The organism is Pseudomonas sp. AC239, from assembly GCF_979258545.1.
On record NZ_OZ409864.1, the window covers coordinates 970746 to 1201431 of the forward strand.

209 protein-coding genes, 4 tRNA genes and 1 pseudogene (1 of these 214 running past the window's edge) are annotated in these 230686 nt (G+C 60.7%); 106 read left to right on the top strand and 108 right to left on the bottom strand.

The features are described 5' to 3' along the window. Positions 1-24: 24 nt before the first annotated feature. Complete coding sequence (locus tag ACZ0AZ_RS04455) at positions 25-441, top strand: DUF4124 domain-containing protein (protein ID WP_039761594.1); 417 nt, start codon at positions 25-27, stop codon at positions 439-441. Positions 442-582: 141 nt separating this feature from the next. Here the strand turns inward: ACZ0AZ_RS04455 and ACZ0AZ_RS04460 are convergent, their stop codons facing one another. The 3 genes from ACZ0AZ_RS04460 to mrcB are packed head-to-tail and all read right to left on the bottom strand — an operon-like array spanning position 583 to position 4008. After that, the gene (locus ACZ0AZ_RS04460) at positions 583-918 is read right to left on the bottom strand and encodes a YqcC family protein (RefSeq protein WP_039761596.1); all 336 of its coding nucleotides are present in this window, start codon (positions 916-918) and stop codon (positions 583-585) included. After that, entirely contained in the window at positions 918-1667 is a 750-nt protein-coding gene (locus tag ACZ0AZ_RS04465; protein ID WP_129999822.1) for a tetratricopeptide repeat protein, read from the bottom strand. The genes ACZ0AZ_RS04460 and ACZ0AZ_RS04465 overlap by 1 nt, the downstream gene beginning before the upstream one ends. Positions 1668-1683: 16 nt before the next feature. Then, positions 1684-4008, bottom strand: coding sequence for a penicillin-binding protein 1B (mrcB, locus tag ACZ0AZ_RS04470; protein ID WP_129999821.1), 2325 nt, complete (start codon positions 4006-4008; stop codon positions 1684-1686). A 116-nt stretch (positions 4009-4124) separates the two neighbouring features. On the opposite strand from mrcB, the gene ACZ0AZ_RS04475 reads away from it, so the two are divergent. From ACZ0AZ_RS04475 to ACZ0AZ_RS04490, 4 genes are all read left to right on the top strand, one after another. Further along, positions 4125-5681 carry a bifunctional aminoglycoside phosphotransferase/ATP-binding protein gene (locus ACZ0AZ_RS04475; protein ID WP_039761602.1) on the top strand — a complete coding sequence of 519 codons (1557 nt, stop codon included), beginning with the start codon at positions 4125-4127 and terminating at the stop codon, positions 5679-5681. A 91-nt stretch (positions 5682-5772) separates the two neighbouring features. After that, positions 5773-6117, top strand: a complete 345-nt coding sequence (locus ACZ0AZ_RS04480) for a pentapeptide repeat-containing protein (protein WP_039761605.1) — start codon at positions 5773-5775, stop codon at positions 6115-6117. A gap of 287 nt (positions 6118-6404) precedes the next feature. Further along, complete coding sequence (locus ACZ0AZ_RS04485) at positions 6405-6677, top strand: TfoX/Sxy family protein (protein ID WP_016773175.1); 273 nt, start codon at positions 6405-6407, stop codon at positions 6675-6677. Positions 6678-6692: 15 nt separating this feature from the next. Further along, positions 6693-7487, top strand: a complete 795-nt coding sequence (locus ACZ0AZ_RS04490) for a Crp/Fnr family transcriptional regulator (protein WP_463537005.1) — start codon at positions 6693-6695, stop codon at positions 7485-7487. 233 nt (positions 7488-7720) lie between these two features. Here the strand turns inward: ACZ0AZ_RS04490 and ACZ0AZ_RS04495 are convergent, their stop codons facing one another. The 4 genes from ACZ0AZ_RS04495 to ACZ0AZ_RS04510 are packed head-to-tail and all read right to left on the bottom strand — an operon-like array spanning position 7721 to position 11262. Beyond that, positions 7721-8569 (bottom strand): ChaN family lipoprotein, encoded by an 849-nt coding sequence (locus tag ACZ0AZ_RS04495; RefSeq protein ID WP_463570950.1) that lies wholly within the window; start codon positions 8567-8569, stop codon positions 7721-7723. A 19-nt stretch (positions 8570-8588) separates the two neighbouring features. Beyond that, the gene (locus ACZ0AZ_RS04500) at positions 8589-9353 is read right to left on the bottom strand and encodes a heme ABC transporter ATP-binding protein (RefSeq protein ID WP_405045577.1); all 765 of its coding nucleotides are present in this window, start codon (positions 9351-9353) and stop codon (positions 8589-8591) included. A 2-nt stretch (positions 9354-9355) separates the two neighbouring features. Continuing rightward, a complete protein-coding gene (locus ACZ0AZ_RS04505; RefSeq protein WP_164558310.1) occupies positions 9356-10339 on the bottom strand; it encodes a FecCD family ABC transporter permease in 984 nt (327 codons plus the stop codon). 50 nt (positions 10340-10389) lie between these two features. Beyond that, positions 10390-11262: a heme/hemin ABC transporter substrate-binding protein gene (locus ACZ0AZ_RS04510; protein ID WP_039761615.1), complete on the bottom strand. Its 873-nt coding sequence runs from the start codon at positions 11260-11262 to the stop codon at positions 10390-10392. A gap of 165 nt (positions 11263-11427) precedes the next feature. Here ACZ0AZ_RS04510 and ACZ0AZ_RS04515 point away from each other — a divergent pair, with 165 nt between their 5' ends. Beyond that, positions 11428-11745, top strand: a complete 318-nt coding sequence (locus ACZ0AZ_RS04515) for a Rieske (2Fe-2S) protein (RefSeq protein ID WP_039761616.1) — start codon at positions 11428-11430, stop codon at positions 11743-11745. Here the strand turns inward: ACZ0AZ_RS04515 and sfsA are convergent. Both sfsA and ACZ0AZ_RS04525 read right to left on the bottom strand, forming a co-directional pair. Next, positions 11742-12455 (bottom strand): DNA/RNA nuclease SfsA, encoded by a 714-nt coding sequence (sfsA, locus tag ACZ0AZ_RS04520; protein ID WP_039761617.1) that lies wholly within the window; start codon positions 12453-12455, stop codon positions 11742-11744. The two genes, ACZ0AZ_RS04515 and sfsA, sit on opposite strands and share 4 nt — an antisense overlap. Further along, positions 12455-13624 carry a pyridoxal phosphate-dependent aminotransferase gene (locus ACZ0AZ_RS04525; RefSeq protein WP_463537006.1) on the bottom strand — a complete coding sequence of 390 codons (1170 nt, stop codon included), beginning with the start codon at positions 13622-13624 and terminating at the stop codon, positions 12455-12457. Before ACZ0AZ_RS04525 ends, sfsA begins: the two co-directional genes overlap by 1 nt. A 332-nt stretch (positions 13625-13956) precedes the next feature. Here ACZ0AZ_RS04525 and dksA point away from each other — a divergent pair, with 332 nt between their 5' ends. The 14 genes from dksA to ACZ0AZ_RS04595 all read left to right on the top strand — a co-directional run bounded on the left by dksA (position 13957) and on the right by ACZ0AZ_RS04595 (position 33658). After that, positions 13957-14400, top strand: coding sequence for an RNA polymerase-binding protein DksA (gene dksA / locus ACZ0AZ_RS04530; RefSeq protein ID WP_016773167.1), 444 nt, complete (start codon positions 13957-13959; stop codon positions 14398-14400). Between the two features lie 211 nt (positions 14401-14611). After that, positions 14612-15505: a tRNA glutamyl-Q(34) synthetase GluQRS gene (gene gluQRS / locus ACZ0AZ_RS04535; protein ID WP_039761620.1), complete on the top strand. Its 894-nt coding sequence runs from the start codon at positions 14612-14614 to the stop codon at positions 15503-15505. A gap of 77 nt (positions 15506-15582) precedes the next feature. Continuing rightward, on the top strand, positions 15583-15759 hold the full coding sequence (locus ACZ0AZ_RS04540; protein WP_003176118.1) for a hypothetical protein: 177 nt from the start codon (positions 15583-15585) through the stop codon (positions 15757-15759). Further along, positions 15743-18697 carry a sensor histidine kinase gene (locus tag ACZ0AZ_RS04545; protein WP_161806084.1) on the top strand — a complete coding sequence of 985 codons (2955 nt, stop codon included), beginning with the start codon at positions 15743-15745 and terminating at the stop codon, positions 18695-18697. The genes ACZ0AZ_RS04540 and ACZ0AZ_RS04545 overlap by 17 nt, the downstream gene beginning before the upstream one ends. A 22-nt stretch (positions 18698-18719) precedes the next feature. Then, on the top strand, positions 18720-20156 hold the full coding sequence (locus ACZ0AZ_RS04550; RefSeq protein WP_039761623.1) for a sigma-54-dependent transcriptional regulator: 1437 nt from the start codon (positions 18720-18722) through the stop codon (positions 20154-20156). A 734-nt stretch (positions 20157-20890) separates the two neighbouring features. After that, the gene (locus ACZ0AZ_RS04555; RefSeq protein ID WP_463537007.1) at positions 20891-22291 is read left to right on the top strand and encodes a polynucleotide adenylyltransferase PcnB; all 1401 of its coding nucleotides are present in this window, start codon (positions 20891-20893) and stop codon (positions 22289-22291) included. 3 nt (positions 22292-22294) lie between these two features. Continuing rightward, positions 22295-22780, top strand: a complete 486-nt coding sequence (gene folK, locus ACZ0AZ_RS04560; protein WP_463537008.1) for a 2-amino-4-hydroxy-6-hydroxymethyldihydropteridine diphosphokinase — start codon at positions 22295-22297, stop codon at positions 22778-22780. A gap of 435 nt (positions 22781-23215) precedes the next feature. Then, the gene (gene panB / locus ACZ0AZ_RS04565; RefSeq protein ID WP_016773162.1) at positions 23216-24016 is read left to right on the top strand and encodes a 3-methyl-2-oxobutanoate hydroxymethyltransferase; all 801 of its coding nucleotides are present in this window, start codon (positions 23216-23218) and stop codon (positions 24014-24016) included. Next, on the top strand, positions 24013-24873 hold the full coding sequence (gene panC / locus ACZ0AZ_RS04570; protein ID WP_039761627.1) for a pantoate--beta-alanine ligase: 861 nt from the start codon (positions 24013-24015) through the stop codon (positions 24871-24873). Before panB ends, panC begins: the two co-directional genes overlap by 4 nt. Positions 24874-25232: 359 nt before the next feature. After that, positions 25233-26897: a glucose-6-phosphate isomerase gene (gene pgi, locus ACZ0AZ_RS04575; RefSeq protein ID WP_016773160.1), complete on the top strand. Its 1665-nt coding sequence runs from the start codon at positions 25233-25235 to the stop codon at positions 26895-26897. Between the two features lie 201 nt (positions 26898-27098). Further along, complete coding sequence (gene acs / locus ACZ0AZ_RS04580) at positions 27099-29036, top strand: acetate--CoA ligase (RefSeq protein ID WP_039761628.1); 1938 nt, start codon at positions 27099-27101, stop codon at positions 29034-29036. Between the two features lie 135 nt (positions 29037-29171). Next, a complete protein-coding gene (locus ACZ0AZ_RS04585; RefSeq protein WP_415761409.1) occupies positions 29172-30188 on the top strand; it encodes a class I SAM-dependent rRNA methyltransferase in 1017 nt (338 codons plus the stop codon). Positions 30189-30410: 222 nt separating this feature from the next. Further along, the gene (locus ACZ0AZ_RS04590) at positions 30411-33362 is read left to right on the top strand and encodes a DUF748 domain-containing protein (RefSeq protein WP_463537009.1); all 2952 of its coding nucleotides are present in this window, start codon (positions 30411-30413) and stop codon (positions 33360-33362) included. After that, a complete protein-coding gene (locus tag ACZ0AZ_RS04595) occupies positions 33359-33658 on the top strand; it encodes a DUF2845 domain-containing protein (RefSeq protein WP_039761633.1) in 300 nt (99 codons plus the stop codon). The genes ACZ0AZ_RS04590 and ACZ0AZ_RS04595 overlap by 4 nt, the downstream gene beginning before the upstream one ends. Positions 33659-33927: 269 nt before the next feature. On the opposite strand, the gene ACZ0AZ_RS04600 is transcribed toward ACZ0AZ_RS04595, so the two are convergent. Both ACZ0AZ_RS04600 and ACZ0AZ_RS04605 read right to left on the bottom strand, forming a co-directional pair. Then, on the bottom strand, positions 33928-34281 hold the full coding sequence (locus tag ACZ0AZ_RS04600; RefSeq protein WP_039761635.1) for a BON domain-containing protein: 354 nt from the start codon (positions 34279-34281) through the stop codon (positions 33928-33930). Positions 34282-34579: 298 nt separating this feature from the next. Further along, a complete protein-coding gene (locus ACZ0AZ_RS04605) occupies positions 34580-35017 on the bottom strand; it encodes a pilin (RefSeq protein WP_039761637.1) in 438 nt (145 codons plus the stop codon). A gap of 226 nt (positions 35018-35243) precedes the next feature. On the opposite strand from ACZ0AZ_RS04605, the gene pilB reads away from it, so the two are divergent. From pilB to yacG, 5 genes are read left to right on the top strand one after another with little or no spacing between them, the layout of a single operon-like run. Next, on the top strand, positions 35244-36944 hold the full coding sequence (gene pilB / locus ACZ0AZ_RS04610; RefSeq protein WP_039761639.1) for a type IV-A pilus assembly ATPase PilB: 1701 nt from the start codon (positions 35244-35246) through the stop codon (positions 36942-36944). A 2-nt stretch (positions 36945-36946) separates the two neighbouring features. Continuing rightward, the gene (locus ACZ0AZ_RS04615; protein ID WP_129999811.1) at positions 36947-38164 is read left to right on the top strand and encodes a type II secretion system F family protein; all 1218 of its coding nucleotides are present in this window, start codon (positions 36947-36949) and stop codon (positions 38162-38164) included. A gap of 1 nt (position 38165) precedes the next feature. Further along, positions 38166-39038, top strand: a complete 873-nt coding sequence (locus tag ACZ0AZ_RS04620) for a prepilin peptidase (protein WP_463537010.1) — start codon at positions 38166-38168, stop codon at positions 39036-39038. Continuing rightward, positions 39035-39658 (top strand): dephospho-CoA kinase, encoded by a 624-nt coding sequence (coaE, locus tag ACZ0AZ_RS04625; protein ID WP_039761644.1) that lies wholly within the window; start codon positions 39035-39037, stop codon positions 39656-39658. Before ACZ0AZ_RS04620 ends, coaE begins: the two co-directional genes overlap by 4 nt. Next, positions 39655-39855, top strand: coding sequence for a DNA gyrase inhibitor YacG (gene yacG, locus ACZ0AZ_RS04630; protein ID WP_016773149.1), 201 nt, complete (start codon positions 39655-39657; stop codon positions 39853-39855). The genes coaE and yacG overlap by 4 nt, the downstream gene beginning before the upstream one ends. A gap of 49 nt (positions 39856-39904) precedes the next feature. Here yacG and ACZ0AZ_RS04635 read toward each other — a convergent pair whose 3' ends face one another. Beyond that, positions 39905-40594, bottom strand: a complete 690-nt coding sequence (locus tag ACZ0AZ_RS04635) for an energy-coupling factor ABC transporter permease (RefSeq protein ID WP_039761646.1) — start codon at positions 40592-40594, stop codon at positions 39905-39907. A gap of 117 nt (positions 40595-40711) precedes the next feature. Here ACZ0AZ_RS04635 and ACZ0AZ_RS04640 point away from each other — a divergent pair, with 117 nt between their 5' ends. The 4 genes from ACZ0AZ_RS04640 to ACZ0AZ_RS04655 all read left to right on the top strand — a co-directional run bounded on the left by ACZ0AZ_RS04640 (position 40712) and on the right by ACZ0AZ_RS04655 (position 43448). Next, positions 40712-41338 carry a DUF1780 domain-containing protein gene (locus tag ACZ0AZ_RS04640; RefSeq protein WP_007909887.1) on the top strand — a complete coding sequence of 209 codons (627 nt, stop codon included), beginning with the start codon at positions 40712-40714 and terminating at the stop codon, positions 41336-41338. Next, the gene (locus ACZ0AZ_RS04645; protein ID WP_039761652.1) at positions 41335-41862 is read left to right on the top strand and encodes an MOSC domain-containing protein; all 528 of its coding nucleotides are present in this window, start codon (positions 41335-41337) and stop codon (positions 41860-41862) included. The genes ACZ0AZ_RS04640 and ACZ0AZ_RS04645 overlap by 4 nt, the downstream gene beginning before the upstream one ends. 50 nt (positions 41863-41912) lie before the next feature. Next, positions 41913-42086: a DUF3094 domain-containing protein gene (locus ACZ0AZ_RS04650; protein WP_007909875.1), complete on the top strand. Its 174-nt coding sequence runs from the start codon at positions 41913-41915 to the stop codon at positions 42084-42086. 63 nt (positions 42087-42149) lie between these two features. Next, complete coding sequence (locus tag ACZ0AZ_RS04655; RefSeq protein ID WP_016773144.1) at positions 42150-43448, top strand: NAD(P)/FAD-dependent oxidoreductase; 1299 nt, start codon at positions 42150-42152, stop codon at positions 43446-43448. Positions 43449-43656: 208 nt separating this feature from the next. Here ACZ0AZ_RS04655 and ACZ0AZ_RS04660 read toward each other — a convergent pair whose 3' ends face one another. From ACZ0AZ_RS04660 to rluD, 8 genes are all read right to left on the bottom strand, one after another. Next, positions 43657-45282: a methyl-accepting chemotaxis protein gene (locus tag ACZ0AZ_RS04660; RefSeq protein WP_039761656.1), complete on the bottom strand. Its 1626-nt coding sequence runs from the start codon at positions 45280-45282 to the stop codon at positions 43657-43659. Between the two features lie 162 nt (positions 45283-45444). Beyond that, positions 45445-45521: transfer RNA gene (locus ACZ0AZ_RS04665), tRNA-Pro, on the bottom strand. 97 nt (positions 45522-45618) lie between these two features. Then, positions 45619-45694 (bottom strand) — tRNA-Lys (locus ACZ0AZ_RS04670). 5 nt (positions 45695-45699) lie between these two features. After that, positions 45700-45776, bottom strand: a tRNA-Pro gene (locus ACZ0AZ_RS04675). A 9-nt stretch (positions 45777-45785) separates the two neighbouring features. Continuing rightward, a tRNA-Asn gene (locus tag ACZ0AZ_RS04680) sits at positions 45786-45861 on the bottom strand. Between the two features lie 297 nt (positions 45862-46158). Beyond that, positions 46159-48723 (bottom strand): ATP-dependent chaperone ClpB, encoded by a 2565-nt coding sequence (clpB, locus tag ACZ0AZ_RS04685; RefSeq protein WP_016773142.1) that lies wholly within the window; start codon positions 48721-48723, stop codon positions 46159-46161. Positions 48724-48853: 130 nt separating this feature from the next. After that, on the bottom strand, positions 48854-49576 hold the full coding sequence (gene pgeF, locus ACZ0AZ_RS04690; RefSeq protein ID WP_039761658.1) for a peptidoglycan editing factor PgeF: 723 nt from the start codon (positions 49574-49576) through the stop codon (positions 48854-48856). Continuing rightward, positions 49573-50535, bottom strand: a complete 963-nt coding sequence (gene rluD / locus ACZ0AZ_RS04695) for a 23S rRNA pseudouridine(1911/1915/1917) synthase RluD (RefSeq protein WP_016773140.1) — start codon at positions 50533-50535, stop codon at positions 49573-49575. Before rluD ends, pgeF begins: the two co-directional genes overlap by 4 nt. A 151-nt stretch (positions 50536-50686) precedes the next feature. On the opposite strand from rluD, the gene ACZ0AZ_RS04700 reads away from it, so the two are divergent. The 4 genes from ACZ0AZ_RS04700 to ACZ0AZ_RS04715 all read left to right on the top strand — a co-directional run bounded on the left by ACZ0AZ_RS04700 (position 50687) and on the right by ACZ0AZ_RS04715 (position 54976). Then, positions 50687-51703 (top strand): outer membrane protein assembly factor BamD, encoded by a 1017-nt coding sequence (locus ACZ0AZ_RS04700; RefSeq protein ID WP_016773139.1) that lies wholly within the window; start codon positions 50687-50689, stop codon positions 51701-51703. A gap of 126 nt (positions 51704-51829) precedes the next feature. Beyond that, positions 51830-52063 (top strand): PP0621 family protein, encoded by a 234-nt coding sequence (locus ACZ0AZ_RS04705; RefSeq protein WP_039761661.1) that lies wholly within the window; start codon positions 51830-51832, stop codon positions 52061-52063. After that, positions 52032-53633 (top strand): sensor histidine kinase, encoded by a 1602-nt coding sequence (locus ACZ0AZ_RS04710; RefSeq protein ID WP_372339878.1) that lies wholly within the window; start codon positions 52032-52034, stop codon positions 53631-53633. Before ACZ0AZ_RS04705 ends, ACZ0AZ_RS04710 begins: the two co-directional genes overlap by 32 nt. Then, positions 53630-54976 carry a sigma-54-dependent transcriptional regulator gene (locus ACZ0AZ_RS04715; protein ID WP_039761667.1) on the top strand — a complete coding sequence of 449 codons (1347 nt, stop codon included), beginning with the start codon at positions 53630-53632 and terminating at the stop codon, positions 54974-54976. The genes ACZ0AZ_RS04710 and ACZ0AZ_RS04715 overlap by 4 nt, the downstream gene beginning before the upstream one ends. A gap of 92 nt (positions 54977-55068) precedes the next feature. Here ACZ0AZ_RS04715 and thiO read toward each other — a convergent pair whose 3' ends face one another. Genes thiO through ACZ0AZ_RS04750 form a run of 7 tightly spaced genes read right to left on the bottom strand, consistent with a single transcriptional unit; the run spans position 55069 to position 61839 of the window. Further along, positions 55069-56169 (bottom strand): glycine oxidase ThiO, encoded by a 1101-nt coding sequence (gene thiO, locus ACZ0AZ_RS04720; RefSeq protein WP_463537012.1) that lies wholly within the window; start codon positions 56167-56169, stop codon positions 55069-55071. 57 nt (positions 56170-56226) lie between these two features. Further along, the gene (locus ACZ0AZ_RS04725; protein ID WP_129999805.1) at positions 56227-56628 is read right to left on the bottom strand and encodes a type IV pilin protein; all 402 of its coding nucleotides are present in this window, start codon (positions 56626-56628) and stop codon (positions 56227-56229) included. A gap of 15 nt (positions 56629-56643) precedes the next feature. Continuing rightward, positions 56644-59733 (bottom strand): pilus assembly protein, encoded by a 3090-nt coding sequence (locus ACZ0AZ_RS04730; protein WP_129999804.1) that lies wholly within the window; start codon positions 59731-59733, stop codon positions 56644-56646. Next, positions 59720-60199 (bottom strand): pilus assembly PilX family protein, encoded by a 480-nt coding sequence (locus ACZ0AZ_RS04735; protein ID WP_129999803.1) that lies wholly within the window; start codon positions 60197-60199, stop codon positions 59720-59722. Before ACZ0AZ_RS04735 ends, ACZ0AZ_RS04730 begins: the two co-directional genes overlap by 14 nt. 10 nt (positions 60200-60209) lie before the next feature. Continuing rightward, positions 60210-60923, bottom strand: coding sequence for a PilW family protein (locus ACZ0AZ_RS04740; protein WP_129999802.1), 714 nt, complete (start codon positions 60921-60923; stop codon positions 60210-60212). Further along, entirely contained in the window at positions 60920-61369 is a 450-nt protein-coding gene (pilV, locus tag ACZ0AZ_RS04745; protein ID WP_039761682.1) for a type IV pilus modification protein PilV, read from the bottom strand. The genes ACZ0AZ_RS04740 and pilV overlap by 4 nt, the downstream gene beginning before the upstream one ends. Beyond that, the gene (locus tag ACZ0AZ_RS04750) at positions 61366-61839 is read right to left on the bottom strand and encodes a GspH/FimT family pseudopilin (protein ID WP_039761684.1); all 474 of its coding nucleotides are present in this window, start codon (positions 61837-61839) and stop codon (positions 61366-61368) included. Before ACZ0AZ_RS04750 ends, pilV begins: the two co-directional genes overlap by 4 nt. A gap of 130 nt (positions 61840-61969) precedes the next feature. On the opposite strand from ACZ0AZ_RS04750, the gene ACZ0AZ_RS04755 reads away from it, so the two are divergent. Continuing rightward, entirely contained in the window at positions 61970-62539 is a 570-nt protein-coding gene (locus ACZ0AZ_RS04755; protein ID WP_129999800.1) for a GspH/FimT family pseudopilin, read from the top strand. On the opposite strand, the gene ispH is transcribed toward ACZ0AZ_RS04755, so the two are convergent. The 6 genes from ispH to murJ form a co-directional block, all read right to left on the bottom strand. Next, positions 62496-63440: a 4-hydroxy-3-methylbut-2-enyl diphosphate reductase gene (ispH, locus tag ACZ0AZ_RS04760; RefSeq protein ID WP_016773129.1), complete on the bottom strand. Its 945-nt coding sequence runs from the start codon at positions 63438-63440 to the stop codon at positions 62496-62498. The genes ACZ0AZ_RS04755 and ispH overlap by 44 nt on opposite strands. Positions 63441-63646: 206 nt before the next feature. After that, positions 63647-64099, bottom strand: a complete 453-nt coding sequence (gene fkpB / locus ACZ0AZ_RS04765) for an FKBP-type peptidyl-prolyl cis-trans isomerase (protein ID WP_016773128.1) — start codon at positions 64097-64099, stop codon at positions 63647-63649. Beyond that, a complete protein-coding gene (gene lspA, locus ACZ0AZ_RS04770) occupies positions 64092-64604 on the bottom strand; it encodes a signal peptidase II (protein WP_039761690.1) in 513 nt (170 codons plus the stop codon). Before lspA ends, fkpB begins: the two co-directional genes overlap by 8 nt. Further along, complete coding sequence (ileS, locus tag ACZ0AZ_RS04775; RefSeq protein ID WP_039761691.1) at positions 64597-67428, bottom strand: isoleucine--tRNA ligase; 2832 nt, start codon at positions 67426-67428, stop codon at positions 64597-64599. The genes lspA and ileS overlap by 8 nt, the downstream gene beginning before the upstream one ends. A 13-nt stretch (positions 67429-67441) precedes the next feature. Beyond that, positions 67442-68380: a bifunctional riboflavin kinase/FAD synthetase gene (gene ribF / locus ACZ0AZ_RS04780; protein WP_039761693.1), complete on the bottom strand. Its 939-nt coding sequence runs from the start codon at positions 68378-68380 to the stop codon at positions 67442-67444. 129 nt (positions 68381-68509) lie between these two features. Next, entirely contained in the window at positions 68510-70048 is a 1539-nt protein-coding gene (gene murJ, locus ACZ0AZ_RS04785) for a murein biosynthesis integral membrane protein MurJ (RefSeq protein ID WP_463537013.1), read from the bottom strand. A 252-nt stretch (positions 70049-70300) separates the two neighbouring features. Here murJ and rpsT point away from each other — a divergent pair, with 252 nt between their 5' ends. Further along, a complete protein-coding gene (gene rpsT, locus ACZ0AZ_RS04790) occupies positions 70301-70573 on the top strand; it encodes a 30S ribosomal protein S20 (RefSeq protein ID WP_003228351.1) in 273 nt (90 codons plus the stop codon). A gap of 184 nt (positions 70574-70757) precedes the next feature. Here rpsT and ACZ0AZ_RS04795 read toward each other — a convergent pair whose 3' ends face one another. The 5 genes from ACZ0AZ_RS04795 to rplU all read right to left on the bottom strand — a co-directional run bounded on the left by ACZ0AZ_RS04795 (position 70758) and on the right by rplU (position 74513). Then, complete coding sequence (locus tag ACZ0AZ_RS04795; protein WP_329516557.1) at positions 70758-71225, bottom strand: CreA family protein; 468 nt, start codon at positions 71223-71225, stop codon at positions 70758-70760. 10 nt (positions 71226-71235) lie between these two features. Beyond that, positions 71236-72354 (bottom strand): glutamate 5-kinase, encoded by a 1119-nt coding sequence (gene proB / locus ACZ0AZ_RS04800; protein WP_463537014.1) that lies wholly within the window; start codon positions 72352-72354, stop codon positions 71236-71238. A gap of 137 nt (positions 72355-72491) precedes the next feature. Continuing rightward, entirely contained in the window at positions 72492-73715 is a 1224-nt protein-coding gene (cgtA, locus tag ACZ0AZ_RS04805) for an Obg family GTPase CgtA (protein ID WP_016773122.1), read from the bottom strand. Between the two features lie 193 nt (positions 73716-73908). Further along, the gene (rpmA, locus tag ACZ0AZ_RS04810; RefSeq protein WP_016773121.1) at positions 73909-74166 is read right to left on the bottom strand and encodes a 50S ribosomal protein L27; all 258 of its coding nucleotides are present in this window, start codon (positions 74164-74166) and stop codon (positions 73909-73911) included. A gap of 35 nt (positions 74167-74201) precedes the next feature. Beyond that, on the bottom strand, positions 74202-74513 hold the full coding sequence (gene rplU, locus ACZ0AZ_RS04815; RefSeq protein WP_007924746.1) for a 50S ribosomal protein L21: 312 nt from the start codon (positions 74511-74513) through the stop codon (positions 74202-74204). A gap of 241 nt (positions 74514-74754) precedes the next feature. Here rplU and ACZ0AZ_RS04820 point away from each other — a divergent pair, with 241 nt between their 5' ends. The 3 genes from ACZ0AZ_RS04820 to ACZ0AZ_RS04830 all read left to right on the top strand — a co-directional run bounded on the left by ACZ0AZ_RS04820 (position 74755) and on the right by ACZ0AZ_RS04830 (position 76674). Beyond that, on the top strand, positions 74755-75723 hold the full coding sequence (locus ACZ0AZ_RS04820) for a polyprenyl synthetase family protein (RefSeq protein WP_463537015.1): 969 nt from the start codon (positions 74755-74757) through the stop codon (positions 75721-75723). A 147-nt stretch (positions 75724-75870) separates the two neighbouring features. Beyond that, positions 75871-76212, top strand: coding sequence for a zinc ribbon domain-containing protein YjdM (locus ACZ0AZ_RS04825; protein ID WP_016773119.1), 342 nt, complete (start codon positions 75871-75873; stop codon positions 76210-76212). 204 nt (positions 76213-76416) lie between these two features. After that, entirely contained in the window at positions 76417-76674 is a 258-nt protein-coding gene (locus ACZ0AZ_RS04830; RefSeq protein WP_039761704.1) for a PA4570 family protein, read from the top strand. Between the two features lie 130 nt (positions 76675-76804). Here ACZ0AZ_RS04830 and ACZ0AZ_RS04835 read toward each other — a convergent pair whose 3' ends face one another. The 3 genes from ACZ0AZ_RS04835 to ACZ0AZ_RS04845 form a co-directional block, all read right to left on the bottom strand. Continuing rightward, positions 76805-77422 (bottom strand): FKBP-type peptidyl-prolyl cis-trans isomerase, encoded by a 618-nt coding sequence (locus ACZ0AZ_RS04835; protein WP_016773117.1) that lies wholly within the window; start codon positions 77420-77422, stop codon positions 76805-76807. Positions 77423-77542: 120 nt separating this feature from the next. Further along, a complete protein-coding gene (locus ACZ0AZ_RS04840; RefSeq protein WP_463537016.1) occupies positions 77543-77848 on the bottom strand; it encodes a DUF6482 family protein in 306 nt (101 codons plus the stop codon). A gap of 131 nt (positions 77849-77979) precedes the next feature. Beyond that, positions 77980-78468 (bottom strand): TIGR00645 family protein, encoded by a 489-nt coding sequence (locus ACZ0AZ_RS04845; protein ID WP_016773116.1) that lies wholly within the window; start codon positions 78466-78468, stop codon positions 77980-77982. A gap of 160 nt (positions 78469-78628) precedes the next feature. Between ACZ0AZ_RS04845 and ACZ0AZ_RS04850 the strand changes: the two genes are divergently transcribed. Then, positions 78629-80458 (top strand): hypothetical protein, encoded by a 1830-nt coding sequence (locus ACZ0AZ_RS04850; protein ID WP_310406977.1) that lies wholly within the window; start codon positions 78629-78631, stop codon positions 80456-80458. Here the strand turns inward: ACZ0AZ_RS04850 and ACZ0AZ_RS04855 are convergent. Both ACZ0AZ_RS04855 and ACZ0AZ_RS04860 read right to left on the bottom strand, forming a co-directional pair. Continuing rightward, positions 80455-80775, bottom strand: a complete 321-nt coding sequence (locus ACZ0AZ_RS04855; protein ID WP_310406976.1) for a PA4575 family protein — start codon at positions 80773-80775, stop codon at positions 80455-80457. The two genes, ACZ0AZ_RS04850 and ACZ0AZ_RS04855, sit on opposite strands and share 4 nt — an antisense overlap. Before the next feature lie 323 nt (positions 80776-81098). Beyond that, positions 81099-83537, bottom strand: coding sequence for a Lon protease family protein (locus tag ACZ0AZ_RS04860; RefSeq protein ID WP_129999792.1), 2439 nt, complete (start codon positions 83535-83537; stop codon positions 81099-81101). A gap of 302 nt (positions 83538-83839) precedes the next feature. Between ACZ0AZ_RS04860 and ACZ0AZ_RS04865 the strand changes: the two genes are divergently transcribed. From ACZ0AZ_RS04865 to ACZ0AZ_RS04880, 4 genes are all read left to right on the top strand, one after another. Next, on the top strand, positions 83840-84328 hold the full coding sequence (locus ACZ0AZ_RS04865) for a DUF3015 domain-containing protein (RefSeq protein WP_016773112.1): 489 nt from the start codon (positions 83840-83842) through the stop codon (positions 84326-84328). A 242-nt stretch (positions 84329-84570) separates the two neighbouring features. Next, positions 84571-86424: an Lnb N-terminal periplasmic domain-containing protein gene (locus tag ACZ0AZ_RS04870; RefSeq protein ID WP_039761714.1), complete on the top strand. Its 1854-nt coding sequence runs from the start codon at positions 84571-84573 to the stop codon at positions 86422-86424. 219 nt (positions 86425-86643) lie between these two features. After that, a complete protein-coding gene (locus ACZ0AZ_RS04875) occupies positions 86644-87000 on the top strand; it encodes a hypothetical protein (protein ID WP_129999789.1) in 357 nt (118 codons plus the stop codon). Positions 87001-87070: 70 nt separating this feature from the next. After that, positions 87071-87565, top strand: coding sequence for a GreA/GreB family elongation factor (locus tag ACZ0AZ_RS04880; RefSeq protein ID WP_463537017.1), 495 nt, complete (start codon positions 87071-87073; stop codon positions 87563-87565). Here the strand turns inward: ACZ0AZ_RS04880 and gdhA are convergent. Both gdhA and ettA read right to left on the bottom strand, forming a co-directional pair. After that, on the bottom strand, positions 87562-88899 hold the full coding sequence (gene gdhA, locus ACZ0AZ_RS04885) for an NADP-specific glutamate dehydrogenase (protein ID WP_039761721.1): 1338 nt from the start codon (positions 88897-88899) through the stop codon (positions 87562-87564). The genes ACZ0AZ_RS04880 and gdhA overlap by 4 nt on opposite strands. 347 nt (positions 88900-89246) lie before the next feature. Next, complete coding sequence (ettA, locus tag ACZ0AZ_RS04890) at positions 89247-90911, bottom strand: energy-dependent translational throttle protein EttA (RefSeq protein ID WP_016773108.1); 1665 nt, start codon at positions 90909-90911, stop codon at positions 89247-89249. Between the two features lie 286 nt (positions 90912-91197). On the opposite strand from ettA, the gene morA reads away from it, so the two are divergent. From morA to ACZ0AZ_RS04920, 6 genes are all read left to right on the top strand, one after another. Further along, on the top strand, positions 91198-95046 hold the full coding sequence (gene morA / locus ACZ0AZ_RS04895; protein WP_039761723.1) for a cyclic di-GMP receptor MorA: 3849 nt from the start codon (positions 91198-91200) through the stop codon (positions 95044-95046). 213 nt (positions 95047-95259) lie between these two features. Beyond that, positions 95260-96513: a serine hydroxymethyltransferase gene (gene glyA, locus ACZ0AZ_RS04900; RefSeq protein ID WP_039761726.1), complete on the top strand. Its 1254-nt coding sequence runs from the start codon at positions 95260-95262 to the stop codon at positions 96511-96513. 224 nt (positions 96514-96737) lie between these two features. Further along, on the top strand, positions 96738-97301 hold the full coding sequence (locus ACZ0AZ_RS04905; protein WP_039761728.1) for a hypothetical protein: 564 nt from the start codon (positions 96738-96740) through the stop codon (positions 97299-97301). Between the two features lie 238 nt (positions 97302-97539). Further along, positions 97540-98853, top strand: a complete 1314-nt coding sequence (locus tag ACZ0AZ_RS04910; RefSeq protein ID WP_310406968.1) for a C4-dicarboxylate transporter DctA — start codon at positions 97540-97542, stop codon at positions 98851-98853. A gap of 49 nt (positions 98854-98902) precedes the next feature. Continuing rightward, positions 98903-99607, top strand: coding sequence for a FadR/GntR family transcriptional regulator (locus ACZ0AZ_RS04915; protein WP_039761732.1), 705 nt, complete (start codon positions 98903-98905; stop codon positions 99605-99607). A gap of 18 nt (positions 99608-99625) precedes the next feature. Further along, a complete protein-coding gene (locus tag ACZ0AZ_RS04920) occupies positions 99626-100330 on the top strand; it encodes a GntR family transcriptional regulator (protein ID WP_463537018.1) in 705 nt (234 codons plus the stop codon). Positions 100331-100383: 53 nt separating this feature from the next. Here ACZ0AZ_RS04920 and yjiA read toward each other — a convergent pair whose 3' ends face one another. From yjiA to ACZ0AZ_RS04935, 3 genes are all read right to left on the bottom strand, one after another. Next, complete coding sequence (gene yjiA, locus ACZ0AZ_RS04925; protein WP_039761736.1) at positions 100384-101355, bottom strand: GTPase; 972 nt, start codon at positions 101353-101355, stop codon at positions 100384-100386. Between the two features lie 151 nt (positions 101356-101506). Next, positions 101507-101704 (bottom strand): YbdD/YjiX family protein, encoded by a 198-nt coding sequence (locus ACZ0AZ_RS04930; RefSeq protein ID WP_003228401.1) that lies wholly within the window; start codon positions 101702-101704, stop codon positions 101507-101509. A 15-nt stretch (positions 101705-101719) separates the two neighbouring features. Next, positions 101720-103786 (bottom strand): carbon starvation CstA family protein, encoded by a 2067-nt coding sequence (locus ACZ0AZ_RS04935; RefSeq protein WP_016773099.1) that lies wholly within the window; start codon positions 103784-103786, stop codon positions 101720-101722. A gap of 159 nt (positions 103787-103945) precedes the next feature. Here ACZ0AZ_RS04935 and ACZ0AZ_RS04940 point away from each other — a divergent pair, with 159 nt between their 5' ends. Continuing rightward, entirely contained in the window at positions 103946-104314 is a 369-nt protein-coding gene (locus tag ACZ0AZ_RS04940) for a PilZ domain-containing protein (protein WP_039761738.1), read from the top strand. Between the two features lie 151 nt (positions 104315-104465). Here the strand turns inward: ACZ0AZ_RS04940 and radA are convergent, their stop codons facing one another. From radA to katB, 3 genes are read right to left on the bottom strand one after another with little or no spacing between them, the layout of a single operon-like run. Continuing rightward, positions 104466-105833, bottom strand: coding sequence for a DNA repair protein RadA (radA, locus tag ACZ0AZ_RS04945; protein WP_003228407.1), 1368 nt, complete (start codon positions 105831-105833; stop codon positions 104466-104468). A 47-nt stretch (positions 105834-105880) separates the two neighbouring features. Further along, a complete protein-coding gene (locus ACZ0AZ_RS04950; RefSeq protein WP_039761740.1) occupies positions 105881-106426 on the bottom strand; it encodes an ankyrin repeat domain-containing protein in 546 nt (181 codons plus the stop codon). A 60-nt stretch (positions 106427-106486) separates the two neighbouring features. Continuing rightward, entirely contained in the window at positions 106487-108028 is a 1542-nt protein-coding gene (gene katB / locus ACZ0AZ_RS04955; protein ID WP_039761741.1) for a catalase KatB, read from the bottom strand. A gap of 285 nt (positions 108029-108313) precedes the next feature. Between katB and mscL the strand changes: the two genes are divergently transcribed. Next, a complete protein-coding gene (mscL, locus tag ACZ0AZ_RS04960) occupies positions 108314-108727 on the top strand; it encodes a large-conductance mechanosensitive channel protein MscL (protein WP_024014404.1) in 414 nt (137 codons plus the stop codon). 45 nt (positions 108728-108772) lie between these two features. On the opposite strand, the gene ACZ0AZ_RS04965 is transcribed toward mscL, so the two are convergent. After that, positions 108773-109549 carry a ferredoxin--NADP reductase gene (locus tag ACZ0AZ_RS04965; RefSeq protein ID WP_463537019.1) on the bottom strand — a complete coding sequence of 259 codons (777 nt, stop codon included), beginning with the start codon at positions 109547-109549 and terminating at the stop codon, positions 108773-108775. Positions 109550-109863: 314 nt separating this feature from the next. On the opposite strand from ACZ0AZ_RS04965, the gene ACZ0AZ_RS04970 reads away from it, so the two are divergent. Both ACZ0AZ_RS04970 and ACZ0AZ_RS04975 read left to right on the top strand, forming a co-directional pair. Beyond that, positions 109864-110574 (top strand): autoinducer binding domain-containing protein, encoded by a 711-nt coding sequence (locus ACZ0AZ_RS04970; RefSeq protein WP_165368433.1) that lies wholly within the window; start codon positions 109864-109866, stop codon positions 110572-110574. A gap of 174 nt (positions 110575-110748) precedes the next feature. Next, a complete protein-coding gene (locus ACZ0AZ_RS04975; protein ID WP_463537020.1) occupies positions 110749-111873 on the top strand; it encodes a methyltransferase in 1125 nt (374 codons plus the stop codon). Between the two features lie 72 nt (positions 111874-111945). Here ACZ0AZ_RS04975 and ACZ0AZ_RS04980 read toward each other — a convergent pair whose 3' ends face one another. From ACZ0AZ_RS04980 to ACZ0AZ_RS04990, 3 genes are all read right to left on the bottom strand, one after another. Continuing rightward, positions 111946-112113: a DUF2474 domain-containing protein gene (locus tag ACZ0AZ_RS04980; RefSeq protein WP_016773090.1), complete on the bottom strand. Its 168-nt coding sequence runs from the start codon at positions 112111-112113 to the stop codon at positions 111946-111948. Positions 112114-112197: 84 nt separating this feature from the next. Continuing rightward, positions 112198-113205, bottom strand: coding sequence for a cytochrome d ubiquinol oxidase subunit II (gene cydB, locus ACZ0AZ_RS04985; protein WP_463537021.1), 1008 nt, complete (start codon positions 113203-113205; stop codon positions 112198-112200). A 3-nt stretch (positions 113206-113208) separates the two neighbouring features. Continuing rightward, positions 113209-114654, bottom strand: a complete 1446-nt coding sequence (locus ACZ0AZ_RS04990) for a cytochrome ubiquinol oxidase subunit I (protein ID WP_039761747.1) — start codon at positions 114652-114654, stop codon at positions 113209-113211. 470 nt (positions 114655-115124) lie between these two features. On the opposite strand from ACZ0AZ_RS04990, the gene ACZ0AZ_RS04995 reads away from it, so the two are divergent. Continuing rightward, a complete protein-coding gene (locus tag ACZ0AZ_RS04995) occupies positions 115125-116360 on the top strand; it encodes an MFS transporter (protein WP_129999782.1) in 1236 nt (411 codons plus the stop codon). Between the two features lie 177 nt (positions 116361-116537). After that, complete coding sequence (locus ACZ0AZ_RS05000) at positions 116538-116825, top strand: HigA family addiction module antitoxin (RefSeq protein ID WP_129999781.1); 288 nt, start codon at positions 116538-116540, stop codon at positions 116823-116825. Positions 116826-116829: 4 nt separating this feature from the next. On the opposite strand, the gene ACZ0AZ_RS05005 is transcribed toward ACZ0AZ_RS05000, so the two are convergent. Both ACZ0AZ_RS05005 and ACZ0AZ_RS05010 read right to left on the bottom strand, forming a co-directional pair. Beyond that, entirely contained in the window at positions 116830-117381 is a 552-nt protein-coding gene (locus tag ACZ0AZ_RS05005) for a DJ-1 family glyoxalase III (RefSeq protein WP_463537022.1), read from the bottom strand. Between the two features lie 67 nt (positions 117382-117448). After that, positions 117449-117895, bottom strand: a complete 447-nt coding sequence (locus ACZ0AZ_RS05010) for a DUF4879 domain-containing protein (protein WP_039761751.1) — start codon at positions 117893-117895, stop codon at positions 117449-117451. 220 nt (positions 117896-118115) lie between these two features. On the opposite strand from ACZ0AZ_RS05010, the gene ACZ0AZ_RS05015 reads away from it, so the two are divergent. Next, a complete protein-coding gene (locus ACZ0AZ_RS05015; RefSeq protein WP_039761753.1) occupies positions 118116-119411 on the top strand; it encodes an NCS2 family permease in 1296 nt (431 codons plus the stop codon). Continuing rightward, complete coding sequence (trmA, locus tag ACZ0AZ_RS05020) at positions 119408-120487, top strand: tRNA (uridine(54)-C5)-methyltransferase TrmA (RefSeq protein ID WP_463537023.1); 1080 nt, start codon at positions 119408-119410, stop codon at positions 120485-120487. The genes ACZ0AZ_RS05015 and trmA overlap by 4 nt, the downstream gene beginning before the upstream one ends. 54 nt (positions 120488-120541) lie before the next feature. Here trmA and ACZ0AZ_RS05025 read toward each other — a convergent pair. Next, positions 120542-120987 (bottom strand): annotated as a pseudogene (locus ACZ0AZ_RS05025) (DUF2442 domain-containing protein). A gap of 293 nt (positions 120988-121280) precedes the next feature. On the opposite strand from ACZ0AZ_RS05025, the gene aroQ reads away from it, so the two are divergent. Both aroQ and ACZ0AZ_RS05035 read left to right on the top strand, forming a co-directional pair. Then, positions 121281-121721 (top strand): type II 3-dehydroquinate dehydratase, encoded by a 441-nt coding sequence (aroQ, locus tag ACZ0AZ_RS05030; protein WP_463537024.1) that lies wholly within the window; start codon positions 121281-121283, stop codon positions 121719-121721. Between the two features lie 5 nt (positions 121722-121726). Further along, positions 121727-122581: a shikimate dehydrogenase gene (locus ACZ0AZ_RS05035; protein WP_463537025.1), complete on the top strand. Its 855-nt coding sequence runs from the start codon at positions 121727-121729 to the stop codon at positions 122579-122581. A gap of 118 nt (positions 122582-122699) precedes the next feature. Here ACZ0AZ_RS05035 and ACZ0AZ_RS05040 read toward each other — a convergent pair whose 3' ends face one another. Both ACZ0AZ_RS05040 and quiC read right to left on the bottom strand, forming a co-directional pair. Further along, on the bottom strand, positions 122700-123377 hold the full coding sequence (locus tag ACZ0AZ_RS05040; protein WP_463537026.1) for a TetR/AcrR family transcriptional regulator: 678 nt from the start codon (positions 123375-123377) through the stop codon (positions 122700-122702). 102 nt (positions 123378-123479) lie between these two features. Beyond that, positions 123480-125381: a 3-dehydroshikimate dehydratase QuiC gene (gene quiC / locus ACZ0AZ_RS05045; RefSeq protein ID WP_463537027.1), complete on the bottom strand. Its 1902-nt coding sequence runs from the start codon at positions 125379-125381 to the stop codon at positions 123480-123482. A gap of 274 nt (positions 125382-125655) precedes the next feature. On the opposite strand from quiC, the gene ACZ0AZ_RS05050 reads away from it, so the two are divergent. Further along, positions 125656-126993 carry an MFS transporter gene (locus tag ACZ0AZ_RS05050; RefSeq protein WP_129999776.1) on the top strand — a complete coding sequence of 446 codons (1338 nt, stop codon included), beginning with the start codon at positions 125656-125658 and terminating at the stop codon, positions 126991-126993. Between the two features lie 142 nt (positions 126994-127135). On the opposite strand, the gene ACZ0AZ_RS05055 is transcribed toward ACZ0AZ_RS05050, so the two are convergent. Continuing rightward, on the bottom strand, positions 127136-128014 hold the full coding sequence (locus ACZ0AZ_RS05055) for a DMT family transporter (protein ID WP_016773077.1): 879 nt from the start codon (positions 128012-128014) through the stop codon (positions 127136-127138). Positions 128015-128404: 390 nt separating this feature from the next. Between ACZ0AZ_RS05055 and ypfJ the strand changes: the two genes are divergently transcribed. Beyond that, the gene (gene ypfJ / locus ACZ0AZ_RS05060) at positions 128405-129286 is read left to right on the top strand and encodes a KPN_02809 family neutral zinc metallopeptidase (protein WP_039761760.1); all 882 of its coding nucleotides are present in this window, start codon (positions 128405-128407) and stop codon (positions 129284-129286) included. Continuing rightward, on the top strand, positions 129287-130240 hold the full coding sequence (locus ACZ0AZ_RS05065) for an alpha/beta fold hydrolase (RefSeq protein ID WP_463537028.1): 954 nt from the start codon (positions 129287-129289) through the stop codon (positions 130238-130240). It begins immediately after the preceding gene. Between the two features lie 139 nt (positions 130241-130379). Here the strand turns inward: ACZ0AZ_RS05065 and ACZ0AZ_RS05070 are convergent, their stop codons facing one another. The 3 genes from ACZ0AZ_RS05070 to ACZ0AZ_RS05080 all read right to left on the bottom strand — a co-directional run bounded on the left by ACZ0AZ_RS05070 (position 130380) and on the right by ACZ0AZ_RS05080 (position 132514). Continuing rightward, positions 130380-130967 carry an HAD family hydrolase gene (locus ACZ0AZ_RS05070; RefSeq protein ID WP_463537029.1) on the bottom strand — a complete coding sequence of 196 codons (588 nt, stop codon included), beginning with the start codon at positions 130965-130967 and terminating at the stop codon, positions 130380-130382. Further along, positions 130964-131833 carry an acyl-CoA thioesterase II gene (tesB, locus tag ACZ0AZ_RS05075; protein ID WP_042610543.1) on the bottom strand — a complete coding sequence of 290 codons (870 nt, stop codon included), beginning with the start codon at positions 131831-131833 and terminating at the stop codon, positions 130964-130966. The genes ACZ0AZ_RS05070 and tesB overlap by 4 nt, the downstream gene beginning before the upstream one ends. 111 nt (positions 131834-131944) lie before the next feature. After that, positions 131945-132514, bottom strand: coding sequence for a GNAT family N-acetyltransferase (locus ACZ0AZ_RS05080; protein ID WP_463537030.1), 570 nt, complete (start codon positions 132512-132514; stop codon positions 131945-131947). An 82-nt stretch (positions 132515-132596) separates the two neighbouring features. On the opposite strand from ACZ0AZ_RS05080, the gene ACZ0AZ_RS05085 reads away from it, so the two are divergent. Both ACZ0AZ_RS05085 and ACZ0AZ_RS05090 read left to right on the top strand, forming a co-directional pair. Further along, positions 132597-133517 carry a histone deacetylase family protein gene (locus tag ACZ0AZ_RS05085; RefSeq protein ID WP_039761766.1) on the top strand — a complete coding sequence of 307 codons (921 nt, stop codon included), beginning with the start codon at positions 132597-132599 and terminating at the stop codon, positions 133515-133517. Positions 133518-133810: 293 nt separating this feature from the next. After that, entirely contained in the window at positions 133811-135058 is a 1248-nt protein-coding gene (locus ACZ0AZ_RS05090) for a TIGR03862 family flavoprotein (protein ID WP_463537031.1), read from the top strand. A 69-nt stretch (positions 135059-135127) separates the two neighbouring features. Here ACZ0AZ_RS05090 and ACZ0AZ_RS05095 read toward each other — a convergent pair whose 3' ends face one another. Continuing rightward, positions 135128-136468 (bottom strand): DEAD/DEAH box helicase, encoded by a 1341-nt coding sequence (locus ACZ0AZ_RS05095; protein WP_039761769.1) that lies wholly within the window; start codon positions 136466-136468, stop codon positions 135128-135130. Between the two features lie 52 nt (positions 136469-136520). Next, positions 136521-137456 carry a drug/metabolite exporter YedA gene (gene yedA, locus ACZ0AZ_RS05100; RefSeq protein WP_039761770.1) on the bottom strand — a complete coding sequence of 312 codons (936 nt, stop codon included), beginning with the start codon at positions 137454-137456 and terminating at the stop codon, positions 136521-136523. 163 nt (positions 137457-137619) lie between these two features. On the opposite strand from yedA, the gene ACZ0AZ_RS05105 reads away from it, so the two are divergent. Next, entirely contained in the window at positions 137620-138072 is a 453-nt protein-coding gene (locus ACZ0AZ_RS05105; RefSeq protein ID WP_129999771.1) for an Lrp/AsnC family transcriptional regulator, read from the top strand. 134 nt (positions 138073-138206) lie between these two features. Here the strand turns inward: ACZ0AZ_RS05105 and ACZ0AZ_RS05110 are convergent, their stop codons facing one another. The 3 genes from ACZ0AZ_RS05110 to ACZ0AZ_RS05120 form a co-directional block, all read right to left on the bottom strand. Further along, entirely contained in the window at positions 138207-138812 is a 606-nt protein-coding gene (locus tag ACZ0AZ_RS05110; protein ID WP_129999770.1) for a 3'-5' exonuclease, read from the bottom strand. Positions 138813-138847: 35 nt separating this feature from the next. Next, entirely contained in the window at positions 138848-139327 is a 480-nt protein-coding gene (locus tag ACZ0AZ_RS05115; RefSeq protein WP_056790604.1) for a LabA-like NYN domain-containing protein, read from the bottom strand. 271 nt (positions 139328-139598) lie between these two features. Beyond that, positions 139599-140360, bottom strand: coding sequence for a DUF2076 domain-containing protein (locus ACZ0AZ_RS05120; protein ID WP_463537032.1), 762 nt, complete (start codon positions 140358-140360; stop codon positions 139599-139601). Between the two features lie 177 nt (positions 140361-140537). Between ACZ0AZ_RS05120 and ACZ0AZ_RS05125 the strand changes: the two genes are divergently transcribed. Both ACZ0AZ_RS05125 and ACZ0AZ_RS05130 read left to right on the top strand, forming a co-directional pair. Next, positions 140538-141212, top strand: coding sequence for a YciC family protein (locus ACZ0AZ_RS05125; RefSeq protein WP_039761773.1), 675 nt, complete (start codon positions 140538-140540; stop codon positions 141210-141212). Between the two features lie 75 nt (positions 141213-141287). Beyond that, on the top strand, positions 141288-142367 hold the full coding sequence (locus ACZ0AZ_RS05130) for an endonuclease/exonuclease/phosphatase family protein (protein ID WP_463537033.1): 1080 nt from the start codon (positions 141288-141290) through the stop codon (positions 142365-142367). A gap of 12 nt (positions 142368-142379) precedes the next feature. Here the strand turns inward: ACZ0AZ_RS05130 and ACZ0AZ_RS05135 are convergent, their stop codons facing one another. The 3 genes from ACZ0AZ_RS05135 to hrpB all read right to left on the bottom strand — a co-directional run bounded on the left by ACZ0AZ_RS05135 (position 142380) and on the right by hrpB (position 146040). Further along, on the bottom strand, positions 142380-142805 hold the full coding sequence (locus ACZ0AZ_RS05135) for a hypothetical protein (RefSeq protein WP_129999766.1): 426 nt from the start codon (positions 142803-142805) through the stop codon (positions 142380-142382). A gap of 13 nt (positions 142806-142818) precedes the next feature. Then, positions 142819-143391 (bottom strand): hypothetical protein, encoded by a 573-nt coding sequence (locus tag ACZ0AZ_RS05140; protein ID WP_125918188.1) that lies wholly within the window; start codon positions 143389-143391, stop codon positions 142819-142821. A 129-nt stretch (positions 143392-143520) separates the two neighbouring features. After that, positions 143521-146040, bottom strand: a complete 2520-nt coding sequence (gene hrpB, locus ACZ0AZ_RS05145; RefSeq protein ID WP_463537034.1) for an ATP-dependent helicase HrpB — start codon at positions 146038-146040, stop codon at positions 143521-143523. A 110-nt stretch (positions 146041-146150) separates the two neighbouring features. On the opposite strand from hrpB, the gene ACZ0AZ_RS05150 reads away from it, so the two are divergent. Both ACZ0AZ_RS05150 and ACZ0AZ_RS05155 read left to right on the top strand, forming a co-directional pair. Beyond that, on the top strand, positions 146151-146570 hold the full coding sequence (locus ACZ0AZ_RS05150; protein WP_016773056.1) for a hypothetical protein: 420 nt from the start codon (positions 146151-146153) through the stop codon (positions 146568-146570). Positions 146571-146583: 13 nt separating this feature from the next. Further along, positions 146584-147492 carry a cation diffusion facilitator family transporter gene (locus ACZ0AZ_RS05155; protein ID WP_463537035.1) on the top strand — a complete coding sequence of 303 codons (909 nt, stop codon included), beginning with the start codon at positions 146584-146586 and terminating at the stop codon, positions 147490-147492. A gap of 20 nt (positions 147493-147512) precedes the next feature. On the opposite strand, the gene ACZ0AZ_RS05160 is transcribed toward ACZ0AZ_RS05155, so the two are convergent. Further along, positions 147513-148475: a DUF6515 family protein gene (locus ACZ0AZ_RS05160; RefSeq protein WP_463537036.1), complete on the bottom strand. Its 963-nt coding sequence runs from the start codon at positions 148473-148475 to the stop codon at positions 147513-147515. Between the two features lie 451 nt (positions 148476-148926). Between ACZ0AZ_RS05160 and ACZ0AZ_RS05165 the strand changes: the two genes are divergently transcribed. Continuing rightward, entirely contained in the window at positions 148927-149406 is a 480-nt protein-coding gene (locus ACZ0AZ_RS05165; protein ID WP_007909658.1) for an Lrp/AsnC family transcriptional regulator, read from the top strand. 169 nt (positions 149407-149575) lie between these two features. After that, positions 149576-149785: a DUF2788 domain-containing protein gene (locus ACZ0AZ_RS05170; RefSeq protein WP_016773053.1), complete on the top strand. Its 210-nt coding sequence runs from the start codon at positions 149576-149578 to the stop codon at positions 149783-149785. Here ACZ0AZ_RS05170 and ACZ0AZ_RS05175 read toward each other — a convergent pair. From ACZ0AZ_RS05175 to ACZ0AZ_RS05190, 4 genes are all read right to left on the bottom strand, one after another. Continuing rightward, positions 149780-150415 (bottom strand): pseudouridine synthase, encoded by a 636-nt coding sequence (locus ACZ0AZ_RS05175; protein ID WP_039761782.1) that lies wholly within the window; start codon positions 150413-150415, stop codon positions 149780-149782. The two genes, ACZ0AZ_RS05170 and ACZ0AZ_RS05175, sit on opposite strands and share 6 nt — an antisense overlap. 72 nt (positions 150416-150487) lie before the next feature. Next, positions 150488-151987: an AMP nucleosidase gene (gene amn, locus ACZ0AZ_RS05180; protein WP_200890480.1), complete on the bottom strand. Its 1500-nt coding sequence runs from the start codon at positions 151985-151987 to the stop codon at positions 150488-150490. Between the two features lie 183 nt (positions 151988-152170). After that, complete coding sequence (locus ACZ0AZ_RS05185; protein WP_463537037.1) at positions 152171-153820, bottom strand: acyl-CoA dehydrogenase family protein; 1650 nt, start codon at positions 153818-153820, stop codon at positions 152171-152173. A 95-nt stretch (positions 153821-153915) separates the two neighbouring features. Further along, positions 153916-156267: a 7TM diverse intracellular signaling domain-containing protein gene (locus ACZ0AZ_RS05190; protein WP_463537038.1), complete on the bottom strand. Its 2352-nt coding sequence runs from the start codon at positions 156265-156267 to the stop codon at positions 153916-153918. Positions 156268-156757: 490 nt separating this feature from the next. On the opposite strand from ACZ0AZ_RS05190, the gene ACZ0AZ_RS05195 reads away from it, so the two are divergent. The 4 genes from ACZ0AZ_RS05195 to ACZ0AZ_RS05210 all read left to right on the top strand — a co-directional run bounded on the left by ACZ0AZ_RS05195 (position 156758) and on the right by ACZ0AZ_RS05210 (position 160275). After that, positions 156758-157555 carry a hydroxymethylpyrimidine/phosphomethylpyrimidine kinase gene (locus ACZ0AZ_RS05195; RefSeq protein WP_129999758.1) on the top strand — a complete coding sequence of 266 codons (798 nt, stop codon included), beginning with the start codon at positions 156758-156760 and terminating at the stop codon, positions 157553-157555. Positions 157556-157573: 18 nt separating this feature from the next. Next, entirely contained in the window at positions 157574-158197 is a 624-nt protein-coding gene (gene thiE / locus ACZ0AZ_RS05200) for a thiamine phosphate synthase (protein WP_039761790.1), read from the top strand. 15 nt (positions 158198-158212) lie between these two features. After that, positions 158213-159496 (top strand): glutamate-1-semialdehyde 2,1-aminomutase, encoded by a 1284-nt coding sequence (hemL, locus tag ACZ0AZ_RS05205; protein ID WP_463537039.1) that lies wholly within the window; start codon positions 158213-158215, stop codon positions 159494-159496. A gap of 224 nt (positions 159497-159720) precedes the next feature. After that, positions 159721-160275, top strand: a complete 555-nt coding sequence (locus ACZ0AZ_RS05210) for a tetratricopeptide repeat protein (protein ID WP_064364065.1) — start codon at positions 159721-159723, stop codon at positions 160273-160275. 191 nt (positions 160276-160466) lie between these two features. Here ACZ0AZ_RS05210 and ACZ0AZ_RS05215 read toward each other — a convergent pair whose 3' ends face one another. Further along, the gene (locus tag ACZ0AZ_RS05215; RefSeq protein ID WP_016773045.1) at positions 160467-160796 is read right to left on the bottom strand and encodes a DUF1820 family protein; all 330 of its coding nucleotides are present in this window, start codon (positions 160794-160796) and stop codon (positions 160467-160469) included. 132 nt (positions 160797-160928) lie between these two features. On the opposite strand from ACZ0AZ_RS05215, the gene miaB reads away from it, so the two are divergent. From miaB to lnt, 5 genes are all read left to right on the top strand, one after another. Next, positions 160929-162257, top strand: a complete 1329-nt coding sequence (miaB, locus tag ACZ0AZ_RS05220; RefSeq protein ID WP_129999755.1) for a tRNA (N6-isopentenyl adenosine(37)-C2)-methylthiotransferase MiaB — start codon at positions 160929-160931, stop codon at positions 162255-162257. Between the two features lie 214 nt (positions 162258-162471). Continuing rightward, positions 162472-163470: a PhoH family protein gene (locus ACZ0AZ_RS05225; protein ID WP_039761794.1), complete on the top strand. Its 999-nt coding sequence runs from the start codon at positions 162472-162474 to the stop codon at positions 163468-163470. Beyond that, positions 163463-163957 carry an rRNA maturation RNase YbeY gene (gene ybeY / locus ACZ0AZ_RS05230; RefSeq protein WP_463537040.1) on the top strand — a complete coding sequence of 165 codons (495 nt, stop codon included), beginning with the start codon at positions 163463-163465 and terminating at the stop codon, positions 163955-163957. The genes ACZ0AZ_RS05225 and ybeY overlap by 8 nt, the downstream gene beginning before the upstream one ends. A gap of 5 nt (positions 163958-163962) precedes the next feature. After that, a complete protein-coding gene (locus ACZ0AZ_RS05235) occupies positions 163963-164802 on the top strand; it encodes an HlyC/CorC family transporter (protein ID WP_007909641.1) in 840 nt (279 codons plus the stop codon). A gap of 15 nt (positions 164803-164817) precedes the next feature. Continuing rightward, the gene (gene lnt / locus ACZ0AZ_RS05240; RefSeq protein ID WP_463537041.1) at positions 164818-166341 is read left to right on the top strand and encodes an apolipoprotein N-acyltransferase; all 1524 of its coding nucleotides are present in this window, start codon (positions 164818-164820) and stop codon (positions 166339-166341) included. A 116-nt stretch (positions 166342-166457) separates the two neighbouring features. Here the strand turns inward: lnt and ACZ0AZ_RS05245 are convergent, their stop codons facing one another. Together ACZ0AZ_RS05245 and ACZ0AZ_RS05250 are read right to left on the bottom strand one after the other, a co-directional pair. Beyond that, positions 166458-167219, bottom strand: coding sequence for a YdcF family protein (locus ACZ0AZ_RS05245; protein WP_129999752.1), 762 nt, complete (start codon positions 167217-167219; stop codon positions 166458-166460). Positions 167220-167323: 104 nt separating this feature from the next. After that, positions 167324-167647 carry a hypothetical protein gene (locus ACZ0AZ_RS05250; protein WP_024014441.1) on the bottom strand — a complete coding sequence of 108 codons (324 nt, stop codon included), beginning with the start codon at positions 167645-167647 and terminating at the stop codon, positions 167324-167326. Positions 167648-167902: 255 nt separating this feature from the next. Here ACZ0AZ_RS05250 and leuS point away from each other — a divergent pair, with 255 nt between their 5' ends. From leuS to ACZ0AZ_RS05275, 5 genes are all read left to right on the top strand, one after another. Next, a complete protein-coding gene (gene leuS, locus ACZ0AZ_RS05255) occupies positions 167903-170509 on the top strand; it encodes a leucine--tRNA ligase (protein WP_039761804.1) in 2607 nt (868 codons plus the stop codon). Between the two features lie 88 nt (positions 170510-170597). Further along, positions 170598-171203, top strand: coding sequence for an LPS-assembly lipoprotein LptE (locus tag ACZ0AZ_RS05260; RefSeq protein ID WP_039761806.1), 606 nt, complete (start codon positions 170598-170600; stop codon positions 171201-171203). A gap of 39 nt (positions 171204-171242) precedes the next feature. Further along, a complete protein-coding gene (gene holA / locus ACZ0AZ_RS05265) occupies positions 171243-172280 on the top strand; it encodes a DNA polymerase III subunit delta (protein ID WP_129999751.1) in 1038 nt (345 codons plus the stop codon). 181 nt (positions 172281-172461) lie between these two features. Next, positions 172462-172626 (top strand): alternative ribosome rescue factor ArfA, encoded by a 165-nt coding sequence (arfA, locus tag ACZ0AZ_RS05270; RefSeq protein ID WP_016773035.1) that lies wholly within the window; start codon positions 172462-172464, stop codon positions 172624-172626. A 61-nt stretch (positions 172627-172687) separates the two neighbouring features. Further along, positions 172688-174010, top strand: a complete 1323-nt coding sequence (locus ACZ0AZ_RS05275) for a lytic murein transglycosylase (protein WP_129999750.1) — start codon at positions 172688-172690, stop codon at positions 174008-174010. A 103-nt stretch (positions 174011-174113) separates the two neighbouring features. On the opposite strand, the gene ACZ0AZ_RS05280 is transcribed toward ACZ0AZ_RS05275, so the two are convergent. The 13 genes from ACZ0AZ_RS05280 to ACZ0AZ_RS05340 form a co-directional block, all read right to left on the bottom strand. Then, positions 174114-175079, bottom strand: a complete 966-nt coding sequence (locus ACZ0AZ_RS05280) for a S66 peptidase family protein (RefSeq protein WP_463537042.1) — start codon at positions 175077-175079, stop codon at positions 174114-174116. Positions 175080-175211: 132 nt separating this feature from the next. Further along, positions 175212-176210 (bottom strand): lipoyl synthase, encoded by a 999-nt coding sequence (gene lipA / locus ACZ0AZ_RS05285; RefSeq protein ID WP_200890482.1) that lies wholly within the window; start codon positions 176208-176210, stop codon positions 175212-175214. Positions 176211-176235: 25 nt separating this feature from the next. After that, positions 176236-176883, bottom strand: a complete 648-nt coding sequence (lipB, locus tag ACZ0AZ_RS05290) for a lipoyl(octanoyl) transferase LipB (RefSeq protein WP_039761815.1) — start codon at positions 176881-176883, stop codon at positions 176236-176238. After that, complete coding sequence (locus tag ACZ0AZ_RS05295) at positions 176883-177158, bottom strand: DUF493 domain-containing protein (RefSeq protein WP_039761816.1); 276 nt, start codon at positions 177156-177158, stop codon at positions 176883-176885. Before ACZ0AZ_RS05295 ends, lipB begins: the two co-directional genes overlap by 1 nt. An 86-nt stretch (positions 177159-177244) precedes the next feature. After that, positions 177245-178402 (bottom strand): D-alanyl-D-alanine carboxypeptidase family protein, encoded by a 1158-nt coding sequence (locus ACZ0AZ_RS05300; RefSeq protein WP_016773028.1) that lies wholly within the window; start codon positions 178400-178402, stop codon positions 177245-177247. Positions 178403-178588: 186 nt separating this feature from the next. Beyond that, positions 178589-179599 carry a septal ring lytic transglycosylase RlpA family protein gene (locus tag ACZ0AZ_RS05305; RefSeq protein WP_129999747.1) on the bottom strand — a complete coding sequence of 337 codons (1011 nt, stop codon included), beginning with the start codon at positions 179597-179599 and terminating at the stop codon, positions 178589-178591. Then, positions 179599-180609: a lytic murein transglycosylase B gene (gene mltB, locus ACZ0AZ_RS05310; protein WP_463537043.1), complete on the bottom strand. Its 1011-nt coding sequence runs from the start codon at positions 180607-180609 to the stop codon at positions 179599-179601. Before mltB ends, ACZ0AZ_RS05305 begins: the two co-directional genes overlap by 1 nt. A gap of 17 nt (positions 180610-180626) precedes the next feature. Continuing rightward, positions 180627-181730 (bottom strand): rod shape-determining protein RodA, encoded by a 1104-nt coding sequence (gene rodA / locus ACZ0AZ_RS05315; protein WP_051600793.1) that lies wholly within the window; start codon positions 181728-181730, stop codon positions 180627-180629. A gap of 31 nt (positions 181731-181761) precedes the next feature. Next, a complete protein-coding gene (gene mrdA / locus ACZ0AZ_RS05320) occupies positions 181762-183657 on the bottom strand; it encodes a penicillin-binding protein 2 (RefSeq protein ID WP_463537044.1) in 1896 nt (631 codons plus the stop codon). A 10-nt stretch (positions 183658-183667) separates the two neighbouring features. Further along, the gene (rlmH, locus tag ACZ0AZ_RS05325; protein WP_024014450.1) at positions 183668-184135 is read right to left on the bottom strand and encodes a 23S rRNA (pseudouridine(1915)-N(3))-methyltransferase RlmH; all 468 of its coding nucleotides are present in this window, start codon (positions 184133-184135) and stop codon (positions 183668-183670) included. Between the two features lie 9 nt (positions 184136-184144). Beyond that, positions 184145-184639, bottom strand: coding sequence for a ribosome silencing factor (rsfS, locus tag ACZ0AZ_RS05330; RefSeq protein WP_016773024.1), 495 nt, complete (start codon positions 184637-184639; stop codon positions 184145-184147). Between the two features lie 72 nt (positions 184640-184711). Beyond that, a complete protein-coding gene (nadD, locus tag ACZ0AZ_RS05335) occupies positions 184712-185434 on the bottom strand; it encodes a nicotinate-nucleotide adenylyltransferase (protein WP_024014451.1) in 723 nt (240 codons plus the stop codon). Further along, the gene (locus ACZ0AZ_RS05340; RefSeq protein WP_463537045.1) at positions 185403-186674 is read right to left on the bottom strand and encodes a glutamate-5-semialdehyde dehydrogenase; all 1272 of its coding nucleotides are present in this window, start codon (positions 186672-186674) and stop codon (positions 185403-185405) included. The genes nadD and ACZ0AZ_RS05340 overlap by 32 nt, the downstream gene beginning before the upstream one ends. A 177-nt stretch (positions 186675-186851) precedes the next feature. Here ACZ0AZ_RS05340 and ACZ0AZ_RS05345 point away from each other — a divergent pair, with 177 nt between their 5' ends. From ACZ0AZ_RS05345 to ACZ0AZ_RS05365, 5 genes are all read left to right on the top strand, one after another. Further along, positions 186852-187547 carry a DNA-3-methyladenine glycosylase gene (locus ACZ0AZ_RS05345; protein ID WP_129999744.1) on the top strand — a complete coding sequence of 232 codons (696 nt, stop codon included), beginning with the start codon at positions 186852-186854 and terminating at the stop codon, positions 187545-187547. Positions 187548-187673: 126 nt separating this feature from the next. Next, on the top strand, positions 187674-188990 hold the full coding sequence (locus tag ACZ0AZ_RS05350) for a bifunctional DedA family/phosphatase PAP2 family protein (RefSeq protein ID WP_129999743.1): 1317 nt from the start codon (positions 187674-187676) through the stop codon (positions 188988-188990). Between the two features lie 452 nt (positions 188991-189442). Beyond that, positions 189443-191308, top strand: a complete 1866-nt coding sequence (locus tag ACZ0AZ_RS05355; protein ID WP_463537046.1) for a hypothetical protein — start codon at positions 189443-189445, stop codon at positions 191306-191308. Between the two features lie 68 nt (positions 191309-191376). Further along, positions 191377-194856: a calcium-binding protein gene (locus ACZ0AZ_RS05360; RefSeq protein ID WP_463537047.1), complete on the top strand. Its 3480-nt coding sequence runs from the start codon at positions 191377-191379 to the stop codon at positions 194854-194856. A 107-nt stretch (positions 194857-194963) separates the two neighbouring features. Beyond that, positions 194964-196925, top strand: coding sequence for a hypothetical protein (locus ACZ0AZ_RS05365; protein ID WP_129999741.1), 1962 nt, complete (start codon positions 194964-194966; stop codon positions 196923-196925). 55 nt (positions 196926-196980) lie between these two features. On the opposite strand, the gene ACZ0AZ_RS05370 is transcribed toward ACZ0AZ_RS05365, so the two are convergent. The 5 genes from ACZ0AZ_RS05370 to ACZ0AZ_RS05390 all read right to left on the bottom strand — a co-directional run bounded on the left by ACZ0AZ_RS05370 (position 196981) and on the right by ACZ0AZ_RS05390 (position 199640). Then, positions 196981-197541, bottom strand: a complete 561-nt coding sequence (locus tag ACZ0AZ_RS05370; protein WP_039761839.1) for a hypothetical protein — start codon at positions 197539-197541, stop codon at positions 196981-196983. 72 nt (positions 197542-197613) lie between these two features. Next, positions 197614-197844 (bottom strand): hypothetical protein, encoded by a 231-nt coding sequence (locus ACZ0AZ_RS05375; RefSeq protein WP_039761841.1) that lies wholly within the window; start codon positions 197842-197844, stop codon positions 197614-197616. Between the two features lie 115 nt (positions 197845-197959). Then, on the bottom strand, positions 197960-198550 hold the full coding sequence (locus ACZ0AZ_RS05380; protein WP_310406907.1) for an LON peptidase substrate-binding domain-containing protein: 591 nt from the start codon (positions 198548-198550) through the stop codon (positions 197960-197962). A gap of 11 nt (positions 198551-198561) precedes the next feature. Continuing rightward, complete coding sequence (locus ACZ0AZ_RS05385) at positions 198562-199278, bottom strand: LrgB family protein (RefSeq protein WP_016773013.1); 717 nt, start codon at positions 199276-199278, stop codon at positions 198562-198564. Beyond that, the gene (locus ACZ0AZ_RS05390; protein WP_129999737.1) at positions 199278-199640 is read right to left on the bottom strand and encodes a CidA/LrgA family protein; all 363 of its coding nucleotides are present in this window, start codon (positions 199638-199640) and stop codon (positions 199278-199280) included. Before ACZ0AZ_RS05390 ends, ACZ0AZ_RS05385 begins: the two co-directional genes overlap by 1 nt. A 191-nt stretch (positions 199641-199831) precedes the next feature. Between ACZ0AZ_RS05390 and ACZ0AZ_RS05395 the strand changes: the two genes are divergently transcribed. From ACZ0AZ_RS05395 to ACZ0AZ_RS05405, 3 genes are all read left to right on the top strand, one after another. Continuing rightward, complete coding sequence (locus ACZ0AZ_RS05395) at positions 199832-200287, top strand: MaoC family dehydratase (RefSeq protein WP_016773011.1); 456 nt, start codon at positions 199832-199834, stop codon at positions 200285-200287. 102 nt (positions 200288-200389) lie between these two features. After that, the gene (locus ACZ0AZ_RS05400; protein ID WP_463537048.1) at positions 200390-202117 is read left to right on the top strand and encodes a C13 family peptidase; all 1728 of its coding nucleotides are present in this window, start codon (positions 200390-200392) and stop codon (positions 202115-202117) included. Positions 202118-202144: 27 nt separating this feature from the next. Further along, positions 202145-202786 (top strand): oxidoreductase, encoded by a 642-nt coding sequence (locus ACZ0AZ_RS05405; RefSeq protein WP_016773010.1) that lies wholly within the window; start codon positions 202145-202147, stop codon positions 202784-202786. A 131-nt stretch (positions 202787-202917) separates the two neighbouring features. Here ACZ0AZ_RS05405 and ACZ0AZ_RS05410 read toward each other — a convergent pair whose 3' ends face one another. The 4 genes from ACZ0AZ_RS05410 to ACZ0AZ_RS05425 form a co-directional block, all read right to left on the bottom strand. Beyond that, positions 202918-203202: a YceK/YidQ family lipoprotein gene (locus ACZ0AZ_RS05410; RefSeq protein ID WP_024014461.1), complete on the bottom strand. Its 285-nt coding sequence runs from the start codon at positions 203200-203202 to the stop codon at positions 202918-202920. Further along, complete coding sequence (ubiX, locus tag ACZ0AZ_RS05415; RefSeq protein WP_024014462.1) at positions 203195-203842, bottom strand: flavin prenyltransferase UbiX; 648 nt, start codon at positions 203840-203842, stop codon at positions 203195-203197. Before ubiX ends, ACZ0AZ_RS05410 begins: the two co-directional genes overlap by 8 nt. Continuing rightward, complete coding sequence (gene mpl, locus ACZ0AZ_RS05420; protein ID WP_016773007.1) at positions 203839-205188, bottom strand: UDP-N-acetylmuramate:L-alanyl-gamma-D-glutamyl-meso-diaminopimelate ligase; 1350 nt, start codon at positions 205186-205188, stop codon at positions 203839-203841. Before mpl ends, ubiX begins: the two co-directional genes overlap by 4 nt. Before the next feature lie 123 nt (positions 205189-205311). Then, a complete protein-coding gene (locus tag ACZ0AZ_RS05425; protein WP_463537049.1) occupies positions 205312-207222 on the bottom strand; it encodes a sigma-54-dependent Fis family transcriptional regulator in 1911 nt (636 codons plus the stop codon). A gap of 302 nt (positions 207223-207524) precedes the next feature. Between ACZ0AZ_RS05425 and exaC the strand changes: the two genes are divergently transcribed. The 10 genes from exaC to ACZ0AZ_RS05475 all read left to right on the top strand — a co-directional run bounded on the left by exaC (position 207525) and on the right by ACZ0AZ_RS05475 (position 217769). After that, positions 207525-209045 carry an acetaldehyde dehydrogenase ExaC gene (exaC, locus tag ACZ0AZ_RS05430; protein ID WP_024014465.1) on the top strand — a complete coding sequence of 507 codons (1521 nt, stop codon included), beginning with the start codon at positions 207525-207527 and terminating at the stop codon, positions 209043-209045. A gap of 172 nt (positions 209046-209217) precedes the next feature. Next, a complete protein-coding gene (eat, locus tag ACZ0AZ_RS05435) occupies positions 209218-210669 on the top strand; it encodes an ethanolamine permease (RefSeq protein WP_039761854.1) in 1452 nt (483 codons plus the stop codon). Positions 210670-210721: 52 nt separating this feature from the next. Beyond that, positions 210722-212116: an ethanolamine ammonia-lyase subunit EutB gene (locus ACZ0AZ_RS05440; protein WP_039761855.1), complete on the top strand. Its 1395-nt coding sequence runs from the start codon at positions 210722-210724 to the stop codon at positions 212114-212116. After that, positions 212113-212946, top strand: a complete 834-nt coding sequence (gene eutC / locus ACZ0AZ_RS05445) for an ethanolamine ammonia-lyase subunit EutC (protein ID WP_463570941.1) — start codon at positions 212113-212115, stop codon at positions 212944-212946. The genes ACZ0AZ_RS05440 and eutC overlap by 4 nt, the downstream gene beginning before the upstream one ends. 115 nt (positions 212947-213061) lie before the next feature. After that, the gene (locus ACZ0AZ_RS05450) at positions 213062-213523 is read left to right on the top strand and encodes a GNAT family N-acetyltransferase (protein WP_463537051.1); all 462 of its coding nucleotides are present in this window, start codon (positions 213062-213064) and stop codon (positions 213521-213523) included. A 228-nt stretch (positions 213524-213751) separates the two neighbouring features. Beyond that, positions 213752-214402 carry a DedA family protein gene (locus tag ACZ0AZ_RS05455; RefSeq protein WP_016773001.1) on the top strand — a complete coding sequence of 217 codons (651 nt, stop codon included), beginning with the start codon at positions 213752-213754 and terminating at the stop codon, positions 214400-214402. Positions 214403-214406: 4 nt separating this feature from the next. Next, the gene (locus ACZ0AZ_RS05460) at positions 214407-215219 is read left to right on the top strand and encodes a M90 family metallopeptidase (protein WP_039761857.1); all 813 of its coding nucleotides are present in this window, start codon (positions 214407-214409) and stop codon (positions 215217-215219) included. 112 nt (positions 215220-215331) lie between these two features. Then, positions 215332-215859, top strand: coding sequence for an inorganic diphosphatase (gene ppa / locus ACZ0AZ_RS05465; protein WP_003205933.1), 528 nt, complete (start codon positions 215332-215334; stop codon positions 215857-215859). A gap of 320 nt (positions 215860-216179) precedes the next feature. Then, a complete protein-coding gene (locus ACZ0AZ_RS05470; protein ID WP_039761860.1) occupies positions 216180-216926 on the top strand; it encodes a S24 family peptidase in 747 nt (248 codons plus the stop codon). 408 nt (positions 216927-217334) lie between these two features. Then, positions 217335-217769, top strand: a complete 435-nt coding sequence (locus ACZ0AZ_RS05475) for a hypothetical protein (RefSeq protein WP_240783228.1) — start codon at positions 217335-217337, stop codon at positions 217767-217769. A gap of 8 nt (positions 217770-217777) precedes the next feature. On the opposite strand, the gene ACZ0AZ_RS05480 is transcribed toward ACZ0AZ_RS05475, so the two are convergent. From ACZ0AZ_RS05480 to ACZ0AZ_RS05505, 6 genes are read right to left on the bottom strand one after another with little or no spacing between them, the layout of a single operon-like run. After that, a complete protein-coding gene (locus ACZ0AZ_RS05480) occupies positions 217778-218590 on the bottom strand; it encodes a YfaP family protein (protein ID WP_463537052.1) in 813 nt (270 codons plus the stop codon). Between the two features lie 3 nt (positions 218591-218593). Then, positions 218594-220213, bottom strand: coding sequence for a DUF2300 domain-containing protein (locus ACZ0AZ_RS05485; protein WP_463537053.1), 1620 nt, complete (start codon positions 220211-220213; stop codon positions 218594-218596). A gap of 1 nt (position 220214) precedes the next feature. Next, positions 220215-224789 carry an alpha-2-macroglobulin family protein gene (locus tag ACZ0AZ_RS05490; RefSeq protein WP_463537054.1) on the bottom strand — a complete coding sequence of 1525 codons (4575 nt, stop codon included), beginning with the start codon at positions 224787-224789 and terminating at the stop codon, positions 220215-220217. Next, entirely contained in the window at positions 224786-225436 is a 651-nt protein-coding gene (locus ACZ0AZ_RS05495; RefSeq protein WP_039761868.1) for a DUF1175 domain-containing protein, read from the bottom strand. Before ACZ0AZ_RS05495 ends, ACZ0AZ_RS05490 begins: the two co-directional genes overlap by 4 nt. Continuing rightward, entirely contained in the window at positions 225421-227133 is a 1713-nt protein-coding gene (locus tag ACZ0AZ_RS05500) for a DUF2138 domain-containing protein (RefSeq protein ID WP_463537055.1), read from the bottom strand. Before ACZ0AZ_RS05500 ends, ACZ0AZ_RS05495 begins: the two co-directional genes overlap by 16 nt. Before the next feature lie 35 nt (positions 227134-227168). Beyond that, positions 227169-227960 (bottom strand): YfaP family protein, encoded by a 792-nt coding sequence (locus tag ACZ0AZ_RS05505; RefSeq protein ID WP_463537056.1) that lies wholly within the window; start codon positions 227958-227960, stop codon positions 227169-227171. A 498-nt stretch (positions 227961-228458) separates the two neighbouring features. On the opposite strand from ACZ0AZ_RS05505, the gene ACZ0AZ_RS05510 reads away from it, so the two are divergent. From ACZ0AZ_RS05510 to dxs, 3 genes are all read left to right on the top strand, one after another. Beyond that, the gene (locus tag ACZ0AZ_RS05510) at positions 228459-228701 is read left to right on the top strand and encodes an exodeoxyribonuclease VII small subunit (RefSeq protein WP_016772991.1); all 243 of its coding nucleotides are present in this window, start codon (positions 228459-228461) and stop codon (positions 228699-228701) included. Continuing rightward, positions 228698-229585 (top strand): (2E,6E)-farnesyl diphosphate synthase, encoded by an 888-nt coding sequence (gene ispA / locus ACZ0AZ_RS05515; RefSeq protein ID WP_039761874.1) that lies wholly within the window; start codon positions 228698-228700, stop codon positions 229583-229585. Before ACZ0AZ_RS05510 ends, ispA begins: the two co-directional genes overlap by 4 nt. 91 nt (positions 229586-229676) lie before the next feature. Further along, positions 229677-230686: the 5' portion of a 1-deoxy-D-xylulose-5-phosphate synthase gene (dxs, locus tag ACZ0AZ_RS05520; protein WP_463537057.1), read on the top strand. It continues 889 nt past the right edge of the window; 1010 of the gene's 1899 nt are visible here — the first part of the coding sequence; its start codon is at positions 229677-229679; its stop codon lies beyond the right edge, outside the window.

Sequence of the window (230686 nt, forward strand, 5' to 3'; positions counted from 1 at the left end):
GCGCATTTTTGCCAAGGAATCAGCATGCGAACGCTCCTCCTCACTCTGCTGATCGGCCTCAGCCCATGGTGCTCGGCCGCTCAAATCTACAAATGGGTCGATGCCCAAGGCGTCACGCATTTCGATGCGCAGCCTCCGCAGGGCCAACCGTCGACGACCGTACAGACGCCCTCCTCACCCGCGCCGAAAGCTGCGCCGATGCCGGGCGGCGGCGTACTCGGGGATCAGAAAGCCATTGATGCCAAGGTGAAGAAACAGGTCGCCGAGCAGCAGGCGCAGCTCAAGGCGTTTTGCGAGCAGGCACGCACGAACCTGGCGCAACTGCAGAACAATCCGCGTTTGCGTGAGGAGGTCGAGGGGGATTTGCGCAGGCTCGACGATACACAGCGTCAGGAACGCATCGTCGAAGCGAAGAAGCAGATTGCCGAGAACTGTTCGTAGGCTCGCTGCCGTATCTGTGTAGGAGCTGTGTAGGAGCTGACGAGTGCAACGAGGCTGCGATCTTTTGATCTTGCTCTTCAACAGCAAGATCAAAAGATCGCAGCCTTCGGCAGCTCCTACAAAGCTCCTACACAACCGGGTTCAGCGCGAAGCGGTGATCAGCAGGTCAAACTCTTTGAGCAGCACCTGCAACTGCCGATCCTTGCCGCCCAGATTACGCTGAGCGAAAACCATCTCCGCCATTTCCTGAATGCCCGAGGCGTTCGGCAAGGGCAGATCCTGTTCGAGGATCATCTTCATGCGCGGCAGGAAGATCCATTGCAGCCATTGTTCGAAGTCCAGCGTGTCGACCGAAAACGGCTCGACACTGCTCAGCGCTTCGGCCGACGGCTCAACCTCGTCCCACCAGCCCTGGGTGCGCAGCTCTCGCTCGATCAGCAGCAGCTGATCGGCGATTTTCGGGAAGCGCGCATCCATCACAGGGAAACCTTGGCCTTCTGACGGGCCTGAGCGGCGCCGGCGGAGTCGCCTTGTTTCTCGCGGGCCTGAGCGATGATTTCCCACAAACTGGCTTGCAGATCCGGACGACCGTTGGCCATGGTCAGCGCGCGACGGGCGAACTGCTCGGCTTGCGGCGCATCGCCTTGGGCCATGCGCACCTGCGCCAGACGGTAAAGCACTTGTGGCTCACGGGGGGCGACACGTTGCGCCCGCTCCAGGCTGGAAGAAGCGCCGTTGAGGTCGCCACCGGCCTGTTGCTGTTGCGCAGTGGTCAGCAAGGCGAGTACCGGGCCGTCCAGTTGCTCATCCGCCGACAGACCGCCGCCACTGCTGGCCGAAGGAATGCCACTCGGCGTCGACGGCATGCTGTAGCTGCCGGAGTTGATCGGCGCCGACTCAACCGCCGATGGGTTGTAAGGCCCCGACGTGATGCCTCCGGATGCCGGACCCGGAACGATTGGAGAAGAGCTGATCGGCGTTGACAGCGCCGCACCGCCGCCCGGCACCATCACCACTACGCCGGTATCGCCTTGCGGAATCGCCTGAGTCTGGCCCTGCGCCGGGCGCTTGACCGTGGTCTGGCGGAAACCGCCATTGGCGCCGATGCGTTCGCTGTTGGACACGGCCGTACCCGAATCCACTACCGGAATCGAACCACGCTGTACGGTGGAGCAGCCGCTGAGCAAAGCCACGGCGGTCACCGCTGGAATCAACCACTTGTTCACTTGAAACCCTCTTTGCTTAATTCATCCAGCCCTTGACCCAGTCCATCACCGACTCCGGCGAGGCAGGTGTTTCGCTTGCACACGCGGCGCCGGGTGGCGGTTCGCTGCCGCGAATATACGGCATCTGCACAGCGCCGGGGCAGTTGGCATCGGAACCCTGGCCGGTGCGTGAATCGACCCAGGCCTGCACGACGTTGTCCGGCTGCGGCATGTCCAGCGGCAGCGGATCGGCCTTGCGCATGAAACTGGTCCAGACCTGCAGCGCACCGGTGGCCCCGGTGAACGGCGTCTTGCCATTGTCGTCGCGGCCGAGCCAGACCACTGCCAGCAGATCCTGGCTGAAGCCGGCAAACCAACTGTCGCGCGAATCGTTACTGGTACCGGTCTTGCCCGCCAGCGTCAGGGTCTTGGGCAGCACGTTATAAACCGAACTGCCGGTACCTTCACGCATCACCCGCTGCATGGCGTTCTGGATCAGGTAAATCGAGGCCGGATCGAAGCGCTGCTCGATCTGGAACGGATAACGCTTGAGCGGCTCGCCCTCGGCGGTCAACACGCTGCGAATACCGCGCATTGGCGTATTGAAACCACCGTTGGCCAGCGTCTGGTACATGGTCGCCACTTCGATCGGCGTCATGCCGCCGGCGCCCAGCAGCATTGACGGGAACGCCGGGAATTCACGGGTAACGCCCAGGCGACCGAGAGTCTTGAGCACGTTCGGCACGCCGACTTCCAGGCCCAGACGCGAGGTCGACAGGTTGTAGGAATGCGCCAGGCCCTGATAGAGGAACACCGTACCGTGGGAGCGCCGATCGTAATTCTGCGGCTTCCACACCTGACCGTTGGCGCCTTTGACCGACAGCGGATCGTCCGACAGCCAACTGGTCAGCGTGTACTGGCTCGGCTTCTCCAGCGCGGTCAGATACACCGCCGGTTTGATCAACGAACCAATCGGGCGCACCGCATCCAGTGCACGGTTGAACCCGGCGTAACTGGCCTGACGGCTGCCGATCATTGCCTGGACTTCACCGGTTTCCGGGTTGGTCACGACCATCGCCGCTTCGACGTCATCCGAGCCCTTGCGCCCGGCCAGACGTTTGAACGTGTCGTTGACCGAGGCTTCGGCTTTCATCTGCAGAATCGGATCGAAACTGGTGAAGATGCGCAGACCTTCTTCGGTCAAGTCTTCGTCGCGGTAGTCTTCGCGCAACTGACGTTTGACCAGGTCGATAAAGCCTGGGAACGAGCTGTCGGCGAGCTTGCCGCGAGTCGTCACACCGAGTGGCATTTTCTTCGCCGCTTCGATCTGTTCGGCGGTGGCCACGCCTTGCTGCGCCAGCACGTCGAGGACCAGATTACGCCGCTCCAGCGCGCGCTCCGGGTTGCGACGCGGGTTGTAGTAGGACGGCCCCTTGACCATGCCGACCAGCAACGCGACCTGATGCAGTTTCAGCTCGGACAATGGTTGGCCGAAGAAGAACTGGCTGGCCAGACCGAAACCGTGCACCGCACGCTGACCGTCCTGACCGACGAAGACTTCGTTGAGGTAGGCCTCAAGGATTTCCTTCTTGTCGTAATGCAGTTCGAGCAGCAACGCCATCATCGCTTCGGTGAGCTTGCGGGTCAGGCTGCGTTCGCTGGTCAGGTAGAAGTTCTTCACCAACTGCTGGGTCAGCGTACTGCCGCCCTGGGTCATCTTGCCGCCGGAGGTGTTGATCCACACCGCGCGGGCGATCGATTTCGGCGACACGCCCCAGTGGCTGTAGAAGTCGCGGTCTTCCACAGCGATCAGGGTTTCGAGCAGGTATGGCGGCACCTGATCGAGTTTGATCAGGATGCGGTCTTCGAGATTTTTCGGGTAAATGCCGCCGATCATCAGCGGCTCGAGGCGCACAACCGACAGTTTCGAACCGTTGGTCGAGGACAGCTCAGCAACATAATCACCGGAGAAACGCACACGCACTGGCTGCGGTTTTTCCAGGCCTTCATAGAACTGGAAGCCGCGAGTGTTCAGGTCGACCGTGTTGCCGCTAACCGCTGCGGCGCCCGGGCCGTTGCTCACGGCTTCGCGGCGATAGCCGAGGGCATCGAGTTCGGTGAGGAAATCGTCCTTGCTGAGCTTCTGTCCGACGAACAGCTCAAGCGGGCGCGCGTACACCTTGGCCGGGATTGTCCAGCGCTTGCCGGAGAATTTCTCCTGCACCACGGCATCGAGGTAAACGGCGAAGCCGGCCAGCACTACAAGGCCGACCAGGCTGAGTTTAATGGCCCAGCTCAACCACGGACTAAGGCCCTTGGCTGGTGGTTTTTTCTTGGTACGGGGGGATCGGGATCGAGTCATGGCGGCGGATTATACGCACTTTATCGATCCTCAACAGGCGCGCGCAGAGGTTTGCGTCAGGCGGGCAAGCAGCCATAATGGCCGCCTCGAATTCCCCCGTCTCTGAAGGATCGCCCGTGAGCCAGTCCCTGATCGCTGCCCTGCAAAACCCGGCCCTCTACCCGCATCCCGTCGAAGGATTTCAGGTCATCGAAACCCACATCTCGTGGGTGATTCTCACCGGTCCCTTTGCCTATAAAGTGAAGAAGCCGGTGAATTTCGGCTTCCTCGACTTCACCAGTCTCGACGCACGTGCACATTTCTGCGCCGAAGAGCTGCGCCTCAACCAGCGCCTGACCGCTGATTTGTATCTGGACGTGTTGCCGGTCACCGGCAGCGTCGAAGCACCGCAACTGGGCGGCGACGGCCCGGCTATCGAATACGTGCTGAAAATGCGCCAGTTCCCGCAGAGCGGCTTGCTCAGCACCCTGCAAGCCAATGGCGAACTGACCACGCAGCACATCGATGCGCTGGCCGAGCAGATCGCACACTTCCATCTCAACGCCCCGAAAGTCCCGGCCGAACACGACGCCGGCACGCCGGACAGCGTGATGGCGCCGGTCGCGCAGAATTTCGAGCAGATCCTGCCGTTCCTCAGCGACAAGAACGATTTGCTCCAACTCGAGGCCCTGAAAGCCTGGGCCGAAAGCAGCTTCGAACGTCTCAAGCCGCTGTTCGCCCAGCGCAAGGCGCAAGGTTTCACCCGTGAATGCCACGGCGACATCCACTTGGGCAACGCCACTGTGATCGATGGCAACGTGGTGATCTTCGACTGCATCGAGTTCAACGAGCCATTCCGTTTCACTGACGTCTGGGCCGACACCGGTTTCCTCGCCATGGACCTGGAAGATCGTGGCCTGAAATCGCTGGCGCGTCGCCTCATCAGCCAATACCTGGAACTGACCGGCGACTATCAGGGCCTGGAAGTGCTGAACTTCTATAAAGCCTACCGCGCGCTGGTACGGGCCAAAGTGGCGCTGTTCAGCATGCCGGCTGACGCCACTGCCGTGCAGCGCGCCACCACCCTGCGCCAGTACCGCAACTACGCCAACCTGGCGGAAAGCTACAGCACCATTCCTTCGCGCTTCATGGCCATTACCCACGGTGTTTCCGCAGTCGGCAAGAGCCATGTGGCCATGCGACTGGTCGAAGCGCTGGGCGCGATTCGCTTGCGTTCCGACGTCGAGCGCAAGCGCCTGTTCGGTGAGCAGACCGTTGCCAACGACGTGCAGGCCGGCATTTACAGCGCCGACGCCAATACCGCGACTTACGCACGCCTGCATGAAATCGCCGAGGTGATTTTGCACGCCGGATTCCCGGTAGTGATCGACGCGACTTACCTCAAGCGCGAGCAGCGCGACAACGCGGCGAAGATTGCCGAAGCCACCGGCACGCCGTTCCTGATCCTCGACTGCAACGCCCCGCAAGCAGTGATCGAGAGCTGGCTGGCGATCCGTCAGGCCGATCAGAAGGATCCGTCCGACGCCACCCTTGCGGTGATCGAAGCGCAACAGGCCAATCGCGAAGCGCTGACGCCGGAAGAAATCCTGCGCAGCAAACGCGTGCAGACCAATGAATCCGGCACGCTGGACACCGTGGTCGCGCAGATCCGTCAGCGCCTGCCGGGTCTGTAAAAAACTATTTCGGCCGTGAAGCCCTCGCTCGCTTCACGGCCGTCAAATAGTGGCACTATACTGGCGTCATAAAACCAACAGGTGATCTGACATGAGCCAGCCAAAACTGCTCGACACTCCGCTTTACGCCCTGCTGCACAAAGACGACGTTGCAGGCTTCAACAAGGAACGCCCACAGGATGGCCCGATCGACATGGTCGGCGGCGATTTCCGTGGCCTCGACCTGCGCGAACTGAACGCCGACGGCGTGGATTTCCGCGATGCGTACTTCCGCTCCGCCGATCTGCGTGGCATCGACTTCCGCAAGGCCTCGCTCGAAGGCGCCAGCCTGGCCCATGCGCAGATCTCCGGGGCGTACTTTCCGCCGGAGCTGAGTGCCGACGAGATCCTGATGTCGATGAATTTCGGCACTCGGTTGCGCTATCGCACCCGTTGAGAATCATCGTCAGCCCCTGACACCACCCTCCCCTTCTAGGAGTGAGCCTGCTCGCGATAGCTGACTGACATTCAAAATGGATGTCGGCTGTTATACCGCTATCGCGAGCAGGCTCACTCCTACAGTTGTATGCGCTACGCCCCTCCTCTCTGCGTTCGCAGGTCTTTCACTCCCCTTTCTTAGAAGCTTTTGCGTCGAATCCGACCAAACGACCACGCTTTTCCTACTGATGGCTACACTGCTGAGAAGCTCGCCCACGCACCATTCGGCCGTCGCAAGGAGGCTTGATGAATGATGAACTGCAACACCTGAAAAATCTTGGCAAGACGTCGGCGCAGTGGCTGCATGCCGTGGGCATCCACAGCGCCTCGGACTTGCGTCGCCTCGGTGCGGTGGATGCCTACCGGGCCGTGCGTACTCGGGGGTTTCGCGCATCGAAGGTGTTGTTGTATGCGATCGAGGGCGCGTTGATGGACGTGCACTGGAACGACATCCCCGCCGAGCGCAAGGACGCCTTGAACAAACAGCTCGAAGCCATTTCCGCGCGCCACAAGAACTGAACAGGCGCTGACGCCATGTATTTACTGGGGGAGCAATCGGCGCACGCCGACGCGTTGATCAATCGCTTGCAGAATCTTCCTGGGCAGTGGCTGGAGGATTTGTCGCCATGCGCGCCAGTCATCGAGCTGGAGGCGACCGATGATCTGTTTGCGCAAGTGCCGAGCGACCAGTTGTTTCTACTGACCGAGGGCGTGGTGCATGGCTGCATCGCTGGCCGTGCGCTGTTCTACTGGCAGGAGGGTGATCTGCTCGGCCTGCAACGTGGCGAGCAATGGAATGACTGTCGCTTGCGCAGCGAGGGCACTGTGCGGCTGGTGCCCTACGGACGCGCGGAGGTTGTGCAGCACGTGTACGCCGATCCTGATCGAGCGGAACAGTTGCTGAGCTATCTGCTTGGGCAAATGGCGCTGCTCGCCCACGCCGTGGCCGAGTTGAAACCCCGGGAGTTTCGCAGCACTAACGGCTTCAAACGCGTTGAAGCCGGCGCCGTGCTGATTCAACAGGGCGATGCGGCGGATCATGTGTTCGTGATTATCGACGGGCACGCCGAGGCATTCGTCGACGGGCACAAGGTCGGCGACGTGCCGAGGGACGAGATTTTCGGCGCCATGGCGTTGTTTACCGGCGAGCCGCGCAACGCCACGGTAGTGACGTCAGAGCCGAGCACGGTGATGTTGATTCCCGGTGATCAATTTTTGAGCATGACCCGCAGCAATCCGAAGATCGCCCACAGCCTGATTGAGGGCATGGCTCGCCGCATTGGCCAGTTGAATCGACAGATCACGCAATTGACGGCGCATCGCAGCTAGCGCAAAGCCCTTTACTCACGGGGCCTCACGACCGTTCGCAAAACTAAATTACAGAATTGCAAAATCAGCGGTTGACGCGGTAATGAGAATCGCTATGATTATCACAACTGATCGCGAGATCAGTCGATATTCTGAAAAGCCCTTGGTTCGGACTCTCAGATTATCTCCTCATCAGGCTAATCACGGTTATTTGACCCGGTTTTTACCGGGTCTTTTTTTTGCCTGTGGAAAAGTCATTTGGCGAATTGCTGGCGCATCTGTTCGCAGTAATCCGGCTTCGGCGTGGCCGGCGTGTACCAGACGTAATCGGCCATCGCCGCCGTGACCGCATCGCCCTGCTCGGCCAGCATCAAAACGGTCGGTGCCTCCGCTGCACCGAGATCCAGCAGATGCAGCGGCACGCCAACATCCTTGCGCGCATGCCAGGCACCGGCCAGCAGGATCGCAGGTGTCGGCGCCGCCAGCATGCGTTCGGCCATGCGTCGATCACGCTGCTGCTGAATCGTCAGCATCGCCGGCATCTGTGATTCGGGCAGCAGGCCGCAGTGGGATTCACTGATTTGCCCAAGCAAAGTTTTTTTAACCGACAGCGAATTGCTGCGCGGACCGTTCAGAGCAGGTGGATTGCGGTAGAACGCGCGGATTTCGCTGTCATCAAGATTGGCCGCCAGCAGCGGATAGGGCTGCGTCAGGGCGAAGCGCACGATCGGCCCGTAAAGATTCCAGTCCCAGCCCTCTTGCCAGGCCAATGCCGCAGGCAGATCTGCCGGAGCGTATTTCGCCTGGCGCGCCGCATCGACTTTCGCTTGTTGATTCGCCGTGAGCATTTCCAGCAGCAGACTGCCTTGCGTTCGCTGCTCGCCGAGCGCCTGCAACAGCCACAATTGCGCCGCGTGATGGTCGGCATTGTCGTGCTGCTCACCGATGATCAAACGCTCCGGTTCAGCGAGACGCACCAGAAGTTGCTGCGCGGTGAGCGTCTCGCCGCTGCGCAGATCGCGGATTTCACCGCCCACTGGCGGAACCGCCACGTGCTGACACCCCGCGAGCAACACCAGCGCCAACAACCACAATCCACGCATGCGACACCTCGATGATTGATCAGCGGGCGATGATCAGCGGATGCCCACGCTCCGGGTGCGGTTGCACCAAAACCTCCAGGCCGAACACCGCTTTGAGCGTATCCGGACGCAGCACTTGCTGCGGAGTATCCAGCGCGACAGGGCGCCCCTGCTCCAGCAACAGCACGCGATCACAATAGCGCGCCGCCAGATTCAGATCATGCAGGATCACCAGCACCGCCGCGCCACGATTGGCGAACTCGCGCACCGCCTGCAAGGTGGTGTGCTGATGCAGCGGATCGAGCATCGATGTCGGTTCGTCGAGCAACAAGGTTAGCCCGGCCTGGCCCGGCCAGAGTTGCGCCAGCACCCGCGCCAGATGCACGCGCTGACGCTCGCCACCGGACAACGCCAGATAGCTGCGCCCACTCAGGTGCCCGGCGTCGGCGGCGGCCAGCGCCGCCGCGACAATCTCGTCGTCGCGCACGCGCCCGGTCTGGTACGGCAAACGGCCCATGCCGACGACCTCTTCCACGGCGAAGGCAAAATCCAGCGTCGACACCTGCGGTAGCACCGCCAGTCGTTGTGCCCGCTGCGTTCCGCTCCAATGACTTAACGCCTGACCATCGAGCGAGACATTGCCGTCACTGGCGAGTAACTCTCCACACAAGGCGCCGAGCAAGGTGCTTTTGCCGGCGCCGTTCGGTCCCAGCACGCCAAGCACTTCACCGGGTTCGAGCCCGAGCGTGACCCCGCTGAGCACAGTCTTGCGGCCACGGCGGACATGCAGATCGCGTGCAGACAACATCAGGCACGCCCTCGCAGCAGCAGATAAAGGAAGAACGGCGCACCGATGAACGCGGTGACAATGCCGATCGGCAACTCCGCCGGCGCCAGCGCCAGGCGCGCCACCAGATCGGCGAGTAATAACAGGCTTGCACCGGCCAGCACCGAGGCTGGCAGCAGAACTTTGTGATCCGGGCCGGCCAGCAGGCGCACCAGATGCGGCACCACCAGCCCGACAAAACCGATCATGCCCGCCGCCGCCACCGCCGCGCCGACACCCAGCGCGGTGCAGAACACCAGTTCGCGCTTGAGTCGTTCGACATCGATGCCCAGATGACCGGCCTCGGATTCACCGAGCAACAAGGCATTCAATGCCTTGGCACGACGCGGCAGCCACAGCGCCACGCCGATGGTGATGATCAGCAAGGGCCACAGTCGCGCGTAACTGGCGCCGTTGAGGCTGCCCAGGTTCCAGAATGTCAGGGTGCGCAGCGTGGCGTCATCGGCCAGATATGTGAACAGACCGACCGCCGAACTGGCCAGCGCCGTCAGCGCGATACCGGCCAACAACATGGTCGCCACATGGGTCTGACCGTTGCGCCGGCCCAGCCGATAGACCAGCGCCGTCACCCCGAGCCCGCCAAGAAACGCACACACCGACAACAGATACGGCCCAAACCACTCCGGCAGGCCGCCAAAGAACGAACCGCCGACAATCGCAATCGCCGCGCCAAGTGCCGCGCCACTGGACACGCCGACCAGCCCCGGATCTGCCAGCGGATTACGAAACAGTCCTTGCATCGCCACCCCGGACAGCGCCAGTACGCCGCCGACCGCCAAGCCGAGCAAGGTTCGCGGCAGGCGGATCTGGCCGAGAATCAGCTCAGCCTGCTCCAATCCTTGCGGCGCCAACGGCACGCCGATCAGACGCAGCGCCGCGCGCAAGGTATCGAACAGCGGCAGACTCACCGGCCCCAGCGCCAGCGACAGCCAGATCGCCAGCAGACACAGCAATGTCAGGCCGATAAACAAGCCACGGGGTTTGACCAGTGTGGTCATTGGCCGCCCTTGGCCGGGTAGAAGCCGTCAGTCAGGGTTTGCAAAGCAGCCGGCAGACGCGGCCCGAGACCGCCAACCAGCAGCGTTGGATCCAGCTCCATCACCCGACCGCTCTTGGCCGCGCGGCTGGAATTGAGGATGGGGTTTTCCTTGAACAATGCCGCTTTTGCTGCTTCGCCGGTTAGCGCACGGTCAGCGAACACCAGCACCTCGGGATCGAGGCTGGCGAGAGATTCCATGGAAAACGGTTTGTAGCCGGTATGCGTTGCGAGGTTATGGCCGCCGGCCTGTTGCAGCAGCCAATCGGCGGCAGTGTCCTTGCCGGCGATCAACGGCTTGCCGCCCGCATGCCCGAGCAACAGCAACACTCCGGGGGCTTTGCGCGTGGTCTGCACTTGGGCAACGCGCGCTTTCTGCGCCTGGAGTTGCTGTTGATAAGTCTGCAGCAACTGCGCCGCCTGGCTTTGCGCGCCGAGCAACTGGCCCAGTTGAGTGACATTTTTTTCCAGTGTCGGCAGATCAGGCTGGGCTGAAAACAACTCGACCTTGACCTTGGCCGCTTTGACTTGCGCCAGAACCGGCGGCGGGCCCATTTCTTCGGTGCCGATCAGAATGTCCGGACACAGGCTCAAGATGCCTTCCGCCGACAGGCTGCGCTGATAGCCAATACTCGGCAGCGCCTGCAACGATTCGGGATGCTGGCTGGTGGTATCGACCCCCACCAGCTTCGACTCGCCGCCCAGTGCGCTGACCCATTCCGACAGCGCGCCGCCGGCGCTGACCCAGCGTTGCGGTAAATCCGCTGCGGCCGCCTGATGGCAGAGCAAAAGGCCGGCGCACAGCACGACAACGCGGGTTTTCAGGCGCATACACAGCTTCCTTGAACAAGGTTTCCCGGGCATCGGCGCAGCGAGCCAAGTATCCTCGGCAAACGGCCAGACTCCCTGTGGGAGAAGGTCGCCATTTGATAATTGTTTGCATTTGAACGTCAAGCTCGGACATATCCCGACACGAGCGGACATTAGAGGATAGCCATGAAGTTTCTCTGCGCCGGCGGCGATCTGGCCGAAGCCGGCAGTCGCGGTTTCGAAATCGAAGGCAAAAAGCTGTTTGCCGTACGTCGGGGTGGCCAAGTCTTTGTCTATTTCAATCGCTGCCCGCACCGGGGTGTCGGGCTGGAATGGCAGCCTGACCAGTTTCTCGACCCGAGCAACAGCCTGATCCAGTGCGCCACCCATGGCGCACTGTTTCTGATCGAGAACGGCGAATGCGTTGCCGGCCCCTGCGCCGGGCAGTCGCTGACGGCGATTGAATGCCGGGAAGACACACAAGGCGTATGGGTCGACGTTTAACCGTTGAGCAAGACATCGAGTCGGCGGTCGATGACCATTTCTTCATGGTCCAGGCGCACGCCATATGCCAACACCTCGACACCGCAGGCGACCGCCTCACGCAGCGCCTCGGCGTAAGCCCAGTCGATCTCCTCCGCCGGGCGCACCGCATCGATGCCGGTGAGGTTCACACAGTACAACTGCACTGCCCGGATACCGTCGCGCGCCAGATGCGCAAGCTCACGCAGGTGCTTGGCGCCGCGCTGGGTCACCGCATCGGGAAACGCCGCCACCGCCGTACCGTCGAAGCCCAACGTGACGCTTTTCACTTCGACATACGCCGGGCCACTGGGGTATTCGAGGCGGAAGTCGATGCGGCTTTTTTCCTGTCCGTAGGCAACCTCACGCTTCAACGCGGTAAATCCGTTCAACTCGGTGATCACGCCAGCCTGCAAGGCTTCTTCGACCAAACCGTTGGCGCGCCCGGTGTTGACGCAAAACAGCCGGCCCTGCGGGGTTTCGCCAATTTCCCAAGTGCCGGGCAATTTGCGTTTCGGGTCATTTGAGCGACTGAACCAGACCTGCCCGCCCTCGACCTGGCAATTGAGCATCGAGCCGGTGTTGGGGCAGTGAATGGTCAGCAATTCGCCGCTAACGGTTTCGATATCGGCGAGAAACCGCTTGTATCGGCGAATCAGCCGCGCTTCTTCCAGAGCAGGATAAAAGCGCATCAGCCTTGCCAGCTCTTCAAACCACGGGCGATACGCTCCACCGCTTCCTGCAAACGTGCGAGGTTTTGTGTGTAAGCGAAGCGCACGTGATGGCTGGCCTGATAACGACCGAAATCCAGTCCTGGCGTAAAGGCAACGTGCTCGGTTTCGAGGAAATGTCGGCAGAATGCGAAGGCATCACCGCCGAAACGGCTGATATCGGCGTACAGATAAAACGCGCCTTCCGGCTCAACGGCGATGTTGAAACCGAGTTCACGCAGCGCCGGCAGGAGGAAGTCGCGACGGCGCGCAAACTCGGCGCGGCGTTCTTCGAGAATCGCAATGGTGGCCGGCTCGAAACAGGCCAGCGCCGCGTACTGCGCCATGCTCGGCGCGCTGATGTAGAGGTTCTGCGCAAGCTTTTCCAATTCGCTGACCGCCGCGTCTGGCGCCACGAGCCAGCCCAGGCGCCAACCGGTCATACCGAAATACTTGGAGAAACTGTTGAGGACAAAAGCGCCGTCATCGACTTCCAGCACACTGGCAGCATCAGTGCCGTAGGTCAGGCCGTGGTAGATCTCATCCACCACCAAATGCCCGTGCCTGGCCTTGATCGCTGTGGATAATCCGCCCAGTTCATCGCGGGTCAGCAAAGTGCCCGTCGGGTTGGCCGGCGAAGCGACAAGAGCGCCGACACTGTCGTGATCCCAATGCCGCTCGACCAGATCCGGGGTCAGTTGATAACGCACCTCCGGCCCGACCGGCACCAATTGCGCCGCGCCTTCGACCAGCCGCAAGAAATGCCGGTTGCACGGGTAGCCCGGGTCGGCGAGCAGCCAGTGTTTACCCGGATCGACCAACAGGGCACTGGCCAGCAACAGCGCGCCGGAGCCGCCCGGCGTGATCAGAATCCGCCGTGGATCGATATTCAGGCCGTAACGCGAATGGTAGAAACCGGCGATCGCCTCGCGCAGTTCGGGAATGCCACGGGCGGCGGTGTAACGGGTCTTGCCGGCAGTCAACGCAGCTTGTCCGGCGCGAATGATCGGCTCGGCGGTGGTGAAGTCCGGCTCGCCGATTTCCAGATGGATCACGTCGTGGCCTTCGGCCTGCAATTCATTGGCCCGCGCCAGCAGCGCCATCACATGGAACGGTTCGATCGCACGACTGCGCGCACTGTAGGGGCCCATTGGAATGCCTTCGACGGAAAAAAGAGACGATTCTACCTGTCTGCCGGAACGAGCGAGAACCCGTGAAGGTCACAGCCTCAAGAACGCTGGACTGTAACGATCTGAACGTACGCTCCAGGATTGACTAAAATCAGTGATTGAACAGGTCTCCATTCCCACAGACACGGCTTGTCAGACATCTGCAAGCGCCACCCGCCGGGGGCTCGACATCCGGGAGTAGCGCAGGCTGATTTGATCTGGTAAGTTCGCCCGCTTGCAGCCGCAGGGCCGGCAGGTGTCGGTGATGGAGCAATCCTGCGCAATGGATTACAAGAGTAGAGGCGGTCTATTTCATGTCCACCCAAGCAAAGCAACAACAGAAAGACACGATCAGCGGCTTCGAACCTTACGTTTCGAAGGCGGGTGAAGAGTACATGGGCGCTCCTATGCGCGCGCACTTCACCAAGATCCTGAACAAGTGGAAACTGGACTTGATGCAGGAAGTCGACCGCACGGTTGATCACATGAAAGACGAAGCGGCCAATTTCCCTGACCCGGCCGACCGTGCCAGCCAGGAAGAAGAGTTCGCCCTCGAACTGCGTGCCCGCGATCGCGAGCGCAAGCTGATCAAGAAAATCGACAAGACCCTGCAACTGATCGAAGACGAAGAGTACGGCTGGTGCGAGTCCTGCGGCATCGAGATCGGCGTCAAGCGCCTCGAAGCCCGCCCGACAGCGGATCTGTGCATCGACTGCAAGACCCTGGCGGAAATCAAGGAAAAGCAGGTCGGCAAGTAATCTCGACCTGAACGAAAAACGGAGCGTGCGAACGCTCCGTTTTTGTTTGTGCCTTTTGCCCGCGGAACCTGCTTCTGCCTCTGTGGGAGCGAGCCTGCTCGCGAAAGCGCCCCTTCAGACAGCTCATTATTGACTGACACAGCGCTTTCGCGAGCAGGCTCGCTCCCACAGAGGTAACCTGCTCAAATTCTGAATAGCCTTTATCGCCTCCATGACTGCCAAATCCCCCGCCTACATCGGCCGCTTCGCCCCCACCCCCAGTGGTCACCTGCACTTCGGTTCGCTGGTCGCTGCGTTGGCCTCCTACCTTGATGCCCGCTCCGTCGGTGGACGCTGGCTGGTGCGCATGGAAGATCTCGACCCGCCGCGCGAGGAGCCCGGTGCGCAAGCGGCGATTCTCAAGGCGCTGGAAAGCTACGGCTTCGAATGGGACGGCGAAATGGTCCGCCAGAGCGATCGACATGCGGCTTATGCCGAAGTGCTCGATAGCCTGTTCAACCATGGTCTGGCCTACGCCTGCACCTGCTCGCGCAAACGACTGGAGCCCTATCACGGGATTTATCCGGGGTTTTGCCGCAATGCCGGGCATGATCAGCACGACGCCGCGATCCGCCTGCGCGTGCCGGAGCTGGAATACCACTTTATTGATCGCGTGCAGGGCGAATACCGCCAGCACCTGGGCCGCGATGTCGGCGACTTCGTCATCCGTCGGCGCGATGGTCTCTACGCCTATCAACTCGCGGTGGTGCTCGATGACGCCTGGCAAGGCATCACCGACATTGTGCGTGGCGCCGATCTGCTCGATTCGACGCCGCGTCAGCTGTACCTGCAAGAACTGCTCGGCCTGAAACAGCCGCGCTATCTGCACCTGCCGCTGATCACCCAGCCGGACGGCAACAAACTCGGCAAGTCCTACCGCTCGCCGCCGCTTGAAGCCGATCAGGCCACGCCATTGCTGCTGCGGGCCTTGCGCGCACTGGGGCAGAACCCCGGCACCGAACTGGCTCACGCTTCGCCGCGTGAACTGCTGGCCTGGGGCTGTGCGCACTGGGATGCCGACAGGATCCCGCGCACACTGACCTTGCCTGAAGCGCAACTGCAATGACGACACTTGCAGTCGCGCCCCCATCCGTTACCATCGCCGCACGTTTTCGGGCACGCGCATAAAAAAGAGAGGCCGGGATGTACATCTATCGCTTGGTCCTGCTTCTGGTCGTCGGGATCTACCTGTTCTCCCCCGCCATCATGGATTGGTGGATCGACGCGACGGGCGCCTGGTATCGCCCTTATCTGCTCTGGCTGATCCTGATTGTCGTGACCTTCATCCTGCAGAGCCAAAAAGATGCCGATGAGCTTTAGCCTGACCCAGATGATCCTGATCAGCGCCGCGTACCTGGCGGCGCTGTTCGGCGTTGCCTGGGTCAGCGAACGGGGCATGATCCCGCGCGCGATCATTCGCCACCCGTTGACCTACACCCTGTCGCTGGGGGTTTACGCCAGTGCCTGGGCGTTCTACGGCACGGTGGGCCTGGCCTATCAGTACGGTTACGGCTTTCTGTCGAGTTATCTGGGCGTATCCGGCGCGTTTCTGCTGGCGCCGGTGCTGCTTTATCCGATCCTGAAGATCACCCGCACCTATCAACTGTCGTCGCTGGCCGACCTGTTTGCCTTCCGCTTTCGCAGCACCTGGGCCGGTGCGCTGACCACGATTTTCATGCTGATCGGCGTGCTGCCATTGCTGGCCCTGCAGATCCAGGCCGTGGCCGACTCGATCGGTATCCTCACCGGCGAACGTGTCCAGAGTCGCGTGGCGCTGGCGTTCTGCGCGCTGATCATCCTGTTCACGATTTTCTTCGGTTCCCGGCACATCGCCACGCGCGAGAAACATGAAGGGCTGGTGTTCGCGATTGCCTTTGAATCGATCATCAAACTGATCGCCCTCGGCGGCGTTGGCCTGTACGCGCTGTATGGCGTGTTCGACGGCCCGCAACAGCTCGAACTGTGGCTGCTGCAAAACCAGACCGCCCTCGCCGCCCTGCACACGCCGTTGCAGGAAGGCCCGTGGCGCACGCTGCTGCTGGTGTTCTTCGCCTCGGCGATCGTGATGCCGCACATGTACCACATGACGTTTACGGAAAACCTCAACCCGCGCTCGCTGGTCAGCGCCAGTTGGGGCCTGCCGCTGTTTCTGCTGCTGATGAGTCTCGCCGTACCGCTGATTCTCTGGGCCGGTCTGAAACTCGGCGCCACCACCGACCCGGAATATTTCACCCTTGGCATCGGCATTGCCGCCAACAGCAAACCGCTGGCCTTGCTTGCCTACGTTGGCGGTCTGTCCGCCGCCAGTGGCCTGATCATCGTCACCACCTTGGCCTTGTCGGGCATGGCGCTGAACCATCTGGTGCTGCCGCTCTATCAGCCGCCGGCCGAGGGCAATATCTACCGCTGGCTGAAATGGACCCGTCGAGCGCTGATCGTAGCGATCATCATGGCCGGCTTCGGCTTCTACCTGATGCTCGGCGTCGAGCAGGATCTGGCCAACCTCGGCATCGTCGCGTTCGTTGCGACCCTGCAATTTCTGCCCGGGGTGTTGTCGGTGCTGTACTGGCCGACCGCCAACCGGCGCGGTTTTATTGCCGGTCTGCTGGCGGGGATCACGGTCTGGGTGGTGACCATGCTGCTGCCGCTGGTCGGCAATCTGCAGGGTTTCTATATCCCGCTGTTGAACATGATCTACGTGCTCGACGACACCAGTTGGCACATGGCAGCCATCGCCTCGCTGGCGGCCAACGTGCTGATGTTCACTTTGATCTCGCTGTTTACCAACGCCAGCCCGGAAGAAGCCAGCGCCGCCGAAGCCTGTGCGGTGGATAACGTGCGCCGCCCGCAACGCCGCGAACTGCACGCCGCCTCGCCGCAGGAGTTCGCCACGCAGTTGGCCAAGCCGCTGGGTGCCAAGGCTGCGCAGAAAGAAGTCGAGCAAGCGCTGCGCGACTTGTATCTGCCCTTCGATGAACGTCGGCCGTATGCCTTGCGCCGGTTGCGCGACCGCATTGAGGCCAACCTGTCCGGCCTGATGGGCCCGAGCGTTGCGCAGGATATGGTGGAAACCTTCCTGCCCTATAAGGCTGGCGGCGAAAACTACGTCACCGAAGACATCCACTTCATTGAAAGCCGGCTCGAGGATTACCATTCGCGCCTCACCGGCCTGGCCGCTGAGCTCGACGCCCTGCGCCGCTACCACCGCCAGACCTTGCAGGAACTGCCGATGGGCGTCTGCTCGCTGGCCAAGGATCAGGAGATCCTGATGTGGAACAAGGCCATGGAAGAGCTGACCGGCATCGCCGCGCAACGGGTGGTCGGTTCGCGCCTGAGCACCATCGCCAATCCGTGGAAAGAATTGCTGCAAGGTTTTATCAATCTGCCCGACGAGCATTTGCACAAACAGCACCTGGCGCTGGATGGTCAGACTCGCTGGCTGAACCTGCATAAAGCGGCAATCGACGAGCCGTTGGCCCCGGGTAACAGTGGCCTGGTGTTACTGGTCGAGGATCTGACCGAAACGCAGATGCTCGAAGATAAACTGGTGCATTCCGAACGGCTGGCCAGCATCGGCCGACTCGCAGCAGGTGTGGCCCACGAAATCGGCAACCCGATCACCGGCATCGCCTGTCTGGCGCAGAACCTGCGCGAGGAGCGCGAAGATGACGGCGAATTGACGGAAATCAGCGGGCAGATTCTCGAGCAGACCAAACGCGTTTCGCGCATCGTCCAGTCGCTGATGAGCTTCGCCCATGCCGGCAGCCATCAGCACAGCGACGAACCAGTGTGTCTGGCCGAAGTCGCGCAGGACGCCATCGGCCTGCTGGCGCTGAACCGGCGCAATTTCGAAGTGCAGTTCTACAACCTGTGCGATCCCGACCATTGGGTCGAAGGCGACCCGCAACGGCTTGCCCAGGTGCTGATCAATCTGCTCTCCAACGCCCGCGACGCCTCGCCGCCGCACAGTGCGGTACGGGTCAAGAGCGAAGCCGGCGAACACACGGTCGATCTGATCGTCGAAGACGAAGGCAGTGGCATTCCGTCGAGCATCATGGACCGATTGTTCGAACCTTTCTTCACCACCAAGGACCCGGGTGAAGGCACCGGTCTGGGCCTTGCACTGGTCTATTCCATCGTTGAAGAGCATTATGGACAAATCACCATCGACAGCCCGGCTGATGTACAAAGCCAACGCGGCACCCGTATCCGGGTGACCTTACCGCGTCATGTCGAAGCGACGTCCGCTGTGAACTGAGACCGTCGAGAGTATCGAATCAATGCCGCACATTTTGATCGTCGAAGACGAAACCATTATCCGCTCCGCCTTGCGCCGCCTGCTGGAACGCAACCAGTACCAGGTCAGCGAAGCCGGATCAGTGCAGGAAGCACAAGAACGCTTCACCATTCCTACGTTCGATCTGATCGTCAGCGACCTGCGCCTGCCGGGCGCTCCGGGCACCGAACTGATCAAGCTCGGCCAGGGCACACCGGTGCTGATCATGACCAGTTACGCCAGCCTGCGTTCGGCGGTCGACTCGATGAAAATGGGCGCGGTCGATTACATCGCCAAGCCGTTCGACCACGATGAAATGCTTCAGGCGGTTGCGCGGATCCTGCGCGATCGCCAGTCGGCGCCGGCTGCCGGCGAAGCCACGGCGAGCAAGCCTGCCGCTGGCAATGGCAAAGCCGCTGTGGATAACAGCAATGGTGAAATTGGCATCATCGGTTCGTGCCCACCGATGCAGGACCTGTACAGCAAGATCCGCAAGGTCGCGCCAACCGACTCCAACGTGTTGATTCAGGGTGAGTCCGGTACCGGTAAAGAACTGGTGGCCCGCGCCCTGCACAATCTATCGAAACGCGCCAAGGCGCCGATGATCTCGGTGAACTGCGCGGCGATTCCGGAAAGCCTCATTGAGTCGGAACTGTTCGGCCACGAGAAAGGCGCGTTCACCGGCGCCAGCGCCGGGCGTGCCGGTCTGGTCGAAGCGGCGGACGGCGGCACCTTGTTCCTCGATGAAATCGGCGAACTGCCCCTCGAAGCCCAGGCTCGCTTGCTGCGGGTCTTGCAGGAGGGCGAGATTCGCCGGGTCGGTTCGGTGCAGTCGCAGAAAGTCGACGTGCGCCTGATCGCTGCAACTCACCGCGATCTGAAGAGCCTGGCGAAAATTGGCCAGTTCCGTGAAGACCTTTATTACCGTCTGCACGTGATTGCCCTGAAGCTGCCACCGCTGCGCGAGCGTGGTGCCGACGTCAACGAAATCGCCAATGCCTTCCTCGCTCGCCAGAGCGCACGGATCAATCGCACCGACCTGAAATTCGCCGCCGATGCCGAACAGGCGATCCGGCACTATTCCTGGCCTGGTAACGTCCGTGAACTGGAGAACGCGGTTGAGCGCGCGGTGATTCTCAGCGAAAGCCCGGAGATTTCGGCCGACCTGCTGGGCATCGACATCGAGCTGAGCGATCTGGAAGACGACGAGTTCATCGGTCTGCCGCCGCAAACCGGCGGTAACGCCAGCAACAGCAGCCATGAGCCGACCGAGGACCTGTCGCTGGAAGACTATTTCCAGCACTTCGTCCTCGAGCACCAGGACCACATGACCGAGACCGAGCTGGCGCGCAAACTCGGCGTCAGCCGTAAATGCCTGTGGGAACGCCGCCAGCGTCTGGGCATTCCACGGCGCAAGACCGGGGTTGCCAGCGAGAGCTGAGCGTTACCCACCGCGTGCGCGGGTAACGCATGACAATGTGAAAAAACTGTTACCGCAGTCGATTCACGTAACAGAAGCCGGGGTTATCGGTAACGAAACCCCGGCTTTTTTTCGCCCCTGCAAAACGGTTATATCGACCTGCCCCCTTGTTTTGCTGGGCCTGGCAAAAGTTGGCACGCACCCTGCTATATGTTTGGTACAAGAACAATAACAAGCAATGCACAAGACAATAAAAATAAGACGAATCGACTCACGCACAATAAAAACAAGACGGCGAGAGGCGCAGCTAACTGATTCTTTTGGAGAGGCGTTGTATTTGGGGCTTGCCCCACGACCAGGCCGAGAACAACAAAAACTGTCCTAAGACAGAGCCTGTACTGGTTGGATCGAGAGATCACTGCAATTCAGCGACCAAAGCAATCCGTTTGCTCTTGGCTCCCGATTGGGAGGGTCACGAAGGAAACACTTCGTGGCGAGGGCACTCAACAAAAACAAGAAGCCCGAATCAATAATAAAAAGAGCACGCAACTACTTCTTGGGGAGCTTCGGCTCCCCTTGTAGTTTCTCCCTTCCGTGAAATCTCCCCGTTTTCCCTCGTTCAACCCTTGCAGCTTGCGGCTTGCAGCTCATATCTGCCGCGTCCTACACCATCCCCCGACTAAATGCTAGAATCTGCGCCCATCATGCGGTCATTCTTTTGGTATGGCCGAACATTCCTTCAAACAGTGCATCCCATGCTGAAGAAGCTGTTCCAGTCATTCCGAACTCCCGTGCGTCGTACGCAACACATCCGCAGCACCCCTGAAGTGCTCAACAGCGGCCAACATTCGCTGCAGAAAACGCAGTTCAGCCGCTATGCGGTGAATATCGTCGAACGCCTGCAAGGTGCCGGTTACCAGGCTTATCTGGTCGGTGGTTGCGTGCGTGACATGCTGCTGGGCATCACGCCCAAGGACTTCGACGTCGCCACCAGTGCCACCCCCGAGCAGGTGCGTGCCGAATTCCGCAATGCGCGGATCATCGGTCGCCGGTTCAAGCTGGTGCACATCCATTTCGGTCGCGAAATCATTGAAGTCGCGACCTTCCGCGCCAATCACCCGGTCAACGAAGACGAGGAAGACAGCAACCAGTCTTCGCGCAACGAGAGCGGGCGCATTCTGCGCGACAACGTCTACGGCACTCTGGAAGAAGACGCGCAACGTCGCGACTTCACCATCAACGCCCTGTATTACGATCCGGTCAGTGAGCGCATTCTCGATTACGCCAACGGCGTGCACGACATCCGCAATCACCTGATCCGCCTGATCGGCGACCCGAAGCAGCGTTACCAGGAAGACCCGGTGCGCATGCTGCGGGCCGTGCGTTTCGCCGCCAAGCTCAACTTCGGCATCGAGAAGCACACCGTGCAGCCGATCCGCGAACTGGCGCCGATGCTGCGCGAGATTCCCTCGGCGCGGCTGTTCGAAGAAGTGCTCAAGCTGTTCCTCTCCGGGCACGGCGCGATCACCTTTGAAATGCTGGTCGACCTGCAACTGTTCGCCCCGCTGTTCCCGGCCAGTGCCGAGGCGCTGGAATACAACCCGGAATACACCCACACGCTGATCAGCGAAGCACTGACCAACACCGACCTGCGCATCAAGCAGAGCAAACCGGTGACCCCGGCGTTCCTCTTTGCTGCCCTGCTCTGGCCTGCGCTGCCAGCCCGCGTGTTGCGTCTGCAGGAACGAGGCATGCCGCCGATTCCGGCGATGCAGGAAGCCGCTCACGAGCTGATCGCCGAACAGTGCCAGCGCATCGCGATTCCGAAGCGCTTCACCATGCCGATCCGCGAAATCTGGGACATGCAGGAACGCCTGCCGCGGCGCAGTGGCAAACGCGCCGATCTGCTGCTGGACAACCCGCGCTTCCGTGCCGGTTACGATTTCCTGCTGCTGCGTGAAAGCGCCGGCGAGGAGACCGATGGCCTCGGCGAATGGTGGACCGATTATCAGGACGCCAACGACAGCGAGCGCCGCGACATGATCCGCGACCTCAGCGGCAAGGGTGACGATGCCAGCGGCGCGCCACGCAAACGTCGCCGCAGCGGCGGCTCCAAGCGCAAGCGCGCCGGCGCTTCGAGCGCGACGGGCGAGTAAGTCATGGAGCGCATCTACATCGGTCTGGGCAGCAACCTCGCTGACCCGGCCGGACAATTGCGCAGCGCCGTTGCGGCGCTGGCGCAATTGCCGCAGACTACCCTTTCCGGCGTCTCAGCCTTTTATCAAAGCGATTCGCTGTTGCCGGGCCAGCCGCGTTACACCAACGCCGTCGTCGCCCTCGACAGCTCGCTCGCACCGTTAGAGCTGCTCGACGCCTTGCAGGCAATCGAGAATGAGCAGGGCCGCGAGCGTCTGGAGCGTTGGGGGCCACGCACGCTGGATCTGGATATTCTGCTGTTCGGCGATCGTCTGATCGATGAGCCACGGCTGAAAGTCCCGCATTATCAGATTCAGGAGCGGGCCTTTGTGCTCTACCCCCTCGCTGAACTGGCGCCGCAAGACCTGCGGCTGACCGATGGCCGCGCCCTTTCCGACCTTCTGGCCGCCTGCCCGTTCGTCGGTCTTGAGCGCCTCTCCCAGCCCTGACAAAAATCTTCTGTGAAATGTGGTTGTGTGGCGAGGGGATTTATCCCCGTTGGACTGCGAAGCAGGCCCAAATCTGACCAAGCTGTATACAACATGGGGCCGCTCCGCGACCCAACGGGGATAAATCCCCTCGCTACAGGTCACCTGCCAATCTCCAGTTTTTGTCAGACAAAAATCCCCCGAATCAGGCCCGCAGCGCCGCTGAATCGCATCAGTAACGGCGGTAACACCGCCCGCGTAACAATGCGGTAACACACGCAATTGACTTCCGGTTGGCTCATCACGACTATAGGCGTCCCGCTGCCGCCAACCCGGCATGAACGGGCGCAATCCAGGCTTTTCAAAGCACGACACAAGACCGTGCGCCTGAGTAGATGAAGAATCACGCGCGTGACTCGCAGCAGTTTCCAGAGCGCCTGAACGAGGATTTTTTACATGCCAGCCATCACCCTGACCACGCTCCAGAGCCTCAAGCAGAAAGGTGAAAAGATCACCATGCTGACCTGCTATGACGCGACCTTCGCCCACGCCTGCAACGAGGCCGGTGTCGAAGTGCTGCTGGTCGGCGACTCCCTCGGTATGGTTCTGCAGGGTCATGACAGCACCCTGCCAGTGACCACGGCGGAAATGGCCTACCACGTCGCCAGCGTCAAGCGTGGCAATGGTGATGCCCTGATCCTCGCCGACCTGCCGTTCATGGCCAATGCCACCCTCGAACAGACCATGACCAACAGCGCCATGCTGATGCAGGCCGGTGCGCACATGGTCAAGGTCGAAGGTCAACTGTGGCTGGCGGAGTCGATCCGCTTGCTCGCCGAGCGCGGTGTGCCGGTGTGTGCGCACATGGGCCTGACCCCGCAAGCAGTGAACATTCTCGGCGGCTATAAAGTGCAGGGCCGCAACGAGAACCAGGCGCGGCAGATGCGAGCCGATGCGATCGCGCTGGAGCAGGCCGGTGCGGCCATGCTGTTGCTCGAGTGCGTACCGAGCGAACTGGCGGCGGAAATCAGCCAGGCCGTGGGCATTCCGGTGATCGGCATCGGCGCCGGCAACGCCACCGACGGTCAGGTGTTGGTATTGCACGACATGCTCGGCCTGTCGATCACCGGCCGCGTCCCCAAATTCGTCAAGAACTTCATGCAGGGTCAGGACAGCATCCAGTCCGCGCTGAAGGCTTACGTCAGCGAAGTCAAAGCCACCACGTTCCCCGGCATCGAACACGGATTCTCTGCATGAACACCGTCAAAACCGTACGCGAACTACGCGCCGCCGTCGCCCGCGCGCGCAGTGAAGGCAAGCGCATCGGCTTCGTGCCGACCATGGGCAACCTGCACAGCGGCCACGTCGCATTGATCACCAAGGCTACGCAGCGAGTGGATTTCGTCGTCGCGAGTATTTTCGTCAATCCGCTGCAATTTGGCGCCGGCGAAGACCTCGACAAATACCCGCGCACCCTCGCCGCCGATCAGGAAAAACTTCTCGAAGCCGGTTGCGACCTGCTGTTCGCGCCGACGGTCGATGAGATGTACCCGGACGGCATGGCCGGACAAACCCGGGTCAGCGTGCCGCAATTGTCCGAAGGCCTCTGTGGCGCGAGCCGTCCGGGGCACTTCGAAGGTGTGGCGACGGTGGTCAGCAAGCTGTTCAACATGGTCCAGCCGGATCTGGCGATCTTCGGCCAGAAGGATTACCAGCAACTGGCGGTGATCCGCGCACTGGTGCACGACCTGAACATGCCGATCCAGATCATCGGCGAGCCGACCGTGCGTGCGGCGGACGGCCTGGCGTTGTCGTCGCGCAACGGCTTCCTCAATGAAGACCAGCGCGCCGTGGCACCAGTGGTGTATCGCGTGCTGAGCAGCATTGCCGAAGCGATCAAGCAAGGTGAGCGTGATTACCCGGCGCTGATCGCTGCACAGTTGCAGGTGCTGGAAGCGGCGGGTCTGCGTCCGGATTATCTGGAAATCCGTCATGGTCTGACCTTGCGTCCGGCGACGGCGGAAGACCGCGATCTGGTGATTCTGGCGGCAGCGTTCCTCGGCACCACGCGGTTGATCGACAACCTGCACCTGAATCTCGATAGCCCGATTTAAGCAGCAACGAATGTCCCTGTGGGAGCGAGCCTGCTCGCGAAGACGGTGTATCAGCGACTTATAAGTTGCCTGACACCACGGCTTCGCGAGCAGGCTCGCTCCCACAGGTGTTTTCGGTGCTTGCCGGTTGGGCGAAACTCTTCCGGGCACCTCCGTTTGTCGGGCAAATCCCCGTTCGGATGTTAAAAAAGTACAGGGATCTGGTCAGACAAAGTCAAGACAGAAAGCAGCGCGAGGTTTACTGTATTCGCCCTGTGTCCAGATATCGTGTCGACGCAGTTGATCCCATGCGCTAAAAGGGCATGGCTGATCTGCACCGTGTTCAAAAGGCCGTTCAAGTAAAAAGGAAAACCGCAGCGATGGCGTACTACCGCACTCCTCACGACGTTACCGCTCTGCCCGCCTGGCAAGCGTTGAAAGATCACCGCCAAGCCATGCAGGATTTCAGCATGCGCGAAGCCTTCAACGCCGATCCGCAGCGTTTCAATCAGTTCACCCTCAGCAGCTGCGGCCTGTTTCTCGATTATTCGAAGAATTTGATCAACGCCGAGACCCGCAACCTGCTGGTGGGTCTGGCCAACGAAGTCGATCTGAAGGGCGCGATCAAAGCGCTGTTCGACGGCGAAATCGTCAACGCCTCCGAAGGCCGCCCGGCACTGCACACCGCCCTGCGCCGCCCGGTCGGCGACAAGTTGTCGGTCAACGGCGTCAACGTGATGCCGGAAGTGCACAAGGTCTTGAACCAGATCACCGATCTGGTCGGCCGCATTCACGACGGACTGTGGCGTGGTTACACCGAGAAGCCGATCACCGACGTGGTCAACATCGGCATCGGTGGTTCGTTCCTCGGCCCGGAGCTGGTGTCCGAAGCGCTGCTGTCCTATGCGCAGAAAGGCGTGCGTTGCCATTACCTGGCGAACATTGACGGCAGTGAATTCCACGAGCTGACGCAGAAACTGCGCGCCGAGACCACGCTGTTCATCGTTTCGTCGAAGTCGTTCAACACCCTCGAAACCCTGAAGAATGCTCAGGCCGCACGCGCCTGGTACCTGGCGCAGGGCGGTTCGGAAGCCGAGCTCTATCGCCACTTCATCGCGGTTTCGAGCAACAACGCCGCTGCGGTGGCCTTCGGTATCCGTGAAGAAAACATCTTCCCGATGTGGGATTGGGTCGGCGGCCGTTATTCGCTGTGGTCGGCGATCGGTTTGCCGATCGCCCTGGCCATCGGCATGTCCAACTTCAAGGAACTGCTGTCTGGTGCCTACACCATGGACCAGCATTTCCAGACCGCGCCGTTCGAACAGAACATGCCAGTGCTGCTGGCTCTGCTCGGCGTGTGGTACGGCAATTTCTGGGGCGCGCAAAGCCACGCGATCCTGCCGTACGACCACTACCTGCGCAACATCACCAAGCACTTGCAACAACTGGACATGGAATCCAACGGCAAGAGCGTGCGTCAGGACGGCACCTCGGTGTCGACCGATACCGGCCCGGTGATCTGGGGCGGCGTCGGCTGCAACGGTCAGCACGCTTACCACCAGTTGCTGCACCAGGGCACCCAGCTGATTCCGGCTGACTTCATCGTGCCGATCGTCAGCTTCAACCCGGTCTCCGACCACCACCAGTGGCTGTACGCCAACTGCCTGTCGCAGAGCCAGGCGCTGATGCTCGGCAAGACCCTGCCGGAAGCCGAAGCCGAACTGCGCGACAAAGGCATGGGCGAAGACGACGTGCGCAAACTGGCGCCGCACAAGGTGATCCCGGGCAATCGTCCGAGCAACACTCTGGTAGTCGAACGCATCAGCCCGCGTCGCCTCGGCGCGCTGGTTGCCATGTATGAGCACAAAGTGTTCGTGCAAAGCGTGGTCTGGGGCATCAACGCCTTCGACCAGTGGGGTGTGGAACTGGGCAAGGAATTGGGCAAAGGCGTCTACAACCGCCTGGTCGGCAGCGACGAGACCGTGGCTGACGATGCCTCGACTCAGGGCCTGATCAACTACTTCCGCGGGCGTCATCGCGGCTGATCAAAGCCTCCGGGCATAACGCTGTTTCCCTGTGGGAGCGAGCCTGCTCGCGAAAGCGGTTCTTCATTCAACACCTTCGTTGACTGAGACACCGTATTCGCGAGCAGGCTCGCTCCCACAGTTGTTTTGGCACATGACTTGAACCTGTGCAGCGCTCGGCGCATCTTTATTCGTGTCGCACCACAAGAATAAGGAACCGTCATGTTCGATATCAGCACGTTCCCCAAAGCCGATGCCGTGCGCCAGGCCGCTCAGTTGAGCCAGGACGAGTATCGGCGCCTGTACCGCGAATCGATTGAACACCCCAGCGCCTTCTGGGCCGAGCAGGCAACGCGCTTCCTCGATTGGAGCACGCCGTGGCAGACCGTGCAGCGCTATGACCTGAAAACCGGTGAAGCGGTCTGGTTTGCCGGCGGCAAGCTCAACGTCAGCTACAACTGCATCGACCGCCACCTTGAACAACGCGGCGAACAGACCGCCCTGCTCTGGGAGGGCGACGACCCAGCCGAATCGGCGCAGATCACTTATAACAAACTCCATCACCACGTCTGCCGTCTGGCCAACGTGCTGAAAAGCCGTGGCGTGAAGAAAGGCGATCGGGTGTGCATCTACATGCCGATGATCCCCGAAGCCGCCTACGCCATGCTCGCCTGCGCGCGAATCGGCGCGATTCACTCGGTAGTGTTCGGCGGATTTTCCCCGGATTCCCTGCGCGACCGCATCCTCGACGCCGACTGCCGTACCGTGATCACCGCCGATGAAGGCGTGCGCGGCGGCCGCTTCGTGTCACTGAAAAACAACGTCGACAAAGCCCTGCAAAGTTGCCCGAACGTCAGCACCGTGGTGGTGGTCGAGCGTACGCAGGGCCAGGTCGACTGGGTCGAAGGCCGCGACCTCTGGTATCACCAGGCCGTACGCGAAGTCGACGACGATTGCCCGCCGGAACCGATGGACGCCGAAGACCCGCTGTTCATCCTCTACACATCCGGCAGCACCGGCAAACCCAAAGGCGTGCTGCACACCACCGGCGGCTACCTGCTGCAAGCAGCAATGACCTTCAAGTACGTGCTCGACTACCGCGACGGCGAAGTGTTCTGGTGCACCGCCGACGTCGGCTGGGTCACCGGCCACAGTTACATCGTCTATGGGCCGCTGGCCAACGGTGCGACCACACTGATGTTCGAAGGCGTGCCGAGCTACCCGAGCAGTTCGCGCTTCTGGCAGGTTATCGACAAGCACAAGGTCAACATTTTCTACACCGCCCCCACCGCCCTGCGCGCGTTGATGCGCGAAGGCGCCGAACCATTGAAGGAAACGTCGCGCGCCAGCCTCAGATTGCTCGGCAGCGTCGGTGAGCCGATCAACCCGGAAGCGTGGGAATGGTATTTCAATGCCGTCGGTGAACAGCGCTGCCCGATCGTCGACACCTGGTGGCAGACCGAAACCGGCGGCATCATGCTCAGCCCGCTGGTCAGCGCGCAACGGATCAAACCGGGCTGCGCGACGCAACCAATGTTTGGCGTGCAACCGGTGTTGCTCGACGAAGTCGGCAAGGAAATCAAAGGCGCCGGCAGCGGCGTGCTGGCGATCAAATCGAGCTGGCCGGCGCAGATCCGCAGCGTCTACGGCGATCCGCAGCGGATGATCGACACCTACTTCAAACCCTACCCCGGCTATTACTTCACCGGCGACGGCGCCCGCCGCGACGAGGACGGCGATTACTGGATCACCGGACGCATCGACGACGTGATCAACGTCTCCGGCCACCGCATCGGCACCGCCGAAGTGGAAAGCGCGCTGGTGCTGCATGACAGCATCGCCGAGGCCGCCGTGGTTGGTTATCCGCACGACGTCAAAGGCCAGGGCATCTACGCATTCGTCACGCCAATGAACGGCACCGAGGCCAACGAAGAGCTGAAGAAAGACCTGCTGGCACATGTCAGCAAGGAGATCGGCAGCTTCGCCAAACCGGACCTGATCCAGTGGGCGCCGGCGTTGCCAAAGACCCGTTCGGGCAAGATCATGCGGCGGATTTTGCGCAAGATTGCCTGCAATGAGCTCGACAGTCTGGGCGATACTTCGACGCTGGCTGATCCAAGTGTGGTGCAGGATCTGGTCGACAAGCGGCTCAATACTTGAGAGCTGCAAGTTTCTAGCTACAAGCTGCAAGCTAAAGCGGTCCGCGTGGCGTTTCGCTTTTAGCTTGCAGCTAGAAACTTGCCGCTTGTAGCTCCGCGACTGCTAAGCTTCGCGTTTTTTCAGCAAGGCGCCCGCATGTCTTCCTTGAATCAGGCGCTGCGCGCCGCCCTCGATCAACGCCAGGACCTGCTCGCTGTGCTGCACAGCCAGGGCACCGATTGTTATCGGCTGTTCCATGGCAGCCAGGAAGGCGCCGGCGGCCTGACCATCGACCGCTACGGCCCGCAATTGCTGGTGCAGAGTTTTCACCAGACACTCGAACGTGACGATCTGCTGCAACTGCATGCCATGGTCAACCAGACGCTGGGCTTCGACACCCTGCTGGTCTACAACGACCGCTCCCGTGGCAACTCGCGGATCGATCGTGAGGACAGCGTCTACAAGGCCAATGACGCTGCTTTGGCGGATCTGGTCGGGCATGAATGGGGCCTGAACTATCGCGTGCGCGGGCGCCATGCCGGGCAGGATCCGCTGCTGTTCCTCGACCTGCGCAACACGCGCGGCTGGGTCAAGGACCACACGCAAGGCAAAAGCGTGCTCAACCTGTTCGCTTACACCTGTGGTGTTGGCCTCAGTGCAGCGGCGGGCGGTGCGCGCGAGGTGTGCAACCTCGATTTTGCCGAGGGCAATCTCGCGGTCGGTCGCGAGAATGGTTTGCTCAACCCGCAGCTGCCGCCGATGCAATTCATTCAGTCCGATTACTTTCCGGCGATCCGTCAGCTCGCTGGCCTGCCCATCAGCCAGCGGCGCGGGCAGAAGCTGCCAAGCTATCAGCGCCTCGAACAGCGCCAATACGATCTGGTCCTGCTCGATCCGCCGGCTTGGGCCAAAAGCGCATTCGGCACCGTCGATCTGCTGCGCGATTATCAGAGCCTGCTCAAACCCGCGCTGCTGACCACCGCCGATGACGGCGTGCTGATCTGCTGCAACAACCTGGCGAAAGTCAGCATGGACGACTGGCGCGAACAAGTGCTGCGCTGCGCCGAAAAAGCCGGCCGCCCGGTACGCGAATGGAGCGTGATGCCCCCGGGCGCCGACTTCCCTTCGCTGGACCAGCAGCCACCGTTGAAGACGCTGATCTTGCAGCTGTGATCCCTCCGGCATGAGCGATTACATTCCCCTGTGGGAGCGAGCCTGCTCGCGAAAGCGCAGTGTCAGTCGACTTGTTTTTCACTGAACCACCGCATTCGCGAGCAGGCTCGCTCCCACAAGGGAGATCTGTTCCTACAGAAATTTCTGAACAATCCTGTCCCACATCAAGCACTTCGGAACCAGAATCGCGTGCCATACTCCAAGGCACTCCGATTCAGACAGATGAAGCCGCACATGCCCAAAGGATTGATTCGCGCGATTGGCGCACTGCTGACAGCCCTGGCCCTCTACAGCCTGCTGGGGTTTCTGATCCTGCCGGGCATTGCCTTGCGCGTGGCCAACCAGCAACTGGCCAACTACGCGACGGTGCCGGCGCATCTGCAGCGCATCGAACTGAACCCCTTCAGCCTTGAGGTCACCCTGTGGGGCCTGGTCATCGGCGAGCCGGGCAAGGAGCAGGTCGGCTTCGATCGCCTCTATGCCAACTTGCAAATCGACAGCCTGTGGACCAAAGCGCTGCATCTGTCCGACATCGAATTGGACAAACCCAAAAGCGAAATCCTCTTCGCCAAGGACGGCAAGCTCAACCTGCTTGGCCTGTTCAACGTGCCGCCGAGCGAGCCGACACCCGCCGATCCCGACGCCAAGCCATTCCCGCTGCGCATCGACAACATCAAACTGGCTGGCGGCGTGGTGCATTTCGAGGATGTACGCCCTAGCGAGCCAATCGAATTTCTTTACGACGATCTCAGTTTCGAGCTGAAAAACCTCAGCACCCTGCCCGAGGACAGCGCCGACATGACCCTTGTCGCGATCGGCCCCGCTGGCGGGCGGATCGACTGGACCGGCAATTTCAGCCTGATTCCCTTTACCTCCGAAGGCACCCTGAAAGTCACCGATGGCCAGATGAAATCCTTCTGGCCTTACGTGCGCGACGCAGTGCCGCTGGTGCTGGAAAACGGCGTTGTCAGCCTCAGCACAGACTACAAACTCAACCTGTCGAAACAGACCGAACTGTTGCTCAACAACGTCGCGGTGAGCATTGCGCCGTTCGCCATCAAGGCTCCAGACGGACGTCCGCTGGCCAGGCTCGAACGCCTCGACGTCAGCGAAACCTCGCTGGACCTGGCCAAGCAGCAAGTGGTGGTCGGCAAGGTCCGCAGCAACAAGCTGGAAACCTGGGCGGCGCTGGAAGCCGACGGCCAGTTGGACTGGCAGAAACTGTTCGCCAGCCAACCGTCGAAACCAGCGGCCAAAGCCGCTGCCGAACCGGTCGATGCACCGGCTGCCGCCGACTCGCCGAAACCTGAGCCAACCGCACCGAGCAAGCCATGGCAGGTGCTGGTCAAGGATGTGCAGCTGCGCAACTACACGGTCCATCTCGCCGACCGCTCGGCGCAACCGGCGGTGGCGCTGGATATCACTCCGCTGAACGTCGATCTGCAGGATTTCGACAGCCTCAACGGCTCGCCTTTCAAGCTCAAGCTCGACAGCGGCCTGGGCAAGCAAGGCAAGATCAGCGCCGACGGTACGGTCAACCTGGCCCCGGTCAACGCACAGCTCAACGTCAGAACCCAGGACATCGACCTGCGTGTCGCGCAGTCCTACATCAACCCGTTCATTCGTCTGGAACTGCGCAGCGGCATGCTCGGCAGCGACCTCAAGGTCAACCTGAAGAGCACTGAGCCACTGGCGCTCAGCGTCACCGGCCGCGCGCAGATCGATCAACTGCACACCCTCGATACGCTGAAGACCCGCGACTTCCTCAAATGGCAGCAAGTCGTGATCGACGGCATCAACTATCAGCACGGCGACAGCCTGTCGATCGACAAGGTCAACCTGTTGCAGCCGTATGTGCGCTTCATGATCAACGACGATCGCACTACCAACGTCGACGACCTGCTGATCCCGCAACCGGCCGACAGCGGTGCAAAAAGCACCGCAGCCAAACCGGCGGGCAAGGACAAACCGCTGGGCATTCACATCGGCGCGATTGCGATCAACGATGGTTCGGCCAACTTCGCCGACTTCAGTCTGACACCCAACTTCGCCACCGCCGTGCAACAGCTCAACGGCCAGATCGGCACCATCGACAGTCGTCAGGCGAAGCCGGCCAGCGTCGATATCAAAGGCAAAGTCGACCGTTATGCGCCGGTGACCATCAAGGGCGCGGTCAATCCGTTCGACCCGATGGCCAGCCTCGACATCGCCACCAGTTTCAAACGCGTCGAACTGACGACCCTGACGCCCTACTCCGGCAAATTCGCCGGATACCGCATCCGCAAGGGCCGGCTCAACCTTGACCTGCACTACCTGATCATCAAAGGACAATTGAAAGCCGAGAACAAAGTCGTCGTCGAGCAACTGCAACTGGGCGAGAAAGTCGACAGCCCCGATGCAGTCAGCCTGCCGCTGAAGCTGGCGATCGCCCTGCTCAAGGATGTCGACGGCAAGATCTCCATCGAATTGCCGGTCACCGGCGACTTGAACAATCCGCAGTTCAGCGTGATGCCGATCGTTTGGCAAACCCTGCGCAACCTGATCGTCAAAGCGGCCGCCGCGCCATTCAAAATGATCGGCGGGCTGGTTAGTGGCGGTGGCTCCGAAGACCTTGGCACGGTGTCCTTCGCGCCGGGTTCCAGCGACTTGAACAAAGACGCCGAAGCGGCGCTGGTAAAACTCTCGCAAGCGCTCAAGGAACGTCCGGCGCTGCGCCTGGAAATCGAAGGCACTGCCGCGAAGAGCAGCGATGGACCACTGCTGGCCGAGCAACGTCTGGAACGCGAATATCAGTACAACTACTACAAGATGCTCCAGCGCCGTGGCGATAAAGTCCCGGCCCAGGCCTCGCTGCTGCAAGTGCCCGAGAGCGAGAAAGGCGCGTTGCTCGAAGGCATCTACCGCACTCGCCTGAAAACCCAGCCACCGGCAGAATGGAAAGATCTGGGCAAGGAAGAACGCACGGCGAAAATGCGCCAGGGCGTGATCGCGTTCTGGAGCGGCAGCGATGTGCTGTTGCGCCAGTTGGGCCAGGATCGCGCCAGCACCATCAAGGATTATCTGGTCGACAAGGGCAAGCTTGAGGATGACCGGGTGTACTTCATCGATGCCAACCTTGGCGAGGCCGAAAGCGATGGCCGCGTGGTCACGCAAATGCACCTGGATGCCGAATGACCGTGCGTAACTGGCTGGCCGTGCTCGCGCTGACGTGCGCTGCTGGCCACGCGTCGGCCTCGGATACCTTGCGCTGCGGCAGCCAGTTGATCAGCCTTGGCGACCGCGCCAGCGAGGTGCTGCAAAAATGTGGCGAGCCGGTGAGCCGTGACGTGCTTGGCTACAAGCGCAGTGCCAATCGCCGCGAGGAGTTTCAGGTCGAGGAATGGACCTACGGCCCGAACAATGGCATGTACCAATATCTGCGCTTCGAAGGCAATCGCCTGCGGCAGATCAACAGCAAACGCGGTAACTGATCAACATATCGTCCCTCTGTAGGAGTGAGCCTGCTCGCGATGGCGGTCTGTCAGTCAACAATGAATCAACTGACAGACCGCCATCGCGAGCAGGCTCACTCCGACATTTGTTTTGTGTGAACCCTGAAATAGAACAGGCCCCGACACAAGTGCCGGGGCCTGTAATGGTCACATCCGTGTCACCGTTCGCATGAACTCTAAAGTTGCGGCAGACGTATTACTCGGCCCGTCTGTCGCGTCTTCTCCCGGTTCAGGCGAGAAGTCTTGCCTTACTCGGCTTTCAGGCCGTCAGCGGATACCGCTTTAACGCCTTTGATTTTCTTGGTGATGTTCACAGCGGTGGTTTTCTGAGCTTCGGTAACAGCTACGTCAGAAGACAGGGAAACTACGCCTTTGTTGGTTTCGACTTTGATGTCGGTGCCTGGAATACCTTTTTCGGTAACCAGATCGCTTTTCACTTTGGTGGTGATCCAGGTGTCGGAAGTAGCTTCTTTAGCCTTGGTAACTTCACCAGCAGCCAGAACCATTGGCGCTTGGGTAGCCTGAGCGGACTGGGCGAAAGCGCCACCAGCCATGGTCAGGGTCAGAGCGGTAGCAGCGGCAGTGATAGCGAACTTCTTCATACGAGTAACTCCTGTTTTTACTGGAAGTCTGCTGTAACGCTTGTCAGCAGGGTTACCGGAGTTATTGCGAACGCTGTGCCAACTTTTTCGTCCGCATAAAACCGTTTAAAAACAACATGTTATGAAAAACGCTAATTTTCATTTTCATGCAAAATGCATGACTCAACGCAATTTCGCATGCAAGTTGCGGTTTTTTGGAAAGTTCATAAGCTGCTGAAATTATTGGAGCTTTTGTGAAGCGATCGCAGATACAAAAATACCCCGCAATGCGGGGCATTCTGGTTATTCACCTTTGTGATTACGTACCGCTGGCCGTGCAACCGCGCGGAGAATAATCAGCGTTGACCGTCGTCGCACACGTCCAAACACCGGAGGTATTCCCCGTAGCCGCCCCGGAACGAGAAAGCGTAATGGTTTTACCTAACACCGGACCTGGTGCATTGAGCAGGGTGCAGGTAAGCGTTCCTTCGCCAGTCGCGGCTGTACCGGTAACTGCCAACGTACAGTTGGAAGTAGTAGTCGCACCATTAGCAACGTTGGCCAGAGTTGGAGCTGTGCCTTGATTGATCGTGTCCTCGAACGGCACTTTCAATGCACTAATCTCCGCCAGCCCCGCCGTCACCTTCGACCGCGCTTGATACTTCGAATACTGAGGCAAGGCGATAGTCGCCAGAATGCCGATGATCGCCACGACGATCAGCAGCTCGATCAATGTGAAACCTTGTTGTTTTTTCATAGACACGCTCCATGCATGAGTCGAAATCTCATGATCTGAACAAGGCTCAGCACAGCCCATGCCAACGCCTTTCAGACCCCGCCTGCTGGGCGCGCGCAATTTCCTGCGCCGTTTCCTACAACCCGCAACCGCACTATCTGACACTTTTTGTCACCTGCACCGGCCGTGTTTGGCGCTGCGACTTGACTAGGCTATAAGTCATGAACGGCAAGTGTGCGGAATCCCCATGAATGACATCGCTCTGAGCGGTCTGGCCAAGCAATTGGTCCAGGCCGAGTTGCTAACGGAAACAAGCGCCCGGCAATCCTGGGCACAGGCCCAGCGCAATCGCGTGTCGCTGGTGAATTATCTGGTGCACAACAAACTGGTCAACAGTCGACAGATCGCCGAGATCGCTTCGGAACACTTCGGCATGGCCCTGCTCGATCTCAACTGCCTCGACAAGGAGACCCAGCCCAAGGGGCTGGTCAGCGAAAAACTGGTTCGCCAGCATTGCGCCCTGCCCCTGTGGCGGCGCGGCAACAAACTGTTCGTAGGCCTATCCGACCCGAGCAATCAGCAGGCGATCAGCGACATCCAGTTCAGCACCGGCCTGAGCACCGAAGCGATTCTGGTCGAGGACGACAAGCTCAGCGACGCCATCGACAAGTTCTTCGACAGCCACGCCTCGGGTCTGGAAGACATGGCCGATGTCGATCTCGACGGGCTCGACGTCGAGTCCATCGATGACAGCAAACAGGACGTGATCGGCGGCCTCGATGCCGACGACGCCCCGGTCGTGCGTTTCGTGCACAAGATGCTGCTCGATGCGATCAAGAGCGGCTCCTCCGACCTGCATTTCGAACCCTACGAAAAAAACTATCGGGTGCGCATGCGCACCGACGGCATGCTGCGCGAGGTGGCCAAGCCGCCGATCCAGTTGGCCGGGCGCATTGCCGCTCGCCTGAAGGTGATGGCTAGTCTGGATATTTCCGAACGGCGCAAACCGCAGGACGGGCGGATCAAGATGCGCCTGTCGAAAAGCAAATCCATCGATTTCCGCGTCAACACCCTGCCGACCCTGTGGGGCGAAAAAGTGGTGATCCGGATTCTCGACCCGTCCAGTGCGCAAATGGGCATCGACGCCTTGGGTTACGAGGTAGAACAAAAGGCCTTGTACCTCGCCGCGCTGAAACAGCCGCAAGGAATGATTCTGGTCACCGGCCCCACCGGCTCCGGTAAAACCGTGTCGCTGTACACCGGGCTGAACATTCTCAACACCGTCGACATCAACATTTCCACCGCCGAAGATCCGGTGGAAATCAACATGGAAGGCATCAACCAGGTCAACGTCAATCCCCGCCAGGGGCTGGACTTTGCCCAGGCGCTGCGTTCGTTTCTGCGTCAGGACCCGGACGTGATCATGGTCGGTGAGATCCGCGACCTGGAAACCGCCGAGATCGCGATCAAGGCTGCGCAGACCGGCCACCTGGTGCTGTCGACCCTGCATACCAACAGCGCGGCGGAAACCCTCACGCGCCTGCACAACATGGGCATTCCCGGTTTCAACATTGCCACCTCGGTCAGCCTGATCATCGCCCAGCGCCTGGCGCGCAAATTGTGCGCACACTGCAAGCGGCCGCTGGAGATCCCGCACGAAACCTTGCTCAAGGAAGGCTTTTCCGAGGAACGCATCGGTCATTTCACGATCTACGAGCCGGTCGGTTGCGATCATTGCAATGGCGGTTACAAAGGACGCGTGGGGATTTATGAAGTGGTGAAGAACACACCGGACCTGCAACGGCTGATCATGGCCGAAGGCAATTCGCTGGAAATCGACATCCAGATGCGTCGCGACGGCTTCGCCGATCTGCGCACTTCCGGGCTGCACAAGGCCATGCAAGGCATCACCAGCCTTGAGGAAATCAACCGGGTCACCAAGGATTGAACATGGCGGTCAAGGCAGCGAAAGTCAGCGTTTACGCCTGGGAAGGCACGGACCGCAAAGGCAGCAAGGTCACGGGCGAGTTGAGCGGGCAGAACCCCGCACTGATCAAGGCGCAGCTGCGCAAACAAGGGATCAACCCGGGCAAGGTGCGCAAGAAATCCGCTTCCCTGCTGAGCTTGGGCAAACGTATCAAACCGCAGGACATCGCCCTGTTCACCCGGCAGATGGCAACGATGATGAAGGCCGGTGTACCGCTGTTGCAGTCCTTCGACATCATCGGCGAAGGCTTCGAAAACCCGGCCATGCGCAAACTGGTCGATGAGGTCAAACAGGAAGTTGCCGCCGGTAACAGCTTCGCCACCGCCCTGCGCAAGAAACCGCAATACTTCGACGAGTTGTACTGCAATCTGGTCGACGCCGGCGAACAGTCCGGCGCCCTCGACACCTTGCTCGAACGGGTCGCGACTTATAAGGAAAAAAGCGAAGCGCTCAAGGCCAAGATCAAAAAAGCCATGACTTACCCCACCGCCGTGGTGCTGGTGGCGGCGGTGGTGACCGGCATTCTGCTGGTCAAAGTGGTGCCGCAGTTCCAGTCGGTGTTTTCCGGCTTCGGCGCCGAGTTACCGGGCTTCACCCTGATGATCATCAGCCTGTCGGAGTTCATGCAGCAGTGGTGGTGGGCGATTCTTTTTGCCCTGGTGGCAGCCTTTTTCGGCCTTCGCCACGCATTGAAAACTTCACAAGCGCTGCGCGACCGGCGCGATGCCTGGCTGCTGAAGCTGCCGCTGGTGGGGACCTTGATGTACAAGTCCGCCGTCGCACGTTTTGCCCGCACCCTGTCGACCACTTTCGCCGCCGGAGTGCCGTTGGTGGAGGCGCTGGATTCGGTCGCCGGTGCCACCGGCAACGTGGTGTTCAAGCGCGCGGTGCTGCGCGTGCGGCAAGACGTCTCGACCGGCATGCAGCTGAATTTTTCGATGCGCAGCACCGGTGTGTTTCCGAACATGGCGGTGCAGATGACCGCCATCGGCGAGGAATCGGGCGCGCTGGATGACATGCTCGACAAGGTCGCCGGTTTTTATGAGGCGGAAGTCGATAACATGGTCGACAACCTCACCAGCCTGATGGAGCCGTTCATCATGGTGGTGCTGGGGGTCATCGTCGGTGGACTGGTGGTGGCCATGTACCTGCCGATCTTCCAACTCGGCTCAGCGATCTGACATGCCTATAGAAGAACTGTTTGCCGTGTATCCGCTGGTCTTTGTGGTCAGCGCGCTGCTGCTCGGGCTGGTGGTCGGCAGCTTCCTCAATGTTGTGGTCTGGCGCCTGCCGAAAATGCTCGAGCGCGACTGGCGCCAGCAAGCCCATGATGTGCTCGGCCTGCCCACTGAAACGCCGGTGCCGACCTACAACCTGATGCTGCCGCACTCCGCGTGCCCCCATTGCGGACACCGGATCCGCCCGTGGGAAAACATTCCGCTGCTCAGTTATCTGTACCTGCGCGGGCGCTGCTCGGCCTGTGCGGCGCCGATCAGCAAACGTTACCCGCTGACTGAACTCGCCTGCGGCCTGCTTTCTGCGTTCATCGCCTGGCATCTGGGCTTCGGCTGGCCGGCGGGGTTGCTGATCTTGCTGACGTGGGGCTTGCTGGCGATGAGTCTGATCGACTGCGAACATCAGCTGCTGCCCGATGTACTGGTGCTGCCGCTGCTGTGGCTGGGGCTGATCGTCAACAGCTTCGGCGTGTTCGTGGCGTTGCCCGATGCGTTGTGGGGCGCGGTCGCGGGTTATCTGGCGCTGTGGTCGGTGTTCTGGCTGTTCAAACTGCTCACCGGCAAGGACGGCATTGGTCATGGCGACTTCAAACTGCTGGCCTTGCTCGGCGCGTGGGGTGGCTGGCAGATTCTGCCGTTGACGATTTTGTTGTCATCGTTGGTTGGGGCGATTTTGGGCGTCGTCATGCTGCGTCTGCGCGCCCATGCAACCTCGACGCCGATCCCCTTCGGACCCTTTCTGGCAATTGCCGGCTGGATTGCCTTGCTCTGGGGTGGTCAAATAACCGACTTATATTGGCAGTCTGTCGGTTTGAAATGAATAACCCTGTGGAAAAACCCTGGATCCTCGGCCTGACCGGCGGCATCGGCAGCGGCAAGAGTGCAGCGGCGCAGCACTTCATCGATCTCGGTGTGCATGTGGTGGATGCCGATCATGCGGCGCGCTGGGTAGTCGAACCGGGGCGTCCGGCGCTGGCGAAAATCGCCGAGCACTTCGGTTCTGGCGTATTGCAGGCCGATGGCACGCTGAACCGTGCCGCCCTGCGCAAACTGATTTTTGAAGACCCGGAACAGCGACGTTGGCTCGAAGCGCTGTTGCATCCGTTGATCGGCGAGGAAATCGCTCATCACCTGGCGCAGGCAAAATCGCCTTACGCGATTCTGGTTTCACCGCTGCTGATCGAGTCCGGGCAATACGCGATGACTCAGCGCATTCTGGTCATCGATGCGCCGCAACAACTGCAGATCGAACGCACCTTGCAGCGTGACCAGACCAGCGAAGCGCAGGTGCAGGCGATCCTCAAGGCGCAATCGAGCCGTGAAGACCGCGTGAGCCGTGCCGACGACGTTATCGTCAATGACCGCAATCTCGCCTGGCTGCACAGCGAGGTCGAGCGTCTGCATCACTTTTATCTGACTTTATCTGGAGGCCAAGCATGAGCCAGATTCCAACCGTTGAATGCCCGACCTGCGGCGCCCCTGTCGAATTCACCCCGGCAAACAAATTCCGTCCGTTCTGCTCCGACCGCTGCAAACTGATCGACCTCGGCGCCTGGGCGTCGGAGGAGCACAAGATTCCGGTCGCACCGGATGCCGAAGACGAATTGTTTTCCGGCGATTTCGATCCGCGTCATTGATCGCTGATCAGGTTGCGTAATGCCCGCGAGGATGGCGGTTCGGAGTGGATCAAGACTTCGGATCGTCGTCCTTCCACGGCGCCGAAAGGTAACGGGTGCGGTTGAAGGTCTCCAGCCATTCCGGGCAAAACACCACCAACGCGCTGACAACCATGCCGTTGATAAAGGCCTCGGGAAACAGCAGCAACCACAGATAGCCGACGAAATCTTCCAGCCATTCCGGCATGGCGAAGAGGCCGTCGTACCACAGCAGCGTCAGGCTGAGGATCAGGCACAACAGGCCGGACAACGCAGCGGCGAAGAAACCGGAACAGAAAATGTAAACGAACGGATTTCGTGGCTGCGCACGCTCGACCAGAATCGCCACGCATTCGGTGATCAGCACTGGCAGCAGAATCAGCAACGCGCCATTGACGCCCACCGCAGCCAGATCCTGACGCCCCAAAAGCACCAGGCCAATCTGCGCAACCAGCCCGCCGACGACCGCCAGCGGCCAATCGAGCAGCAACGTGACCGCCGTCATGCCGATGAAGTGATAGGACACGCCGGTATCGAAATCTCTGCGCACCAGCCACAGCAGAAACAGCGCGAACACCGTGCCGAACAGCAAGTGCTGCCGGCGACTGTCGCTGAACAGCTCGACCCATGGCGCACGCATGATCGCCCAGAGCAGCACCGGCAGATAAATCAGCCAGCCGAGCGTCAGGCTTGCCGAGGACAGCAGTTCGGCACCGATCATGATTCCCTCACCTTCTCCATGGGCTTACCGCTTTGTCGCAGTCTACACCGCCGATGTATGTGCACCAGCCGATGCAAAGCTTTCTGCTTGTCGCATTTGGACGCTAAGCTTGGGCTTATGGATGATTCAGATTATTTACGCCTGCTGACCATCGCGGCCGAGCAAGCCAATGCGTTCCTGTCCAATGCCCGCAAATGGGAGCGTGAGCGTTGGGTCTGCCAGCGCCTGCTGCAAGGCTTGAACATCCCCTACCGCGCCGATGAGTTCGCCCCTGCGGGTGAACCGCCGGACGTGTTGTTCCGCGATGCCAATTTCGAAGTTTTTTTCGTCCTCGATGAAGGCCGCCGTCTCAATGACGAGTGGCGCGACGAATTGCAGCGTCGGCGCAGCGCGTTTTCCCTGAGCCAATTGGTGCGCCGCGAAGCCAAGCCCAAACGCATCCCGGCCAATGAATTTCTCCTGCGTCTGGCGCCGACCCTGCGCAAGAAGGCGCACAACTACAAGGAGCGCGGCATGGATCTGGGTGAGCTGGATATCATCGCCTTCGCCAGCCTCAAGCGCGAAGTGCTGGATCTCAACAGTCATTTCCCGCCACCGACCGAATATCTGCGTCAGGGCTGGCGCTCGCTGTCGCTGGTCGGCCCGACGTTCGCCCGCGTGCTGTTCGCCCATCCCGACGCACCGGACTTTCTTCGCAGCAACCTCGGCCGCAGCATTGTGTTCGACGTGGGCATCAGCCTGTGACGCCGCTGCAGCAACTGATCGCCGAGGTTCCGCAAACCGGTCGTGTGCGCTGGATCGGCGTGCGTCCAGAATCCCGTGGGCCGATGCTTGAGCTCGACGCGGTCGAGGCGCGGCTGGAAGCCGGGCTCACCGGCGACCACGCCCGCCCGGGCATTCGCAATGCGCGACAGGTGACGCTGATTCAGTGGGAGCACCTGGCGGTAATCAACGCATTGATAGGCCGTCCCGATGACCAGCCGATCCGGCCTGAAGATCTGCGGCGCAATCTCGTTATAAGCGGAATCAATTTGTTTAGCCTGAAGGGGCGGCGCTTTCGCATCGGGCAAGCGATACTCGAAACCACTGGCTGGTGTCAGCCCTGCGCACGCTTGCAGAACAATCTTGGCCCGGGCACTTTCCAGGCCGTGCGCGGGCATGGCGGGATCACCGCCCGGGTGTTACAAAGCGGCATCATTCGCCTCGACGATAGCGTGTGCGTCGAACCGGTTCCGGACAGCGGCTACGCTGCCTTCAACCCGGGCTGAAACCGCTGTAGCCTGTGCTCATTCAGTAACGTCTACCTGACGAGGCAAATATGACCAGCCGCCTGAACCCCGAAGACCAAAAGCATGTCGAAGAGTACCTGCAACTGTCGCAACACCGTGTCGAGCGCCGGCCTTTCCGGCCGTGGATGCTCCTGGTGCTGGTGCTGGCAGTGACCATTGGTCTGGGCCTGTTGAGCCGATTTATCAGTTACCTGACGCTATGAGCTGCATCGCGCTCGCTTGGGTGACGACAAAGATTTCCTTTAAAAACCTTGCGAGTTATCCCTATGTCCCATCGTATTGTCATTGTCGGCGGCGGCGCCGGCGGTCTGGAGTTGGCTACCCGTCTGGGTAAGACCCTGGGCAAGCGCGGCACGGCCAGCGTGATGCTGGTCGACGCGAACCTGACCCACATCTGGAAACCGCTGCTGCACGAAGTGGCCGCCGGCTCCCTGAACTCTTCTGAAGACGAACTCAACTATGTTGCCCAGGCGAAATGGAACCACTTCGAGTTCCAGCTCGGGCGCATGAGCGGACTTGATCGCGCGCAGAAAAAAATCCAGTTGGCCGCAACATACGACGAAAACGGCGTCGAGCTGGTGCCGGCGCGTGAAGTGGCTTATGACTCGCTGGTGATCAGCGTCGGCAGCACCACCAACGATTTCGGCACCCAGGGCGCGGCGCAGCATTGCCTGTTCCTCGATACGCGCAAACAGGCCGAGCGCTTCCATCAGCAATTGCTCAATCATTATCTGCGCGCCCACGCCGGTCAGACCGATGTGGTCGAGCAGATCAGCGTGGCCATCGTCGGCGCTGGCGCTACAGGCGTTGAGTTGGCGGCAGAATTGCACAACGCGGCGCATGAACTGGCGGCTTATGGCCTGGACCGGATCAAACCGGAAAACATGCACATCACGCTGATCGAAGCCGGCCCACGGGTGCTGCCTGCCCTGCCGGAGCGCATCAGCGGGCCGGTGCACAAGACCCTGGAGAAGCTCGGGGTCAATGTGATGACCAACGCAGCAGTCAGCGAAGTGACTGCCGACAGCCTGATCACCGCCGATGGCAACGAGATCAAGGCCAGCCTGAAAGTCTGGGCTGCCGGCATCCGCGCACCGGGTTTCCTCAAGGACATCGACGGTCTGGAAACCAACCGCATCAATCAGCTGCAAGTGCTGCCGACTCTGCAAACCACTCGCGACGAAAACATCTTTGCCTTCGGTGACTGCGCGGCCTGCCCGCAACCGGGCACCGATCGCAACGTGCCGCCACGGGCACAAGCGGCGCATCAACAAGCCTCGTTGCTGGCCAAGTCGCTGAAACTGCGCATCGAAGGCAAGACCCTGCCGGAGTACAAATACACCGACTACGGCTCGCTGATCTCGCTGTCGCGTTTTTCTGCTGTGGGTAACTTGATGGGCAACCTGACCGGCAGCGTGATGCTCGAAGGCTGGCTGGCGCGGATGTTCTATGTGTCGCTGTACCGCATGCACCAGATGGCGCTGTACGGGCCGTTTCGCACGGCGATGCTGATGTTGGGCAGCAAGATTGGCCGCGGCACCGAACCGCGTCTGAAACTGCACTAAGGCCAACATCTGTGGGAGCTGGCTTGCCAGCGATGGCGCCGGATCAGTTGATATTTCTGTTGCCTGACCCACCGCTATCGCGGGCAAGCCCGGCTCCCACAGGTTTTCGTGCTGCTCGAAGATCCGGCGCATTCGCGAGCAGGCTCGCTCCCACCTTTGATCTTTATTCCAAACCCCGCATCGCGCGGGGCTTTTTATTGACTGTCGATCACAGCTGGAAGCGTCGCACCATGCCCTGCAGGGCATTGGCCAGTTGCGACAGCTCGTGGCTCGAGGCACTGGTCTGATCGGCCCCGGCAGCGGAACGCACCGACAGGTCGCGGATATTCACCAGATTTCGATCCACTTCCCGCGCCACCTGCGCCTGCTCCTCGGCAGCGCTGGCGATCACCAGGTTGCGCTCGTGAATCTCGTGCACCGACGCCGTAATCGTCACCAGCGCCTCGCCCGCCCGCTCGGCCAGAACCAAAGTGCTCGCCGCACGAGATGCGCTGGCCTGCATTGACTCCAGCGCCTGGCTCGAACCGCTGCGCATGCCTTGCACCATCTGCTCGATTTCCTGCGTCGATTGCTGGGTGCGATACGCCAGCGCGCGTACCTCATCGGCCACTACCGCAAAACCGCGACCGCTTTCACCCGCACGTGCCGCTTCAATGGCAGCATTGAGCGCCAGCAGATTGGTCTGCTCGGCGATGGCGCGAATCACGTCCAGAACCTTGCCGATGTCCTGCGACTGATTGGCCAGCGACTGCACCAGTTCACCGGTGTTCTGCACATCGCTGGCCAGCGCATTGATCGCGCTGGCGGTTTCGCTGACGCGCTCCTGGCCCAATTGCGCCGACTGACTGGACTGGCGCGTGGCATCGGAGGTCGACACCGCGTTGCGCGCGACCTCCTCCACCGCAGCGGTCATCTGGTTGACCGCAGTGGCGGCTTGCTCGATTTCGTTGTTCTGCTCTTGCAGGCCTTGGGTGCTGTCGACGGTGACGGCGCTCAGTTCGTCAGCGGCAGTGGCCAGTTGTGTGGCTGAGCCGCTGATACCTTGCAGGGTCTCGCGCAGGTTCTGTTGCATCGTCGCCAAGGCCTTGAGCAAGCGGCTGACTTCGTCATTGCCATGGGTTTCGATCGGTCGGGTCAGATCGCCCTTGGCGACACTTTCAGCGGCCTCCACAGCGCTGCTCAGGGGGCGCACGATACTGCGCGTGAGCAACATCGCCAGCGCCACCGTAGCCAGCGCTGCCAAGGCAATGAAAAGAGTAACGATGGTGCGCGAGGTTTCATAATGCGCGGCGGACTTCTCGCTTTCGGCAGCGACCTGGCGGGCGAACAGATCGGCGAGATCGTTGAGTTGCTTGCCGGAGCCGTCGACCACAGTCTTCATATCGACCAACAGCAATTTGGTCAGCTCGTCACGCTTGCCCTGCTCGGCGAGGGTGAATGACTGGGCAATGCCAGTGCGGTACGCAGCGAAGGTTTTCTTGAACTGGTCGTACAGCTGCTGGCCTTCGGCAGTGTCGACCAGTTTGTCGTAGGCGGCGATCTTCTCGCTCAGCTCCTTGTCGCGGGTGTCCATCTGGCCGCGATAGGTGGCGATGTTGGCCGGATCCTGATCGAGCGCCATGCGCAGGGAGATAGTGCGGATGCGCAGCATCAGTTCACGGATCTCGTCGCCGCCACGGATGCTCGGCAACCAGCGGTTCTCCACCGCCACCTCACTGTCGCGGATGCTCGACATCTGCCCTAGCGCAAACACGCCGAGCAAGGCCACCAACACCGCGATCAGGGCAAATCCCAGGGCAGCCCGGGGAGCAATATTCAACTGACGAAGCAACATGACGAACGCCCTTATTCTTGTAATGGCCAGGTTCAAGGGGCGAAGCGTTGGCAGTCCCCTCGTGTTAGCGGGCTATCGGCAGGTTGTATGACGACTTGAAGCGATTCCGCTTTCGGCAGGCAAAAAAAATCCCCGTATCTTTCGATACGAGGATTTTCAATATGGTCGGGGTAAGGGGATTCGAACTCCTGACATCCTGCTCCCAAAGCAGGCGCGCTACCGGACTGCGCTATACCCCGGTAAAAAAAAGGCGACCTTTCAAAGATCGCCTTCTTCGATCAGCGCTTTTGGCCTCTGATCTTAAGATTCGATCCCAGCGCAAACTGGTTTCAAAAATGGTGGGTCGTGTGGGATTCGAACCTACGACCAATTGGTTAAAAGCCAACTGCTCTACCAACTGAGCTAACGACCCAAATATGGTCGGGGTAAGGGGATTCGAACTCCTGACATCCTGCTCCCAAAGCAGGCGCGCTACCGGACTGCGCTATACCCCGGTTTGAAATTGGCTCCGTGACCAGGACTCGAACCTGGGACCCAATGATTAACAGTCATTTGCTCTACCGACTGAGCTATCACGGAACTACATATTTCAATTTACAACGGTGAAGCTTTGTTGCATCTCGCCACCCGTTCGCATCGCTGCGTTCGTGTGTCTGAGGCGCGCTATTCTACAACCTAGAACACCTCTGTCAACCCCCTAAATTGCTTTCAAGTTAATGATTTGCAACTTATTTCAGATTCCAACCCAGTGGGTTGAAACGCTGCCGGTGACTGACTGCGGGGCGCACTTTACAAGCCTTTTCCTTTGAGTTCAACAGCCTGGCGAAAAAAAGGCCTCGCATTGCGAGGCCTTCCCGGTTTCATTGCCGCCAAGGCTTAGCCGAAAACGATTTCGTCGTTCTCGACCTTGCCGGTGGCGGTGTCGCCAGGCATGAAATGACCCGACAGGATCAACTGCGCCAGCGGGTTTTCGATCCAGCGCTGGATCGCCCGTTTCAGAGGACGTGCGCCATACACCGGGTCGTAACCGACCGCGATCAGCTTGTCCATCGCTTCCGGGCTCAGCTCCAGCTTCAGCTCGCGCTCGGCCAGACGACTGCGCAGACGACCCAACTGGATCTCGGTAATCCCGGCGATCTGATCCCGCGCCAGCGGCTCGAAGATCACCACCTCGTCGACCCGGTTGATGAACTCCGGACGGAAGTGCGACGTCAGCGCGTCCATCACCGCAGCGCGCTGCGCCTCACGATCACCGACCAGTTCCTGGATCTGCATCGATCCCAGGTTGGACGTCATCACGATCACCGTGTTGCGGAAGTCCACCGTACGCCCGTGACTGTCGGTCAGCCGGCCATCCTCAAGCACTTGCAGAAGGATGTTGAACACATCCGGATGGGCCTTCTCGACTTCGTCCATGAGGATCACCGAGTACGGCTTGCGACGCACCGCTTCGGTCAGATAACCGCCCTCTTCATAACCGACGTAGCCTGGTGGCGCGCCGATCAGACGAGCCACGGAATGTTTCTCCATGAACTCGGACATGTCGATCCGTACCATCGCCTCTTCGGTATCGAAGAGGAACTCGGCCAAGGCCTTGCACAGCTCGGTTTTACCGACACCGGTCGGGCCGAGGAACATGAACGAGCCGCTCGGACGATTCGGGTCGGACAACCCGGCGCGAGAACGCCGCACGGCGTTGGCCACGGCCACGACCGCTTCTTCCTGACCGATCACCCGCTTGTGCAACAGGCTTTCCATCTTCATCAGCTTGTCGCGCTCGCCTTCAAGCATTTTCGACACCGGGATACCGGTCCACTTCGACACGACTTCGGCAATCTCTTCCTCGGTCACCTTGCTGCGCAGCAACTGGTTTTCGCTCTTGCCGTGCTGGTCGACCATCTGCAGGCTGCGCTCCAGATCCGGGATCACCCCGTACTGCAACTCGGCCATGCGATTCAGGTCGCCTTTGCGGCGCGCAGCTTCCAGCTCCTGACGCGATTGCTCGATCTTCTGCTGAATCTGCGCAGAACCCTGCACCTCGGCTTTTTCCGAGTTCCAGATTTCTTCCAGATCGGAATACTCACGCTCGTGACGCTCGATTTCTTCCTGGAGCTTTTCCAGGCGTTTCTTCGCTGCGTCGTCACTTTCTTTCTTCAGTGCCTGGGATTCCACCTTCAGCTGAATCAGGCGCCGCTCCAGACGATCGAGCACTTCCGGTTTGGAGTCGATTTCCATGCGGATACGGCTGGCGGCCTCGTCGATCAGGTCGATGGCCTTGTCCGGCAGTTGCCGATCAGTGATGTAGCGATGGCTGAGCTTGGCCGCGGCGATGATCGCGCCGTCGGTGATCGCGACCTTGTGGTGAACCTCGTAACGCTCTTTAAGGCCCCGCAGGATCGCAATGGTGTCTTCTTCGCTCGGCTCATCCACCAGGACTTTCTGGAAACGCCGCTCGAGCGCCGCATCCTTCTCAATATATTGGCGGTACTCGTTGAGCGTGGTCGCGCCGACGCAGTGCAACTCGCCGCGAGCCAACGCTGGCTTGAGCATGTTGCCGGCGTCCATCGAGCCTTCGCCTTTACCGGCGCCGACCATGGTGTGCAGTTCGTCGATGAACAGAATGATCTGCCCTTCCTGCTTCGACAGTTCGTTGAGCAAGCCTTTCAGGCGCTCTTCGAACTCGCCGCGATACTTGGCGCCGGCAATCAACGCACCCATGTCCAGCGACAGCAGGCGCTTGCCTTTAAGGCCGTCCGGCACTTCGCCGTTGATGATGCGCTGCGCCAGCCCTTCGGCGATCGCGGTTTTACCCACGCCAGGCTCACCGATCAGCACCGGGTTGTTTTTGGTGCGACGCTGCAGAACCTGAATGGTGCGACGAATTTCGTCGTCACGGCCGATCACCGGATCAAGCTTGCCGTCTTCGGCGCGCTTGGTCAGATCGACGGTGTACTTGTCCAGCGCCTGCCGCGACTCTTCGTGGTTGGCGTCATTTACCGCTTCGCCGCCACGCAGGTTGTTGATCGCATTTTCCAGGGCTTTTTTGCTCACGCCCTGGCCGAGCAGCAGCTTGCCGAGCTTGCTGTTCTCGTCCATCGCGGCTAGCAGCACCAGTTCGCTGGAGATGAACTGGTCTCCCTTCTGCTGAGCCAGACGGTCGGCCTGATTGAGCAGGCGCGCCAGATCCTGCGACATGTTGACGTCGCCGGTCGGGTTCTGGATTTTCGGTAGTTGATCGAGCTCTTTGGTCAGCTCTTTACGCAAGCTGTTGACGTCGAAGCCTACTTGCATCAGCAGCGGCTTGATCGAGCCGCCCTGCTGTTCAAGCATGGCCTGCATCAAGTGCGCCGGCTCGATGGCCGGATGATCGTGGCCAACCGCCAACGACTGAGCGTCGGACAAGGCCAACTGTAATTTGCTGGTTAAACGGTCTATACGCATGGGTCACCTTCCTTTTGAGCAGGCCGGACCTAAAAACCATCCTGAATAAAGAAACCTGCCAGATACCGCTATAGATGCGGTCGATTCTGCAAGATTCAAGCGTCGGAGGGTTGATACAGGTCAGGCAAGTCTAGCGGGTGATCCAAACGAGAGAGGCGAAGCGCCCAGTGCGCGACGCACGGCGATAGGAGAAGAAGCGCAGATCGGTCACGGTGCAGAAACCGCCACCATAAACAGCGGTAACACCGCTTTCAGCCAGACGCAGGCGCGCCAGCTGATAGATGTCAGCCATGAACTTGCCGGCATTGCTGCTCGGCACGAAGGCTGTCGCCGCTTCCGGCAACTGCTTGACGAAGACTTCGCGTACTTCCGCGCCGACTTCAAAGGCTTGCGGGCCAATCGCCGGACCGAGCCAGACCAGCACGTCTTCAGGTGCAACATCGAGGCTGTCGAGCGTGGCTTCAAGCACACCCGCCGCCAGACCACGCCAACCGGCATGGGCCGCTGCTACGCGAGTGCCCGCACGATCGCAGAACAACGCCGGCAGGCAGTCCGCCGTCATCGCCGCGCAGGCGATACCCGGCGTTGCGGTCCAACTGGCATCTGCAGTCGCAACGACGCCCGGATCAGCATGCGCAACGGTGACCCCATGCACTTGCTGCAACCAGGCAGGCTGTATGGAAAAGTGATCGGTCAAACGACGACGGTTTTCGGCCACCGCTTGCGGGCAATCATCGACGTGATCGCCCAGATTCAGGCTGTCGAACGGCGCCTCGCTGACACCACCCTCGCGGGTGGTTACACAGGCCCTGACGCTGGCCGGCGCAGGCCAGTCCGGCGTCAGCCAGTTCATCCGACGAAGGCCTCGCGATCCTGTTTGAGCAGGGTCAGCAGCCAGACGAAATCTTCCGGCAGCGGCGATTCCCAGCTCATGCGCTCACCGCTCGTCGGGTGATCGAGTTCGAGGAAGCGCGCGTGCAGGGCCTGACGCGGGAAGTGCTTGAGCGACTCGACCATGGTCGGATTGGCCGCTGGCGGAATGCGGAAACGCCCGCCATACGCCGGATCGCCGACCAACGGGAAGTTGATGTGCGCCATGTGCACGCGGATCTGGTGGGTCCGACCGGTTTCCAATTTCACCCGCACGTGGGTGTGCGAACGGAAGCGTTCGAGCACGCGGTAGTGGCTGACGGCAGGCTTGCCGCCTTCCATCACCGCCATGCGCTGGCGTTGCTGACCGTGACGACCGATCGGTGCGTTGATCTTGCCACCGGCGGTGACCACGCCGATCACGATGCACTCATAGATGCGGCTAACGCTGCGGCTCTGCAACTGCGCAACCAGTTTGGTCTGCGCCTGAATGGTCTTGGCCACCACCATCAAACCAGTGGTGTCCTTGTCCAGACGATGCACGATACCGGCGCGCGGGACATTGATGATGTCCGGCACATGGTGCAACAAAGCGTTGAGCAGAGTGCCATCGGCGTGACCGGCAGCCGGGTGCACCACCAGGCCCGCAGGCTTGTTGATCACCAGGATGTCGTCGTCTTCATAGACGATGTCGAGCTCGATGTCCTGGGCGATCCACTCGCCCTGGGCTTCCTGCTCGGCAGTCAGCTCAAGGACGGCACCGCCATGCACAATGTCGCGCGGACGGATCACCGCCCCGTCCACAGTCAGGCGGCCTTCTTTGATCCAGGCGGAAAGGCGCGAGCGTGAGTGCTCAGCGAAGAGTTGGGCGGCGACTTGATCGAGGCGTTGGCCGCCCAATTCGGACGGCACCTCTGCGCGAAGTTCTATTTTATCGGACATGCTCGGACTGGGCGTCGGCACAGCCTTTGGTTTCGGCTGCGCGCTTGTGGTTAAATACGGCGTCTTTTGCCCCGAGGCTTTTCAACGGGGCGCTCATCATAACAGGACGGCCCCGCCCAAGACAGCGGCCGTCATAGGGACGCAAGCCGCCATGCAAGTGAAACACCTGCTGCTGATCGCCATCCTCGCATTGACCGCTGCTTGCTCATCGAAGGAAGTCGTAGACGAAAACCTCAGCGAAGCCGAGCTGTATCAGCAGGCTCAGACTGATCTGGACAACAACAGCTACACCAGCGCCACAGCCAAGCTGAAGGCTCTGGAGTCGCGTTATCCGTTCGGTCGCTACGCCGATCAGGCTCAGCTGGAGTTGATCTACGCCAACTACAAGAACGCCGAGCCGGAAGCTGCCAAGTCTGCCGCCGAGCGTTTCATTCGTTTGCATCCGCAGCATCCGAACGTGGATTACGCGTACTACCTCAAGGGTCTGACCTCGTTCGACCAGGACGTCGGCCTGCTGGCGCGCTTCCTGCCGCTGGACATGACCAAGCGTGACCCGGGCGCCGCCCGTGACTCGTACAACGAGTTCGCGCAGCTGACCAGCCGCTACCCGAACAGCCGCTACGCGCCGGACGCCAAGCAGCGCATGATCTACCTGCGCAACCTGCTGGCGGCCTACGAAATCCACGTCGCTGACTACTACCTGACCCGTCAGGCTTACGTAGCCGCTGCCAACCGTGGCAAGTACGTGGTCGAGAACTTTCAGGAAACCCCATCGGTCGGCGACGGCCTGGCGGTGATGACCGAGGCTTACCAGCGTCTGCATCTCGACGATCTGGCGGCCACCAGTCTGGAAACCCTCAAGCTCAACTACCCGGATCACCCGAGCCTGCAGGACGGCCAGTTCGTGCCACGCGTGGCCGAGGCCGACAACCGTTCGTTCCTGAGCAAGGCGACTCTGGGCCTGATCGAATCGCGTCCACCGCTGCCGCCGGGCGAAACCCGCGCCAACCAGGACGTGCAGAAGCAGTTCCAGGACGCGAAAGATGCGATCCCGAACGAGCTCAAGCCTAAGGACGAAAACGGCGACGTGATCGAAGAGCCAGAGCCGGAGTCCAGCGACACCGACCGCTCGTGGTTCAGCTACATGACCTTCGGCGTGTTCGACTGATCACACCGGCGGTACGAAAAAGGGAGATCTGCGGATCTCCCTTTTTTATTGCCGCGCTTTAATTGGCTGTGCGCTGATCGGGTCCTTGGCTAAACTGCCGGATCATCAGTCGAAAAGCCGCTCATCATGCTTCGTTTATTGTTCTGGATTGCCCTGATCTTCGCCGCCATCTGGCTCTGGCGCAAATTCAAGGCCCCCGCCTCGTCCACCCGCTCGCCGCGCGAACAGGACGCGCCGCCGATGGTGCGCTGCGCCCACTGCGGCGTGCATTTGCCTCGCGACCGCGCGCTGGGCAACCAACAGCAGTGGTATTGCAGCCAGGCTCATCTTGAGCAAGGCCCGGGCGCCAGTGGTCGCTGAGACCGACCAAAAACAGGCTCAGCGTCTGCTGCGCCTTTATCATCTGTACCGTTTGAGTGTTGGCATCACCCTGGTGCTGCTGATCTCCAGCAACATGGACAATCGCCTGCTGACGTCGGCCAACGACGAATTGCTGCGCGGCGGCAGCTGGCTGTACCTGATCATCAACATGCTGCTGGTGGTGTTCCTCGAAAACACCCGGCGCCCGGCGCAACTGTTCACTTTAGCGTTGGTCGATGTGCTGCTGTTGTGCGGCCTGTTCTACGCCGCCGGCGGCGTGGCCAGTGCGCTGGGCAACTTGCTGGTCGTCTCGGTGGCGATCAGCAACACGCTGCTGCGAAGGCGCATCGGCCTGTTGATTGCCGCGATCGCGGCAATCGGCATTGTCGGCCTGAGCTTTCTGCTGGGTCTCAGCCAGCCCCTCAGCGCCAACGCCTACCTGCAAGCCGGCACCCTCGGCGCACTGTGCTTTGCCGCCTCGTTGCTGGTGCAGGGGCTGATCCGCCGACTGGAAGTCAGTGAGACCCTGGCCGAACGGCGCGCCAGCGAAGTGGTCAGCCTGGAGGCGCTCAACGCGTTGATCCTGCAACGCATGCGCACCGGTATTCTGGTGCTCGATGAACAACGCCGAGTGCAACTGGCCAATCACAGTGCACAAAGCCTGCTCGCCCATAGCCACCTGCAAGGACATCTGATCGACGAGTATTCGCCCGCGCTAGTCGATCGCCTGCAGCTGTGGCGCAACAACCCGACCTTGCGCCCGCAGAGCCTGAAAATCCCCGGCAATGGGCTTGAGCTGCAACCCAGCTTCATCGCCCTTGAGCAGAGTCCGAACCAGCAGACGCTGGTGTTTCTCGAAGACCTGGCGCAAATCACCCAACAGGCGCAGCAACTCAAGCTCGCTGCGCTCGGGCGTTTGACCGCCGGCATCTCCCATGAAATTCGCAATCCGCTGGGCGCCATCAGTCACGCCGCGCAGTTGCTGGCCGAGTCCGAGGAACTCGATAGCGCCGATCGGCGTCTGACGCAGATTATTCAAGACCACTCCCAGCGCATGAACCGAGTCATCGAAAACGTCCTGCAACTGTCCCGGCGCCAGCAAAGCGCACCGCAACGCCTGGACCTCAAGCCGTGGCTGGAAAACTTCGTCGGCGAAACCCGCGAGCAGGCCAACGAGCGCCAGCACATTCATCTGCGGATCAATTCCGGCGATTTCACCACGCTGATGGACCCCAACCAGCTGCGGCAGATTCTCGACAATCTGATACGCAACGCCTGGCGTCACAGTGCCCAATTGCACGAGCAGGCCGACGTCTGGCTGGCACTATTCGTCGACCCCGACAGCCAGTTGTCAGTCCTCGAAGTGCAGGACAACGGCCCCGGCGTGTCGGCCGACGAACAGGCACATCTCTTTGAGCCGTTCTTCACCACCAGCAGCCAAGGCACCGGTCTTGGCCTTTATCTGTCCCGTGAGCTGTGCGAAAGCAACCAGGCACGCCTAGACTTCAAATCACGCCAAGGCGGCGGCTGCTTTCGCATCACCTTTGCTCACGGACGGAAACAAAGTTGAATACAAGCCCACGGCAAAAAATTCTTATCGTCGACGACGAACCGGATATCCGCGAGCTCCTGGAAATCACCCTGGGACGGATGAAACTCGAGACCTTCAGCGCACGCAATATGGGCGAGGCGCGGGCGCTGTTACAGCGCGAGCACTTTGATCTGTGCCTGACCGACATGCGCCTGCCCGACGGCACCGGGCTGGAACTGGTGCAGCACATCCAGCAACGCGATCCGCACCTTCCGGTGGCGATGATCACCGCGTATGGCAGCCTCGAAACCGCAATCAATGCGCTGAAAGCCGGCGCGTTCGATTTCCTCACCAAACCGGTGGAGCTGCCGCGATTGCGTGAATTGGTCAGTTCGGCGCTGCGCATGCCGACAGCGAGCGGGCTCAGCACCGCGATCGAGCGAAGGCTGCTGGGTGACTCGCCGCCGATGGCCAATCTGCGCAAGCAGATCGACAAGCTCGCACGCAGCCAGGCGCCGGTGTACATCAGCGGCGAATCCGGCAGCGGCAAAGAACTGGTCGCCCGTTTGATCCACGAACAAGGTCCGCGCGCCAGCCAGCCGTTTGTGCCGGTGAACTGCGGGGCGATTCCGTCAGAGCTGATGGAAAGCGAGTTTTTCGGCCACCGCAAAGGCAGTTTCACTGGAGCCGTCGAAGACAAGCCGGGGCTGTTTCAAGCGGCACACGGCGGCACATTGTTTCTCGATGAGGTCGCCGACCTGCCACTGTCGATGCAGGTCAAGCTGCTGCGGGCGATTCAGGAAAAAGCCGTGCGCAGCGTCGGCGGCCAGCAGGAAACAGTGGTCGACGTACGTATCCTTTGTGCCACGCACAAAGACCTTGAAGCAGAAGTTTCGGCCGAACGCTTCCGCCAGGATCTGTATTACCGGCTCAACGTCATCGAACTGCGCGTGCCGTCCCTGCGCGAACGCCGCGACGACATCGAGGCGCTTGCCATGCACGTGCTCAAACGCTTGGCCAAAGACACCGGACAACCCGAAGCGCGCCTGCATCCGCAGGCGCTGGAGGCGCTGAAGAACTATCGCTTTCCCGGCAACGTGCGCGAACTGGAGAACGTCCTCGAGCGCGCGCACACCTTGTGTGAAAACCGCACGATCGAAGCGCAGGATCTGCGCTTGAGCGAAGGCAATTGCTCGGCGGATGGCGCATTGGCCGACCTGACGCAGATCGACAATCTCGAGGATTATCTGGAGAGCGTCGAGCGCAAACTGATTTTGCAGGCGCTGGAGGAAACCCGCTGGAACCGCACAGCGGCGGCGCAGCGGTTGAGTCTGTCGTTTCGGTCGATGCGCTATCGGCTGAAGAAGTTGGGCCTGGATTAAAGGCCCCTTCGCGAGCAGGCTCGCTCCCACATTTGGAATGAGTATTCCTGTGAGAGCGAGCCTGCTCGCGAAGGCGGTCTACCAGCCTCTGACTAAATCCGGCCCTCAGGCGCATACGGCGCCGGATCAATAATCGGCGCCCGCCCCAGCATCACGTCAGCAAACAACTGACACGACGCCGGCGCCAGCACCAGCCCGTTGCGGTAATGCCCGCAGTTCAGCCACAACCCCTCGAACCCCGGCACCCGGCCAATAAAGGGAATGCCTTCCGGCGACCCCGGCCGCAGTCCGGCCCAGTGCCCGACCACTTCGGCATCCGCCAGCGCCGGCAACAATTCGATCGCCGAGGCCTTTAGGCTTTCCAGCGCTGCATCGGTTGGGGTCTTGTCGTAACCTTCGTGCTCCAGCGTGCTGCCGATCAGAATGTGACCGTCGCGACGCGGGATCGCATAACGCCCCTTGGCCAGCACCATGCTCGGCAGGAAATCAGCTGCGCACTTGTAGAGAATCATCTGGCCTTTGACCGGCTCGACCGGCAGCGTCAGGTCCAGCGTCTTCAGTAGATCACCGCTCCACGCTCCCGCCGTCAGCACAATATCGTCGCCGTTGATCACGCCTGTCGGAGTCTGCACGCCGACCACGCGCTCGCCCTCGCGGACGAAGCCTCCAACTTCGCATTGCTCATGAATCGTGACATTGGGCAGCGCCAGCAACGCGGCTTTCAGCGATTTGACCAGCCGTGGATTGCGCACATTGGCGACATCGGCCATGTAGATCGCCCGACTGAAACCGCTGCCGAGCACCGGCACCGCGTCATGCGCCGCCGAGATATCCACAGCCCGCAGCGGCCGGTTTTCCCGCTCGGCCCAGGCCAGTGCGTCGGCTTCATCGTCCAGGTCCAGCCAGTACAGGCCGGTGGTGTGCACTTCAGGATCGACGCCAATACTGGCAAACAAACGCTCGCCGAGCTGTGGATAAAAATCCTGCGACCAATGCGCCAGTGCGGTGACCGCCGGGCTGTAGCGCCACGGGTACAACGGCGACACGATACCGCCGCCAGCCCAGGACGACTCCTGGCCGACATTCGAGCGATCCAGCAGCACCACGCTGCGCACTTCGGAGGCGAGATTGTAGGCGGTGAGCAGGCCAATCACTCCGCCACCGACAATCACCACTTGCTGTTGCCTGGTCATGTTTGATCCAACCGTAAAAAAGACAGTGGGCGCAAAAGGCGCCCGAAAAAGAATGCGTCAGCGGCCCCAGCAATCCTTGGCGGTCACTCCGGTGGTCGCGTTGTTCATGCTTCGCACGCCGGTGTTGGTCAGGGTGAAATCCCCGCACTTGTCGGTGGCCATGGCCGTACCGGTTTTACGAATCGCCGTCAGCACAAAGGTCTGGTCGGTCAGCGTTGGGGTGATGGTGTAGAAATCATTGCCCGCGCTCAGTCCGGTGACGCCGGTGTAGACATTGTTGCGGGTGTAGAAGCGTTCAAGAGTCTGCGCCTGCTCCGAGAGTAGCGAGACCACTTCGGCGCGACGGCCCTTCTTCACGTATTCGTTGTAGCTGGGGATGCTGATGGTGAGGATGATCCCGATAATCGCAATGACGATCATGATCTCGATCAGGGTAAAACCTCGGCTGGATCTGCGCATGCCTCAAATTCTCGCTTACTGGATTTGTCGCCACATGATACGACGGCTGCCGCCGCCACCTTTTTCCACAATGACCGTGACCGCGCCGCTGGTGTCAGTCGTGCCCTTGCGCTCGCCGTTAGCGGAGATGAAGTTCAGGGTCGGAATGCCGCCGGTAAAAATCACGCCGCTGGATATCATGTCATTGCTGTCGACCAAACGGTCGCCAGTGGTGTCGATCACGGCGTAGTTGAGCATCTTACCGTTGAACGCATCGAGTTCGACGAGTCGGCCCGTACCAAAGCTCGAACAAGGGTCGGTGGTATCGACGCTGGCGGTGGTAAAAACAACTCGCCCCAAAACAATACTGGCCTGATTGATCACGCGCTCGCCGGTCAGCACGTTGTTATACACCAGCGGCAGGTACCAGCCTTTTTCTCCCGGATACGTCGTTTCATTCTGGCTAGTGGTCAGGAACTGCCCGGAGCTGCCGGAGAACGAACCGGTGATCGTTTGCGACTGCAAACTGCTGACGGTGATTTGCCCGGCACCACCCTCTGCATCCCAGATCGAGTAGAACGCCTGCAGATCCTTGTTGGTCTTGTCGGCAGTCTCGTTGAACTTGCCGGTGCCAAAAAACACCTGTTTGCCGCCCTGTGGGTTATCCGCCAGCAGCGGTTGCGCGGTGATCGGTTGCGTTGCCCCGCCCGGCGCGGTGAACAGAGGCTTGCCGGCAAACGCCACGCCCCAGCTTTCCGGCGCCGTCGCGCTCAAGTCGAATTTCCACATGCGTCCTTTCAGGTCTCCCCCGTACGCCGCCTGTACCACGTTCGAAGAGTTGACCCTGAGTTCAACCGATGACAGACCGTTGCTGGTTTCCGTGCTATCGATGACGATTTTCCTGATCAGCGAACCATCCATTGCATCCAGTACATACAAAGCCGCAACCCCCGAGTTGCTGCCGTAACCATTGGCGATGAATGTCGCCCAGCGACCATTGGCCAAGCGTGCCACTTCCGGACGCGCGTAGGCGTAACCCAGATCATTGAACGCGTTCGACGTGTTGGCGGTGACCGGCGCACTGATTTCCCACAGTGCTCTGATCACGTTACCCGCCGAGGCATCGAACAGTTGCAGCCCATAGAAGGTTTTGCCACCGGCCCCCGTCCCGCCAATGGCCAGAGTTTTCCAGGCAGTGCCGGCCTGCGCATCGAACACACCGACCTGACCGTCCACCAGGAATTTGTGGCTGACGCCGTTGACGTAGTTCGTATCCGCGATCAGCCGCAAGGAAGGCAGCACGCTGGAAGGCATGTAGGCATAACGGCGCGTGCCGTTCGCCGAATTGATCACATTGACGAAGCCGTCGTTGGCGTTCACCACCAGACTGGTATTCATGTTCGCAGCCTTGGTCGTCAGGTAGTTGGTGTAACTGCTATCGCCCGACAGATCCGACGCAGTCTTGTCTGCAGGCGAGGCAAGCACCAGCGGCGAATTGATGATGTCACCGAGCAGCACACTGCGCACTTTGAGCCCGGCCTTGTTGGTGCCTTTGCTCCACTCCACCAGATCATTACCGTTGATCCCGGTAGGCAGGCCCTGATTCAGAGTGGTCTGCTGGGCCGGGGAAAAGTTGCCGAATGCCAGGGTTATCGGCGCATTGCTCACGGTGTTCCATGACTGGAAAGTCGGCGCGGTGGCGGAGGGCACGATGGTGGTGTCGGTCGACCATTGCGCCGCCGAGGTATTTACCGTGCCGGTCGAGGTAAAGCCAAACGACCTGATCGTGCCGCGCCAATCCTTGGGATCGTAAGTGGTCTGGTAGAAACTGCTGCCAGTGGTCAACGTGCTGCTGCTGGCTGCACCGGCGCCACCGGAGCCGGCTTTGGAAGTGATATCGCTCAATGCCGACGACAACGCCGCATTGAGCCCGGAGCTGTCGGTCGCCTGGTAATACCTGCCCTGCCCATAACTGGCGGCGTCGGACAACATGTCGTTGTCCGCAGCGAACCCGACAGTGTAGGTATTCATGTTCTGCCGCGGAAAATCCACCGCGTTCCAGCTCTTGCCGGCGGCGTCGGTGCCGGTCGAGCGCATGTCGATGTCGAAGGCGAATTTGGCAATGTCATCCAGATAAAGGGTGTCGCCTTCACCGTCACCGTTGAGGTTGTCGCCATCGTTATTCACGCCATCCCAGTTCGGTAATCGACTGCCTCCAAGCGGATCGTTGGTCGGGAAGGTACGGTCATAGGTCGGCAAGCCATCGGTAATCACCACGCCGTAGTTTTTCTGGCAGCGATACTGGATGGGGCTGGTATAGGTCGTCGGGGTGCCGTTGTAGTAAGGCGCCAGGCCGCGCATGTAGCGCGTGACTTCGTAATAGCTCTCGGCCAAGGGCGTGTTGGCCACCGCGTTCAATCCGTTGATCGATGAAATCAGCGCGTTGTAGTTGGTATCTGCCTGGGCCTGGGTCACGCTGCCGGTGACCGGCGACAAATCGGTGATCGAGCGAGCGATGAAACCGCCGTTGCCCGGGTTGCTGCTGGTGGCCGGATTGAATGTCGACAGGCCCATGCGCAAGGTGCGGTTGCTGCTCACCAACGCAGTGGAAACGTTGCGCGCGACGTTCATCCGGTAATCGTTGGGGATCGCCCCCGTGGTGAAGTCGCGGGTGCCGTTGCTGTTGGCCAGGCTGACGATGTAGGAAATGTAATCGGCGGAATAACGAGTGTTCTCGTTGCCTACGGGATCGGGCAATTTCAGGCACAACGGCGCCACACTGTTGTTGTAAAACGCATAAGCGCCTCCCGAGCAACCGGAGGTTGGCAGGCTCGATAAAAATACCGTGTCGCCGGTTATCTGGGGGGCATTGAGCGCAGTGCACAATCCAAGGAAGGCATTGCACTGCCGGGCCGGTGTACGGTTGACGGTCGGGTCAAATCCGGCGGCGTAGATGATGCTGTTCATGCTTCCTGAATCGTCGATCAGCAGCATCACGTTTGGCGCCACCGCAGCCGCGCTCAACAATGGCGAATCGGACGGCGTGAACGCCCAGGCCGGCGCCGCCAGATAGAAACTCAGGAGCATGCCGATCAGCAGCGACACGCCGCGTTCAATACTTCGCATAGACACTCTCCACCACGCTACGCGAATTGCCGGCGATGCCGACCGCAGTCACTCGATACAACGTCGCCGAAGTGTTGCTCGGCACGTTCACCGCCGTCAGGGTCGTGCCGATATTCTGCACACCATAAAAGCCATTACCGGCAGCGATCCAGGTCACCCCGGAGGTCGAATTGAAACCTGCCGAGCTGACCGATGACGATTCCGCCGGCGGCAGACATTGGGTCGTGCCGCTGCACACCGCCAAAGAGTAACTGTCCAGTTGCACTGCGCTTTCACCGACACGCAATGCCGCTTCGGCCGCCTGAAAGGATTGATTGCGCAAGCTGACGCTGCCGGCCATTTTTTCTTGCAGGTTGGCGCTCTGCATCGACGACAAGCCAATCAACGTGAGCAACAGCAGAAACACCAGACTGACCAGCAAGACCATGCCGCGCTGGGCCTGACGTTGCTGCAAGGAAATCCTCATCTACGCGCCCTCATGGCAAGCGGTTGCGCAATGCCGCAACCACGTTGAAGGTTTGATTGCGTACCCGATTGTTCGGGTCGGTGAGGGTCAGGCTCAGGCGCACGCTGCGGATGCGTGCTGGATCGCCGGGGTTGCTGCTGTAAGTGGAGGCCGCCACATCGGTGGCCGAGCTGGCCATACCAAAGGTGACGTTGAAGGCGCTGACGTTGTTCACCAGCACTTGCTGCGCCGGATTGCCGCTACCTGTGCCCATGAGGATCTGGTTATTGCTGAAGCTGTAGATCAGGCGCCGGATCGGGAAAGCGATCTGGCCCGTGGTCGGGCTGCGCAATCCACTGTAAGCGATCGCGCTGTTACGGCAATCGGAAACCACCGTCCAGGTTGGCGTCCCTCCCCCGCTGCCGACATCGGCAGTGACCAGGGTCAGTTTCAGGCTGGCGTTATCCCAACTGATCGGGGCGATCTGCGCGGCGTTGAAATCCCCCGCTGAGCTGGAGTCGACGATGGTGCCGAGGCAGCCGAACATGCCGGCCATACGGATTTCCTGAATCATTTTGCTGAGGACGAAGCGCGCGTCTTCCTGCATCGCTGCGGCGCTGTTCTGACTGACGTAGGTGTTTTTCGCGGCGATGAAAATCTGCACCACACCGAGTACGACGATCAACCCCAAAGCCAGAGCAATCAGCAACTCGATCAGGCCGAAACCTCGGCTGGAGCGCCTCATGGCGTCGCTACCGGATCGACCGCCGCACGGCTGGTCAGGACGAAACTGCGCTGAGCGCTGGCAGCGTTGGCCGCGCGGGCATCGCTCCAGGTGATCGTGATGGTGTAGACCCGCTGGTTGAGGGTGATGCTGCCCGTCGCGGTCGGGCCGCCAAAGTTGGCGATATTGGTGGTGAAGTCGTAGAGATCCTGATCCCGAGCAACATTGAGATTGCCCGAGGTCGGCGGCGTGACGGTGTAGTCGGCGCCAGAATTGGCGCGAATGCGATCCATCATGTCATAGGCAATGAAACTGGCCTGACTGGTCATCCGCGAACTGTCGGTGTACTTCAGCGCATTGAGCTGCACCGCCGCTGCGCCCAACAGCCCGACGGTCAGAATCAGCAACGCGACCAGCACTTCGATCAGCGTCATGCCCTCCTGTGCGTTTTTGCTCCCTGCCCTCATCCGCAATTTCCACCCAGTTGAATGCGTCCGTTCAAACACACGTTCAGCGTCCTGCTTTGCGTGCCCAGCGTGTAACCGATGGCCACCGCCGTCGACGGTGCCGCCAGACCACCAAGATTGTTGAAATCCAGTGCGGTCACTCCTGAGGGTAGCGTCAGAGTTGCGCCACTGCTCATCGCTGGAACAACCCGCAACACATTGGCCGGATTGCCAGTACTGTCGTAGACCGCCAGCTCACCGGTCCAGACACTGCCGCCAGCGGTCGGACGCAGACGCGTGGTCACGCCGCGATTGATTGCCTCGAGGCGAGCGAAATTGATCGCCCGCTGCAAGTCGCCGACTTCGGTATCCGCCTTGCTGCTCTGGATCGTACGGGTAAAGGCCGGCACCGCCAGCGTGATCAGTATCAGGAACACCGCGATCGCGACCAGCAACTCGACCAGCGTGAAACCTTTTGTACGAAGATCCATCGATGCCCTCCGTTGCTGTCGGCTATACCTGCTTCTACACGCTAGAACATTCGCTCGGCACGTGCCGACTGATTTGCCCTGCGCGGCGCACGGATCGCGCCGCTCATACCATTCCAAGGAGGGATTTTTCATGCCGCAACACGGTTTCAGCCTGATTGAACTGCTTATGGGACTGGCGATTGGTGCAATTGTTCTGCTGCTGGTCAGTCCGGCGTTCGCCGCACTCAAACAGGCGACGCAACGCGACCACGCGGCGCAGTCGCTGCTCGAAGGCATCCGCCACGCTCGCACACTGGCCATCACGCACAATCAGAGCGTGGTGATCCATGGCATCGATGGGGACTGGAGTCAGGGTTGGCGGATCATTCTGGATCGGAGCGGCAAGGGGCCGGAGGACAGCAGCAATCCGCTGTTGCTTGAACGCGCCAGTGAGGCAAAGGTGCCGATCGTCGGCAATTGGTGGGTGAGCCGCTACGTGCGGTTCAGTCATTTGGGGCAACCGCTGATGCCGGGACGGCGGTTTCAGGCGGGGACATTACATATCTGTTCGCCACGCGAACCGGTCAGCCAGCGCCAGATCGTGCTGGCGGCGACCGGTCGCGTGCGCCTGAGCAGTCAGGAAACCAAGCAGGCGCTGTGCGACAAAAGCAGAAACGTCAGATCGAACGGACGCGCAGCTCTTTCGGCATGGAGAACGTGATGTTCTCCTCACGGCCAGCCAGCTCGTCGGCACCGGTCGCGCCCCAGGCCTGCAATTGCTGAATGACACCACGGACCAGCACTTCCGGTGCCGAGGCGCCAGCGGTAATGCCAATGCGCTCGACGCCGTCGAACCAGCTCTGTTGCAGGTCCTCGGCACCGTCGATCAGGTACGCCGGAGTCGCCATACGTTCAGCCAGTTCACGCAGACGATTGGAGTTGGAACTGTTCGGGCTGCCGACCACCAGCACCACGTCGCACTCGTCGGCCAGTTGCTTGACGGCGTCCTGACGGTTTTGTGTGGCGTAGCAGATGTCGTCCTTGCGCGGGCCACCGATGGCCGGGAAGCGCGTGCGCAGGGCATCGATAACGCGGCTGGTGTCGTCCATCGACAAGGTTGTCTGAGTAACGAAAGCGAGTCTTTCCGGATCGCGGACCTGCAATGCGGCCACATCCTTTTCGTCTTCGACGAGGTAGATCGCGCCGCCGTTGCTGGCATCGTACTGGCCCATGGTGCCTTCAACTTCCGGGTGACCGGCGTGGCCGATCAGGATGCACTCGCGACCGTCGCGGCTGTATTTGGCGACTTCGATGTGCACCTTGGTCACCAGCGGGCAGGTTGCATCGAAGACTTTCAGGCCACGACCGGCGGCTTCGTTGCGTACGGCTTGGGAAACCCCGTGGGCACTGAAGATGACGATGACGTCATCGGGCACCTGATCAAGCTCTTCGACGAATATCGCGCCACGGCTGCGCAGGTCTTCGACGACGAATTTGTTGTGCACCACTTCATGGCGCACGTAGATCGGTGGCCCGAAGACTTCCAGGGCGCGGTTGACGATTTCGATCGCCCGGTCCACACCGGCGCAGAAGCCACGGGGGTTGGCGAGTTTGATTTGCATGCTGTGCCTCGTGTCTTGCGCGCGAAAACAATGGAAAACAGACTGTGGAGACCTGCTTGTTGTGGCGAGGGGATTCATCCCCGCTCGGCTGCGTAGCAGTCGTAGACTATCAACGGACTTATCTCAGAATCCGTTGACTGGTCTGGGAGCGCTTCGCTCCCCAGCGGGGATAAATCCCCTCGCCACAGAGGCTCACTCCTGCATTTTTAGATCGCTTTGACGGAAATGATTTCCACGTCAAAGGTCAGCGTCTTGCCCGCCAGCGGGTGGTTGAAGTCGACGGTCACTTGCGTGTCGTCGAATTCCTTCACCACGCCTGGCAATTCAGTATTGGCCGCATCGTTGAAGATCACCAGCAGCCCCGGCGACAACTCCATGTCGGTGAACTGCGAACGCGGGATGGTCTGCACGTTCTGCGGGTTCGGCTGACCGAAAGCGTTTTCCGGCTCGACGGTCAGGGTGCGCTTGTCGCCGGCCTTGAAACCGAACAGTGCGGCTTCGAAACCCGGCAGCAGGTTGCCGTCGCCGACCTTGAAGGTCGCCGGGGCCTTGTCGAAGGTACTGTCGACGGTGTCACCGTTTTCCAGGCGCAAGGCAAAGTGCAGCGTGACTTCGGTGTTCTGGCCGATGCGTTGCTCCGTCGATAGCGGTTCAGTCATGAGCGGCCTCTTCGGTTTTCTTCGATTTGAACATGTCCAGTGCCAGCATGATCGCGCCAACGGTGATCGCGCTGTCGGCAATGTTGAACGCCGGGAAATACCAGCGGTTCTGCCAGTGCACCAGGATGAAGTCGATTACATGGCCCAGGGCAACGCGGTCATACAGGTTGCCCAGCGCGCCACCCAGCACCAGTGCCAGGGCGACGGCCAGCCAGGTGTCGTTGCGGCCCAGGCGTTTGAGCCAGACCACCAGCACCGCACTGACCACAATCGCGATCAGGGCAAACAGCCAGCGCTGCCAGCCGGAGCTGTCGGCGAGGAAGCTGAAGGCAGCGCCAGTGTTGTAGGCCAGCGTCCAGCTGAACAGATCGGGAATGATCACGATCTGCTGGAACATTTCGAGCCTGGCTTCGAAGTAGAACTTGCTGGCCTGGTCAATGACCAGGACCAGCAAGCTCAACCACAGCCAGCTCAGCCGTCCGAAACGGCCAATGGCATCAGGCATAGTGACGAACCTCGCCCGCGCCGCTGATGTTGTCGACGCAACGCCCGCAGATTTCCGGATGCTCCGGGTTCACGCCGACGTCTTCGCGGCAATGCCAGCAACGTGCGCACTTCGGGAACGCCGATTTGACGATCTTCAGTTTCAGCCCGCTGACTTCGGTGGCCACTGCATCGGCGGGAGCCTGCACGAACGGCGCAACGCTGGCAGTCGAGGTGATCAGGACAAAGCGCAGCTCGTTGCTCAGCTTGGCCAGATCGGCGCTCAGCGCCTCTTCGGCAAACAGCGTTACTTCGGCCTGAAGGTTGCCACCGACGGCTTTCGCCGCACGCTGGATTTCCATCTCTTTGTTGACCGCGACTTTCACTTCCATGATGCGATCCCAGTAGGCGCGACCCAGCTCGAAGCCTTCCGGCAGCTCCGTCAGGCCTTCGTACCAGGTGTTGAGCATGACCGACTCATTACGCTCGCCCGGCAGGTATTGCCACAGCTCATCGGCAGTGAAAGCGAGGATCGGCGCAATCCAGCGCACCAGCGCCTCGGAGATGTGAAACAGCGCAGTCTGGCACGAGCGACGGGCCTTGCTGTCGGCGCCGGTGGTGTACTGGCGGTCCTTGATGATGTCGAGGTAGAAACCTCCCAGCTCCTGCACGCAGAAGTTGTGGATCTTCGAGTACACGTTCCAGAAACGGTATTCGCCGTAGTGCTCTTGCAACTCGCGTTGCAGCAACAGCGTGCGATCCACCGCCCAGCGATCCAGCGCCAGCATGTCTTCAGCCGGCAGCAGGTCGGTGGCCGGGTTGAAACCGGTCAGGTTGGAAAGCAGGAAGCGCGCGGTGTTACGGATACGACGGTAGGCATCGGCGCTGCGGGTCAGGATCTGATCCGACACAGCGATTTCGCCAGAGTAGTCGGTCGACGCGACCCAAAGACGCATGATGTCGGCGCCCAGCGTATCGTTGATCTTCTTCGGCTCAATCACGTTTTTCAGCGATTTGGACATCTTGCGGCCGGACTCGTCGACGGTGAAGCCGTGCGTCAGCAGTTCGCGGTACGGCGCGTGGTTGTCGATGGCGCAACCGGTGAGCAAGGAGGAGTGGAACCAGCCACGGTGCTGGTCGGAACCTTCCAGGTACAGGTCGGCGCGCGGGCCGCTCTCGTGGCCCATCGGGTGCGAACCACGCAGGACGTGCCAGTGCGTGGTGCCCGAGTCGAACCAGACGTCGAGGGTGTCGCTGATCTTGTCGTACTGCGGCGCTTCATCGCCCAGCAGTTCGACTGCGTCGAGTTTGAACCAGGCTTCGATGCCTTCGACTTCAACGCGTTTGGCGACTTCTTCCATCAGCTCGACGGTACGCGGGTGCAGCTCGCCGCTTTCCTTGTTGAGGAAGAACGGGATCGGCACGCCCCAGTTGCGCTGACGCGAGATGCACCAGTCCGGACGGTTGGCGATCATCGAGTGCAAACGCGCCTGGCCCCAGGCCGGAACGAACTTGGTGTCTTCGATGGCTTTGAGCGAGCGTACGCGCAGGGTGTCGCCGCTGGTTGGCTCCTTGTCCATGCCGATGAACCACTGCGCAGTGGCGCGGTAGATCAGCGGGGTCTTGTGGCGCCAGCAGTGCATGTAGCTGTGTTCGATGACCGTGGTGTGCATCAGCGCACCGACTTCGGTCAGTTTTTCCACGATGACCGGGTTGGCCTTCCAGATGAACTGGCCGCCGAAGAATTCCAGCGAAGGCACGTACACGCCGTTGCTCTGCACCGGGTTGAGGATGTCGTCGTTGACCATGCCGTATTTCTTGCAGGTCACGAAGTCGTCCACGCCGTAGGCCGGGGCGGAGTGAACCACGCCGGTGCCAGCCCCCAGTTCGACGTAGTCAGCCAGGTACACCGGCGACAGACGATCGTAGAACGGGTGACGGAAGTTGATCAGCTCAAGTTCTTTACCGGTGGTGGTGGCGATGACCGAACCTTCCACGCCATAGCGCGCCAGGCAGGCTTCGACCAGTTCTTCAGCCAGCACCAGCAGCTTGTCGCCGATATCGACCAGGGCGTAGTTGAATTCCGGGTGCACGTTCAGCGCCTGGTTGGCCGGGATGGTCCACGGGGTGGTGGTCCAGATCACGATCGCAGCAGGTTTGCTCAGCGAGGCCAGACCGAACGCGGCAGCCAGTTTGGCCTCGTCAGCGATCGGGAACGCGACGTCGATGGTCGAGGACTTCTTGTTCTCGTACTCGACTTCCGCTTCAGCCAGAGCCGAACCGCAATCGAAGCACCAGTTCACCGGCTTGAGGCCCTTGAAGACAAAACCACCCTTGACGATTTCGGCGAGGGCGCGGATTTCACCGGCCTCGTTCTTGAAGTCCATGGTCTTGTACGGATTGGCGAAGTCGCCGAGCACGCCGAGACGGATGAACTCGGACTTCTGCCCTTCGATCTGCTCGGTGGCGTAGGCACGGCATAGCTCGCGGGTCTTATCCGCGCCGAGGTTCTTGCCGTGGGTCACTTCCACCTTGTGCTCGATCGGCAGGCCATGGCAGTCCCAGCCCGGGACATACGGCGCGTCGAAACCCGACAGGGTTTTCGAGCGGATGATCATGTCCTTGAGAATCTTGTTCAGTGCGTGACCGATGTGGATCGTGCCGTTGGCGTACGGAGGGCCGTCGTGCAGGACGAACTTCGGACGATCCTTGCCAATCTCGCGCAACTTTCCGTACAGGCCAATACTGTCCCAGCGCTGCAGGATCTGCGGTTCGCGCTGTGGCAGGCCGGCCTTCATTGGGAAGGCGGTGTCCGGAAGGTTTAGCGTGGCTTTATAGTCGGTCATTTAAGGCTCTTCATTAGCGATGGGCGCTAGGTGCGGCTAGTGCACGGGCGGTGGCGACATCCGCATTGATCGCCGTTTTCAATGCCTCCAGAGAGGCGAAGCGCTGCTCTTCACGCAGCTTTTGGTGGAAAACCACCGTCAAACGCCGGTCATACAGATCGCCGGCAAAATCTAACAGATGGACCTCGAGGTGGGCTTTGCCATCTCCTTGCACCGTGGGGCGCACGCCAATGTTGGCGACACCGGGCCAGGTCTTGCCGTCGATATCGACATTCACCAGATAGACCCCGGTGAACGGCACGCGACGACGCTTGAGTTGAACATTGGCCGTGGGCGTGCCCAGTTGCCGGGCCAGCTTCTGGCCATGCAGCACACGACCGGCGATCCGGTACGGACGGCCGAGCAAGCGTTCGGCCAGGGCAAAATCGGCGGCGGCCAACGCGTTGCGCACTTGCGTGCTGCTGACGCGAATGCCGTCCAGCTCGACGGTTTGCGCGGCCTCAACGGTGAAACCGTGCATCTGCCCGGCCTGCAGCAGAAAATCAAAATCGCCGAGGCGATCGCAACCGAAACGGAAATCGTCGCCGACCTCCAGATGCTGCACACCGAGGCCATCAACCAGGATGGTGTCAACGAATTCACTGGCGCTGAGCTTGCTCAGGCGCTGGTTGAATGCCAGGCACAACACCCGGTCGACGCCTTCAGCGGCCAGCAGCTGCAGCTTGTCGCGCAACCGCGCCAGACGTGCCGGTGCGGTGTCGGGGGCAAAGAACTCCCGTGGCTGCGGCTCGAAAATCACCACGCAGCTGGGTACGCCCAACTCGAGCGCACGCTCACGCAGTCGGGCCAGGATAGCCTGGTGACCACGGTGAACACCGTCAAAGTTGCCAATAGTGGCGACGCAGCCCCGATGCTGGGGGCGCAAGTTGTGGAGGCCTCGAACCAGCTGCATAACGCGCTTCTTGCTCATAAAGTGGTCGATTATAACCACACCCGACGGCCGACGACAGGCAACACCGTAACGCAAAGTGAACGAGCCGACAAAACCGCCGGCCCATGCCTGCTCATGAAGGCTGAAACCTCAGCTCAAGGCCTTGCGATTGAAGTCGCGCAGACGGAAACCCAACAGCAACAACATACCGAAATACGCCACCACGCCAGCAACCACCAGCGCGCCCAGGCGCAAGAAGCGCTCAAGCATATGGCCCTCATCCCAGGCGGGCATGAAATGAATGCCGGCCAGCAACACCGCCGACATCACCGTCACCGCAATAACCAGTTTGAAACCGAATTTGCCCCAGCCCGGCTGCGGTTGATACATCTTCTGCTTGCGCAGTTGATAGAACAGCAGCCCGGCGTTCAGGCAGGCACCGGCACTGATCGCCAGCGCCAGACCGGCATGCGCCAGCGGCCCGATCAACGCCAGGTTGAACAACTGCGTGCACACCAGGGTGAAGATTGCGATTTTCACCGGCGTGCGGATGTTCTGTTGCGCATAAAAGCCCGGCGCCAGCACCTTGATCACGATAATCCCGAGCAGGCCGACAGAATAGGCAATCAGCGCACGCTGGGTCATCTCGGCATCAAAGCCACTGAACTGACCGTACTGGAACAGCGAAACAGTGAGCGGCTCGGCAAGAATCCCCAGCGCCAATGCGCACGGCAGCACCAGCACAAAGCACAGGCGCAGCCCCCAATCGAGGATTCGCGAATACTCGTGGCGATCCTTGCTGGCATAGGTCTTGGCCAGTGTCGGCAGCAGAATCGTGCCGAGTGCCACACCCAACACACCCGACGGCAATTCCATCAAGCGGTCGGCGTAATACATCCACGACACCGAACCTGCGACCAGAAACGAGGCGAAGATGGTGTTGATGATCAGCGAAATCTGACTGACCGACACGCCGAGAATCGCTGGCAGCATCTGCTTCATTACCCGCCACACGCCGCTGTCGCGCAGGTTCAGGCGTGGCAGCACGAGCATGCCGATCTTTTTCAGGTGCGGCAGCTGATACAGCAACTGCGCCAGACCGCCGACCAGCACCGCCCAGCCGAGGGCCATGACCGGCGGATCGAAGTACGGCGTGAGGAACAGCGAAAACACGATCATGCTGACGTTGAGGAGAGTCGGCACGAACGCCGGCACCGAGAAGCGGTTCCAGGTATTCAGGATCGCGCCGGCCAACGACGACAGCGAGATCAGCAATATATAAGGAAAGGTCACCCGCAACAGGTCGGATGTGAGCTGGAATTTCTCCGGCGTATCGGTAAAACCGGGGGCCGTGGCCCAGATCACCCAGGGCGCAGCGATCATGCCCAGCGCCGTCACCATCGCCAGCACCAGCGTCAGCAGGCCCGATACATAGGCAATAAAGGTGCGCGTCGCCTCTTCGCCCTGCTGGCTTTTATATTCGGCCAGGATCGGCACGAACGCCTGGGAAAAAGCCCCTTCGGCAAAGATCCGCCGCAGCAGGTTGGGCAGCTTGAAAGCAATAAAGAAGGCATCCGTGGCCATCCCGGCGCCGAATGTCCGCGCGATCAGCGTGTCACGAACAAAGCCCAGAATCCGGGAAAGCATCGTGATAGAGCTGACGGCGGCCAACGATTTGAGCAGATTCATTGAGAGAGTTTGTGCCTGTCGATAAACAGCAGGCGAACAATGCGCCCACTTGTGCGATACTCCGCGCCGCAACAGCACAGAGCCAAAGCTCGCGAGTTTACAGGTCAAGCGCCGGAAATAAATATCCCGCCTCTTTATACCTACCACTTAGCGGAACGATTCAAGTGCCCTTGACAAGACAAGTCTTCATCGGCATGATTCGCGGCCTATTTTGTTTGCTATTTCCTAAAAAGTCTTTCGAGGAGCTCGACGGTGGCCAACTCACCTTCCGCCAAAAAACGTGCAAAACAGGCTGAGAAGCGTCGCAGCCACAACGCCAGCCTGCGTTCCATGGTTCGTACCTACATCAAGAATGTAGTTAAGGCCATCGACGCAAAAGACGCTGAAAAAGCTCAAGCTGCATACGTTCTGGCTGTGCCAGTTATCGACCGTATGGCCGATAAAGGCATCATCCACAAGAACAAGGCTGCTCGTCATAAGAGCCGCCTGAATGGCCACGTCAAAGCGCTGAAAGAAGCTGCTTAATCGACGTAGTCATTAAAAAACCGACCTCAGGGTCGGTTTTTTATTGCCTGGGATTTAACAAGCTACAGGCAAAAAAATGTGGGAGCGAGCCTGCACGCGAATGTGATCTGTCAGCTGATATTTCTATCGACCGACATGACCTCTTCGCGAGCAGGCTCGCTCCCACAGTTCGGATTGGTGGGGCTTATTGCTGAACGGGCACCCACGGCAGGATTGGGATGGCAGTCACGGCATTCTGCGGGCTACCCTCGATCAGGCGATCGCTGTAGACCAGGTACACCAGGGTGTTGCGCTTCTTGTCGAGAAAACGCACCACCTGCATGGTCTTGAACACCAGCGAGGTACGCTCCTTGAACACCTCGTCGCCATCCTTCAGCTCGCCCTTGAACTTGATCGGCCCAACCTGACGACAAGCGATCGAGGCTTCGGCGCGGTCTTCGGCCAGACCGAGACCACCTTTCACTCCGCCGGTCTTGGCGCGCGACAGATAGCAGGTCACGCCTTCGACCTTCGGATCGTCGAACGCCTCGACCACGATCCGGTCATTCGGCCCGACGAACTTGAACACCGTCGATACCTGACCGATCTCCTCGGCCGAGGCCAGCAATGGCACCGCCATCAGCAGACCCAACAATCCTTTCGCTACACGCATCGAATTTTCCTTAGACCAGAATCAGGTTGTCACGGTGAACCAGTTCCGGCTCTGCCATGTAACCGAGCAAACCGACAATCGCATCCGACGACTGACCGATGATTTTTTGCGCTTCCAGCGCGCTGTAGTTGGCCAGACCCCGAGCGATCTCCCTACCATCCGGCGCCACACAGACCACCATCTCACCGCGACGGAAGCTGCCCTGAACCAGTTTCACCCCCACCGGCAACAGACTCTTGTTGCCCTTGGACAACGCCGACACTGCCCCCTCATCCAGCACCAGGGTGCCACGGGTTTGCAGGTGCCCGGCCAGCCACTGCTTGCGTGCGGCGAGCATGCCGCGCTCAGGCGATAGCAGCGTGCCGATGCGCTCGCCCGCCTTGAGACGATCAAGCACGCGCTCAAGGCGCCCGCCGACGATGATAGTGTGCGCACCGGAACGCGCTGCCAGGCGCGCTGCACGCAGTTTGGTCTGCATGCCGCCACGCCCCAGCGCACCGCCGGTACCGCCCGCAACCGCATCCAGCGTCGGATCATCGGCGCGCGCTTCATAAATCAGCTGCGCATCAGGATTGTTGCGCGGATCGGCGTCGAACATGCCGTCGCGATCGGTAAGGATCACCAGCAGATCGGCCTCGACCAGATTGGCCACCAGCGCCGCCAGCGTGTCGTTGTCGCCGAAACGGATTTCATCGGTAACCACGGTGTCGTTTTCGTTGATCACCGGAATGACTTTCAGCTCGACCAGCGCACGCAAGGTACTGCGGGCGTTGAGGTAGCGCTTGCGGTCGGAGAGGTCGTCGTGGGTCAGGAGAATCTGCGCAGTGTGCCGGCCATGCTCGGCGAAGCTCGACTCCCACGCCCGCACCAGCCCCATCTGACCGATTGCAGCGGCCGCCTGGAGCTCGTGCATGGCACTGGGTCGCGCAGTCCAGCCCAAGCGACTCATGCCGGCCGCCACCGCCCCGGAGGACACCAGCACCAGCTCGACGCCCGCTTCATGCAGCGCCACCATCTGCTCGACCCAGACACTCATTGCCGCGCGATCCAGCCCTTTGCCGTCAGCTGTCAGCAAAGCGCTGCCGATCTTCACGACCCAACGCTGCGCACCTGTCACCTTGCTCCGCATCATCTTCAACCTTAGCTTGAGGGCAGCGCGACCTGGCGCTGCCCGTGACGTTAATCGTGGCGATTGCTGACCAACGATCGATTTCCGGATACTAAAACGCCGCTCGATTGAGCGGCGTTCAAGTTTATCGCAACGGATCAGTCACGCACGTAAATGATTTCCGGACCGTCTTCGTCATCCACATCTTCTTCGTCCCAGTCATCGTCGCCGATGTCATGGACCGACTTCACGCCACTGCGACGCAGGGCACGCTTGTCGTCCAGCGCCTGCAACTGCGCACGGGCTTCGTCTTCGATGCGCTGATCGAGATCGGCCAGCTCTTCCTTGTACGCAGGATCTGCGGCGAGGCGATCGGCACGGTCTTCCATGTAACGCATGATGTCGTGGCACAGACGCTCGGTACCGATCTTGGCGATGGCCGAGATCACGTACACCGGACCGGTCCACTCCAGACGATCGACGATTTCCTTGACGCGAGCATCGTGCTCTTCTTCAAGGATCTGGTCGCACTTGTTCAACACCAGCCAGCGATCACGCTCGGCCAGCGACGGACTGAATTTGATCAGCTCGTTGACGATCACTTCAGCCGCATCCGGAGCACTGGAATCATCCAGCGGCGCCATGTCGACGAGGTGCAGCAGCAGACGCGTACGCGCCAGGTGCTTGAGGAAGCGAATGCCCAGGCCGGCACCGTCGGAAGCGCCTTCGATCAGACCCGGAATGTCGGCAATGACGAAGCTCTTCCAGCGATCGACGCTGACCACACCCAGGTTCGGCACCAGCGTGGTGAACGGGTAGTCGGCGACTTTCGGCTTGGCCGCCGAGACCGAACGGATAAAGGTACTTTTACCGGCGTTCGGCAAACCCAGCAGACCGACGTCGGCCAGCACTTTCATTTCCAGTTTCAGGTCGCGCTGCTCGCCCGGCTTGCCTGGCGTGGTCTGACGCGGTGCACGGTTGGTACTGGATTTGAAACGGGTGTTGCCCAGACCGTGCCAGCCGCCCTGCACGACCATCAGCTTCTGACCGGCCTTGGTCAGGTCGCCGATGACTTCCTGAGTGGCGGAATCGATCACCGTGGTGCCGACCGGCACGCGCAGGATCAGGTCTTCGCCCTTCTTGCCGGTGCAGTCGGTGCTGCCGCCGTTGGAGCCACGCTCGGCATCGAAGTGACGGGTGTAACGGTAGTCGACCAGGGTGTTGAGGTTTTCGTCGGCCATCATGTAGATGGAACCGCCGTCACCGCCATCACCGCCGTTCGGGCCGCCGTTTTCAATGAATTTTTCTCGGCGGAAACTCATGGCACCGTTGCCACCGTCACCGGCCTTTACGCGAATCGATACTTCATCAACAAACTTCATAACCAACGCCTCTCGCCGTACGGACGAGCCGAAAAACAATCAAGACATAAGACTCTTGCAAAAATGAGCGCAGCGACCCCAAGACACGACCTGCATCGCACGCCGACAGCCCATACAAACAGCTTTGCAAGAGACTCACCCCACAAACGAAAAAGCCCCGTCGCAAGACAGGGCTTCTCCAGCGATCTCGCGATTAAGCCGCGATTACGCTCACGTAACGACGACCGAAGGCGCCCTTTACTTCGAACTTGATCACGCCTTCGATTTTAGCGAAGAGAGTGTGATCCTTGCCCATGCCAACGCCGTAGCCAGCGTGGAATTGGGTGCCGCGCTGACGCACGATGATGTTGCCGGCCTTGATGACCTGGCCGCCATACATCTTCACGCCAAGGCGTTTGGCTTCTGAGTCGCGACCGTTACGGGTACTACCACCAGCTTTTTTGTGTGCCATGAGTTCAATTCTCCTAGTGAGGAATTAGGCTGTAATTAAGCCTGAATACCGGTGATTTTGATCTCGGTGAACCACTGGCGGTGGCCCATACGCTTCATGTGGTGCTTACGACGACGGAACTTGATGATGCGGACTTTATCGTGACGACCTTGGGAGATCACTTCAGCCTTGACGGTTGCGCCAGCAACAACTGGTGCGCCGATGTTCACGTCGTCGCCATTGGCGACCAGCAGAACGCGATCAAAAGTCACGGATTCGCCAGTAGCGATTTCCAGTTTTTCGATCTTCAGGTATTCACCTTCAGCGACCTTGTATTGCTTACCGCCGGTAACGATTACTGCGTACATGGTATTTCTCCGATAATCCTGCTCACCCAGCTCTTTATAAGAAGAGGTATTGGCTGGCATGGCTGCATGGGGCTGGAACGGCCCAAGTGCAATTGCGTAAGGCAGGTGCTGCCCAGGAAGTTCAGGGTGCGCGATTGTACGCAAGCAATCTGCCTCGCGCAAGTGGCCGTCCATCGCGCCTTGACAGGTCTGGACGGGGGTCCTAGCATGCCGCGCAACCCTTCTGGAGCGACTCTCGCTGATGCAACCCCAAGCTTTCTACCGCGCGGTGGCGGACGATTTTAGCGCCGTCGACGGCATCATCAAGAAGCAGCTGACGTCTCGAGTGCCGCTGGTATCGAAAATCGGCGATTACATCACGTCGGCCGGCGGCAAACGCCTGCGTCCTTTATTAGTGTTGCTGTGTGGCAAGGCCCTGGGTCGCGAAGGCGACGACATGCGCCTGCTGGCCGCCACCATCGAATTCCTGCACACCGCCACCCTGCTGCATGACGACGTCGTCGACATGTCCGGCATGCGTCGTGGCCGCTCGACCGCCAACGCCATGTGGGGCAATGCCCCGAGCGTGCTGGTCGGCGATTTCCTGTATTCGCGCTCGTTCGAAATGATGGTCGAACTGGGCTCGATGCCGGTGATGAAGATCCTCTCCCAGGCCACGCGCATCATCGCTGAAGGCGAAGTGTTGCAGTTGTCCAAGGTGCGTGACGCCAGCACCAGCGAAGAAACCTACATGGAAGTCATCCGCGGCAAGACCGCGATGCTCTTCGAAGCCTCGACCCACAGCGCCGCCGCGCTCGCCGGCGCGACCGCCGAGCAGAGCGAAGCCCTGCGCACCTTCGGCGATCACCTGGGTGTGGCGTTCCAGCTGGTTGATGACCTGCTCGACTATAAAGGCGACGCGGAAACCCTGGGCAAGAACGTCGGTGACGATCTGGCCGAAGGCAAGCCGACCCTGCCGTTGATCTACACAATGCGCGAAGGCACCGCCGAACAGGCAGCGCTGGTGCGTCAGGCGATCCAGAAAGGCGGGATCGAAGACCTGGAAAGCATCCGCATCGCCGTCGAAGCGTCCGGCTCGCTGGAGTACACCGCGCAACTGGCCCGCGATTACGTAGCCCGCGCGATCAAGTGCCTCGAGGCGCTGCCGACCAGCGAATATCGCGATGCACTGGTTGAACTGAGCGAGTTCGCGGTAGCCCGCACGCACTGATATTACTGAAACAAGATCAAAAGATCGCAGCCTTCGGCAGCTCCTACATGGGGTGCCGATGCTGCGATCTTTTGCTTTTGCCTGCCTGAAAAGCTAAAACCCTATACAATGTGCGCCCTTTAGCCTCCTGATACCCAAGGAACCTTAGTGAGCACGTTGCCACCCTGCCCGAAATGCAATTCCGAATACACCTACGAAGACGGTACCCAACTGGTCTGCCCCGAGTGTGCCCACGAGTGGTCTGCCAGCGGCGAAGCCGAAGTGGCGGCCGATGATGCCGTGAAGAAAGATTCGGTCGGCAACGTCCTGCAGGACGGCGACACCATCACCGTGATCAAGGATCTGAAGGTCAAGGGCACATCGCTGGTGGTCAAGGTCGGCACCAAGGTCAAGAACATCCGTCTGTGCGATGGCGATCACGACATCGACTGCAAGATCGACGGCATCGGCCCGATGAAGCTCAAATCCGAGTTCGTCAGAAAAGTCTGAGCCTTGCGTCAGCCATCCCGCGCCAGCCGTGGGATGGAGCTTTGCCTTCCCCGCTTCAGCTCAATGAATCCGCGCATGGCCATCAGCCAGCCATTTTGACCTGACACAACCTTTACCCGGAAAAATCCACGATCCGCCAATAGGCACTTGCTATTTGATGAATAAGAATTATTCTCATTGAAACCTTTCAAGGAGATGAGACCCATGACTTATTTGATCGACGCCTGGCTGGATCGCCCACACCCTTACCTCAGGATCCTCCATCGGGAAACCGGCGAAGTCTGTGCGGTGCTTGAAGAAGAAGCCTTGCATGAGTTGCAGGATCAAGGTGATCTGGACGTCAGCAGCCTCAATTCCAGCGAGCCGCTGGTGCTCAAGGAACTGGTGCGCAATCTGTTCCTGTTCTGCTATGCCCGGGCGTTGCGCCCGACCAGTGAGCTGCATAACAAGATCGAAATATGAAACGCGGTCAAAACTGTAGGAGTGAGCCTGCTCGCGATAGCGGTGTGTCAGATAGCCAATCAACAACTGACACACCGCGTTCGCGAGCAGGCTCACTCCTACATTGGCCTGCCATCAAGCAGGCTCGGTATTACAGAACGTCGAGCAGCTCGACGTCGAACACCAGAACGCTGTGCGGCGGGATGCTGCCGACGCCTTGGGCGCCGTAAGCCAGTTCGCTCGGCACGTACAGGCGCCATTTGCTGCCGGCATTCATCAGTTGCAGGGCTTCGGTCCAGCCAGCGATCACGCCGCCAACCGGGAATTCTGCAGGTTGGCCGCGCTCGTAGGAGCTGTCGAACACAGTGCCGTCGATCAGGGTGCCGTGGTAGTGCGTACGCACCTGGTCTTCACGGGTCGGCTTGGCGCCGTCGCCCTGAGTCAGCACTTCGAATTGCAGGCCGGAAGCCAGGGTGGTGATGCCGTCACGCTTGGCGTTTTCGGCGAGGAAGGCCAGGCCTTCGCCAGCCGCAGCTTCAGCCTTGGCAGCTGCTTCAGCTTGCATGATCTCGCGGATCACTTTGAAGCTGGCGGACATTTCTTCCTGGCCAACACGGCTTGGCTTGCCGGCGAAAGCGTCGGTCAGACCGGCCAGGATCGCGTCCAGGCTGACACCCGGTGGCGGGTTGTCGCGCAGCTGGTCGCCGAGTTGACGGCCGATACCGTAGCTGACGCGGGTTTCGTCGGTGGACAGATTTACTTCGGACATGACACTGCTCCGCTGTGCGGACGGCCACAGGACTTGCCGTGCGTGCACAGCGCGTCCCGGCGCGCCCGGAACCAAAAGGGCGAGCAGACTAGCACAGATACCCCGGACTTGGGGCCGAGGCTACAGGGCCGAGCGCCAGGCGAGCGGCACTTTCAGGCTTTCATCGAGGTCAGCGACCAGCCCGCACATTTCGTCATGGACTGAGGTGTGCACAAGGTTGAATGGCAGCACCGGGAAGGCATGCAGCAGATCCCGCGCGTGCTCCACTGAGCGCAGCGTCAGCATATTGCCCTTGAGATCGCTCAACGGATACGCCATCCCATGCATCCTCGCTTCCAACAGGTAAATGCCCCCTTCCATGGAGATCAGGTTCAACTCGTCGACCTTCCTGGCAACAGCAAACGCGTTCAACTCTTGCAGGTTCATGGGAGCACCTCACACCGTGGCGAATCGCACCGTTACAGGGATAGGCCGGTGCGCTTGAAAGCACAAGCCACAAACAAAACCGCCCGTCTGTTTCGCAACAGACGGGCGGCTCTTTTGCAGAGATCGGCTGATCAGTGCTTGGTGACCTTGTCCAGGTAACCCATGGCAAACGCGGACACCACAAAAGTCATGTGAATGATCACGTACCACATCAGGTGCTCGGGATCGACATTCTTGGCGTCCATGAAGATACGCAACAGGTGGATCGAAGAAATCGCCACGATCGACGCCGCGACTTTCATCTTCAACGACGACGAGTCCATGGTGCCCAGCCAGCTGAGCTTCTCTTTGCCTTCGTCGATGTCCAGTTGCGAGACGAAGTTCTCGTAGCCGGAAATCATCACCATCACCAGCAGACCGCCCACCAGCGCCATGTCGATCAGCGACAGCAGCACCAAGATCAGATCCGATTCAGCCATGGCGAAGACATTGGGCAGGATATGGATGATTTCCTGGAAGAACTTCAATGCCAGCGCCAGCAGACCGAGGGACAGGCCGATGTAGATCGGCGCCAGCAGCCAGCGGGTGGCGTACATTGCATTTTCGATAAAGCGTTCCATTGACTCTCACACAAGGGGCTGGAAATGGCGGCGAGTATAACAGCCCGCTGTGACAGCCAGAAACCGCCGGAAAATCCGCTACCTGCGTGTGTGTGACAAATTTTTTCTGCTAGTGTCCAAAGCATTGACAGCCCAATGACAGTGGACAGGACGCGTGGAAATGGATGTGCGATCAGCCTTGACGACTGCCGGATTCTGCATTGCTTTACTCATCGGCGGTTGCTCGCCGAGCGATGAAAAGCACGTCGCCAACCTCGACGAAAAGACCGCCACCTTCGAACAGTCACTGGACGCGATCAGCGACCCGAAGCTCAAGGACGCCATCACCGAGCTCGGCGGTTCGCTGCTGTTGCTCGAAAGGGCCCGACTCAAGCTCGACGACATCACCCCGCACACCGAATACGGCGCCGACGCCCTCGCCGTGCTCAAGCACTACCCTACCCCGCAAGCGCTGGTCGATACCTTTATCAATGGCCTGTTCGTGCTGCACAAGGACGCCAGCTCGGATTACCTCACCGATCTGCAGCCGGTATTCCCGTTCAACCTGAACATTCCCGGCGGTTTTCTGTTTCCGCACGGCATCGAATGGCATTCGGTGACGCTGAGCAACAAACGCGTGATCGCCTGGCAGCCGGAGTGGTCGGAAACCGATCCGGGCATTCAGCTCAGCCCGTCCAGTTCCAACGTGACCAATCCCGATGACCTGACGGTGACCTACCCGTTTATCGATGGCCTCAACGTCGAGAAGAAAAGCCTGCCGCAACCGGTCAGCCTTCAAGGCCAGATCGAAGTCATTGCGCCGCGTCGCTTGTACAGTTTCGACCTGACACAGAAAGACGTCGGCCAGACTCGCACCAACGATAACCTCAGCGTCAAACTGCTCAAACTGGAAAAGAACTACGCCGAAGTCGAAGTCAGCAACAGCCTGCCGCTGGCCGCAGAAGTCGCCGAAACCCGGATCAATCCGCTGATCGTCCAGGCCCGCGATGCCAGCGGCCAATACCTGGTGCGCGCCGGTTCGATCAACGAAAGCCCGGAGCAGGTGGAGTTTTATCAGCAACAACTGGCTCAGCTACAGAAGCAAACGAGCTGGAGCGACACCTTGGAAAAACAGCTCAGCGACGACCAGCAAGCCTTCGAGAAAGAACACCCGCGTCGCTACAACAAGGTGTATTTCCACGGCCCGATCGACACGCTGGAAGTCAGCGTGCTCGATTTCTCCTCGGCAACGGTGACGCGCAAACCGCTGGACCTGCCGGTGCGCACCTTCAATCCGCACACCACGGCCAAAGCCGTGCAGCCGCTGGACCTGCCAGTTGTGGTGTATGACGATCTCGCCGCCAACTGGCTCAAAGGCGCGGACCTGACCGAGGAACAATTGAAGGCCGGCGTGCGCATTCATCAATCGGTGGAAGAGCCGAGCGCGGCGCGGATCGAGTTTTCCCACCGCCGCACCTTCAATGACGAACTGCTCGGCGACGAACTCAATCCCGGCGTCAGCCCGGTGACTTTCTTCACGGAAAAGCGCGGCGGCAAACTCGACGAGCCGATCGAACTGCCGCCCGAGGCGTACCAGGTCGATCCGCTGCAAGCGACGATTACTTATGATCTGACTCTGTTTCCGGAAACCCCGGCGATTGCCGTAGGTTCGATGCCGTTGTTCCTGGCGACAGTGGCCAAGCAATCCTACGACGCGCAGGCATTGCCCAAAGGCCTGGCGATCAAGGACAACACGCTGGTGGTCGACCTGAAAACCTTTCCGGCCAACGAATGGCGTTTCTTCGTCAAGGACAACAGTGGCCACTACCTCAAGCAGATTCTTTCGGTCAGCCACGACGCCAGCACCGAAGGCCCGGCGCTGCTTGGCGTGCACTACTTTTATGGTCGCCCGACTCGCGTGGAAACCTATCAGCGCACCGACCTCGCCACCGTGCAATACGGCTTCGAGGTCAAACTCGACAAGGCGCCAGTGGACGAGACGGCGCCTTAGCCGATGAGGCTGCGCCCACGACCGCCGTTGATCTGCCGCAACTGAGCTTGCAGGTGCAGGCTCCAGATCTGCGGGTCGTCGGCCAGTTCGTAACCGTGCAAGGTCAGGCTTTCAACGATGGTGTCGAGAATCGACTCGGCCGCCACCGGGCCGTGGAACGGGCCCTGGGCCTTGATTGCGGAAGGTTGTTCGCCGGCCATGCCGGCCGCGAAGAGCAGCGTCCACATGCCGTTGTCGCCGGCCAGCGGCTTGACGGCGCATTCGATCCGGGTCACCAGACCCAGGCATTGACGGGTGAGACAGAGGTTGCGCGACATGGCGGCGACCCTCGGTAAAGCCGGTATTCAGCCCCCACGGGAGGACTGGCTCGATCCAGTGATACTGTCGATATCCTTGACCTGAGAATAGAAGAAAAGTGTCCCGCGCAAGCCAAATGGAACCAGAAGGCGCCGAATGGTCATTGTGTGAAGTTTGACGTCAGAGTAGTGGCACATTCCCCGAAGATCCCCGCAGAGATCAATCTGGAAACCACCGTGGGAGCGAGCCTGCTCGCGAAGATGATGGATCAGCCAACTCATTCGTCGACTGAAACAGCGCTTTCGCGAGCAGGCTCGCTCCCACAGGGTTTATTGCAAGCCTGTCAGGCCGGTTTGGCTTCGGCGAGGGCCTCCTGCGCCAGTTCCTTCTCCGCTTCTTTCAAGTCCTCTTCGCTGATCATCTCGGCAATGTCGCGCAGGCGCTCGACCACTCGGGCATTGATGCTGCCTTCAGGGAATTCGCCGTCGGCATTTGGTTCACCGGCCGGCTCGCCCACCAGCAGGCTCAGGGCCTCATCGGCCTGACGCACCGCATACACATGGAACTGCCCGGCGCGCACGGCGGCGAGGACTTTCTCATCGAGCATCAGCGTGGCGACGTTGGCCTGGGGAATGATCGCGCCCTGCTCGCCGGTCAGGCCGCGCGCTTCGCAGAGGCGGAAGAAGCCTTCGATCTTCTCGTTGACACCACCGACCGCCTGCACTTCGCCGAACTGGTTGATCGAACCGGTGATGGCAAAACATTGCTTGAGCGGCGTTTTCGACAGCGCCGAAATCAGCGTGCACGCCTCGCCCAGCGACGCACTGTCGCCATCGACGTAGCCGTAGGACTGCTCGAGGGCGATGCTCGCCGAGATCGCCAGCGGGAATTCCTGGGCGTAACGGCTGCCCAGATACCCGGTGAGGATCATCACGCCTTTGGAGTGGATCGGCTGACCGAGATTGACCTCACGCTCGATGTCGACGATGCCGCTGCCGCCCGGATAGACCGTGGCGGAAATCCGCGCCGGCACGCCGAACGCCGAATCGCCGACTTCCAGTACTGTGAGACCGTTGCACTTGCCGACTGCCGCGCCGTCAGTGTCGATGAGGATGATCCCGGCGAGCATGTCGTCGAGAATCCGCGCCGAGACCCGCCCGGTGCGGGTGGCCTTGGCTTTCAGGGCGCGCTCGATGTGGCCGGCGTCGGTCATTTCATCGCCGGCCAGATGGCGGATGAAATCCGCCTCGCTGACCAGTTGGAACAGATCGCCGATACGCGCCGACAAGCGTCCCTGATGCTCGGCCAGCCGTGCGCTGTAAGTGGCCAGACGCGCTACCGCATCGGCGGTCAGCGGCGCCATGCCTTCTTCCGAAGTGCGGGTTTTCAATAGCTGGGCGAATTGCTCCAGACTCTCGTCGACCATCGGAATGTCTTCGTCGAAGTCGACCAGAACGCGGAACATCTCCTGGAAGTCCGGATCGAGATCCTGCAGCGTGTAATACAGCTGCCGCGCACCGATGATGATGACTTTGACCTGCAACGGAATGTGCTGCGGATTGAGGGTCACGGTGGCGAAGCGGCCCATCTCGCCCAGCGGCGATTCCATTTTCAGCTTGCGCGATTGCAGGGCGCGTTTCAGCGCGTCCCACACGAACGGCTCGCTGAGCATTTTTTCCGCTTCAAGTATCAGGAAACCGCCATTGGCGCGGTGCAGCGCGCCCGGGCGCAACTGTCGATAGGTCGTATAGAGCGCGCCCTGATCGGTGGTGTACTCGATGCGGCCAAACAGGTTTTCGTAGGTCGGATGCGGCTCGAACACCACTGGCGCACCGCCGCTGGCCGGATGCCCGACCACCAGACTCGGTGCGTATTGCTCTTCGAGCAGTTTGCGCGCCACGGCGTCGGTCTTGCTGTCATCGACCAGTTGCTCGACCACGGTTTTCAGCAGGTAGACCTGCATGGCCTGCAAGTAACCGCAGACCGCAGCGTTCTCTGCGTACTTTTCCGACAGCGGCGCGAGCAATGGCTGCAACGCCAACGTGATGGTTTCCTCGTTGAGCGAGCGCAGTTGATTGTTCGACTCGCGTTTCCACTGCGGCAGGCTGGCGAGCTCTTCGTTCAGGCGCTCTTCGAGGCCGGAAATGTCATTGTGAAAACGCTCGCGCTCGGCTTCCGGCAACTGGGCGAATTCGGCTTCGTCCAGGGCCTTGCCGTCGAGCATCGGGGTGAAGGCGATGTTGCTGCTGTCGCGGTACAGGGCGACGTCTTTTTCCAGGGCCAGGCGCTCGATGATGTCCAGCGCCTTGTCGTAGCGCTGATTGAACGCGCGGTCGATGGCGCTTTTTTTCTGCTGGTAGGACGGGTGCTCGAAGACTGCCGGGAAGGTCGCCAGCAGATTGTCGATCAAGCCGTTGATGTCGCCGATGAACGAGGCCGCCGTGCCCGATGGCAGCTCCAGTGCGCGCGGTTCGCGCGGCTCATCGAAGTTGTTGACGTAGACCCAGTCCGCCGGGGTCTGCAGGCGCTTGCCTTCGGCCTTCAGGTAGCGTTTGACGAACGAGAAACGGCCGGTGCCGGGCTCGCCCATGACGAATACGTTGTAACCGGGGCGTGGCATCGCCACACCGAACTGCAAGGCTTCGACCGCGCGTTCCTGGCCGAGCACACCGCGAAAGGGCTCCAGATCATTGGTGGTAGTGAAGCTGAACTGTTCAGCGGAAAACGGACGAGTCAGCGCTTCGGGCGCAAGACGCAGGCTGGCAGCAACAGGATCAGGCATCGGGCTTCCTTAACAATCAGGCGGGGCAGGTAGCGGCATTCTGGCGCTGCCCGTGCCCCACTGGCAAGGCGCGCCACATGACAAAGCATAGACAAGCGCGCGGCCGGCCGACGCGTCCCGATAAATCAGAGGTTTATTCCAAATATTTTGCAAAAAGTCACGGAACCGCTGGAACGTGCCTAAACTCCAAACTGCGCGGCTGGAACTAATACCGGCCCACTGACACTTTCGGCGCTGTCCTCGGGCAGAGTACGAAAGGCCAGAACCCTGTCCATTGGTATGCACATAAAGAGAACAAAGCTATGAAACGGATTCTTCTCGGTACTCTCTTCACCGCTGTATCCATCAACGCAATGGCGCAAGCCCCGGGCGGCCCGGATTGCGGTTGGGGCAACATGCTGTTCGAAGGTCAGCGTGGCACCCCGGCGCACTTCCTTGCTTCCACCACCAACGGCACTTCCGGTAACGCTACCTTCGGTATGACCTCCGGCACCAACGGCTGCTCGACCAACGCGTCCCTGACTTATGGCGGAAAATCCTGGTTCGCCATGAATGGCATGATGAACGAGCTGTCCGAAGACATGGCCAAAGGCAACGGCGAAGCGCTGACCACCTATGCCGTGGTACTGGGCGTAGCACCGGAAGACCGCGCACACTTCGCGCAAGTGACCCACGAGCACTTCCAGCAGATCTTCAGCAAAGCTGACGTGACCGCTGAAGACGTGCATACCAACACCCTGGCAGTACTGAAATCGGACCCACGTCTGGCCAAGTACGCAACTCAGGCTTAAGCTCGACCCCACCCGCTTCCTTCGGGAAGCGGGTTTTATTTTGAATACAGTCTGTAGCGACGGGATTTATCCCCGTTCGGCTGCGAAGCAGTCGTAAAACCTGTGCATGCAATGTATCCGATGCATTGGTGACACAGCTTATGGGGCCGCTTCGCAGCCCAGCGGGGATAAATCCCCTCGCCACAGGGTGTGTGATTACCCCCGATCCGGGATTTGTTTTCTTTCGACTTAAGTTGCCACCTATGCTCAAACGCCTTGCCTGGCTGGCGCTCTGTGTCTGCGCCCCGCTGTCCGCCGCGCCTCACATCGATCCTCAACGTTTGCAGCAACTGGCCAACGACCGCTTCTGGATTTCCCTCGGTCATTACGAAACCGCCAAACTCGGCGGCTGGCGCAGCTATGTCAGCGACAAGAAGTTCTTTCTCGCCCCCGACGGCAACGAGCATCCGGACCGCGAACTGGCCGCCACCGTGCAGGCGCTGTACGCCCCGGCCAGCCTCGGCGAGCAACACGCACAATGCGTATACCCGGCGCGTACCCGCTGGCTGAAAGCGCAGCTCACCCTCTCCGACCTGCCAACGCCGGAATGCGCCGAATACAAGAAATGGTTCAAGGATGTCTCGCCGCACAGCGCGGTGATGATTTTCCCGGCGGCGTATCTCAACAGTCCTTCGTCGATGTTCGGCCACACTTTGCTGCGCATCGATCAGGCGGATGTGCAGGCCGACAAGACCTCGCTGCTCAGCTATGCGATCAATTTCGGTGCCTACATCGAAGGCTCGGACAACAGCATTCTGTATGCCTGGAAAGGCTTGATGGGCGGCTACCCGGGGCTGTTCGCGCTGGTGCCGTATCAGGAAAAACTCTCGGAATACCGCAGCCTGGAAAACCGCGATCTGTGGGAATACAGGCTCAATCTGACTCAGGAAGAAACCGCACGCATGGTCGAACATGTGTGGGAGCTCAAGCAGATCCAGTTCGACTACTTCTTCTTCGACGAAAATTGCTCGTATCGTTTGCTGGAACTGCTGCAAGTGGCGCGGCCGAGCCTGCGCCTGACCGAACAATTCCCGCTCACCGCGATCCCGACCGACACCGTCAAAGCGGTGAAAGAGGCCGGGCTGGTCGAGCACATCGAATATCGCCCGTCCCGCGAACGTGAACTGCTCAGCCGCGCCGAGCCGTTGAGCGATGACGAACAGCAATGGGTGCTCAAGGTCAGCGCCGATCAGAAGGTGTTGCAGGAGCCGACGTTCAAGGCGCTGCCTCGCGCGCGTCAGGCGTTGATCGTCGATGCCGCCTATCGTCTGGAGCGCTACCGCGCCAATGGCCAGGAACGCGACCCACAGCGGGCGCAGCGCAGTTTCGAACTGCTGCGGGCGATCAACAAGAACCCGGCGCCGGAGCTGGAAATACCGCAACCCGGTCTGCCCGAAGATGGCCACGAGTCCCGCACCTGGCAGGCCGGCCTCGGTACGCGCGGCGATCGTGCATTTGGCGAATACGGCTTGCGCATGGCCTATCACGACCTTAACGACAACGCAGAGAGCTTTCCCCTCGGCGCACAGATCGAGATCCTGCAACTGAAGCTGCGCCAATACGAAGGCAATGACTGGCAGTTGCAGCAACTGGATCTGGCGACCATTCGTTCGCTGACCCCGCGCAACGAGCTGCTGCAACCGCTGTCGTGGCAAGTCACCGGTGGCCTGGAGCGGGTGCCGGGCAAGCATGACGACGAAACACTGGTCAGCCATGTCAACGGTGGCGGTGGTGGTACCTGGCAATTGGGCGAAGACGTGCTCGGCTTTGCCCTCGGCACGGTGCGCGTGGAACATAACAATGACTTCGCCGAGTTTGTTTCCCCGGCCGGTGGCTTCAACACCGGTGTGCTGTGGAAAAACCCGCTGGGCAATCTGAGCCTGGAAGCCAAGGGCGACTACTTCTTCAACGGTGAAGTGCGCCGCAGCCTGAGCCTGAATCAGCAGTGGGAGCTGTCGCGCAACCTCGGTTTGCGCCTGACTGCACAGCGTGAATTCAGCCAGCTCGCCAGCCCGGAAACGGAAGTCATGCTGGAAGTGAAGTGGTATCACTACTGACTTCGAACACAACACAGAACCAATGTGGGAGCGAGCTTGCTCGCGAAAGCGGTGGGTCAGTCGATATTAGAATCGCCTGACAGGACGCCTTCGCGAGCAAGCTCGCTCCCACAGGGGCTTTGTGGTGTGCAATGGATTTTTCACAGGCCTTCGACAGCCGCCTCATGAATCCCCTTCTAGACTTTCCTTATGAGCCGAGTATCGGCGCGGGAGAGTGCGATGTGGCGGTGCGTGGGGTTGTTGGGCGTTGTATTGGCGCTGGGCGGTTGCCAGACCACCCATGAAGACTTGATCGCCAAGGGTTATCCACCGGCCTTCGCCGACGGTTTCGATGACGGTTGCGTCAGCGGCCGGCAAGCGGCGGGCTCGATCAGCGGCGAGTTTCGCAAGAACGTGCCGCGCTATCTCAAGGACCAGCAATACGCCGACGGCTGGGTCGACGGCTTCCGCCAATGTCAGGCGATGCTCGAAAACAAGGATCGCGAACAGTATCGCAACGAGCATTGGGACGAGCGCGAGCGCGCCTGGCAGCAACAGAAGGACCAGGGCGCCGGGCGGGCTTATCGCTCGCAATAGGTCGCCTGCAGACATCCATTGAAACCAAATGCCGGCAATGATGGCCCAAATCCTTTAACAGGAGGACTTCATGAGTCGCGCATTCGTCAACGAAGACAACGCCGCCGCGCAGGCCGATCAGCCGGTCGAACGTCAAGTCAGCACGCAGCCCAACTACGTCACGCCGCAAGGTCTGGCGCAGTTGCAGGCGAAGGTTACCGAGTTGCAGAGCCTGCACGCCGAGCAAACGGCCAAAGGCGAGCAGGCTGACAAACAGCGCCTGGCCGATCTGCAACGGGATCTGCGTTATTTCATCCAACGTCTGAGCAGCGCCCAAGTCGCAGTCGCTGCGACCTCCACCGACAAGGTGCAGATCGGCAGTTGGGTAACCTTTGCCGATGAACACGACACTGAACACCGCGTGCAACTGGTCGGCGAGGATCAGGCCGACGCCAGTCAGGGCCTGATCAACTGGGCCTCACCGCTGGGCCGGGCCTTGCTCGGCGCCCGGCTCAACGATGAAGTGCTGTGGCAGCGGCCTGCCGGCGATCAACTGATCGAAGTGATCCGCATCGAACCGGCTTAAACCACGCCTTGCGCCAACATCGCATCGGCGACTTTGACGAAGCCGGCAATGTTCGCGCCCTTGACGTAATTGACCTGACCGTTGTATTCGCCGTAATGCACGCAGGCGTGGTGGATCGACTGCATGATCGCGTGCAGCTTGCTGTCGACCTCGCCCGCCGTCCACAGCAGGCGCATGGCGTTCTGCGACATTTCCAGACCACTCACGGCAACACCGCCCGCATTCGACGCCTTGCCCGGTGCGAACAGAATGCCGGCCTCGATAAAGATATCCACAGCCTCCAGCGTGGTCGGCATGTTCGCGCCTTCAGCCACGCAGACGCAGCCGTTGCGCAGCAGCGTGCGCGCGGCTTCGGCGTCGAGTTCGTTCTGTGTTGCGCAGGGCAATGCGATATCGCACGCCAACGACCACGGATGTTGGCCGGCGCGGAATTCCAGAGCATGGGCGCTCGCCAGTTCGCTGATGCGCCCGCGTTTGACGTTCTTCAGCTCCAGCAGCGCCAGCCACTGTTCTTCGCTCAAACCGGCTTCGCAATACAGCGTGCCTTCGGAGTCGGACAGCGAGATCACTTTGCCGCCCAGATCCATGACCTTGCGCGCCGCATATTGCGCAACGTTGCCAGAACCGGAAATTGCCACACGCTTGCCTTCGACGGTCTGCCCACGGCGCTTGAGCATTTCTTCGGCGAAGTACACGCAGCCGAAACCGGTCGCTTCCGGACGAATCAGGCTACCGCCGTAGGTCATGCCCTTGCCGGTGAGGACGCTGGTGAACTGATTGCTCAGGCGCTTGTACTGGCCAAAGAGGAAACCGATCTCCCGCGCACCGACGCCGATGTCACCGGCCGGCACGTCGACGTCGGCGCCAATGTGGCGGTACAGCTCGCTCATGAACGCCTGGCAGAAACGCATGACTTCGGCGTCGCTCTTGCCCTTGGGATCGAAATCCGAACCGCCCTTGCCGCCGCCCATGGGCAGCGAGGTCAGCGAGTTCTTGAAGGTCTGCTCAAAAGCGAGGAATTTCAGCACGCCGAGGTTCACCGACGGATGAAAACGCAAGCCGCCCTTGTACGGGCCGATGGCGCTGTTCATCTGGATACGGAAGCCGCGATTGACCTGGACCTTGCCCTGATCGTCGACCCACGACACCCGGAACACCAGCGCACGCTCCGGCTCGCAGATGCGCTCGAGAATCCCCGAAGTCAGGTAATGCGGATTGGCTTCAAGAAATGGCCACAGACTGCGCAGGACTTCTTCGACAGCCTGGTGAAATTCGGGCTGGTCGGGGTCGCGTTTTTTCAGGCGCGCAAGGAAGGATTCGACGGTTTCGATCATGGGCAAAGTCTCGGCAAATTTATTGTCGTTGGAGGAGATTGGGCCGGACTGTAACAAACGAATTACGCACAGGAACAGAGCAAAATGTCGCAGTTATGAAATTAAATGGTGCACAGGATATAAATCAGGTCGGTTTTTGACCCTGCTTTGCACTCTAATGGTGAGATCAGACTCACGTCATGCACCAACAGTTACACCCCCTTCGCGAGCAAGCTCGCTCCCACATTTGAAATGCGTTCTCCTGTGGGAGCGAGCTTGCTCGCGAAAGGTTCGACTCGGTTAAACCTGAAAAACACAGAAAAAAAACGGAGCCCGAAGGCTCCGCTCTTTCTGTAACCAACCCGACATCAGGCCAGTTTCTTGTGACGTACCCGGTGAGGCTGGGCCGCTGCTTCGCCGAGGCGCTTTTTGCGGTCAGCTTCGTACTCGGTGTAGTTGCCTTCGAAGAACACCGCTTGCGAGTCGTCTTCGTACGCCAGGATGTGCGTGGCGACACGGTCAAGGAACCACCGATCGTGGGAGATCACAATGGCGGCGCCCGGGAAGTCCAGCAGGGCTTCTTCCAGCGAACGCAGGGTTTCCACGTCGAGGTCGTTGGACGGTTCGTCGAGCAGCAGGACGTTGCCGCCCTCCTTCAGGGTCAGCGCCAGGTGCAGACGACCGCGCTCACCGCCGGACAGATCCTTGACGAACTTCTGCTGGTCGCCGCCCTTGAAGTTGAAGCGACCGACGTAGGTGCGCGACGGGATCTCGTAGTTGCCGATGCGGATCTGGTCGGAACCGTCGGAAATCTGCTGGAACACGGTCTTGCTGCCGTCGAGGTCTTCGCGGCTCTGGTCGACGCAGGCCAGCTGCACGGTTTCACCGATTTCGATGCTGCCCGAATCCGGTGTTTCCTTGCCCATCAGCATGCGGAACAGCGTCGATTTACCGGCACCGTTACCGCCGATCACGCCGACGATGGCGCCCTTCGGCATGGAGAACGACAGGTTGTCGATCAGCACGCGATCGCCGTAGCCCTTGGTCACGTTCTTGAATTCGATGACCTTGTCGCCCAGGCGTGGACCGGCCGGGATGTAGATCTCGTTGGTTTCGCTGCGCTTCTGGAATTCCTGCGATTGCATTTCTTCGAAGCGTTGCAGACGTGCCTTGGATTTCGACTGGCGGGCCTTGGCGCCTTTGCGCACCCATTCCAGTTCTTCTTTCATGGCTTTTTCATGAGCCGACTGCTGCTTGGATTCCTGGGCCAGACGATCGGACTTGGCTTCGAGCCAGCCCGAATAGTTGCCCTCGTAAGGAATGCCCGCGCCGCGGTCGAGTTCCAGAATCCAGCCGGCGACGTTGTCGAGGAAGTAGCGGTCGTGCGTGATCGCAACCACGGTGCCCGGGAAATCGTGGAGGAAATGCTCCAGCCACGCCACCGAATCGGCGTCCAGGTGGTTGGTCGGTTCGTCGAGCAGCAGCATGTCCGGAGCGGACAGCAGCAGACGGCACAGGGCGACACGGCGCTTTTCACCACCGGACAGGTGTTCTACTTTCGCGTCCCAGGCCGGCAGACGCAGCGCGTCGGCGGCGACTTCCAGTTGGCGCTCGAGGTTATGGCCGTCGCTGGCCTGCAGGATCGCTTCGAGCTTGGCCTGTTCAGCGGCGAGCTTATCGAAGTCGGCGTCCGGGTCAGCGTAGGCTGCGTAGACTTCGTCCAGACGCGCTTGTGCATCCTTGATCACGCTGACCGCTTCCTCGACCACTTCACGCACGGTCTTGGCAGGATCGAGTTGCGGCTCTTGCGGCAGGTAACCGATGTTCAAATCTGGCATCGGACGTGCTTCACCTTCGAACTCGGTATCGACGCCGGCCATGATTTTCAGCAGCGTGGATTTACCCGAGCCGTTGAGGCCGAGCACGCCGATCTTGGCGCCGGGGAAGAAGGACAGCGAAATGTTTTTGAGAATTTCCCGCTTCGGCGGAACAACTTTGCCCAGCCGATGCATGGTGAAGACGTATTGAGCCATGGAGAACCTTGGGTCAGTGACAGATGAATGATTGGAGCGCAGGCGATGCCTGGCCAGACTGTGCGCGTCGTTCACTTGATCACGATCAATGCGTGCGCGCTGGAAAAAGTCTGATTGTAGGGGCTGGAACGCCCCCGTCTAACCGGCAAAGCTACCTGAATGACCGATGGCAGTCCAGCCGAGAGGGGCTGGCACTTAGCCACGAGTCAAGGCATGCTAGCCGCCCTTCGGGCGTCCGGCTTATAGTGCACGTCGCGCCAGTCCAGCCAAATCGCAGGATCACAGCTTGACCAATGTCACTCCGCCAGCCTCTGTGAGCAGCACCCCACCGGCGCCCGGCTCGCCCCTGCGCGGAACATTAAAGGGTGCGCTGGCCACCCTCGTGCTGTTATTGCTCGCGTTGCTGTTCTGGCAACTGCTCGATCAATTGCGCGAAACCCAGAAGAATCAGCGTCAGTACACCATCGATTACACCGCCGACCTTGCCGCCCAGGTCAGCCTGAACATGGCGCTGAACGCGCAAATCGCCCTCAACCTGCTACCGATCGTCGAACAACCGCAAACCGCCGACGAACAGCAGATGCTCCTGCGCAAGTTGCAACGCTCGCTGCCCGACCTGCGCAGCATGGCCCTGCTCTCGCCCTCCGGCCGGATCATCAGCGACAGCGCCACTGACAGCTCCGACGCCGATTACCTGTCCGAACTGGTGCGCCGCAGCCGCGCCCAGGCGCACTACTTCAGCAATGCCGATGACGGCTCGGTGGTGCATCTGCTGCTGCATCAGGCCAGCGGCAGCAGTCGTGGTTACTGGGCGTTGCGCTTGACGCCGACCTTCTTCGATTCGCTGACCAAACAGGACGCCACCGCCCTGCGCCCGCTGTGGCTGGTGGAAAACCGCCTCAACCACCAGATCATCAGCCGCGAGGCCGGGCTGCCGTCAAACAAGGCTGGCGGGTTGACGCCCGACGATGTCGCCAACACCGTGCTGACCGTGCCGCTGAGCAGTAGCGACTGGCAACTGCGCGGGCTGTTCGACCGCCAGCGCGTACTGGAAGAATTGCTGCCGGCGTTCATCGGCAAATGCCTGCTCGGCCTGGCGTTCTCGATGTTGCCGGTGATCGCGCTGCTGAACATGCGTCGGCGCCAGCGCCAAGTGCATGAAGGTCGGCGGCGCTATCAGGATATTTTCGAAGGCACCGGTGTGGCCTTGTGCGTACTCGACCTTTCCGGCCTCAAGCAGATGTTCGACAAGGCGCAGATCCAGACCAGCGACCAGCTCAAGGCCTGGCTCGACCAGCCGCAGCAGCGCCAGCAGTTGCTTGCGGAAATGCGCGTCACCGAGGTCAATCAGGTCGCCCTGCAACTGCTCGATGTGCACTCCTGCGACGATGCCTGGCAGCTGCTGATCGACGGCCAGCGCCATCCGCAGTGCGCGATCGGTCAGCAGATTCTCGACGCCGTCCTGCAGCAGCAGAAGCAGCTGGAACTGGAAATCAAACTGCCCAACAGCAACGGTCGCGACCAGCACCTGTGGATGGTCCTGCGCCTGCCGAGCGAGCAGCACGACTATAAAGCCGTAATCCTCAGCATCAATGACATCACCAGCCGCAAGCTGATCGAGCTGTCGCTGCTGGAGCGTGAAGGTTTCTGGTCGGACGTGGTGCGCACCGTTCCGGATCATCTGTATGTGCAGGACGTGATCAGCCAGCGGATGATTTTCAGCAACCACCACCTCGGCCAGACCCTGGGCTACAACCGCACCGAACTGCATCAGATGGGCGAGTACTTCTGGGAAATCCTCCTGCACCCGGAAGACGCCGACTATTACCATCGTTCGCGGCAGTTGCAGCGCCACGCCGGTTACAGCCAGTTGTTGCAATGCCAGTTGCGCTTCCGCCATCGCGACGGCAAGTGGCGGCGCTTCGACATCCGTGAACAGGCGCTGGCGAGGGACAAGCACGATCAGGTCACGCGGATCATCGGTGTGGCCAAGGACATCACCGAACAGATCGAGGCCAGCGAATCGCTGCGTGACAGCGAGCAGCGCTACCGCATGCTCGCCGAAAGCATCAGCGACGTGATTTTCTCCACTGACAGCAAGCTCTCGCTGAACTATGTCAGCCCCTCGGTGCAAGCCGTGCTCGGTTACAACGCCGAGTGGATTTTCCAGAACGGCTGGCAATCGACCATCGCCAACCCCGGGCAATTGAACGGCATCTACGCGCTGATGGACCGCGTCAGCAAAGCGCTGGACAAGCCCGAGCAACTGGCATTGTTGCGCAATCAGGTGCAAACGCAGTTGTTCCTCTTCGATTGCCTGCGCGCCGACGGCCGCAAGATTCCGATCGAGCTGCGCCTGGTGCTGGTGTGGGACGAACACGGCGCGTTCGAAGGCGTGCTCGGCGTCGGCCGCGATATCAGTCAACAGCGCCGTGCCGAAAAAGATTTGCGCATGGCCGCCACGGTATTCGAGCACTCGACTTCGGCAATCCTGATCACCGACCCGGCCGGCTACATCGTCCAGGCCAACGAAGCCTTCAGTCGGGTCAGCGGCTACAGCGTCGGCGAAGTCCTCGACCAGTTGCCAAACATGCTCACCGTCGACGAGCAGCAGGATGCCCACCTGCGCTATGTGCTCAAGCAGTTGCACGAGCACAGCACCTGGGAAGGCGAGGTGTGGATGAAGCGCCGCAACGGCGAGCATTACCCGGCGTGGGTCGGCATCACTGCCGTACTCGACGACGAGGGCGATCTGGCCAGTTACGTGTGCTTCTTCAGCGACATCAGCGAGCGCAAGGCCAGCGAGCAGCGCATCCACCGCCTCGCCTATTACGACGCTCTCACCCACCTGCCGAACCGCACGCTGTTCCAGGATCGGCTGCATACCGCGCTGCAAGCGGCCGAACGGCAGAAGTCGTGGGTGGTGCTGATGTTCCTCGACCTCGACCGTTTCAAACCGATCAACGACTCCTTGGGCCACGCCGCCGGCGACCGCATGCTCAAGGATATGGCCACGCGCCTGCTGGCCTGCGTCGATGACGACGACACCGTGGCGCGCATGGGCGGCGACGAATTCACCTTGCTGCTGCAGCATCGCTCCAACCGCGAACTGGCGCTGAACCGGGCGATTCATGTCGCCGAGCAGATTCTCGCCAGCCTGGTGCGGCCGTTCGTGCTCGAGGGCCGCGAGTTCTTCGTCACCGCCAGTATCGGCATCGCGTTGAGCCCGCAGGACGGCAACGAACTCAGCCAGTTGATGAAGAACGCCGACACGGCGATGTACCACGCCAAGGAACGCGGCAAGAACAACTTCCAGTTCTATCAGGCCGACATGAACGCCAGTGCGCTGGAGCGTCTGGAGCTGGAAAGCGATTTGCGCCATGCGCTGGAGCAGAACGAATTCGTCCTGTATTACCAACCGCAGTTCAGCGGCGACGGCAAACGTCTGACCGGCGCCGAAGCACTGCTGCGCTGGCGCCATCCCCGTCGCGGACTGGTACCGCCGGGGGATTTCATTCCGGTGCTGGAAGAGCTCGGCCTGGTGGTGGATGTTGGCGACTGGGTCATCAGCGAGGCCTGTCGACAGCTGAAAACCTGGCACCAGCAACGGGTGCGGGTGCCGAAGGTGTCGGTGAACATCTCCGCACGGCAGTTTTCCGATGGCCAGTTGGGCACCCGAATCGCGACGATCCTGCGCGAAACCGGCCTGCCCCCGGCGTGTCTGGAACTGGAGCTGACCGAAAGTATCCTGATGCGCGAAGTCAGCGAGGCAATGCAGATTCTCGCCGGATTGAAAAACCTCGGCCTGAGTATCGCGGTCGACGACTTCGGCACCGGTTATTCATCGCTGAACTACCTCAAACAATTCCCGATCGACGTGCTGAAGATCGACCGCACCTTCGTCGATGGCCTGCCGTCCGGCGAACAGGACGCGCAGATCGCCCGCGCGATTATCGCCATGGCCCACAGCCTGAATCTGGCGGTGATCGCCGAGGGCGTGGAAACCCACGAGCAACTGGACTTCCTGCGTGAGCACGGTTGCGATGAAGTGCAGGGATATCTGTTCGGCCGGCCGATGCCGGCGGGACGGTTCGAGGCGCAGTTCAGCAATGATGCGCTGTTCATGTTCGACTGAACATCTGCGGCGCGGCCTTCACGAGCAGGCTCGCTCCCACAGGGGAATGCATTTCACATGTGGGAGCGAGCCTGCTCGCGAAGGGGCCGGCAAAAGCACCGCACATCTGTCATGAACGCCACTTGTCTGCGACATGATGTCGTTTCATATGTCATCCAAAAGCGGTTGGGTTAGAATGCCCCCCTTTTCTGCCCCCGATCCTTGAGGACCGCCATGTTCAGCCGTGATTTGACTATTGCCAAGTACGACGCCGACCTTTTTGCCGCCATGGAGCAAGAAGCTCAGCGTCAGGAAGAACACATTGAGCTGATCGCTTCGGAAAACTACACCAGCCCAGCGGTGATGGAAGCTCAAGGCTCGGTCCTGACCAACAAGTACGCCGAAGGCTATCCGGGCAAGCGCTACTACGGTGGTTGCGAGTACGTTGACGTGGTTGAACAACTGGCCATCGACCGCGCCAAGGAACTGTTCGGCGCCGATTACGCCAACGTTCAGCCGCACGCCGGTTCGCAAGCCAACGCTGCGGTGTACCTGGCGCTGCTGTCGGCTGGCGACACCATTCTGGGCATGAGCCTGGCCCACGGCGGTCACCTGACCCACGGCGCCAGTGTTTCCTCCTCGGGCAAGCTGTACAACGCCATCCAGTACGGCATCGACGCCAACGGCCTGATCGACTACGACGAAGTCGAGCGCCTGGCGGTCGAGCACAAGCCGAAAATGATCGTTGCCGGTTTCTCGGCCTACTCGCAGATCCTCGACTTCCCGCGCTTCCGCGAAATTGCCGACAAGGTCGGCGCTTACCTGTTCGTCGACATGGCTCACGTCGCCGGTCTGGTTGCCGCGGGCGTCTACCCGAACCCGGTGCCGTTCGCCGACGTCGTGACCACCACCACCCACAAGACCCTGCGCGGTCCACGTGGCGGTCTGATCCTGGCCAAAGCGAACGCCGAGATCGAGAAGAAGCTCAATTCCGCAGTATTCCCGGGCGCCCAGGGTGGCCCGCTGGAGCACGTGATCGCGGCCAAGGCGATCTGCTTCAAGGAAGCGCTGCAGCCTGAATTCAAGGCTTACCAGCAACAAGTGGTGAAGAACGCCAAGGCCATGGCCGAAGTGTTCATCGCGCGCGGTTTTGACGTGGTTTCGGGCGGTACTGAAAACCACCTGTTCCTGCTGTCGCTGATCAAGCAGGACATCTCCGGTAAAGACGCCGACGCCGCATTGGGCAAAGCGTTCATCACCGTGAACAAGAACTCCGTGCCTAATGATCCACGCTCGCCGTTCGTGACTTCCGGCCTGCGCTTCGGTACTCCGGCTGTAACCACCCGTGGCTTCAAAGAGGCCGAGTGCAAAGAGCTGGCCGGCTGGATCTGCGACATCCTGGCTGACTTGAACAACGAGGCGGTGATCGACGCCGTTCGTGAAAAAGTCAAAGCCATCTGCAAGAAACTGCCAGTGTACGGTGCTTGATAAGCCCCGTTAACCTGCATAAAAGAACCGGCCAACATTGGCCGGTTTTTTTATGGCCAGTCATCCGATAACTCAATACCACCCGAAGAAAACTGCAATCTGCTAATCCCGTCCCGCAGGGCTTTTTATCCCTTTTTTCAAACCAAACTCTTGCAACACACATGCAAACCGCCACAAATGAAAACCGCTTAGTCTGAAACCCGACTTGATAAAAGGGTTTCGTCATGACGAGCAATATCGAAAAATCTTTCATTGCAACATTGAGAATGTTCGACCACAGAGTCGGCTTTCTTGAACACCTGTACGGCAAACCGGCGATGGCTACCATCAGTCTGTTCAGCGGCGGTTTTTATACCGGACGTCCGCAAATACGGGATCAATCCCACCTGCTCGGCATCCGGATCAACGAGCAGAGCGACAGGATAAAGCCGTTGAAGCTGCACTTCGGTCATACCCCTGACGGCTATATCCTCACCGTAAAAAACCAGGGGCCCTATTTCAATCAGGTGATCAGCAATCACTGGCTGGACACTGTCGAGGCCGTTAAGCCAGACACTGACAGCCCGAGCAAGTTTGTCCTCCTCGACCGTTATGGCACCGCCATTACCCGGGACAACTTACAGGCCGAACACACACCCGTTTGTTTGAAACTGGAAAGCCACGACTACTTGGGCGGCATAAAAATCAGAAGTTTGCCGTACGTCTATCTGGGCAAAACCGAAGAGCGCTCGAAAATCACCTTCATCCTGAGCGTTGTCGAAAGACATGTACCTGACATCAAAAGGTGAGCCACTTCCCATCCGGCAACAGACAGCCTTACCGTTTTTCGCAAATGCTCAAGACCGGGCCTTTCCGGCAACTGGTAAGACCGGTCATGCCAATTGTCTAAATTTCTCCTTGCGAACCTGGAAAACCTGCGCCTAGACTGCGCCTGCACTGGACATACCGGTAAGACCACAATAATTAAGTCCTGAATCCGCTGCGCCACGCGTACGGCAGCCAGGACACCGACCCAGGATTCCTCCCATGCTCAGATGGTGCTCGCGTTCAATTTTCCTCCAAGTGGTTCTCGGACTGATGCTCGGCATCGTCTGCGGGCTGACCCTTCCGGAATACTCGGCCCAGCTCAAACCGCTTGGCGATGGCTTCATCAAATTGATCAAGATGCTGATCGGCCTGATCGTGTTCTGCGTGGTCGTCAGCGGTATCAGCGGCGCGGGCGATCTGAAGAAGGTCGGGCGCATCGGCCTCAAGTCGGTGATCTACTTTGAAGTGCTGACCACCATCGCTCTGGTGATCGGTCTGGTGTTCGCCTTCAGCACCGGCATTGGCAGCGGCGCGAACATTCATCTGGAGCAGCTCTCCAGCGCAGACATGGGCGACCTCGCCGAGCGCGGCCAGCACATGCACACCACCACGCAGTTTCTGATGGATCTGATCCCGACCTCGGTGATCGGCGCCTTCGCCGACAACAACATTCTGCAGGTACTGCTGTTCTCGGTGCTGTTCGGCAGTGCACTGAATCTGGTCGGCGAAGCCGCTTCCGGGATTTCGCGGCTGATCAATGAACTCAGCCACGTGATCTTCCGCATCATGGGCATGATCGTGCGGCTGGCGCCGATCGGCGTGTTCGGCGCCATCGCCTTCACCACCAGCAAATACGGCCTCGATTCGCTGCAGCACCTGGGCAGTCTGGTCGGCTTGTTCTACCTGACCTGCGTTGCTTTTGTCAGTGTGATTCTCGGCCTGGTCATGCGCGCGTCCGGTCTGCGCATGTGGCCGCTGCTCAAATACCTGCGTGAAGAACTGCTGATTGTCATGGGCACCGCCTCCTCCGACGCTGTGCTGCCACAGATCATGCGCAAGCTCGAACACCTCGGCATCGGCAGCTCGACCGTCGGCCTGGTGATCCCGACCGGGTACTCGTTCAACCTCGACGGTTTCTCGATCTACCTGACCCTGGCCATCGTGTTCATCGCCAATGCCACCGGCACGCCACTGGCGATGACCGACTTGCTGACGATTCTGCTGGTGTCGCTGATTACCTCCAAAGGCGCCCACGGCATTCCCGGTTCGGCGCTGGTGATTCTCGCGGCGACACTGACGGCGATCCCGGCGATTCCCGTAGTCGGTCTGGTGCTGGTATTGGCCGTGGACTGGTTCATGGGCATCGGCCGCGCGCTGACCAATCTGATCGGCAACTGCGTCGCCACCGTGGCCATCGCCCGCTGGGAAAAGGACATCGACGTGCAGCGCGCGAACAAGGTGCTCAACGGCGAGCAGGGCTATAACTTTCAACCGCGAAAAACCGTCGCTCAGGCGGCGGCCAAAGAATTTTGAATGAGTGCCGAGCCTGCCGATTGGCAGGCTCGGCGCAGGGAGCCAATACGTGATTACAACTTCAACCGTCGTCAACTCAGTGGTGGAAAAACTCCGCGCCGCGTTGGCCCGAGGGCAGTGGCGCTCCGGCGACATGCTGCCGGGCCAGCGCGAACTGGCCGAACAACTGGGCATCAGCCGGCCGAGCCTGCGCGAAGCGGTGATCGTCCTCGAAACCCTCGGTCTGGTGCGTTCGATGCCGGGCAAAGGCGTGGTCGTACTCGACGTGCAACTCAGCGACACTCAGAGCCACGACAGCGCGGTGGCCGGCGCCAGTCTCGAAGATGTGCTGCAACTGCGCTACACCCTCGAGCCGTTCATCGTTGGCCTGGTCGCGCAATCGATCAGCAGCAAGGAAGTCGGACAGTTGCGCCTGACCCTGATGGACATGCGCGAAGCCCTCGAGGCCGGTGACAGTGAAGCCGGGGTCAGCGCCTACATCGCCTTCCACGAAGAACTCTTCACCCTGACCTCGAACCCGATTTTCCAGAGCGTGGTGCAGCAGACCAGCAATGCCCTCAAGCAAAGCGCCGAAGTGTTGCGCAATTCCCCGGAGCATCTGGCCGAACGCCTGGAAGAAAACGAAGCCGTGGTCCGCGCGATCCGCAGCAAGAACAGCGCCCAGGCCAGCGCCGAAATGCGCCGGCACATTCTGCGCGAAGGCCAGCGCATGGGCGTTGAGCTGAACATCCCGGACGACAACCTGCCCACCTGATTTGCCAGGAGAACGGCCATGAACAGTTTCGCTTCAGCCTCCCACGCGCAATCGACCGCCCTGCCCGTCTCTCGCCTGGGCACGCCGACGGAAGATCTGTATCCGCGACTGTTCGAAGCGATTCTCGAGCAGCGTATCGATGAAGACAGCCGGTTTACCGAGCACAGTCTGCAAGCGATGTTCGGCGCCGGCCGCGCCGATGTACGACGGGTGCTGACGCAGTTGTCCCACGAGCAGATCGTGGTATTGCGCGCCAATCATCGACCGCGAGTGGCCGCGCCTGATCGGGAACTGATCCGGCAGACCTTGCATGCGCGACGGCTGGCCGAGAACACGTTGGTGCGGTTGGCGTGTCAGCGTCCGCAGCCAGACGATTTGAAATGCTTGCGCACGTTGGTAGAGCGCGAGAAGCGCGCCGTCGAGCAGGATCGGCGCGGGGCGGCGATTCGCTTGTCGGGAGAGTTTCATCTAAGGTTGGCGCGGATGGCGGGAAATCTGCCGCTGGCGCATTTTCTGCGCAGCCTGGTGCCGTTGACGTCGCTGGCGATTGCGCGAAGTCAGTGTTCGACGCGAAGCTGTTGCGCATGGCAGGAGCATTTGGCGCTGGTTGAGGTTGTGGAGCGAGGGGATGTTTCCAAGGCCGGGATGCTGATGAATCGGCATCTGGATCATCTTGAGCAGACACTGCTGGGCACAACCTTTCAACATTGTGTTGTGAGTTAAATCGCCATCGCGGGCTTGCCCGCGATGGCGTCAGTGCTGACACCGAAAAATCATCAGTCAGAAGCTACCCTGGCAAACCCCGCCCGAATCTTCTCTTCCGGCAAATCATCGGCAATAAACACGATTACACTCTCGCGCGTCTCGCCCTCGGCCCATTCGGTGTCCCAGTCGAAACCATAGAGTTTCAGCACGCCCTGAAACACCAGCCGCCGGTCTTCGCCGGCAATGTTCAGCACGCCTTTGTAACGCAGCAATTGCTTGCCGTGCTCTTCCAGCAGTTCGTTCATGAACTCGCTGAGCTGATCGATATCCAGCGCCTGATCGGTGCGCAACACCAGGCTGGAGATGCGATCGATCGACGGTGCCTTGCTCACCGGACGCAGGCTCAGACCGCCGCCCAGGTCAGCATTGAGGTTGAAACCACGCACATCCAGCAATTCAGCCAGATTGATATTGCCATGCTCGACCACACGGATCGGCGCGCGGCGGTTGATTCGCGTAAGGCGTTCGCTCAACGCGGTGAACGTCGGCTCATCGACCAGATCAGTCTTGCTCACCAGCAAGCGATCAGCGAAACCGATTTGCGCCTGGGCGATGGTCTGGGTCAGGTGCACATCGGCGTGGGCAGCGTCGACCAGGGTGATGATGCCGTCGAGCAAGTAACGCTCGCGCAGCTCTTCGTCAATGAAAAACGTCTGCGCCACCGGTGCCGGATCGGCCAGACCGGTGCATTCGATTACCAGACGGTCAAAGGCAATTTCGCCGCTGTCCAGGCGTTCGAGCAGCAAGTACAGCGCCTTGGTCAGGTCGGTGTGAATGGTGCAGCAGACGCAGCCGTTGGCCAGAGTCATGACTTGCACCGGCTCGTCACCCAACAGCTGGGTGTCGATGCCGGCGTCGCTGAATTCGTTTTCGATCACGGCGATTTTCAGACCGTGCTCGGCTTTCAATAAATGGCGCAGCAAGGTGGTCTTGCCGGCGCCGAGGAAACCGCTGAGAACCGTTACCGGAATGGGAGAAGACAAAACCCGATCTCCTGAAAAGAACACAAAAACAAATGTGGGAGCGAGCCTGCTCGCGAAAGCGGTGTGTCAGTCAAATCATTCATCAACTGACACTCCGTATTCGCGAGCAGGCTCGCTCCCACAGGGATTACCTCAACCTGATGCTGTCAGTTCAACAGCACTTCGGCCCACCCTTGCCACCGTAACGGGCTTCCTGACGTTCGCGAAAGAACATCTCGTAGCTCATCACCGGTTTGTCCGGGTGTTTGGTTTGCATATGCTCGACGTAGGTGTCGTAGTCGGGCATGCCGACCATCAGGCGTGCGGCCTGACCGAGGTATTTACCGAGGCGACTCAGGTCATTGAACATGCTGCAATCCTCTGGTTACGCATCCGGCAGGGCCTGGAATGGCGATTCTTTATCCGTACGCTCTTTTTTGCCCCAGGCGGCGATGCCGACCTTGAGCGCATAGAACAGGATGCTGAACACCACGAACAGGAACAGCGCGGTGAGTGTGGCGTTGGTGTAAGCGTTGAAGATCACGTGCTGCATCTGCTCGACGCTCTTCGCCGGTGCCAGCACCTGACCGTTGGCCAGCGCATCGCTGTACTTCTTGGCCAGGGACAGGAAGCCGATCGCCGGGTTGGCGTCGAACAGCTTGATGAAGCCAGCCGTGGTCGTGCAGATCAACAGCCAGGTGGCCGGCAACAGGGTGACCCAGATGTAGCGCTGGCGCTTCATCTTGATCAGGACCACGGTGCCGAGCATCAGCGCGATACCGGCGAGCATCTGGTTGGAGATGCCGAACAGCGGCCACAAGGTGTTGATGCCGCCCAGTGGATCGATCACGCCCTGATACAGCAACCAGCCCCACATCGCTACACAACCGGCAGTGGCGATCAGGTTGGCGCCCCACGATTCGGTGCGTTTGAGCGCCGGTACGAAGGAGCCGAGCAGGTCCTGCAGCATGAAGCGCCCGGCACGAGTGCCGGCGTCCACAGCGGTGAGGATGAACAGCGCTTCGAACAGGATCGCGAAGTGGTACCAGAACGCCATGGTGTTTTCACCCGGCAGAACACTGTGCAGGATCTGCGCAATACCCACCGCCAGGGTCGGCGCACCACCGGCGCGAGCCAGAATGGTGGTTTCGCCGATGTCATGGGCAACCGCTTGCAGCGCTTCCGGGGTAATCGCAAAGCCCCAGCTCGTGACAACCTGCGCCACCGAAGCGACGTCACTGCCGACGACTGCGGCCGGGCTGTTCATGGCGAAGTACACGCCCGGCTCGATCACCGAAGCGGCAACCATGGCCATGATCGCCACGAACGATTCCATCAGCATGCCGCCGTAACCGATGTAGCGGGCGTTGGTTTCGTTATCCAAAAGCTTCGGCGTGGTGCCCGACGAAATCAGTGCGTGGAAACCCGATACCGCGCCGCAGGCGATGGTGATGAACAGGAACGGAAACAGACCGCCCTTCCACACAGGACCAGTGCCATCGACAAATTGGGTCAGCGCGGGCATTTTCAGCTCGGGCATGGTGATCAGGATGCCGATCGCCAGGGCGACGATGGTGCCGATCTTGAGGAAGGTCGACAGGTAGTCACGCGGCGCCAGGATCAGCCATACCGGCAGCGAAGCGGCGACAAAGCCGTAACCGACCAGCATCCAGGTAATCTGCACACCGGTGAAGGTGAAGGCTTTGGCCCATACCGGATCGGCAGCGATCTGCCCGCCCAGCCAGATCGAACCGAGCAGCAGCAACACACCGACCACGGAGATTTCGCCGATGCGCCCCGGGCGGATGTAGCGCATGTAGATGCCCATGAACATCGCGATCGGGATGGTCGCCATCACGGTGAAGATGCCCCACGGGCTCTCGGCGAGGGCCTTGACCACGATCAGCGCCAGCACCGCGAGGATGATGATCATGATCAGGAAGCAGCCGAACAGTGCGATGGTCCCGGGAATCCGGCCCATCTCTTCACGCACCATATCGCCCAGGGAACGGCCGTTGCGTCGGGTCGACATGAACAGGACCATGAAGTCCTGCACCGCGCCCGCCAGCACCACACCGGCAATCAGCCAGAGTGTACCGGGCAGATACCCCATCTGCGCCGCCAGCACCGGACCGACCAGCGGCCCCGCGCCAGCGATGGCCGCGAAGTGGTGACCGAAAAGAATGTGTTTGTTGGTCGGCACATAGTCCAGACCATCGTTGTTGAGCACGGCGGGGGTGGCCCGACGCGGATCCAGTTGCATCACGTTGTTGGCGATGAACAGACTGTAGTAGCGGTACGCAACCAGATAAATGGCCACGGCAGCGACTACAATCCACAAGGCGTTGATCGCCTCGCCGCGGCGCAATGCCACTACGCCAAGGGCGCACGCTCCTACGATTGCCAGCACGAGCCAGGGTAAGTGGCGCAGCAGGCTATTATTATTTTTCATTTTATTATTCCAGCCAGGGTGGACAAGAAAGACAGCCACCCCGAGTTTAGCGCTTACGGCGCCAAAGGCCATACCCCGACATAGGTCTAGACGCTTGAGCGATTGGCTGGCGCCCGCATTCGCGGTCTATAGTCAGCGAACCTTCATGAGGATTGCGCCATGAGCGAGCACCCCGCCAATCGACGTCGTTTCAAACGTATTGCGTTCGATGCCCGAACCGAGCTGAAACAGGGCGAGTACATCTGGCCGGTCAAACTGATCGACCTGTCGCTCAAGGGCCTGCTGATCGAGCGACCGGAGCCGTGGCTCGGGGATAAAGACCAGGACTTCTTCGTCGACATTCATCTGAGCGAAGACGTCGATATCGAGATGGACGTGCATCTGGCCCATGAGGAAAACGGCCACTTGGGGTTCATCTGCCGGCACATCAGCCTGGAATCGATCCAGCGCCTGCGCCGCTTGATCGAACTGAATCTGGCGGATGAGGCCGAGCTGGAGCGCGAACTGGGTGCCCTGATCGAAATCTAGGCGCCCCAATCCCAATTTGGAATGCCCTGTGGTGAGGGGGATCTATGTGGTGAGGGGATTGATCCCCGTTGGGCTGCGCAGCAGACCCGTTTTTTCAGGGCCGCTACGCGCCCCAACGGGGATAAACCCCCTCACCACAGAGGTTCGGCGTTCACTCAAACAGTGCGTCGAGGGCTTGTTCGAGACGGGTCACGGCAATGATCTGCAACCCCGCCGGCGCTTCCTTCGGTGCGTTGCCCTTGGGCACAATCGCGCGTTTGAAGCCGTGCTTGGCCGCTTCTTTCAACCGCTCCTGCCCGCTCGGCACCGGGCGCACCTCGCCAGACAGGCCGACCTCGCCGAACACCAGCAGATCATGGGGCAGCGGCCGGTTGCGCAAACTCGACATCACCGCCGCCATCAGCGCCAGATCCGACGCCGTCTCCAGCACCTTCACGCCACCGACCACGTTGAGGAACACGTCCTGATCGTGGGTCGGGATCCCACCATGACGGTGCAACACCGCGAGCAGCATTGCCAGACGGTTCTGATCCAGCCCCAGCGTCACCCGACGCGGGTTGGCCAGATGGCTGTCATCGACCAGCGCCTGTACTTCCACCAGCATCGGCCGGGTGCCTTCCCATGTTGCCATGACCACACTGCCCGGGACTTCTTCCTGGGCGCGGGTGAGAAAAATCGCCGATGGGTTGGAGACTTCTTTCAGGCCCTTGTCGGTCATGCCGAACACGCCCAACTCGTTGACCGCGCCAAAACGGTTTTTCACCGCGCGCAGCAACCGCAGACGACCATCGGACTCACCTTCGAAATACAGCACGGTATCGACCATGTGTTCCAGAACACGCGGACCGGCCAGCGCGCCTTCCTTGGTGACGTGGCCGACGAGGAAAATCGCCGTGCCGCTCTGCTTGGCGTAACGCACCAGCAGTGCCGCACTCTCGCGCACCTGGGACACGCCGCCCGGCGCCGATTGCAGTTGTTCGGTGAAGATGGTCTGGATCGAGTCGATCACCATCACCTTGGGCTTTTCCTGGCGGGCGGTGGCGATGATGGTTTCGATGCAGGTCTCGGTCATCACCCGCAGTTGATCCTGCGGCAGGCCGAGACGGCGTGCACGCATGGCCACTTGCTGCTGGGATTCCTCACCGGTGACGTACAGCGCCGGCATGCTCTTGGCCAGGTTGCACAGGGTTTGCAAAAGGATGGTCGACTTGCCGATCCCCGGATCACCGCCAATCAGCACCACCGAACCGTCAACCAAGCCGCCGCCGAGCACGCGGTCGAGTTCACCGGACGCGGTGGAAAAACGTGGAATCTCTTCGATGCTGACTTCGGCCAGGGTTTTGATCTGTGCCTGCTGCCCGGCCCAACCGGTGCGCCCGGTGGGTGCCGTGGCGCCGCCGCTTTCGATCATGGTTTCGGTCAGGGTGTTCCAGGCACCGCATTCGCCGCACTGCCCGGCCCACTTGGGAAAGGTTGCGCCGCACTCGGTGCAGCCGTACATGCGCTTGGCCTTGGCCATCAGAACCCCCGAAAGAAAAGACGCGATGATAACGCAGCCATCGCCGATCAGCGCGGCGCGGCAGTCCGGATTTCGCCGCTGGCCAGACGCACGGCACTGTTGCCCAGCGGATCCTCGGCATTCAGGTCGGCGCCCTTGGCTTTCAACGCATCAAGCAATTCCAGACGTTTGAACAGCCCGGCGTACATCGCCGCGGTCTGCCCGGCGCCGTTACGTTGGTCGGGGCTGCAATCGGTAGCCATCAGGCGCCGGGCGATCTGCAACTCGCCTTTGAATATCGCGCCCATCAGGGCGGTGTTGCCGCGTTGGTCTTGAGCACAGGCATCGGCGCCAGCGGCGAGCAGGCGTTCCACCGCCGGCGCCTGACCGTGATAAGCCGCCAGAATCAGCGCGGTGTAACCCTTGCTGTCGCGGGTATCGAGGGAATAACCGGACTCGATAAAGGTGTCGAGCATCGGCACGTCGCCACGGCGGGCGGCGTCGAAGTAGTAATCCTGCAACTGCGCCTTGAGCGCCTCGGGACTTTGCTCGACCGGTGCCGCCCAGGTGAGGGTCGACAGGCACGCGGCCAGGCCTAAAAGAAAAATACGCATCGAGCACTCTCCTTGAGCGCACGCGAGGCCGGACCGGCCCTCGCGTGCGCCGCATCGCTATTAGTCGGTCAGTTTCGCCGCCAGCGCTTTCACACGGCTGAGGTCGCCCTTGGCCACCTCGGTCACACCGCTGCCGTACTCAGGGTCGGCCTTGTACAGGAACGACAGAATGATGTGCTTGCTCTCGTCATCAGTGGTGGCCAGCGAGCCGCCGAAGCTGTCGATCAGGTCGCGACGTTCCTGCTTGCTGTACGAGCGATACAGATCACCGGCCTGTTTGAAGTTCTGCTCACGCTGAATCTTCGCCTGCTGGGTGGTGCCCGCCAGCGCCGATTGGCTGTAACGCGCCGATGGCGTCTCTTCACGCGGTTGCAGACGGCTTGGCTGGTAGTTGATGCCGGACTGGCTGGCGCCGAAATTCATCGCACCATCCTGATTGCCATTGTTCACTGCGGTTTTCGGTGCGTTGATCGGCAATTGCAATGCGTTGGCACCGAGGCGATACATCTGCGTATCGGCATAAGAGAACACTCGGCCCTGCAACAAACGATCTTCCGAAGGCTCGATACCCGGAACTACGTTGGCGGGTGCCATGGCCACTTGTTCGGTTTCCTGGAAGACATTGGCCGGGTTACGGTTCAAGACCATCTGTCCAACTTTGCGCTCCGGAATACCCGGCCAGATCTTGGTTGCATCCAATGGATCGAAATCAAACTTGGACAAATCCTGTGGCTTCAGAACTTGCACGTACAAGTCCCACTTCGGAAAGTTGCCTTTATTGATATTGCTGACCAAGTCATTGGTCATATGGCTGTAATCCTGACCCTGAACTTTGCCAACCTGTTTCGGCCGCAGATTATTAATCCCCTGCAAGCTCTTCCAGTGAAACTTCACATAGTGAACTTCATTTTTTGCATTGATCAGCTTGTAGGCATGAACGCCATTACCATCCATTTCGCGATAACTGGCCGGGGTACCGTAGTTGGAATACAACTCGGTCAGTGTGCGGGTCGCTTCCGGTACATGGGAGAAGAAATCGAACCGGCGAGAATCGTCGTCCAGGTTGGTGCGCGGATCGGGCTTGAAGGCGTGCACCATGTCCGGGAACTTGATCGCATCGCGGATAAAAAAGGTCGGGAAGTTGTTGCCCACCAGATCCCAATTGCCGTCAGCGGTGTAGAACTTGGTGGCGAAACCGCGCGGATCGCGCAGGGTTTCCGGAGAGTGGTTGCCGTGCACCACCGCCGAAAAGCGCACGAACACTGGGGTGCTCTGGCCGGCGGCGAATACCTTGGCCTTGCTCAGGTCACTGAGGTCATCGGTCACGGTGAAGGTGCCATGAGCGCCGGTGCCGCGTGCATGCACCACGCGCTCGGGGATGCGTTCGCGATCGAAGCGCTGCAGCTTCTGGATCAGTTGCACATCCTGCAGCAGTACCGGGCCGCTGGCCCCTGCGGTTTGCGAGTTCTGATTGTCACCGACCGCAGCGCCGTTATCGCGGGTCAGCGGAGCGGCATTGACTGAAAAGGTCAGCAGGCTGGCGGTCAGTACACCGAAGGTGCGGCGATGGGGAAAAGCCCCCAGTCCAGGAATGGATGTCATATCAGGTTCCTCTGGTTTTATTGGGCGCATCCAGGTGCGCCACGCCAAGGCTAGAGGCCTGTGCGGCGGAACATAAATAGAAAGAACGTAACACCATGATTGAAGAAATTGGCTGTGCAATCAGCGCTTTAGCGCGTATTTCGCGCGCGATTGCTGGCATTTTGCAAACTAATCGTCAATTGATGTGTCGATAAAAACGGGCATTGTAAGAAGGTGTTTCGCGCAGGAGGCGTTTCGCTGATTTACACTGCCTACACCAAACTCATCTGTAACAAGGAAATAACTATGGGCGTGCTTAGCGAGTTCAAGGCCTTCGCGGTCAAAGGCAATGTGGTCGACATGGCCGTCGGTATCATCATTGGCGCAGCGTTCGGCAAGATTGTTTCGTCGTTTGTCGGCGACGTGATCATGCCGCCGATCGGCCTGTTGATCGGTGGGGTCGATTTCAGTGATCTGGCCGTCACGCTCAAAGCCGCCCAGGGCGATGCGCCCGCCGTGGTGCTGGCTTACGGCAAATTCCTGCAGACGGTGCTGGATTTCGTGATTGTCGCTTTCGCGATCTTCATGGGCGTCAAAGCCATCAACCGCCTCAAGCGCGAAGAAGCCGTAGCACCCACTGCGCCGCCGATCCCGAGCAAGGAAGAGCAACTGCTGGGCGAAATCCGCGACCTGCTCAAGGCGCAGAACGAGCGGCCCTGAGGCATTTGCTTCACATTGAAACGGCACCCGCGGGTGCCGTTTTCGTTACCAGTAATTCTCTACCGCGACCTGCCCCGGCTTGCGCGTCAGGCTCAGGCGCATGTCGCGCTGCTTGAGCAAGGCGCGGGTGTCGTCGATCATCTGCGGATTGCCGCACAGCATCACCCGCGAATGCTCTGGCGATAGCTCAACGCCCGCCGCTCGCTCCAGTTCGCCATTTTCGATCAACGTGGTGATCCGGCCCTGCAGCGCGCCGGGATGCGCTTGGCGGGTCACAGTGGGGATGAATTGCAGCTTGTGGGCGTATTCGCTCAGATAGTCACGTTGCGCCAACCCGGCGATCAACTCCTGATAGGCCAGTTCCCGCGCCTCCCGCACGCTGTAAACCAGAATGATCCGCTCGAATTTCTCCCAGACTTCGAAGTCCTGCAGGATCGACAGGAACGGCGCCACCCCGGTGCCGGTGGACAGTAGCCAAAGGTCCCGGCCGTCGACATAGCGATCCAGCGTCAGATAACCGAACGCCTGGCGCTCCACCATCAAAGTGTCGCCGACCTGGAGTCGGCTCAACTCACTGGTGAATTCACCGCCCGGCACAACGATGGAAAAGAACTCGAGAAACTCGTCGAACGGCGACGACACCATCGAATAGGCGCGCCAGACCGTGCTGCCATCGGCCTTGGTCACGCCCAGCCGGGCGAACTGGCCGGCACGAAAGCGAAAGCCGGGATCGCGGCTGGTGCGCAGCGTGAACAGGTTCGGGGTCAACGGTTGCACATCGAGCAAGGTCTGGCTGGTGTACTTCTCGGCGCTGGCAGTCATGAGGCACTCCTTGAAACGATTACCCCCAGTGTCCCGCAAAATCGCGCTGCCAAACACCTGTCATTGGTAATGGTATTAACAGGATCAGCACCGCGCATTCGACTTTTCGTCAATCCTGGATCTAGAGCAATAACTTTAAGATGCCAATTAAAATATAACAGCATGTATTGCTAAGAACGCTTTATAAAAAGCATCAAAGTTTCAATCTCGAAATAATGTAAGGCGATTCACAGGAAAGATCCTACACTTCGATTCGTGCCGGATCTTTTGGATCCATTCGGCGCCCCGATATCAGGCTATGGAGGCGATAGTTCATGGAAACGTGGAAGGAATCACAATTGAAACAACTGACGTTTGCCAAGGGCATAGAATCGGCTTACGCAATATTGCTGAGATTCGCCGAAAACCTGGGCTTTAATTTCTGCGCAATCGCAGTCACGTCACCGAATCGCGAAGTGCATCTTAACGCCTTGCAAATCAATAACTATCCGAAAGAATGGAACGTCCAGTACAAAAAACAGAACTACCGCAATATTGATCCGGTAATAGCGCATTGCAATCACTCAATACTGCCGATCGTTTGGGAGGAGGCCGTGTTTTCAGACGCGCCCGAACTGTGGCAGGCGCTGAAACAGAACGGGCTGCAACATGGCTGGTCGCAAGCGTTTCATGACGAAGCCAGCGGTTTGTGCAGCATCATCAGCCTGGCGCGTACTCATTGCCCGATCAGCCCGCTCGAGCTGTATGAGCATTATGGTTATCTGTTCTACGCCAACCGGCACCTCAGCGAATTGTATGCCCGCACCGTTCCTGTTCAGGCCAAGCCCAGCAGGCCCAGGCTATCGTCCCGGGAGCTGGAGATCATGAAATTGTCCGCCGTGGGCAAGACCGCTCACGATATTTCGCGGATCCTGAGCCTGAGCGAGCGCACCGTTAACTACCATGTGCAAAACGTCATCGAGAAATTCAACGTCTGCAACAAGATTTCTGCGGTGATCGCGGCCGCCCGTGCCGGAATCATCTGAATAACCCAGGGGTAACGCGCCTCAATCCCGCATGTATTTACACGCAAAAAAACGTACCATTGCGGGCTCTCCGAGTGATGACGCAACCTGCTTGCATCGCTGTCCACTCGGTAGGATCCCGTCGCACGACAGCCAGCAACGGGACACCCGCCGAATATCCTGAGTCCCCGCCCCATGCCTTTGCTCGAAACGCCTTTCGCTCAACTCGACCTGATCCGCCAGCCCGAACAGCAGAATGAACCGCTGCAAGCCTTCGATGCGGCGGACGAATACCTGCTCAATTATCTCGCCAGCGAACAACCGGCAAGCAGCACTCGCGTGCTGGTGCTCAATGACAGCTTTGGGGCGTTGGCGATCAGTCTGCTGGGCAAGGTCGAGGTGAGCAGCAGCGGCGATTCGTTCCTGGGTTTTATCGGGCTGGAAAAGAACCTGCTGCGCAATGGCCAGGCATTCGACGCGATCCGCCCGATACCGGCCAGTGAGCCTTTGGTCGGGCCGTTTGATCGGGTGCTGATCCGAGTCCCCAAAACCCTGGCGCTATTGGAAGAGCAGTTGATCCGCCTGCAAGGGCAACTCGCTCCCGGCGCGCAAGTGATCGCGGCGGCCATGGTCAAGCATCTGCCCCGTGCCGCAGGCGATCTGCTGGAGCGCTACGTCGGTCCGGTGCAGGCATCGCTGGCGGTAAAAAAGGCGCGACTGCTGATCGCCACGCCTGAAACCAAAGTGCTCGCCACATCGCCCTACCCGACTCGCTATCGCCTCGACCAACCAGCGATCGAACTGCTTAACCACGCCAACGTGTTCTGCCGCGAAGGCCTGGACATCGGCACTCGCGCATTTCTGCCGCATCTGCCAAAGAACCTTGGCAACGCGCGGGTCGCCGATCTCGGTTGCGGCAACGGTGTGCTGGCGATTGCCAGCGCCCTGCAGAACCCGGATGCGCATTACACGCTGGTCGACGAATCGTTCATGGCGGTGCAATCGGCTGCCGAGAACTGGCGCGCGGCATTGGGCGATCGCGAAGTCATCGTGCGCGCTGGCGATGGTCTGGCCGGGCAGGCGCCACAGTCGCTGGACGTGGTGCTGTGCAACCCACCGTTCCATCAGCAGCAGGTGGTCGGCGATTTCCTCGCCTGGCGCATGTTCCAGCAGGCGCGCGAGGCGCTGGTGGTCGGTGGTGCGCTGTACATCGTCGGCAACCGGCATCTGGGCTATCACAGCAAACTGGCGCGCCTGTTCCGTGGTGTCGAGCAAGTCGCGGCGACGCCAAAATTCGTCATCCTCAAGGCGCGCAAATAGATTTCGCGCATAAAAAAACCCTCCGTGAGGAGGGTTGCGAGTCCATACCCGAAGGCGCCGGGACGGGATGTCTCAGTGAGTGGTCAAACCTGCGGCATTCATGAACATGCGCATCAGGCTGGCGGCGATGAACAACACGCCGACACTGCCAACCCAGATCAGGGCCAACCAGCCGAGCCGCTGCCACAGCGGCTTTTTTTCGGCTTCTTCAATGTCGTGCAGAGAATGTTTGCCGGTCATTGCATCGATCTCCGTTAAACGAAGGCGCCACTGCGGACGCCTTCGCGAGCAGGCTCGCTCCCACAGGGCAAGCCCCGCACTGGATTAATGATAGCCGTCTTCGTGGGTGACCTTGCCGCGGAACACGTAATAGCTCCAGAAGGTGTAACCCAGGATGAACGGGATGATGAACAGCGTGCCCACCAGCATGAAGCCCTGACTTTGCGGCGGCGCAGCGGCGTCCCAGACCGAGATAGACGGCGGCACGATATTCGGCCACAGGCTGATGCCCAGGCCGCTGTAGCCGAGGAAGATCAGCACCAGGGTCAGCAGGAACGGCGTGTAGTTGGCATTGCGTGCCACCGCGCGGATCAGGCCGTACAAGGTGACCAGCACCAGAATCGGCACCGGCATGAACCAGAACAGGTTCGGCATACTGAACCAGCGCGAGGCGATTTCCGGATGCGACAGTGGCGTCCACAGGCTAACGATACCGATCACTGCCAACAGAACAAACGCAAGCGGCCGCGCCAGGTCATGCATCTGCTCCTGCAACTTGCCTTCGGTTTTCATGATCAGCCAAGTACAGCCGAGCAAGGCATAGGCCACCACCAGCGCCGCACCGCAGAACAGCGTGAACGGGGTCAGCCAATCCAGTGAACCACCGGCGAACTGGCGATTGACCACCGGCAGACCATCGATGAACGCACCGAGCGCCACGCCCTGAAAGAACGTCGCCGCGATCGAACCACCGATGAATGCCTTGTCCCACAGATGCCGTTTTTCATCCTTGGCCTTGAAGCGGAACTCGAAAGCCACGCCACGGAAGATCAGGCCCATCAACATGAAGATCAGCGGCAGGTACAGCGCCGACAGCACTACCGAATAGGCCAGCGGGAATGCGCCGAACAACGCCGCGCCGCCCAGCACCAGCCAGGTCTCGTTGCCGTCCCACACAGGGGCGACCGTGTTCATCATCACGTCGCGATCGGTCTTGCCTGGCACGAACGGGAAGAGAATGCCGATGCCCAGGTCGAAGCCGTCCATGACCACGTACATCATGATGCCGAAGATGATGATCACGGCCCAGATCAGCGGAAGATCAATACCCATGAGTCAAATCTCCTTGGTCAAGCGAGTGTTGTCTTCGTGCTCGCCCTCGGCCGGATCGTCGGCTGCGGACAATGGACGCGCCGGAGTGCGTTTCTTGCCTGGACCACCGTCCGGCGTGTCGCTGCCTTCGCTGATCTTCGGCCCTTTGCGCACCAGACGCATCATGTAGCCAAGACCTGCGCCGAACAGCGCGAAATAGACCACGACGAACATGATCAGGGTGATGCTCATCTGCATGAAGCTGTGGTTGGACGAAGCATCCGCAGTGCGCATCAGGCCGTAGACCACCCACGGCTGACGGCCGATTTCCGTGGTGAACCAGCCGGCGAGAATCGCGATCAGCCCGGACGGCCCCATCCACAAGGCCAGATGCAGGAACGGACGTGAGGTGTACAGCGAGTCACGCTTGCGCAGCCACAGGCTCCACAGACCGGTGAAGATCATCAGGAAACCGAGGCCGACCATGATCCGGAACGACCAGAACACAATGGTCGAATTCGGCCGGTCTTCGGGTGGAAACTCCTTCAGCGCCGGCACTTGTTTGTCCAGCGAGTGCGTGAGAATCAGGCTGCCGAGATAGGGAATCTCCACGGCAAACTTGGTGCGTTCTTCTTTCATGTCCGGCCAGCCGAACAGGATCAGCGGCGTGGCTTCGTCGCCATGGTTTTCCCAGTGGCCTTCGATCGCCGCGATTTTAGCCGGCTGATGCTTGAGCGTATTGAGGCCGTGGAAGTCGCCGATCACCGCTTGAATCGGCGCGACGATCAACGCCATCCACATGGCCATCGACAGCATGGTGCGGATCGCCGGGTTGTCCCTGCCCCGCAGCAGGTGCCAGGCCGCTGAAGAGCCGACGAAAAACGCCGTCGCGACGAATGCGGCAGTCGCCATGTGCATCAGGCGGTAGGGGAATGACGGGTTGAAGACAATGGCCAGCCAGTCGGTCGGAATCACCTGGCCGTTAACGATTTCAAAGCCTTGCGGGGTCTGCATCCAGCTGTTGGAGGCGAGAATCCAGAAGGTCGAAATCAGCGTGCCGATCGCCACCATCACCGTCGAGAAAAAGTGCAGGCCGCGCCCGACCTTGTTCCACCCGAACAGCATGACGCCGAGGAAACCGGCCTCGAGGAAGAACGCCGTGAGCACTTCATAAGTCAGCAACGGCCCGGTGACGGCGCCGGCGAAGTCGGAGAAACGACTCCAGTTGGTGCCGAACTGATAGGCCATGACCAGTCCGGAGACCACACCCATGCCGAAGTTGACGGCAAAAATCTTCGACCAGAAATGGTAGAGGTCACGGTAGGTATCGTTGCGGGTTTTCAGCCACAGGCCTTCGAGCACCGCCAGGTAACTCGCCAGGCCGATGGTGATGGCCGGGAACAGAATGTGGAACGAGATGGTGAACGCGAACTGAATTCGGGCGAGATCGAGAGCCTCTAAACCGAACATATGGCTTCCTCTGTCAGGTAATACGGGTAGCTGGCCCGGAGGCCTGCACCACTGCCCCCACGGATATGGAGTGCGGCGAATTCGGATTCGTTCTTTTTTACAACCATCGCAACGCAGGGAGTCTGGCCAACTGGCCGTCAGATCGGTTCCGCATGCGGCCTTGATCTGGATCAAGCAACGTTGAAAGAGTAGTCCCATTTTTGCCAATGAACTGCGTGGTCGTTTGCCGCGTGGCAAGTTGTCTCACTCCTGTGGCGAGGGGATTTATCCCCGTCCGGCTGCGCAGCAGTCGTCGTCGTTTCGAGATTTTGGGGCCGCTGCGCGACCCAACGGGGATAAATCCCCTCACCACAGGGCTGATTGTCAGCATGAAAGATCGATGTCTGGCTAACTGAATTGTTTCTCGCAGCAACTTCCTGTTACAGACTGGTGATAATCTCGCCGTTCACTCGTCCAAGACCTGCCTTCAGATGCCCATACAAGAGCCCCTGCTGTTACGTCACCATCGTCCGTTCATGGCCTTCTGGCTGGCGCGGATATTCACTGCCAGCGGGTTTCAGATGCTCACCGTGGCGATTGGCTGGAACCTCTATCAACTGACCGGCAACGTGCTGGATCTGGGTCTGGTCGGGCTGGTGGAATTTGCTCCGCGCGTGCTGTTCATGCTGCACACCGGCCATGTCGCTGATCGCTACGATCGGCGCAAGGTCGCCGCACTCTGTCAGTCGTTGCAGGCACTGATCGCCTTGGCGCTGGCCATTGGCAGTGCCACCGACAATGTCACTCGCGAGATGATTTTCATCCTCGCCTTTCTCCTGGGTGCGGCGCGTTCGTTCGAGATGCCAACGACCCAGGCGCTGCTGCCCAGCATCGTCCCGAGTGCACTTTTCCCCCGTGCAGTTGCCGCCGCGCAATCAGCGCAACAGTCGGCGACCATCGTCGCCCCGGCTCTGGGCGGCTTGCTCTATGCGTTCGGCAGCGTCTGGGTCTACGGCCCGACCGTGTTGCTGTACGTGATCGCCTGTTCGCTGATGCTCAACCTGCCGGCACGCCAGACGCCATTGAATAAAGGTAAAGCCACGCTGGACTCGCTGCTGGCGGGGATTCGCTTTATCCGCAGCCGTCCGGACATCCTCGGCGCGATCTCGCTGGACCTGTTTGCCGTGTTGCTGGGCGGCGCCACGGCGCTGCTGCCGGTGTTCGCCAAGGACATTCTGCTGACCGGCCCGTGGGGCCTTGGCCTGTTGCGCTCGGCGCCGGCGGTGGGTGCATTGCTGATGTCGCTGTTTCTCGCGCGATTTGCCGTGGAACGCAATGTCGGCCGGGTGATGTTCACCGCCGTCGGCGTCTTCGGCGTCGCCACTATCGCGTTTGGTTTGTCGACCTCGTTCTGGTTCTCGCTGGCGGTGCTGGTGGTGCTCGGCGCAGCGGACATGATCAGCATGGTCATCCGTGCCTCGTTCGTGCAACTGGAAACCCCCGACGAAATGCGCGGCCGGGTCAGCGCGGTCAATGGCTTGTTCATCGGCGCTTCCAACCAGTTGGGCGAATTCGAATCCGGCCTCACCGCCCACTGGTTCGGCACCGTGCCGGCGGTGGTCATGGGCGGGATCGGCACGCTGGTGGTGACGGGGGCGTGGATCAAACTGTTTCCGACGTTGGCGAATCGGGATCGGATGCATGTGCCGGTGGAAGAGAAGGTCTGAGGTTTTTGGAAAAAACGCACCTGCTCAGCACATATCAAGCGACAACGTGCGGTACATAGTTACCGCACTGAGTGTAATGTATCGCCTTACACTCGCCGCCATGATCAAATCCTGTTTTGTCGGTTCGGATATCGAATTGGTCGATTATCTGGACTACCACTGACAGGAGGCAGGCTCATGCCCATGCAAAACCCGCCACACCCCGGTGAAACCTTGCTGCTGGATGTCTTGCCTGAGCTTGGTCTCAGTGTGAGCGAGTTGGCCCGGCATCTGGGTTTTGCGCGCCCTCACCTTTCTCGCGTGCTGCACGGACACGCGCCGATCAGCCCGGACCTGGCGGTACGACTTGAGCGTGCAGGCATTGGCAAGGCGCGCGTGTGGCTAGGCGTTCAAACCGACTACGATCTGTGGCAAGCAGAACATCGCGAGCAACCGAAGATTGAACCCATCGCTGCCCACGGCTGACCCGTCAGGCCATCAACTCCCCCGCCACCCTCGCCCGCAACGCCTTGCCGCCAAGCTGCTCAACCAGGGTCAAGGCAAATTCCAGCGCCGCGCCCGAGCCTTGGGCGGTGATGCAGTTGCCGTCGACCACCACCGGTTGATCAACAAACGTACAGCCGGACAACTGATGGCTGGCGCCGGGCAGGCAGGTCATGCGTCGCTGGCGCAGCACGCCTGATGCCTGGAGGGCGGTGGCTGGGGCTTCGCCGACGGCAGCGAACAGGCGGCCGGCGCTGGCTTGGTCCTTGAGCAACTGCTGCAAGGGCTGATGCGCCGCCAGATGCCGGGAACCGACGTCGCCGCCCGGTAGGACAATGAGGTCAAAAGTCTGTGCCAGTACATCGACGAGCATGCCGTCGGCAGTCAACCGGGTGCCGCGTGCGCAGGTCAGCATGCGTCGGCCTTCGATGCTGGCGGCGACCACTTCGATGCCGGCGCGGCGCAGTACGTCGATCAGGGTCACGCTTTGCAAATCATCGATGCCCTCGGCGAGGGCAATCAGGGCTCTGGAAGTCATGGGTGCTTTCCGCTGGGTAGTCTGTAAAGCGTAGTCAGCTTTGTCCCAGCCTGTTCGCAGACAGCCGTTACTTGATGTAAAGCTGAGCCGAGAGCGTGTTGCGCGGAGCGTTGATCGAGGTGTTGCTGAAGCTGAAGGTGCCTTGCTGTTTGCCGGCCAGATCGAAGGTATACAGAGAACCGACGGTTTTGCTGCCTGGGGTACATTCGGTGAGGTTGCCACTATCGAAGGCACACACCGGGCCTCGTGTGCCGTTGACCTCGAAGCCATCCAGCGTCACGTGTGGCTGGTTCTGGCCATAGCCGACTTCCAGCACGTAGACCTTGATATTCGGCCCGCTATGATCGCACTGGGTTTGCGGTTGGTTATCGGCAATATCTTCCAGGCCGCAGGACGGTGATTGAACCTTGATCACCTTCACTTCGGTGAGCGGAGGCGCCGAGGCCGCGAACGCCGGAGCTGTCAGCAGCAGCGCTGCAATCCATCCGAAAATCCTGATCCAACCGTTGCGCATGCCTGCCCACTCCAAAAAATCAGCGCGCAGTATGGCGCAGTTGTCGGCTGCGCAAAACTTCGCCGACGATCGACACCAACATCCGCCAAATTCCTCACGCGGCTGGTATGATGCGCGGCTTTTTCCGGCCCACGACAATTTTCCAGGCGCTTGCGACGGTCTGTGCTTTGCTGTTGAGGTCGATACATTCACGGCGCCACGCGCGCCACGGGGAGCAGACATGCTGGAAAGGCTGTTTCAACTCAAGGCACACAACACCAACGTGCGCACCGAAATTCTTGCGGGCGTCACGACTTTCCTGGCCATGGCTTACATTCTGTTCGTCAACCCGAGCATCCTCGGCGAGACCGGCATGGACAAGGGCGCGATCTTCGTCGCCACCTGTCTGGCGGCTGCCATCGGCTCGACCGTGATGGGCCTGATCGCCAACTACCCGATCGCCCTCGCTCCGGGCATGGGCCTGAACGCCTTCTTTACCTACACCGTGGTTCTGCACATGGGCCACACCTGGCAAGTGGCGCTGGGTGCGGTGTTCATTTCCGCCGTGCTGTTTTTCCTGCTGTCGATCTTCCGCATCCGTGAATGGATCATCAACGCCATCCCGCTGCCACTGCGCTCGGCAATCGCCGCCGGTATCGGTCTGTTCCTGGCGTTGATTGCCTTGCACAACGCGGAAATTGTGGTTGGCAATTCGGCGACCATGGTCGGCCTCGGTGATCTGACCAAACCGGCACCGATCCTTGCGACAATCGGCTTCGCGGTGATCGTCGCCCTCGAAGCGCTGAAAGTGCGCGGCGCGGTGCTGATCGGCATTCTCGCTGTGACCATCGCCTCGATCGCGCTCAATGTCACCAAGTTCGGCGGCATCCTGTCGATGCCGCCGTCGCTGGCGCCGACTTTCCTGCAACTGGACATCAAAGGTGCACTGGACATCGGTCTGGTCAGCGTGATTTTCGCTTTCCTGTTCGTCGACCTGTTCGACAACTCCGGGACCCTCATTGGCGTCGCCAAGCGCGCCGGCCTGATGGGCAAGGACGGCCACATGCCGAAAATGGGTCGCGCGCTGATCGCCGACAGTACGGCGGCCATGGCCGGCTCGCTGCTGGGCACGTCGACCACCACCAGCTACATCGAATCCGCAGCCGGCGTCAGTGCCGGTGGCCGCACGGGCCTGACCGCCATCGTCGTGGCAATCCTGTTCCTGCTGGCGCTGTTCTTCTCGCCCCTGGCGGCCAGCGTTCCGGCGTTCGCAACGGCGCCAGCGCTGCTGTTCGTCGCCGTGCTGATGACTTCCGGCCTGGCGGAAATAGACTGGGACGACATCACCGTGGCGGCGCCGGTTGTGGTCACCGCACTGGCGATGCCGTTCACCTATTCGATCGCCAACGGCATCGCCTTCGGCTTCATCGCCTGGACCGCCATCAAGCTGCTGTCCGGCCGTGCCCGTGAGCTGAACCCGGCACTGGTGATTCTGTCGATTCTGTTTGTGATCAAGTTGGGTTGGTTCAACGCATGAGTTTCGATTCCCAAGCCTACGCCGAACAACTCGAAGCCAAGGTCACGCGCTTGCGGGATCTGCTGGCGCCGTTCGATGCACCCGAGCCGTCGGTCTTTGATTCGCCGCTGCAGAACTTCCGCCTGCGCGCCGAATTCCGCCTGTGGCGCGAGGGCGGCGAACGCCATTACGCGATGTTCTCTCAGGACGACAAGCGCACGCCGATCCTCATCGAAGAATTCCCGATTGCCAGCCTGCGCATCAACCAGTTGATGCCGCAATTGAAAGCGGCGTGGCAAGCCAGTTCGGCGCTGAGCCACAAGCTGTTTCAGGTCGAATTTCTGACCACACTGGCCGGCGACGCGATGATCACCCTGTGCTATCACCGTCCGCTGGACGAGCACTGGCATGCAGCGGCAACTCAGCTGTCGGCGGATCTGGGCGTGAGCATCATCGGCCGCTCCAAAGGCAAGCGCGAAGTGCTCGGTCAGGACTATGTCGTCGAGAAACTCGAAGTTGGCGGCCGCACCTTCAGCTATCGCCAGCCCGAAGGCGCGTTCACCCAACCCAACGGCACGGTGAACCAGAAGATGCTCAATTGGGCATACGAAGCCTTGGGCGATCGCAGCGACGATCTGCTCGAGTTGTACTGCGGCAACGGCAACTTCACCCTGCCGCTGGCGACTCGCGTGCGCAAAGTGCTCGCCACCGAGATCAGCAAGACTTCGGTCAACGCGGCCCTGAGCAATCTCAGCGAAAACGCTGTGGATAACGTCACGCTGGTGCGTTTGTCCGCCGAGGAGTTGACCGAAGCGCTCAACGAAGTGCGCCCGTTCCGTCGCCTGCACGGCATCGATCTGAAGAGCTACGAATTCGGCAGCGTCTTCGTCGATCCGCCGCGCGCCGGCATGGACCGGGACACCTGCGAACTGACCCGGCGCTTCGACAACATCCTCTACATCTCCTGCAACCCGGACACCCTGGCGGCCAACATCGCCCAGTTGCATGACACCCACCGCATTACCAAGTGCGCATTGTTCGACCAGTTCCCGTGGACCCATCACATGGAATCCGGTGTGCTGCTGACCCGGCGTTGATTGCCTGTAGCTGATACGGAAAAGCCGTCGTGATTGACGGCTTTTTTGTGGGTGCTATGGCGCGATATCGTTTTTGCGTGGACGCCCCCTTTTTTGCCATTGGCTCGTGCGGCTGCAGATTTGGCAGCACTGCTTTGACGCCCGTTGCGCGAGGCGACGACCGACGCGGGCATCCGCATAAGCGGCGGACTCGCTGAAATCATGCCGGCAATGGAAATATCCAGGCCCTTGCCCTCATGGCACAGCGCAGTGCCGGCGAAGCCGATCGTCAGGCTTGCATAATCGGCTGCTTTAAACCCCTCAAATTCTGGATACAGCTTCACCGGAAGCAACACACCGCTGCCGTCCTCGAAACGAATGACCAGAGAGGATTCTTCGAAGCTCACTGACACGGCCTGCAAACTGTTCGCCTGTCGTGCTTCGCCAAGTGTGATGGCGGCATCGAGCATTTCTTCCGTCAGGGGGCGATGCACCGACGGTTTTGCCTTGATGACTTTCATAATTCGATCTCAACTCCTTCCAACTTGCCGATCAAGGACAGCAGCACCTTGTCTTCATCGGGGTCATAGCGCGCCGAAGGCTCGCGTGGTCATCCGTTCCGGAACAGCGGCAGGAGCAGAAAAAGAGTAAGCAAAGTTCTCACGGCTCGCCTGATTGCGCGCCTGTGCGATCACCGAACACAAAACGCCTTGGTCATTTCCCGCCAATTGACCGATGTAACCATCTAGTACATTTTATCTCCACAGGCCGGAACCTCTCGGCCAATGCCAAAAACAATAAGTGGAGTTACCCCATGCCCCCTATCGTTCTGGTGCTTAACGGCCCGAACCTGAACCTGCTTGGCACGCGTGAGCCGGCGACTTATGGTCATGAAACCCTGGCGGATATTTCCGCGTTGTGTGGTCGCGCGGCTGACGAGTTCGACCTGTCTGTGGAATTTCGCCAGACCAATCATGAAGGCGAGCTGCTCGACTGGATTCACGCCGCGCGCGATCGTTGTGCCGGGATCGTGATCAATCCGGCGGCGTGGACGCATACGTCGGTGGCGATTCGCGATGCTTTGGTGGCCAGTGAACTGCCGGTGATCGAGGTGCACCTGTCCAACGTCCACGCCCGTGAGCCGTTCCGTCATCATTCATTTGTTTCCGGCATTGCCACGGCGGTGATGTGCGGGTTCGGCAGCCATGGCTATCGCCTGGCGCTGGAGCATTTCAGCCAGCGGTTGCAGAGGTAAGAACCATGTCGCGTTCCAAGGTGATACTCGCCGGGCTGATCGGCGCCGGGATTCAGGCTTCACGCACGCCGGCACTGCATGAGCACGAAGGTGATGCGCAGGGCCTGCGTTATCTGTACCAGCTCATCGACCTCGATCAATTGCGCCTCGACAGCACGGCTCTGCCCGACTTGCTGCAAGCGGCGGAGCGGATGAATTACACCGGGCTGAACATCACCTTCCCGTGCAAACAGGCCGTCATCCCGCTGCTCGACGAATTGTCGCCGGAAGCCCGGGGCATCGGCGCGGTAAACACCGTGGTGCTGAAGGACGGCAAGCGCGTCGGCCACAACACCGATTGTCTCGGTTTCGCCGAGGGTTTTCGCCGGGGTCTGACGGACGCAGCCCGTGAACGTGTCGTCCAGATGGGCGCTGGCGGCGCAGGCGCGGCAGTGGCCCACGCACTGCTCAGCGAAGGCGTACGGCAACTGACGATTTTTGATGTCGACCGCGAACGCGCCGAGAGCCTGGCAAACAATCTGAATCAGCATTTTGGCGCCAGTCGCGCGCAGGCCGGAGTGGATTTGCCCGGGGCACTGGCGCAGGCCGAGGGTCTGGTCAACACCACGCCGATGGGCATGGCCAAGCTGCCGGGTTCACCGGTGCCGGCCGGGTTGCTGCGCAGGGAAATGTGGGTCGCGGAGATTGTGTATTTCCCGCTGGAAACCGAACTGCTGCGCGATGCCCGTGCCTTGGGTTGCCGCACGCTGGATGGCGGCAACATGGCGGTGTTTCAGGCGGTAAAGGCCTTTGAACTGTTCAGCGGCGTGGTGCCGGATGCGCAGCGCATGCTTGCGCATTTTCAGAGCATGAATGCCTGAACAATAGGGTAACTCTTGTGGGAGCGAGCCTGCTCGCGAAGGCGTTGGGTCAGTCAACGAACATGGCGACTGACACACCGCTTTCGCGAGCAGGCTCGCTCCCACAGGGGACATCGAGTCAGGCCTTCAGGTAGCGCAACACCGACTCGCAGATCATCTCGCGATGACGCTGTTTGACGGTTTCATCCGGCAGGTCGATCTGGAAGATTTCCCCCAGCGTGTGGCGGTTCGACACGCGATAGAAGCAGAACGAACTGATCAGCAGGTGCACGTCCAGCGCATCGATGCCACGCCGGAACACACCCTCGTCCGCCCCCCGTTGCAGAATCCCGCCCAAGGTATCGAGGATCGTGTTGTTCAGCGCCTTGATCGCATCGGAACGCTTTACGTACTCGGCGTTGTGGATGTTTTCGATGCTGACGATGCGCACGAAATCGACGTTGCGGTCATGGTGATCGAAGGTGAATTCCACCAGTCGGCGGATCGCCAGTTCGGGCGGCAATTCGTCCAGATGCAGGCGGTTTTCCGTGCTGCGGATATCGCCGTAAAGTTTCTCCAGCACCTCGACGTACAACTGCTCCTTGCTGCCGAAGTAGTAATAGATCATGCGCTTGGAGGTGTGAATGCGCTCGGCGATCGCGTCGACGCGGGCGCCGGACAGGCCCTGCTGGACGAACTCGACGATCGCCTCCTGCAGGATGTTCTCGCGGGTCTTTTCCGGGTTGTTCTTGCGACTCTTGCGCGGCACTGCGTCGGACTCGACAGCAGCGGCGGAAAGTTCTGAATTCATGGTCATCGCGGGCTCACGGCCATCACTGCACAAGCTGGCGATTATGGGCCGCGCGGGACAGTGAAGGAAGCCGCGCAGCCCGTGTTTGATCCCGCGTTTACGAATTCCCTACAACTTCGCCTGACGCACCGCGCCACTGCGCGATTTAGCCATCGCCGCCAGCCTGACGGCAACGTTGGCCGCGCCATAACCGGCGTAACCGTTCTTGCGCTGGATGATCTCGAAGAAGAAACGTCCCTCGAACGGCTCGGTGTAAACATGAAACAACTCGCCGCCCTGGGCATCACGGTCGTAGAGGACGTTGTAATAGGCCAGCTCGCTGAGGAACTCATCGTCGAAATCGAAGCGCGCCGCGAGGTCGTCGTAATAGTTCAGCGGGATGTCGAGCAGTGGCACGCCGGCTTCTTTGGCGCGACTGACCTGGGCGAAGATGTCGTCACAATCGAAGGCAATGTGGTGCACACCGGAGCCGCGATAACTCGATAGCGCATGAGAAATGGCGGTATTGCGGTTCTCGGAAATGTTCAGCGGCAAACGGATCGAACTGTCGCGACTGCGCAGTGCGCGGCTCTTCACTAGACCGTACGGATCGGGCAAGACCACTTCATCGTCGGCCTCGAAATCCAGCAGGCTTTTATAGAACAGCACCCAACTGTCGAGGCTGTCGGCCGGCAACGCCATGGCCATGTGATCGATACGCTTGAGGCCGCCGCCGGCCTGCACGTCGGGCAACAGATTGAAATCGGTGCCGTAAACGTCGGCGTCTTCATCGACCAGATAAATCAGGCTGCCGTCCGGTGCGCGCACCGCCGCCAGTTCCAGTTCATTCGGCCCGACCAGCCCGCGATAGGGCTGCCCCTTGTAAGCGACGGCGCGGGCCAGCGCACTGGCGCTGTCCTTGACCCGCACGGCCGTGGCGCACAGCGACGGGCCGTGGGCTTCGAAAAAGCTGTGGGCGAACGAATACGGCTCGGAGTTGAGGATCAGGTTGATATCGCCCTGACGCAGCAGGCTGACGCTCTTGGAGCGATGCTGCCCGGCCTTGGCAAAGCCGAGACGTTGCAGCCAGTGACTGAGCTTCGCGCCCAGCGCTTCGTCGACGGCAAATTCGAGAAATTCAACGCCGTTGTATTCGCTGGCCGGCGGCGTTTCGAAAAGAATTTCACGGTTGGCCACCGGCGTCGCTTCCTGCTCGAGACGCTGACGGGTCTTCTCTTCCAGATACAGCAGCGAGCGCAAACCGTCGGCGGCGTTGGCTCGCGGGGGCGCGGCGCGGAAGCCGTCGTTGAAGATTTCCAGCGACAGCGGCCCGGTATAGCCACTCTTGATGATCGGCGCGAGGAAACCCGGCAGATCGAATTCGCCCTGCCCCGGGAAACAGCAGAAATGCCGGCTCCACTCCAGCACATCCATGGCCAGGATCGGCGCGTCGGCCATTTGCACGAAGAAGATCTTGTCGCCGGGGATATCGGCGATCGCACTCGGATCGCCCTTCAGCGACAGGGTGTGAAAGCTGTCGAGCAGCACGCCGAGGTTGGGGTGATCAGCCTGACGGACGATGTCCCATACCTGTTGATAAGTGTTGACGTGACGGCCCCACGCCAGCGCTTCGTAACCGATGCGCAAGCCACGGGCGCCGGCGCGTTCGGCCAGCAGGCGCAAATCATCGACGAGGATTTGTTGATCGCCGACACTGTCCGGCGAGGCGTTGCTGCAGACCAGCACCAAGTCGGTGCCAAGTTCCTGCATCAGATCGAATTTGCGCTCGGCGCGCTCGAGATTGCGCACCAGGCGATCGCGGCGGCAGCCTTCGAAGTCACGGAACGGCTGAAACAGGGTGATGGCGATGCCGAGATCGACGCACATCTGTTTGATTTCACGCGGACTGCCGTCGTAGTACAGGAGGTCGTTTTCGAAAATCTCCACGCCGTCAAACCCGGCGGCGGCAATGGCTTCGAGTTTTTCCGGCAGGGTGCCGCTCAAGGAAACGGTGGCAATGGAACGCTGCATGTTTCAACTCCCGTTTGGAGACGGCGGCCGCGTGAGCCGCGCCGCTTTTATAGGATGAGCAAATTATTGGCTGCATCCCTGCGCGCAGCAATTTAAAGTGTACTACCCGGTTAGTTTTGCGTGCGATTATCGAACACTAAGGCGATTTGGCGAATTGACGATTTTTTGTTCACTGCCCAACATCGGTTGCACATCGAGTCCGGCCACTAACCACCGGGCAAGGTGTTCGACAGAAAAGAACACCAAATAACAAATCCAAAAACGGGTGGAACACATGATTCCTTCACAGACTTCCCGCATGGCTCCGGCCATGAGCACTGCCACGGGTGGCATTGGCGACAAGATCCGCGGCGCCATGGCCGTCGGCAAGACCCGCTGGGGCATGCTGGCGCTGGTGTTTTTTGCCACCACCCTCAACTACATCGACCGCGCCGCCCTCGGCGTCATGCAGCCGATCCTCGCCAAGGAAATGAGCTGGACGGCGATGGACTACGCCAACATCAACTTCTGGTTTCAGGTCGGCTACGCGATCGGTTTTGTCCTGCAGGGACGGCTGATCGACCGGGTCGGCGTCAAGCGCGTGTTCTTCTGCGCCGTGCTGCTCTGGAGCCTGGCGACCGGCGCCCATGGCCTGGCGACCTCAGCGGTCGGCTTCATGGTCTGCCGCTTTATCCTCGGTCTGACGGAAGCGGCCAACTATCCGGCCTGCGTGAAGACCACGCGCCTGTGGTTCCCGGCCGGTGAACGCGCTGTCGCTACCGGCATCTTCAACGCCGGCACCAACGTCGGCGCGATGTTCACGCCGATGCTGCTGCCACTGGTCCTGCATGTGTGGGGCTGGCAAGCGGCGTTCCTGTGCATGGCGGCACTCGGCGGCATCTGGCTGTTGTTCTGGGGCCTGAAGTACTTCAATCCGGAAGATCACCCGACGGTGAAACAGTCGGAGCTCGATTACATCCAGCAGCAAGTCGAACCGGAACAGGCCCGCGTGCCGTTCAGCAAGATCCTGCGCATGCGCGGCACCTGGGCCTTCGCCCTCGCCTACTCGCTGACCGCGCCGGTGTTCTGGTTCTATCTGTACTGGCTGCCGCCGTTTCTCAATCAGCAATACAACCTCGGCATCAACGTGACGCAGATGGGTATTCCGCTGATCATCATCTACGTCACGGCTGACTTTGGCAGTGTCGGCGGCGGGATTCTGTCCTCGTTCCTGATCGGTCGCGGCATGAACTCGATCAAGGCGCGGCTGCTGTCGATGTTGCTGTTTGCCTGCTGCATCATCGGCGTGGTCATGGCTGCCGGCTCGGCGAATCTGTGGGTGGCGGTGGCGGCGATCTCGCTGGCGATCGGCGCGCATCAGGCCTGGACTGCGAACATCTGGAGCCTGGTGATGGACTACACGCCCAAGCACATGATGAGCACAGTGTTCGGCTTCGGCGGCATGTGCGCGGCGATCGGCGGGATGTTCATGACCCAGATCGTCGGCCACATCCTCACCGTCACCAACAACAACTACACAGTGCTGTTCACGCTGATCCCGGCGATGTACTTCCTCGCACTGACGTGGATGTACTTCATGGCACCGCGCAAGATTCCGACTGTCAGCGAATAATCCCGCTACACACATCAACCCTGTGGGAGCGAGCTCGCTCGCGAAGGCGTCAAGTCAGCCAACTAACAGGCTGACGGGCACACCGCTTTCGCGAGCAAGCTCGCTCCCACAGGTTCTCCCAAAGGCCCAAGGCGTTTGCTGATCAGCGCCGGCTCTGCTGCCAAGCCGCCGCCAATCCGCTGCAACAGATCACTGCGATACCAATCACCGTCAACCCGCTCGGGGTGTGATTGAACAGCAGCCAGCCCAACAACCCGGCAAAGACAATCTGGCAATAGCCGAACGGCGCCAGCAAGGCTGGTGCGGCGTGACGGAAGGCCTGGGTCAGGAACAGATGCGCCGTCATCCCGCAACTGCCCAGCGCCAGCATCAGCGCGGCGTGAGTCCACGTCGGCACTTGCCAGAAGAACGGCACCAGCGCGCTCATCACCAGGGTATTGCACAGCCCGGCAAAGAAGTTGCTGGTGGTCGGGCTGTCCACTTCGGCGAGCTTGCGCGTCAGCAGTTGGTAGAAGCAGAAGAACAGCGCCGAGCAGAACGGCAGCAGGATCGCCGGGGTGAATAGCTCGCCGCCCGGGTGGACGATGATCAGCACGCCGATGAAGCCGCAGATCACCGCAATCCACTGCCCGCGCGTCACGCGTTCCTTGAGCAGCGGCACCGACAATGCCGTGACCAATACCGGTGCGAGAAAGTTGACCGCCGTGGCTTCGGCCAGCGGGATGTACAGCAGCGCCGTGGTGAAAAACAGGCTGGTGCCGAGCAGGCACAGGGCACGGGCGAGCTGCCATAACGGTTTTTTGGTGCGCAGCACACGCAAGCCGGACTGCGGCAGGAAAATCCCCGCCATCAACAAGGTGTGCACCACATAGCGCGCCCACACCACCATCACGATCGGATAAAAACCGGAGAGGTATTTCGACAACGCGTCGTGGCTGGAAAACAGGAACGTCGCCACGACAATCAGCAGGATCCCCTTGAAGGGCTGGTTGACACCGGAGAGCGGGGTGCTGACGGTCATTGGCAATCTCTGAAAAAAATCCGGGCGAGCGTTCGCGCTGGCGGCAATCGTTGTGGCAATCATAGTCGGCTGAGCTTTCAGCAACCGCACAGGTTGCACTCTTCTTCGCCGGGAAACCGCCGTTGAGCAAAACCGTGACGCAAGATTCCCGCCACTTCGGCGCCCGGCCAGTGTGCAACATCACAGACTGCCGTCGAAACAGCGGGTTCATGAATTCGACGGAAGAAATTCCACTCGGGATTGAATTCACGGCCCGCTCGACCGTCAATACCAGGCCCGCACCATGTGGGCGCGTGTGCATGGACGGACGACCGGACTGGCGCCACACTCACACAGCGGCAACACTCATCACCAGCAGATTCATCACCGGCAATAAAAGAGGATTCCCACATGCTATGGAAAAAAGGCCGACGCAGTGACAACGTCGTCGACGCCCGGGGTGATGATGCCGGCGGTGGCGGCATGCGCTTCGGTGGCGGCAAGGGCCTGAGCCTGACCGCCATCGTGCTGATCGTCGGCATCGGCTGGCTCACCGGCCAGGACCCGATGCAGATCCTCGGCCAGTTGACCGGGCAGATGGAGCAACCGGCGCCCACCTCGCAGACCCGTCAGGCGCCGCCGGCCAATGATGAACAGGCTGAATTTGTCCGTTCGATCCTCGGCGACACCGAAGACACTTGGGGTCCGATCTTCCAGCAGGCCGGACGCCAATACAAAGACCCGACACTGGTGCTGTTCAGCAATCGAGTGAACTCCGCGTGCGGCATGGCCACTTCTGCCACCGGCCCCTTCTACTGCCCGGCCGACCAGAAGGTCTATCTGGACATGGCCTTCTTTCAGGAAATGTCGCAGCGCTTCAAAGCCGCTGGCGATTTCGCTCAGGCTTACGTGATTGCGCACGAAGTCGGCCACCATGTGCAGACGCTGCTGGGCGTCTCGGCGAAGATGCAGGCGGCGCGTCAGCAAGGCCGGCAGATGGAGGGCGACGGCGGCTTGCTGGTTCGCCAGGAATTGCAGGCCGACTGTCTCGCCGGCGTCTGGGCGTATAACGCGCAGAAACGCCTGAACTGGCTGGAACCGGGCGACATCGAGGAAGCCTTGAACGCCGCCAACGCCATCGGCGATGATCGCTTGCAGCAACAGGGTCAGGGCCGTGTGGTCCCAGACTCGTTTACCCACGGTACGTCAGCGCAAAGGGTGCGCTGGTTCAAAACCGGATTCGCGCAAGGCCAGGTAAGCCAGTGCGACACCTTCGCGGCGAAAACCCTGTAAATGCATAAATGGCTTGTGGCGTTACTGTTCATCGCCGGCACCGCGCAAGCGGCCGGCGTCGATGCGATCAGCCCCGGTCGCCTGCAACTCAAGGCCGGGGAAATGGCAGTGGGCATCGGCCCGGCACCGGAGAAGATCGAGCGTGTGCTGATCGTCATCCACGGTCGCTTGCGCAACGCCGAGACTTATCGCAAAAGCGCAGAAAGCGCCGCCGAACTCGCCGGGCAGACCGCGCACACGCTGGTGATCGCTCCGCAGTTTCTCAATGAAAGCGACGTCACCCTGTATTCCCTGCCACCAACGGTACTGCGCTGGCAGGGCAACGAGTGGATGGGCGGCGGCTTGTCCACCGGGCCAAGTCCGCTGAGCTCCTACGCGGCGCTGGATGAAATCGTCGCGCGGGTCAGCGATCGCAAACAGTTTCCGGACGTGAAGCAGATCGTGATCTTCGGTCACTCCGGCGGGGGCCAGGTGGTGCAGCGTTACGCCTTGCTGGCCAAGGATCAGCCGGCGCTCAAGGCCAACGGCATTCGCTTGCGCTATGTGGTGTCCAATCCTTCGTCCTATGCGTACTTCAACGAGCAGCGGCCAGTGGCGTTCGATCACGCGCAATGCCCGGGTTTCAATCGCTGGAAGTACGGGCTGGCGGACATGCCGGTGTATGCCGGCGGGCAAACGCCGTTGCAGGTCGAGAGCGCTTACGTCAAACGCGAGGTGATTTATCTGCTCGGGCAGCAGGACGTCGACCCGGAACATCCGGCGCTGGACAAGAGCTGCGCGGCCGAGGCGCAAGGGGCTTACCGGTTGATGCGCGGGAAGCTGTATTTCGGTTATTTGCTGCGTCGCCATCCTGAGGGGGTCAATCAGCGGCTGATTGAAGTGCCCGGGGTTGGGCATGACGGGGATGGAATGCTGACTTCGGCGGAGGGGCAGAAGGCTTTGTTTGATCAGTGAGTTTTTTGCTGAATCCACCGGCCCCTTCGCGAGCAGGCTCGCTCCCACATTTGGAATAACTGCCACAGTTGGAATGCATTCCCCTGTGGGAGCGAGCCTGCTCGCGAAGGCGTCCGGTCAGACAACAACCATCTCAGCCCTACAGCATCCGCCGCAACTCAACGCAATCCCGTGCATGCCAATCGGTCAACTCCGGCCACGGGTTATCCGGCAGGTTCACCAACACCGTCCGCGCCCCAGCTGCTCGGCCGCAATCCAGATCAAAGCGGTAATCGCCGACCATCACCATGTCGCCGGCCGGCACTTGCCAGGCCTCGGCCAGTTTCAGCAAACCGCCGGGATGCGGCTTTGGCGGCGCTTCGTCGCGGCCCAGCACATCCTCGACCGCGAAGCAGTCGGCCAGACCGATCGCCTCCAGCGTCACGTGCGCCAGTTCCCGCGCATTGCGCGTGAGAATGCCCAGGCGGTAACCGCGCGCATGCAGGTCACGCACCAGTTCCACCGCACCGGCGGCCGGCGTCGATCCCAACGCCAGATCGCGTTCATGTTCCAGCAACCAGGCATGCTTGGCCGCTGCTTCATCCGCTGGCAATGCCGCGAGATGGGTGAGGATGTCGTCCTCCGGAGGAATCGCCAAGGCCACGCGAATCGCCGCAAAGTCATGCACGGCGACGGTCAGCGTGCCGTCCATGTCGAACACCCAATGACGAACCTCGGTCAGGCTCATGCCCAGTCCTTGCGATGGCGGATCAGGCCTTCCTGCGTCACCGAAGCGACCAGTTGCCCGGCACGGTTGAACACGCTGCCACGGGAAAAACCACGGGAGTTGCCGGCCCACGGGCTGTCCATCGCATAGAGCAACCAGTCATCGGCGCGCAGATCATTGTGGAACCACAGCGCGTGATCGAGGCTGGCGACCTGCATGTCTTTCTGCCAGACCGACTTGCCGTGGGGCAGCATCGACGTGGTCAGCAGACCGAAGTCCGAGGCGTACGCCAGCAGGTATTTGTGCAGCGCAGGAATGTCGGCCAGGGCGCCGTCGGCACGGAACCACACATATTTCACCGGATCGGCCGGTTGTGGGTTGTACGGGTCCTTTTCGGTGACCGGGCGTACTTCGATCGGTTTCGGGCACAGCAGTTTTTCCCGCATGTGCTCGGGAATCAGGTGCGCACGCTGCTGGGTCAGTTCCAGTTCGGACGGCAGATTTTCCGGACCGACCACCACGGGCATCTGGCCCTGATGTTCGAAACCTTGCTCGTCGTACTGGAACGAAGCGCTGCACGTGAAGATCGGGTGGCCCTTCTGGATCGCCGTCACGCGGCGAGTGCTGAAGCTGCCGCCATCACGCACGCGATCAACCGAATAGACCACCGGCAACTTGGCATCGCCCGGGCGCAGGAAATAACCGTGCAGCGAATGCACATGGCGCGCCTCTTCCACCGTCTGACTGGCCGCCGACAGCGACTGGCCGAGCACCTGACCGCCGAACAACTGGCGGAACCCCAGATCCTGGCTGCGGCCGCGGAACAGGTTTTCTTCGATCGGCTCCAGGGTCAGCAGATCGACCAGATCTTCCAGCACTTGGCTCATTCAGACTCTCCTCACACAAAGCAATGGCCGCGCAGTCTTGACTGCGGCGGACGATTCAGGTTCTGGCACGGGCCAAATACGATGGCGGCCATTGTAAACGTCCGTGTCGGCTTATTCATGCAAGGTTTGCAGCCATTGTTCGCGGCTGATGCGATACAGAACATGGCGGCGCAACGGGTGATCGAGCGCAAGCTTGGGGTGATCGAAATCATCCTGCGGGTCGTGATGCATGCCGATCGCCTGCATGACCTTCTCCGACTGCGCGTTCTGCTCGGCGGTAAACGAGACGATTTCCGCCAGTTTCAACTGGTCGAAACCCGCGCGCAGAGCGGTCCACGCCGCTTCACTGGCGTAACCCAGGCCCCAATGTTCCTTGGCCAGACGCCAGCCGATCTCCACCGCCGGGGTAAACGGCGCATCGAAGCCGACCACGCCCAACCCGGTGAAACCGATGAATTCGCCCGTGTCCTTGCGCTCCAGCGCCCACAGGCCAAAGCCGTGCTCGGCAAAATGCCCGCGCACGCGGCCGATCAGCGCGGCGCTTTCGAGCCGGGTCAGCGGTGCCGGAAAGTAGCGCATCACCTGCGGATCGGCGCACATCGCGGCGAATGCCGGCAAATCCTCGTCCTGCCACTGACGCATCAACAACCGCGCGCTTTGCAGCTCCAGTATCGGCTCCATCGTCCCCTCCATTTCCATGCCGTTGAGTCTACATCGCTGGTAGGATCGTTCATTCTTTTCCTGGTTCTGCGCGAAACAAGCCATGCCCTTGCCGTTGATCTATCACGAAGACTACAGCCCCGAGTTTCCCGCGGATCACCGCTTTCCCATGGACAAGTTTCGTCTGCTGCGCGATCACCTGGTCGACAGCGGCCTGACCCGCGACGCCGATCTGCTGCGCCCGCAGATCTGCCCTAACGACATCCTCGCCCTCGCCCATGACCGCAGCTATATCGAACGCTACATGAGCGGCGAGTTGTCTCGCGAAGACCAACGGCGCCTCGGCCTGCCGTGGAACGAGGCGCTGGCGCGACGCACCGTGCGCGCGGTGGGCGGCTCGATCCTGGCGGCAGAGAAAGCCCTTGAGCATGGCCTGGCCTGTCACTTGGCCGGCGGCACCCATCACGCTCACTACGATTACCCCGCCGGGTTCTGCATCTTCAATGACCTGGCGATCATCAGCCAGTACCTGTTGCAGAGCGGCCGGGTCAATCGCGTGCTGATTTTCGATTGCGACGTGCATCAGGGCGACGGCACCGCGCGGATTCTGCACGACACGCCGGAGGCGATTACCGTTTCCCTGCACTGCGAAAAGAATTTTCCCGCGCGCAAAGCCGAAAGTGACTGGGACATTCCACTGCCCAAGGGCATGGGCGATGCCGATTATCTGCAGGTGGTGGATGACACGCTCAACTACCTGTTGCCGTTGTATCAACCGGATCTGGTGCTCTACGACGCCGGCGTCGATGTGCACAAGGACGATGCCCTCGGTTATCTGCAACTGACCGACGAGGGCGTAGCCGAGCGCGATGAACGGGTGATGCGCCATTGCCTGGGCCGCGACATCCCGGTGGTCGGGGTGATCGGCGGCGGCTACAGCAAGGACCGCCACGCCCTCGCCCGCCGCCACGGCATCCTCCATCACAGCGCGCAACGAGTATGGGATTCACACGGTTGTCACTGAAACGTGCTGCGTTACCCACAATCGCTGTGGAACTGCCTGTGGATAACCTGAGCGAAAGGGACTGCAGGCCATGCTAGGCGTGGCGTACAGCGCAGTGTTTATTTTTTAACCAGCGCCGAAATACACCGCCGTCCCTGTGGGAGCGAGCCTGCTCGCGAAAGCTTTAGCACCCACAATATCTAATTGACTGACAGACCGCGTTCGCGAGCAGGCTCGCTCCCACATGGGGTCTCCCACAGGGTTCAGCGCTGTTAGAATGCGCGCCTTGTCCCGCCATACCGCAGCGCACGCCCATGACCCAGAATTCCGCTCCCGCCAACACCCACGTCGCCATTATCGGCGGTGGCCCCGCCGGCCTGATGGCCGCCGAAGTGCTGAGCCAGGCCGGAATCCGCGTCGACGTGTATGACGGCATGCCCTCGGTCGGGCGCAAATTCCTCCTGGCCGGTGTCGGCGGCATGAACATCACCCACTCCGAAGCCTACCCGGCGTTCCTCTCCCGCTACGCTGAGCGCGCATCGCACATCGCCCCGCTGCTGCGCGCGTTCGATGCCGATGCGCTGTGCCAGTGGATTCACGATCTGGGCATCGAAACCTTCATCGGCAGTTCCGGCCGCGTATTCCCCACCGACATGAAAGCCGCCCCACTGTTGCGCGCCTGGCTCAAGCGCCTGCGCGACAGCGGCGTAGTTATCCACACCCGCCATCGCTGGCTCGGCTGGGACGCAAATGGGGCATTGCGCATCGCCAGCCCAGAAGGCGAAATCAGCGTAAACCCCGACGCCACCCTGCTGGCACTCGGCGGCGGCAGTTGGTCGCGCCTGGGCTCGGATGGCGCGTGGATGTTGCCCCTGGAGCAGCGCGGCGTGGATCTGGCGCCGCTGCAGCCGAGCAACTGCGGCTTCGAGGTGCAGGCCTGGAGCGAGCTGATAGTGAGCAAATTCGCCGGCGCGCCGCTGAAAAACATCGCCATCGGCCTGAACGACGATATCCCGCGTCTGGGCGAATGCGTGATCACCGCGACCGGCATTGAAGGCAGCCTGATCTATGCGCTATCGGCGCCGATACGCGAGGCGATCAATCGCTACGGCGCAGTGGTTATCCACATCGACCTGCTACCCGGCCGGCCTGTGGATAAATTGCAGGCGGCGCTGAGCAAACCGCGCGGCTCGCGCTCAATGGCCAAGCATCTGCACAGTCAGGTCGGGATTGACGGGGTGAAAGCAGCGTTGTTGCGTGAGCTGACCGATGCCGAAACGTTTGCTGATCCGGCTCGCTTGGCGCGAGCGATCAAGGCATTGCCGCTGACCTTGGTGAAAACCCGTCCGCTGGACGAAGCGATCAGCAGCGCCGGAGGCGTGAGGTTCGAGGCGATGGATGAGCGCTTGATGCTCAAGGCGTTGCCGGGGGTGTTTTGCGCCGGCGAGATGCTTGATTGGGAAGCGCCGACGGGCGGCTACTTGCTGACCGGGTGTTTCGCCAGCGGGCGCGCGGCAGGGCTGGGAATCGTGCAGTGGCTGAAAAGCAGCCGCCAGTTCTGAGCCGCAAGCTGCAAGCCAAAGCAAAGCGCTTCTAACTTGCAGCTTGCAGTTGGACGCTCGAAGCTGCTTTCAGGGCTTGCGCTTACGCGGTCCAGTATTGAACACCGGCACTTTGCGTACCGGTTTGATCGATGGCTCCGGTGCCGAGGTCTCGCCGCTGTCGACCCACTTGCCCAAATTGCGTTTACCACCGCCACCACCCGAGGCTTTCGGCTTCTTCGGTTTTTTCGGCTTCTTGATCACCTGACCGCTGGCATCGGTGTCCGGCACGCGGTGCTCGGGTTCGAAATCCGGCTCGTTCTGGCGCTTCAAGGTCTGCCGCGTGAGCATTTCGATCGCCGAGAGCATATTCACTTCATCGGCACACACCAGCGAAATCGCCTCACCGGTGGCACCCGCGCGGCCAGTGCGACCGATGCGGTGAATGTAATCCTCGGCCACGATCGGCAGGTCGAAGTTGACCACCAGCGGCAGGTCCTCGATGTCCAGACCACGGGCGGCGACGTCGGTCGCCACCAGAATCTGCACTTCACTGAGCTTGAAACGGTCCAGCGCGCGCTGGCGCGTAGCCTGGGGTTTGTCGCCATGGATGCCGTCAGCATTCACACCGAGGCCCTGAAGTTTTTCCACCAGCGCATCGACGCCGTTGCGGGTCTTGGCGAACACCAGCACCTGCTTCCACTTGTTCTTGCGCATCAAATGCACGAACAGTTCGGCCTTGCGCTTTTTGTCCACGGTGACGATCCACTGCTTGACCGTGTTGGCAGCGACGTTGCGCGGGCTGACTTCGACGCTCAAAGGATCGTTGAGCATCTGCCCGGCGAGCAGGCGGATGTCATCGGAGAAAGTCGCGGAGAACAGCAGGGTCTGGCGTTTTTTCGGCAGCATGCGGTAAATGTTCGCCAGTTCTTCCGAGAAGCCCAAGTCGAGCATACGGTCGGCTTCATCCAGCACCAGCGTTTGCAGCTGATTGAGTTTCAGCGCGTTCTGGCGGAACAGGTCGATCAAGCGACCGGGTGTGGCGACCAGCACATCGACGCCGCCGCGCAGCTTCATCATCTGCGGGTTGATGCTGACTCCGCCGTACACCGCATAAGTGCGCAATGGCAGGTTTTCTGCGTACTGGCGCACGGCTTCATGGACCTGCTCGGCCAGCTCGCGGGTCGGTACCAGAATCAGCGCACGCGCCGAATTGGCGGTGACTTTCGGCCCTTCCATGGCCAGCAGCTGCAACAGCGGCAAGGCGAAACCGGCAGTTTTACCGGTGCCGGTCTGGGCCGCTGCCATCAGGTCGCGACCGGCCAGCACCGCCGGAATGGCTTGCGCCTGCACCGGCGTCGGGGTCTGGTAGCCGAGCGTCTCGAGGGAGCGCAGCAAGGGTTCGATCAGGCCAAGGGAGGCGAAAGTCATGGGAGTACCGTAGGAAAAAATGACGCGGGGATGCAATGCCGCGCAGTTTACCCTAATTCGTACGCGCTTCCGTCGGAACGGCTTTCGCCTCTTCGACCGGAAGCTGCGGCGGTCGACGCCACTGCGGCAGGCTGATCAGCAGCACGGCGCTGATGATCACCAGCATCGCCAGCGCTTCTTCGATGCCGATGGTCTCGCCGACAAACACCACGCCGAGCAACACCGCCACTGCCGGGTTGACGTAGGCATAACTGGTCGCTGCCGCTGGGCGCACGTGTTTGAGCAGATACATGTAGGAATTGAAGGCGATGATCGAGCCGAAGAAAATCAGATAGGCCAGCGCCAGCCAGCCTTCGAGCGGCGGCATGGCTTGCAGGTGCTCGCCACTCAGCGCACTGCCGGTCAACAAAACCACGCCGCCAACCAGCATTTCCACCGCACTGGCCATCGCTCCCGCCGGCAATGGCAGGTATTTGCTCCACACCGAGCCGAACGCCCAGCTCGCCGCCGCGAAGATCAGCAACATCGCACCGAGCGGGCTCGATTGCAGGTTGGAACCCATATTGAGCATGGCGATGCCGATGATCCCCAGCGCCACACCGGCCCATTCCAGCCGCGTATTGCGTGCGCCCCAGAAGTAACCGAACAACAAGGTGAACAGTGGCACCGTCGCCACCGCCAGCGCAGCGACACCTGACGCCACGCCGGTGTGCTCCGCCACGCTCACAGCGCCATTACCAAAACTGAGCAGCAGAATGCCGACCAGCCCCGCCGCTTTCCATTGCGCCCAGGTCGGCGCCGGAGCCCCACGCCAGCGCAGCCAGGCGTACATCAAGCTGCCGGCAATGACGAAGCGCACCCCGGCCAGCAACAGCGGCGGCCAGTATTCGACGCCGATGCGAATCACCAGATAGGTCGATCCCCAAATCACATACAACGCAAAAAACGCAGCGATCAACGGCAGCGAAAAACGGCGCAAGGCAGGCATGGGCAGCTCGACAGTCAGATTTCTATGGACGGGTTATTCTAGAAAGGCTGCCGCGCAAAAATAAGTTACAAAACCTGTTTTTCGCGCCGCTACACTTTGGAAAACACGGAGATCGCCGGGTTAAGCCGCGATTTCGAAAGTCTGGCCATTTCAGGAGTTCGCCTTGGACAAATATGACCGCATGCTGCTCGGCGCACTTCTGGACAACGGCCGCGCGTCTTACGCTGATCTGGCGCGCAAGGTTAACCTCTCCGCCCCTGCCGTCGCCGAGCGCGTGGCCAAACTGGAAGCGGCCGGGGTGATCACCGGTTATCAAGCAAAAATCGATATGGCGAAAATCGGCCTGCCGATCCAGTGCGTGATCGAACTGCGCCTGAACCAGCATGGCAACCAGAAGGCCTACGATGAACTGATCAAAATCCCGCAGATCACCGAATGCCATCGGGTCACCGGCGACCCGTGCGTGATCATGCAAGCGGCGGTGGCCTCGATGCCGGAGCTGGAAGAGTTGATCGATCGGGTGGCGAAGTTCGGATTCAGCAAGACGTCGATTGTGCTTTCAAGCGCAGTCGAAAAGCGTGTGCCGTTGGGACACATCGAAGGCAACGGTAAATAATTCGGATCACCACCGATCCAGTGTAGGAGTGAGCCTGCTCGCGATGGCGGAGTGGCAGTTAACATCTCCATCGACTGATGCTCCGTCATCGCGAGCAGGCTCACTCCTACAAGGTTACTGTGTGGTGCCCGACATCAGCGATAACGCTGCAAATGCTCGCCCACTTTCGCGGCAGGGACTTTCTGCAATTTGCACAGCAGGTCGTGATTCAACTCGCGCACCCCATGCTTGCCCCGCAATTCTTGCGCCAGATGCGCCATCAGATTGGCCGCCATCTCGGCATCGGCCATGGCCCGGTGAGCCTGGCCGGTATGCGGTAGCTGCGCGAAAGTGGTGAGCGTGCCGAGCTTGTGATTCGGCGCAGCCGGCATCAGGCGCCGCGACAGCAGCAGCGAACAGGCGAAATTCTGCAAGCGTGTGCGTTTGATCCGGCCCAGTTCGAAATCCCAGAACTTCTGGTCGAACGAGGCGTTGTGCGCCAGCAACGGCGTGCAGCCGACGAATTCGTTGACCTCCTCCATCACCCGCTCGGCCGGCGGCGCGGTGCGCAGCATGGCGTTGCTGATTCCGGTCAGTTGTTCGATGAACGCCGGGACGCGCACGCCGGCGTTCATGAGGCTCTGGTAACGCTCGACGATGCGGCCGTTTTCCAGCATGACCACGGCGATTTCCGTGGCGCGGCAGCTGCTGTTCGGCGACAGGCCGGTGGTTTCAAAGTCGATAACTGCAATGCGTTCCAAACCGGGGTGTACTCCGTTCAAATCTATTGTTCAGCTCAGCTCTTGAGCAACAGCGCGCCTTCGATCGGCACGTAACGGCTGGCGGCGCGGATCAGCGAGTTGGCGGTCAGGCCAGGGACGCCGTAGGCCACTGCTTGCACGCCGTGCTTGTTGATGATGCGTTCGAGCAGCATGTCGAAATCGCCGTCACCGGAGGCCAGCACCACTTCGTCGACATGGTCGGCAGCGTCCATGATGTCCAGGGTAATGCCCACGTCCCAGTCGCCCTTGGCCGAGCCGTCGCTGCGCTGGATGTAGGGCTTGAGCTTCACCGTGAAACCAAGGTTGCGCAGGATCTGCTGAAACTGCTGCTGCTTGCTGTCGCCACGGTCGATTGCGTACGCGTAGGCCTCGACGATCTGCCCGTTCTTGCTGATGTCCGCCCACAGTGCGGCGTAGTTGAAGTGGCAACCATAGGCCTGACGCACGGTGTAGTAGAGGTTCTGCACATCGGCGAACACTGCGATTTTTTTCACCGGAGTTCCTGTGAGCGCGCAAGCGCACGAAGCGTGGTCAGGCGATCAGGCCCGAAAAAGGCGCTCAGTATGCCAGCCAAGAGAAAGATTCAGCGAATAATCACCGGCTGACGCCGAGGTGTCCCTGACAAACGGTGTTGTGGCGAGGGGATTTATCCCCGCTGGGCTGCGCAGCAGCCCCGCTTTTTCCAATTAAAGCGAGGACTGCTGCGCAGCCCAACGGGGATGAATCCCCTCGCCACAGTGTTTATGTCAGCCTTCAGAGGCGATGTCAGACAAAGGAGTCGTCGTCATCAAAAAACGACGAATTGTCGCTGCTGTAATCGGCGTCGCTGAAACCGCCCTGGTCATTGCCAGAAAAACCGTTGTCCGCCACGCGCTGATCATCGCCCCAGCCATTGTTGCTTTGGTCGGCGACCTGCGCCGGTTCTTCCTTGATGATCTCGACGATTTCTTCAGGTGCTTGGTTGTGATGGAACAGGCTGCTGATGCCCTGCGCGAGCATCACACCACCGGCCACGCCTGCGGCGGTTTTCAGCGCGCCGCCGAGGAAGCTGGGGCCCGCCGCCGGGGCTGCCTGCTGCGCATAGTTGGGCGGCGCGGCGCCGAAGCTCTGTTGCGGTCCCGGAGCCTGGTAGCTCTGCTGTGGCGCCGGTTCACGCCAGCCGCCGGTGGACGATGGCGCTGCGCTTTGGCTCGGCGCCGGACGCGAATTGCCGCCGCCAAAAATGCTCGACAGGAAACCGCCGCCACCGCTGGATGCCGGTGCGCCGCCTTGGGCCTTGGCCGATTGCAGTTCGGCCTGTAGACGCTGGACTTGCTGGGTCAGCTGCTTGTTCTGCTCGTCGAGGCTTTTCAGCGCGGCCTCTTGCACCAGAATCGCCTGGGTCATGAAATAGCCTGCCGCCGGTTGGCGCGTCAGGTGTTCCTTGATCCGCGCCTCGGCCTGGGCGTCGCGCGGGGCTGCCTCCGTTTCGGCCTGTTGCAGCCGGGAAAACAGTCCATCGATCAGGGTTTGCTCTTCGCTGTTCATGGCGACCTCGTAGATTGCCGGTAATAACGTGCCCGTGCCCACTCTGAGCGCGGTGCTCTCCTGTAATGGAGACAGTGACAAAACGTTTCAATGGCCTTTACCGAATGTTTACGTTTGTGTCGCCCCGCGTTGCATCGGTTAAAGTGAGCCACTGTTTTCGACCTGCGATACCGACTGATGAATGCCCTCGAAGTACTGCGCGACTCTTTGTATTTTTTCAAACGCCATCTGGGCAGCATCGTGCAGCTGTGCCTGCCGCTGGTGATTGTCGAAGCCTTCTTGCAGCAGGCAGTTGATCACGCCACCGGGCCGGACACCTTTGCCGGCGTCAGCATCATCGTCGGTCTGCTGGTGTATCCGCTGTACACCGCCGCACTGATCCTGTTTCTCGATGCGCGCAGCCGTGGCGAGGCGCCGCGCAACCGCGACCTGTTGGCGATGGCCGCCACCCTGTGGCCGCGCTTCGCCGTGCTCACCGCGCTCAATACCTTGCTGATTCTGCTCGGCCTGTCGCTCTACTTCCTGCCGGGCCTGATGCTGATGGTCATGCTGGCCTTCGCCGAGTACCTGCTGGTCCTGCGCGGCCTCGGCCCGTTGCAGGCGATGAAGGAAAGCCTGCGTCTGACCCGTGGGCATTTCTGGCGCATTCTGCTGTGCATTCTCTGTGTGATGACGCCGCTGTGGCTGCTCAAGGGCGCGACGCTGGCGGTCTATCCCGAGCCGCAGAATCCGCTGATCGCCGGGCTGATCGACAGCGCTCACAGCTTCCTGCAACTGTTCACCAGTGTGGTGCTGTTCCGCCTGTTCATGCTGATCAGCGAATTGCCTGACAAACGTAACGGAGCGGTCTGACCGCGCCGCGCTTGGGCTTCGCCGCTGCCGTCAGGTATGCTCGGGGCCACTTTCTGTAACGCTATAAGCCGAGCCATGACCCGTCTGCTGCGCTACACCCTGCTCCTCGTCATTCTCGCCGTCGTCCTGTTCGGCGTACTGCTGTTCAGCCTGACCTGGCGCCCCGACGCTCGCGAAACCCTGCCGGTCAGTTGCGGCGCTACCGCGCCGACGCTGGTGCCCGGGCAAGCGCTGAAAGTCATGACATGGAACGTGCAGTTCCTCGCCGGCAAGCGCTACGTATTCTGGAATGATCTGGCCGAAGGCGACGATGAAGCGCCGACTGCCGAAGACATGGCGTTCAGCCTCGACGAAGTAGCGCGGGTGATTCGTGACGAACAACCCGATGTGGTGCTGTTGCAGGAGCTCGATGACGGCGCCAAGGCCAGCGATTACCAGAACCAGCTCAAACTGTTACAGGAACGCGTCGCCGATCTGTATCCATGCAGCACCAGCGCGTTCGACTGGAAAGCCGATTTCGTCCCTGAGCCACACATCTACGGCAGCGTCGGCCGCCAGTTGGCCACGTTGAGCCGCTATCGCATCGAACACGCCGAGCGCCTGCAACTGCCCGTCGCACCGAGCAACTTCATCAGCCGCCAGTTCCAGCCCAAAGACGCTTTGCTCGCCGTCAAACTGCCGCTCAGCGATGGCGGACAACTGACCGTGTTCAACACCCACTTGCAGCGCGCCAGCCAAGCCGACGGCAACGTGCAGGCGCAAGTGGCTGCCGTGGCCAAAGTCCTCGACAAATATGAAAGCCAGGGCCTGCCGTGGCTGATCGGTGGCGATTTCAATCTGCTGCCGCTGGGCCAGTATCGACGCCTGCCGGTCGAGCGCCGCACGCCCTACTCTGCCGACAGCGAACTGCATCTGCTGTGGGACAAGTACCCGATGATCCCGACCAACAACGAGGCCGGCGGTATCGATCGAGCCAAATGGCTGACCCATTACCCCAACGACCCCGGCCTCAATGGCCCGGATCGCACCGTCGATTATCTGTTCTACAGCCCCAAGCTCAAACGTGTGCAAGCGCAGGTGCGGCAGGACGATACCTTGCGCATCTCCGATCACTTGCCGGTGATTGCGCGGTTCCTGTTGCCCGCTGCGCCGTAATCGCTGTAGCCCTCACAGGCCGGGCGGAACGTAGCCGGGAACATAGCGAACGTTGGTGCATTTGCCATGCAGGATTCGCCCGTCTTCGATCAGAAACTGGGCGATTTTCTTCTGCTGATTGACCTTCGCCTGCAACTTGCAGTTTGAGCTGTGCCCGACCTGCTGGTAATGCTCGGTGTACACCATGCCATTGCCGGTATGGTTCATCGAAGTGCCAGCCGCTTCGGTGGTGGTCCAGCTCGAGGACTTGTACCAAGTCAGCACGGCCAAGGGTTCGCCATTTGGGCCGATTTCTTTTTTCATCGAATCGGGCGTGCCGAACAGGTCCAGTGCCTCCTGCATATCACGGCCTTCCCAGCGGCTCTGCGCAATGGTCGAGCAGCCGCTCAACAGCCATCCTGCCAGCAGGGTTGCCAGCCATAAACGTGTGGTAGTCATTGGATGCTCCGGCTTATTTCTTCAGTTCGAGCAGGCTGTCGATGTTGTCCATCATCTGGCTCTTTTGCTGAATCGGCGCGAGCTTGAAGAACATCTGCTGCAGCATCTCGATCATTTGCAGGTATTCCATCTTGCCCACGGCGGCCATGTCGTTTTTCGCGCGACTGCCCGGCGCACAGGCAAACTTCAGCGCTTGCTGGACCCAGAACTCTTTCGGCGCCTGCCATTGGTTGGCAACTTTGAGATGACGCATGGTGTAGGCGAGACGCTCAATGGACTGGCCATTGATAAAACGCACCTTGCCCGTAGAGCATTGGGCTTCGAGGTTATAGACGTCGATCATCGGTTTGCCCGGCTCTTCATAAACCAGAGTCACCGCGACCATGGTTGCGCCTTTGGTTTTCTGCGAAGGCACCACCGACGTCGCATCGGCGACGTACATGATGTTTTTCTGGGGCACGCCGTTGCCGTAGATAATCCACCAGTCGCCAATCGGATCGGGCTCTTCGGCCATGGCCGAACTGGAGGCGGCCAATAGCGCAGCCGACAAGAAGATCAACTTCTTGAGCTTGAAAAAAGTGGTCATGGGCAGTTCCGTTCCTTGGGCGCAAGTTGCCAGGCAACAAGGCTGTTATTGTTCAGGCGGCGATTTTGCGAGCCGGAACAACCAAGGGCAATTAGCACGGATGGGCTAATGGCGCGCAGCCATTGCGGGTCAGGTGCCGCGTGGTTTCGCCCGCGCCGTGGCTTCGGCGACCAAGGGATCGTCCGGCCAATAGTGCTTCGGATAGCGCCCCTTGAGATCCTTCTTCACCTCGGCATAGGTGCTGCGCCAGAAGTTGGCCAGGTCCTGCGTGACCTGCACCGGCCGCCGCGCCGGCGACAGCAGATGCAGCTTGACCACTTGCCGGCCACCGGCAATCCGTGGCGTATCGGCCAGACCAAACAGCTCTTGCAAACGCACCGCGAGAATCGGTGGATGTTCGCTGTAATCCAGACGAATCGATGACCCCGACGGCACGCTCAAATGATGCGGCGCCAGTTCGTCGAGCTTCTGCGGCAGCGGCCACGGCAGCAGATTACGCACGATGCTCGACAGGTCGAGGCTGGCGAAATGGCTGAGCCGCGAGACCTTGCCCAGATACGGCATCAGCCAGTCTTCCAGGGTATTCAACAATGCCGCATCGCTGACATCCGGCCATTGGCTGTCGTCCTGAGTGTTCAGATCGAGCTGACGCAACAGCGCCACCCGCGCCTGCCACTGGCGCAGTTCCGGCGTCCACGGCAACAGCTCAAGACCCTTGCGCCGCACCAGACTGACCAGGGCCTGACTGCGCGCGTTTTCATCCAGACCGGGCAACGGTTCGCGGCTCAGAATCAGCTCGCCGACCTTACGCTGGCGCTCGGCACGCAGCACGCCTTCGCGTTCATCCCAATCGAGTTGATCGACGCTGCGCACTTGCTCGGCGAGCACCGAATCGAACAGCGCCAGATCGAAATCCGCCGCCAGATAGATGCGTTCTTCGCGCTGGCCCTGACGGCTGCCGAGGTCGGCAATAACAATCCACTCGTGCTTCATCAGGCTATCGGCCTCAGCGAACAGCGCCGCGCGACCGTTGGCCAAACGGTATTCGGCCCCACCGGCACGCCGTTGCTGGGCGACACGATCCGGGTAGGCCAGCGCCAGCAGCGCGCCGAGCCAGCGCGGATGCTCGGGATCGTTTACCGGTTCGCTCGGCTTGCCACGCAAGTAGCCGCGATACTGCCGAGCCAATTGCCGGGCGCGTTGCACCCCGCCCTGCGCGCCACGACCGGCACGTTCTTCGCCAGAAAGCAGGACCAACCGGCTGTGCAGATCCGCGCCAGCGCCGCGCAGGATATCGCGCTCGCCGAGCAGCGCCGCCACATCGCAGGCCATCGCCGCCAGCCCCAATGCCTGACCGCGCAACAGCAAATGCGCGATGCGCGGATGCGCCGGCAGTTCGGCCATGGCCTGGCCGTGGGCCGTCAGCGTGTCGCCGTGCAAGGCGCCGAGGCGTTGCAGCAGATCCTGCGCTTGGGCATACGCGGCGGCGGATGGCACGTCGAGCCAGACCAGTTCGCCCGGCGTCACGCCCCAGCGCCCGAGTTGAAAAGCGAGGCTGGCCAGATCCGCCGAGAGAATTTCCGCGCTGCCATAAGCCGCCAGTTGTTCGTGCTGATCCTGTGACCACAAGCGATAACACACGCCCGGCTCCAATCGCCCGGCGCGGCCGGCACGCTGGGTGGCGCTGGCCTTGGAGATGCGTTGGGTGTCGAGGCGGGTCATGCCGCTGCCCGGATCGAAACGCGGCACCCGCGCCAATCCGGCATCGATGACCACGCGTACGCCGTTGATGGTCAGGCTGGTCTCGGCAATGTTGGTTGCCAGCACCACTTTGCGCTGACCGGGCGGCGCCGGGTCGATTGCCGCGCGTTGCGCATTGAGTTCGAGTTCGCCGTGCAACGGGCACAGCAGAACGTCTTTGCGCTCGCCGATTGCGTCGACCAGTTGCTGATGTACGCGACGGATCTCCGCCTGTCCCGGCAGGAACACCAACAGGCTGCCGGTCTCGTCGTGCAGCGCTTCGAGTACGGTTTGGGTAACGCGCTGGTCGATGTATTCACCCGGTTGGAACGGCCGGCCCCAGCGCATCGTCACCGGGTACATGCGCCCTTCACTGCGCAGGATCGGCGCGTCATCGAGCAAGCCGGCCAGGCGCTCGCCTTCGAGGGTGGCCGACATCAGCAGAATCTTCAGCGGCTGTTCAGCGCGAAACAGCTCGCGACCGTTCAGACTGAGCGCCAGCGCCAGATCGGCGTCGAGACTGCGTTCATGAAATTCGTCGAAGATCAGCAGGCCCACACCGTCCAGCGCCGGGTCGTCCTGCAAGCGCCTGGTGAGGATGCCTTCGGTGACCACCTCGATACGCGTCTTCGGGCCGACCTTGCTGTCGAGGCGGATGCGATAGCCGACGGTTTCACCGACCTGCTCGCCGAGCTCGCTGGCCAAACGCTCCGCCGCCGCCCGCGCAGCCAGACGTCGGGGTTCGAGCATGACGATGGTCTGCCCGGCCAGCCAGGCTTCGTTGAGCAAGGCCAAGGGCACGCGGGTGGTTTTACCGGCGCCGGGCGGTGCTTCGAGCACGGCTTCGTGGCGTGACGCGAGGGCTTCACGCAGGGCGGGTAAAACATCGTCGATCGGCAAAGAAATCATGCTGGCTCCCAAACAGAGGGCCGAGTATAACGGCGAACTGCCGGGCGTTCGTCAGGGTCTTAACTTCACAAGACGAAGCTTCGTTATTTGATGACTCAGGAGACATTTCCATGCGCTTACCCTCTCGCCTGATCGGCGGTGTTCTGGTTGCCACTCTGCTCACGCAACTGTCGGCGTGCGGTTCGATTTTCTACCCGGACCGCCGTGGCCAGATCGACGGCAAGATCGACCCGGCGATTGCCGTGCTCGATGCCGTCGGCCTGCTGTTCTACATCATTCCCGGACTGATCGCGTTTGCTGTCGACTTCGCCACTGGCGCGATCTATTTCGAACCGGGCCACACCGCGCAGATCGATCCGGCCAAGCTCAAGCAAGCCATCGGCCCGGATGGACAGGTCGACAATCACAAGTTGCAGGCGATTCTTGAGAGCGAGCTGGGAAGAGACTTTCCCCTCGACGATCCACGCTTGATCCAGCACAAGGGCAGCACTCAGCAACTGGCGATGTTCGGCCTGCAACCCGCCGCTTGAATAAGGACGATCAATGACCTCCAGCCCCGAACACGCCCGCCTGCTGCGACTGGCGACCCGCGCCTCGGTGGCCGTCGCCTGCACGCTGATCGTCGCCAAGGCGATTGCCTGGTGGCTCAGTGGATCGGTGAGCATGCTCGCCGGCCTCACCGACTCGGCGCTGGACGGCGTCACCTCGATGCTCAATCTGCTGGCAGTGCACTACGCCTTGCGCCCGGCGGATGACGATCACCGTTATGGCCACGGCAAAGCCGAATCGCTGGCGGGCATGGCGCAGGCGTTGTTCATCGGTGGCAGCGCGGTGTTGATCGCGTTTCAGGCCTACCAACGCTTGCATACGCCGGAGCCGCTTGGCGCGCCGTGGCTGAGCATCGGCGTGATCGTATTTTCGCTGTTGCTGACGGCGGCGCTGCTGATGTTGCAGCATCGAGTGATCAAGCAGACCGGCTCCAACGCGGTACGCGCCGACTCGTTGCATTACCGTTCGGACCTGCTGCTCAACGGCAGCATCCTCATCGCGCTGGTATTGGCGGGAATGGGTTTTGCGCAACTGGACGCGTGGTTCGGCCTGGGGATCGCCGCGTACATTTTCTGGAGCGCGATCCAGATCGCCCGGGAAAGTTTTTCGGTGCTTATGGACGAGGAACTGCCGACCGATGTCAGCCAGCACATGCTCGAACTGGCCTGCAGCGTCCCCGGCGTGCTCGGTGCACATGACCTGCGCACGCGAATATCCGGCAACCACTGGTTTGTGCAATTGCACCTGGAATTGCCGGGCGAACTGACCCTGTCAGTCGCCCATGGCATCAGCGATCAAGCAGCGGCGGCAATACACAAGGCTTATCCCAAAGCCGAGGTACTGGTCCACGCCGACCCTGTAAAAACAGCCACAAGCGAAAAGCCTCTAGCTTCAAGCTTGTAGCTTGTAGCTTGTAGCTGCCCCTATCTGACCTGATAACCGCGACTGTTCAGGCAGTTGCCCTGCGCCTGGCGATAGGCCTGAACCACTTCGGGTGCCGGTTGGTAGGTCGCGGTGCGCGGGTCGAAACCGCTTTGCTGCACGGCGTACTGAGAGCACTGGTAACCGTCCTGCTGCACTTGCTGCGGCGACTGGCCGTTGGCCGGGTAGGCTTCGACGTCATAGCCCTGAGCTTGCGGTTGGGGCGGTTGCTGCAGCGGCGGCTCGACCACCACGTAATCCTGCGTCGCCTCTTGATAGGCGTAATACGAACCGGCAGCGAGGAACAGCAGCGAGCCGCCGACCCACACTTCACGGGCGTAATCCGGCAAATACTGAATGCGGATCCCGCGCGGTGGTTGCACGACGATGTAGCGCGGGCCTTGCGGGCGATACCAGTAGCCGCCGGAATAGAAGTAATCCTGACCGCGATACGGCACGCGGTAATCACGATCCGGGAAACGATCGATCACATGGCCCGGACGATACTGCGGGCCAGGACCCCAGCCATTGCCATGACCGTTCGGCCGTCCCGGCCAGCGGTTGTCATCGGGACGCGGCCGCGTCTGCCACTGTTGATTGTGGTAACCGTTCTGCGGGCGCTCGTCGCGGTAGTAACCCTGACGCGGCTCCTGAGTCTGGTGCACGGCGTCGGGACGCGGCTGGATCGGCAGACTGTTGGCCGGTAATAGTGGCGGTGGTGGCGGTTGGCGAACCGGGTTGGGGTTGTAGGCCGGGCGGTTCTGATCCCGGTTCTGCCATTGACCGTCATTGTTATGCGGCTGGCCGTTGTGCTCGAACTGACGGCTATTGTCGCCACGAATGATCCCGTCGTTCTGCGGCCCGTTGCCAGGCCCTCGGTTCTGCGGCTCATCGGCCAGCGCTTGCGCACTGACAACCACACAGAGCAAACCAACACCGGCCAGACGCCAGATGCGCGAATTCATGCTTTTCCTCACTGCGGGAGCCTGTCGTTGGGAGGGCTTGTTGCTGAGACTCGGAACTACCCCACCGGGTTCTGCAACAGGTTATCAGTCGCGCGACTTATTTATTGAGGCGCCAACATGAAATCGCAGGCAAGAAAAAAGGGAGACCCGTCGGCCTCCCTTCTGGAGATACTTCGTCCTGGCTCGACGCTTTTGACGTCGGCTCACCTCACGCCGTCTTCTGGACAGTGTGCAGCTCGGGGGCCGGCACATCCCCGGTGGGGGTGGCGGCCGCGGCGGGCCTGATTGGGCGAACCGCGTGGACTGTGTTACCGAGCAGTGATTCTGGTAATAAGAATAGGCCTGAAGCCGCGACAGAGGATTGCGAAAATTGCTCAATTAAACACCGCTTGCGCAATTTTTAACCCTGGATAGATAATCCGCCGCAATAGTTACGACCAAGGACAGATTGATGAGCAAACTCGACCGGTATGACCTGAGTATTTTGGCGGAATTGCAGCGCGACGCCCGTATTTCCAACCAGGAACTGGCCGAGCGCATCGGTCTGTCGCCCTCGCCTTGCTCGCGCCGGGTCAAGCAGCTGGAAGACGATGGTTATATCTCGCGCCAGGTTGCCCTGCTCGATCGCAAGATGCTCGGCTTGAGCCTGACCGCGTATGTGCTGATCGGCATGGACCGGCACACCCCGGAACGCTTCGAGAATTTCGAAGCGGCAATCCGCACATTGCCGCAAGTACTGGAATGCAGCCTGGTGACCGGGGTGGATGCCGACTACCAGTTGAAAGTGGTGGTGCCGGATATGGATCACTATCAGAAACTGCTGCTGGGGCATCTGACCCGGATTGAAGGGGTTACGAGTGTGCGGTCGAGTTTTGTGCTGAATCAGGTGCTCAACAGCACCGAACTGCCGCTGACTCATTTGCGTAGCTGAAATCGCTTTCGCGAGCAGGCTCGCCCCCACAGGGGAATGCATTTCAACCTGTGGGAGCGAGCCTGCTCGCGAAGGGGCCAGCACAGGCGACGCAGATCAATGCCACCCCACCGACCATGGCGTATACTCGCCGCCGCCCTTTCAGCCCTGCCCGCGCCGGAGATCGCCAATGGATCCAGCACTGTTCGAAGAATGGATGATGACCGGTCTGGTCAGCATCCTGATCATTTTCATGGGTTTCATCGTCTGGGATCTGGCGAAGAAGTCCAAGGCCGGGCGGTTCGGCTCGTTCATTCTGTTTTTCGTGCTGGGCCTGGGCGTGGCCGCGTTCATCATCAAGAGTGTGGTGATCGGCCTGATCGAATCCGGCGCCTTATAAGCGCGCCGGCACTTCCCGCCACTGGCCCTGATCCAGCCCTTCGATGGTCCAGTCACCAATCCTGACCCGCACCAGCCGCAAAGTCGGCAATCCGACCGCTGCCGTCATGCGCCGCACCTGACGGTTGCGCCCTTCGCGAATCACCAGTTCCAGCCACGAAGTCGGTATGGTCGCGCGAAAGCGTACCGGCGGATTGCGCGGCCATAACTGCGGCTCAGCCAGTTGCCGCGCTTCGGCGGGCAGGGTCATGCCGTCATTCAGCTCGACACCATCACGCAGGCGCTGCAACTGCTCGGCCGTCGGCTCGCCTTCCACCTGCACCCAATAGGTCTTCGCCAGCTTGTGTTTGGGATCCGCGATGCGCGCCTGCAACTGGCCGTCGTTGGTCAGCAGCAACAAACCTTCGCTGTCGCGATCCAGACGTCCGGCCGGATAAATCCCCGGCACATCGATGTAATCCTTGAGCGTCGCCCGCCCTTCACCGTCGCTGAACTGCGTCAGCACATCGAAGGGTTTGTTGAACAGGATCAGTTTCGGCTCGGCCGGTGGTGCCTTGGCAACACGGCGCGGGGCAGAAGACTGAGGCTTCGCGCCGGGGCGGCGGGAAGGTGGACGCGGGGGACGGGACATAAGAGACAGAACATTTAGCGATCAGGGCTGACAATGCTAGTGCCCCGACCGCCAAATGACCACGACTAAGCGTTACCGGAACGGCGGCTCGTCGAAGCTGCGCAGTTTGCGCGAGTGCAGCGAATTGAGTTCGGTGCGCAGCAGATCCACCGCTTCGATGCCGATTTTCAAATGCTGGCTGACTGCGCGTTCATAGAAGGCATTGGCCGAGCCCGGCAGTTTGATTTCGCTGTGCAGCGGCTTGTCCGAAACACAGAGCAACGTGCCGTAGGGCACCCGCAGGCGATAACCCTGCGCGGCGATCGTGCCGCTTTCCATGTCCACCGCCACTGCGCGGGACAGGTTGATCAGTGGCCGTTCCTGAGCCCAGCGCAATTCCCAGTTACGGTCGTCGTAGGTCAGAACCGTGCCGGTGCGCAGGCGCTTCTTCAGATCGTCGCCCTTCTCGCCGGTGACATTCGCCGCTGCCTGCTGCAGAGCAAGCTGCACTTCGGCCAGTGCCGGGATCGGAATATTCGGCGGCACCACGCGATCGAGAATGCCGTCGCGACGCATGTAGGCGTGGGCCAGCACGTAGTCGCCGATAGTCTGCGACTGACGCAGGCCGCCGCAGTGGCCGATCATCAGCCAGCAATGCGGGCGCAGCACGGCCAGGTGATCGGTGATGTTTTTGGCGTTGGACGGGCCGACGCCGATATTCACCAGCGTCACACCGTGGCCATCGCTGGCGATCAGGTGATAGGCCGGCATCTGGTAACGGTGCCAGACCACACCGGCGGCAATTGCCGAAGCTTCGCCGTGGTCCATGCTCTTCTCGATGATCACATTGCCCGGCAGGACCATGCGCACGAAACGCGGATCGTTGCGCAATTGCTCAAGACCATGAACGATGAACTGGTCGACGTAGCGGTGATAGTTGGTCAGCAGAATCCACGGCTGCACATGACGCCAGTCGCTGCCGGTGTAATGCACCAGACGGCGCAGGGAGAAGTCCACGCGCGCGGCGTCGAACAGCGCCAGTGGCAGCGGATCGGTGTTTTCCCAGTCATAGAGGCCGTCGGCGATGCCATCGGTGGCGGCGGACAGATCCGTGCTCGGGAACACCCGCGCCAGCACCGCCGCAGTGACACCGGAGCCGGCCAGTTCATCGCCCTGCTCGACCACGTACGGATACGGAATGTTCTGCTGGCTGACGCCGACTTCGACGGTCACGGTGAAGTCATGCATCAACGGTGTCAGCTGTTCAAGCAGGTATTTGCGAAAGGCCGCCGGGTGGGTGACGGTGACGCTGTAAGTGCCCGGCAACTGCACCTTGGCGTAAGCGCGGGTGGTCTGCGGCACTTCACCCTGGCAGTGGTAGGTCAGACGCAATTCGGGATAACGAAACAGGGCACGCTGTTCGGCGTCGGGCTCGACGCGGTCCTTGAGGTAACGCTTGAGGGCAGAATTCAGCGCAGTGGTGGCCCGCTCATGCAGCTCGGCCAGACGATCCACGGCTTGTTCGGCGGTTTGAACGACAATAAACGCTTCGGTCACGATCAGCTTCCTGTGTTCTGACTTGCAGGGCTTCATCTTGCCTGCATCGTGGACGCACGGGAACAGTGGCGTTGTGGCGATACTTAAATCTGCAGACCAATGATGTCCCCTGTGGGAGCGAGCCTGCTCGCGAATGCGGTGGATCATCCAATAAAGATGTCGACTGACACACCGCTTTCGCGAGCAGGCTCGCTCCCACAGGGGGAGATTTGAGGTGGGTCAGAAAAGCTGTGGAGTCGAGCGGGCGACGATCGCTTCGACGTCCAGCCCACGCGGCAACGCGCCGTAGACGCGACCTCCACCGCTCAGACGGCTGGCAATAAAAGCATCGCTGACGGCTGAATTCCCCGCCTCCAACAGGAGTTTGGCCTGCAATCCAAGGGCAATGTCTTCGGTCAACTGCCGCGCCCGATACTGAATGTCACTGGTGTCCTTGAACTGCGCCTGCAATTGCTGGATATGCGCGGCCAGACGTTTGTCGCCATGGCCGTCGCCCAATTCGCTGAACAGCACATCGAGCACGCCTGGCTCCTTCGAAAGAGCGCGCAGCACGTCGAGACATTGCACATTCCCCGAACCTTCCCACGTCGAGTTCACCGGCGCTTCGCGGTACAGGCGTGGCAGGATGCTGTCTTCAACGTAGCCGGCGCCGCCCATGCATTCGGCGGCTTCGTTGATCATTCCTGGCGCGCGTTTGCAGATCCAGTATTTGCCCACCGCCGTCACCAGCCGCGCGAATTGCGCTTCGTGGCGATCATCCAGATGATCCAGCGCCTTGCCCATGCGCAGACTCAGGGCCAGCGCGGCTTCGCTTTCCAGGGCCAGATCGGCCAGCACGTTTTGCATCAACGGCTGCTCGCTGAGCAATTTGCCGCCAACCTTGCGGTGCGCGCAGTGATGGCTGGCCTGGGTCAGCGCTTGGCGCATCAGCGAGCTGGAACCGACCATGCAATCGAAACGGGTCATCGCCACCATCTCGATAATGGTCGGCACGCCGCGCCCTTCTTCGCCGATCATCCAGGCCAGCGCGCCACGAAACTCCACTTCGCTGGAGGCGTTGGACTGGTTGCCGAGTTTGTTTTTCAGACGCTGGATGTAGAACTGATTGCGCCTGTCGTCCGGGCGATGGCGCGGCAGCAGGAAGCAGCTCAAGCCCTTGTCGGTTTGCGCCAATGTGAGGAAGGCGTCGCACATCGGCGCCGAGCAGAACCACTTGTGCCCGACCAGCTCATAAGCCTGACCCGGGCCGCTGGCGCCGACCGGGTAAGCCTTGGTGGTGTTGGCGCGAACGTCGGTGCCGCCCTGCTTCTCGGTCATCGCCATGCCGATGGTCACGCCGGCCTTGTGCGCCATGCCGACGTTGCGCGGATCGTATTCGGTGGCGAGGACTTTCGGCAGCCACTGTTCGGCCAGGTCCGGCTGCAAGCGCAGGGCCGGCACGCTGGCAAAGGTCATGGTCAACGGGCAACCACTGCCGGCTTCGGCCTGGCTATGCAGATAGGTCATCGAAGCGCGGGCGACATGGGCACCGTCCTGCGGGTGTGCCCAGGGCAGCGAGGTCAGGCCATGCTCGATCGCGCTGCGCATGAGCTCGTGGTAAGCCGGGTGAAATTCGACCAGATCGATGCGGTGACCGTAGCGATCATGGCTGGCAAATACCGGTTTGTTCTGGTTGGCGAGAAACCCCGCCTCCATCAAAGGCCCGCCCGCCAGTGCGCCGTAGGCATCGATACGCGACTCGGCCCAACCGGCGCCAAAACGCCGCGACCACTCCTGTAGCGGCAGGTCGATGCGGTACAGGTTGGTGCCGTCCAGCGACGGCGGCTGATTGGTGACTTCGTGGGTTTCGGCGAACTGATGCAGGTTCATGACGGCACTCCGTGTTCAGCAATGGCACCAGTTAAGCACTGGTGCTTTTTTGAACAAAGTGTCATACGCGCCGTTTTTGCGGCGCTTTTACCCCATCAGCAGCTGAGCACGCGGCGCTGCAATGCAGCTTGCAGATCCTCGAATTTCACCGGTTTGGGCAGATAGTCGATCGCCGCGCTGGGCGCGCATTGCTCGCGATCCGCGCCCAGCGCCAGCATGAACACCGGCAGGTGCGCGCAGCCCGGCAGCGCGTGGATCTGGCAGCACAGCGATGCGCCTTCGTGGCTGGGCAACTGGCAGTCGATCAGCACCGCATCGAAGCTTTCCCGTTGCAGGCAGTCCAGCGCAGCGGCGCCGTTATCAGCGCTGCGCACGCGGAAACCGAGCTTGAGCAACATGCCGCGCATCACCAGTTGGTTGACGCTGTTGTCGTCCACCAGCAGCACCGTGCAGTCCTGCGGCGCACGCGTGTAATCGCGGGTCGGCTGATCCGCAGGTGTTTCGATCACCGGCAGTTCGAATTCGACATCGAGCTGGAAGCGGCTGCCGCTTCCGGGCTCGGAGCGGTGGGTGAGTTTGCCGCCGAGCAATTCGACCAGTTGCCGACAGATCGCCAGACCCACCCCCAGGCCGCCGTATTCGCGAGTCATCGAACCGTCGAGCTGGAAAAAACGCTGATACAGCGTGGCCTCGCCCAGATCAGTGAAACCGATACCGGTGTCGATCACCGCAAACGACAGCGCCATGCGGTTATCCGTCGACGGCCGCCCGGTAACGCGTAGCGCCAGGCCGCCGACGCGGGTGAACTTGATGGCGTTGTCGAGCAGGCATTCCAGACACTGCGCCAGTTTCGCGCTGTCGCCATGCAGGCGATCCGGCAGGGTCGGCAAGACCTCGACCTTGAAATCCAGCGACTTGCTCGTCGCATTCCCCTCGAACTGCACGCGCAATGCCTCGACTACGCCGCGCAGGCTGAACGTACCCGGCGACGCCTTGAGCTTGCCGGCCTGCAATTCGGTGAGTGTGAGAATGCCATTGACCATGCGCATCATGTCGCGGGCAGAACCGGCGGCGGTCTGTTGATATTGCTCAAGCTCGGGATCGAGGTCGACGGTCTGCATCAGCTCCAGCGAACCGATCACGCCGTTCATCGGCGTGCGCAGTTCGTGGGTCAGGGTGGCGAGGAATTCATCTTTCAGTTTGTTGCTGTGGGCCAGTTGCTGGTTGAGCACTTCGAGTTTCTGCCCGGCGTCGTACAGCGTCTGCGCCTGCTGCTCGCGCATGGCGTTGATGCGATCGGCCAGCGCCAGCGACAGCAAAGCCACCTCGATGGCCGAGCCGATCTGGCTGGCGTACATGGTCAGGAACACGTTGGGCAGCAAGCCCAACACCATCAGCGTATTGACGATGCCGCCGAGCAAAAATGCCGACCAGGCGATGATGAAGTAACGCGCCACCCGCAAGCCGCGCCACCAGGCGAGAATCCCGGCGGCAAAGATCACCACAGTGAAGGTCAGCGCCAGTGTGGTCGCCAGGCGCAGGGCCAGGGCGTAACTGGTCATCAGCGACAGACCGATCACCAGCGCACTGAAGGCAACCAGACCGATCAGCAAACGGTCCAGCCAAGGGCTGTGAGTCTTGGTCTGCAGGAAACTGCGAGCGAACTGGCTGCCGAACAGCCCGGCGCAACCGATGAAAAACGGCGTCGCGGCGTTGGCCCACCACGGGTTGTCTGGCCAGAAATACTCGACCGCCGCGCCGTTCACCGACAATTGATAGAGGCCGAATGAGCCAATGTAGAAGATGTAATAGAGGTAACTGGTGTCGCGCACGCTCAGGTAGATGAACAGGTTGTAGACCAGCATCCCCAGCAGCACGCCATAAATGATGCCGAGCACATACAGGCGCACCGGTTGGTCTTCGAGGTACGCGGTGCTCGACCACAACGTCACCGGCGCCTGGATCGAGCCTTCGCTGGCCAGGCGCAGGTACAACGTCTGTTGCTGATTCGGTTTGAACGGCAGATCGAACAGGTAATTGTTCTGGCGGATCTCGCGACTGGCGAAAGGCAAGGCATCGCCGGTCTGGCGCACCAGTCGGTATGCACCGGTGGCATCAGGCAAGTAAAGATCGAGGTGATCAAGCGGCGGATAGGCCAGTTCCAGCAACCAGGTGCGCTGGGCGGCCGGGTTGCTCGGGCGGTAATGCAGGTCGATCTTCAGCCAGAATGCCGAACGCGAGTAACCGGCGTTCAGCGTGGCTTTGTCGTGGGCTTTGAACTGGCCGGCGGCATCTTGCGCGCGGACGTCGGCAATCGTCGCCTGACCGCTCGGGTCTTCGAACACTTGCAGCGATCGGCCCAGTGGCAGGCTCTGGGTGAATTCGTCGAATTCGACGGCGCTCGCCATGAGGGGCAAGCAGAACAGCAACATCAGCAAATAGCGCATTGAAGCCCCAGCGTGGCTCGTCCGGTTGTGTCAGGAAGCCCCCCATTCCCTTTGAGTAGACGTAAAACCGGTATTACCTGTGATTGTTTGGATCCAGCCTAGCATAGCCGTTGATGGCCATTGAGCACCATGGAAATTTTTCCTACAACAGCTCTAGAACGGGCGTTCCAGGGCAAAGCACCGAGATAGAGCTGTTGGGTTGGTCAACTCGCGCCGACGGCCTCATTGATAGGTGACCAATTGTGGCGAGGGGATTTATCCCCGTTCGGCTGCGAAGCAGTCGCAAGTCCATCCAGCGAGGTGTGTCAGAAAGAACCGGATTGCAGGGTTTGGGGCCGCTTCGCAGCCCAGCGGGGCGGTGCGACGTTTCGCTAAATCCCCTCGCCACAGTTGTGGTTCATCTCATCACTGCAGTGTTGTCAGACAATCTGTTGCGGATCGCTGTCAGGACTGAACCCCAAAATCAGCTTTGGTGGTAAGCTCGCGCACCATGAATATCTACAGCTCCCGCCCCGTTGTCCTCTGTCTCTCCGGCCACGACCCCAGTGGTGGCGCCGGCTTGCAGGCAGATATCGAAGCCTTGCTCGCGCAGGGTTGCCATGCGGCTCCGGCCGTCACCGCCCTGACCGTGCAAGACACCGTCAACGTCACTGACTTCCGCGTCCTCGACCGTGAGTGGGTATTGGCCCAGGCCAACGCCGTGCTCAACGACTCCGAAGTCGCGGCGGTGAAACTGGGCATGCTCGGTTCGCTGGAGATGGTCGACACGGTTGTCGAACTGCTCTCTGCGCACCCGCACCTGCCAGTGGTCTGCGACCCGGTGCTGCGTGCCGGCGGCGGCGGACGCCTGGGCAAGGACGAGGTCGGCTACGCGATGCGCGAGCGTCTGTTGCCGCTGTCGATCATTGCTACCCCGAATCTTCCCGAAGCGCGAATCCTTGCCGAACTGCCCGAGGGTACGGCCGACGAGTGCGCGGAAAAACTTCTGCCATTCATCAAAAATCTGCTGATCACCGGCGGCCATGGCGACGAAACTGAAATCCACAACCGTGTGTACAGCCGCGACGGCCTGCGCGAAACATTCATCTGCCAGCGTCTGCCGGGTAGCTATCACGGCTCCGGCTGTACGCTGGCCAGCGCTTTGGCCGGGCGACTGGCCCAGGGCGAACACCTGGCCAGTGCCGTGCGCAGTGCGCTGGATTACACCTGGCGGACGCTGCGCGATGCCGAACAACTGGGTAAAGGCCAGTTCGTGCCGCGTCGCCTGCCGCTGGATTTCTGCTCGTAACCTCGTGAGGTCTGCCCGATGAAACTACGTGGCCTGTATGCCATCACCGACAGCCAGTTGCTGGCCGGGAAGTTTCTGTCTTACGTGGAGGCGGCACTGGAAGGTGGCGTCATCCTGCTGCAATACCGCGACAAAAGCAGCGACGAGGCCCGCCGCCTGCGCGAGGCCGAAGCGCTGCGCAACTTGTGCGAGCGCTACAAGACGCAGTTGATCATCAACGATGACGCCGAACTGGCCGCGCGCCTCAACGTCGGTGTGCATTTGGGCCAGACCGACGGCCCGCTGTCGCCGACCCGCGCCCTGCTCGGTTCGAAAGCGATCATCGGCTCCACCTGTCACGGGCAGATCGCCCTGGCCGAACAGGCCGCCAAAGAAGGTGCGAGCTACGTCGCCTTCGGCCGCTTCTTCAATTCCACCACCAAACCCGGTGCACCGAGTTGCAGCCTCGGCTTGCTCGACGAAGCCAAACGCACGCTGCACTTGCCGATCTGCGCGATTGGCGGCATCACCCTCGATAACGCCGCGCCGCTGGTCGAGCACGGTGTCGATCTGCTCGCCGTGATCCACGGTTTGTTTGGCGCCGAGAGCAGCGCCGAAGTGACCCGCCGCGCCCGCGCCTTCAACGAACTTCTGAAAATCTGATTTGAGAGCCCGATCATGTCTCGTTCCGAAACCCTGTTTGCCAATGCTCAGAAACACATCCCCGGCGGCGTAAACTCGCCGGTGCGCGCGTTCAAGAGTGTCGGCGGCACCCCGCTGTTCTTCAAACACGCCGAAGGCGCTTACGTCACCGACGAAGACGACAAGCGTTATATCGATTATGTGGGTTCGTGGGGGCCGATGATCCTCGGCCACAGCCATCCGGACGTGCTCGACGCGGTGCGCAATCAGCTGCAACACGGCCTGTCCTACGGCGCGCCGACCTCGATGGAAACCGAGATGGCCGATCTGGTCTGCTCGCTGGTGCCGTCGATGGACATGGTGCGTATGGTCAGCTCCGGCACCGAAGCGACCATGAGCGCGATTCGTCTGGCCCGTGGTTTCACCGGCCGCGACAGCATCATCAAGTTCGAAGGCTGCTACCACGGCCACTCCGACAGCCTGCTGGTCAAGGCCGGTTCCGGCGCATTGACCCAGGGCGTACCGAGCTCGGCCGGCGTGCCGGCAGCGTTCGCCAAACACACCCTGACCCTGCCGTTCAACGACATCGACGCAGTTGAAGCGATGCTCGCCGAAGTGGGCGAAGAGGTGGCGTGCATCATCGTCGAGCCGGTCGCCGGCAACATGAACTGCGTGCCGCCAGCGCCGGGCTTCCTCGAAGGCCTGCGCTCGCTGTGCGACAAACATGGTGTGGTGCTGATCTTCGATGAAGTGATGACCGGTTTCCGTGTCGCCCTCGGCGGTGCCCAGGCGCATTACGGCGTGACGCCAGACCTGACCACATTCGGCAAGATCATCGGCGGCGGCATGCCGGTGGGTTGCTTCGGTGGCAAGCGCGAGATCATGCAGCGCATCGCCCCGCTGGGTCCGGTATATCAGGCCGGTACGCTGTCGGGTAATCCACTGGCGATGGCCGCCGGCCTGACGACTCTGCGTCTGATCAGCCGCCCGGGCTTCCACGCCGAACTGACCGAATACACCGCGCGCATGCTCGACGGCCTGCAACAGCGCGCCGATGCCGCCGGCATTCCGTTCGTGACCACTCAGGCCGGCGGCATGTTCGGCCTGTATTTCAGCGGCGCCGACGACATCGTCACCTTCGACGACGTGATGGCCAGCGACGCGGCACTGTTCGGGCGCTTCTTCCACTTGATGCTGGAAGGTGGCGTGTACCTGGCGCCGAGCGCTTTCGAAGCCGGTTTCACCTCGATCGCCCACGGCGAAGCCGAGTTGCAACTGACGCTGGACGCTGCCGAGCGCGCCTTCGCCGCATTGAAATAATCGCCGCACCGCTGACGTTGGCTATAGCCAGCGTCAGCTTTCACCTACATAGCCACGGTTTTTCCGACGTGTCTGCGCAAAACCTGCCTGAATCGGCCGATATATTCCCCACGCAGCAGAAAAACGAGTAAAGACTTTGTAAGGTTGGCCTCGCTTATTTCATAATGCGCGCTTATTGGATCCCTCGACGGGTCCGCGTGCCCTTCAGAGGTAAGTCGATTCCCATGAACCGCACCGGCCGCACCCTTGCATTGGGCTGCCTGTTGCTCCTTCAGCCCCTGCTCGCGCATGCACAAGCAGGCGGCAACTCGTTGTTGATCCCGGCGATGGGTCGTTGCACCCTCAATACTCAGCCGCAAGACGTCACGCAGGCATTGGCCGCCTGCCAGAAAGCGGCGGATGAAGGGGACGCGCAAGCGCAATACGAGTTGGGTGAGTTCTACTACGACGGCAAGAACGCGCCGCGCGACCTCAATCAAGCCCTGAGCTATTTCGAAAAGGCCTCGCTGCAAGGCCACGCCCAGGCGCAATTCAAGCTCGGCAGCATGTTCTTCCACGGTGAAGGCGTGCAGGCCAACAATATCCAGGCCTACATCGTGCTGAAGATGGCAGCGGTCAACGGTGCCGAAGAGGCGCTGGACACGGCCGACGAAGTCTCGGAAAAAATGTCCCGCGAAGATCTCGAAACCGCCACCCAGGTGCTCGGGCAGATTTTCCGCAAATACCTGATGGAACTGCAGAGCGCCGATGGGCGCACGCCATTCTCCCCTCTGCCCTAAAGGCTGTGGAGATGACCTGTGGCGAGGGGATTTATCCCCGTTGGGCTGCGAAGCGGCCCCAAAACCTGCAACCCGATTCTGTCTGACACACCTTGCTGAATGGAGCTGCGACTGCTTCGCAGCGCAACGGGGCGGTGCGACGTTTCGCTAAATCCCCTCACCACAAACTCATTCCAATCCAGAATCCGCTGTTACTTTTCAGGCATCGGCATCGGAAACGGCATGACATTGCCGACCGCACCACGGGCTTCGCTGATTTTCGGTGTGCCCAGACGTTCCACCTCGTCGATGCGCACGATCGAATGCATCGGCACAAAGCTGCGCACCACGCCTTCGAACTGCGCCTTGAGCTTTTCTTCGCTCGGATCTACGACCATTTGCGTGCGCTCGCCAAAGACGAATTCTTCAACTTCCAGGAAACCCCACAGATCACTCTGATAGATCTGCTTGGCGTACATTTCGAACACCTGGCCCTGGTTGAGGAAAATCACCTTGTAGATTGGAGCTTCGCGTTTGGTCATGGCGGGCGGATAACATCGGGGTAAAAATGAGGGCGCGAACTATAGCATAGCCACCGGACGCACAGCGGTAGGAACCTGACGGCTTGTTCCCTATAATGCGCGGTTCTTTGAATCACGTGACGACACTAATCCATGGCCAAGAAGCTTTACATCGAAACCCACGGTTGCCAGATGAACGAGTACGACAGCTCGCGCATGGTCGATCTGCTGGGCGAACATCAGGCCCTGGAAGTCACCGCCCGCGCGGAAGACGCCGACGTGATTCTGCTCAACACCTGCTCGATCCGCGAGCGAGCGCAAGACCGCGTGTATTCGCAGCTCGGCCGCTGGCGCGAACTGAAACTGGCCAATCCGGACATGGTCATCGCCGTCGGCGGTTGCGTGGCGAGCCAGGAAGGCGCGGCGATCCGCGATCGCGCACCGTACGTCGACGTGGTGTTCGGCCCGCAGACCCTGCACCGCCTGCCGGAAATGATCGACGCCGCACGCAGCAGCAAGCTGCCGCAGGTCGACGTGTCGTTCCCGGAAATCGAAAAATTCGACCACCTGCCCGAGCCGCGTATCGACGGCCCGAGTGCTTACGTGTCGGTGATGGAGGGCTGCAGCAAGTACTGCACGTTCTGCGTGGTGCCGTACACCCGCGGTGAAGAAGTCAGCCGACCGTTCGATGACGTGATCGCGGAAATCATTCACCTCGCCGAACACGGCGTGCGTGAAGTCACCCTGCTAGGGCAGAACGTCAACGGCTATCGCGGCCAGACCCACGACGGTCGTCTGGCCGATCTGGCCGAGCTGATTCGTGTGGTCGCCGCTGTCGAAGGCATCGACCGCATTCGCTATACCACGTCGCACCCGCTGGAGTTCTCCGACAGCCTGATCCAGGCCCACGCCGAAGTGCCGGAACTGGTCAAACACCTGCACTTGCCGGTGCAGTCAGGCTCGGATCGTATCCTCGCGGCGATGAAGCGCAACCACACGGCGCTGGAGTACAAATCCAAGCTGCGCAAATTGCGCGCCGCCGTACCAGGGATCTGCATCAGTTCGGACTTCATCGTCGGCTTCCCCGGCGAAACCGAGAAAGACTTCGAACAGACCATGAAGCTGATCGCCGATGTCGGCTTTGATTTCTCCTATTCGTTCGTCTACAGCCAGCGTCCGGGCACGCCCGCTGCCGATCTGGCCGACAACACCCCGGAGGAATTGAAGAAAGAACGCCTGAACGCGCTGCAACACCGTTTGAATCAGCAGGGTTTCGAAATCAGCCGACAAATGGTCGGCTCGATCCAGCGCATTCTGGTGACCGATTATTCAAAGAAAGACCCGGGCGAACTGCAGGGCCGCACCGAGAATAACCGTATCGTCAACTTCCGCTGCGACAATCCCACCCTGATCGGCCAGTTCGCCGATGTGCACATCGACGCCGCGCAACCGCACTCACTGCGTGGTTCTTTAATTCAATAACGCCGCATTTCTCCTGTGGAAGCGAGCCTGCTCGCGAAGGCGGTCTGTCAGACACATCAATGTTGAATGTGTCGGCGCCTTCGCGAGCAGGCTCGCTCCCACAGGTAAAGCGCAGCGGCGCTGATCGGCTGAGATATTTAAGAGCTTTCGCCCCCACGCCTCTGGCGTTATCCTTGATTTCACCTCAATTGCCCCAGGGCGGCTAAATACGACCTTGAACGCACCTATCGAACCACATCGTTTTCTCCTTGAGCCTTTTGAGGCTCGCCGCTTCGCCAATCTGTGCGGGCAATTCGACGAGCATCTGCGCTTGATCGAACAGCGCCTGGCCATCGAGATCCGCAATCGCGGAAACCAGTTCGAGCTGATTGGCGACCCAAAACTCACCACGTCCGCGGAAAACCTGCTGCGCCGCCTGTACCGGGAAACCAAGGGTACCGAGCTGTCGCCCGATCTGGTGCACCTGTTCATCCAGGAATCGGCCGGCGACGATCTCGACAATCCAGCCCCTGCCGAACCGACCGTCGCCCTGCGCACCAAGAAAGGCATGATTCGCCCGCGCGGCTTGAATCAGCAGCGCTACGTGAAGGAAATCCTCGGCAACGACATCAACTTCGGCATCGGCCCGGCCGGTACTGGCAAGACCTATCTGGCGGTAGCTTGTGCGGTTGATGCCTTGGAACGTGAGCAGATCCGCCGCATCCTGCTGGTGCGTCCGGCGGTCGAAGCGGGTGAAAAACTCGGCTTCCTGCCCGGCGACCTGTCGCAGAAGATCGACCCGTACCTGCGCCCGCTGTATGACGCGCTGTACGAAATGCTCGGTTTCGAATACGTCGCCAAACTCATCGAGAAACAAGTGATCGAGGTCGCGCCGCTGGCCTACATGCGCGGTCGCACGCTGAACAACAGCTTCATCATTCTCGACGAAAGCCAGAACACCACCGTCGAACAGATGAAGATGTTCCTCACGCGGATCGGCTTCGGATCTACCGCCGTGATCACCGGCGACATCACCCAGGTCGACCTGCCGCGCGGCACCAAGTCCGGGCTGCATCACGTCATCGAAGTATTGAAAGACGTGCCGGGCATCAGCTTCACCCACTTCCAGCCCAAAGACGTCGTGCGCCACCCGTTGGTGCAGCGGATTGTCGAGGCCTACGAGCGCTTCGAGACCCGTGCCGAAGCCGCGAAGGAAGCCTCGCGCGATGCTTGAGCTGGATCTGCAAATCGCCACCGAGGCCAGCGCGCCGAGTGAAGTCGAGTTCCGCCAGTGGTGCGAACTGGCCCTGCGCCAGCGCACCGCTGATTCGGAAATGACCATTCGTCTGGTCGACGAGGAAGAAGGCCGCGAACTCAACCACACCTGGCGCCACAAGGATTACGCGACCAACGTGTTGTCGTTCCCGGCCGAAGTGCCTGACGAGTTTCTCGATATCCCGCTGCTCGGCGATCTGGTGATCTGCGCGGCCGTGGTCGAACGCGAAGCCGCCGAGCAGGGCAAGGAACTAAAGGCCCACTGGGCTCATCTGGTCATTCACGGCTGCTTGCATCTGCTCGGTTACGACCATATAGATGACGACGAAGCCGAGGAAATGGAAGCACTGGAACGCGAGTTGCTTGCTGAACTGGGCTATCCCGATCCGTACGCGGACGACGAAACCGAACATTCCCCCATCGTTACAACAAAGGATTCAGAGTAATCGCTATGAGCGAAGATCGATCGAGCAACGGGCAGAAGTCATGGCTGGGTAAACTGACCCAGGCTTTTGCCCACGAGCCGAAGAACCGTCAGGAGCTCCTCGAGCTGCTGCGTGATGCACATCAGAACAAACTGCTGGACAGCGAAGCGCTGGCCATCGTCGAAGGCGCCATTCAGGTGGCTGACCTGCAAGTACGCGACATCATGGTCCCGCGCTCGCAGATGATCAGCATCAAGGCAACCCAGACACCCCGCGAATTTCTCCCTGCCGTGGTCGACTCGGCCCACTCGCGCTATCCGGTCATCGGCGAGAGTCATGACGACGTGATGGGCGTGCTGCTGGCCAAGGATCTGCTGCCGCTGATCCTCAAGGAGAACGGCGACAGCTTCAACATCAAGGACCTGCTGCGCCCGGCCACCTTCGTGCCGGAGTCCAAGCGCCTGAACGTGTTGCTGCGTGAATTCCGTGCCAACCACAACCACATGGCCATTGTCATCGACGAATACGGCGGCGTGGCCGGTCTGGTGACGATCGAAGACGTGCTGGAACAGATCGTCGGCGATATCGAAGACGAACACGACGTCGAAGAAGACAGCTACATCAAGCCGCTGCCCAGCGGTGACTTCCTGATCAAGGCGCTGACGCCGATCGAGAACTTCAACGAGTTCTTCGACAGCGAGTTCTCCGATGACGAATTCGACACGGTCGGCGGTCTGGTGATGAGCGCGTTCGGCCACTTGCCAAAACGCAACGAAATCACTGAAATCGGCGCCTATCGTTTCCGCATTCTGAATGCCGACAGCCGTCGGATTCATTTGCTGCGTCTGACGCCAATCGCTCGGTAACCATTAAGGAAAGAAATGCGCTGGACTACCCGCCCCGGCTGGCCCGGTAACCTGCTGGCCGTGGCGGCCGGTGCAATCACCACCTTCGCGCTTGCGCCGTTCAACATCTGGCCGCTGGCTTTGCTGGCGGTCGGCTTGTTCTATGCCGGTTTGCGCGAGCTGAGTCCGCGTCAGGCGCTGGGTCGTGGCTGGTGCTTCGGTTTCGGCCTGTTCGGCGCCGGCACCAGCTGGATCTATTACAGCATTCACCATTTTGGTGGCGCTTCAGTGCTGCTCGCCGGGTTCCTGATGCTGCTGTTCACCGCAGCGATCGCCTGGTTCTTCGCCCTGCCCGCCTGGCTGTGGGCGCGCTGGTTGCGCCGCAATGAAGCGCCAGTGGCCGATGCCTTGGCGTTTGCTGCGCTGTGGGTCGGGCAGGAGGCATTTCGTGGCTGGTTTCTTACCGGTTTCCCGTGGTTGTACTCCGGTTACAGCCAGCTCGACGGCCCCTTGGCCGGGCTTGCGCCGGTCGGTGGCATGTGGCTGGTGTCGTTCGTTCTAGCGTTGACCGCAGCGCTGATCTACAACGCGCGGCGCTTGTTGCAGACGCGTCGCAAGGGCTTTATCGCGGCCGGTCTGGTACTTCTGCTGGGCCCTTGGGTGGCGGGTATCGCCCTCAAAGGCCACGCGTGGACCAGCCCGTCCGGCGCACCACTGACGGTCGCCGCAATTCAGGGCAACGTCGCGCAAAGCATGAAATGGGACCCGGCCGAGCTCAACGCGCAACTGGCGCTGTACCGTGATCTGAGCTTCCGCTCCAAACCGGTCGATCTGCTGATCTGGCCGGAAACCGCCGTGCCGGTGTTGAAGGAGTCCGCCGAGGGCTACCTGACGATGATGGGCAACTTCGCCGCCGAGCGTAAATCGGCGTTGATCACCGGTGTGCCGATTCGTCAGACCGTGCATCACGAGCGGCGCTTCTTCAACGGCATCACCGTGGTCGGCGAAGGCGACGGTACTTACCTGAAGCAGAAACTGGTGCCGTTCGGCGAATACGTGCCGTTGCAGGATGTGTTGCGCGGTTTGATCGCGTTCTTCGACCTGCCGATGTCGGACTTCGCGCGCGGCCCGTCGGATCAAGCGCTCTTGCAAGCCAAGGGTTACCAGATCGCACCGTTTATCTGCTACGAAGTGGTCTATCCGGAATTCGCTGCTGGCCTGTCGGCACGCAGCGATCTGCTGCTGACGATCAGCAACGACACCTGGTTCGGCACCTCGATCGGCCCGCTGCAACATTTGCAAATGGCGCAGATGCGCGCACTGGAAGCCGGACGCTGGATGATCCGCGCGACCAACAACGGCGTTACCGGCCTGATCAACCCGTTCGGGCAGATCACCGAGCAGATTCCGCAGTTCGAACAAGGCGTGCTGTACGGCGAAGTGGTGCCGATGCACGATCTGACGCCATATCTGCAGTGGCGCTCGTGGCCGCTGATCGTATTGTGCCTGCTGCTGTTTGGCTGGGCGCTGATGGCCAGCCGGATGTCGAAGACCCTCTGAGAAATGTGGCGAGGGGATTTATCCCCGCTGGAGTGCGCAGCAGTCCCCTCTTCTGAAGGTAAGAGAGGGGCCGCTACGCGCCCCATCGGGGATAAATCCCCTCGCCACAATGATCTTCAGCGGTAAAACAACGAATAGCCCACCTGCCCCACCGCTTCATTGAGCAACTGCCCGCTCTGCCAGATCGATTTGAATTCCGGCAACCAGCCGCCAAACGGGCGAGCGTTATCGGTACCGAGGAAACCCACCGGTGCCGGCACCACTTCAAACCCCGCCTGTTCAAAGCTCCACACCGCCCGCGGCATGTGCCACGCCTGCGTCACCACGACGACCCGCTTGATCCCCTGCGGCAGGAGAATATCCGCCGTCATCTTCGCGTTCTCCCATGTGGTGCGGCTCGCGCCTTCTTGCCAGCGCACCGTTACGTCGAAATCATCACGCAACGAATCCGCCATCAATTTCGCCTCGGTCGGTGGCGTACCGTAATGCAGACCGCCGCTGGTCAGGATCGGCAAGCCCGATGCCTTGGCCAGGCGTGCGGCGTAACGCTGACGCTCCAGTCCGACGCCGGTCGGCTGATCTTCGCCCCAGGCCAGATCACCGCGCTCACGCCCCGAGCCCAAGACCACAATCGCATCGGCGCGTTGCGCCAGGGTTGCCCACTCCTGACGGGGCAGCGGTGGCTCGCGCTCCAATGCCTTGGCGCCCCACTGCACCACCACCGGCAGGCTCATCAACCACAGGCCGCCAAAACCGAGGGCAAAACACACGCCCGCCAGGCGCGGCCGGGAGCGGCGCAGCCACCAGGCGGCCAGCAACAGCAGCAAAAGAATGCCGGGCGGCAGTAAAAGTTGTTTGATGAAATAGCGAAAGGGCATCGGGCATCTCCAAAGATGCCCGAAGCCTAAGAGTGTTAATTACGAGTTACAACCAATAGGCGGGATCCTGTTGCAAAAGATCCGTTTCATGACCTGCCATGCGCTTACTTGGCCTGCACAGAACGCACCTTGCCGGTGTCTCTGCGCGGCGCCTTGTCCTTGAGCCAGATGACCTTGGCCGAATGTGCCGCATCGAGCTGCTTCACTGCTTGAGACAGGCATCCCTGCGTTTCACGTTCACTGCGATCCAGATAGGCCTTGACCAGTTTGAACTCGGCGGGGCTCAAGCCACGCAATTCCAGTTCCAGGGGGCGCTCGTCGCGCAGCCGGTCAGCGGTTTTCACGGCGTCCAGCGCCATGCCCAGACGATCGATCAACCTTTCGTACAACTCGGGTTTCGTTACGTTTTTTTTCCGTTGCTCCACCATCCCTCACCTCATTGAAGATAAGACTCACTCCCCAGTTAGAGCTTAGCTTCGCTGCACGAACCGGCTACACGCCGCGACCAACGGCCCTCGCCACGCAAACGCGCGGACAATCAGCTGTAATCAGGGTTTCCCTCGGCCAAGCGCGGTCATGTATGCTACGGCGCTTCCTGTCATTCCACTTCCAGCGCACCCGGGCCATCCCGGATGCCGCCGTCGAAGAGGATTAGGCCACCCCTATCCAGTACAAAAGTAGCCATGCACGAACAATATCAGCCCCGTGAGATCGAAGCCGCCGCCCAGTCGTTCTGGGATGAGCAAAAGTCCTTTGAAGTCAGTGAACAACCAGGCAAGGAAACCTACTACTGCCTGTCGATGTTCCCTTACCCCAGCGGCAAGCTGCACATGGGCCACGTGCGCAACTACACCATCGGCGACGTGATCTCGCGCTACCAGCGCATGCAGGGCAAGAACGTTCTGCAGCCAATGGGCTGGGATGCGTTCGGCATGCCCGCGGAAAACGCCGCGATGAAAAACAACGTAGCGCCCGCCAAGTGGACCTACGAAAACATCGCCTACATGAAGTCGCAACTGCGCAGCCTCGGCCTCGCGGTGGACTGGTCCCGCGAAGTGACCACCTGCAAGCCGGACTACTACCGCTGGGAACAATGGCTGTTCACCCGCCTGTTCGAAAAAGGCGTCATCTACCGCAAGAACGGCACCGTGAACTGGGACCCGGTCGACCAGACCGTGCTGGCCAACGAGCAAGTCATTGATGGCCGTGGCTGGCGCTCCGGCGCGCTGATCGAAAAGCGCGAAATCCCGATGTACTACTTCAAGATCACCGCTTACGCGGATGAACTGCTGGAAAGCCTCGACGAACTGACTGGCTGGCCGGAACAGGTCAAGACCATGCAGCGCAACTGGATCGGCAAATCCCGTGGCATGGAAGTGCAGTTCCCGTACAACGTCGACTCGATCGGCGAAGCCGGCACCCTGAAAGTTTTCACCACTCGTCCGGACACCCTGATGGGCGCGACTTATGTCGCCGTCGCCGCCGAGCACCCGCTGGCCACCCTGGCCGCGCAGAACAACCCTGAGCTGCAAGCGTTCATCGCTGAATGCAAGGGCGGCAGCGTCGCTGAAGCCGATGTCGCCACTCAGGAAAAGAAAGGCCTGCCGACCGGCCTGTTCGTCGAGCACCCGCTGACCGGCGAAAAGCTCCCGGTGTGGGTCGCCAACTACGTGCTGATGCACTACGGCGACGGCGCGGTCATGGCGGTTCCGGCGCACGACGAGCGCGATTTCGAATTCGCCCACAAGTACAACCTGCCGGTGAAATCGGTGGTGCGCACCAGCTCCGGTGACACCAACCCGGCGCCGTGGCAAGACGCCTATGGCGAGCACGGCACACTGATCAACTCCGGCGAGTTCGACGGCCTCGACTTTGCCGGCGCGTTCGACGCCATGGAAGTCGCCCTGATCAAGAAACAACTGGGCGCCTCGCGTACCCAGTTCCGCCTGCGCGACTGGGGCATCAGCCGCCAGCGCTACTGGGGCTGCCCGATCCCGATCATCCATTGCGCCACGTGCGGCGATGTGCCGGTGCCGGAAGATCAACTGCCGGTCGTCCTGCCGGAAGACGTGGTGCCGGACGGCGCCGGTTCGCCGCTGGCGCGCATGCCCGAGTTCTACGAGTGCAGCTGCCCGAAATGCGGCGCGCCGGCCAAGCGTGAAACCGACACCATGGACACCTTCGTCGAATCGTCGTGGTACTACGCGCGTTACGCCTCGCCGCACTTTGAAGGTGGCCTGGTCGAGAAAACCGCAGCCGATCACTGGCTGCCGGTGGATCAGTACATCGGAGGTATCGAACACGCCATCCTGCACCTGCTCTATGCGCGCTTCTTCCACAAACTGATGCGTGACGAAGGTCTGGTCAGCTCCAACGAGCCGTTCAAGAACCTGCTGACCCAGGGCATGGTGATCGCCGAGACTTACTATCGTCGCGAAGCCAATGGGGCCTACACCTGGTTCAATCCGGCAGACGTGGAACTTGAGCGTGACAGCAAAGCAAAGGTCATCAGCGCCAAGCTGAAATCCGACGGCCTGCCGGTAGAAATCGGCGGCACCGAGAAGATGGCCAAGTCGAAGAACAACGGCGTCGACCCGCAGTCGATGATCGACCAGTTCGGCGCCGACACCTGCCGTCTGTTCATGATGTTCGCTTCGCCGCCTGACATGAGCGCGGAGTGGTCCGACTCCGGCGTTGAAGGTTCGCACCGTTTCCTCAAGCGCGTCTGGCGTCTGGCGCAGGCTCACGTCACCCAAGGCTTGCCGGGCAAACTGGATATCGCCGCTCTGAGCGACGAGCAGAAAACCGTGCGTCGTGCGATTCACCTGGCGATCAAGCAGGCCAGCCATGACGTCGGCCAGAACCACAAATTCAACACCGCCATCGCTCAGGTGATGACGCTGATGAACGTGCTGGAAAAAGCCGCGCAAGCCAGCGAACAGGACCGCGCATTGCTGCACGAAGGTCTGGAAGCGGTGACCCTGCTGCTGGCGCCGATCACCCCGCACATCAGCCATGAACTGTGGAAGCAGTTGGGTCACGCCGATGCGGTGATCGATGCAGGCTGGCCGGCTGTGGACGAAAGTGCGCTGGTGCAGGACAACCTGACCCTGGTAATTCAGGTCAACGGCAAGCTGCGCGGGCAGATCGAAATGCCGGCCAGCGCCACTCGCGAAGAGATCGAAGCCGCCGCGCGCATCAACGAAAACGTGCTGCGTTTCGTCGACGGCCTGACCATTCGCAAAGTGATCGTGGTGCCGGGCAAACTGGTCAATATCGTCGCCAGCTAAATTGGATCGGGTGCCGGGCTCGCCTGGCACCCAGTAAAACCTTTCGGGCCGCAGAGTCGGCTCACCTGGTTTCAAGGGGAGCAACACAATGATCAAACGCAATCTGCTGGTGATGGGCCTCGCCGTTCTGCTGAGCGCCTGCGGTTTCCAGTTGCGTGGTACTGGCACCAACGAACTGTCGATCAAGGAAATCGACCTGAGCGCGCGTAACGCTTACGGCGAAACCGTGACACAGCTGCGTCAGACGCTGGAGTCCAGCGGCGTCAAGGTTTACAGCGGCGCGCCGTACAAGTTGTATCTGGCTGACGAGCAGGAAAGCCAGCGAATTCTCAGCTATGCCGGTGCCGGTCGCACAGGCGAGTATCAGGTCAGCACCGTGCTGAGCTATGACATCCGCGGCGAGAAAAACCTGTCGTTGGTCAGCGACAAGCTCGAAGTGCAGAAAGTCTTCATTCACGACGGCAACAACCTCGTCGGCTCCGATCAGGAAGCCAATGACGCCCGTCATGAAATCCGCCGCGAGCTGGTGCAGCGCATGATGCTGCGCCTGTCGCAGCTGACTCCGGGCCAGTTGCAGCAACTGCAGCAAACCGCCAATGACCGCGCCAAGGCTGAAGCCGATGCGCTGGAAGCGGCGCAGAAGGCCGAGGCGGAAACTCCGCGTCAGTCGCCGCTCGAAATCCCGCAGCAGTAAGACGGTCGGGGCGCCCAGGCGCCCCGCTCGCCCTTCCTTATGAAGCTCGCTCCCGCGCAACTCGGCAAACACCTGCAAGGCGCACTCGCGCCGGTCTACATCATCAGCGGCGATGACCCGTTGCTGTGTCAGGAAGCCGCCGACGCCATCCGCACCGCTGCCCGCCAGCAAGGTTTCGACGAACGTCAGGTCTTCGCCGCCGACGCCAATTTCGATTGGGGTACGTTGTTGCAGGCCGGCGCGAGCATGTCGCTCTTCGCCGAAAAACGCCTGCTGGAACTGCGCCTGCCGTCCGGTAAGCCTGGCGACAAGGGCGCCGCCGCGCTGATCGAATACTGCTCGCGCCCCGCTGAAGATACCGTGCTGCTGATCAGCTTGCCGAAGCTCGATGGCAGCGCGCAGAAAACCAAGTGGGGCAAGGCGCTGGTCGAAGGCCAACAAACCCAGTTCGTGCAGATCTGGCCGGTGGATGGCAATCAGCTGCCGAGCTGGATTCGTCAGCGCCTGTCTCAGGCCGGTCTGTCGGCCAGTCAGGACGCCGTCGAATTGATTGCCGCGCGTGTCGAAGGCAACCTGCTCGCCGCCGCGCAGGAAATCGAAAAGCTCAAACTGATGGCCGAAGGTGGGCAGATCACCGTCGAAACCGTGCAGGCCGCCGTCGCCGACAGTGCGCGGTTCGACGTGTTCGGCCTGACCGACGCGGTGCTCAACGGTGAACCGGCCCACGCCTTGCGCATGCTCGAGGGTTTGCGCGGCGAAGGCGTCGAGCCGCCCGTGATCCTCTGGGCACTGGCGCGGGAGTTGCGCCTGCTGGCCAACATCTCCCTGCAATACAGCCAGGGCACGCCACTGGACAAGTGTTTCAGCCAGTCAAAACCGCCGGTATGGGACAAGCGCAAGCCGCTGATGAGCAAGGCTTTGCAACGCTACTCGGCGCAACGCTGGGCGCAATTGCTGCTCGAAGCGCAGCGTATCGATGCGCAGATCAAGGGCCAGGCGGCGGGTTCGCCGTGGATGAGCCTTAGCCGCCTGGCTTTATTGATGTCAGGCCAGCGACTGTCATTGCCTGCCGAGTAAGGCATTTGATCGCGTAGCGTCCATTCGCGAGCAGGCTCGCTCCCACAGGTGCCCGCGTTCCAATGTGGGAGCGAGCCTGCTCGCGAAAGCGCTAGAATATTCCTACGCATGAGCTACTGGACAGACGCGCCACATCGGCAGATTATTCTCGGCGCAAAACCACCACACCGAGAGAACCCTCATGAGCAAAAAGCCTGCAAAGCATGGCCCCAACAAGGCCAAATCCATCGTCGCCCAGCCCTTGTTCCGCAGCCGCCAGGAACGACCAGCCAAGGGCAAAGGCAGCTACCGCCGCGAAGCCTTCCGGTCTGACAACCGGGAGGCTTTTTACTTTCTGGCTGCCTGAAGCGCACCACCCCCCGCTCATGTTAAGGTCTGCACCTGATTCGTTTCCCCTGGAACTGTGCATGCCCCCAAGTCTTTCCCGTCGTTGGCCCGTGCGCCAATTGATCGCTGCCTCCAGCTTCATCCTGCTTGTCGCCTGCGCGGAAAAACCCACCGCCGCCGATGCACAACCGCTTCAAGCTGCCCCGGTCACCACGGCCCCAGCGATCATTCCGCCGGTAGTGCCGTCCACCGATCCGCTCGATATTCAACCGACCCAGACCTTCGCCGAATGGCAGGCAGGTTTCCGCAAGGACGCCCTCGCCGCCGGGATTCGTCCCGAGCTGTTCGATCAGGCATTTGCCAACATCAGCTTCGACGCCAGCGTGATCCGTGCCGATCGCAGTCAGCCGGAGTTTTCCCGCCCGGTGTGGGAATACCTCGATGGCGCGCTGTCGCCACTGCGCGTACGCAAGGGCCAGGCGCTGATCAATCAGTACGCCGATATTCTGCAAAGCATCGAGCAGCGTTATGGCGTTGATCGCCAGGCACTGGTGTCGGTGTGGGGCATGGAAAGCAACTTCGGCCAGTTTCAGGGCAGCAAGTCGGTGATCAACTCGCTGGCCACCCTCGCCTACGAAGGCCGTCGTCCGGGCTTTGCTCATGCGCAATTGATCGCCGCCCTGCAAATTCTGCAACAAGGCGATATCACCCCGGAGAAAATGCTCGGCTCCTGGGCCGGGGCGATGGGCCAGACCCAGTTCATTCCGACCACTTACAACACCCACGCCGTGGATTTTGACGGTGACGGTCGCCGCGACATCTGGGGTAGCCCGGCCGATGCACTGGCCTCGACCGCGCATTACCTGCAAAGCTCGGGCTGGCAACGTGGCCAGCCGTGGGGTTTTGAAGTGCAATTGCCCAGCGGTTTCAACTACACGCTGGCCGATGGCGCGATTCGCAAAAGCGTCGCCGAATGGCGGCAACTGGGCGTCAACCTGCCGAATGGCGCGCAGGTGCCAGCCGGTTCCGAACAACTGTCCGCTGCCCTGCTGCTGCCGGCCGGTTATCGTGGCCCGGCGTTCCTGATCCTCGACAACTTCCGGGCGATTCTCAAGTACAACAATTCGTCGTCGTATGCGCTGGCGGTGAGTCTGCTGTCCGAGCGCTTTGAAGGTGCAGGGCTGATCAACGGTAACTGGCCGAAAGATGACCTGCCGCTGAGTCGCACCGAGCGCATCGAACTGCAAACGCTGTTGAGCGCTCGCAATTACGACGCCGGCACGGCCGACGGAATTATCGGCGCCAACACGCGCAAGGCCATTCGCAGTGCCCAGCAGGCGCTGGGCTGGCCGGCGGATGGCTATCCGACGCACAAGTTGCTCGAGAGCCTTCGCGTCCAATAAAAGCATCGCGGGCAAGCCCGCTCCCACAGGGGTTCTGGTTGAAACACAATTGTGAATTCGACTCAAAACCTGTGGGAGCGAGCCTGCTCGCGAAGTCTGACTGTCAGGCAATAACCGTTTCAGCCTTGATCACCACATCCTGCTCCAACAGCAATTCCTGCTTCCCCGCATCCAGGCGCACCAGCGCGCCCAACGGCAGTGTCAGGTTCGGGTCGCAATGACCGCTGCGCCAACCCGACAACACCGGAATCCGCAGCGGCTCAAAGGTTTGCTTGAGCAAGCGATTCAGCGCGTCGACATCCACCCCGGCGATATCGCCGACCAGCACACCGCGCAGTCTGGCCAACTTGCCGGCCAGGCGCATCTGGGTCAGCAGCCGATCAATCCGATACAGCGGCTCATTGATGTCCTCGATGAACAGAACTGCGCCTTCGACATCGATCTCATAAGGCGTACCCAAGGTAGCGGCGATCATCGCAAGATTGCCGCCAAGCAAACGTCCGTGGGCAATGCCTGGTTCGACGGTTGAGAGCAGATACGCCGCCGGATGGCTCAGTACACTCCCTGACTTCATTTGCCCGCGCAGCATGGCGAAGAATGAGGTGACGGTCGGCGGCTCCTTGTCGCCCAGCAGGTCAGCATTGAGCAGCGGCCCGTGGAAGGTCACAAACCCGGCGTAGCGACTGATGGCCAGGTGCAGCGCGGTGATGTCGCTATAGCCGACAAACGGCTTGGCATGCCGGCTGAGCAGGTCGTAATCGATTCGGTCGAGCAGGCGCGGCGTGCCGTAGCCGCCGCGCAGGCAAATGATCGCGTCGACTTCGGGGTCAGCGAACGCGGCGTGCAGATCGCGCAGGCGTACGTCGTCACTGCCAGCCAGATAGCCGTCCTTCTCATAGACACCCGGAAACACCTTAAGCCCATAGCCGCGCGCACGCATCCATTGCAGCGCTTTTTCAGTGTCGAGGGCGCCGGGACCGGCCGGCGCGATGACGCCGATCGTCCCCTCAGAGGGCAGCGCCGGTACGGGTCGGTGGGCAATCAGGGTGTGGCTCGGTCGAACGGTCATCCTTGGGCTCCAGCGGTAAAGTCATGCACACACAGTAGTCAGCTGAAGAGGCAAACAAAAGCCCCTTGTCTCAGGCAAAAAAATGCCCGCCGAAGGACAGTCCTCGGCGGGCATTTTTGCATCGGCACTGAATCAGGAACCCAGCAGCTCAGCCTTGACCAGCTTCGCCTGCTCGTCGGCATGGTACGAGGAACGTACCAGCGGGCCCGAAGCAACGTTCTTGAAGCCCATCTTGTAACCTTCCTCGGCGAACCAGGCGAAGGTGTCCGGATGGACGAAGCGCTGCACCGGCAAGTGGCTGCGCGACGGTTGCAGGTATTGACCGAGGGTCAGCATGTCGATGTCGTGTTCGCGCATGCGCTTCATGACTTCGATGACTTCCTCGTCGGTCTCGCCCAGACCCAGCATCAGGCCGGACTTGGTCGGAATGTGCGGCATCATCTGCTTGAAGCGTTGCAACAGGGTCAGCGACCACTGGTAGTCCGAGCCCGGACGCGCAGCCTTGTACAGGCGCGGCACGGTTTCCAGGTTGTGGTTGAACACATCCGGCGGCTCGGCAGCGGTGATTTGCAGAGCGATATCCATACGCCCACGGTAGTCCGGAACCAGGGTCTCGAGCTGCACGTTCGGCGACAGTTTGCGGATTTCGCGGATGCAGTCGGCAAAGTGCTGGGCACCGCCGTCACGCAGGTCGTCACGGTCAACCGAGGTGATCACCACGTATTTGAGCTTGAGGTCGGCGATAGCGATCGCCAGGCTTTCCGGCTCGTTGACGTCCAGTGGCTTCGGACGACCGTGGCCAACGTCGCAGAACGGGCAGCGACGGGTGCAGATATCGCCCATGATCATGAAGGTCGCGGTGCCGCCGGAGAAGCACTCGCCGAGGTTCGGGCAGGACGCTTCTTCGCAGACACTGTGCAGCTTGTGCTTGCGCAGCAGGCTCTTGATGCGGTCGACTTCCGGCGAAACCGGAATGCGCACACGGATCCAGTCGGGTTTTTTCGGCAGTTCGGTGGTCGGGATGATCTTGACCGGGATGCGTGCAACCTTCTCGGCGCCGCGCAGCTTGACGCCGGCTTCAACCTTGGGACGCGGGGCCGGGCGCTCGGTCACGTCGAGCGTCGGGATCATGGTTTGCACTGCATCAGTAGTCATATCAGTCGATTCCGCCCGTGAGGGTCGTCTGCTCAGCATAGTCGAGGTGTTTGACGAGCTGCGCGCGCAGCCGGGCACTTACCTCGGCAAATTCAATCGATCCTGCGTGATCGCTCAGCTGGGTCATGGCCAGCCCGGCGTAGCCGCAGGGATTAATCCGTCGAAACGGTTCCAGGTTCATATCCACGTTCAGGGCCAGGCCATGAAAGGAACAACCGTGGCGAATGCGCAAACCCAGAGAAGCGATTTTCGCTCCATCGACATACACGCCGGGAGCATCTGGCTTGGCGGCGGCGGTGACGCCGTAGCTGGCCAGCAGTTCGATCAGGCAGGCTTCCATGCGGCTGACCAGATCACGCACGCCGAAACCCAGCTTGCGCACATCCAGTAACAGATAGGCCACCAGTTGCCCGGGGCCATGATAAGTCACTTGGCCGCCACGATCGACCTGCACCACCGGAATATCTCCCGGCAGTAACAGGTGTTCGGCCTTGCCGGCCTGGCCCTGTGTGAACACCGGCGGGTGTTCGACGAGCCAGATTTCGTCGGCGGCATCGCTGCCGCGTTCGTTGGTGAAGCGCTGCATGGCATGCCAGACCGGCTCGTAAGCCATCTGGCCCAGCTCGCGAAAGCCCAGCGTGCCGTGCATCACAACACCATGTGCACGAAGCCGGTCGCCCGCAGTTCGCTGTTGATGTTGTACAGCTGATCCTGGTCGGTGGCGACGATGTGCAACTGAATAGTGGTGTATTTGCCGTTGGTGCTTTGACGTTCGTCGATACGCTCATCATTGATGGTCGCGTGTTTCTTGACGATGTCGATGATCTTGTCTTTGTTGCCTACACCGGTATCGCTGATCACCTTGACGGGATAGTCCGTGACAGGGAATTCGATCTTTGGCGCCTTTACTTCGGTATCGGTCATGGCGTAACGGCCTCTAGAGTGCAAGCCGTGGTAACGCACATGGCCCCGCACCGGATCGGGGCGGGGCCATGCAGGTCAACACTGAATCAGTTGAACAAGCCGTAGAAGAATAGACGGATGCTATCCCACATGCGGCGGAAGATACCACCCTCCTCGACGCCATCCAGAGCGATCAGGTCGGCGCTGTGCACCACCTTGTCTTCCAGTTTGACTTCGACTTTACCGATCACGTCGCCCTTGGCGATTGGCGCAACCAGTTGCGGGTTCATGGTCATGCTGGCAGCGAGCTTCTTCAACTGGCCTTTTGGCAGAGTCATGGTCAGGTCTTGCGCCAGGCCGGCCTTGACCTGGCTGGTGGTGCCTTTCCATACCGGCGCCTGCGCCAGTTCGGTGCCCTTCTGGTAGAAGGTCTGGGTTTCGAAGAAGCGGAAACCGTAGGTCAGCAGCTTCTGGGTTTCAGCGGCGCGGGCCACTTCGCTGTTGGTGCCGAACACCACGGCGATCAGGCGCTGGCCGTCACGTACCGCCGAGGACACCATGCAGTAGCCGGCTTCGTCGGTGTGGCCGGTTTTCAGACCGTCAACGGTCTTGTCGCGCCACAGTAGCAGGTTGCGGTTAGGCTGCTTGATGCCATTCCAGAAGAACTCTTTCTGCGAGTAGATCGCATAGTGAGCCGGGTCTTCGTGGATGATCGCACGGGCCAGAATCGCCATGTCGTGCGCCGACGAGTAGTGCTCAGGATTCGGCAGACCGGTCGGGTTCATGAAATGGGTATTGGTCATGCCCAGTTCGGTGACGGTCTTGTTCATCAGGTCGGCGAAGGCGTCTTCGCTGCCGGCGATGTGCTCGGCCAGGGCGACGCTGGCGTCGTTACCGGACTGGATGATGATGCCGTGCAGCAGGTCGCTGACAGTCACCTGCGAGCCGACCTTGATGAACATCCGCGAACCGCCGGTGCGCCAGGCGTTTTCGCTGACGGTCACCGGGTCGTTCTCGCCGATCTGGCCGCGACGGATTTCCAGGGTCGCAATGTACGCGGTCATCAGCTTGGTCAGGCTGGCCGGTGGCAGACGCTGGTCGCCGTTGTTTTCGACCAGCACGTTGCCGCTGCTGGCGTCCATCAGAACATAGGCCTTGGCGGCCAGTTGTGGTGGCGACGGCATCATCTCGGCCGCGAAGGCGGCTGGCGAGAGGAGCAGCGGGACTAGCAGACACAGGCGTTTGGCAAAGGTGGTGATGTTCATCCGTCTCTCGAAATCGCTAATGGAAACTTGCCCGAAGGCAAAACTTATTCAGACAGCCTTCTAACGGGCCATCGCGTGTTCAGTTGCTCACTCCGTCACCCTTGCCGGGCTTTTGTTCTTCGAAGAGCCAACAACCTGGTTCACCCCCCGAATACCGCAAGTGAACCGTCAATCAAGGTCTACGTATTACTCGCTGACCACGCTGGGCGAACCCAGATTGGCCAGACGCACACTGTTCTGCACCTGGGCGATCTCACCCGGCGAGCCGATCGGCCCCAGGCGTACCCGGTGCAGGGTCTGCTGATTGCGCACGATCGAACTGATGAACACCGGCGCGCTCACCATCCCGCTGAGCTTCGACCTCAGCAGCTCGGCAGCGTCCGGGTTGGCGAACGCGCCCACCTGCAGATACTGGCCAGACGCTGGTGCAGAAGCGTTTTTTTTTGCATCGATCTGCACCGGCACCACGGCCGCCGCGTGTTGCTGCGGTGGCGGTGTCCATTGCTCGACGGTGCCGGCCGACGCTGTAATCGCTGGCGCGCTATTCTGCGCTACTTGCGGCTCGTTGAGCATCAGCGGCGCCGGACGGCCCTTGGCTGCCCACCACTGTTGCGGATCGATGCCTTCGACCTTGACCCGCGCGGTGCCGGTTTCGGCATAGCCGAGTTTCTTCGCCGCCGCGTAGGACAAATCGATGATGCGATCGGAGTAGAACGGCCCACGGTCGTTGACGCGCAGGATCACCGTCTTGTTGTTGTCCAGGTTGGTCACCCGGACGTAGCTTGGCAGCGGCAAGGTCTTGTGCGCAGCGCTCATGCCGTACAGGTCATACACTTCGCCGTTGGCGGTGTTCTGGCCATGGAACTTGGTGCCGTACCAGGACGCCGTACCTGAGGCCACGTAGGTCTTGGATTCCTGCAACGGGAAATAGGTCTTGCCCAGCACGGTGTAAGGGTTGGCCTTGTACGGGCCGGTGTGCAGGGTCGGTGTCGCATCGGGGATGCGCGAAACATCGACATCCCACCAAGGCGCGCCGTCTTTGTGCGCGCGATTGATGTCCAGGCCCGGTTGGGCGCGGACAGCGGTGGACGGGGATTTCTGCGTCGGCGTGCGGCTGGTCGTGCAACTGGCAACCAGGACTGCCAACGCAGCGAAAGCCACCAGCTTCAGGGGTTTATTGTTAGGCAATGCCTGCATTACTTGACGCCCCGTGCTTGTACCAGCTGTTCAGACAGTTGATGTACGGCCATGGCGTACATCACGCTGCGGTTATAACGCGTGATCGCGTAGAAATTCTGCAGGCCCATCCAGTATTCAGGGCCGTTGTCGCCTTCGAGGCGAAATGCGGTAACCGGCATATCATCGCGCAGCGCATCATGACTCGACCAGCCCAGCGCCCGCAACTCTGCGACCGTCTTCACCGGTTCGATACCGCTGGTCAGGCCTTCATCAGCCTGCTCGCCGCGTACATCGGCGCGGCTGACCACCGGCTCACCGGCGACCCAGCCATGGCGCTTGAAATAGCTGGCGACGCTGCCAATGGCATCGTCCGGGTTGTTCCAGATATTGATGTGACCGTCACCGTCGAAGTCCACCGCGTAGGCGCGAAAGCTGCTCGGCATGAATTGCGGCAGGCCCATTGCCCCGGCGTAAGAGCCTTTGAGGGTCAGTGGATCGACCTGCTCTTCACGGGCCAGCAGAAGGAACTCACGTAGCTCCTTGCGGAAAAATTCGGCACGGGGAGGATAGTCGAAGCCCAGGGTCGATAAAGCATCGATCACGCGGAAATTGCCGGTATTACGTCCGAAAAAGGTCTCGACGCCGATGATCGACACGATGACTTGTGCCGGCACGCCGTATTCTTGCTCGGCACGCGCCAGGGTCGCCTCGTGCTGACGCCAGAAGTCGACACCCCGGGCGATGCGCGCGTCGGTGATGAACATCGGTCGATATTCGTTCCACTGCTTGACCCGTTCGGCGGGTTTGGAGATGGCGTCGAGAATCGACTGCTTGCGTTGCGCCTCGCGGAACACACCCATCAGTTGTTCACCGGCGAAACCGTAGTCGCGGGTCATTTCGCCGACGAATTCGGCCACCTGCGGCGAGCCTTCATAGTCGCCGGCCAGCGCTTCCTGCACGCTTCCCAGCAGGCCCATCAGGCCAACCAGCGGCGCGCATCGAGTCGCCCAGCCACGCATTACTTGCATTGCACTCTTCACCTTATTCAAACCTGTGCGATCCACTTGCGATGGGTATGGATCGACATCAAAACCCCAAACGCTGACAGCAGCGTCACCAGCGAAGTTCCTCCGTAGCTAATGAACGGCAACGGCACCCCCACGACCGGCAACAGGCCACTGACCATACCGATGTTGACGAAAACGTAAACAAAAAAAGTCATGGTCAACGCACCGGCGAGCAATTTGCCGAACAGCGTTTGTGCCTGGGCAGTGATCACCAGCCCACGACCGATCAACAACAGATAGATCAGCAGCAGTGCGCAAATTCCCACCAGACCGAACTCTTCGCCAAGCACGGCGATAATGAAGTCGGTGTGGCTTTCCGGAAGAAAGTCCAGGTGCGACTGGGTACCGAGCAACCAGCCTTTGCCGAACACGCCACCGGAACCGATCGCGGCTTTCGACTGAATGATGTTCCAGCCGGTGCCCAGCGGATCACTTTCCGGGTCGAGAAAGGTCAGGACCCGCTGCTTCTGGTAGTCGTGCATGACGAAGAACCACATCGCCACCGACACCGGCACCGCCGCCGCCAGCACGCTGAGAATCCAGCGCCAGCGCAGGCCGCCCATGAACAGCACGAAGGCGCCACCGGCGAGAATCAGCAGCGAGGTGCCGAGATCCGGCTGGCGCACGATCAGAATGAACGGCACACCAATCAGCATCAGGCTGATGCCGACGTGCTTGAGCTGCGGCGGCAAGGTGCGTTTGGACAGATACCAGGCGATGGTCGCCGGCATCAGGATCTTCATGAATTCCGAGGGCTGGAAGCGGATCACCCCGGGAATGTTGATCCAGCGCGTGGCGCCCATGGCATTGTGGCCCATGATGTCGACGACGATCAGCAAGACCACGCCGATTACGTAACCGAGCGGTACCCAACGCGCCATGAAACGCGGCTCGAACTGGGCGATGACAATCATCGCCACCAGACCGATACCGAACGATGTGGCCTGCTTGCCCAGCAGATCCCAGCTCTTGCCGCTGGCCGAATACAGCACGAACAGGCTGCCGGCGGCGAGAATCAGCAACAGGATCAACAGCGGGCCATCGATATGCAGTCTTTGCAGCAACGTCGCGCGGCGACGCATCACATCCTCGCTGGAGAGCATGCGATCGAAGTTATTCATCACGGGCCGTGGCCTCCGCAGTGATTGGGCTGGCGTACTCGGCTTTGAGATGGCCGTCCTGGTCGAGCAACCACGCGTCCATGACCTGGCGCACGACCGGCGCGGCCACGCCGGAGCCGGACTCACCGTTCTCGACCATCACCGACACGACAATCTTCGGATCATCGGCCGGGGCGAAACCGACGAACAAGGCGTGGTCGCGATGGCGCTCCTGGACCTTGGAGCGGTCGTATTTTTCGCCCTGCTTGATCGCCACCACCTGCGCGGTACCGGACTTGCCGGCGATGCGGTATTGCGCGCCGATCGCCGCTTTGCGCGCGGTACCACGGGCACCGTGCATCACCTGCTGCATGCCGTGGTTGACCTTGTTCCAGTCGGACGGGTCGCGCAGGACGATGTTTGGCATCGGGTTGTCATCCACCGGTTTCACCCCGTCGAGGGATTTGGCCAGGTGCGGACGGTTCCAGATGCCTTTGTTGGCCACCAGCGCCGTGGCCTGGGCCAATTGCAGCGGCGTCGATTGCATGTAGCCCTGGCCGATCCCGAGAATCAGGGTTTCGCCGGGGAACCACGCCTGTTTGCGCGTTGCTCGCTTCCATTCGCGCGATGGCATCAGGCCGGGGGATTCTTCGAACATGTCCAGGGAGACCTTCTGACCGATGCCGAACTTGTTCATATAGGTCGACAGCCGATCGATGCCGAGCTTGTGCGCCAGGTCATAGAAGTAGGTGTCGTTGGACCGCATGATCGCCGTGTCGAGGTCGACGAAGCCGTCACCGGTACGGTTCCAGTTGCGGTATTTGTGGTCGTAGTTGGGCAGCATGTAGTAGCCCGGGTCGAACACCCGGCTCGACGCCGTGACCACCCCGGCGTCAAGACCGGCAATCGCCACCGCCGGTTTGATCGTCGAGCCCGGCGGGTACAGACCGCGCAGCACGCGGTTGAACAACGGCCGGTCGATGGAGTCGCGCAACTCGGCGTAGGCCTTGAAGCTGATGCCGGTGACGAACAGGTTGGGGTCGAAACTTGGCTGGCTGACCATCGCCAGCACTTCGCCAGTTTTCGGATCGAGCGCCACCACCGCACCACGTCGCCCGCCCAGCGCGGCCTCGGCGGCTTCCTGCAACTTGATGTCGAGGCTCAGGACGATGTCCTTGCCGGGAATCGGATCGGTGCGTTTGAGCACGCGCAATACGCGGCCACGGGCGTTGGTCTCGACTTCCTCGTAACCGACCTGACCGTGCAATTCCGGCTCGTAGAACCGCTCGATGCCGGTCTTGCCGATGTGGTGGGTGCCGCTGTAGTTGACCGGATCCAGCGACTTCAGCTCTTTCTCGTTGATCCGCCCCATGTAGCCCACCGAGTGCGCAAAGTGCGCGCCCTGCGGGTAATGCCGGACCAGTTGCGCGACCACTTCCACCCCGGGCAGGCGGAACTGGTTCACCGCGATGCGGGCGATCTGCTCTTCGGTCAGCTCGAACAGGATCGGCACCGGCTCGAACGGCCGACGCCCCTGCCGCATGCGTTTCTCGAAGATCACCCGGTCCTCGGGCGTCAGCTCCAGCACCTCGACGATAACGTCGAGCACCTGCTGCCAGTCGCCGGAGCGCTCACGGGTCATGCTCAGGCTGAAGCTCGGCCGGTTGTCGGCCACAACCACGCCGTTGCGGTCGAAAATCAGCCCGCGCGTCGGCGGAATCGGCTGCACGTGGACGCGGTTGTTTTCCGACAGGGTCGAGTGGTACTCGTACTGGATCACCTGCAGGTAATACAGACGCGCGATCAACACACAGATCAGCGCCACGATCACGATCGCACCGAACACCACACGGCTGCGCACCAGACGGGCGTCCTTTTCGTGGTCCTTGATGCGGATCGGCTGAGACATGAGGGCAGGCTTACTTGTGATAAGGGTGGCCGGACAACACGGTCCAGGCACGGTACAACTGTTCGCCGATCAGGATCCGCACCAGCGGGTGCGGCAAGGTCAGCGGCGACAACGACCAGCGCTGGTCAGCGCGGGCACAGACTTCCGGTGCCAGCCCTTCCGGGCCGCCGACCATGAAGTTGACCGTGCGCGAATCCAGGCGCCAGCGATCGAGTTCGACCGCCAGTTGCTCGGTGCTCCACGGCTTGCCGTGAACCTCCAGCGTGACGATCCGCTCGTTGTGCCCGACCTTGGCCAGCATGGCTTCGCCTTCCTGGCGGATGAAACGGGCCACGTCGGCATTCTTGCCACGGGTGTTGAGCGGAATTTCCACCAGTTCCAGCGCCAGCTCGGACGGAAGACGCTTGGCATATTCAAGCCAGCCTTCTTCCACCCACTTGGGCATGCGTGAACCGACGGCGATCAGGCGCAGTCGCACAGCGATCCCTTAGAACTGGTCTTTGTTGAGCTTGGTGAAATGCTCGTGGGTGTTTTCCGGGCTGTGGTGCTTGGCATCGGCCGCACGGCTTTGCTCGGCACCGGCCCACAGGCGCTCCAGGTCGTAGAACTGACGCGCCGAGGCAGTCATCATGTGCACGATCACCAGATCGAGGTCGAGCAGAACCCAGTCGCTGTCGCCCTTGCCTTCTTCGCCCAGCGGCTTGGCGCCCTGCTTTTTCACTTCCTCACGGACCTTGTCCAGCATCGCGTTGATCTGGCGATTGGAGGTACCGGTGGCGATGATCATGTAGTCAGTGATGCTCTGCTTGTCGCGCACATCAATGATCTGGATGTCCTGGGCCTTGACGTCTTCCAGCGCAGCGACGGCAATCTTGACCAGTTCGTCGCCCTTGAGCGGCTCGTTGGTGTTGACGGCTTCCGGCAGTGGTGCGCTCTTGAACGTGCCTTTGCGCTTTACTTTCGGTAGATCTTTATCAGTCATATGTAACTCGTTTTGCTCATGTATTCGGCGGCTTGGGGATACGGTGATCCGTATCGGTGAAGCGCGCCTTGTTCAGTTCGACGCACGGTACAGACCGTGCGCATCGATGTAGGCCAGGACCGCGTCGGGCACCAGGAAACGTACCGACTTACCGCTGGCCAGCAGTTGACGGATCTGGGTGGCGGAAACCGCGAGCGGTGTCTGCCAGACGAATGCAATCTGTCCGCTCGGCCCTTTCAGGGCCAGCGGGTCGCTCACCGAACGCGCTGCCAGCAGGTTGCGCAAGGCATCCGGCGGTTCGCTGTCGGCGTCCGGGCGCTGTAGCACCAGGATGTGGCAATGCTGGAGCAACTCTTCCCAGCGGTGCCAAGTGGGCAGGCCGCAAAATGCGTCCCAGCCCAAAAGCAGAAAAACCTGGGTCTCGGCGGGCATCTCTGCGCGCAGCGACTCCAGGGTATCGATGGTCCAGGACGGTTTGTCCCGCTGCAATTCGCGGGCGTCCACCACCAGCGGCGGCAATCCGGCCACCGCGCACTCGACCATCGCCAGCCGATCCTGCGCCGACACCTGCGGCGTCCCGCGATGTGGCGGGCGCGCGTTCGGCATCAGGCGCAACTCGTCCAGCGCCAGCGCTTCGACAACTTCCAGCGCGCCACGCAAATGACCGATGTGCACCGGGTCGAACGTACCGCCCAGCACGCCAATGCGCTGCGGGCGCGACTCGCTGCCGGTGTGCGGCGCTGTCAGGTCGAGGTCGGTCAAGTCAGACCGTCGCCTGGCCGCGCAACTGGCCATCGCCGACCACGATGTACTTCTCGCAGGTCAACCCCTCAAGCCCTACCGGGCCGCGGGCGTGCAGCTTATCAGTAGAAATGCCGATTTCGGCACCCAGTCCGTATTCAAATCCATCGGCGAAGCAGGTCGGGGTGTTGATCATCACCGAGGCCGAGTCGACTTCCGCCACGAACCGGCGGGTGTCGGCGAGGTTTTCGCTAACGATCGAGTCGGTGTGATGGGAGCCGTAATGGTTGATGTGCTCGATCGCCTGCTCCAGACCGTCGACCACGCGGATCGACAGTATCGGCGCCAGGTACTCGGTGTGCCAGTCGTCTTCGCTGGCCGCGACCGCTTCGATGATCGCCCGGGTGCGTTCGCAACCGCGCAGCTCGACGCCTTTTTCGCGGAACTGCGTAGCCATCGACGGCAGGAAATCCTTGGCAACAGCCTGATCGACCAGCAGGGTTTCCATCGCGCCGCAGATACCATAACGGTAAGTCTTGGCGTTGAAGGCAATGCGCTGGGCTTTGGCCAGGTCGGCGTGTTCGCTGACGTAGACGTGGCAGATGCCGTCCAGGTGCTTGATCACCGGCACGCGGGCATCGCGGCTGATGCGCTCGATCAGGCCACGGCCACCACGGGGCACGATGACGTCAACGTATTCCGGCATGCTGATCAGCGCGCCGACAGCGGCACGGTCGGTGGTTTCGACCACTTGCACCACGGCGGCGGGCAGTTCGGCCTCGGCCAGACCGCGCTGAATGCACGCGGCAATCGCGCGGTTGGAATGAATCGCCTCGGAGCCACCGCGCAGAATGGTCGCGCTGCCCGACTTCAGACACAGGCTGGCGGCATCGATGGTCACGTTCGGCCGGGATTCGTAGATGATCCCGATCACGCCCAGCGGTACACGCATCTTGCCGACCTGAATGCCCGACGGACGGAAGCTCATGTCGCGGATCGCGCCAACCGGATCCGCCAGTGCAGCGACCTGACGCAAGCCGACGATCATGCCGTCGATGCGTGCCGGAGTCAGTTCCAGACGTTCCAGCAGCGCCGGCTCCAGACCGCTGGCGCGACCGGCAGCCAGATCCAGCTCATTGGCTGCGGCCAGCTCGGCGCGCGCGGCGTCCAGCGCATTGGCGGCAGCCTGCAAGGCGCGGTTTTTCTGCGCGGTGCTGGCGCGACCGATGACCTTGGAGGCAGCGCGGGCGGCGCGACCCAATCGGGTCATGTAGTCAAGAACGGACTCAGTCATGGTCTGCTGGGATCTTGGCAAAGAGGAAAGCGGCAGATTATAGCTGTCGCGTCCCGGGACTAACAGCGGTGACGGGCGGATGGTCGAAATGAACTGCGTTTGGCCATCGTTCAGACGTAATTAAGCTGAGCGTTGTTATCATCAAGGCCTCTTGAGCCTGGATAAACCCTGCCCATCATGACCAACGTGCCCCTTTGCCCCGAGTCCGCGCGCCTGCCCGTGGGCCTGCCGGACAGCTTTTTCGACCGCGACGCCCAAGTACTGGCGCAGGCGTTGCTCGGCAAAGTCATCCGCCATCGCGTCGGCGACCTGTGGTTGAGCGCTCGAATTATCGAGACCGAGGCCTATTACTTCGCGGAAAAAGGCAGCCATGCCTCGCTCGGTTACACAGAAAAGCGTAAGGCTTTGTTTCTGGACGGCGGGCACATCTATATGTACTACGCCCGCGGCGGTGATTCGCTGAATTTCAGCGCGCAAGGTCCGGGCAATGCGGTGCTGATCAAATCCGCCTATCCGTGGGTCGATGAAGTCAGCGGTCCGGCGAGTCTGGCGCAAATGCTGCTGAACAATCCCGATGCCCAGGGACGACCGCGTCCGACGCAGAAGTTGTGCGCCGGGCAGACCTTGCTGTGCAAGGCACTCGGTTTGAAAGTACCGATGTGGGACGCCAAGCGTTTCGATCATGAATTGCTGCTGGTCGAAGATACGGGGCCGGCTCCTTCTCACGTTATTCAAACCACCCGGCTGGGGATTCCACTGGGTCGCGATGAACACTTGATGTATCGCTTCGTTGACGCCGCATATGCGCAATGGTGCACGCGGAACCCGCTGCGACGGGGTCAGGTCGAAGGCCGGGATTATATTCTTCTGTAAACGCTTACCCCTGTAGGAGCTGCCGCAGGCTGCGATCTTTTGATTCTGCTTTAAAGAAACAAGATCAAAAGATCGCAGCCTGCGGCAGCTCCTACCGGGATTATCAATAGTCTGGAGTTTTTCTGTATGGGCCCATGGCTCGATAGCATCACCGGATGGCTCGGCGCCAATCCACAGTGGCTGGCCGCAGCGGTGTTCATCGTTGCCTGCGTGGAATGTCTGGCGATCGCCGGGCTGATCGTGCCGGGCACGGTGCTGTTGTTTGCCGTGGCAGTACTGGCCGGCAGCGGCGCGCTGTCCTTGAGCGAAACGCTGCTGCTGGGCTTTCTCGGTGGCATTCTCGGTGATCTGATTTCGTATTTTCTCGGCCGCCATTTCCACCAGAACATACGCCGCCTGCCCGGGCTACGCCATCACCCGGAATGGATGGCCCGCGCCGAGTCGTACTTCCAGCGCTACGGCATCGCCAGCCTATTGGTCGGGCGCTTCATCGGCCCGCTGCGACCGATGCTGCCGATGGTCGCCGGGATGTGCGACATGCCCTTCCCGCGTTTCTTCGCCGTCAGTCTGCTGGCAGCTGCTGGCTGGAGCCTGGCTTATCTGTTGCCGGGCTGGGCCACGGGCGCAGCGTTCCGCCTGCCATTGCCTGAAGGGTTCTGGCTCGAGGCCGGAATTGTCGCCGCCAGCATTGCAGTCATGCTTGGCCTGAGCGTCAACAGCAGTGTGCGTCGCCATCGTCGCGCGACAATCTGGATCGGCAGCATGAGCCTGTTGATCCTGATCGGTCTGTTTATCGGCTACCCGTACCTGACCGCGCTCGACAATGGCGTGATGACCCTGGTGCAGGAGCATCGTCAACCAGCGCTGGACGAAATCGCCGTGACGCTGACCCTGATCGGCGAATTCCGCAACATGCTGCTGTTCAGCGCCTTGCTGGTTGTGCTGTTGCTGTTGTGCAAGCAGTGGCGCCAGGCGATGTTCGCCGGTGCCACCATGCTCATCACCGCAATGGCCAATACCGGGACCAAATACTTCTTCGCCCGAGTGCGCCCCGAAGTACTCAGTGACCCATTGACCACCTACAGCATGCCCAGCGGCCATGCTTCCGGCGCGTTTGCCCTGTTCCTGACGCTGGGCGTGCTGGCCGGTCGTGGGCAGCCGCCGCGCATGCGCCTGACCTGGCTACTGATCGCCTGCATCCCGGCGTTGTCGATCGCCCTGTCGCGGGTTTATCTGGGTGCTCATTGGCCAACCGATATCCTTGCCGGCGCGATGCTCGCCAGTTGCGTTTGCGCCGCGATGTTATGGTTGAGCCAGCGGCAGACGTCCCTCAACCCGATACCATTCAAGATCTGGTGGCTGATCCTGCCTTCGATGATCGCGCTGTTCGGTTTCTTCGTGCTGCGTCATTTGCCTCATACGCTGTTGCGCTACGCCTACTGAACATCGACATGCAAGCACTGTTTGTTTCGCGCCGCTCTTTCGGAAAACTCCGACAAGAGCGGCGTTAGTTGCCTACTTGCTCTTTCCCCTGCCCGGTTAAACTTCCACACTGAAACCGGCATAATTCCCTGCCCGCAACAAATATAAAACTGACGTTACAAAAACAATTGAAACCGCACAAATACCGACTTTCATATCATTCAAAAAGCGTTAGATTGAACTAGCCAATTGATTTCAATGTTGCTCCAGCCAGTTACAAACTGACATCGAAATTAAATCAAGGAAACTTCGTTAGTTCAGAGGATTCAATGAGCCCCAAATTACCTCGCAAGCCAACTGCGACGATTACCCATCCATTTGATTCGAGCAATACTGCACCGCGCCGGAACGAGCAGTTACCGCTTGATGGCGTTTCCGACTATTTTCGCCCTCCCACTCTTACCGATCTGGCAGTGCCAAACCGTACTGCGGATATTCACGTGCCCGGACCATCGTCGGCAATACAGGCCGTGGAAATCTCACGCATGCCGGCAACGGGCGCCGCTGCGCTGCAACCTGACAGGGTAAATAACTACTGGCTGACGGAGGCTTTTCTGCACGGCATGAAGCCGGCCGATGCCGACGGAATTCGCTGGGTCGTTGGCAGAAAATTCGCCGATGTAGAAGTTGAGGGTGGGCTGCAAACCACCCACATCGGCCAGGATGAATCCGGTGCCTGGCGCAGCAAATTACTGACCGAACGGTTCCCCTCGGGCCCACGCCTGTACAAAAACACCGACAGCCCGACATGGCGCCTGACCGAACGGGTCGCGCCGAAACGCCCCGCCGTGAGCGCAAGTGAACAGACCGACCAGGCATCGGCAGCCAAACGCCCGCGTCCGGTTGCTGCAGCGGTGCCGGTGGATCAACGCCGATATCGCCCTTCGTGGCGGTCCCCGGACTCTCAGGGGTATCACGAAATGACACCCCGGCCGGGTACGAAGGACACCGATACCCGATTTGCGCTGCGCGATGAGTTCGGCAATTTGATGCAAGTCGACGCACCGCAGGGCGGGTTCGGCGCGCAGCCTGCGCACTTGCGACAATGGACTGACCAACAGATCTGGCAACTCTACGGCTTGCATGGCCAGGACATCACTCGCTTCCGGGCGGAAGCACAGGCCACCGGCCGCCCCCCGCAATGGGCCGAGGCGGCGAATACCGGCAACCCTGTCACCGACTTGCTGCGCAACACCCTGCGCTGGTTGCACCCTGCCATGACCTTGAAGGAGCGCGAAACGTTTCTACAGTCTTATAACTTGCTGCCGAACCAACTGACGCGATTACAGCAGGACCTGCAAAACCAATTGGCTATTCCGCCGTGGGCGCAAGCGCACAAGCGCCTGCTCGACGAACTCGACAACCCGCAACGCCTCGAGCAATTTGCCAGGGACGCCGTCGAGCAACTCAATCTCAAGCGCAACGCCCGCCACGATTGGTATCACCCTGAAAACAGCCTGACGTTCGAGGTGCGTGAAGCACTGTTGAAAAAACTCGGCTATCTGCGGAACAAGAACAACTGCCTGTACCACACCGATATTCCGGCACTGTTTCGCGGTGACGAACGTACACCTTTCGAACTGGCCAACGACGGCACCATGCTGCCGCGCCACCACCATAAGCCCGGCGCCACCACGCACAAACCCATCAGCGCGACGTTCAGCCTCAATGAAGGCCAGACGTATGCCAGCGCGCCTTATCCCGATTACCTGCGATTCAACAGCCAGACCCACAAATATCCCGGGCGCGACGCCAGTGACAGCAGCTCGGAGAGTGGTGCGAGCGACGCCAGCGATTCCAGCAGCAGCGCCTCCTCCGACTGGTCGGATGGCGACCGGCCGATTGCCTGGGATCATGAGCGCGGCTATCGATCCGAGCGCACTCGGCAGACGGTCATGTTCCTCTACGCCCTGGACACCCGCCATCTGGAGGTCGTACCCCAAGAAGAAAACATGATGTTCAATTCGGCCGCCCGCGACACGCCGCCTACCTGGTTTCCCTCCGACGATTTTGAAGGGCTGATTTCGGTTACCCGCAGCGGACTGGACGCCGAGCGCATCTGGTTGCTCAACGCCGACCAGACCAAAGGCGCCAAGGTGACGGACATCCAGGACATGGCGGGTGCCCGTGCCGAACGCATCGAAGCTGCCACCCACGCCGGGCATGCCAACCACTTCGAGTACGACACGTTGATCGACCATGTCGAGGCAGCAGGCCTGCCCATTCTCAGGCTGTCCGGCAATAGAAACGAATTTGGTCATGACATTGTCTGGCCGTGAAACCCCGGGATTGCCCGCACCACCGGTAAGGAAACCGGTGTTCATACACAACGTTAAGGGATTAAGACGTGTCGAAACTCATCGTACCTTCCGCGCATGTTTCCAATGTGCGCCTGCTTCAGGTCACGCCGCTTGATGCCTCGGCCAATGACCATGCGCCCTCTACAGCCAATCTCTCTCATATGCCTGCACCCTCGGCCGGCAAGGGCGCTGAAGCCAGGCATCGACAAACGCTGGCATCGCTCGACAAGCATTTAGGGCCCTTGTCCATCGGGGAAGTCAAAGTCAGTCGGGTCGAGCTGCAAAGACTGGGTGCTGCGGTCAACGGTCAACCGATCGGTCCGGCGAATGCCGATCTGAAAGCCCCGGATCAGATGTTTTTCGATGGGCTGCATTTCGAATCAGCGGCCGTTGAAAACCACTTGAGATCCGCTGAGGTTGCCGACAACGGCAGGGCCGCGATGCTGTTCTACGAAATTGCCTGCCAGCGCTCGGTCGACGCCGGCCCCATGTTTGTCAGCCCTGCGCCAATCGACCCTGGCAGTGCGGTAGACCGGCTCAACCAGTTGGGCAAAGCCGCGCAGAAGCTGGACATTCATCAGGTAGACGCTTTTGAAAACGCACCCGGCTGGGTCAACAAAAGCAAAAGCTACCTGATGAGCGGCGCCGGCGTCGGTCTGCAAGCCTTCGGCATCTACAGTGGTTACATGGCCATGATCGATGCGATCAGCAAAGGGGAAAAACTCGAAGCGGTCTTCCAGGGTGGCTCCATTGCCGCCGAGTTCGGCTCTCTGATCATCGAACGCGGTTTGACCAGGACAGGCGAGGCGATGCTCACCAACGGCGGCAATCTTTTCAAATATTTCCCGCTGACCTCGGTGGGCAAATACATGAGCCGGGGCGCCGGTATGTTCGCCAGCGCGATCACCCTGCCGTTCGACATCATCGATGCGGTCAAATCGTTCAACGCTGCCGCCGCCTCGTCGGGAAAAATCGCGCAGGATCATTACGTCAGCGGCGCCCTGAGCGTGGCGGGAGCGGGCATCAGCCTGGTGCTCGGCGTCGCCGCACTGGCCGGTTTCGGCAGCGTCGCCGGGCCGGTCGGACTCGCGGCGGCGGCTGTGCTGATCGCCGGCTCGATGATTTACCAGGCCGCTCGGGTCGTGGACGATATCGATGACTACATCGAACTGACCGCACTGGAACGCTTGCGCTCAGGCTGGTTCGCCTTCACCGACCAGGAACTGGATAACCAAGTGATGGATCGCTTCAAGCTGACCAAAGGCTACAGCGATCACGAAAAACGCCTCGAACTGTCGGCCAGAGACATGCTTGAAGGCGCCTATAAGAACTCCATTGAACACGTAGTCAACGGCGCCTTCCGCACCGAACTGCAATCGGTCGAACTGTGGCGCTATCAGTGGGATGAAAGCGCCGGCCAGGAACCGTTCAAACGCGACAGCCAGGCTGTGATCGTCGGCGCAGACGATGTGATGGATGCTGCCGATGGCTTGCCGGCAGATCTCAAAGGCAAGGTCAGCGGCAGCGCCGGAGAAGGCAAAGGGGTGTTCTGGCGCCTCGGTGATGGCAACGACCGGGTCGCTGGCGTCAAGGCCCAGTCCAATCTGTTCACTTACCGAGAAGGGCACAAAGCCCTGACCGGTGGCGACCAGACCGATGCGTTCTATCAAGAAGTGTCGGACCAGGAGCTCGACCGCTCCGCCAAACCCGCGCACATCAACATTCTGGACGGCGGCGCTGGCGTCGACACCGTGGCGTTCGAAGGCAGCCGCCCGACCGGAGACACTCGCTACGTCGGCCATGACATCAATCTGCAGACCGGCAAGGTCTCGTTGCGCGGTCTGGATCCGGCGGCCGAAGGGCTGGAAATCGCCCATCTGACTTCGATCGAGAACGCTTCGACGCTGCGCAAGGGCACCAGCCGCGTTACCGGCACCGACGCGGCTAACCAGATTTCCGCTAATGGCTACGACCGCATCAGCGCCGGTGGCGGCAACGACACCATTGCTGTTTTCGGTACCGAATGCGAGGTGGATGGGGGCAGCGGTGAAGACCGTTATTACATCGCCAATACCAACGCCCGCGCGACGATCATCGAAAACGCCGAGCACTCCAGCCGCGTCGAGTTCGGTTGGCCGCGAGCCCTCATTCAACGCTGGCAAATCATCGGCACGTCACTGGTGATCACCTCGTTGCGCGGCAAGGATGGCGATGATCCAGAGCACGTGCTGACCCTGAAAAATGTCTATCAGACGATCGACGGCCAGCGCCATCTGAAGAATGCACAGTGGCTGTTTCGCACGCAGGATGGTTATGAACTGCTGGCTCTGCTGCCCAATCAGCCAGGCCAGGTGCTGATTCAGGATATCGAGGTCGCTATCACCGTTAACGGTCAGCCCGCTCTGGCCCCTGCCATCGTCAATAGCGGCACGGTGGCCTTGCAGGCGCAGGCAGCGTCGCGACACTTTGTGGCACGCACGCCGCACAGGGTCGAGTTTGCCGCCGAGCGTAGCGAAACTGCCACACAAGGGAGTGTCTACCTCGATTACCTGACCAGCGAGATTGTCGATGTCGTGATCACCTATGACGTCGAAGTTCGCCAGGGTATATCGGGCAATACGCACCTGACCTACAAGGATATCTGCCTGTCGTTGCTACTACCCTCCAAAGTGGTTGCGTTCAAAGGCGTGATCAAGACGAGCGCCGCCGCCACCGGTTACGGCGGCCGCAACAGTCTGAAAGTGACCACACCGCTGCTGGCGCAAGATCTGGTGCTGATCATGCGGGACGAAGTCTCCTACCGCCTGCAACTGCCGCAGCTGGATTACGCAGCCGACGCCAAGGCCCCCGGCACACGACTGGTCAGCAACCGAAGCTGGCTGAAGCAGCGCAACGGAACGTATCCGTTCACGCGCCCCGTGGTCAGCGAAAAGCCGGAGCTGACCGACCGGCCCTGCAAAGTGGTGATCGAGTCCAGATCCCACACAGGGATTTATCTGCTGGAAGGCAAAAGTTCGACTTACGATATCCATCTGGTCAGCAACTGCATCGTGCGCCTGTCGACACCCGCTGCGGCTGCAAAAACAGCTAACGCCTCGACGTGGAATCTGTTCACTCGCGCCTTGAGCGAAACGGTAAAGCGCGAAGATATCCACCTTGATGGCAACCGCCTGCGCATCGCTAGCGTCACCGTCGAACTGCCGGATATTGACGAGGACACGCCGGTGGAATCAGTGAGTGTGGTGACTTCGGCCGGCCATATCTATGAGGTTTCGCTGCTGTTCGAAGTGTTGCAGTTGTACGTCATCGACGCTCGCCGTTACGCCAGCGTCGCGGCGCTGCACAGCGACATCGAACAACACAGACAGCGCAATGAACTGGCGGCACGGATTTACGTGACCCACATTGGATACAAGGACACCGTCGGTACCGTGGTTTATCACTCGATGCGTCGGCATTGGGGACTGACTGACGACCCGCAGGTGCGAATCGATCCAGAGGATTTGCACATCCCGACAGATGTTTGAGTGCGCTCAGCGCGCTTGGAACCCGGTGCCAGCGCGGACAAACACCGCGCTGGCACTCGATCACCTCAGCCGATGGACAGGCTGATTCATAAAGAAGGAGTTTATTCATGCGCCAAAAACCCGGGCCTTTGCGCCCCTCACCAACCACCGAAACGCCCGGCAGCTCGACAACGCGGCCAGCCTCTCCTGATCGTCCGATCGATCTGGATCTGCGCCTGCCCGGTCGGATTCGAGCGGATGGCTCGAATGCCTTGGCGGGCATCGATACCATCGCTCCTGCCGTCGACCACGCGACATTACGACCCGGCATCACGGTCACCCACATGCCCGACATGCAGAAGCCGCCGCGGGGTCCAGCAAAATCGCCCCTTGAACCTTATGTACAAAACGTCAGTGCCGACTTGAGGCACGATGCGCAAGGTCTCAAGACATACAAGGGTCGACAGTTCGCCGATATTGCCAACGATGACGGTTCTGCCGCCGGGCTGACGGTGATGGTTGCCTACCACGACCTGACCAAGGCCTACCGGGCCAGACTGTCCAGCGAGCGAGTGCCATCGGGCCCACCGCTGTATCGAGTCGCCGACACTGATTTGTGGAGCTTGAACAAGCCCATCGAGATGTACCCACCGGATCGCTACTCCCTGCAATACTTGGGGTGGGCCAAGGCCCGTTCCGCGCCCGTACCAGATGAGCAAGGCTATTACGCGGTACATGAATGGAAGGAAATGACAAATCGGGAACCAATGATTATCCGGCCAAATGTCGGTTTCGCATTTCAGGGCAAATCCGGTCGCATGATCAAAGTCGACCCGAGCGAAGCTCGCGGGGACACTTCAGTGCCGCTGAAGCTGGCGCACTGGACCGATGCGGAAATCTGGGATGTTTATCACCTGCGCGATGCAGAAATCCTCACCTTTCGTGCCGAGGCCGAGGTCCGAGGCGGTCCGCCGGCCTGGGCAAGGCGCAGAAATACCGAGGATGACCACAAGTTTCTTCTGGACTCCATGAAGTGGTCTCACTCGCAGAAATCCCGCAGCGAATGCGCCGAACTGTTACGTACTTACAACCTGAGCATCGCTCAGCAGAAACGCTTGCGCCCGGACATGGAAAACGGCTTCCCGGAATGGGCCGAAACGCACAAAGAACTCTCCCGAAATGCACTGGACACCAAACGGTTCGAGCATATCGCCGAGGAGCTCGGCCCTTTCACGCTGAAACTGCGCAATCACGGCGAGAGACATGAGGGCAACTTACCGCCAGTCAATCAGCGTTATGAAGACGATTTTCTGCAAGGTTATCTGGAGCATGCCGGTTATAAACGCAACAGGCATGACTATCTTTACCGCACGGACATCCCGGCCATGTTTCGTGCCGACTTGCGCACTCCCTTTGAACTGGCGCGGGACAAGCGCTTGGTAAAGTTACGTGGAAACGCCTCCGGCACCACAACCAAACATGCTTTCAGCGCGACATTCTCTTTGGGCAATGGCCGTGAGTATCTGAGTTTTGATTACTACTCCAATCCCCGACACTACAACAGCCAGGCCAACCGCTATCCGGGACATTTCTCCGACAGTGATTCGTCGAGTGGATATAAACACAGTTCGGCCGAGGAGTCTGATACCTCATTTGAAATGGACGATTCACGTGACTACCCATTGTGGCGGCGAAAACAAAAACTCGGTTTCCTTTATGTCATCGATACCCGCGGCATTGAAGTGGTGCCACGCGTGGAAAACCTGTATCTGAGTAACATGGACTTTGTCGGCGACGCTTTCGAAGGTCAAATATCGATGCCCACCCGTGGTATCAGTGCCGAGAGGATCTGGCTGGTCAGTTCGAACATGCGTCAAGCGGCCAGGGTCGCGGATGTTTTCAGAAAGGCGGGCAGCGAAGCCGGGGAGATTGAGGAGGCTACTTGGGAAGGTCGCTACAACAGCAATTCCTATGACCAATTGATATATGAAGCAGGCGCCGCGGGTGAAGCGATATTACACTTGCCCAAAGGCGCAGACACCTGTTCCAACGATATAAGCTGGCCCGTAGCGGAACATTACCGGCCGTAATATCCAGGCGCCATTCAGTAATGAATGGCGCCTGTTTTCAAATCATGAGCTTGCGCTACTCAAGCACCTTGATCACAAATCGCGCAGGTTTGTTGTTGAAGGCGTTATGCCCGGTGACATTGGGATCGGTGTCCAGAAACGAACTCATGCCACTGCTCACCTGACGGTACAAGGGTTTGTCCTTCGGCTCGCTGTTCAATTCGATATGCGCGGGGCCGGAGGCAATATCGTTGAGGGAAGCCTTCGGCGCCCCATAGGTACTGATCGAAAAGTACTGCGCCGTGGCGCTGGTGCTCGCCAACAGGTTATGGGTCTTGTCCTCAATGAACATTCGCGCACCGTCAAATGCGCCCGGATGCACCAGGTGCACTGCGTAACAGTCACCCTGAGGAACGAACTTCAACACCAGCGGATCATCGTCCTCATGGTCAGCCAGCGTGATGAAGCTGGATGTCCGCAGGCTCGCCAGTCCTGCTTCGGCCTCCAGTTTTTCGCCCAGGGTTATCCGCTTATCGCGCAACACCTGTTGCAGACGTTGTTGATTGAGGACTACCGGTCGACCATCCAGATAAAGATTTGCCGTGAAAGCTTTATTATTTATTTTCGCTAGAGACATAGAGTTACCCACCGATAAACGCTCTGCCGTGACTCAGTTGCAGCGGCAGATAAATACTGAAAAATAAAATAATCAAACAACGGTTGCGGCCGCGACGATTGTGGCTGTTGCCGACATCCGCGGGACTTCGCCGTCAGGGACCTTTTCAGATTTCCGTTTACGCCGGGCTATTACCATGCGATCGGCATAATTTGCTGCCGCCTCTGTAACGAGGCCGGCGTTGTGATCAGTGCCGGCATTTTTCAAAATGTATTTGCCGGCAATGTCGTCCCAGAACTCCCATTCATCTTCATATACAGTCATGCTTTCATCCTTATTCTTGTTCAAATTGCCCGCCTCCTGCGGACAACCTGAAAACTAAGATAAAGACCAAAGCAAAACAATGCTGGCAGGTGGCAGTAGTTGATTCAAAGTAAAACTAGGCGAATAACTCCCCCTGCAACTCATCAAGCAACGCCTGAATCGCATCCAGCCGCTGCTGCGGATCGTCGAGTTGCAACAAGTCGATCTTGTCTTCTTCAGTGAAGGGCAACAGATAGGCAAGCTGATTGGCCAGTGACTGTTGGCCGACCGCCTCGGTGCCCATGTCCAGCGCTTCGACCATCGGGTGTTCGGCTAGTGCTTTCAGCAGCGCGACCAGATCGGCGTCCTCGTCCTGCAACGGTTGCTCGGGTTCGTCGTCGAGCCATTCGACATCGGCCAGAATCAATTGATCGCGCTGCACTTCGGTGCGCAACACATTGAAACGCCGCCCGCCCTGCACGCGAATGCCGAGCAGGCCGTTGTCCTGCTGCTGGAAATCGGTGATCCGCGCCTCGCATCCCACCAGCGCGAACCCCTCCGGCGCCACGCCGACTTCGCTGCCTTCAAGGATGCACACTACACCGAAGCCGACGCCCTGCTTCATGCAACGACCGATCATGTCGAGGTAGCGTGCCTCGAAGATCTGCAGATCGAGATTGCAGCCGGGGAACAGCACCGTGTTCAGCGGGAAAAGCGGCAGACTCATAGACATTTTCCTTACACCACCATCGACACCGCCAACGGCAGGAACACCGCCGTGGCCACGCCCATCAGACTCATTGCCAGCGCGGCAAATGCGCCGCACTCATCGTTTTCCTGCATCGCCACCGCCGTGCCAACCGCGTGAGCCGTCATGCCCAGCGCCATGCCACGCGCTTCGGGGCTGTGCACACCGAGGCGGGTCAGCAGCGCCGGGCCGAAGATCGCGCCGATCACCCCGGTGATCAGCACGAATACCGCGGCCAGCGCCGCCACGCCGCCGATCTGCTCGGCGACCAGCATGGCGATCGGCGAGGTCACCGATTTCGGCGCCATGGTCATCAGGATCATGTGATCGGCACCGAACCACCAGCCCAGCGCCACACCCATGCCCGTTGCGACCACCCCGCCTATCACCAGCGTAGTAAAAATCGGCCAGAACAATTGGCGGATGCGCCGCAGGTTCAAATAGAGCGGCACCGCCAGCGCCACCGTGGCCGGCCCCAGCAGAATGCTGAGGATCTCGGTGCTCTTGCGGTACTCCGCGTAAGTCAGGCCGCAGCCGACCAGCACACCGATCACCAACAACATGGAGACCAGCACCGGTTGCAGAAAGATCCAGCGGGTTTTCTCGAACGCCGCCAGCACCAGTTGATAGGCGCCGAGGGTGATGCCAATGCCGAACAGCGGATGATGAATCACCGACGCCCACGCGCCTTGCCAGTCGAACAGCATCAGGACTCCTCCGCCGGCGGCGCGTGACGTTTGACCAGCCGTTGCATGAGCACGCCGGCAAAGGCCATCGACACGATCAGCGAGACCACCAGCGCGCCGACGATCGCCCAGAAATCGGCGGCAATCGCCGTGGCATACACCATCACGCCTACCGCAGGCGGCACCAGCAGCAACGGCAGATACCGCAGCAGGCTGCCCGCCGCCTGGTTCAGCGGCTCGCCCACTTCACCGCGAATGATCAGGAACACCAGCAACAGCAGCAGCCCGATGATCGGCCCCGGCAATATCGGCAACAGCAAATGATTGAGCGCGGTGCCAAGCAATTGGAACAGCACCAGCAGGGTCAGGCCACGTAACAACATCCGACATCTCCGTCTTACATTTTCAGCCAGCAGAGCTCGGCATTATAAGCATGCCGGCGCTATGGACCGGCATTCGCCAAAAGCATGGTCGGTTGACCTGAGCAAATCGCCATGATGATCTACAGTGGTTCGCAGGCCGGTCAAATCCGCCCTGAAAAACTATAAAACCGATGAACCCAAGGAGAGTCTCAATGCCCTATGTTCCCGTTGCAGAGCTCAAAGATTATGTCGGCAAGGAACTTGGACGTTCCGAATGGCTCACCATCGATCAGGAGCGCATCAACCTGTTCGCCGAAGCCACCGGTGATTTTCAGTTCATTCACGTCGATCCGGTCAAGGCTGCGCAAACGCCGTTTGGCAGCACGATTGCCCATGGTTTCCTGTCGCTGTCGCTGATGCCGAAACTGATGGAAGACATCCTCGTGCTGCCCGAAGGCGTGAAGATGGTCGTCAACTATGGCCTGGACAGCGTGCGCTTCATCCAGCCGGTCAAGGTCAACTCGAAAGTCCGACTGAAGGTCGACATGGTCGAAGTCACCGAGAAAAAACCCGGCCAGTGGTTGCTCAAGGCTACCGCGACACTGGAGATAGAAGGCTCGGACAAACCGGCTTACATCGCCGAGCCACTGTCGCTCTGCTTCGTCTGATCATCCCGGATGCGAAGCAGCGCACGCTGTTTCGCGTCACGTCTGTATATATGCGACGCATAGCTGCGGCATACTCGGTCGCCTAATTGCCCGGATCCCGCTATGCGCTCAATCGCTCGACTTGCACCCCTTGCCCTGACCCTGATGCTCACCGCTTGCGGCGACGGCGAATCGCTGTTGCCGCCGGATGCGCGCCTGCCCGATGGCGGTCGCTATCGCGGGGAACTGGTCGACGGCTTGCTGCAAGGTCAGGGCCGCGTCGATTACCCCAACGGCAGCTGGTACGCCGGGGAATTCGATAAGGGTCAGTGGCACGGCCAAGGCGAATGGCACGGCAGCAATGGCGAGGTCTATCGCGGCCAGTTCCAGCAAGGTCTGTTTGATGGTCAGGGCAGCCTGAGCACCAATGCCAGCAGCTACACCGGTGGTTTCAAGCAGGGCCGGCGCGAGGGCGAAGGCACGCTGAAAGAAAACGGCATGACCTATCGCGGCGAGTTCAAGGCTGACCAGTATTCCGGCCTCGGCCGTCTGGAAATGGACGACGGCAGCTCCTATCAAGGCCAGTTCGCCCACGGCAAACCCAACGGCGAAGGCCAGCGCGGCGATGCCAGCGGCAATTCGTTCACGGGCCATTTCGTCAACGGCCAACTGGAAGGCAACGGCACCTACAACAGCGCCGACGGCGATATCTACGTCGGCGGTTTCAAGAACAATCAACTGCACGGCAAGGGCCGCTACGAGAACGCCGACGGCGACGTCTGGCTCGGCCAGTTCAAGGAAGGCGCGCTGACTGGCAAGGGCGAATTGATCGGTGCCGATGGCAGCCATTACATCGGTGTATTCAATGACTGGCGCTTCACCGGTCAGGGCCGCTTGAACCTCGCCGATGGCAGCTTCTACATCGGCGGCTTCGACAACGACAGCTATTCAGGACGCGGCACGCTGGTGCTGACCGATGGCAGCGTGCTCAGTGGCACCTGGATCAACGGCCAACGCGTGCGCGACGCCGACGGCAAATTGCTGCCCGACACCCTCGAACTCGGCTTGCTCGCCCAAGGTCGTTTGCTCGACGAGGCGCTGGCGGCGATCCCTGCTTCGACTCCGGCCGTCGAGTTGTACACCCTGACCCTTGGCGGCGACGGCAAGCAAAGCGTATTCCTGCGCGAATCCGATTACGTCGCCAACATGCTCAATACGCGCTTCGGCGCCTTCGGCCAGATCCGCTTGGTCAATCACCGCGATCATCTCGGCGACCGGCCGATGGCCACCCGGGAAAACCTGCGCCGCGCCGCGCAAGCCCTTGCCGAACGCAGCGGGCCGGAAGATCTGCTGTTCATTTATCTGACCAGCCACGGCACCGCCGAGCATGAACTGGTGCTCGATCAGCCGCGCATGGAACTGGCCGACCTGCCCGCCGATGAGCTCGCCGCCGTGCTCGCGCCGCTGAAGCATCGCGACAAGGTCATCGTGATTTCTTCGTGCTATTCCGGCGGTTTCATCCCGGCGCTGAAAGACGAACGCACGCTGATCATGACCGCCTCACGCGCGGATCGGGTGTCGTTCGGTTGCTCGGAAGAAGCCAACTTCACCTATTTCGGCGACGCGCTGTTCGCCCAGGCGCTGAACCAGACCGACGACCTCGAACAGGCATTCAAACTGGCCAAGGCCACCGTTGCCGAGCGCGAGCTGGCCGACGGCTTCGAAGCCTCGGAGCCGCAGATCTGGGCGCCGAAAACCGTGCTGTCGCATTGGCAGCTGCTGCGTAAACAGCAGGCGCGCAAAGCGTTGCAAAGCAGCGCATTGAACGACGCGGCGAAAAAAGGCAACTAAGCTGAACAGTATCAAGGGAGAGACACTATGTACTTGACGCCTCAGCACGTATTGCTTGCCGGAGCCACCGGACTGACCGGTGAACATCTGCTCGACCGTTTGCTCAACGAGCCAACGATTACCCGTGTCCTCGCCCCTTCACGCCGGCCGCTGGCCGAGCATCCGCATCTGGAAAACCCGGTCGGTGACCCGCAGGCGTTTCTGCCGCAGCTCAGTGGCCGGGTCGATATCGCCTACTGCTGCCTCGGCACCACGATCAAACAGGCAGGTTCCGAAGAAGCCTTTCGCGCGGTGGATCTGGACATGGTCGTGGCGTTTGCCAAGCGCGCCCGGGAGATGGGCGCACGGCACCTGATCGTGATCAGTGCGATTGGCGCCGATCCGAATTCCTCGGTGTTCTACAACCGGGTCAAGGGTGAAATGGAACAGGCCCTGCGCGCGCAGAACTGGCCGCAGCTGACCATCTGCCGACCTTCGCTGTTACTCGGCGAACGCACCGAACCGCGTCTGGTCGAGCAACTCGCCGGGCCGTTGTCGAAGCTGATTCCGGGCAAATACCACGGCATCGAAGCGTGCCAGTTGGCGCGAGCGATGTGGCGCCTGGCGCTGGAAGAACAGGATGGCGTGCGGGTGATTGAATCGGATGAGCTGCGCAAGTTAGGCAAATAATGCCGGGACTTTGTGGTGAGGGGATTTATCCCCGTTCGGCTGCGCAGCAGTCGTCGCTTTTATATTTTTTTGGGGGGCGCTTCGCACCCCAGCGGGGATAAATCCCCTCGCCACAGAGGTTGTGCGCGCCCCTACAATCCACCAGTCGCTTGAAAACCTACGCCAATCACGGTGAGCAACGACAACGGCAACAACAGCGTGTCGAGCAACGCGCTGGCCGGCAGGTCCACGCCCGGATAGCTCGGCGCTTCGGCACCGAACCGGTCCATCGCACAGCAGCCGCCGTTCAACGCATACAAATCCAGCCGCGTCCCGGCGTACACCACCGGTGCGCCGGGTTTGGCTGCATCCAGCGTGCGCACGGTAGCGCATCCAGCCAATTGCAGCGCCAGCACAAGCACCAGCAGCTTATTCATCGCTGCTCAGGTGATGCTCGCCCCAACGCGGCAGCATGTCCTGCGGGATGCCGAGCAGATTGAGGATCCGCGCCACAACGAAGTCGATCAGGTCATCGATGGTCTGCGGCTGGTGATAGAAGCCCGGCGAGGCCGGCAGAATGGTCACGCCCAGATTCGACAGCTTGAGCATGTGCTCCAGATGAATGCTCGAATACGGCGCCTCGCGCGGCACCAGTATCAACTGACGGCGTTCTTTCAGCGTAACGTCCGCCGCGCGTTCGATCAGGTTGTTGCAGGCGCCGGTGGCAATCGCCGACAGCGTGCCGGTCGAACACGGCACCACGACCATGGCTGCCGGCGCGCCGGAGCCGGAGGCCACCGGCGACATCCAGTCTTCCTTGCCATACACGCGAATCTGCCCGGCAGCGGCGCCGGTGTATTCGGTCAGAAAGGCCTGCATCATCTGCGGTTTGTTCGGCAGGGACACGTCGGTCTCGGTGGCCATTACCAGTTGCGCAGCCTTGGAGATCAGGAAGTGCACTTCGCGATCCTCGCGCACCAGGCAATCGAGCAGGCGCAAACCGTACTGCGCGCCCGACGCGCCGGTCATCGCCAGGGTGATGCGTTCCGGGCCGCCGGCCTGGGAAAAAGTGTTCATTGCAGTGCCTCGGCGAGCTTGCCGTGCAGGCCACCGAAGCCGCCGTTGCTCATGATCACCACGTGCGTGCCGGGTTGGGCCTGGCTCTTCACGCGTTCGATGATGCCTTCCAGAGAATCGCTGACGATGGAGGGCACGGTGCATAACGCTGCGGTGGCGCCCAGGTCCCAACCGAGGTTGGCCGGGGCATACCAGATCACCTGATCGGCATCGACCACGCTGTCCGGCAGACCGTCACGGTGCGCGCCGAGCTTCATCGAATTGGAGCGCGGCTCGATGATCGCAATCAGTGGTGCGTCGCCGATGCGTTTGCGCAGGCCGTCGAGGGTGGTAGCGATGGCGGTCGGGTGATGAGCAAAGTCGTCGTAAATGGTGATGCCGCGCACTTCGGCGACTTTCTCCATACGCCGTTTGACGTTCTTGAACGCGCTCAACCCAGCAATGCCCATCGACGGCACGACGCCAACGTGACGCGCTGCTGCCAGAGCGGCAAGGGCGTTGGCGACGTTGTGTTGACCGGTCAATTCCCACTCGACCGTGCCTTGCGACACGCCTTCGAACATCACTTCGAACGCCGAGCCGTCCTCGCTGAGCAGCTTGACCTGCCACTGACCGCCGGCGCCGGTGGTTTGCACCGGGGTCCAGCAGCCCATTTCAATCACCCGTTGCAAGGCAGGCTCGGTGGTCGGGTGGATGACCAGCCCTTCGCTCGGGATGGTCCGCACCAAGTGGTGGAACTGACGTTCGATGGCCGGCAGATCGGGGAAGATGTCCGCATGATCGAACTCAAGGTTGTTGAGGATGGCGGTGCGCGGACGGTAATGGACAAACTTCGAGCGTTTGTCGAAAAAGGCGCTGTCGTATTCGTCAGCCTCGATCACAAAAAACGGCGTACCGCCCAGGCGCGCCGATACCGAGAAATTTTGCGGCACGCCACCAATCAGGAAACCCGGGCTCATGCCGGCATGTTCCAGCACCCAGGCGAGCATGCTGCTGGTGGTGGTCTTGCCGTGGGTGCCGGCAACGGCCAGTACCCAGCGACCTTGCAGCACATGGTCGGCCAGCCACTGCGGGCCGGAGACGTACGGCAGGCCTTTGTTCAGCACATATTCCACCGCCGGGTTGCCACGGGACATGGCATTGCCGATCACCACCAGATCCGGCGCCGGATCGAGCTGCGCCGGGTCATAGCCCTGCGTCAGCTGAATGCCTTGGGCCTCGAGCTGCGTGCTCATCGGCGGATAGACGTTGGCGTCGGAGCCGGTCACATGATGGCCCAGCTCTTTGGCCAACACCGCCATCGAGCCCATGAAAGTCCCGCAGATACCCAGAATATGAATGTGCATAGTCGACCTCGTAAAACATGGCCGCAGGTTAGCGTAGGGAGGGGGAAATGGCACTCTTTAGCTGAGGGGCGGGCCTGTTCGACCTGATCGTTCCCACGCTGAGCGTGGGAACGATCAGGTCGGTCAGGCAGAGCGGGCGATGCCGTGCTTGCGAAGCTTTCTGTACAGCGTATTGCGGCTGACGCCCAACTGTTCAGCGGTACGGGTCATATGCCAGCGCGCCTGCTCCAGCGCGCCAAGCAATGCCAAGCGCTCGGCGTCATCCAATGGCTGCGCGGCAGTCTGCGCAGGCACAACCGCCGGCCGCGCCTGCCGAATCATCACCGGCAAATCCTCAACGCCGACCCGCCCGCCATCACACAACGCCGCCAGCGTACGCAGGACATTGCGCATCTGCCGCACATTACCCGGCCAATTGAACGCCAGCAACGCCTGACGCGCCGGCTCTTCAATCACAATCGCCTCACCGCCTGCCTCCTCGGCCAGCAGAAAATCCAGCAACTGCGCCTTGTCACTGCGCTCACGCAACGCCGGCAGCGCCACTTCCAACCCGTTCAAGCGGTAATACAAATCCTCGCGAAAACTGCCGCCCTCGACCCGTTCAAGCAGATTGCGGTGAGTGGCGCTGATGATTCGCACGTTGACCGTCTCCGGTTCGCCGCCAATCGGCACCACCTGGCGATCTTCCAGCACCCGCAGCAAACGGGTCTGCAGAGCCAGCGGCATGTCGCCGATTTCATCGAGAAACAGCGTGCCGCCATCGGCCTGCTGCAACTTGCCGCGCATGCCGTCCTTGCGCGCGCCGGTGAAGCTGCCGCCGCGATAGCCGAACAGTTCGCTCTCGATCAGGCTTTCCGGAATGGCTGCGCAATTGAGCGCGACGAAGGCGTTACCGGAGCGCTGGCTGGCTTGGTGCACAGCCTTGGCGAACGCTTCCTTGCCCGAGCCGGTTTCGCCGTTGATCAACAACGGCACGTCGCGCTCGAACACGCGCAGGGCTTTGCGAAATTCCGCCTGCAACGCTTCGTCACCGAGGCAGATGCCGGACAGGCGTGGCGCAGGTGCAGCGATTGGCGTTGGAACGATGGCTGTCGGCTTGCGCGATTCGCCGCGCAACACGGCAAACAGATGTCGACCATCGCGGGTGCGCAGTGGCCAACTGGCGCTGGCGTTGGCACTCGCCCGCCCTAGCAGGTCATCCAGCGAACAATCGAAAAACGCGTCCACCGGTTGCCCGAGCAAACCACCGCGAATATGCCCGAGCAGGTTCAGCGCACTCTGATTCACCGCACTGATCCGCCCTTCGCCGTCGAACGCCAGCAACCCTTCGCTGAACAGGCCGACGGACTCGGCCTGCAGATGAAAACGCAGCAACCATTGATTGTCGAAACAGCGCAGGAAATAGCAGCTCTCGATCATCTTCGCCGACAGATTGACCAGCGCCATGGTGTGGAACTGGCTCTGCCGCGAAACATCCGGACGGGCCGAGGACACATCGAGTACCGCGAGCAATTCACCGTGCGGGTCGAATACCGGGCTGGCCGAGCAGGTCAGCCCGGTATGGCGGCCGCGAAAGTGTTCATCCTGGTGAATGGTCAGCGCCTGCCGTTCGACCAGGCAGGTACCGATGCCGTTGGTGCCTTCGCAGGCTTCGCTCCAGTCGGCGCCGAGCCAGAGCCCGGCGCGTTCGAAAATCTTGCGCTCGGCCGGCGCGGTGACGCAGTTGAGGATCACACCGCGCGCATCGGTCAGCAGCACCGCGTGGCCGGCGCCGGAAAGCTGTTGATGCAGACTGCTCATTTCCGTACCGGCGATTTGCAGCACTTGCTGCAGACGTTCGCGGCTCTCAAGCACGCGCCCGTGTTCGAGCACCGTCGGCGCCATGCTCAGGGCCGGGTCGAGGTGATAGTCCTCAAGACACCGCAGCCACGAACGGGCGATCGACGGGTCGGCACCGGGGCCATGCAAATGCGGCTTGCCCTGAGTGGCGGTGAGGACCTGGCGGGCATGGCGACTCAAATGGTTGTCGTGCATTTCTTATTGTTCTCCCCGGGGCGCGATGGCCCAAAGCATGAGGTGACGCCCAGCATCCTCCAGCGGCTCCGGCAATGCAATGCTGGCAAGACCGTCCGGTCACGGGCTGTGTCGCAAGCGGTACAAACTGTCACCCGCGCTGTACCGAATCCGTCACAGCGCCTCTCCGTTCGTCCGAGACAAACCGGCCAAGCCCTTGATTTGCCTGCGCTGCACGGCAGTGGCCCGGCCCTTGCTCTACGCTTATAGCAAGCGCACTTGCGCGTTTCTCTAATAAGTACAAAGCCAAGGAGAACATCATCATGCGTTACGCCCACCCCGGTACTGACGGCGCCAAAGTCTCGTTCAAGAGCAAGTACGGTAACTACATCGGCGGCGAGTTCGTCGCACCGGTCAAAGGTCAGTACTTCACCAACACCTCGCCAGTAAATGGCCAGCCGATTGCCGAATTCCCCCGCTCCACCGCCGAAGACATCGACAAGGCGCTGGACGCTGCCCACGCCGCCGCCGATGCGTGGGGCGCCACTTCGGTGCAGGCGCGTTCACTGATCCTGCTGAAAATTGCCGACCGCATCGAAGAGAATCTCGAACTGCTGGCGATCACCGAAACCTGGGACAACGGCAAAGCAATCCGCGAAACCCTCAACGCCGACATCCCCTTGGCCGCTGACCATTTCCGTTATTTCGCCGGTTGCCTGCGCGCTCAGGAAGGCAGCGCTGCGGAAATCGACGGCAATACCGTGGCTTACCACATTCACGAACCGCTGGGCGTGGTCGGCCAGATCATTCCGTGGAACTTCCCGCTGCTGATGGCTGCGTGGAAACTCGCGCCAGCGCTGGCCGCCGGTAACTGCGTGGTGCTCAAACCTGCCGAGCAAACCCCGCTGGGCATCTGCGTGCTGATGGAGCTGATCGGCGACCTGCTGCCGCCGGGCGTGCTCAACGTCGTGCAAGGCTTCGGCAAAGAAGCCGGCGAAGCACTGGCGACCAGCAAGCGCATCGCCAAAATCGCCTTCACCGGCTCGACCCCGGTCGGCTCGCACATCATGAAATGCGCAGCGGAAAACATCATTCCGTCGACCGTGGAACTGGGCGGCAAGTCGCCGAACATCTTCTTCGAAGACATCATGCAGGCTGAGCCGAGCTTCATCGAGAAAGCCGCTGAAGGTCTGGTGCTGGCGTTCTTCAACCAGGGCGAAGTGTGCACCTGCCCTTCCCGCGCACTGGTGCAGGAATCGATCTATGACGAATTCATGCAGGCCGTGATGAAGAAAGTCAGCCAGATCAAACGTGGCGACCCGCTGGACACCGACACCATGGTCGGCGCCCAGGCATCCGAGCAGCAATTCGACAAGATCCTCTCGTACCTGGAAATTGCCAAGGGCGAAGGCGCGGAGTTGCTGACCGGCGGCAAGGTGGAAAAACTCGAGGGCAGCCTGGCCACCGGTTATTACATCCAGCCGACCCTGCTCAAGGGCACCAACAAGATGCGCGTGTTCCAGGAAGAAATCTTCGGCCCGGTGGTGAGCATCACCACCTTCAAGGACGAAGCCGAAGCCCTGGCGATTGCCAACGACACCGAGTTCGGTCTCGGCGCCGGACTGTGGACCCGCGACATCAACCGCGCCTACCGCATGGGCCGCGCAATCAAGGCCGGTCGGGTGTGGACCAACTGCTACCACCTCTATCCGGCGCACGCCGCGTTCGGTGGTTACAAGAAGTCCGGCGTCGGCCGTGAAACCCACAAAATGATGCTCGACCATTATCAGCAGACCAAGAACCTGCTGGTGAGCTACGACATCAATCCGTTGGGATTCTTCTGATCCTGCGATGCTGATCGTTCCCACGCTCCGCGTGGGAACGCCTCAACGGACGCTCCGCGTTCGGTTTCGAAGGGACGCGGAGCGTCTAGGGCTGCATTCCCACGCAGAGCGTGGGAACGATCAGGTTCCTGGCTGTAGCCGGGCCAATAAAACAATAAAAATGGTGAACCCTATGCCAAGCGAATCCCCGGCCGGCGCTCCGGCGACCGGCTCCTCCGTCGACTTCGAAAAAGTCGGCTCCGACTACTTCCAACAACGCGAACTGAAAAAAGGTGCCGCCGGCTGGGTCCTGCTGGTGGGCCTCGGCGTCGCTTATGTGATTTCCGGCGACTACGCCGGCTGGAATTTCGGCCTCGCCCAGGGTGGCTGGGGCGGCATGTTTCTCGCCACGCTGCTGATGGCGACGATGTACCTGTGCATGTGCTTTTCCCTGGCCGAATTGTCCTCGATGATTCCCACCGCCGGCGGCGGCTACGGTTTCGCCCGCAGTGCGTTCGGGCCGTGGGGCGGGTTTCTCACCGGCACCGCGATCCTCATCGAGTACGCCATCGCCCCCGCTGCCATCGCGGTGTTCATCGGCGCCTACTGCGAGTCGCTGTTCGGCATTGGCGGCTGGATGATCTATCTGGCGTTCTACATCATCTTCATCGCCATCCACATTTTCGGCGTCGGCGAAGCGCTCAAGCTGATGTTCATCATTACCGCCGTCGCCGCGCTGGCGCTGGGGGTGTTTCTGGTGGCGATGGTGCCGCACTTCGACGTCGCCAATCTGCTCGACATCCCGGTGACCACTGCGGTCGGTGCCAGTCCGTTTCTGCCGTTCGGCTATGTCGGCGTCTGGGCAGCGATTCCCTATGCGATCTGGTTTTTCCTCGCCGTCGAAGGCGTGCCGCTGGCCGCCGAAGAAACCAAAAACCCCAAGCGCGATCTGCCGCGTGGCCTGATCGGGGCAATGCTGGTGCTGCTGATGTTCGCCCTGCTGATTCTGATCGTCGGCCCCGGCGGCGCCGGTGCGAATTCCTTGCTCACCTCCGGTAACCCGCTGGTCGAAGCACTGAGCAAGGCCTACGGTGGCTCGACGTGGATGGGCAGCTTCGTCAATCTCGTCGGTCTGGCCGGACTGATCGCCAGCTTCTTCTCGATCATCTACGCCTACTCGCGGCAGATCTTCGCGCTGTCGCGGGCCGGTTACCTGCCGCGCAAACTGTCGCAGACCAACAAGAGCAAGGCGCCGGTGCTGGCCCTGGTGATTCCCGGGATCATCGGCTTCGGTCTATCGCTGACTGGCCAAGGCGATCTGCTGATTCTGGTCGCGGTGTTCGGGGCTACCATTTCCTATGTGCTGATGATGGCCGCGCACATCACCCTGCGCATCCGTCGCCCCAAAATGGACCGGCCGTACCGCACGCCGGGCGGCATTTTCACCTCGGGTGTGGCGCTGGTATTGGCCTGTATCGCCGTGGTGGCGGGCTTCCTGGTCGATCCACGGGTGGTGATCGGCGCCGCGATCATCTATGGAGTGTTAATTGCTTACTTTGCTTTCTACAGTCGGCATCACTTGGTAGCAGGCACGCCGGAAGAAGAATTCGCGGCGATTCAAAAAGCTGAACAAGCCTTGCACTGATTGTCGAAAACCACGGCGCAGACGCATTCTGCGCCGTCACGGAGAACGCTGAATGGCCAGTTTTGCTCACACGGTCGGCGCGCAGACTTACCGCTTCGACAGCCTCAAAGACGTCATGGCCAAGGCCAGCCCCGCCCGCTCTGGGGACTTTCTTGCCGAGATTGCCGCGCTCAACGACGGCGAACGGGTGGCCGCGCAAATGGCCCTGGCGGACATCCCGCTCACCCACTTCCTGCAAGAAGCGCTGATTCCCTACGAAGCCGATGAAGTCACCCGGCTGATCATCGACACCCACGACAAACAAGCCTTCGCCGTGGTCAGCCACCTCACCGTTGGCGGCTTTCGCGACTGGCTGCTCAGTGATGCGGCGGACGAAACCAGCCTGCGCGCCCTCGCCCCCGGCCTGACCCCGGAAATGGTCGCCGCCGTGTCGAAGATCATGCGCGTGCAGGACCTGGTGCTGGTCGCGCAGAAAATCCGCGTGGTCACCCAATTTCGCGGCACCCTCGGTTTACGCGGGCGCCTGTCGACCCGCCTGCAACCCAACCATCCGACTGACGAGCCGTCCGGCATTGCCGCGAGTATTCTCGACGGCCTGCTCTACGGCAACGGCGATGCAATGATCGGGGTCAACCCGGCCACCGACAGCATCGCTTCGATCTGCGCAATGCTGGAAATGCTCGACGCGATCATCCAGCGCTACGACATCCCGACCCAGGCCTGCGTGCTGACCCACGTCACCACCTCGATCGAGGCGATCAACCGTGGCGTGCCGCTGGATCTGGTGTTTCAGTCGATTGCCGGCACTGAGGCAGCCAATGCCAGTTTCGGCATCAACCTGAATGTATTGCAGGAAGGCTACGACGCCGGCCTCAGTCTCAAGCGAGGCACCCTCGGGCAGAACCTGATGTATTTCGAAACCGGTCAGGGCAGCGCGCTGTCGGCCAACGCCCACCACGGCGTCGATCAACAGACCTGCGAGACAAGGGCCTACGCCGTAGCGCGACATTTCAAGCCGTTCCTGGTGAACACCGTCGTAGGATTTATCGGCCCGGAGTATCTCTACAACGGTAAGCAGATCATCCGCGCCGGCCTTGAAGATCATTTCTGCGGCAAGTTGCTCGGCGTGCCGATGGGTTGCGACATCTGCTACACCAACCACGCCGAAGCCGATCAGGACGATATGGACACCCTGCTGACGTTGCTCGGCGTTGCCGGCATCAACTTCATCATGGGCATCCCCGGCTCGGACGACATCATGCTCAATTACCAGACCACTTCGTTTCACGATGCCTTGTACGCCCGCCAGACCCTGGGCCTGAAACCGGCGCCGGAGTTCGAGCAATGGCTGGCCAACATGGGCATCTTCACCCAGGCGGACGGCAAGGTTCGCTTCGGCAACAACCTGCCGCCGGCGTTCCGCCAGGCCTTGGCGCATTTGGGATGAGTCTTAGGGAAAAACCACCGGTCGATCCGCAAAACCCCTGGCTGGAACTGCGCCGCCTGACGCCGGCACGCATTGCCCTGGGCCGCACCGGCACCAGTCTGCCGACGCGGGCGCAGCTGGATTTTCAGTTTGCCCACGCCCAGGCCCGCGATGCCGTGCACCTGGCCTTCGATCACAGCGAAATCAGCGCACAACTGAGCGAGCGCGGGCGGAAAACCCTGGCGCTGCAAAGCGCCGCGCCGGACCGACACACCTATCTGCAACGCCCGGACCTGGGGCGCAAGCTCAGCGATGAGTCGGCGCAGACCTTGCGCGACTACGCCAGCGCCCACCCAGGCGGGGTCGACCTAGTGATGATCGTCGCCGATGGTCTGTCGGCACTGGCGGTGCACCGCCACACCCTGCCATTCCTGACGCGCCTGGAAGAACAGATGAGCGGCGACGGCTGGTCCGTGGCGCCGGTGGTGCTGGTCGAGCAGGGTCGCGTCGCCATCGGTGACGAGATCGGCCAGTTGCTCGGGGCGAAAATGGTGGTGATGCTGATCGGCGAGCGTCCGGGCCTGAGTTCGCCGGACAGCCTCGGGCTGTATTTCACCTATGCGCCGAAGGTCGGCCTCACCGACGCGTATCGCAACTGCATTTCCAATGTTCGGCTTGAAGGCTTGAGCTATGGCATGGCGGCGCATCGCTTGCTGTATCTGATGCGCGAGGCCTGTCGGCGGCAGCTGTCGGGGGTCAATCTGAAGGATGAAGCTCAGTTGCACACATTGGAGGCCGACGACGCTGTCGACATGAAAGGCAACTTCCTGCTCGATCCACCCCCAGCCTGAACCGTTTCCGCATTGCCTTTCTGCGCTGCTTTCAGGCAGGATCGACGCACGGCCGCCCGGGTTTCCCATCGCCGTCAGAGCAGTTGAAGACAGCCACTTGAAGACGAGACCTATCATGCGGATTATTCAAGCGACCCTCGAACATCTGGATTTGCTGACTCCTTTGTTCGTCAAATATCGCGAGTTCTACGGCTCCCTGCCTTACCCGGATTCCTCCCGCGCGTTCCTCGAAAAACGCCTGCGCCGCAAAGAGTCGGTGATCTATCTGGCCCTGGCCGACGATGACAACAAGAAACTCATGGGCTTCTGCCAGCTATATCCGAGCTTTTCGTCGCTGTCGCTCAAACGCGTGTGGATTCTCAACGATATCTACGTTGCTGAAGACGCGCGCCGGCAATTGGTCGCCGACAACCTGATCCGCACTGCGAAGAAAATGGCCAAGGAAACCCAGGCCGTGCGCATGCGCGTCTCGACCAGCGCGAACAACGAAGTGGCGCAGAAAACCTACGAATCGATCGGCTTCAAGGAAGACACCGAGTTCAAGAACTACGTACTGCCGATCAGCGACGAGCTCTGACTCCAACGGCTTCGGTGATGAGGGAGTTCGCTCCCTCGCCACGGCCGCCCCTTCCCTGACAATTGCTCACTTCGCGACACTCCCCGCTACAAAACCGGCGCGCTTTTCAGCGGTCAGACCGTATAATCCCGATCTTTCCGGCTTGTAAGAAAAACTACACCCCGCTGTAGGCTTACACGAAGTCATCCGCACAGGCCTGCCGAGTCGGGCCGTCATACAGGTGCCCCCATGGATTTCAACCCGCTCGACCTTATCCTGCATCTCGACGTGTACCTCGATTTGCTGGTGAACAACTATGGGCCATGGATTTACGCCATCCTGTTTCTGGTGATCTTCTGTGAAACCGGTCTGGTGGTGATGCCGTTCCTGCCGGGCGACTCGCTGCTGTTCATCGCGGGCGCGGTGGCGGCCGGCGGCGGCATGGATCCAGTGCTGCTCGGTGGCCTGCTGATGCTGGCGGCGATCATGGGCGACAGCACCAATTACGTGATCGGACGCACGGCCGGGGAGAAGCTGTTCAGCAACCCGAACTCGAAAATCTTCCGTCGCGATTACCTGCAAAAAACCCACGACTTCTATGACAAGCACGGCGGCAAGACCGTGACCATGGCGCGCTTCCTGCCGATCATCCGCACCTTCGCGCCGTTCGTTGCCGGTGTGGCGCGGATGCCGTACCCGCGTTTCTTCGGCTTCAGCGTGCTCGGCACCATCCTCTGGGTTGGCGGTCTGGTCACCCTGGGTTATTTCTTCGGCAACGTGCCGTTCATCAAGAAAAACCTCTCGCTGCTGGTGGTGGCAATCATCCTGCTGTCGCTGGTGCCGATGATCATCGGCGTGGTGCGCAGCCGTTTCGGCGGCACCAAAGTGCAATCGCACTGATCCGATGTGGTCTCTGAGCGCCTGGCGTCGCCGGCGCATCCTGGCCAGCCACCCGATTGCCGACGACCTGTGGCAACGGGTGCGCCACCAACTCTCCTTCCTCGACGGCATCAGCGCGGCTGAAGACCAGTGGCTGCGCGAAGCCTGTGTGCTGTTTCTCGACGACAAACACCTGACCGCCCTGCCCGGCGTCGAACTGCATCAGGAACAGCGCCTGCTGCTCGCCGCCCAGGCGCAGTTGCCGTTGCTGCATCTCGGCGATCTGAACTGGTATCAGGGCTTCCACGAGATCGTTCTATACCCCGATGACTTCCTCAGCCCGCAACGCCATCGCGATGCCAGCGGCGTCGAACATGAGTGGGATGGCGAACACAGCGGTGAGGCCTGGCAGCAGGGGCCGGTGATTCTCGCCTGGCCTGGCGTACAGGCCAGCGGTGGCTGGGAAGGCTACAACCTGGTGATCCACGAACTGGCGCACAAGCTCGACATGCTCAACGGCGACGCCAACGGCCTGCCGCCGCTGCATGCCGACATGCGCGTCAGCGACTGGGCCACGGTGATGCAGGCCGCCTACGACGACCTCAACCGCCAGCTCGATCACGATCCCGACGCTGAAACCGCCATTGATCCCTACGCCGCCGAGAACCCGGCCGAGTTCTTCGCCGTCACCAGCGAATACTTCTTCAGCGCCCCGGATCTGCTGCATGAGGCTTATCCACAGGTCTACTTGCAACTGCAGCTTTTCTACCGGCAGGATCCATTGGGCAGACTGCGGCAACTTCAAGCCACAGACCCGGTCTATCAGGCGCACGACTAAGCTCTGCACGACTTCTGGTACGTGGCGTCGACGTAGGAATGTGCCTATAATCGCCGCCACTTTTTGGTCAATCCGGCCAAGTGTTTTTGGTCAACTACGGGGGCAACGCCCAATGAGCTACAGCAAGATTCCGGCTGGCAAAGACCTGCCGAACGACATCTACGTCGCGATCGAGATCCCGGCCAACCACGCGCCGATCAAATACGAAATCGACAAAGACAGCGATTGCCTGTTCGTTGACCGTTTCATGGCCACCCCAATGTTCTACCCGGCCAACTACGGTTACATCCCGAACACCCTGGCTGACGACGGTGATCCCCTCGACGTGCTGGTCGTGACCCCCTACCCGGTCGCGCCAGGCTCGGTAATCCGCGCCCGTCCGGTCGGCATCCTGAACATGACCGACGACGGCGGCGGCGATGCCAAAGTCATCGCAGTGCCACACGACAAGCTGTCGCAGCTGTACGTCGATGTGAAGGAATATACCGACCTGCCACCCCTGCTGATCCAGCAGATCGAGCACTTCTTCGCGAACTACAAGGATCTCGAGAAGGGCAAGTGGGTCAAGATCGAAGGCTGGGCCGGTGCAGACGCTGCCCGCGAAGCGATCACCAAGTCGGTTGCCGCCTACAAGGGCTAAGCCATTGCGCTTTGCGTGACGCTTGAAAAAAACCCCGGACTTCCGGGGTTTTTTGTTATTGGCGTCTGCATAATCGACTCGGTTGTTCAGGTCGATGTCACTCGAAATACACCCTGGTCGGCCCCCTCTCCCTCCGGGAGAGGGTTGGGGTGAGGGCCTCTTGAAAAAGCCCGACTAAACAAACCGTTTAAATCCCTACATGCAGTTTTAATCTGTTTAATTTCCCACAAGCACGTCTTACATCCCGTCGCAAAATACAGGCTTTTTTTGAACGCCCGGTTTATTCAAACCGCTCTGGTCCGGCCGTAGACTCCGTGTTTATGAGAAAGAACACTAGCGGTCCACGATTCAAGGCACTCCTGGAAGCAGCGAACATCAGCACCACGGATTTCGCAAGGTTCTGGGGCACGGAAGCCCAAAACGTTCATAACTGGTACACCCGGGGCGTCCCGGCGTATCGCATGGAAGAAGTCTCACGCCTGTTGTCGGTCAATAGTGAATGGCTGAAAACCGGTGAAGGCGTCAAGGAGGTCCCGCGCCTGCACCCACCCGCCAGTAATGGCGACACGTTCGACGCCCAGTCGATCTGCGGCGTCTACACCGTCATCAATCCCAGCGACATCGATCTGGCCTTCTTCAAGGAAACCCCGATCGCCAATGGTGATGGCAAAACCCACGTCATTCTCGACCCCGACCAATCCCTGCGCCTGCCCCGCGCCCACCTCGATCAACTCGACATCCAGCACGCCAACGCCATCTGCGCGCACATGATCGGCAACAGCATGGCCGATCGCATCGAAGACGGCTCTATCGTCGCCATCGACCGCGGCCTGACCCAAGTCGTCGACGGCGAAATCTACGCCGTAGAGCATGACGGCATGCTGCGCATCAAATACCTGCACCGCATGCCCGGCAACGGCCTGCGCATGCGCAGCCACAACAGCGCCGAATACCCCGACGAGGTTTTCCGGCCGGCGCAGATCGAAGAGCAGCGGATTCACATTCTTGGCTGGGTGTTCTGGTGGTCGACACTGGGCAAGCGCCGGCCGGTGGTGCCGTTTCTATGACAGTTCACTCGAACCTGTGGGAGCGGGCTTGCACGCGAAGAGGCCCTGACAACCGGTAGAAATCCCAAGTTTGTACCGCTTCAGTGGCTCTAAACCGCACTTGAGGCTGGGAATCCAGAGCAAAACTCAGTATCCTGCGCCCCACATTCGCGCATCGACCCGCCCAGCGGCTCGAATGACGCCCGACGCGGCAGACCAACGTCTGACCAAGTCCCACAGCCGGACGCAAGATCCGGATGTACGTTTTGAAGGCTGGCGCGGTTTACCAAAAATAAACCAAGCCAGTCCCCGAGAAGCCGGCCACAAGCCGGCTTTTTAATGCCTGCAAAAAGGATACGCCTCTCGCTTGGAAGGAATCGAACAAGCTGGGCACTACAATTCCGAAGCGCTTCACAAGGAAGTTAAAACATGCGATTCGCCCCTCGTTTCACGCTGCTTGGACCGGTCATCCTGATCGCTGCGATAAGTTTTTATCTCTCAGGCTGCGTCGGTGCCATCGTGGCGTTGCCTGAGAAAACCACACTCAGAACTGACGAGTACAAAGCTCTAAGTGCTCGTTCGCTCACGCCAGCGATTACCCGAACCGTGCAATCAGCGCCTACCCGAGAATGGTGTGGCGTCACGGTTTGGGCGTTGATCATTCCTGTTCCGCTGAAATTGCCCGTGTGTACGTCGTACTCCGAGCAGTCCTTTGGCAGCGACGAATCTGGAGATGAAACCGTTTTGCTCTATTCAAAACAAACGGTGCCGTCGCCGTTCTACGCCTGCGGCCCGTTCATGATGCTGGGGCCGATTGTTCATGGTTATCAGGGCAACGCGCTTTGCGGCGTTTTTCCAAAATAGCCGGGAATTCACGGATAACTGAACGACTTCACCAACGTCAGCTCCCCCGCCGTCCGCATCGGCACTACAAACGTTTCCATCTTCTCGCTCGGTGTGCCTTCTTCAGTAATCACCGTCACCTGCGCGGTCGTCAGCGCCTGCACCGCTTCATCCCCTCCTTCGTCATCTCCTCGATATCCGCCGCCGTAATAATTCACGTACACCAGATACTGCCCCTTGATCGGCGCGGGCATGGCGGCGATTTCCGGGCCGTAGCCAGTGGTGACGTCGACGTCGAGGGCGGCGCCGTTGGGTGCGACGCGGTTGCCGTACCAGATGTGGGCGCCATCGGGGGTGATCAGGTGCAGGTCGAGGTCGGTGCCGTCGCTGTCCCAGGCCAGCAGGACGCGCAGTTTGGCCGGGGTGGCGCCGCCGCGGGCGTTGAGGAATTGCGTACGGTGGCGTTGCTGGCCGTCGGCGCTGCGCACTTCGACGCTGTTGCTGCCGCTGGGGAAGGAGAACGGCCGATCGAAGCCGCCGGCGGGGTCGATTTTCAGCGGCATGCTGACGCCGTTGACGATCAGGCGGCCGGGTTCGTTGTTCTTCGGCACGGCTTTGATCTGGCCGCTGATTCTGGCGGTATTGGCCTGGCCAAGCGGTGTGTTGACCGACGAGGCCGGGTAGTTGACGGTCTGGCGAAAGCTCTCGCCCTCGCCTTGCGGTGCGCCGCTGCGCCAGCCGCCGACCGGGGTGTCGAGTTTGACGCCATCGGCGGCGAACGCTTGCGGCAGTACGTTGAGGGCACAGAGCAGCAGCAAGACCTGTGGATAACGGAGTGTCATGGTCTATTCCAGCAAAAGGTGACGGGCGAGCCCTTCGATGTAGGTTTCATCCTGGCCGTTGGGGTGTGCTTCGAAGGCCAGGTGCAGATATTCGTGGGTCAGGTCGAGGCGATCCTGCAGGGTCAGCACGCCGCGCACATAAATGCGCTGACGCTCGCGGTCAACGAAGGGCCGGCCGAAGGCGAGTTTGCATACGGCGAAAGTGCTGACTTCGTTGTAGCCGGTTTCGCTTTCCAGCGTCGGACGCCAGCCGCGTCGCTGCTTTTGCAGCCAGTCTTGCGCGGCGGGCAATGCTTCGCAGGAGGCGACAGGGTTGTCCCAGCGGCTGAGGCTGGCGCGTGGATAGGCGTGCAGCAGAATCGCGTCGTAGCGCTGCCCGGCGTTCGCTTGCTCGACGGCTTGCTGCCAGGCGAGTTTGTCCGGGCCGGGCTGGTCGGAGTGATAGGTGACGGTGCTGCCGGCCAGTACCAGATCCGCCGTCCACGCCGCGATGTTGCGTGACTCGGCCGAGGCCGGGCGCGGGGCGACGCGCTGGCGATTGCTGCTGTCGTCGATGTTCAGGCAATCGCCGTTGCGTGTGGCGTTTTGCAGCAGATAAGTGCGGATCGCTACGGCCAGCGCCTTGGCGGCTTCGACGGGTTGCGGTTTGGCTTCGCGCTCAAGGACGCGGGCGACATATTCTTCCCGATCAAGTCTTGCGACGAGTTTGTCGTTGAGCAGAAAAAGCTCGCCATCGCTGTGGATGTCCAGCGCGTTGCCGTTGGCGAATTCGACGCGGTAGTCGCCGCGCAATGGCCCGGACGTGGCAACACGATCCCCGGCCAGAACCTTCGAAACCGGATATTTCGAAAACAGCCCGACTTCCACACAACGCCCCGTGTCCGCTGGCCACGCCGTCGGCAACACGCTGGCCAGCGCCTGACCGTAGTGACGCAGAACCATTTGACTGGTACCGCGCCCACCCGCCCAGATCGGTGCGCCGTCGGCGCTCCAGCCGGCGAATCCACCTTGCCGCGATTGTGCATCCTGGTCGCCGAGCCAGCTCCAGGTCTTCACCCGCAGGCGTCCGCCCAACTCGCCGACAACATTGCCGTCCGCCGCGTTCAGCACGACATCGAGCAGCACGCGGCGCATCTGTTCCTGCGCTGGCAGCAACGCCAGAACGCCCAATAACTCGGCAACCGAAACCCTTGTTGCCGGTTGCACGGCTGGCAAATCCAGCAACCACGTCGGCGCTTGCCGCGCCTGCCAATACGCTCGCCAATCCGTCGCTGCAATGCCCAACCGCGCCGGTTCGAAATACAGACCGCAGGACTTCACCAGTGCCTGATCCCGCTCGATCTTGCCGCCCGCCGAGCAGCAATAAACTTCTTCTTTGGACTGCCCGCGACATTCATACGCCGGTTCCTGTGCACCGGTATCCACCAGCCACGCGTAGACGAACAACTTCCACAGACTGCCCAGCGGCGCATCCAGCGACGCTGGCAACGGTTCGCGCTTGATCAGTTGCGTCTGACTCAACGACAACAACTCGCCCTGATAGGCCACGCGCAATGGCTCGTCCTGCGCTGTCGCCAGCGCAGGCATCACACACATCAGCAGCCACAACAGCGGCCGGCGCATGTCAGTTGACCGTGACCTGACCGAGGGCGGCTTTCGCCTCCTGGGCCTGATGCTGCGGTGCATACACTTGCTTGAAGCGTACCGGTGGCAGATTGAACTGGCCCTTCTGCGAGAAGCGCACCAGATGACGCAGGCGCAACTCGCCACTCAGCGCGTCGACCGGCACCGCGTATGCCAACTGACCCGGTTCGAAACGCGCCTTCTCCAGCGCGGTCGGTTCGGTGCCGTCCTTGCCCTGCAACTTGATGCCCCACGTCGTGCGCTCGACATCCGCGCCCGGTGGCAGCGGCACTTCAAGCATGCCGTAGCGCAGCGGTTTCGCTGCCTTGCTGGTGAGGATCACCTCGTCCAGGTACAGGCTGTCGCTGGACAGCGGCTTCGTGCCGACCGGCTCGAGTTTGAAGGTGAACGCTTCGTCGCCCGGCACCAGACGCGACAGGCGCCGGGTGATGGTCACGGCCATCGGATCGACCTGCGGCTGTTGAGTCTGGAAGCTCAGCGCCGCACGCAGCGGCCGCTCTTGCGTGCCGGACACGCTCAGCACATTCGGCAGCGGCGTTGCGCCTTGCCATGTCCAGTACATCTCGCCGCTGGCGCCGTAGTTTTTCTTCCAGCCCTCACCCGGCATCAACGCGATGGTTGGCGAGGCCTGAGCGATGCTGCGTTGCAGCCAGGTTAGCGCCAGTGCGCGTTCCAGCGTCGATTGCTGCGGCAGCAAGCGTTGCAGCAATGCCGTGGCGCGAGCCTGATCAAACGGTTGCAGCGACAGGTTCAGCGCTTCGACAAAAGGCTGCGAACTGGTCGCCAGACGTTGTTGCGCTGCGCCCAGTTGCCGATTGAACGCCTCCGGCAAAGCAACTTTCGCCTGCGTGGCCAACGATGCAGTAAGCACCCGGGCCGCCGCCAGACCGAGCGCCGAAACCGGGTCGCCCATCACCAGACTGTCCTGGCCGTCATCAAGCAAGGTTTCGGCACTGCCTTCACCGGCCTTGACCAAATCGTCGATCAAACCGCTGAGCAGCGTGTTCACTGGCAACTGCATCTGTTTGGCGAACGACAGGATCAGCGCCCGTTGCAGCAACGGCGTGTTCGGCGCTTGCTTGGCGTACACCTCGAGTACCCGCTGCCAGTGTTCAGGCGGCAGGTTCAGCTCGAGTACGCGGCTGGCGTTCCAGTCGGCGTAATAGGCATAGGCGGTGAGAAATGCATCCGGCTCGCCGTCGTAGCCCCACCAGGTGAAGCTGGCCGACGGTCCGGCCATTTGCACCAGGCGCAGACGACTGTTCTGCATGATCAGACGCAAGCGATCGCGAGTCTGCGGGTTCGAGGCCAGCGATGGATAAGCGATGCTCAATGGCAACAAGCGACTGGCGGTCTGCTCGACGCCGCCGTACGGGTAGCTGAGCAGATCGTCGAGGGCGGAACGGAACAGCGCTTGCGGACTGTCATCCAGGCGCAGGCGAACATCCGTGGCATCCGCCGGCAAACTCAACGGCGTATCGCCGCTGGCCACGTCGAGGCTTTGCGTCTGAGTGACCTGCCAGCCGTCGCCGGTGGCACTCAAGCGCACAGCCAGGGCATCGGCCACTTTGCCGTCCTGCACCAGCTCCGCCGTCCACCCGCCAGAGGCCAAAGCGAACGCCGGCAGTGGCAGGTAATTGATGCCGCTGTTCAGGGTCACCGGCAGACGTTGTTCGGTACCGGCATAGTGAGTCACCAGTTCAGCCTTGACCGGTTTCTCCGCCTGGCTGAACGCAAACACCCCCAGTTGCGGCTGATCGCCCTTGCGGAATTTGCTCGGCCCGCTCCACTTCAGGTACAGCGGTTTTTCCGAACGGACAAACTGCTTCTTCTGCCCGACCTGACCGTCATCGGCAATCGCCCGCGCGGTGATGCGCCAGCGGGTCAGCGAGTCCGGCATTTTGAAGGTGAAACGGGTTTTGCCGTCGGCGCCGGTCAACAATTCCGGCTGCCACGCAGCGGTGTCGACATCTTCACGGCGCGGACGCTCGAGCACTTTCACGCCGCGTTCGCTGCGATTGGCTTTACCGGGTGCGCCGGGGCTGCCCGGCAACGCCACGTCGTAACTAATAAACGACAGGCTGGCACTGGTACGCACGTTGTTGCGCCGTGGGTGATAGAAGAACTGGTCGATGGTCGGCGCGACTTCCGGTTGCAGCGCGTAGACCATTTCATCGACCACGCTGACCGTCAGATGCGCCGGAACGGCTTTGCCGGCGAACTGCGTGGTCAGGTCGACCGTCACCGTGTCGCCCGGCAGATACACAGCTTTATCGGTGCTGATCGCCACGTCGATTTGGGGCGCGACCACTTTGATCCCGGCGTTCTGGAAGCTGTACTGACCGCCCTTGGTGTAGAGCACGGAGAAGGTCAGGTTCGGCGCGAAGTTATCCTTCACCGCAATGCGCGCGCGGTATTGGGTGTCGCTGAGTTTTTCCAGCTTCAGCCAGTCGCCGCCCTTGGCCAACAGCGCGGTCGCTTCTACCTTGTCGCGCTCCAGCGACAGCAGTGCATCGCTGACCGGCTCGGGGAAGGTGATCAGCGCCAGCGCTTCTTCGCCCGCCTTGTACTCAGGCCTGTCGAGGACGATTTCCACGGTACCCGGCACCGCTTTCACACCGTCGCCGGTGACCGCATGGCCGGTGGCACCAAGAACACGACCGTGTTGATCTTTCAGCGTCAGGTTGTAGGTACCCGGGCGTTCGAAGGCGAGGCTGAAGCCTTTACCCGTTGCGGCGAGTTTGCCTTCGCCAGTGCTCTGGTCCTCCAGGCGCACCCAGGCGTAGCTGCTCGGCGTCACGGCTTTGCTTTGTTCAGTGCCACCCTCGTTGGCGTAGCTGAAGGCAACCTTGTCGCCGACCGCGCTGAAACGCTGCGGTGCGCTCAAGCGAAAACTTGCCGCGCCACGGTCGATGAGGATTTCCTTGGTGGTCTTGACCCGATACGCCGCGCCGTCGCTGGCGAATACGGTGAGCATGTAGCGGCTTGGCTTGTCGGCGGCTGGCAGGTCGAGGGTTGCGTTGCCCTTGCTGTCGGTGGTCAGTTCGGTGCTGGTCAGCTCCACCGGGAATTGCCCGAGGTATTGCAGCTCGTTGTCGACCATCGACAGTTGCTGGGCACGCAGGCTCAGGCTCAATTTCGCGTTGGCCACCGGTTTGCCGTCCGGGTAGAGCAACACCAGACTGCCTTTCACCGGCTCACCGGTGCGGTAATCCTGCCTGGCCAGATTCAGCGAGATTTCGAAGTGCGGCTTTATGTACTCAGCCACACGGAAAGCACTGCTGTAGGCCTGATCTTTGTAGTTGAAGCGGATTTCGTAACCACCGGCCACGGCGTTATCCGGTAACTGGAAACGGCCCTGGGTTCCTGCTTTCGAATCAAGCTTCAGATCGAGGGTTTGCAGTTCGGTCCCCGTGGCATCAAGCACGCTGACACCGACATCCGCCGCGCCCGGCAGCACCGAATCACGGGCATTCTTGAACTCGCGACCGACGATTTTCAGCGACACCCAATCGCCCGGGCGATACAGCGGCCGGTCGGTGAAGGCATAGAGTTTGGTGTCGTATATTTCACTGTCGTAGTAGAAGTTTTCCGAGACGAATACGCCGCCTTCTTCGTCCTCGCCGATGACAAACGAGCGCTCCGGGCTGACGTGTTTCAGACGCAGCAGACCGTCGGCATCGGTAGCTCCGCTGCTCATCACGCCTAGGCCATCGGTCCACAGCACATTGACCTTTGGCACCGAGCTGCCTTCATGTTTGCGTGCGGCCCAGACCAGCAGCTCATCACCGGCAATCTTGCTCACCGCGACGGTGTTGGAGACGAAAACCATGGTGGTCGCGCGGTACTTGCCGATCAGCGCTTCAACCAGATACAGCCCCGGTTTCAGGTTACCCAACGGGATGTACACGTTGCCCGGTGCGACGCTGACAAAGTCACTTGAAGACCCAGCCAGATTGACCCCGGCCGGTGGCTGGATCGGCTTGGCCTGCCACAGCGGATAGCGAAACTGGCTGACCACCGGCAAACCCGGAATCAAGGCAAATTGTGGCTGCGCGTCGTACGGCGTCGGCGCGGCCATGGCCTCGCCCATTTTCAGCTCCGGCACTTCTTCGGTGACCTGCTTGCGCGACTCGTAAGAGAACGCACGCTGCATCACCCGGCGGGATTTGCGATACCAGTTGTCCCACAGATACGCGAGGGTGTTGGACAAACCTTCACCCTTGAACTGGCCGTCACTGACGACGCGGTGCAGGTTCTTCTGGCGCTTGAGAAAGTCCAGCGGCTTGTCGATGCGATACACGCGGATGTCGGCGCCGCCGTACGGCTCCATGCGGAAACGCCGGTAGTCACGACCCGGGGCTTCGAGGCGGACCATCGCCGGCTCGTCGCTGGCAAAACTGCTGTCGGCGAGCAGGAAGAAACTCTCACCGGCCACCGGCGTGTAATTGCTCGGTTCCACCGAGTCTTCGGCGTTGACGCAGGTAAACGGTAGCAACAACGCCAACAGCAAGGAAATTCGCGAACAGATACGCAACATGCGGGCACCGGTCATTGGGAGAGAAAGTTCAGTCGATAGACGCCGATGAAGTTGGGGTTGGCTGCGTCGGGTATCCATCGGGTGTCCTTCCATGTCATGAGTTGCTGCAGGCTTGCCGAACGCATGCCGTTGTCAGTGGGGGTGGTGGTGCCGGTGTGATAGGCGATGTAGCGGCCCATCCAGATCATCAGGTGCTGGTCGTCGCCCTGATCGAAAAACATCAGGTCACCGGGCCGCGCCTGCGACACATCGCGGCCGACCAGATGGCTGTTGAATTGAATCAGTTTGATCGCGTTGACGTACGGCCCGGCCTTGCCGCCGCCCTGCTGCCACTGTTGCGCGAGTTTGCGTTGTGCGTCGCTCAGCGCCAGTTCCGGCGGCAGATAACGATTGGACAGACCATTGCTGCGCAGCCATTTGTCGTCATGGACTTTCAGCGCTTCGTTGGCGGCAAAGCGCACCAGCCCCGCGCAGTCCTGCTGATACCAGCGCGGGCTCGGGCCCTGGCTCAATTGCTCTTGAGCAATACGCACAAACCAGGCGCGAAACACTTGGGATTGCGCCGGGTCGAGCGCTGGCGCTTCAACGGCACGGGCGCCTGCGCTCAGCAGCAACGCGAGCAGGCCGAGGCTGCGGATCAGTGTGTTCACAGCGCCTTCCATTCCAGCGGCAACCATTGCCAGTGGCCGTCGGGCTCGCTGCCTTCGGGCAGGGTCAGGGCATATTTGCCGTAGCCGCCGAGGGCGCGCAGTTTCGGCATCAGGTAGGTTTGCGCAGCGTTGTAGAACACTGGCTCCATGTCCTGCGGCAGGCTGTCGAGGGTTTCGCGCTGCATCAGTTGCGCCATCGCGTCCGGGCCGAAGTAGATCGGCATCAGCACGTCTTTAGGCAGCACGTCGGCCATCGGCGGGAAGCGCTTGTCGAGGGTGCCGAGGGCTTTGTCGACGAGTTTGTCGTCAAGGGAAAACAGCAGCGTCGAGCCGTGACGGGCAAGGCTGACTTTGATGAACGCCTTGCCGGAAATCGCCTCGGGGTTCTCGGCGGTCTTCGCCGCGTACGGGCCGAAACTGGAACTGACCTGACGCTGCCAGACGTGGCTTTGGCCTTCCTGCTTGTCGATCACTGGGAATACGTTTTCGGCGACGTTGGCTTCGAACGCGCCGACCATCGAACCGAACAACTTGCCCAGATCAGCGTCGAGCTTGCTGCTGTCTTCGTCTTTGAGACTGGCAACCAGCAACGGCGTGTACAGCCGCGAATCGGCGTACCAGCACAGACCGGCCGCGCCAGCGACGTGTTCGGTCAGCGTTTGCGCAACAGCTTCATCGGCACCGAGTTTCATCAATATCGGTTTCTGCGGCTCGGCCGCCACCGGCAGGGTCACGCAAGCGCTCGCCCCCAGCGGCATCGCCTGCCAGACCGGTTTGAAATCGAAGTCCGGCTGTTTTTCCAGTTCATCCATGGCCAGATAGCTGTGCCAGCCCTTGTCGTCCATGTCGAAACGCAGGCCGGCGAAACTCGGGATGAAGCGCTGATAGCCCATGGCGAGCACGCTGGAATTGACCGACAGGCGCTGTTTGGTTTCCGGGCTCTTCGCTGGCAGGCCGAACGCTTCCGGAAAGAGTTTTTCACCGTTGAGCAACGCCGCCAGCGCTTGCGCTGAGACGCGGCCGGATTCTTCCGAGACGCCGCTCTCCGGGTCGTAGTACTTGGCTGGATTGGACAGCACCACCAGCTTGTCACCGCGCGACGCGAACAGCAGCGATTTGCTGGCGTTGTAGCTGAGTTGATACAGCGGCACTTCGTCGCTGCCGACCTTGAGATTGCCGAAGACGCTGAGCTGGGTGTCATCCAGCGCCACTTTCGCCAATGGCTCGAGCAGCTTGGCCAACCCGCCGCGATCCATCACCAGCAGGAAATCCTTCAAGCGACCATCCGCACCACGCCACAGCGCAACATCGGCCGGTTGATCAAAAAGCTGTTCGATCAGGCTGTCCTGCAACTTCAGGTCATGCTCGTAGATGATCCGGCGCAGGCTGCCGATCAGGCCAAGTCGGTCGGCGTGGGTTTCGTAATAGAAAACGAAATCCTCGGTGAGCGTGGCCTTGAGGAACGGCACCGTCAGCAGGTCCTTGGGCAACTGACTCAGCGAGCGGGTTTCGAGCAAGGCGTCCGGACGGCCGAGGCCGAGCTTGTCACTGGCAAGTGTCGCCGGCGGCGCTTTGGGCTTGAGCAGCAGCCAGCCGAAACCGCCCGCCACACCGGCCACCAGGCACAGGCCGAGCACGACCAGCGGCCAGCGCCGCGAAGGTTTGGCCGCCGGTGTCGCGGCAGTTGGAGTCACAGTGTTATCGCTCATGTTCACAACATCCGAGTTCATCCGTGGCGGGATGCTTAATAGTTGAAAGTCTTGACCAGCAACAGATCACCGATCGCCCGCAGGGGCACGATGAAGGTTTCGCGTTTTTCGTCGACGGTGTTTTCGTTGAGCACCAGGGTGATCTGCGAGGTGATCACCTCGTTCTGATTGCTGGTCTCCTCGAAGTTATAGCCACCATCGCCGTAGTTGCCCCAATAGTTGACGTAGACCAGATACGTGCCGTGCAGCGGCGCGGTCATGGTAAACATTTCCGGGCCGGGGCCGTCGACGCCATCCGGGTCGAGGCCGCCGCCATTGCTCAGCGCCGGCCGCGCCCAGAACGCATGCTGACCGTCGGGGGTGACAATATGCAGATCCAGTTCGGCTTTCGGGTCGTCCCATCCCAAGACAAGACGAATCTTCGCCGGCGTGCGCAGATTATTTGCTTCATAAAATTGCACGCGCTTGAGCGACTGGCCTTCGGCACTGATCACTTCAACGCTGTTGGAGCCGGCGCCGAACGCGTAAGGCCGGGCGAAGCGCCCCTGATCATCGGTGTACAGATTCAATGGATTGCCGTTGACGGCGAGGCTGTGCGGCGGGCGCATGTGCCCCAGAGCCTTGAGCTGGCCCTGGATCATCGTGCGATTGCGCTGGATGCCGCGATCGATCGGCGGCGTCGGGTAGGCGACCTGCGGATTTTCCGAACGATCGAGCAAACCGTGATAACGCCAGCCGCCGACCGGCTCAAACAACTGCGCAGTCGGCGCCGCCCACAGCGCAGGCGCGCAGGCGAGGCCGATCAGCAGCAAAAGATGTGAACGCATGTGACGCCTCCTGCCATGCCTTGAACGAAACCTCGCACCCGATCCTCGGTACTTCACAGCGGTGAACTGCGTTTCGTCTGAGTGCCCCGCAACTGTCGGGGCCGTAGAAGCGGCGAAGATTAGCGATTCGGCAGTTTTTTAACAATCGGATACATGTGTGATTGCTGTAGGAATCGCGCTTTCGAGAGGGTGTGAGCCGAATAGCGAAGTTATTCGGCTCATAAAATGAGCCGAATAAGCCTCAGCCCCGAAACTTCTCATTAACTTTGTGACAAGGGGATTTATCCCAGCTCGGCTGCGCAGCAGTCGTAAAACCGGCGACTTCGATTTTCCTGAGAGTATCGGTTGTCTGGTTTTAGGGTTGCTACGCAACCCAGCGGGGATAAATCCCCTCGCCACGGGGTCATGTGCGCGGCTTTGGGTGGGGCGTCTCATTTGCCCATACCCCCCCTATCTGCTAGTGTCGCGCCGGTTTAACGTCTACCGGAAATTGCCGCCATGGCCCGCAAAAAAGCTGCACTGGATTTCGAACAATCCCTCGCCGACCTGCAAACACTGGTCGAGCGTCTGGAGAACGGTGAATTGTCGCTGGAAGACTCGCTGACCGCTTTCGAGCAGGGCATCGGTCTGACCCGTGACTGCCAGGCGGCGCTGGCCCAGGCCGAGCAGAAAGTGCAGGTGCTGCTGGAGCGCGATGGCGAGCTCGCCGAGGAACCCTTCGACGCGGATGAGCCAGAATGATCGCGGCGTATTCGGCGAGCAGTCAGGCCCGGGTCAACGCGGCGCTGGAGACGCTGTTCAACGCGCCGCTGCCGGAACTGGCGCGGCTCTACGAAGCGATGCGCTACAGCGTGATGAACGGCGGCAAACGCGTGCGCCCATTGCTGGCGTACGCCGCGTGCGAAGCCCTCGGTGGCCAGGCTGAACAGGCCAGTGGCGCTGCGTGTGCGGTCGAATTGATCCACGCCTATTCGCTGGTGCATGACGATTTGCCAGCGATGGACGACGACGATCTGCGTCGCGGCCAGCCGACGACCCACAAGAAATTCGACGAAGCCTGCGCGATCCTCGCCGGTGACGGCTTGCAGAGCCTGGCCTTCAGCGCGCTGCTCGACCCGCGTCTGAGCGATTGCAGCAGCGAAATCCGTCTGCAGATGGTCACGGCGCTGGCCCATGCAGCCGGCCCGGCCGGCATGGTCGGTGGCCAGGCCATCGACCTCGGCTCGGTCGGTGTCAAGCTCGATCAAACAGCTCTCGAACAAATGCACCGGCACAAGACCGGCGCGCTTATTGAAGTCAGCGTCAGGCTCGGCGCCCTGGCCAGCGGCCACGCCCAACCCGATCAGCTACAGGCCCTGCAGACTTATGCACAGGCCATCGGTCTGGCCTTTCAGGTGCAGGACGACATCCTCGACGTGGAAAGCGATACCGCCACCCTCGGCAAACGCCAGGGCGCCGACATTGCCCGCGACAAGCCGACCTACCCGGCCCTGCTCGGCCTCGACGCCGCCAAGGCCTACGCTCTGGAACTGCGCGATCAGGCCTTGCAGGCGCTGCGACCGTTTGACGCGGCCGCCGAGCCGTTGCGGGAGCTGGCCCGGTATATCGTCGAGCGGCGCAACTGACGGCGTATCGGCCAAAAAAGACCAACGCGTGGGCAGGGGCCGATGCATCAGGTAAACTGCCGCATCTTTTATACCTATAACGATTCGCCTGATGCCCACGACGTTTCATGAGATTCCCCGCAAGCGCCCGACCACGCCCCTGCTCGACCGTGCGAACACGCCGGACGGCCTGCGCCGGTTAGGCGAAGCCGAGCTGGAAACCCTGGCCGATGAGTTGCGCCTGGAATTGCTCTACACGGTCGGCCAGACCGGTGGGCATTTCGGTGCCGGCCTGGGCGTGATCGAGCTGACCATCGCGTTGCATTACGTCTTTGACACCCCGGACGACCGTCTGCTGTGGGACGTCGGGCATCAGGCGTATCCGCACAAGATCCTCACCGGTCGCCGCGAGCGCATGGCCAGCCTGCGTCAGAAGGACGGCATTGCCGCCTTCCCGCGCCGCTCCGAGAGCGAGTACGACACCTTTGGCGTCGGCCACTCCAGCACCTCGATCAGTGCCGCGCTGGGCATGGCCATTGCCGCCCGCCTGCAGGATAGCGATCGCAAAGCCATCGCCGTGATCGGCGACGGCGCGTTGACCGCCGGCATGGCTTTCGAGGCGCTCAACCATGCGCCGGAAGTCAACGCCAACATGCTGGTGATCCTCAACGACAACGATATGTCGATCTCGCGCAACGTCGGCGGGTTGTCGAATTATCTGGCGAAGATCCTGTCCAGCCGCACCTACGCGAGCATGCGCGAGGGCAGCAAGAAAGTCCTTTCGCGCCTGCCCGGCGCCTGGGAAATCGCCCGTCGCACCGAAGAATATGCCAAGGGCATGCTGGTCCCCGGCACCCTGTTCGAAGAACTGGGCTGGAACTACATCGGCCCGATCGACGGCCACGACCTACCGACCCTGATCGCCACGCTGCGCAACATGCGCGATCTCAAAGGCCCGCAGTTCCTGCACATCGTCACCAAGAAAGGCAAAGGCTTCGCCCCGGCGGAAGTCGACCCGATCGGTTATCACGCCATCACCAAACTCGAACCTCTGGACGCCCCGGCCGCTGCGCCGAAAGTCGCCAGCGGGCCGAAGTATTCGGCAGTGTTCGGCGAGTGGCT

Coding starts and splice junctions, on each gene's coding strand:
- ACZ0AZ_RS05210 (WP_064364065.1), top strand. CDS start 159,721: ATGAACCGCACCGGCCGCACCCTTGCATTGGGCTGCCTGTTGCTCCTT.
- ACZ0AZ_RS05065 (WP_463537028.1), top strand. CDS start 129,287: ATGCATAAATGGCTTGTGGCGTTACTGTTCATCGCCGGCACCGCGCAA.
- tesB (WP_042610543.1), bottom strand. CDS start 131,833: ATGAGCCAAGTGCTGGAAGATCTGGTCGATCTGCTGACCCTGGAGCCG.
- ypfJ (WP_039761760.1), top strand. CDS start 128,405: ATGCTATGGAAAAAAGGCCGACGCAGTGACAACGTCGTCGACGCCCGG.
- ACZ0AZ_RS04740 (WP_129999802.1), bottom strand. CDS start 60,923: ATGAGGCGCTCCAGCCGAGGTTTCGGCCTGATCGAGTTGCTGATTGCT.
- ACZ0AZ_RS05050 (WP_129999776.1), top strand. CDS start 125,656: ATGATTCCTTCACAGACTTCCCGCATGGCTCCGGCCATGAGCACTGCC.
- pgi (WP_016773160.1), top strand. CDS start 25,233: ATGGCGTACTACCGCACTCCTCACGACGTTACCGCTCTGCCCGCCTGG.
- ACZ0AZ_RS05170 (WP_016773053.1), top strand. CDS start 149,576: ATGGATCCAGCACTGTTCGAAGAATGGATGATGACCGGTCTGGTCAGC.
- ACZ0AZ_RS05140 (WP_125918188.1), bottom strand. CDS start 143,391: ATGACCACTTTTTTCAAGCTCAAGAAGTTGATCTTCTTGTCGGCTGCG.
- ACZ0AZ_RS04870 (WP_039761714.1), top strand. CDS start 84,571: ATGCTCAAACGCCTTGCCTGGCTGGCGCTCTGTGTCTGCGCCCCGCTG.
- clpB (WP_016773142.1), bottom strand. CDS start 48,723: ATGCGTATAGACCGTTTAACCAGCAAATTACAGTTGGCCTTGTCCGAC.
- ybeY (WP_463537040.1), top strand. CDS start 163,463: ATGCTTGAGCTGGATCTGCAAATCGCCACCGAGGCCAGCGCGCCGAGT.
- ACZ0AZ_RS05085 (WP_039761766.1), top strand. CDS start 132,597: ATGCCCTTGCCGTTGATCTATCACGAAGACTACAGCCCCGAGTTTCCC.
- ACZ0AZ_RS05155 (WP_463537035.1), top strand. CDS start 146,584: ATGACCTCCAGCCCCGAACACGCCCGCCTGCTGCGACTGGCGACCCGC.
- ACZ0AZ_RS05130 (WP_463537033.1), top strand. CDS start 141,288: ATGACCCGTCTGCTGCGCTACACCCTGCTCCTCGTCATTCTCGCCGTC.
- miaB (WP_129999755.1), top strand. CDS start 160,929: ATGGCCAAGAAGCTTTACATCGAAACCCACGGTTGCCAGATGAACGAG.
- ACZ0AZ_RS04855 (WP_310406976.1), bottom strand. CDS start 80,775: ATGTCGCGCAACCTCTGTCTCACCCGTCAATGCCTGGGTCTGGTGACC.
- ACZ0AZ_RS04545 (WP_161806084.1), top strand. CDS start 15,743: ATGCCGATGAGCTTTAGCCTGACCCAGATGATCCTGATCAGCGCCGCG.
- rluD (WP_016773140.1), bottom strand. CDS start 50,535: ATGTCCGATAAAATAGAACTTCGCGCAGAGGTGCCGTCCGAATTGGGC.
- ACZ0AZ_RS04485 (WP_016773175.1), top strand. CDS start 6,405: ATGAATGATGAACTGCAACACCTGAAAAATCTTGGCAAGACGTCGGCG.
- ACZ0AZ_RS04455 (WP_039761594.1), top strand. CDS start 25: ATGCGAACGCTCCTCCTCACTCTGCTGATCGGCCTCAGCCCATGGTGC.
- ACZ0AZ_RS04655 (WP_016773144.1), top strand. CDS start 42,150: ATGTCCCATCGTATTGTCATTGTCGGCGGCGGCGCCGGCGGTCTGGAG.
- ACZ0AZ_RS04515 (WP_039761616.1), top strand. CDS start 11,428: ATGAAGTTTCTCTGCGCCGGCGGCGATCTGGCCGAAGCCGGCAGTCGC.
- eat (WP_039761854.1), top strand. CDS start 209,218: ATGCCAAGCGAATCCCCGGCCGGCGCTCCGGCGACCGGCTCCTCCGTC.
- ACZ0AZ_RS04700 (WP_016773139.1), top strand. CDS start 50,687: ATGCAAGTGAAACACCTGCTGCTGATCGCCATCCTCGCATTGACCGCT.
- ACZ0AZ_RS05425 (WP_463537049.1), bottom strand. CDS start 207,222: ATGCACGACAACCATTTGAGTCGCCATGCCCGCCAGGTCCTCACCGCC.
- ACZ0AZ_RS04755 (WP_129999800.1), top strand. CDS start 61,970: ATGCCGCAACACGGTTTCAGCCTGATTGAACTGCTTATGGGACTGGCG.
- ACZ0AZ_RS04460 (WP_039761596.1), bottom strand. CDS start 918: ATGGATGCGCGCTTCCCGAAAATCGCCGATCAGCTGCTGCTGATCGAG.
- ACZ0AZ_RS05370 (WP_039761839.1), bottom strand. CDS start 197,541: ATGTCTCTAGCGAAAATAAATAATAAAGCTTTCACGGCAAATCTTTAT.
- ppa (WP_003205933.1), top strand. CDS start 215,332: ATGAGCTACAGCAAGATTCCGGCTGGCAAAGACCTGCCGAACGACATC.
- ACZ0AZ_RS04835 (WP_016773117.1), bottom strand. CDS start 77,422: ATGTCCGAAGTAAATCTGTCCACCGACGAAACCCGCGTCAGCTACGGT.
- ACZ0AZ_RS04750 (WP_039761684.1), bottom strand. CDS start 61,839: ATGGATCTTCGTACAAAAGGTTTCACGCTGGTCGAGTTGCTGGTCGCG.
- lnt (WP_463537041.1), top strand. CDS start 164,818: ATGCGCTGGACTACCCGCCCCGGCTGGCCCGGTAACCTGCTGGCCGTG.
- gluQRS (WP_039761620.1), top strand. CDS start 14,612: ATGACTGCCAAATCCCCCGCCTACATCGGCCGCTTCGCCCCCACCCCC.
- ACZ0AZ_RS04875 (WP_129999789.1), top strand. CDS start 86,644: ATGTGGCGGTGCGTGGGGTTGTTGGGCGTTGTATTGGCGCTGGGCGGT.
- ACZ0AZ_RS04605 (WP_039761637.1), bottom strand. CDS start 35,017: ATGAAAAAACAACAAGGTTTCACATTGATCGAGCTGCTGATCGTCGTG.
- ACZ0AZ_RS05390 (WP_129999737.1), bottom strand. CDS start 199,640: ATGTTGTTACGTGGCCTGACCCTGCTGGTGCTGTTCCAATTGCTTGGC.
- ACZ0AZ_RS04525 (WP_463537006.1), bottom strand. CDS start 13,624: ATGGGCCCCTACAGTGCGCGCAGTCGTGCGATCGAACCGTTCCATGTG.
- arfA (WP_016773035.1), top strand. CDS start 172,462: ATGAGCAAAAAGCCTGCAAAGCATGGCCCCAACAAGGCCAAATCCATC.
- hrpB (WP_463537034.1), bottom strand. CDS start 146,040: ATGATTTCTTTGCCGATCGACGATGTTTTACCCGCCCTGCGTGAAGCC.
- ACZ0AZ_RS05480 (WP_463537052.1), bottom strand. CDS start 218,590: ATGACACTCCGTTATCCACAGGTCTTGCTGCTGCTCTGTGCCCTCAAC.
- ACZ0AZ_RS05235 (WP_007909641.1), top strand. CDS start 163,963: ATGAGCGAAGATCGATCGAGCAACGGGCAGAAGTCATGGCTGGGTAAA.
- aroQ (WP_463537024.1), top strand. CDS start 121,281: ATGCCCCCTATCGTTCTGGTGCTTAACGGCCCGAACCTGAACCTGCTT.
- ACZ0AZ_RS04970 (WP_165368433.1), top strand. CDS start 109,864: ATGGAAACGTGGAAGGAATCACAATTGAAACAACTGACGTTTGCCAAG.
- ACZ0AZ_RS05340 (WP_463537045.1), bottom strand. CDS start 186,674: ATGACTGAGTCCGTTCTTGACTACATGACCCGATTGGGTCGCGCCGCC.
- lipA (WP_200890482.1), bottom strand. CDS start 176,210: ATGATCCCGACGCTCGACGTGACCGAGCGCCCGGCCCCGCGTCCCAAG.
- rsfS (WP_016773024.1), bottom strand. CDS start 184,639: ATGACTGATAAAGATCTACCGAAAGTAAAGCGCAAAGGCACGTTCAAG.
- proB (WP_463537014.1), bottom strand. CDS start 72,354: ATGCGGAGCAAGGTGACAGGTGCGCAGCGTTGGGTCGTGAAGATCGGC.
- ACZ0AZ_RS04880 (WP_463537017.1), top strand. CDS start 87,071: ATGAGTCGCGCATTCGTCAACGAAGACAACGCCGCCGCGCAGGCCGAT.
- lspA (WP_039761690.1), bottom strand. CDS start 64,604: ATGCCTGATGCCATTGGCCGTTTCGGACGGCTGAGCTGGCTGTGGTTG.
- ACZ0AZ_RS05345 (WP_129999744.1), top strand. CDS start 186,852: ATGACCAACGTGCCCCTTTGCCCCGAGTCCGCGCGCCTGCCCGTGGGC.
- ACZ0AZ_RS04660 (WP_039761656.1), bottom strand. CDS start 45,282: ATGTTGCTTCGTCAGTTGAATATTGCTCCCCGGGCTGCCCTGGGATTT.
- ACZ0AZ_RS05095 (WP_039761769.1), bottom strand. CDS start 136,468: ATGACTTTCGCCTCCCTTGGCCTGATCGAACCCTTGCTGCGCTCCCTC.
- pgeF (WP_039761658.1), bottom strand. CDS start 49,576: ATGAACTGGCTGACGCCGGACTGGCCTGCGCCGGCCAGCGTCAGGGCC.
- ACZ0AZ_RS04480 (WP_039761605.1), top strand. CDS start 5,773: ATGAGCCAGCCAAAACTGCTCGACACTCCGCTTTACGCCCTGCTGCAC.
- ACZ0AZ_RS05055 (WP_016773077.1), bottom strand. CDS start 128,014: ATGACCGTCAGCACCCCGCTCTCCGGTGTCAACCAGCCCTTCAAGGGG.
- ettA (WP_016773108.1), bottom strand. CDS start 90,911: ATGGCTCAATACGTCTTCACCATGCATCGGCTGGGCAAAGTTGTTCCG.
- ACZ0AZ_RS05350 (WP_129999743.1), top strand. CDS start 187,674: ATGGGCCCATGGCTCGATAGCATCACCGGATGGCTCGGCGCCAATCCA.
- ACZ0AZ_RS04850 (WP_310406977.1), top strand. CDS start 78,629: ATGGATGTGCGATCAGCCTTGACGACTGCCGGATTCTGCATTGCTTTA.
- ACZ0AZ_RS04905 (WP_039761728.1), top strand. CDS start 96,738: ATGACGAGCAATATCGAAAAATCTTTCATTGCAACATTGAGAATGTTC.
- panC (WP_039761627.1), top strand. CDS start 24,013: ATGAACACCGTCAAAACCGTACGCGAACTACGCGCCGCCGTCGCCCGC.
- ACZ0AZ_RS05460 (WP_039761857.1), top strand. CDS start 214,407: ATGTGGTCTCTGAGCGCCTGGCGTCGCCGGCGCATCCTGGCCAGCCAC.
- ACZ0AZ_RS05245 (WP_129999752.1), bottom strand. CDS start 167,219: ATGCCCTTTCGCTATTTCATCAAACAACTTTTACTGCCGCCCGGCATT.
- ACZ0AZ_RS05505 (WP_463537056.1), bottom strand. CDS start 227,960: ATGCGTTCACATCTTTTGCTGCTGATCGGCCTCGCCTGCGCGCCTGCG.
- ACZ0AZ_RS04830 (WP_039761704.1), top strand. CDS start 76,417: ATGACTTATTTGATCGACGCCTGGCTGGATCGCCCACACCCTTACCTC.
- pilV (WP_039761682.1), bottom strand. CDS start 61,369: ATGAGGGCAGGGAGCAAAAACGCACAGGAGGGCATGACGCTGATCGAA.
- ACZ0AZ_RS05410 (WP_024014461.1), bottom strand. CDS start 203,202: ATGAATAAGCTGCTGGTGCTTGTGCTGGCGCTGCAATTGGCTGGATGC.
- ACZ0AZ_RS04735 (WP_129999803.1), bottom strand. CDS start 60,199: ATGAGGATTTCCTTGCAGCAACGTCAGGCCCAGCGCGGCATGGTCTTG.
- katB (WP_039761741.1), bottom strand. CDS start 108,028: ATGACATCCATTCCTGGACTGGGGGCTTTTCCCCATCGCCGCACCTTC.
- fkpB (WP_016773128.1), bottom strand. CDS start 64,099: ATGACTGAACCGCTATCGACGGAGCAACGCATCGGCCAGAACACCGAA.
- ACZ0AZ_RS05175 (WP_039761782.1), bottom strand. CDS start 150,415: ATGTCCCGTCCCCCGCGTCCACCTTCCCGCCGCCCCGGCGCGAAGCCT.
- ACZ0AZ_RS04550 (WP_039761623.1), top strand. CDS start 18,720: ATGCCGCACATTTTGATCGTCGAAGACGAAACCATTATCCGCTCCGCC.
- trmA (WP_463537023.1), top strand. CDS start 119,408: ATGAGTTTCGATTCCCAAGCCTACGCCGAACAACTCGAAGCCAAGGTC.
- ACZ0AZ_RS04650 (WP_007909875.1), top strand. CDS start 41,913: ATGACCAGCCGCCTGAACCCCGAAGACCAAAAGCATGTCGAAGAGTAC.
- ACZ0AZ_RS05120 (WP_463537032.1), bottom strand. CDS start 140,360: ATGAACAGCGAAGAGCAAACCCTGATCGATGGACTGTTTTCCCGGCTG.
- ACZ0AZ_RS05385 (WP_016773013.1), bottom strand. CDS start 199,278: ATGCTGTTCGACTGGCAAGGCGCGTGGGCGTCGGTGATTCATCATCCG.
- ACZ0AZ_RS05090 (WP_463537031.1), top strand. CDS start 133,811: ATGACCCAGAATTCCGCTCCCGCCAACACCCACGTCGCCATTATCGGC.
- ACZ0AZ_RS04865 (WP_016773112.1), top strand. CDS start 83,840: ATGAAACGGATTCTTCTCGGTACTCTCTTCACCGCTGTATCCATCAAC.
- ACZ0AZ_RS04620 (WP_463537010.1), top strand. CDS start 38,166: ATGCCTATAGAAGAACTGTTTGCCGTGTATCCGCTGGTCTTTGTGGTC.
- amn (WP_200890480.1), bottom strand. CDS start 151,987: ATGAAGCCCTGCAAGTCAGAACACAGGAAGCTGATCGTGACCGAAGCG.
- ACZ0AZ_RS05395 (WP_016773011.1), top strand. CDS start 199,832: ATGCCCTATGTTCCCGTTGCAGAGCTCAAAGATTATGTCGGCAAGGAA.
- ACZ0AZ_RS04730 (WP_129999804.1), bottom strand. CDS start 59,733: ATGCGAAGTATTGAACGCGGCGTGTCGCTGCTGATCGGCATGCTCCTG.
- ACZ0AZ_RS05485 (WP_463537053.1), bottom strand. CDS start 220,213: ATGCGCCGGCCGCTGTTGTGGCTGCTGATGTGTGTGATGCCTGCGCTG.
- ACZ0AZ_RS05440 (WP_039761855.1), top strand. CDS start 210,722: ATGGCCAGTTTTGCTCACACGGTCGGCGCGCAGACTTACCGCTTCGAC.
- radA (WP_003228407.1), bottom strand. CDS start 105,833: ATGGCCAAGGCCAAGCGCATGTACGGCTGCACCGAGTGCGGCGCAACC.
- ACZ0AZ_RS05010 (WP_039761751.1), bottom strand. CDS start 117,895: ATGCGCAACGGTTGGATCAGGATTTTCGGATGGATTGCAGCGCTGCTG.
- rplU (WP_007924746.1), bottom strand. CDS start 74,513: ATGTACGCAGTAATCGTTACCGGCGGTAAGCAATACAAGGTCGCTGAA.
- ACZ0AZ_RS05250 (WP_024014441.1), bottom strand. CDS start 167,647: ATGGTGGAGCAACGGAAAAAAAACGTAACGAAACCCGAGTTGTACGAA.
- ACZ0AZ_RS04950 (WP_039761740.1), bottom strand. CDS start 106,426: ATGCGTATTTTTCTTTTAGGCCTGGCCGCGTGCCTGTCGACCCTCACC.
- nadD (WP_024014451.1), bottom strand. CDS start 185,434: ATGGCCAGTTGCGCGGCCAGGCGACGGTCTGACTTGACCGACCTCGAC.
- ACZ0AZ_RS05295 (WP_039761816.1), bottom strand. CDS start 177,158: ATGACCGATACCGAAGTAAAGGCGCCAAAGATCGAATTCCCTGTCACG.
- ACZ0AZ_RS04585 (WP_415761409.1), top strand. CDS start 29,172: ATGTCTTCCTTGAATCAGGCGCTGCGCGCCGCCCTCGATCAACGCCAG.
- ACZ0AZ_RS05165 (WP_007909658.1), top strand. CDS start 148,927: ATGAGCAAACTCGACCGGTATGACCTGAGTATTTTGGCGGAATTGCAG.
- ACZ0AZ_RS05080 (WP_463537030.1), bottom strand. CDS start 132,514: ATGGAGCCGATACTGGAGCTGCAAAGCGCGCGGTTGTTGATGCGTCAG.
- folK (WP_463537008.1), top strand. CDS start 22,295: ATGGAGCGCATCTACATCGGTCTGGGCAGCAACCTCGCTGACCCGGCC.
- ACZ0AZ_RS04930 (WP_003228401.1), bottom strand. CDS start 101,704: ATGTTCAATGACCTGAGTCGCCTCGGTAAATACCTCGGTCAGGCCGCA.
- ACZ0AZ_RS05035 (WP_463537025.1), top strand. CDS start 121,727: ATGTCGCGTTCCAAGGTGATACTCGCCGGGCTGATCGGCGCCGGGATT.
- ACZ0AZ_RS05275 (WP_129999750.1), top strand. CDS start 172,688: ATGCCCCCAAGTCTTTCCCGTCGTTGGCCCGTGCGCCAATTGATCGCT.
- ACZ0AZ_RS04990 (WP_039761747.1), bottom strand. CDS start 114,654: ATGTTCGGTTTAGAGGCTCTCGATCTCGCCCGAATTCAGTTCGCGTTC.
- ACZ0AZ_RS05160 (WP_463537036.1), bottom strand. CDS start 148,475: ATGAATTCGCGCATCTGGCGTCTGGCCGGTGTTGGTTTGCTCTGTGTG.
- thiO (WP_463537012.1), bottom strand. CDS start 56,169: ATGACCAGGCAACAGCAAGTGGTGATTGTCGGTGGCGGAGTGATTGGC.
- mltB (WP_463537043.1), bottom strand. CDS start 180,609: ATGCAAGTAATGCGTGGCTGGGCGACTCGATGCGCGCCGCTGGTTGGC.
- ACZ0AZ_RS05305 (WP_129999747.1), bottom strand. CDS start 179,599: ATGCAGGCATTGCCTAACAATAAACCCCTGAAGCTGGTGGCTTTCGCT.
- ACZ0AZ_RS04705 (WP_039761661.1), top strand. CDS start 51,830: ATGCTTCGTTTATTGTTCTGGATTGCCCTGATCTTCGCCGCCATCTGG.
- ACZ0AZ_RS05495 (WP_039761868.1), bottom strand. CDS start 225,436: ATGGAAGGCGCTGTGAACACACTGATCCGCAGCCTCGGCCTGCTCGCG.
- leuS (WP_039761804.1), top strand. CDS start 167,903: ATGCACGAACAATATCAGCCCCGTGAGATCGAAGCCGCCGCCCAGTCG.
- ACZ0AZ_RS04555 (WP_463537007.1), top strand. CDS start 20,891: ATGCTGAAGAAGCTGTTCCAGTCATTCCGAACTCCCGTGCGTCGTACG.
- ACZ0AZ_RS04935 (WP_016773099.1), bottom strand. CDS start 103,786: ATGAAAAATAATAATAGCCTGCTGCGCCACTTACCCTGGCTCGTGCTG.
- ACZ0AZ_RS05125 (WP_039761773.1), top strand. CDS start 140,538: ATGAATGCCCTCGAAGTACTGCGCGACTCTTTGTATTTTTTCAAACGC.
- quiC (WP_463537027.1), bottom strand. CDS start 125,381: ATGCAGCGTTCCATTGCCACCGTTTCCTTGAGCGGCACCCTGCCGGAA.
- ACZ0AZ_RS05375 (WP_039761841.1), bottom strand. CDS start 197,844: ATGACTGTATATGAAGATGAATGGGAGTTCTGGGACGACATTGCCGGC.
- ACZ0AZ_RS05400 (WP_463537048.1), top strand. CDS start 200,390: ATGCGCTCAATCGCTCGACTTGCACCCCTTGCCCTGACCCTGATGCTC.
- ACZ0AZ_RS05150 (WP_016773056.1), top strand. CDS start 146,151: ATGCGCTTACCCTCTCGCCTGATCGGCGGTGTTCTGGTTGCCACTCTG.
- cydB (WP_463537021.1), bottom strand. CDS start 113,205: ATGGGTATTGATCTTCCGCTGATCTGGGCCGTGATCATCATCTTCGGC.
- ACZ0AZ_RS05455 (WP_016773001.1), top strand. CDS start 213,752: ATGGATTTCAACCCGCTCGACCTTATCCTGCATCTCGACGTGTACCTC.
- ACZ0AZ_RS04725 (WP_129999805.1), bottom strand. CDS start 56,628: ATGCGCAGATCCAGCCGAGGTTTTACCCTGATCGAGATCATGATCGTC.
- ACZ0AZ_RS05490 (WP_463537054.1), bottom strand. CDS start 224,789: ATGACCGGTGCCCGCATGTTGCGTATCTGTTCGCGAATTTCCTTGCTG.
- ACZ0AZ_RS04540 (WP_003176118.1), top strand. CDS start 15,583: ATGTACATCTATCGCTTGGTCCTGCTTCTGGTCGTCGGGATCTACCTG.
- mpl (WP_016773007.1), bottom strand. CDS start 205,188: ATGCACATTCATATTCTGGGTATCTGCGGGACTTTCATGGGCTCGATG.
- ACZ0AZ_RS05475 (WP_240783228.1), top strand. CDS start 217,335: ATGCGATTCGCCCCTCGTTTCACGCTGCTTGGACCGGTCATCCTGATC.
- thiE (WP_039761790.1), top strand. CDS start 157,574: ATGAAACTACGTGGCCTGTATGCCATCACCGACAGCCAGTTGCTGGCC.
- ACZ0AZ_RS04490 (WP_463537005.1), top strand. CDS start 6,693: ATGTATTTACTGGGGGAGCAATCGGCGCACGCCGACGCGTTGATCAAT.
- glyA (WP_039761726.1), top strand. CDS start 95,260: ATGTTCAGCCGTGATTTGACTATTGCCAAGTACGACGCCGACCTTTTT.
- rodA (WP_051600793.1), bottom strand. CDS start 181,730: ATGCGTCGCCGCGCGACGTTGCTGCAAAGACTGCATATCGATGGCCCG.
- pilB (WP_039761639.1), top strand. CDS start 35,244: ATGAATGACATCGCTCTGAGCGGTCTGGCCAAGCAATTGGTCCAGGCC.
- ACZ0AZ_RS05365 (WP_129999741.1), top strand. CDS start 194,964: ATGCGCCAAAAACCCGGGCCTTTGCGCCCCTCACCAACCACCGAAACG.
- ispA (WP_039761874.1), top strand. CDS start 228,698: ATGATCGCGGCGTATTCGGCGAGCAGTCAGGCCCGGGTCAACGCGGCG.
- ACZ0AZ_RS05215 (WP_016773045.1), bottom strand. CDS start 160,796: ATGACCAAACGCGAAGCTCCAATCTACAAGGTGATTTTCCTCAACCAG.
- ACZ0AZ_RS04495 (WP_463570950.1), bottom strand. CDS start 8,569: ATGCGTGGATTGTGGTTGTTGGCGCTGGTGTTGCTCGCGGGGTGTCAG.
- ACZ0AZ_RS05500 (WP_463537055.1), bottom strand. CDS start 227,133: ATGAGCGATAACACTGTGACTCCAACTGCCGCGACACCGGCGGCCAAA.
- yacG (WP_016773149.1), top strand. CDS start 39,655: ATGAGCCAGATTCCAACCGTTGAATGCCCGACCTGCGGCGCCCCTGTC.
- coaE (WP_039761644.1), top strand. CDS start 39,035: ATGAATAACCCTGTGGAAAAACCCTGGATCCTCGGCCTGACCGGCGGC.
- ACZ0AZ_RS04845 (WP_016773116.1), bottom strand. CDS start 78,468: ATGGAACGCTTTATCGAAAATGCAATGTACGCCACCCGCTGGCTGCTG.
- ACZ0AZ_RS04980 (WP_016773090.1), bottom strand. CDS start 112,113: ATGACCGGCAAACATTCTCTGCACGACATTGAAGAAGCCGAAAAAAAG.
- ACZ0AZ_RS05280 (WP_463537042.1), bottom strand. CDS start 175,079: ATGACCGTTCGACCGAGCCACACCCTGATTGCCCACCGACCCGTACCG.
- ACZ0AZ_RS05190 (WP_463537038.1), bottom strand. CDS start 156,267: ATGCGCTATTTGCTGATGTTGCTGTTCTGCTTGCCCCTCATGGCGAGC.
- ACZ0AZ_RS05450 (WP_463537051.1), top strand. CDS start 213,062: ATGCGGATTATTCAAGCGACCCTCGAACATCTGGATTTGCTGACTCCT.
- ACZ0AZ_RS04965 (WP_463537019.1), bottom strand. CDS start 109,549: ATGACTGCCAGCGCCGAGAAGTACACCAGCCAGACCTTGCTCGATGTG.
- exaC (WP_024014465.1), top strand. CDS start 207,525: ATGCGTTACGCCCACCCCGGTACTGACGGCGCCAAAGTCTCGTTCAAG.
- gdhA (WP_039761721.1), bottom strand. CDS start 88,899: ATGATCGAAACCGTCGAATCCTTCCTTGCGCGCCTGAAAAAACGCGAC.
- acs (WP_039761628.1), top strand. CDS start 27,099: ATGTTCGATATCAGCACGTTCCCCAAAGCCGATGCCGTGCGCCAGGCC.
- ACZ0AZ_RS05195 (WP_129999758.1), top strand. CDS start 156,758: ATGAATATCTACAGCTCCCGCCCCGTTGTCCTCTGTCTCTCCGGCCAC.
- ACZ0AZ_RS05185 (WP_463537037.1), bottom strand. CDS start 153,820: ATGAACCTGCATCAGTTCGCCGAAACCCACGAAGTCACCAATCAGCCG.
- cgtA (WP_016773122.1), bottom strand. CDS start 73,715: ATGAAGTTTGTTGATGAAGTATCGATTCGCGTAAAGGCCGGTGACGGT.
- ACZ0AZ_RS05300 (WP_016773028.1), bottom strand. CDS start 178,402: ATGAACATCACCACCTTTGCCAAACGCCTGTGTCTGCTAGTCCCGCTG.
- ACZ0AZ_RS04910 (WP_310406968.1), top strand. CDS start 97,540: ATGCTCAGATGGTGCTCGCGTTCAATTTTCCTCCAAGTGGTTCTCGGA.
- mscL (WP_024014404.1), top strand. CDS start 108,314: ATGGGCGTGCTTAGCGAGTTCAAGGCCTTCGCGGTCAAAGGCAATGTG.
- lipB (WP_039761815.1), bottom strand. CDS start 176,883: ATGCACGGCACGCTGGGCTTTCGCGAGCTGGGCCAGATGGCTTACGAG.
- ACZ0AZ_RS05040 (WP_463537026.1), bottom strand. CDS start 123,377: ATGACCATGAATTCAGAACTTTCCGCCGCTGCTGTCGAGTCCGACGCA.
- ACZ0AZ_RS04995 (WP_129999782.1), top strand. CDS start 115,125: ATGCCCATACAAGAGCCCCTGCTGTTACGTCACCATCGTCCGTTCATG.
- ACZ0AZ_RS04940 (WP_039761738.1), top strand. CDS start 103,946: ATGAGCGAGCACCCCGCCAATCGACGTCGTTTCAAACGTATTGCGTTC.
- ACZ0AZ_RS04600 (WP_039761635.1), bottom strand. CDS start 34,281: ATGAAGAAGTTCGCTATCACTGCCGCTGCTACCGCTCTGACCCTGACC.
- ACZ0AZ_RS05135 (WP_129999766.1), bottom strand. CDS start 142,805: ATGACTACCACACGTTTATGGCTGGCAACCCTGCTGGCAGGATGGCTG.
- ACZ0AZ_RS04860 (WP_129999792.1), bottom strand. CDS start 83,537: ATGCCTGATCCTGTTGCTGCCAGCCTGCGTCTTGCGCCCGAAGCGCTG.
- ubiX (WP_024014462.1), bottom strand. CDS start 203,842: ATGAACACTTTTTCCCAGGCCGGCGGCCCGGAACGCATCACCCTGGCG.
- ACZ0AZ_RS04920 (WP_463537018.1), top strand. CDS start 99,626: ATGAACAGTTTCGCTTCAGCCTCCCACGCGCAATCGACCGCCCTGCCC.
- ACZ0AZ_RS05070 (WP_463537029.1), bottom strand. CDS start 130,967: ATGAGCCTGACCGAGGTTCGTCATTGGGTGTTCGACATGGACGGCACG.
- ribF (WP_039761693.1), bottom strand. CDS start 68,380: ATGCAGCTGGTTCGAGGCCTCCACAACTTGCGCCCCCAGCATCGGGGC.
- ACZ0AZ_RS05000 (WP_129999781.1), top strand. CDS start 116,538: ATGCCCATGCAAAACCCGCCACACCCCGGTGAAACCTTGCTGCTGGAT.
- ACZ0AZ_RS05405 (WP_016773010.1), top strand. CDS start 202,145: ATGTACTTGACGCCTCAGCACGTATTGCTTGCCGGAGCCACCGGACTG.
- murJ (WP_463537013.1), bottom strand. CDS start 70,048: ATGAATCTGCTCAAATCGTTGGCCGCCGTCAGCTCTATCACGATGCTT.
- ACZ0AZ_RS05510 (WP_016772991.1), top strand. CDS start 228,459: ATGGCCCGCAAAAAAGCTGCACTGGATTTCGAACAATCCCTCGCCGAC.
- holA (WP_129999751.1), top strand. CDS start 171,243: ATGAAGCTCGCTCCCGCGCAACTCGGCAAACACCTGCAAGGCGCACTC.
- ACZ0AZ_RS04820 (WP_463537015.1), top strand. CDS start 74,755: ATGCAACCCCAAGCTTTCTACCGCGCGGTGGCGGACGATTTTAGCGCC.
- mrdA (WP_463537044.1), bottom strand. CDS start 183,657: ATGTCTCAGCCGATCCGCATCAAGGACCACGAAAAGGACGCCCGTCTG.
- ACZ0AZ_RS04840 (WP_463537016.1), bottom strand. CDS start 77,848: ATGAACCTGCAAGAGTTGAACGCGTTTGCTGTTGCCAGGAAGGTCGAC.
- ACZ0AZ_RS05015 (WP_039761753.1), top strand. CDS start 118,116: ATGCTGGAAAGGCTGTTTCAACTCAAGGCACACAACACCAACGTGCGC.
- ispH (WP_016773129.1), bottom strand. CDS start 63,440: ATGCAAATCAAACTCGCCAACCCCCGTGGCTTCTGCGCCGGTGTGGAC.
- yedA (WP_039761770.1), bottom strand. CDS start 137,456: ATGCCTGCCTTGCGCCGTTTTTCGCTGCCGTTGATCGCTGCGTTTTTT.
- ACZ0AZ_RS04640 (WP_007909887.1), top strand. CDS start 40,712: ATGGATGATTCAGATTATTTACGCCTGCTGACCATCGCGGCCGAGCAA.
- ACZ0AZ_RS04975 (WP_463537020.1), top strand. CDS start 110,749: ATGCCTTTGCTCGAAACGCCTTTCGCTCAACTCGACCTGATCCGCCAG.
- ACZ0AZ_RS04595 (WP_039761633.1), top strand. CDS start 33,359: ATGACCGTGCGTAACTGGCTGGCCGTGCTCGCGCTGACGTGCGCTGCT.
- dksA (WP_016773167.1), top strand. CDS start 13,957: ATGTCCACCCAAGCAAAGCAACAACAGAAAGACACGATCAGCGGCTTC.
- ACZ0AZ_RS04615 (WP_129999811.1), top strand. CDS start 36,947: ATGGCGGTCAAGGCAGCGAAAGTCAGCGTTTACGCCTGGGAAGGCACG.
- ACZ0AZ_RS04795 (WP_329516557.1), bottom strand. CDS start 71,225: ATGCGTGTAGCGAAAGGATTGTTGGGTCTGCTGATGGCGGTGCCATTG.
- ACZ0AZ_RS04590 (WP_463537009.1), top strand. CDS start 30,411: ATGAAGCCGCACATGCCCAAAGGATTGATTCGCGCGATTGGCGCACTG.
- ACZ0AZ_RS05005 (WP_463537022.1), bottom strand. CDS start 117,381: ATGACTTCCAGAGCCCTGATTGCCCTCGCCGAGGGCATCGATGATTTG.
- ACZ0AZ_RS05260 (WP_039761806.1), top strand. CDS start 170,598: ATGATCAAACGCAATCTGCTGGTGATGGGCCTCGCCGTTCTGCTGAGC.
- ACZ0AZ_RS04510 (WP_039761615.1), bottom strand. CDS start 11,262: ATGCGCCTGAAAACCCGCGTTGTCGTGCTGTGCGCCGGCCTTTTGCTC.
- ACZ0AZ_RS05470 (WP_039761860.1), top strand. CDS start 216,180: ATGAGAAAGAACACTAGCGGTCCACGATTCAAGGCACTCCTGGAAGCA.
- ileS (WP_039761691.1), bottom strand. CDS start 67,428: ATGACCGACTATAAAGCCACGCTAAACCTTCCGGACACCGCCTTCCCA.
- sfsA (WP_039761617.1), bottom strand. CDS start 12,455: ATGCGCTTTTATCCTGCTCTGGAAGAAGCGCGGCTGATTCGCCGATAC.
- rpmA (WP_016773121.1), bottom strand. CDS start 74,166: ATGGCACACAAAAAAGCTGGTGGTAGTACCCGTAACGGTCGCGACTCA.
- panB (WP_016773162.1), top strand. CDS start 23,216: ATGCCAGCCATCACCCTGACCACGCTCCAGAGCCTCAAGCAGAAAGGT.
- ACZ0AZ_RS05380 (WP_310406907.1), bottom strand. CDS start 198,550: ATGAGTCTGCCGCTTTTCCCGCTGAACACGGTGCTGTTCCCCGGCTGC.
- ACZ0AZ_RS04635 (WP_039761646.1), bottom strand. CDS start 40,594: ATGATCGGTGCCGAACTGCTGTCCTCGGCAAGCCTGACGCTCGGCTGG.
- eutC (WP_463570941.1), top strand. CDS start 212,113: ATGAGTCTTAGGGAAAAACCACCGGTCGATCCGCAAAACCCCTGGCTG.
- hemL (WP_463537039.1), top strand. CDS start 158,213: ATGTCTCGTTCCGAAACCCTGTTTGCCAATGCTCAGAAACACATCCCC.
- mrcB (WP_129999821.1), bottom strand. CDS start 4,008: ATGACTCGATCCCGATCCCCCCGTACCAAGAAAAAACCACCAGCCAAG.